Origin of the sequence: Paraburkholderia lebeckiae, assembly GCF_014201005.1 — a bacterium.
Classification (GTDB): domain Bacteria; phylum Pseudomonadota; class Gammaproteobacteria; order Burkholderiales; family Burkholderiaceae; genus Paraburkholderia; species Paraburkholderia tuberum.
In genome coordinates this window covers 223,647-454,332 of record NZ_JACHDK010000003.1, presented here as the reverse complement: position 1 = coordinate 454,332, position 230,686 = coordinate 223,647, and the positions used below count along the sequence as shown (strand labels likewise).

212 protein-coding genes and 7 pseudogenes (2 of these 219 only partly in view) are annotated in these 230,686 nt (G+C 63.1%); 115 read left to right on the top strand and 104 right to left on the bottom strand.

Annotated features, from left to right (window positions below):
* The 7 genes from HDG39_RS08630 to HDG39_RS08600 form a co-directional block, all read right to left on the bottom strand.
* On the bottom strand, positions 1-164 hold the 5' end (the start) of the coding sequence (locus tag HDG39_RS08630; protein WP_184005035.1) for an SCO family protein. The gene continues 427 nt to the left of window position 1, outside the view; the window shows 164 of its 591 coding nt (coding positions 1-164); the start codon lies at positions 162-164; its stop codon lies off the left edge, out of view.
* 322 nt (positions 165-486) lie between these two features.
* The gene (locus HDG39_RS08625) at positions 487-1,023 is read right to left on the bottom strand and encodes a chromate transporter (protein WP_184005033.1); all 537 of its coding nucleotides are present in this window, start codon (positions 1,021-1,023) and stop codon (positions 487-489) included.
* A gap of 44 nt (positions 1,024-1,067) precedes the next feature.
* Positions 1,068-1,694 (bottom strand): chromate transporter, encoded by a 627-nt coding sequence (locus tag HDG39_RS08620; protein ID WP_184005031.1) that lies wholly within the window; start codon positions 1,692-1,694, stop codon positions 1,068-1,070.
* 9 nt (positions 1,695-1,703) lie between these two features.
* Positions 1,704-3,338: an efflux transporter outer membrane subunit gene (locus tag HDG39_RS08615; protein ID WP_184005029.1), complete on the bottom strand. Its 1,635-nt coding sequence runs from the start codon at positions 3,336-3,338 to the stop codon at positions 1,704-1,706.
* Positions 3,335-6,649, bottom strand: coding sequence for an efflux RND transporter permease subunit (locus HDG39_RS08610; RefSeq protein ID WP_184005027.1), 3,315 nt, complete (start codon positions 6,647-6,649; stop codon positions 3,335-3,337). The genes HDG39_RS08615 and HDG39_RS08610 overlap by 4 nt, the downstream gene beginning before the upstream one ends.
* A complete protein-coding gene (locus HDG39_RS08605) occupies positions 6,646-9,801 on the bottom strand; it encodes an efflux RND transporter permease subunit (protein ID WP_184005025.1) in 3,156 nt (1,051 codons plus the stop codon). Before HDG39_RS08605 ends, HDG39_RS08610 begins: the two co-directional genes overlap by 4 nt.
* A gap of 15 nt (positions 9,802-9,816) precedes the next feature.
* Positions 9,817-11,103: an efflux RND transporter periplasmic adaptor subunit gene (locus HDG39_RS08600; RefSeq protein WP_184005023.1), complete on the bottom strand. Its 1,287-nt coding sequence runs from the start codon at positions 11,101-11,103 to the stop codon at positions 9,817-9,819.
* Positions 11,104-11,541: 438 nt separating this feature from the next.
* On the opposite strand from HDG39_RS08600, the gene HDG39_RS08595 reads away from it, so the two are divergent.
* Complete coding sequence (locus HDG39_RS08595; protein WP_184005021.1) at positions 11,542-12,432, top strand: 2OG-Fe(II) oxygenase; 891 nt, start codon at positions 11,542-11,544, stop codon at positions 12,430-12,432.
* A 188-nt stretch (positions 12,433-12,620) separates the two neighbouring features.
* Here the strand turns inward: HDG39_RS08595 and HDG39_RS08590 are convergent, their stop codons facing one another.
* From HDG39_RS08590 to HDG39_RS08555, 8 genes are all read right to left on the bottom strand, one after another.
* Complete coding sequence (locus tag HDG39_RS08590) at positions 12,621-13,628, bottom strand: response regulator (RefSeq protein ID WP_184005019.1); 1,008 nt, start codon at positions 13,626-13,628, stop codon at positions 12,621-12,623.
* Positions 13,628-14,752, bottom strand: coding sequence for a hybrid sensor histidine kinase/response regulator (locus HDG39_RS08585; RefSeq protein WP_184005241.1), 1,125 nt, complete (start codon positions 14,750-14,752; stop codon positions 13,628-13,630). Before HDG39_RS08585 ends, HDG39_RS08590 begins: the two co-directional genes overlap by 1 nt.
* Before the next feature lie 8 nt (positions 14,753-14,760).
* Complete coding sequence (locus HDG39_RS08580) at positions 14,761-16,116, bottom strand: sensor histidine kinase (RefSeq protein WP_184005018.1); 1,356 nt, start codon at positions 16,114-16,116, stop codon at positions 14,761-14,763.
* A 22-nt stretch (positions 16,117-16,138) separates the two neighbouring features.
* A complete protein-coding gene (locus HDG39_RS08575) occupies positions 16,139-17,530 on the bottom strand; it encodes a class I SAM-dependent methyltransferase (RefSeq protein ID WP_018423815.1) in 1,392 nt (463 codons plus the stop codon).
* A 553-nt stretch (positions 17,531-18,083) separates the two neighbouring features.
* A complete protein-coding gene (locus HDG39_RS08570; RefSeq protein WP_018423816.1) occupies positions 18,084-18,491 on the bottom strand; it encodes a DUF2000 domain-containing protein in 408 nt (135 codons plus the stop codon).
* Between the two features lie 44 nt (positions 18,492-18,535).
* Positions 18,536-19,381 (bottom strand): AraC family transcriptional regulator, encoded by an 846-nt coding sequence (locus HDG39_RS08565; RefSeq protein ID WP_184005016.1) that lies wholly within the window; start codon positions 19,379-19,381, stop codon positions 18,536-18,538.
* Positions 19,382-19,563: 182 nt separating this feature from the next.
* Positions 19,564-20,040: a hypothetical protein gene (locus HDG39_RS08560; protein WP_184005240.1), complete on the bottom strand. Its 477-nt coding sequence runs from the start codon at positions 20,038-20,040 to the stop codon at positions 19,564-19,566.
* 249 nt (positions 20,041-20,289) lie between these two features.
* Positions 20,290-20,922: a cysteine hydrolase family protein gene (locus HDG39_RS08555; RefSeq protein WP_184005014.1), complete on the bottom strand. Its 633-nt coding sequence runs from the start codon at positions 20,920-20,922 to the stop codon at positions 20,290-20,292.
* Between the two features lie 233 nt (positions 20,923-21,155).
* Here HDG39_RS08555 and HDG39_RS08550 point away from each other — a divergent pair, with 233 nt between their 5' ends.
* Both HDG39_RS08550 and HDG39_RS08545 read left to right on the top strand, forming a co-directional pair.
* Entirely contained in the window at positions 21,156-22,151 is a 996-nt protein-coding gene (locus HDG39_RS08550; RefSeq protein WP_184005012.1) for an aldo/keto reductase, read from the top strand.
* Positions 22,152-22,244: 93 nt separating this feature from the next.
* Positions 22,245-22,637, top strand: a complete 393-nt coding sequence (locus tag HDG39_RS08545) for a hypothetical protein (RefSeq protein WP_184005010.1) — start codon at positions 22,245-22,247, stop codon at positions 22,635-22,637.
* A 10-nt stretch (positions 22,638-22,647) separates the two neighbouring features.
* Here the strand turns inward: HDG39_RS08545 and HDG39_RS08540 are convergent, their stop codons facing one another.
* Positions 22,648-24,288 (bottom strand): MFS transporter, encoded by a 1,641-nt coding sequence (locus tag HDG39_RS08540; protein WP_184005008.1) that lies wholly within the window; start codon positions 24,286-24,288, stop codon positions 22,648-22,650.
* A 202-nt stretch (positions 24,289-24,490) separates the two neighbouring features.
* Between HDG39_RS08540 and HDG39_RS08535 the strand changes: the two genes are divergently transcribed.
* Positions 24,491-25,732: a cystathionine gamma-synthase family protein gene (locus HDG39_RS08535; protein ID WP_184005006.1), complete on the top strand. Its 1,242-nt coding sequence runs from the start codon at positions 24,491-24,493 to the stop codon at positions 25,730-25,732.
* A 102-nt stretch (positions 25,733-25,834) separates the two neighbouring features.
* Here the strand turns inward: HDG39_RS08535 and HDG39_RS08530 are convergent, their stop codons facing one another.
* A complete protein-coding gene (locus HDG39_RS08530) occupies positions 25,835-26,203 on the bottom strand; it encodes an NUDIX hydrolase (protein WP_035471738.1) in 369 nt (122 codons plus the stop codon).
* Between the two features lie 241 nt (positions 26,204-26,444).
* Here HDG39_RS08530 and HDG39_RS08525 point away from each other — a divergent pair, with 241 nt between their 5' ends.
* The 5 genes from HDG39_RS08525 (at position 26,445) to HDG39_RS08505 (ending at position 31,045) form a co-directional block, all read left to right on the top strand.
* Complete coding sequence (locus HDG39_RS08525; protein WP_184005004.1) at positions 26,445-27,359, top strand: CHAD domain-containing protein; 915 nt, start codon at positions 26,445-26,447, stop codon at positions 27,357-27,359.
* Between the two features lie 517 nt (positions 27,360-27,876).
* On the top strand, positions 27,877-28,488 hold the full coding sequence (locus HDG39_RS08520; RefSeq protein ID WP_184005002.1) for a HisS family protein: 612 nt from the start codon (positions 27,877-27,879) through the stop codon (positions 28,486-28,488).
* Between the two features lie 449 nt (positions 28,489-28,937).
* Positions 28,938-29,393, top strand: a complete 456-nt coding sequence (locus tag HDG39_RS08515; protein ID WP_184005000.1) for a GNAT family N-acetyltransferase — start codon at positions 28,938-28,940, stop codon at positions 29,391-29,393.
* Positions 29,394-29,508: 115 nt separating this feature from the next.
* Positions 29,509-30,021, top strand: a complete 513-nt coding sequence (locus tag HDG39_RS08510; RefSeq protein WP_311665699.1) for an NUDIX domain-containing protein — start codon at positions 29,509-29,511, stop codon at positions 30,019-30,021.
* Between the two features lie 115 nt (positions 30,022-30,136).
* On the top strand, positions 30,137-31,045 hold the full coding sequence (locus HDG39_RS08505) for an alpha/beta fold hydrolase (protein ID WP_184004996.1): 909 nt from the start codon (positions 30,137-30,139) through the stop codon (positions 31,043-31,045).
* A 446-nt stretch (positions 31,046-31,491) separates the two neighbouring features.
* Here HDG39_RS08505 and HDG39_RS08500 read toward each other — a convergent pair whose 3' ends face one another.
* The 4 genes from HDG39_RS08500 to HDG39_RS08485 all read right to left on the bottom strand — a co-directional run bounded on the left by HDG39_RS08500 (position 31,492) and on the right by HDG39_RS08485 (position 37,287).
* Entirely contained in the window at positions 31,492-32,298 is an 807-nt protein-coding gene (locus HDG39_RS08500) for an oxidoreductase (RefSeq protein WP_184004993.1), read from the bottom strand.
* A gap of 35 nt (positions 32,299-32,333) precedes the next feature.
* Entirely contained in the window at positions 32,334-35,474 is a 3,141-nt protein-coding gene (locus HDG39_RS08495; RefSeq protein ID WP_184004989.1) for an efflux RND transporter permease subunit, read from the bottom strand.
* Positions 35,471-36,586 (bottom strand): efflux RND transporter periplasmic adaptor subunit, encoded by a 1,116-nt coding sequence (locus HDG39_RS08490; RefSeq protein WP_184004986.1) that lies wholly within the window; start codon positions 36,584-36,586, stop codon positions 35,471-35,473. Before HDG39_RS08490 ends, HDG39_RS08495 begins: the two co-directional genes overlap by 4 nt.
* Before the next feature lie 83 nt (positions 36,587-36,669).
* A complete protein-coding gene (locus HDG39_RS08485) occupies positions 36,670-37,287 on the bottom strand; it encodes a TetR/AcrR family transcriptional regulator (protein WP_184004983.1) in 618 nt (205 codons plus the stop codon).
* Between the two features lie 76 nt (positions 37,288-37,363).
* Here HDG39_RS08485 and HDG39_RS08480 point away from each other — a divergent pair, with 76 nt between their 5' ends.
* Both HDG39_RS08480 and HDG39_RS08475 read left to right on the top strand, forming a co-directional pair.
* Positions 37,364-38,824, top strand: a complete 1,461-nt coding sequence (locus tag HDG39_RS08480) for an efflux transporter outer membrane subunit (RefSeq protein ID WP_184004980.1) — start codon at positions 37,364-37,366, stop codon at positions 38,822-38,824.
* Positions 38,825-38,900: 76 nt separating this feature from the next.
* Positions 38,901-39,530 carry a TetR/AcrR family transcriptional regulator gene (locus HDG39_RS08475; protein ID WP_260327601.1) on the top strand — a complete coding sequence of 210 codons (630 nt, stop codon included), beginning with the start codon at positions 38,901-38,903 and terminating at the stop codon, positions 39,528-39,530.
* A 238-nt stretch (positions 39,531-39,768) separates the two neighbouring features.
* On the opposite strand, the gene HDG39_RS08470 is transcribed toward HDG39_RS08475, so the two are convergent.
* Positions 39,769-40,473: an SDR family oxidoreductase gene (locus HDG39_RS08470; RefSeq protein WP_184004977.1), complete on the bottom strand. Its 705-nt coding sequence runs from the start codon at positions 40,471-40,473 to the stop codon at positions 39,769-39,771.
* A gap of 335 nt (positions 40,474-40,808) precedes the next feature.
* Between HDG39_RS08470 and HDG39_RS08465 the strand changes: the two genes are divergently transcribed.
* The 3 genes from HDG39_RS08465 to HDG39_RS35795 all read left to right on the top strand — a co-directional run bounded on the left by HDG39_RS08465 (position 40,809) and on the right by HDG39_RS35795 (position 42,061).
* Positions 40,809-41,420: a TetR/AcrR family transcriptional regulator gene (locus HDG39_RS08465; protein ID WP_184004973.1), complete on the top strand. Its 612-nt coding sequence runs from the start codon at positions 40,809-40,811 to the stop codon at positions 41,418-41,420.
* Positions 41,421-41,595: 175 nt separating this feature from the next.
* On the top strand, positions 41,596-41,799 hold the full coding sequence (locus HDG39_RS08460; RefSeq protein WP_184004970.1) for a hypothetical protein: 204 nt from the start codon (positions 41,596-41,598) through the stop codon (positions 41,797-41,799).
* A 58-nt stretch (positions 41,800-41,857) separates the two neighbouring features.
* Entirely contained in the window at positions 41,858-42,061 is a 204-nt protein-coding gene (locus HDG39_RS35795) for a hypothetical protein (protein WP_184004967.1), read from the top strand.
* A 192-nt stretch (positions 42,062-42,253) separates the two neighbouring features.
* On the opposite strand, the gene HDG39_RS08450 is transcribed toward HDG39_RS35795, so the two are convergent.
* The 4 genes from HDG39_RS08450 to HDG39_RS08435 all read right to left on the bottom strand — a co-directional run bounded on the left by HDG39_RS08450 (position 42,254) and on the right by HDG39_RS08435 (position 44,265).
* The gene (locus tag HDG39_RS08450) at positions 42,254-42,970 is read right to left on the bottom strand and encodes an O-methyltransferase (RefSeq protein WP_184004964.1); all 717 of its coding nucleotides are present in this window, start codon (positions 42,968-42,970) and stop codon (positions 42,254-42,256) included.
* Positions 42,971-43,063: 93 nt separating this feature from the next.
* The gene (locus HDG39_RS08445; RefSeq protein WP_184004962.1) at positions 43,064-43,360 is read right to left on the bottom strand and encodes a 4Fe-4S dicluster domain-containing protein; all 297 of its coding nucleotides are present in this window, start codon (positions 43,358-43,360) and stop codon (positions 43,064-43,066) included.
* A gap of 2 nt (positions 43,361-43,362) precedes the next feature.
* Positions 43,363-43,671, bottom strand: coding sequence for a hypothetical protein (locus tag HDG39_RS08440; protein WP_184004959.1), 309 nt, complete (start codon positions 43,669-43,671; stop codon positions 43,363-43,365).
* 12 nt (positions 43,672-43,683) lie between these two features.
* Entirely contained in the window at positions 43,684-44,265 is a 582-nt protein-coding gene (locus HDG39_RS08435) for an RNA polymerase sigma factor (protein ID WP_184004957.1), read from the bottom strand.
* Positions 44,266-44,569: 304 nt separating this feature from the next.
* Between HDG39_RS08435 and HDG39_RS08430 the strand changes: the two genes are divergently transcribed.
* Positions 44,570-45,307, top strand: a complete 738-nt coding sequence (locus HDG39_RS08430; protein ID WP_184004954.1) for a transporter substrate-binding domain-containing protein — start codon at positions 44,570-44,572, stop codon at positions 45,305-45,307.
* A gap of 46 nt (positions 45,308-45,353) precedes the next feature.
* A pseudogene (locus HDG39_RS36025) lies at positions 45,354-45,440 on the top strand (VF_A0006 family four-cysteine protein); the annotation flags it as partial.
* A 150-nt stretch (positions 45,441-45,590) separates the two neighbouring features.
* Here HDG39_RS36025 and HDG39_RS08425 read toward each other — a convergent pair.
* Entirely contained in the window at positions 45,591-46,775 is a 1,185-nt protein-coding gene (locus HDG39_RS08425) for a TIGR03118 family protein (RefSeq protein WP_184004951.1), read from the bottom strand.
* A gap of 261 nt (positions 46,776-47,036) precedes the next feature.
* Between HDG39_RS08425 and HDG39_RS08420 the strand changes: the two genes are divergently transcribed.
* A complete protein-coding gene (locus HDG39_RS08420) occupies positions 47,037-47,372 on the top strand; it encodes a hypothetical protein (RefSeq protein ID WP_184004948.1) in 336 nt (111 codons plus the stop codon).
* A gap of 318 nt (positions 47,373-47,690) precedes the next feature.
* On the opposite strand, the gene HDG39_RS08415 is transcribed toward HDG39_RS08420, so the two are convergent.
* Entirely contained in the window at positions 47,691-48,908 is a 1,218-nt protein-coding gene (locus tag HDG39_RS08415; protein WP_184004945.1) for an FAD-dependent monooxygenase, read from the bottom strand.
* 173 nt (positions 48,909-49,081) lie between these two features.
* On the opposite strand from HDG39_RS08415, the gene HDG39_RS08410 reads away from it, so the two are divergent.
* Positions 49,082-50,026, top strand: coding sequence for a LysR family transcriptional regulator (locus HDG39_RS08410; RefSeq protein WP_184005234.1), 945 nt, complete (start codon positions 49,082-49,084; stop codon positions 50,024-50,026).
* A 36-nt stretch (positions 50,027-50,062) separates the two neighbouring features.
* On the opposite strand, the gene HDG39_RS08405 is transcribed toward HDG39_RS08410, so the two are convergent.
* Entirely contained in the window at positions 50,063-50,680 is a 618-nt protein-coding gene (locus HDG39_RS08405) for a dihydrofolate reductase family protein (protein WP_184004942.1), read from the bottom strand.
* Between the two features lie 271 nt (positions 50,681-50,951).
* Here HDG39_RS08405 and HDG39_RS08400 point away from each other — a divergent pair, with 271 nt between their 5' ends.
* Positions 50,952-51,557: a DMT family transporter gene (locus HDG39_RS08400; RefSeq protein ID WP_409259159.1), complete on the top strand. Its 606-nt coding sequence runs from the start codon at positions 50,952-50,954 to the stop codon at positions 51,555-51,557.
* Positions 51,558-51,590: 33 nt separating this feature from the next.
* Here HDG39_RS08400 and HDG39_RS08395 read toward each other — a convergent pair whose 3' ends face one another.
* The 3 genes from HDG39_RS08395 to HDG39_RS08385 form a co-directional block, all read right to left on the bottom strand.
* Positions 51,591-52,658, bottom strand: coding sequence for a rhodanese-like domain-containing protein (locus HDG39_RS08395; protein WP_184004939.1), 1,068 nt, complete (start codon positions 52,656-52,658; stop codon positions 51,591-51,593).
* Positions 52,659-52,715: 57 nt separating this feature from the next.
* A complete protein-coding gene (locus HDG39_RS08390; protein ID WP_184004936.1) occupies positions 52,716-53,372 on the bottom strand; it encodes a peroxiredoxin in 657 nt (218 codons plus the stop codon).
* A 307-nt stretch (positions 53,373-53,679) separates the two neighbouring features.
* On the bottom strand, positions 53,680-54,018 hold the full coding sequence (locus tag HDG39_RS08385) for a hypothetical protein (RefSeq protein ID WP_184004933.1): 339 nt from the start codon (positions 54,016-54,018) through the stop codon (positions 53,680-53,682).
* Between the two features lie 211 nt (positions 54,019-54,229).
* On the opposite strand from HDG39_RS08385, the gene HDG39_RS08380 reads away from it, so the two are divergent.
* A complete protein-coding gene (locus HDG39_RS08380) occupies positions 54,230-54,511 on the top strand; it encodes a DUF4148 domain-containing protein (RefSeq protein WP_184004930.1) in 282 nt (93 codons plus the stop codon).
* Positions 54,512-55,027: 516 nt separating this feature from the next.
* Entirely contained in the window at positions 55,028-57,007 is a 1,980-nt protein-coding gene (locus HDG39_RS08375) for an acid phosphatase (protein ID WP_184004927.1), read from the top strand.
* Positions 57,008-57,097: 90 nt separating this feature from the next.
* On the opposite strand, the gene HDG39_RS08370 is transcribed toward HDG39_RS08375, so the two are convergent.
* The 3 genes from HDG39_RS08370 to HDG39_RS08360 all read right to left on the bottom strand — a co-directional run bounded on the left by HDG39_RS08370 (position 57,098) and on the right by HDG39_RS08360 (position 60,519).
* Positions 57,098-57,973, bottom strand: a complete 876-nt coding sequence (locus tag HDG39_RS08370) for an alpha/beta fold hydrolase (protein WP_184004924.1) — start codon at positions 57,971-57,973, stop codon at positions 57,098-57,100.
* A gap of 558 nt (positions 57,974-58,531) precedes the next feature.
* Positions 58,532-59,464 carry a sterol desaturase family protein gene (locus HDG39_RS08365; protein WP_260327632.1) on the bottom strand — a complete coding sequence of 311 codons (933 nt, stop codon included), beginning with the start codon at positions 59,462-59,464 and terminating at the stop codon, positions 58,532-58,534.
* Between the two features lie 38 nt (positions 59,465-59,502).
* Positions 59,503-60,519 (bottom strand): YncE family protein, encoded by a 1,017-nt coding sequence (locus HDG39_RS08360; protein WP_260327599.1) that lies wholly within the window; start codon positions 60,517-60,519, stop codon positions 59,503-59,505.
* A gap of 322 nt (positions 60,520-60,841) precedes the next feature.
* On the opposite strand from HDG39_RS08360, the gene HDG39_RS08355 reads away from it, so the two are divergent.
* From HDG39_RS08355 to HDG39_RS08300, 13 genes and pseudogenes are all read left to right on the top strand, one after another.
* Positions 60,842-62,152, top strand: coding sequence for an Nramp family divalent metal transporter (locus tag HDG39_RS08355; RefSeq protein WP_184004922.1), 1,311 nt, complete (start codon positions 60,842-60,844; stop codon positions 62,150-62,152).
* A gap of 137 nt (positions 62,153-62,289) precedes the next feature.
* Positions 62,290-62,513: pseudogene (locus HDG39_RS34945) on the top strand (IS110 family transposase); the annotation flags it as partial.
* Between the two features lie 152 nt (positions 62,514-62,665).
* Complete coding sequence (locus HDG39_RS08350; protein WP_184004919.1) at positions 62,666-65,050, top strand: bifunctional salicylyl-CoA 5-hydroxylase/oxidoreductase; 2,385 nt, start codon at positions 62,666-62,668, stop codon at positions 65,048-65,050.
* Positions 65,047-65,820, top strand: a complete 774-nt coding sequence (locus HDG39_RS08345; RefSeq protein WP_184004917.1) for an SDR family NAD(P)-dependent oxidoreductase — start codon at positions 65,047-65,049, stop codon at positions 65,818-65,820. Before HDG39_RS08350 ends, HDG39_RS08345 begins: the two co-directional genes overlap by 4 nt.
* Positions 65,817-66,377 carry a MarR family winged helix-turn-helix transcriptional regulator gene (locus tag HDG39_RS08340; protein WP_184004914.1) on the top strand — a complete coding sequence of 187 codons (561 nt, stop codon included), beginning with the start codon at positions 65,817-65,819 and terminating at the stop codon, positions 66,375-66,377. The genes HDG39_RS08345 and HDG39_RS08340 overlap by 4 nt, the downstream gene beginning before the upstream one ends.
* 19 nt (positions 66,378-66,396) lie before the next feature.
* Positions 66,397-67,248, top strand: coding sequence for an enoyl-CoA hydratase family protein (locus HDG39_RS08335; protein WP_184004911.1), 852 nt, complete (start codon positions 66,397-66,399; stop codon positions 67,246-67,248).
* A 1-nt stretch (position 67,249) separates the two neighbouring features.
* Entirely contained in the window at positions 67,250-68,461 is a 1,212-nt protein-coding gene (locus HDG39_RS08330) for an acyl-CoA dehydrogenase family protein (protein ID WP_184004908.1), read from the top strand.
* Complete coding sequence (locus HDG39_RS08325; protein WP_184004905.1) at positions 68,458-68,901, top strand: acyl-CoA thioesterase; 444 nt, start codon at positions 68,458-68,460, stop codon at positions 68,899-68,901. Before HDG39_RS08330 ends, HDG39_RS08325 begins: the two co-directional genes overlap by 4 nt.
* On the top strand, positions 68,898-69,293 hold the full coding sequence (locus HDG39_RS08320; protein WP_018423881.1) for a RidA family protein: 396 nt from the start codon (positions 68,898-68,900) through the stop codon (positions 69,291-69,293). Before HDG39_RS08325 ends, HDG39_RS08320 begins: the two co-directional genes overlap by 4 nt.
* An 84-nt stretch (positions 69,294-69,377) precedes the next feature.
* Positions 69,378-71,018, top strand: a complete 1,641-nt coding sequence (locus tag HDG39_RS08315; protein WP_184004902.1) for an AMP-binding protein — start codon at positions 69,378-69,380, stop codon at positions 71,016-71,018.
* Between the two features lie 33 nt (positions 71,019-71,051).
* Positions 71,052-72,275, top strand: a complete 1,224-nt coding sequence (locus HDG39_RS08310; RefSeq protein WP_184004899.1) for a dienelactone hydrolase family protein — start codon at positions 71,052-71,054, stop codon at positions 72,273-72,275.
* 323 nt (positions 72,276-72,598) lie between these two features.
* Positions 72,599-74,092 carry a DHA2 family efflux MFS transporter permease subunit gene (locus HDG39_RS08305; RefSeq protein WP_184004897.1) on the top strand — a complete coding sequence of 498 codons (1,494 nt, stop codon included), beginning with the start codon at positions 72,599-72,601 and terminating at the stop codon, positions 74,090-74,092.
* A 45-nt stretch (positions 74,093-74,137) separates the two neighbouring features.
* Complete coding sequence (locus HDG39_RS08300) at positions 74,138-74,971, top strand: AraC family transcriptional regulator (protein WP_184004894.1); 834 nt, start codon at positions 74,138-74,140, stop codon at positions 74,969-74,971.
* A gap of 48 nt (positions 74,972-75,019) precedes the next feature.
* Here HDG39_RS08300 and HDG39_RS08295 read toward each other — a convergent pair whose 3' ends face one another.
* Both HDG39_RS08295 and HDG39_RS08290 read right to left on the bottom strand, forming a co-directional pair.
* Positions 75,020-76,384: an MFS transporter gene (locus HDG39_RS08295; RefSeq protein WP_184004891.1), complete on the bottom strand. Its 1,365-nt coding sequence runs from the start codon at positions 76,382-76,384 to the stop codon at positions 75,020-75,022.
* 287 nt (positions 76,385-76,671) lie between these two features.
* Positions 76,672-77,544 (bottom strand): AraC family transcriptional regulator, encoded by an 873-nt coding sequence (locus HDG39_RS08290; RefSeq protein ID WP_184004888.1) that lies wholly within the window; start codon positions 77,542-77,544, stop codon positions 76,672-76,674.
* A 152-nt stretch (positions 77,545-77,696) separates the two neighbouring features.
* Here HDG39_RS08290 and HDG39_RS08285 point away from each other — a divergent pair, with 152 nt between their 5' ends.
* From HDG39_RS08285 to HDG39_RS08275, 3 genes are all read left to right on the top strand, one after another.
* On the top strand, positions 77,697-78,080 hold the full coding sequence (locus HDG39_RS08285) for a hypothetical protein (protein ID WP_184004885.1): 384 nt from the start codon (positions 77,697-77,699) through the stop codon (positions 78,078-78,080).
* A 252-nt stretch (positions 78,081-78,332) separates the two neighbouring features.
* On the top strand, positions 78,333-79,019 hold the full coding sequence (locus HDG39_RS08280; RefSeq protein WP_184004882.1) for an outer membrane protein assembly factor BamB family protein: 687 nt from the start codon (positions 78,333-78,335) through the stop codon (positions 79,017-79,019).
* Between the two features lie 138 nt (positions 79,020-79,157).
* Positions 79,158-79,655, top strand: coding sequence for a GNAT family N-acetyltransferase (locus HDG39_RS08275; protein ID WP_184004879.1), 498 nt, complete (start codon positions 79,158-79,160; stop codon positions 79,653-79,655).
* Positions 79,656-79,661: 6 nt separating this feature from the next.
* On the opposite strand, the gene HDG39_RS08270 is transcribed toward HDG39_RS08275, so the two are convergent.
* The 3 genes from HDG39_RS08270 to pdxR form a co-directional block, all read right to left on the bottom strand.
* On the bottom strand, positions 79,662-80,243 hold the full coding sequence (locus tag HDG39_RS08270; protein ID WP_184004876.1) for a flavin reductase family protein: 582 nt from the start codon (positions 80,241-80,243) through the stop codon (positions 79,662-79,664).
* A gap of 184 nt (positions 80,244-80,427) precedes the next feature.
* On the bottom strand, positions 80,428-80,760 hold the full coding sequence (locus tag HDG39_RS08265) for a hypothetical protein (RefSeq protein WP_026226426.1): 333 nt from the start codon (positions 80,758-80,760) through the stop codon (positions 80,428-80,430).
* Positions 80,761-80,955: 195 nt separating this feature from the next.
* The gene (gene pdxR / locus HDG39_RS08260) at positions 80,956-82,548 is read right to left on the bottom strand and encodes a MocR-like pyridoxine biosynthesis transcription factor PdxR (RefSeq protein ID WP_184004873.1); all 1,593 of its coding nucleotides are present in this window, start codon (positions 82,546-82,548) and stop codon (positions 80,956-80,958) included.
* 126 nt (positions 82,549-82,674) lie between these two features.
* Between pdxR and HDG39_RS08255 the strand changes: the two genes are divergently transcribed.
* The 7 genes from HDG39_RS08255 to HDG39_RS08225 all read left to right on the top strand — a co-directional run bounded on the left by HDG39_RS08255 (position 82,675) and on the right by HDG39_RS08225 (position 92,188).
* Positions 82,675-83,409: a GNAT family N-acetyltransferase gene (locus HDG39_RS08255; RefSeq protein ID WP_184004870.1), complete on the top strand. Its 735-nt coding sequence runs from the start codon at positions 82,675-82,677 to the stop codon at positions 83,407-83,409.
* Between the two features lie 429 nt (positions 83,410-83,838).
* Positions 83,839-85,410 (top strand): efflux transporter outer membrane subunit, encoded by a 1,572-nt coding sequence (locus tag HDG39_RS08250; RefSeq protein ID WP_184004867.1) that lies wholly within the window; start codon positions 83,839-83,841, stop codon positions 85,408-85,410.
* Positions 85,411-85,463: 53 nt separating this feature from the next.
* Positions 85,464-86,615, top strand: coding sequence for an efflux RND transporter periplasmic adaptor subunit (locus HDG39_RS08245; RefSeq protein WP_184004864.1), 1,152 nt, complete (start codon positions 85,464-85,466; stop codon positions 86,613-86,615).
* 16 nt (positions 86,616-86,631) lie between these two features.
* Positions 86,632-89,700 carry an efflux RND transporter permease subunit gene (locus tag HDG39_RS08240; RefSeq protein WP_221305652.1) on the top strand — a complete coding sequence of 1,023 codons (3,069 nt, stop codon included), beginning with the start codon at positions 86,632-86,634 and terminating at the stop codon, positions 89,698-89,700.
* Positions 89,701-89,837: 137 nt separating this feature from the next.
* On the top strand, positions 89,838-90,806 hold the full coding sequence (locus HDG39_RS08235; protein WP_184004862.1) for a quinone oxidoreductase family protein: 969 nt from the start codon (positions 89,838-89,840) through the stop codon (positions 90,804-90,806).
* Positions 90,807-90,930: 124 nt separating this feature from the next.
* Complete coding sequence (locus HDG39_RS08230; protein WP_184004860.1) at positions 90,931-91,518, top strand: DUF4337 domain-containing protein; 588 nt, start codon at positions 90,931-90,933, stop codon at positions 91,516-91,518.
* 52 nt (positions 91,519-91,570) lie between these two features.
* Complete coding sequence (locus tag HDG39_RS08225) at positions 91,571-92,188, top strand: LysE family translocator (protein WP_018423910.1); 618 nt, start codon at positions 91,571-91,573, stop codon at positions 92,186-92,188.
* 53 nt (positions 92,189-92,241) lie between these two features.
* Here the strand turns inward: HDG39_RS08225 and HDG39_RS08220 are convergent, their stop codons facing one another.
* The 4 genes from HDG39_RS08220 to HDG39_RS08205 form a co-directional block, all read right to left on the bottom strand.
* Positions 92,242-93,516: an RNA polymerase sigma factor gene (locus HDG39_RS08220; RefSeq protein WP_184004857.1), complete on the bottom strand. Its 1,275-nt coding sequence runs from the start codon at positions 93,514-93,516 to the stop codon at positions 92,242-92,244.
* A gap of 77 nt (positions 93,517-93,593) precedes the next feature.
* Positions 93,594-94,007 carry a YciI family protein gene (locus HDG39_RS08215; RefSeq protein WP_018423912.1) on the bottom strand — a complete coding sequence of 138 codons (414 nt, stop codon included), beginning with the start codon at positions 94,005-94,007 and terminating at the stop codon, positions 93,594-93,596.
* Positions 94,008-94,186: 179 nt separating this feature from the next.
* Positions 94,187-94,540, bottom strand: a complete 354-nt coding sequence (locus HDG39_RS08210) for a YciI family protein (protein ID WP_184004854.1) — start codon at positions 94,538-94,540, stop codon at positions 94,187-94,189.
* Positions 94,541-94,833: 293 nt separating this feature from the next.
* Complete coding sequence (locus tag HDG39_RS08205) at positions 94,834-95,307, bottom strand: hypothetical protein (protein WP_184004851.1); 474 nt, start codon at positions 95,305-95,307, stop codon at positions 94,834-94,836.
* Between HDG39_RS08205 and HDG39_RS08200 the strand changes: the two genes are divergently transcribed.
* Positions 95,297-95,539, top strand: a complete 243-nt coding sequence (locus HDG39_RS08200) for a hypothetical protein (protein WP_184004848.1) — start codon at positions 95,297-95,299, stop codon at positions 95,537-95,539. The genes HDG39_RS08205 and HDG39_RS08200 overlap by 11 nt on opposite strands.
* Before the next feature lie 632 nt (positions 95,540-96,171).
* Here HDG39_RS08200 and HDG39_RS08195 read toward each other — a convergent pair.
* The gene (locus HDG39_RS08195) at positions 96,172-96,444 is read right to left on the bottom strand and encodes a DUF1488 family protein (protein ID WP_013092747.1); all 273 of its coding nucleotides are present in this window, start codon (positions 96,442-96,444) and stop codon (positions 96,172-96,174) included.
* Positions 96,445-96,878: 434 nt separating this feature from the next.
* Between HDG39_RS08195 and HDG39_RS08190 the strand changes: the two genes are divergently transcribed.
* Both HDG39_RS08190 and HDG39_RS08185 read left to right on the top strand, forming a co-directional pair.
* Complete coding sequence (locus HDG39_RS08190; protein ID WP_184004845.1) at positions 96,879-97,382, top strand: GNAT family N-acetyltransferase; 504 nt, start codon at positions 96,879-96,881, stop codon at positions 97,380-97,382.
* Between the two features lie 30 nt (positions 97,383-97,412).
* Positions 97,413-97,763 carry a DOPA 4,5-dioxygenase family protein gene (locus HDG39_RS08185; RefSeq protein ID WP_184005224.1) on the top strand — a complete coding sequence of 117 codons (351 nt, stop codon included), beginning with the start codon at positions 97,413-97,415 and terminating at the stop codon, positions 97,761-97,763.
* A gap of 28 nt (positions 97,764-97,791) precedes the next feature.
* Here the strand turns inward: HDG39_RS08185 and HDG39_RS08180 are convergent, their stop codons facing one another.
* The 5 genes from HDG39_RS08180 to HDG39_RS08160 all read right to left on the bottom strand — a co-directional run bounded on the left by HDG39_RS08180 (position 97,792) and on the right by HDG39_RS08160 (position 102,606).
* Complete coding sequence (locus HDG39_RS08180; RefSeq protein ID WP_184004842.1) at positions 97,792-98,106, bottom strand: high-potential iron-sulfur protein; 315 nt, start codon at positions 98,104-98,106, stop codon at positions 97,792-97,794.
* Positions 98,107-98,142: 36 nt separating this feature from the next.
* Positions 98,143-98,832, bottom strand: a complete 690-nt coding sequence (locus tag HDG39_RS08175; RefSeq protein WP_184004839.1) for a nitroreductase — start codon at positions 98,830-98,832, stop codon at positions 98,143-98,145.
* A gap of 110 nt (positions 98,833-98,942) precedes the next feature.
* The gene (locus tag HDG39_RS08170; protein WP_184004836.1) at positions 98,943-99,665 is read right to left on the bottom strand and encodes a PepSY-associated TM helix domain-containing protein; all 723 of its coding nucleotides are present in this window, start codon (positions 99,663-99,665) and stop codon (positions 98,943-98,945) included.
* Positions 99,662-100,345 carry a Fe2+-dependent dioxygenase gene (locus tag HDG39_RS08165; protein WP_184004834.1) on the bottom strand — a complete coding sequence of 228 codons (684 nt, stop codon included), beginning with the start codon at positions 100,343-100,345 and terminating at the stop codon, positions 99,662-99,664. The genes HDG39_RS08170 and HDG39_RS08165 overlap by 4 nt, the downstream gene beginning before the upstream one ends.
* 80 nt (positions 100,346-100,425) lie before the next feature.
* Positions 100,426-102,606, bottom strand: coding sequence for a TonB-dependent receptor (locus tag HDG39_RS08160; protein ID WP_184004831.1), 2,181 nt, complete (start codon positions 102,604-102,606; stop codon positions 100,426-100,428).
* A gap of 278 nt (positions 102,607-102,884) precedes the next feature.
* Here HDG39_RS08160 and HDG39_RS08155 point away from each other — a divergent pair, with 278 nt between their 5' ends.
* Complete coding sequence (locus HDG39_RS08155; RefSeq protein ID WP_184004828.1) at positions 102,885-103,880, top strand: aldo/keto reductase; 996 nt, start codon at positions 102,885-102,887, stop codon at positions 103,878-103,880.
* Positions 103,881-103,925: 45 nt separating this feature from the next.
* Here the strand turns inward: HDG39_RS08155 and HDG39_RS08150 are convergent, their stop codons facing one another.
* From HDG39_RS08150 to HDG39_RS08125, 6 genes are all read right to left on the bottom strand, one after another.
* Positions 103,926-104,492: a YbhB/YbcL family Raf kinase inhibitor-like protein gene (locus tag HDG39_RS08150; RefSeq protein WP_184004825.1), complete on the bottom strand. Its 567-nt coding sequence runs from the start codon at positions 104,490-104,492 to the stop codon at positions 103,926-103,928.
* A gap of 408 nt (positions 104,493-104,900) precedes the next feature.
* Entirely contained in the window at positions 104,901-105,725 is an 825-nt protein-coding gene (locus HDG39_RS08145; protein WP_184004822.1) for an ROK family protein, read from the bottom strand.
* Between the two features lie 63 nt (positions 105,726-105,788).
* Complete coding sequence (zwf, locus tag HDG39_RS08140) at positions 105,789-107,408, bottom strand: glucose-6-phosphate dehydrogenase (RefSeq protein ID WP_184004819.1); 1,620 nt, start codon at positions 107,406-107,408, stop codon at positions 105,789-105,791.
* A 110-nt stretch (positions 107,409-107,518) separates the two neighbouring features.
* On the bottom strand, positions 107,519-110,329 hold the full coding sequence (locus HDG39_RS08135) for an MGH1-like glycoside hydrolase domain-containing protein (protein ID WP_184004815.1): 2,811 nt from the start codon (positions 110,327-110,329) through the stop codon (positions 107,519-107,521).
* A gap of 45 nt (positions 110,330-110,374) precedes the next feature.
* Positions 110,375-112,345 carry an amylo-alpha-1,6-glucosidase gene (locus HDG39_RS08130; protein ID WP_184004812.1) on the bottom strand — a complete coding sequence of 657 codons (1,971 nt, stop codon included), beginning with the start codon at positions 112,343-112,345 and terminating at the stop codon, positions 110,375-110,377.
* 145 nt (positions 112,346-112,490) lie between these two features.
* Entirely contained in the window at positions 112,491-112,847 is a 357-nt protein-coding gene (locus HDG39_RS08125; RefSeq protein WP_184004809.1) for a hypothetical protein, read from the bottom strand.
* 133 nt (positions 112,848-112,980) lie between these two features.
* Between HDG39_RS08125 and HDG39_RS08120 the strand changes: the two genes are divergently transcribed.
* Positions 112,981-115,137: a phosphocholine-specific phospholipase C gene (locus HDG39_RS08120; protein ID WP_184004807.1), complete on the top strand. Its 2,157-nt coding sequence runs from the start codon at positions 112,981-112,983 to the stop codon at positions 115,135-115,137.
* 109 nt (positions 115,138-115,246) lie between these two features.
* Here HDG39_RS08120 and HDG39_RS08115 read toward each other — a convergent pair whose 3' ends face one another.
* From HDG39_RS08115 to HDG39_RS08105, 3 genes are all read right to left on the bottom strand, one after another.
* Positions 115,247-116,164 (bottom strand): dihydrodipicolinate synthase family protein, encoded by a 918-nt coding sequence (locus tag HDG39_RS08115; RefSeq protein WP_184004804.1) that lies wholly within the window; start codon positions 116,162-116,164, stop codon positions 115,247-115,249.
* 257 nt (positions 116,165-116,421) lie between these two features.
* Positions 116,422-117,537 carry a succinylglutamate desuccinylase/aspartoacylase family protein gene (locus HDG39_RS08110; protein WP_184004801.1) on the bottom strand — a complete coding sequence of 372 codons (1,116 nt, stop codon included), beginning with the start codon at positions 117,535-117,537 and terminating at the stop codon, positions 116,422-116,424.
* A gap of 37 nt (positions 117,538-117,574) precedes the next feature.
* Positions 117,575-118,342 (bottom strand): transporter substrate-binding domain-containing protein, encoded by a 768-nt coding sequence (locus HDG39_RS08105; protein WP_184004798.1) that lies wholly within the window; start codon positions 118,340-118,342, stop codon positions 117,575-117,577.
* A gap of 114 nt (positions 118,343-118,456) precedes the next feature.
* Here HDG39_RS08105 and HDG39_RS08100 point away from each other — a divergent pair, with 114 nt between their 5' ends.
* On the top strand, positions 118,457-119,377 hold the full coding sequence (locus HDG39_RS08100; RefSeq protein WP_184004795.1) for a LysR family transcriptional regulator: 921 nt from the start codon (positions 118,457-118,459) through the stop codon (positions 119,375-119,377).
* A 29-nt stretch (positions 119,378-119,406) separates the two neighbouring features.
* Here the strand turns inward: HDG39_RS08100 and lysA are convergent.
* Positions 119,407-120,636 (bottom strand): annotated as a pseudogene (lysA, locus tag HDG39_RS08095) (diaminopimelate decarboxylase); the annotation flags it as partial.
* 20 nt (positions 120,637-120,656) lie between these two features.
* On the opposite strand from lysA, the gene HDG39_RS08090 reads away from it, so the two are divergent.
* The 4 genes from HDG39_RS08090 (at position 120,657) to HDG39_RS08075 (ending at position 122,267) form a co-directional block, all read left to right on the top strand.
* Positions 120,657-121,301, top strand: coding sequence for a hypothetical protein (locus tag HDG39_RS08090; protein WP_184005257.1), 645 nt, complete (start codon positions 120,657-120,659; stop codon positions 121,299-121,301).
* Positions 121,302-121,375: 74 nt separating this feature from the next.
* Positions 121,376-121,822: a DUF7694 domain-containing protein gene (locus HDG39_RS08085; RefSeq protein WP_184004792.1), complete on the top strand. Its 447-nt coding sequence runs from the start codon at positions 121,376-121,378 to the stop codon at positions 121,820-121,822.
* Positions 121,819-122,058: a hypothetical protein gene (locus HDG39_RS08080; protein WP_184004789.1), complete on the top strand. Its 240-nt coding sequence runs from the start codon at positions 121,819-121,821 to the stop codon at positions 122,056-122,058. The genes HDG39_RS08085 and HDG39_RS08080 overlap by 4 nt, the downstream gene beginning before the upstream one ends.
* Complete coding sequence (locus HDG39_RS08075) at positions 122,055-122,267, top strand: hypothetical protein (RefSeq protein WP_184004786.1); 213 nt, start codon at positions 122,055-122,057, stop codon at positions 122,265-122,267. The genes HDG39_RS08080 and HDG39_RS08075 overlap by 4 nt, the downstream gene beginning before the upstream one ends.
* A 23-nt stretch (positions 122,268-122,290) precedes the next feature.
* Here the strand turns inward: HDG39_RS08075 and HDG39_RS08070 are convergent, their stop codons facing one another.
* The 8 genes from HDG39_RS08070 to HDG39_RS08035 all read right to left on the bottom strand — a co-directional run bounded on the left by HDG39_RS08070 (position 122,291) and on the right by HDG39_RS08035 (position 136,865).
* The gene (locus HDG39_RS08070) at positions 122,291-122,704 is read right to left on the bottom strand and encodes a hypothetical protein (RefSeq protein WP_184004783.1); all 414 of its coding nucleotides are present in this window, start codon (positions 122,702-122,704) and stop codon (positions 122,291-122,293) included.
* Between the two features lie 216 nt (positions 122,705-122,920).
* Positions 122,921-124,141, bottom strand: a complete 1,221-nt coding sequence (locus HDG39_RS08065) for an O-antigen ligase family protein (RefSeq protein ID WP_260327596.1) — start codon at positions 124,139-124,141, stop codon at positions 122,921-122,923.
* A gap of 249 nt (positions 124,142-124,390) precedes the next feature.
* The gene (locus HDG39_RS08060) at positions 124,391-124,711 is read right to left on the bottom strand and encodes a hypothetical protein (RefSeq protein WP_184004779.1); all 321 of its coding nucleotides are present in this window, start codon (positions 124,709-124,711) and stop codon (positions 124,391-124,393) included.
* Between the two features lie 169 nt (positions 124,712-124,880).
* Complete coding sequence (locus HDG39_RS08055) at positions 124,881-126,623, bottom strand: ShlB/FhaC/HecB family hemolysin secretion/activation protein (RefSeq protein ID WP_184005222.1); 1,743 nt, start codon at positions 126,621-126,623, stop codon at positions 124,881-124,883.
* Positions 126,624-126,625: 2 nt separating this feature from the next.
* Complete coding sequence (locus HDG39_RS08050; protein WP_184004776.1) at positions 126,626-126,889, bottom strand: hypothetical protein; 264 nt, start codon at positions 126,887-126,889, stop codon at positions 126,626-126,628.
* Positions 126,886-136,074 carry a two-partner secretion domain-containing protein gene (locus tag HDG39_RS08045; protein ID WP_184004774.1) on the bottom strand — a complete coding sequence of 3,063 codons (9,189 nt, stop codon included), beginning with the start codon at positions 136,072-136,074 and terminating at the stop codon, positions 126,886-126,888. Before HDG39_RS08045 ends, HDG39_RS08050 begins: the two co-directional genes overlap by 4 nt.
* A 264-nt stretch (positions 136,075-136,338) precedes the next feature.
* Complete coding sequence (locus tag HDG39_RS08040) at positions 136,339-136,476, bottom strand: hypothetical protein (RefSeq protein WP_184004770.1); 138 nt, start codon at positions 136,474-136,476, stop codon at positions 136,339-136,341.
* Between the two features lie 71 nt (positions 136,477-136,547).
* The gene (locus tag HDG39_RS08035; RefSeq protein WP_184004767.1) at positions 136,548-136,865 is read right to left on the bottom strand and encodes a hypothetical protein; all 318 of its coding nucleotides are present in this window, start codon (positions 136,863-136,865) and stop codon (positions 136,548-136,550) included.
* A gap of 133 nt (positions 136,866-136,998) precedes the next feature.
* On the opposite strand from HDG39_RS08035, the gene HDG39_RS08030 reads away from it, so the two are divergent.
* Genes HDG39_RS08030 through HDG39_RS07995 form a run of 8 tightly spaced genes read left to right on the top strand, consistent with a single transcriptional unit; the run spans position 136,999 to position 142,025 of the window.
* Complete coding sequence (locus tag HDG39_RS08030; RefSeq protein WP_184005220.1) at positions 136,999-137,361, top strand: baseplate wedge 1 family protein; 363 nt, start codon at positions 136,999-137,001, stop codon at positions 137,359-137,361.
* Entirely contained in the window at positions 137,351-138,313 is a 963-nt protein-coding gene (locus HDG39_RS08025) for a hypothetical protein (protein WP_184005255.1), read from the top strand. Before HDG39_RS08030 ends, HDG39_RS08025 begins: the two co-directional genes overlap by 11 nt.
* A complete protein-coding gene (locus HDG39_RS08020) occupies positions 138,310-138,864 on the top strand; it encodes a DUF4376 domain-containing protein (RefSeq protein ID WP_184004763.1) in 555 nt (184 codons plus the stop codon). Before HDG39_RS08025 ends, HDG39_RS08020 begins: the two co-directional genes overlap by 4 nt.
* Positions 138,865-138,901: 37 nt before the next feature.
* Positions 138,902-139,060, top strand: a complete 159-nt coding sequence (locus HDG39_RS08015; protein ID WP_184004759.1) for a hypothetical protein — start codon at positions 138,902-138,904, stop codon at positions 139,058-139,060.
* Positions 139,057-140,205, top strand: a complete 1,149-nt coding sequence (locus tag HDG39_RS08010; protein ID WP_184004757.1) for a hypothetical protein — start codon at positions 139,057-139,059, stop codon at positions 140,203-140,205. The genes HDG39_RS08015 and HDG39_RS08010 overlap by 4 nt, the downstream gene beginning before the upstream one ends.
* Entirely contained in the window at positions 140,202-141,704 is a 1,503-nt protein-coding gene (locus HDG39_RS08005; RefSeq protein WP_184004753.1) for an arabinofuranosidase catalytic domain-containing protein, read from the top strand. Before HDG39_RS08010 ends, HDG39_RS08005 begins: the two co-directional genes overlap by 4 nt.
* Positions 141,670-141,864, top strand: a complete 195-nt coding sequence (locus HDG39_RS08000; protein WP_184004750.1) for a hypothetical protein — start codon at positions 141,670-141,672, stop codon at positions 141,862-141,864. The genes HDG39_RS08005 and HDG39_RS08000 overlap by 35 nt, the downstream gene beginning before the upstream one ends.
* The gene (locus HDG39_RS07995; protein ID WP_184004747.1) at positions 141,861-142,025 is read left to right on the top strand and encodes a hypothetical protein; all 165 of its coding nucleotides are present in this window, start codon (positions 141,861-141,863) and stop codon (positions 142,023-142,025) included. Before HDG39_RS08000 ends, HDG39_RS07995 begins: the two co-directional genes overlap by 4 nt.
* A gap of 330 nt (positions 142,026-142,355) precedes the next feature.
* Here HDG39_RS07995 and HDG39_RS07990 read toward each other — a convergent pair whose 3' ends face one another.
* Together HDG39_RS07990 and HDG39_RS07985 are read right to left on the bottom strand one after the other, a co-directional pair.
* Positions 142,356-142,775, bottom strand: coding sequence for a hypothetical protein (locus HDG39_RS07990; RefSeq protein ID WP_260327595.1), 420 nt, complete (start codon positions 142,773-142,775; stop codon positions 142,356-142,358).
* Complete coding sequence (locus HDG39_RS07985) at positions 142,772-143,104, bottom strand: hypothetical protein (protein WP_184004744.1); 333 nt, start codon at positions 143,102-143,104, stop codon at positions 142,772-142,774. Before HDG39_RS07985 ends, HDG39_RS07990 begins: the two co-directional genes overlap by 4 nt.
* A gap of 199 nt (positions 143,105-143,303) precedes the next feature.
* Between HDG39_RS07985 and HDG39_RS07980 the strand changes: the two are divergent.
* Positions 143,304-143,699: pseudogene (locus HDG39_RS07980) on the top strand (Rossmann-fold NAD(P)-binding domain-containing protein); the annotation flags it as partial.
* Positions 143,700-143,732: 33 nt separating this feature from the next.
* On the opposite strand, the gene HDG39_RS07975 reads toward HDG39_RS07980, so the two are convergent.
* The 6 genes from HDG39_RS07975 to HDG39_RS07950 form a co-directional block, all read right to left on the bottom strand.
* Positions 143,733-144,167 carry a rubredoxin gene (locus tag HDG39_RS07975; protein WP_184004742.1) on the bottom strand — a complete coding sequence of 145 codons (435 nt, stop codon included), beginning with the start codon at positions 144,165-144,167 and terminating at the stop codon, positions 143,733-143,735.
* A gap of 72 nt (positions 144,168-144,239) precedes the next feature.
* Positions 144,240-144,365 (bottom strand): hypothetical protein, encoded by a 126-nt coding sequence (locus tag HDG39_RS34940; RefSeq protein WP_260327592.1) that lies wholly within the window; start codon positions 144,363-144,365, stop codon positions 144,240-144,242.
* 223 nt (positions 144,366-144,588) lie between these two features.
* Positions 144,589-145,779 carry a Rieske 2Fe-2S domain-containing protein gene (locus HDG39_RS07965; RefSeq protein ID WP_184004737.1) on the bottom strand — a complete coding sequence of 397 codons (1,191 nt, stop codon included), beginning with the start codon at positions 145,777-145,779 and terminating at the stop codon, positions 144,589-144,591.
* A gap of 216 nt (positions 145,780-145,995) precedes the next feature.
* Entirely contained in the window at positions 145,996-147,447 is a 1,452-nt protein-coding gene (locus tag HDG39_RS07960; protein ID WP_184004734.1) for a glycosyltransferase family 2 protein, read from the bottom strand.
* A gap of 79 nt (positions 147,448-147,526) precedes the next feature.
* Positions 147,527-148,126: a cytochrome b gene (locus HDG39_RS07955; RefSeq protein WP_184004731.1), complete on the bottom strand. Its 600-nt coding sequence runs from the start codon at positions 148,124-148,126 to the stop codon at positions 147,527-147,529.
* A gap of 357 nt (positions 148,127-148,483) precedes the next feature.
* A complete protein-coding gene (locus HDG39_RS07950) occupies positions 148,484-149,398 on the bottom strand; it encodes a LysR substrate-binding domain-containing protein (RefSeq protein ID WP_184004728.1) in 915 nt (304 codons plus the stop codon).
* Between the two features lie 100 nt (positions 149,399-149,498).
* Between HDG39_RS07950 and metC the strand changes: the two genes are divergently transcribed.
* The 4 genes from metC to HDG39_RS07930 are packed head-to-tail and all read left to right on the top strand — an operon-like array spanning position 149,499 to position 152,960.
* On the top strand, positions 149,499-150,662 hold the full coding sequence (gene metC, locus HDG39_RS07945; RefSeq protein WP_184004725.1) for a cystathionine beta-lyase: 1,164 nt from the start codon (positions 149,499-149,501) through the stop codon (positions 150,660-150,662).
* 38 nt (positions 150,663-150,700) lie between these two features.
* Positions 150,701-151,540: an ABC transporter substrate-binding protein gene (locus HDG39_RS07940; protein ID WP_260327590.1), complete on the top strand. Its 840-nt coding sequence runs from the start codon at positions 150,701-150,703 to the stop codon at positions 151,538-151,540.
* A gap of 2 nt (positions 151,541-151,542) precedes the next feature.
* Complete coding sequence (locus HDG39_RS07935) at positions 151,543-152,193, top strand: amino acid ABC transporter permease (RefSeq protein WP_018423949.1); 651 nt, start codon at positions 151,543-151,545, stop codon at positions 152,191-152,193.
* A complete protein-coding gene (locus tag HDG39_RS07930; protein WP_184004720.1) occupies positions 152,190-152,960 on the top strand; it encodes an amino acid ABC transporter ATP-binding protein in 771 nt (256 codons plus the stop codon). Before HDG39_RS07935 ends, HDG39_RS07930 begins: the two co-directional genes overlap by 4 nt.
* Positions 152,961-153,050: 90 nt before the next feature.
* Here the strand turns inward: HDG39_RS07930 and HDG39_RS07925 are convergent, their stop codons facing one another.
* Positions 153,051-153,935: a LysR family transcriptional regulator gene (locus HDG39_RS07925; RefSeq protein WP_184004717.1), complete on the bottom strand. Its 885-nt coding sequence runs from the start codon at positions 153,933-153,935 to the stop codon at positions 153,051-153,053.
* Positions 153,936-154,024: 89 nt separating this feature from the next.
* On the opposite strand from HDG39_RS07925, the gene HDG39_RS07920 reads away from it, so the two are divergent.
* The 3 genes from HDG39_RS07920 (at position 154,025) to HDG39_RS07910 (ending at position 157,267) form a co-directional block, all read left to right on the top strand.
* Complete coding sequence (locus HDG39_RS07920; protein WP_184005253.1) at positions 154,025-154,354, top strand: hypothetical protein; 330 nt, start codon at positions 154,025-154,027, stop codon at positions 154,352-154,354.
* A 185-nt stretch (positions 154,355-154,539) separates the two neighbouring features.
* Positions 154,540-155,802 (top strand): multidrug effflux MFS transporter, encoded by a 1,263-nt coding sequence (locus tag HDG39_RS07915; RefSeq protein ID WP_184004714.1) that lies wholly within the window; start codon positions 154,540-154,542, stop codon positions 155,800-155,802.
* 55 nt (positions 155,803-155,857) lie between these two features.
* Positions 155,858-157,267, top strand: a complete 1,410-nt coding sequence (locus HDG39_RS07910) for a DHA2 family efflux MFS transporter permease subunit (RefSeq protein WP_184004711.1) — start codon at positions 155,858-155,860, stop codon at positions 157,265-157,267.
* A gap of 23 nt (positions 157,268-157,290) precedes the next feature.
* Here the strand turns inward: HDG39_RS07910 and HDG39_RS07905 are convergent, their stop codons facing one another.
* The gene (locus tag HDG39_RS07905; protein WP_018423955.1) at positions 157,291-158,010 is read right to left on the bottom strand and encodes an SDR family oxidoreductase; all 720 of its coding nucleotides are present in this window, start codon (positions 158,008-158,010) and stop codon (positions 157,291-157,293) included.
* Positions 158,011-158,092: 82 nt separating this feature from the next.
* On the opposite strand from HDG39_RS07905, the gene HDG39_RS07900 reads away from it, so the two are divergent.
* The gene (locus HDG39_RS07900) at positions 158,093-159,043 is read left to right on the top strand and encodes a LysR family transcriptional regulator (protein WP_184004709.1); all 951 of its coding nucleotides are present in this window, start codon (positions 158,093-158,095) and stop codon (positions 159,041-159,043) included.
* 83 nt (positions 159,044-159,126) lie between these two features.
* Positions 159,127-159,531 (top strand): DUF3224 domain-containing protein, encoded by a 405-nt coding sequence (locus tag HDG39_RS07895; RefSeq protein ID WP_018423957.1) that lies wholly within the window; start codon positions 159,127-159,129, stop codon positions 159,529-159,531.
* 80 nt (positions 159,532-159,611) lie between these two features.
* On the opposite strand, the gene HDG39_RS07890 is transcribed toward HDG39_RS07895, so the two are convergent.
* On the bottom strand, positions 159,612-161,879 hold the full coding sequence (locus tag HDG39_RS07890; protein ID WP_184004706.1) for a beta-glucosidase: 2,268 nt from the start codon (positions 161,877-161,879) through the stop codon (positions 159,612-159,614).
* 224 nt (positions 161,880-162,103) lie between these two features.
* Between HDG39_RS07890 and HDG39_RS07885 the strand changes: the two genes are divergently transcribed.
* From HDG39_RS07885 to HDG39_RS07865, 5 genes are all read left to right on the top strand, one after another.
* Complete coding sequence (locus HDG39_RS07885; RefSeq protein ID WP_184004704.1) at positions 162,104-163,123, top strand: AraC family transcriptional regulator; 1,020 nt, start codon at positions 162,104-162,106, stop codon at positions 163,121-163,123.
* 7 nt (positions 163,124-163,130) lie between these two features.
* Positions 163,131-163,745, top strand: a complete 615-nt coding sequence (locus tag HDG39_RS07880) for a hypothetical protein (protein ID WP_184004701.1) — start codon at positions 163,131-163,133, stop codon at positions 163,743-163,745.
* Positions 163,746-164,150: 405 nt separating this feature from the next.
* Complete coding sequence (locus HDG39_RS07875) at positions 164,151-164,756, top strand: hypothetical protein (RefSeq protein ID WP_184004698.1); 606 nt, start codon at positions 164,151-164,153, stop codon at positions 164,754-164,756.
* Between the two features lie 656 nt (positions 164,757-165,412).
* Positions 165,413-165,640, top strand: coding sequence for a hypothetical protein (locus HDG39_RS34935; protein WP_260327587.1), 228 nt, complete (start codon positions 165,413-165,415; stop codon positions 165,638-165,640).
* On the top strand, positions 165,637-165,882 hold the full coding sequence (locus HDG39_RS07865) for a hypothetical protein (RefSeq protein ID WP_260327586.1): 246 nt from the start codon (positions 165,637-165,639) through the stop codon (positions 165,880-165,882). Before HDG39_RS34935 ends, HDG39_RS07865 begins: the two co-directional genes overlap by 4 nt.
* A 336-nt stretch (positions 165,883-166,218) precedes the next feature.
* Here the strand turns inward: HDG39_RS07865 and HDG39_RS07860 are convergent, their stop codons facing one another.
* Together HDG39_RS07860 and HDG39_RS07855 are read right to left on the bottom strand one after the other, a co-directional pair.
* Positions 166,219-167,529, bottom strand: coding sequence for an MFS transporter (locus HDG39_RS07860; protein WP_018423968.1), 1,311 nt, complete (start codon positions 167,527-167,529; stop codon positions 166,219-166,221).
* Positions 167,530-167,706: 177 nt separating this feature from the next.
* Positions 167,707-168,801 (bottom strand): tartrate dehydrogenase, encoded by a 1,095-nt coding sequence (locus HDG39_RS07855; RefSeq protein ID WP_184004695.1) that lies wholly within the window; start codon positions 168,799-168,801, stop codon positions 167,707-167,709.
* 124 nt (positions 168,802-168,925) lie between these two features.
* Between HDG39_RS07855 and HDG39_RS07850 the strand changes: the two genes are divergently transcribed.
* The 16 genes and pseudogenes from HDG39_RS07850 (at position 168,926) to HDG39_RS07780 (ending at position 182,951) form a co-directional block, all read left to right on the top strand.
* Positions 168,926-169,852 carry a LysR family transcriptional regulator gene (locus tag HDG39_RS07850; protein WP_018423970.1) on the top strand — a complete coding sequence of 309 codons (927 nt, stop codon included), beginning with the start codon at positions 168,926-168,928 and terminating at the stop codon, positions 169,850-169,852.
* A 223-nt stretch (positions 169,853-170,075) separates the two neighbouring features.
* A pseudogene (locus HDG39_RS34930) lies at positions 170,076-170,201 on the top strand (Hcp family type VI secretion system effector); the annotation flags it as partial.
* Between the two features lie 179 nt (positions 170,202-170,380).
* The gene (locus HDG39_RS07845; RefSeq protein WP_184005217.1) at positions 170,381-171,679 is read left to right on the top strand and encodes a TAXI family TRAP transporter solute-binding subunit; all 1,299 of its coding nucleotides are present in this window, start codon (positions 170,381-170,383) and stop codon (positions 171,677-171,679) included.
* Between the two features lie 233 nt (positions 171,680-171,912).
* The gene (locus HDG39_RS07840) at positions 171,913-172,116 is read left to right on the top strand and encodes a DUF3562 domain-containing protein (RefSeq protein ID WP_184004692.1); all 204 of its coding nucleotides are present in this window, start codon (positions 171,913-171,915) and stop codon (positions 172,114-172,116) included.
* A 142-nt stretch (positions 172,117-172,258) separates the two neighbouring features.
* Entirely contained in the window at positions 172,259-172,720 is a 462-nt protein-coding gene (locus tag HDG39_RS07835; RefSeq protein ID WP_184004689.1) for a GNAT family N-acetyltransferase, read from the top strand.
* 257 nt (positions 172,721-172,977) lie between these two features.
* Positions 172,978-174,690 (top strand): acid phosphatase, encoded by a 1,713-nt coding sequence (locus HDG39_RS07830; RefSeq protein ID WP_184004686.1) that lies wholly within the window; start codon positions 172,978-172,980, stop codon positions 174,688-174,690.
* Positions 174,691-174,907: 217 nt separating this feature from the next.
* The gene (locus tag HDG39_RS07825) at positions 174,908-175,267 is read left to right on the top strand and encodes a DUF3564 domain-containing protein (RefSeq protein ID WP_184004683.1); all 360 of its coding nucleotides are present in this window, start codon (positions 174,908-174,910) and stop codon (positions 175,265-175,267) included.
* Positions 175,268-175,587: 320 nt separating this feature from the next.
* On the top strand, positions 175,588-176,337 hold the full coding sequence (locus HDG39_RS07820) for a DNA/RNA non-specific endonuclease (RefSeq protein ID WP_184004680.1): 750 nt from the start codon (positions 175,588-175,590) through the stop codon (positions 176,335-176,337).
* Positions 176,330-176,590, top strand: a complete 261-nt coding sequence (locus HDG39_RS07815; protein ID WP_184004678.1) for a hypothetical protein — start codon at positions 176,330-176,332, stop codon at positions 176,588-176,590. Before HDG39_RS07820 ends, HDG39_RS07815 begins: the two co-directional genes overlap by 8 nt.
* A gap of 309 nt (positions 176,591-176,899) precedes the next feature.
* Entirely contained in the window at positions 176,900-178,015 is a 1,116-nt protein-coding gene (locus HDG39_RS07810; protein WP_184005215.1) for a SpoIIE family protein phosphatase, read from the top strand.
* Positions 178,016-178,027: 12 nt separating this feature from the next.
* The gene (locus tag HDG39_RS07805; RefSeq protein ID WP_090808073.1) at positions 178,028-178,591 is read left to right on the top strand and encodes a SiaB family protein kinase; all 564 of its coding nucleotides are present in this window, start codon (positions 178,028-178,030) and stop codon (positions 178,589-178,591) included.
* Between the two features lie 19 nt (positions 178,592-178,610).
* Positions 178,611-179,006 (top strand): DUF1987 domain-containing protein, encoded by a 396-nt coding sequence (locus HDG39_RS07800; RefSeq protein WP_184004675.1) that lies wholly within the window; start codon positions 178,611-178,613, stop codon positions 179,004-179,006.
* Between the two features lies 1 nt (position 179,007).
* A complete protein-coding gene (locus HDG39_RS07795) occupies positions 179,008-179,733 on the top strand; it encodes a GGDEF domain-containing protein (protein WP_184004672.1) in 726 nt (241 codons plus the stop codon).
* Positions 179,660-181,864 carry a putative bifunctional diguanylate cyclase/phosphodiesterase gene (locus tag HDG39_RS07790; protein ID WP_260327582.1) on the top strand — a complete coding sequence of 735 codons (2,205 nt, stop codon included), beginning with the start codon at positions 179,660-179,662 and terminating at the stop codon, positions 181,862-181,864. Before HDG39_RS07795 ends, HDG39_RS07790 begins: the two co-directional genes overlap by 74 nt.
* A 148-nt stretch (positions 181,865-182,012) precedes the next feature.
* Entirely contained in the window at positions 182,013-182,390 is a 378-nt protein-coding gene (locus tag HDG39_RS07785) for a hypothetical protein (protein ID WP_184004669.1), read from the top strand.
* A gap of 243 nt (positions 182,391-182,633) precedes the next feature.
* Positions 182,634-182,951: a hypothetical protein gene (locus HDG39_RS07780; RefSeq protein ID WP_184004666.1), complete on the top strand. Its 318-nt coding sequence runs from the start codon at positions 182,634-182,636 to the stop codon at positions 182,949-182,951.
* On the opposite strand, the pseudogene HDG39_RS07775 reads toward HDG39_RS07780, so the two are convergent.
* A pseudogene (locus tag HDG39_RS07775) lies at positions 182,948-183,268 on the bottom strand (helix-turn-helix domain-containing protein); the annotation flags it as partial. The gene HDG39_RS07780 and the pseudogene HDG39_RS07775 sit on opposite strands and share 4 nt — an antisense overlap.
* A gap of 127 nt (positions 183,269-183,395) precedes the next feature.
* On the opposite strand from HDG39_RS07775, the gene HDG39_RS07770 reads away from it, so the two are divergent.
* Positions 183,396-183,923 carry an Mpo1 family 2-hydroxy fatty acid dioxygenase gene (locus HDG39_RS07770; protein WP_018423987.1) on the top strand — a complete coding sequence of 176 codons (528 nt, stop codon included), beginning with the start codon at positions 183,396-183,398 and terminating at the stop codon, positions 183,921-183,923.
* A 1-nt stretch (position 183,924) separates the two neighbouring features.
* On the opposite strand, the gene rarD is transcribed toward HDG39_RS07770, so the two are convergent.
* On the bottom strand, positions 183,925-184,821 hold the full coding sequence (gene rarD, locus HDG39_RS07765; RefSeq protein ID WP_184004663.1) for an EamA family transporter RarD: 897 nt from the start codon (positions 184,819-184,821) through the stop codon (positions 183,925-183,927).
* A gap of 560 nt (positions 184,822-185,381) precedes the next feature.
* Here rarD and egtD point away from each other — a divergent pair.
* Positions 185,382-186,365 (top strand): L-histidine N(alpha)-methyltransferase, encoded by a 984-nt coding sequence (gene egtD / locus HDG39_RS07760; protein WP_018423989.1) that lies wholly within the window; start codon positions 185,382-185,384, stop codon positions 186,363-186,365.
* Between the two features lie 103 nt (positions 186,366-186,468).
* Here the strand turns inward: egtD and HDG39_RS07755 are convergent, their stop codons facing one another.
* Complete coding sequence (locus tag HDG39_RS07755; RefSeq protein ID WP_184004660.1) at positions 186,469-186,762, bottom strand: acylphosphatase; 294 nt, start codon at positions 186,760-186,762, stop codon at positions 186,469-186,471.
* Positions 186,763-186,900: 138 nt separating this feature from the next.
* Here HDG39_RS07755 and hpnA point away from each other — a divergent pair, with 138 nt between their 5' ends.
* Positions 186,901-187,911: a hopanoid-associated sugar epimerase gene (gene hpnA / locus HDG39_RS07750; protein WP_184004657.1), complete on the top strand. Its 1,011-nt coding sequence runs from the start codon at positions 186,901-186,903 to the stop codon at positions 187,909-187,911.
* A 134-nt stretch (positions 187,912-188,045) separates the two neighbouring features.
* On the top strand, positions 188,046-188,624 hold the full coding sequence (locus HDG39_RS07745) for a hypothetical protein (protein WP_184004654.1): 579 nt from the start codon (positions 188,046-188,048) through the stop codon (positions 188,622-188,624).
* Positions 188,625-188,713: 89 nt separating this feature from the next.
* Here the strand turns inward: HDG39_RS07745 and HDG39_RS07740 are convergent, their stop codons facing one another.
* Positions 188,714-189,886, bottom strand: coding sequence for a glycosyltransferase (locus HDG39_RS07740; RefSeq protein WP_184004651.1), 1,173 nt, complete (start codon positions 189,884-189,886; stop codon positions 188,714-188,716).
* Positions 189,886-190,752, bottom strand: a complete 867-nt coding sequence (gene hpnC, locus HDG39_RS07735) for a squalene synthase HpnC (protein WP_184004648.1) — start codon at positions 190,750-190,752, stop codon at positions 189,886-189,888. The genes HDG39_RS07740 and hpnC overlap by 1 nt, the downstream gene beginning before the upstream one ends.
* Before the next feature lie 378 nt (positions 190,753-191,130).
* Here hpnC and ispH point away from each other — a divergent pair, with 378 nt between their 5' ends.
* The gene (gene ispH, locus HDG39_RS07730; RefSeq protein ID WP_184004645.1) at positions 191,131-192,075 is read left to right on the top strand and encodes a 4-hydroxy-3-methylbut-2-enyl diphosphate reductase; all 945 of its coding nucleotides are present in this window, start codon (positions 191,131-191,133) and stop codon (positions 192,073-192,075) included.
* A gap of 10 nt (positions 192,076-192,085) precedes the next feature.
* Positions 192,086-193,240 (top strand): adenosyl-hopene transferase HpnH, encoded by a 1,155-nt coding sequence (hpnH, locus tag HDG39_RS07725; protein ID WP_184004643.1) that lies wholly within the window; start codon positions 192,086-192,088, stop codon positions 193,238-193,240.
* A 144-nt stretch (positions 193,241-193,384) separates the two neighbouring features.
* On the opposite strand, the gene HDG39_RS07720 is transcribed toward hpnH, so the two are convergent.
* Positions 193,385-193,984, bottom strand: a complete 600-nt coding sequence (locus HDG39_RS07720) for an MlaC/ttg2D family ABC transporter substrate-binding protein (protein ID WP_184004642.1) — start codon at positions 193,982-193,984, stop codon at positions 193,385-193,387.
* A gap of 211 nt (positions 193,985-194,195) precedes the next feature.
* Between HDG39_RS07720 and hpnN the strand changes: the two genes are divergently transcribed.
* Together hpnN and HDG39_RS07710 are read left to right on the top strand one after the other, a co-directional pair.
* Positions 194,196-196,811: a hopanoid transporter HpnN gene (gene hpnN, locus HDG39_RS07715; RefSeq protein WP_184004640.1), complete on the top strand. Its 2,616-nt coding sequence runs from the start codon at positions 194,196-194,198 to the stop codon at positions 196,809-196,811.
* Between the two features lie 2 nt (positions 196,812-196,813).
* On the top strand, positions 196,814-197,833 hold the full coding sequence (locus HDG39_RS07710) for an MlaA family lipoprotein (RefSeq protein ID WP_184004638.1): 1,020 nt from the start codon (positions 196,814-196,816) through the stop codon (positions 197,831-197,833).
* Positions 197,834-197,989: 156 nt separating this feature from the next.
* Here the strand turns inward: HDG39_RS07710 and HDG39_RS07705 are convergent, their stop codons facing one another.
* The 8 genes from HDG39_RS07705 to HDG39_RS07670 form a co-directional block, all read right to left on the bottom strand.
* Positions 197,990-198,475, bottom strand: coding sequence for an acyl-CoA thioesterase (locus tag HDG39_RS07705; RefSeq protein WP_184004636.1), 486 nt, complete (start codon positions 198,473-198,475; stop codon positions 197,990-197,992).
* A gap of 261 nt (positions 198,476-198,736) precedes the next feature.
* Positions 198,737-199,504, bottom strand: coding sequence for a phosphorylase (locus HDG39_RS07700; RefSeq protein ID WP_184004634.1), 768 nt, complete (start codon positions 199,502-199,504; stop codon positions 198,737-198,739).
* Between the two features lie 3 nt (positions 199,505-199,507).
* Complete coding sequence (gene shc / locus HDG39_RS07695) at positions 199,508-201,586, bottom strand: squalene--hopene cyclase (RefSeq protein ID WP_184004631.1); 2,079 nt, start codon at positions 201,584-201,586, stop codon at positions 199,508-199,510.
* Positions 201,583-202,851, bottom strand: a complete 1,269-nt coding sequence (gene hpnE, locus HDG39_RS07690) for a hydroxysqualene dehydroxylase HpnE (RefSeq protein ID WP_184004628.1) — start codon at positions 202,849-202,851, stop codon at positions 201,583-201,585. Before hpnE ends, shc begins: the two co-directional genes overlap by 4 nt.
* Positions 202,852-202,855: 4 nt before the next feature.
* Complete coding sequence (gene hpnD / locus HDG39_RS07685; protein ID WP_184004625.1) at positions 202,856-203,704, bottom strand: presqualene diphosphate synthase HpnD; 849 nt, start codon at positions 203,702-203,704, stop codon at positions 202,856-202,858.
* A 238-nt stretch (positions 203,705-203,942) separates the two neighbouring features.
* Entirely contained in the window at positions 203,943-204,893 is a 951-nt protein-coding gene (locus tag HDG39_RS07680) for a sensor domain-containing diguanylate cyclase (RefSeq protein ID WP_018424005.1), read from the bottom strand.
* A complete protein-coding gene (locus tag HDG39_RS07675) occupies positions 204,890-205,513 on the bottom strand; it encodes a chemotaxis protein CheC (protein ID WP_184004622.1) in 624 nt (207 codons plus the stop codon). Before HDG39_RS07675 ends, HDG39_RS07680 begins: the two co-directional genes overlap by 4 nt.
* Positions 205,506-205,871, bottom strand: a complete 366-nt coding sequence (locus HDG39_RS07670) for a response regulator (RefSeq protein ID WP_184004619.1) — start codon at positions 205,869-205,871, stop codon at positions 205,506-205,508. Before HDG39_RS07670 ends, HDG39_RS07675 begins: the two co-directional genes overlap by 8 nt.
* 604 nt (positions 205,872-206,475) lie before the next feature.
* On the opposite strand from HDG39_RS07670, the gene HDG39_RS07665 reads away from it, so the two are divergent.
* The gene (locus tag HDG39_RS07665) at positions 206,476-208,770 is read left to right on the top strand and encodes a hybrid sensor histidine kinase/response regulator family protein (RefSeq protein WP_184004616.1); all 2,295 of its coding nucleotides are present in this window, start codon (positions 206,476-206,478) and stop codon (positions 208,768-208,770) included.
* Positions 208,771-209,008: 238 nt separating this feature from the next.
* Entirely contained in the window at positions 209,009-210,178 is a 1,170-nt protein-coding gene (locus HDG39_RS07660) for a hypothetical protein (protein WP_184004613.1), read from the top strand.
* A gap of 103 nt (positions 210,179-210,281) precedes the next feature.
* Here the strand turns inward: HDG39_RS07660 and HDG39_RS07655 are convergent, their stop codons facing one another.
* A complete protein-coding gene (locus HDG39_RS07655; RefSeq protein WP_184004610.1) occupies positions 210,282-210,836 on the bottom strand; it encodes an NADPH-dependent FMN reductase in 555 nt (184 codons plus the stop codon).
* A gap of 290 nt (positions 210,837-211,126) precedes the next feature.
* Here HDG39_RS07655 and HDG39_RS07650 point away from each other — a divergent pair, with 290 nt between their 5' ends.
* From HDG39_RS07650 to HDG39_RS07640, 3 genes are all read left to right on the top strand, one after another.
* Positions 211,127-211,342, top strand: a complete 216-nt coding sequence (locus HDG39_RS07650) for a hypothetical protein (RefSeq protein ID WP_026226445.1) — start codon at positions 211,127-211,129, stop codon at positions 211,340-211,342.
* A gap of 777 nt (positions 211,343-212,119) precedes the next feature.
* Complete coding sequence (locus tag HDG39_RS07645; protein WP_184004607.1) at positions 212,120-212,728, top strand: RNA polymerase factor sigma-70; 609 nt, start codon at positions 212,120-212,122, stop codon at positions 212,726-212,728.
* Entirely contained in the window at positions 212,709-212,921 is a 213-nt protein-coding gene (locus HDG39_RS07640) for a zf-HC2 domain-containing protein (protein ID WP_184004605.1), read from the top strand. The genes HDG39_RS07645 and HDG39_RS07640 overlap by 20 nt, the downstream gene beginning before the upstream one ends.
* A gap of 24 nt (positions 212,922-212,945) precedes the next feature.
* On the opposite strand, the gene HDG39_RS07635 is transcribed toward HDG39_RS07640, so the two are convergent.
* Together HDG39_RS07635 and HDG39_RS07630 are read right to left on the bottom strand one after the other, a co-directional pair.
* Positions 212,946-213,236: a DUF1272 domain-containing protein gene (locus HDG39_RS07635; RefSeq protein ID WP_184004602.1), complete on the bottom strand. Its 291-nt coding sequence runs from the start codon at positions 213,234-213,236 to the stop codon at positions 212,946-212,948.
* Between the two features lie 45 nt (positions 213,237-213,281).
* Positions 213,282-214,659, bottom strand: a pseudogene (locus HDG39_RS07630) (GntT/GntP/DsdX family permease).
* Between the two features lie 248 nt (positions 214,660-214,907).
* On the opposite strand from HDG39_RS07630, the gene HDG39_RS07625 reads away from it, so the two are divergent.
* Positions 214,908-215,891: a sulfonate ABC transporter substrate-binding protein gene (locus tag HDG39_RS07625; RefSeq protein ID WP_184004599.1), complete on the top strand. Its 984-nt coding sequence runs from the start codon at positions 214,908-214,910 to the stop codon at positions 215,889-215,891.
* Between the two features lie 54 nt (positions 215,892-215,945).
* Here HDG39_RS07625 and arsC read toward each other — a convergent pair whose 3' ends face one another.
* Entirely contained in the window at positions 215,946-216,305 is a 360-nt protein-coding gene (arsC, locus tag HDG39_RS07620; RefSeq protein WP_184004596.1) for an arsenate reductase (glutaredoxin), read from the bottom strand.
* A 730-nt stretch (positions 216,306-217,035) separates the two neighbouring features.
* Between arsC and parA the strand changes: the two genes are divergently transcribed.
* Both parA and HDG39_RS07610 read left to right on the top strand, forming a co-directional pair.
* Positions 217,036-217,698: a ParA family partition ATPase gene (gene parA / locus HDG39_RS07615; RefSeq protein ID WP_013092840.1), complete on the top strand. Its 663-nt coding sequence runs from the start codon at positions 217,036-217,038 to the stop codon at positions 217,696-217,698.
* A 24-nt stretch (positions 217,699-217,722) separates the two neighbouring features.
* A complete protein-coding gene (locus tag HDG39_RS07610) occupies positions 217,723-218,778 on the top strand; it encodes a ParB/RepB/Spo0J family partition protein (RefSeq protein WP_184004593.1) in 1,056 nt (351 codons plus the stop codon).
* Between the two features lie 58 nt (positions 218,779-218,836).
* Here the strand turns inward: HDG39_RS07610 and HDG39_RS07605 are convergent, their stop codons facing one another.
* Positions 218,837-220,186 carry a replication initiation protein gene (locus tag HDG39_RS07605; RefSeq protein WP_184004590.1) on the bottom strand — a complete coding sequence of 450 codons (1,350 nt, stop codon included), beginning with the start codon at positions 220,184-220,186 and terminating at the stop codon, positions 218,837-218,839.
* Positions 220,187-222,209: 2,023 nt separating this feature from the next.
* Here HDG39_RS07605 and HDG39_RS07600 point away from each other — a divergent pair.
* Positions 222,210-223,439, top strand: a complete 1,230-nt coding sequence (locus tag HDG39_RS07600; protein WP_184004587.1) for a DNA-binding protein — start codon at positions 222,210-222,212, stop codon at positions 223,437-223,439.
* 70 nt (positions 223,440-223,509) lie between these two features.
* Here HDG39_RS07600 and HDG39_RS07595 read toward each other — a convergent pair whose 3' ends face one another.
* The 3 genes from HDG39_RS07595 to HDG39_RS07585 all read right to left on the bottom strand — a co-directional run bounded on the left by HDG39_RS07595 (position 223,510) and on the right by HDG39_RS07585 (position 225,821).
* Complete coding sequence (locus HDG39_RS07595; RefSeq protein WP_184004584.1) at positions 223,510-224,592, bottom strand: tyrosine-type recombinase/integrase; 1,083 nt, start codon at positions 224,590-224,592, stop codon at positions 223,510-223,512.
* A gap of 115 nt (positions 224,593-224,707) precedes the next feature.
* On the bottom strand, positions 224,708-225,106 hold the full coding sequence (locus HDG39_RS07590) for a DUF2471 family protein (RefSeq protein ID WP_184004581.1): 399 nt from the start codon (positions 225,104-225,106) through the stop codon (positions 224,708-224,710).
* A 67-nt stretch (positions 225,107-225,173) separates the two neighbouring features.
* The gene (locus HDG39_RS07585; RefSeq protein WP_184004578.1) at positions 225,174-225,821 is read right to left on the bottom strand and encodes a helix-turn-helix domain-containing protein; all 648 of its coding nucleotides are present in this window, start codon (positions 225,819-225,821) and stop codon (positions 225,174-225,176) included.
* Between the two features lie 137 nt (positions 225,822-225,958).
* Between HDG39_RS07585 and HDG39_RS07580 the strand changes: the two genes are divergently transcribed.
* Positions 225,959-227,164 carry a glycine C-acetyltransferase gene (locus tag HDG39_RS07580; RefSeq protein ID WP_184004575.1) on the top strand — a complete coding sequence of 402 codons (1,206 nt, stop codon included), beginning with the start codon at positions 225,959-225,961 and terminating at the stop codon, positions 227,162-227,164.
* Between the two features lie 28 nt (positions 227,165-227,192).
* Complete coding sequence (gene tdh / locus HDG39_RS07575; protein ID WP_184004572.1) at positions 227,193-228,224, top strand: L-threonine 3-dehydrogenase; 1,032 nt, start codon at positions 227,193-227,195, stop codon at positions 228,222-228,224.
* A gap of 41 nt (positions 228,225-228,265) precedes the next feature.
* Here tdh and HDG39_RS07570 read toward each other — a convergent pair whose 3' ends face one another.
* On the bottom strand, positions 228,266-228,916 hold the full coding sequence (locus tag HDG39_RS07570; protein ID WP_184004569.1) for a YceI family protein: 651 nt from the start codon (positions 228,914-228,916) through the stop codon (positions 228,266-228,268).
* A gap of 123 nt (positions 228,917-229,039) precedes the next feature.
* Here HDG39_RS07570 and HDG39_RS07565 point away from each other — a divergent pair, with 123 nt between their 5' ends.
* The 3 genes from HDG39_RS07565 to HDG39_RS07555 form a co-directional block, all read left to right on the top strand.
* Positions 229,040-229,705, top strand: coding sequence for a TetR/AcrR family transcriptional regulator (locus tag HDG39_RS07565; protein WP_184004566.1), 666 nt, complete (start codon positions 229,040-229,042; stop codon positions 229,703-229,705).
* A 13-nt stretch (positions 229,706-229,718) separates the two neighbouring features.
* Positions 229,719-230,198, top strand: a complete 480-nt coding sequence (locus HDG39_RS07560) for a nuclear transport factor 2 family protein (RefSeq protein WP_184004563.1) — start codon at positions 229,719-229,721, stop codon at positions 230,196-230,198.
* Positions 230,199-230,443: 245 nt separating this feature from the next.
* Positions 230,444-230,686, top strand: the 5' portion of a protein-coding gene (locus HDG39_RS07555) for a hypothetical protein (RefSeq protein WP_184004560.1). 276 nt of this gene lie beyond the right edge of the window; the window shows 243 of its 519 coding nt (coding positions 1-243); its start codon is at positions 230,444-230,446; its stop codon lies beyond the right edge, outside the window.

The window sequence follows — 230,686 nt, the reverse complement described above, 5'->3', positions numbered from 1 at the left end:
CGCCGGGTCGTGCCAGTCTGGTCGAGTACCGAAACATCGGTAAGGCGCACCGGCGGCCTGACCGGCCCCATGTTTGCATGCTGGGCATACACTTTCACCGATACCGCCGCCGTCACGGCTAAAGCCGTTGCGCGCAATATGTCCCGTCGCGTCCAAGCGGTCATGCTTGCACCCTCGAAATGCTGTATCGCACCCTGCACTAGCTTCGTAAATCGTTTCGATGTTTCGGTAAGCCCGGCATTGCAGCTGACCTATGCGCGACCTCATACGGAACAAATTGCCGACGCACGCACTTGAGCAGGAATTGCGGTTGCTCATGTAGGAGTGCGATGCGCCCTTGCACCGCGCTCATTAAACGATAGCGATGCTTTCTTTCATATACGCTTCAAAGACGACGCCCCCCGAATAATCCCCAATGACGAATTCGCGAGATGTAAGTAGGTGTGTGGCGAAGGCTGTCCCGACGGAGAGCCATGGCTCCGTGCGCTACAGCAACCCCGCAAAATGCGCCAGCACAAACACAACCGCGCCGCCCGCGATCAGCACCAATGCATTGATACGCGTCGTCATCACGAGCACGGTCGCGATGGCCGCGGTGAGCCATGCAATCCACCCGCCTTCGAGCTCCTTGATCAGCACATAGACGGCCGCGAGAATCAACCCGGCAGCCACCGGCCGCAACCCGGCCTGCAACGCATTCAGCCAGCGCGCGCCTTCGTGCCGGTTCCACACGTGCACGACGCCATACATCAGAAACGCAGTCGGCCCGAATAGCGCGACGGTCGCGACGAGCGCGCCACCGAGTCCGCCGACCTGATAGCCAATCAGCGTCGCGAGCAGCGAGCCAGGACCGGGCGCGAGCCGCGCGATCGCGAAGTCGCTGAGAAATTGCGCATGGGTCATCCAGTGATGCACGTCGACGACCTGCCGCTGCACTTCGGGGATGATCCCCTGCCCGCCACCGACGGTGACGATCGACAGCGGCGCGAACACCGAAAACAGGGCGATAAGAGTTCTGAACACGGCAGAAGCTTTTGTGGAGTTTGACTAGCGGCGATAAAAGCCGATCAGGGCTGGCGCGCCTCGCGCACGTATTCATAGCCGACGCTCAACGCCCCGGCGATCAGCACGGTCCAAACCAGCGACACGCGAAACACCGCCGCAGCCGCGAACGTCGCGAGCAGCACCAGATACGGAAACACGCGACGCGGCAGCCGGCGTGCGGCGGTGATCGCCATCGACAGCGACAGCCCGATCGCGCCGGCCGCGGCGCCAGCGAGCGCGATATGCGTGAGCGGAAACGATGCGATCGCCGAGAAGAACGCGCCGAGCAGAATGATCACGACGGCCGCCGGAAAAATGATGCCGGAAAATCCCGCTACAGCGCCGCGCCAGCCGAGCAGCCGGTAGCCGATCCAGATCGCCAGATTCTTCACGTTGACACCGGGCAGCGCCTGCGACAACGCGAGGCCGTTGAGAAATTCGTCTTCGCTCATCCAGTGGCGGTCGTGCACGAATTCGCGCATGAACCAGCCGCTCAGTCCGCCGCCGAAACTCGTCAGACCGATGCGGGCGAAGATCAGAAAGAGGCCGAGCGAGGTCACTTCGCGCGGCGGTGGTGCGCGGTGTGGCGCGTCGTCTTCGGATCTCGATACCGGGTCGCTGACGTCTTGCCCGTGGATGCCTTTGGCCAATGCTCGTCCTTAGTCGTTTTGATCGTGCTGCGCTTGCCGCGCGCCCGGCATGATAGCCGCAGACGTCGCCGATGACGTAGCCGATGAAGCAGACGCAGCCGAAGGCGAGGAAGCCGAAGAAGGCGCCGAGGCAGCCGAAGAAGCCGCCGCCGGATGCCGCGGATCATGCAGCTCATCGGTCGACCACCCGCCGCCCAGATCGCCAAACAACGACGCCGCGTGCAGCAAGCGCGATTCCTGCACGTTCAGCGCGGTCTGCCGCGTCGTCAATTGCGTCGCTTGCGCAATCGCGACCGTCGTGTAATCGACGGTGCCCGCCTGGTATTCGTTGAACGCGATCTCCGCGCCACGATCCGCGTCGCGCACCGCCGTTTCGAGCACGAGCGCCTGCTCGGCGAGAATGCGCAGGCCGGACAGATCGTCCTCGACGTTCTGGAACGCGCCCAGCACCGTGCCGCGATAGTTGGCAACGGCCGCGTCGTAGGCCGCCTTTGCCGCGTCGACATCCGCGCTGCGCAGGCCGCCGTCGAACAGCGTCTCGGTCGCGCTGCCGCCGAGCGACCACACGTAGTTCGCGGCCTTCAGCAGACCGGACAGCGGCGACTGCGTGAATCCGGCCGCGCCCGACAGCGAGATGTCCGGGTAATACGCGGCCACCTCGACGCCGATCGCCGCATTCTGCGCGGCCATCTTGCGCTCGGCTGCGGCGATGTCGGGGCGGCGTTCGAGCAGCGTCGACGGCACGCCGACCGGCACCGAGGGCAGCGCCGGCATCGCGGTGCTATGCGTGATCGACAGTTCCTCCGGGTTCTTGCCGACCAGCACCGCGATCGCATGCGCGTTCTGCGCGCGCGCGACGCCGAGCGCGATCAGATCGGACTTCGCGGTATTCAACTGGCTGCGCGCGGTGATCACGTCGCTTGGCGGAATCGTGCCCGCGTGATCCTGCTCGGTGACGACGTCGAGATAGTGCTGATACGCGACGACCGTTTGCTGCAGCAGGTCGATGTTCGCGTCGCTGGTGCGCAGCTCGATGATCGCGGTCGCGAGCGCGACCTGCTCGGAGAGCGTCGCATTCGCGAGCGTCGCTTCGCTCGACTGCGCGCTCGCGGCGTTTTCCTCGACGGTGCGGCGCACCTGGCCCCACAGGTCCGGCGCCCAGCTCACGTTGCCTTCCAGCGAACCCGAATTGACGATGCGCGCCGCCGTACCATTGACGAAGCTTCCCGATGCACTGACCGAACCGCCGCTCGCGCGTTCGCGCGTCGCCGAACCGGTGGCGTCGATGGTCGGAAACAGGGCCGCGTGCGCGGCGCGCACTTCGGCGAGCGCTTGCTGGTAGTTCGCGTAGTCCACGCGCACGGTCTGGTTCGACACCGCGACGAGCGGTTCGAGTTCGTCGATCAACGGATCGTTGAACGCGCTCCACCATGTGCCCTTCGGGCCGGTCGCGTTCGGCTCGGCCTGGGTCCAGCCCGGCAACTCGGAGTAAGTGGCGGCCACGCTCACCTGCGGCCGGTGATAATCCGGGCCGACCATGCAGCCGGCGTTGAAGAGCGCCAGCAGCGCGACGGCGAGCGTCGCGATGCTCGGCAGCCCGGCGCGGGACCCTCTCATTCGTTCAGTCGCAATCTTCATCGTCATGCCTTCGTATCCGCTTGTCCCGGCTTCGCGTCGCGGTTCCAGCGCAGCCCCGCGGACCATCTGACCAGCCGTGCACGCAGACGGTCGAGATACAGATAAATCACCGGCGTCGTATAGAGCGTAAACATCTGGCTCAGGATCAGCCCGCCCATCACCGTGATACCGAGCGGCTGGCGCAGCGAGCCGCCCTGGCCGATGCCGATCGCGAGCGGCACCGCGCCGAGCACGGCCGCGAACGTCGTCATCATGATCGGCCGCAGACGGATCAGCGCGGCCGCGTGGATTGCGTCGCGCGCGGGCATCTGTTGCTGGCGCTGCAACTGGATCGCGACGTCGACCATCATGATGCCGTTCTTCTTGACGATACCGATCAGCAGGATGATGCCGATCATCGCGATCACCGAGAACGGCGTGCCGAAGATCAGCAGCGCGAGCGTCGCGCCGATGCCCGCGGATGGCAGCGTCGACAGAATCGTCAGCGGGTGGATCGAGCTCTCGTACAGCACGCCGAGCACGATGTAGACGACGCCGAGCGCCGCGAGAATCAGCAGCGGCACCACGCCCATCGACTGCGAATAGGCCGCCGCCGCGCCTGCGAACGAGCCGTGGATGCTCGCGGGCATGCCAATCTCGCGGATCGCTTCGTTGATCGCCGCGCCCGCCTGACTCAGCGACCCGCCGGCCGGCAGGTTGAACGAGATCGTCGCGGCGACGAGCCCGCTCTGGTGGTTCACCTGCGTCGACGTATGGCTGTTCCTATACGTCGTCAGCACCGAAAGCGGCACCATCGTTTCGGCAGCCGTGCTGTCCGCGCTACCGGTCGAACTGCCGCCCTTGCTGTTGGCGATGCTGTTGTTGGTCGCGTTCGACTGCGCGTCCGAGTTGCGCGAGTTCGTGTTCGACGACGTGCCGGTCGTGGTCGCGGTAGTCGTCGCCGATACCGTGCCGTGCGGCATCTGTGTCGCGGCCGTGCCGGTCGGATTGCCGGCGGACGTGCTCAGATAGATCCGGTTCAGCGTCTCTGGATACTGCCAGTACTCTGGCGCGACCTCCATCACGACGAAGTACTGGTTCAGCGGGTTGTAGATCGTCGACACGGTGCGCTGGCCGAACGCGTCGTACAGCACGTTGTCGATCTGATTCGGCGCAAAACCGTAGCGCGCGGCGGTCGCGCGATTGATCGTCAGGTAGGTCTGCAGGCCGTTCTGCTGCAAGTCGGAGTTCACGTCGAGCAGCCGCCCGCGCTCTTTCGACAACGCGGAGACGAGCTTCGGCGTCCACGCAAACAGCGCGGCGGAATCGTCGCTCGTCAGCGTGTACTGGTACTCGGCCGCCGATTGCCGCCCGCCGATGCGCAAATCCTGCTGCGCCTGCAGAAAGAGCCGCGCGCCCGACACTTCGTCGAGCTTCGGCCGCAGCCGGTTGACGACCTGGGTGGCCGTTGCGTGCCGCTGCGACAGCGGCTTCAGCTCGATGAACACGTTGGCGGTATTGAGCGCGCGCCCGCCGGTAAAGCCCGCGACGGACTGCACCGCCGGATCCCTTTGCACGATCGACTGCAACTGCGCGAGCTTCTTCTGCATCGCCGTGAACGAAATGCTCTGGTCGGCGATGATCTGCCCGATCACGATGCCGGTGTCCTGCTCGGGGAAGAAGGTGGCAGGCACGAGTTTGAGCATGAACACGTTGCCGACCAGCAGCGCGAACAGCAGCAGGATCACCAGCAGCGAATGATCGAGCACGGCCGTCAACGAGCGTGCGTAGACGTCCTTGAAGCGATCGAACTGCCGCTCGATCCACCGCGCCCAGCGCGCTTTCGAATGACCTGCGTTGTCGCGGCTCAGCACGTACGCGCACATCGCGGGCGTGACCGTCAACGAGATCACCAGCGAAATCAGGATCGCGATCGACAGCGTGATCGCGAACTCATGGAACATCAGTCCGACGATGCCCGGAAACAGGATGATCGGCAGAAACACCGCTATCAGCGACAGGCTCATCGAGATCACCGTGAAGCCGACCTCGCCCGCGCCCTTCAGCGCGGCCTCTTTCGGACTCAACCCCTGCTCCATGTACCGCACGACGTTTTCGAGCACGACGACCGCGTCGTCGACGACGAAGCCGGTGCCGATGGTCAGCGCCATCAGCGACAGATTGTCGATGCTATAGCCGAGCAGATACATCGGCCCAAAGGTACCGACGATCGACAGCGGCAACGCGACCGCCGGCACCAGCGTCGCGCGCGGCGACTGCAGGAAGATGAATACGACCCCGACCACCAGCAGCACCGCGATGAACAGCGTGCGCTCGGTATCGCTGACCGACGAGGTGACCGACTGCGAGCGATCGATCGCGACATCGACGTGCACGCTGCTCGGCAACGTCGCTTCGATCGCCGGCAGCACGTTGCGTATCTGCCGCACGGTGCTGACCACGTTGCTGCCCGGCATCGGATAGACGATCACGAGAATCGCCGACTTGCCGTTGAAGAGCCCCGCGTTGCGGATGTTTTCGTTCGAGTCGCGCACCTGGGCGACGTCGCGCAACTGCACCGGCGCGCCGTCTCGATACGCGACCACCAGATCGCGATACGGCGCTGCATGCGTAATCTGATCGTTCGACGTGACCACGTAGCGCTGATCGCCGACGTCGATATGCCCCTTCGCGCTGTCGGCATTGGCCGCACTGATCGCCGCGCGCACGTCTTCCATGCCGATCCCATAGCTATTGAGCTTGCCCGGCTGCAACTCGACGCGCACGCTCGGCAACGCGCCGCCGCCGAGCGTGATCTGGCCGACGCCCTGCACCTGCGACAGCTGCTGCTGGATCACCGAATCGGCGGAGTCGTAGAGCTGCGCTTTGGTCAGCGTGTCCGACGTCAGCGACAGCACCATGATCGGCGCGTCGGCCGGGTTGTACTGACGGTAGCTCGGATTGCTGCGCAAGGTGGTGGGCAGATCGGCGCGCGCGGCCTGGATCGCCGCCTCGACGTCGCGCGCGGCGCCATTGATGTCGCGCTTCAGGCCGAACTCGACGATGATCATCGACGAGCCCGCGTAGCTGATCGAGGTCAGCTCCTCGACGTCGGCGATCGTCGCGAGCCGCCGCTCGAGCGGCTCGGCCACCGTCGACGCCATGATGTTCGGGCTCGCGCCGGCCATGTTGGCCTGCACGACGATCACCGGAAACGCGATGTTCGGCAGCGGCGCGACCGGCATGCGGAAATACGCGAGCGTGCCGGAGATCAGGATCGCGATTGCGAGCAGCGTCGTCGCGACCGGCCGTCGGATGAAGATCGCCGGGATGTTCACCGCGAGCCCTCCGCGCCGCCTTCCGGCGGGCGCCCGCCCGGCTCGTCGCCGCCGTTGCGCTTAGCGCGCTCGGCGCGCCAACGGTTCACGCGCGTGGCCATACGGTCGAAGAACAGATAGATCACCGGCGTCGTGAACAGCGTCAGCACCTGGCTCAGCGTCAGGCCGCCGATGATCGCGAGACCGAGCGGCCGGCGCAGTTCCGAACCGGTGCCGGTGCCGAGCAGCATCGGCAGTGCGCCGAGCATCGCGGCGAGCGTCGTCATCAGGATCGGCCGGAAACGCAGCAGCGACGCCTCGAAAATCGCATCGCGCGGCGCCTTGCCATGATTGCGTTCGGCATCGAGCGCGAAGTCGACCATCATGATCGCGTTCTTCTTGACGATGCCGATCAGGAGCACGATGCCGATGATGCCGATCACGTCGAGATCCATACCCGCGAGCATCAGCGAGAGCAGCGCGCCGATACCGGCCGACGGCAGCGTCGACAGGATCGTGACCGGATGGATGAAGCTCTCGTACAGCACGCCGAGCACGATATACACGGCAACGAGCGCCGCGATCAGCAGATAGACCTCGCTGGAGAGCGAATCCTCGAACGCCGCGGTCGCGCCTTGCAGCGACGACGTGATCGACGGCGGCAGGTCGATCGACTGCTCGGCCTGGTGAATCTCCTTGACCGCGGTGCTCAGCGATGCGCCCTTCGCGAGATTGAACGACACCGTCACCGACGGAAACTGCGCGAGATGGCTGATCACGAGCGGCGCCTTCGCGATCTGGATCTTCGCGATGCCGGAAAGCGGCACCTGACCGGTGCTGCTGGTCTGGCTCGGCAGATACAGATTGCCGATCGACTGCACGGTCGGCATCGTTTCCGGCTTCGCGACCAGAATTACGCGGTACTGGGCCGACTGCTCGAAGATCGTCGATACGATGCGCTGGCCGAGCGCGTCGTACAGCGCATTGTCGATCGTCGCGGGCGTGATGCCGAAGCGCGCGGCCAGTTGCCGGTTCACTTCGACGTTCACGCTGAGGCCGTCGCTATTGAGATCGCTCTGCACGTCCGACAGCGACGGAATCTGCTTCAGGCGCGCGACGAGTTCCGGCACGTACTTCTGGAAAGCCTGCTGGCTCGGCCCTCGCAGCACGAAGCTGTACTGGTTCGGCGACACGGTCGTGTCGAGCGTCAGATCCTGCTCGGGCTGCATGAACAGCTTCACGCCGGGCACGTGCGCGACTTCCTGCGCGAGCCGGCGCGCGATTTCCTGGGCATTGTCCGAGCGCTGGTCGCGCTCGCGCAGATTGATCAGGAAGCGACCGTTGTTCAGTGTCGCATTCGTGCCGTCGATCCCGACGTACGACGTCAGCGAGACCACGTCCGGGTCTTTCAGGATCGCATCGGCGAGCGCGCTCTGGCGCTGCACCATCGCCGCGTACGACACCGAGTTGTCGGCGACGCTGATGCCCTGGATCACGCCGACGTCCTGCACCGGAAACAGTCCCTTCGGAATCACCACATACAGGATGCCGGTCAGCACCACGGTGGCGATCGCGACCATCAGCGTCAGCGTCTGATGATCGAGCACCCAGCGCAGGCCGCGCTCGTAGGCGGCGAGCGTCTTGTCGAACAGGCCCTCGCTGATGCGCTCGAAGCGGCTCGGATGGCGCTCGGCCTGCGCGCGCAGCATTCGCGCGCACAGCATCGGCACCACCGTCAGCGACACGACCGCCGAAATCACGATCGTGACCGCGAGCGTCACCGCGAACTCGCTGAACAGCCGCCCGATCACGCCGCCCATGAACAACAGCGGAATCAGCACCGCGATCAGCGAAACAGTCAGCGACAGGATCGTGAAGCCGATCTGCCCCGCGCCTTCGAGAGCGGCTTCGAGCGGTGACATGCCCTCTTCCAGATAGCGCACGATGTTCTCGATCATCACGATCGAGTCGTCGACCACGAAGCCGGTCGCGATGATCAACGCCATCAGCGACAGGTTGTCGATCGAGTAGTTGAGCTGGTACATCACCGCGAGCGTGCCGATCAGCGAGACCGGCACCGAGATGCTCGGAATCAGCGTGGCGGGCACGTTGCGCAGGAACACGAAGATCACCGCGACGACCAGCACGATCGCGAGAATCAGTTCGAACGCGGCGTCCCCGACCGACGCGCGGATCACGCCGGTACTGTCCGACACCACGGTCACTTTCATGCCGGCCGGCAGCGTCGATTCGAGCTGCGGCAGCTCCTTCATGATCTGGTTGACCGTCTGGATCACGTTCGCGCCCGGCTGGCGCTGCACGTTCAGCACGATTGCGGGCGAGCCGTTGTACCAGGCGCCGCGCTCGACGTCCTGGGCGGCCTGGCTCACGCGCGCGACGTCGCGCATGAATACGGGCGAGCCGTTCTGGTAGGCGATTACGGTGTCGAGGTAGTCCTTCGGATCGGTGATCTGATCATTGCCGTTGATCGTGTAGTCGAGATCGGGGCCGTCGAAATTGCCCTTCGGCTGGCTCACGTTCACATAGCTCAGCAGCGTGCGCAGATCGTCGATGTTCAGACCGTAGGCGGCGAGCTTGTGCGGGTCGGCTTCGACCCGGATCGCGGGCACGTTGCCGCCGCTCGTCGTCACGACGCCGACGCCCGCCACTTCCGAGATCTTCGTGCCGAGGCGGTTGTTCGCGTCGTCCTCCAGTTGCGTCAGCGACATCGACTTCGAGGTGACCGCGAGCGTCAGAATGGGCTGGTCGGCGGGATTGACCTTTGCGTAGGTCGGCGGTGCCGGCAAGCCCGACGGCAGAAAGCTGTTCGCCGCGTTGATCGCCTGCTGCACGTTCTGCTCGGCGATGTCGAGGTTCAGCGACAGATCGAACTGCAGCGTGATCACCGACGCCCCGTCCGAACTGTACGAGGTCATCTGCTGCAGGCCCGGAATCTCGCCGAGCTGCACCTCGAGCGGCGCGGTCACGGTGGTCGCCATCACGGTCGGGCTCGCGCCCGGATAAAAGGTCTGCACCTGAATCGTCGGATAGTCGACGTTCGGCAGCGACGACACCGGCAGCACGCGCATCGCGATCAGACCGACGAGCACGAGCGCGATCATCAACAGCAGCGTCGCGACCGGGCGAAGAATGAACAGGCGGGAAATGTTCATCGGCGCGGGGGTCCGTTACGACGAGGCGGCTTCGGACGCGGCCGGCGCAGGCGATACCGCCGCGCTCGACGCCGGCGCGGCTTCGGACGCGGCAGCGGGCGCCTTCGGGCCGGCGGCGGACGTGCCGGTGGCGGACGTGCCGCTCGCCGCGGCGGCGGACTTCGGATGCGCCGGCTGGATCTTCGCGCCGTCGTTCAGACGATCCGTGCCGTCCGTCACGACCTGGTTGCCGGCCGCGAGTCCCGACACGATCACCGTATTCTTGCCGTCGCTCGGCCCGAGCTTGACCTTGTGCACGGACACCGTGCTGTCCGGATTGACCAGATAGACGAAGTCGCCCGGCGCGCCGGACTGTACCGCGGCGGTCGGCACGAGAACCGCGTTCTGCATCGTGTCGACGAGCAGCTTCACGTTGACGAACTCGTTCGGGAACAGCGTTTCGTCGTCGTTCGCGAAGGTCGCGCGCAAGGTGACGGTGCCGGTCGCGGTCGCCATCTGGTTGCTGACCGCGTACAGCGTGCCGGTCGCGATCTCGCGCGAGTTATCGCTCGAATACGCGGTGACCGGCAGCTTCGCGCCGGTGGCGAGACGCTGCACGATCGACGCGAGCGAATCCTGCGGCACCGTGAACTGCACCGTGGTCGGCTTCACGGTCGTGATGACGACGATGCCCGTCGACGACGACGCGGTCACGTAGTTGCCCGGATCGACGAGCCGCAAGCCGACCTTGCCCGCGATCGGCGCGGTGATGCGGCAATAGGCGAGGTCGAGATCGAATTGGGCGATGTTGGCGAGGTCGACCTTCACCGCCGCTTCGTCCTGCTGCACGAGGAATTGCTGATCCGCGAAGGTTTGCTGCGCGATCGACTTGCGTTCGTTCAACTGCGTATAGCGCTCGAGATCGGCGCGCGCCTGCGCGAGCGACGCGCGGTCTTTCGCGAGCGTCGCTTCCGCCTGCTGCTTGCTGATCTGATACTGGCGCGGATCGATCTGCGCGAGGAACTGGCCTTTTTGCACCTCCTGGCCTTCGTGATAGCCGACTTCGGTCAGATAGCCGCTCAGCTGCGGCAGCACGGTCACGGTTGCGGTCGGCGTGACGGTGCCGAGCTCGCTCAGCGTGACCGGCATCGAACCGAGCGTCGCCTGCGCGACGGTGACGACGATCGCCGCGTTCTCGCGCACCGGCTTCTTGCGCGTCAGCAGATGAACCGCGACGAGCCCGACCAGCACGAGCACGACAACCGCGAAGATGATGAGCCCGCGTCGGGAGCGCTTTGGCGGCGGGGACACGGTTTCGCTCATGTTGATCTCCGGGAACGGATTTTGGTGCTGATACTCGGTTGGAAGCTCGTCCGCCGACGGGACTGCGCAAAATTGCCATGGTTCCCGCGCGTTGTCATCAGTCGAAGGCCTCCGGACGTTTTGTTATGAAGATGTAAGGAAGTGGGCAAGGGCTTGAATACGGGCATGCGTGAATGTAACCGGCTTGCGCCGGCCTTGAGTTACAGGGGTGCAACATGTTGGCCGGTGAAAGAGTCAGGGGCATCGATCGGGCGGCACGTGGGGGCGGACACCCGCATGGGCCGAGTTATGGGCGCGGTGGGACATCGCAATATGCGGTAACAGACGACAGCCAACTGACAACCGGGCCGTGCGTCCAGAGTCGTCACAATCGTCCGCTATCATCGCGAGCCAGCGTCGCGCGCGCCGCGACTGTCACGACCCCACAACCTCACCCCGATGTCCATCACCGTCAATTTCCCAGCCGAAGTCCGCGACTGGATCGCCGCCAACCTTTCGCGCGGCGTCGCGCCCCAAGCGATCGTCAACGAACTGGTGAGCCGCGACAACGCGGCCGAGCTCGCGTCGGCAATGGTCGATGCGGTCGCATCGGCGTTCCTGTACGGTATGGCGCTGCCCGGCGACAAGCTCGAAGTCGGCAGCGCACCGCTCAGCTACCAGCCCGAGCCGCTGCGCGTGCCCGACGGTCCGCTGATCCAACTCGGCGAGCGCAAGGTGCGCGTGCTGTCGCGGCTGCAACGACCGGCCGCCGTGCACATCGCCAATTTCCTGAGTGCCGATGAATGCGAGCAGCTGATCGCGCTCGCACAGCCGCGGCTCGACCGGTCGGCCGTCGTCGATCCAGTGACCGGCCGCGATGTGATCGCCGGTCATCGCAGCAGTCACGGGATGTTTTTCCGTTTGGGCGAGACGCCGTTGATCGCGCGCATCGAGGCGCGCATCGCGGAACTCACGGCAACCCCGGTCGAGAACGGCGAAGGCCTGCAAATGCTGCACTATGAGGAAGGCGCGGAGTCGACGCCGCACGTCGACTATCTGATGACGAACAACGAAGCGAATCGCGAGTCGATCGCGCGCAGCGGCCAGCGCATGGGCACGCTGCTGATGTATCTGAAAGATGCGGAAGGCGGCGGTGAGACGGTGTTTCCGCAGATTGGCTGGTCGGTCGCGCCGCAGCGCGGGCATGCGCTCTATTTCGAATATGGGAACCGCTTTGGGCTGTGCGATCCGAGTTCGTTGCATGCGAGCACGCCGCTACGTTCGGGAGACAAGTGGGTGGCTACCAAGTGGATTCGGACGCGGAGGTTTGTGCCGCGCGATCAGGCTTGAGAAGTCAGGCCTGAAAGGCAACGCTTGTCGAGATGAAGAGGGCGTGCTGATTGTCCGAGAACGGGGAAAAACATTCGAACGGCTCGCGCGAGCCGTAGTCAGCGTCGCGCTGCTAGCCGCGGGGGGCTGCAGCGCGAAGCCGGTAGCAGGAAGGACGCGTCAGACGCCGCGCCCTCGAAGCAAGCTCATCAGAACTGCTCGATCCACGTGGCGAGGCGATCGGCGGCGAACTCGCTACCGCGCTGCGCCGGCCGGAACGCGATCGCATCGCCTTCACTAGCCGGCTGCAGTGCAACGTCATTGCCGTCGAGCCACAGAAGGCTCGCCAGCCATACCGCGTGCCCGCTCGACACCGCGTTGTTGCCCGGCTCCGCGAGAAACTCCGCGAGGGTGGCCGGCTGGTCGCACATGAGACCATCGCCTTCGCGGCGCACATTGATGCCTGCCTCGGAAAATACCCCGGCCAGCGTCGTCAGTGCGTCGCTCGCAGTCGCGCTCGCGCTGCCGTGACGGTTACGCAGCGTGGCGAGGTGCGCGGCCACCGTATGACCGAACGCGCCGCTGCGGGCACTCTCGGCCGCGATCAGATCGGAGTAGTCCTGCAGCAGCCAGTCCGGCTCGGAGTTCGGCACGTCGGCGAGTACCGCTGCGGCGAGATACGTCTCGACCGGCTGAAAGCGCTCGGGCCCGATCAGCGTGGCCGAGAGCGAACGCAACAGACCGATGCGAGTGGCGACCACCTGCTTTTGCAGCACGCCCAGCTTCTCGCGCACCAGCGTGTCGCGCTCCTTGCGCAGCTCGGCAAGCTCGAGCGCCTGCTTCAGCTCCATGCGCAGCGCCGTGATGTCCCAAGGCTTCTTGATGTAGCGATGGATGTGACCGAGGTTGACGGCCGCGACGGTCTGATCGATTTCCGAATACGCGGTGGTCAGAATCCGCACGACATGCGGAAAGCGCTCGCTCGCATAGCGCAGCAGCTCGTTGCCGAACTCGCCCGGCATACGCTGGTCGGAGACCAGCACCCCCACCCTGTCGCCGTGCTCGTCGAGCAGCGCCTTGCCCTCTTCCACCGAGCCGCCGGTCAGGACCGGCGCCAGGCTTCCGATGGCGCGCTGGAAGTACTTTACCGCGGTAGCTTCGTCATCGACGAAGATGATCGCCGGCGCCAACTCCTCTGTGGCTTTTGCTTCGTTCATCAACAACTCCTGTGCGTTTGACCTTTGATATGGGGGAAATCCAGCACTACGGTGGTGCCTCCCCACGACGTGGACTCGATCCTGAGTCCGCCGCCACAGGACTGCATGACACGGTTGCATAGAATCAGGCCCAAGCCGTTCCCCCCGGATTTCGCGTGCGTTGTAATTGGGTCCGTCAACAGGCGGTCTTTGATCTCGGGCGGAATTCCCGGCCCGTTGTCGCAGATGCCGATGCTCGGGTGGGGTTCCGTTGTCACGGTAAAGCGTACCGACGGCGACGACACATCCGCGAGCGCGCGCAACGCGTTGGACAACAGCGACGACAGCACGAGCGCCACGCAATTCGGTTGCGTGAGCACGGCAAAGTCGCTGTCGACGTCGACCTGCACCCACGAGCGCTGCGCGGTCGTAAACGGATACGTATCGAGCAACGCCGAGATCAGCCCATGCGCGGTACTCTCGATGCGCGCCTCGTCGCCCTCCAGTTGCCGGCGCCGCCCGTTGTGGACCGAGCGCCAGAAGGACGACACCACCGCCATGCAGTACTGCGCGCTCTCGCGCATCGATTTCGCGGCGCCGAGAATTTCGCCTTCCGCATCGCGCTCCGCGTCGATGCGGTCTTCGATGCTGTGCGCGTTCAACGCGATCGCCGCGAGCGGCGTGTTCAGTTCGTGCGCGATGAACGCCAGGGTTTCGTCGATGGCGATCAGGCGCTGATTCTGCATCGCGCGTTCGTGGTAACGATCGAACGCAAGTTGTAGCGTATCGCGCACTGCCGCCGGCTTCAGCGGCTTTTCGAGGATGCGGAACACCTCGCCGGTGTTGACCGTCCGCAATAACATCTCGACGTCTGCATAAGCAGTGACCAGAATCCGCACGATGTGCGGATATTCCAGCGCCACCTGGCGCAGCAGTTCGCCACCGTCACGCCCCGGCATGCGGAAGTCCGTGACCAGCACCGCGATGCGGGCGTTGTCCTGCTCGAGGATAGCGATCGCCTCATCGCTGCTCGTCGCGAGCAGGACCTCGTAATCGGCACCTACGGTGCGCGCGAAATATTTGCAGGCCAACTCTTCGTCATCGACGTAGAGAAGAGTGGGCTGTGTCTGTCGGATGTCATTCATGGTGTTTCTCAGGGTGCGGGCGACAGATCGAAACTGAACGACGCCCAACTTCCCTGCTCGCTCTCAGCAAACAGCAGGCCGCCATGACGCTCGATCACCGCATAGCTGATCGACAGCCCGAGGCCCAGGCCTTGTCCCACTTCGCGGGTGGTAAAAAATGGCTCGAACACGCGCGCGAGATGCTCCGGCGCGATGCCCGGCCCGTTGTCTTTTACCGTCACATGCAGGCGGTCTTCGGTCCATCTGACGTCGACGTGAATCGCCGGCGCGGGCGTGGCCGCCTTGCGCATCGCCAGCACCGCATTCGACAGCAGGTTGATCAGCACGCCGATGATGGCCGCCTCGTCGCCCTGCACCAGCGTATCCGCGGGCAGTTCGCGCGTGACGGTGACGCCGCGCAATTCATGCCCGACGAGCCGGATCGCCGAATCGAGCGCCTTTTCGAACAGGAACGGCGTGCCCAGCTCCGCCTCGGCGCCGGGCTTGCGATACGCGAACGTCTTCAGGTCCGACACGATGTGCTGGATCCGCTGCATGCCCTGCCGCGCATCGACCAGACATTCCTGCAGCGTCGGCTCCTTCTTCGAGATCGGCTCTTCCAGCGCAACCTCGATTGCCATCAGACAAAAGTTCACCGGGTTGTTCACTTCATGCAGCAGGCCGGCCGCGAGCGTACCGATCGCCGCCATTTTTTCCTGCTGCAGCAGTTGGCCCTTGATGTCGAGCAACTGCCGATTGATCACTTCGAGTTCGGCGTTCTTCGCGGAGACCTCCGCGTTTTTCTCGGACACTTCGGCCTTCAGGCGAAACAGCATGAAGCGCACGCGTTCGTTGAAAAACGTGTAGACGGCACTTGCCGCAGCGGCGAACAGAAGGAGCAGAACATTGACGGTCATCGTGCCGAGCGGCACGCCGTCATGCGGAGGCAACAGGCAGGCCAGCAGATACAGAAAGCAGGACAGCACGCCGAACACGAGGTTTTGCCAAAGACCGAACGGCAACGCAATGCCGGACGCGAAGATGGCCAGATTCAGGCCCATGTAGTAGGGCGACAGAACACCATCGGTGCGCCAGATCATCCATGAAATCATCGCCTGCGGCAGCAGCAGCCAGGACAGCGTCAGCCATGGAGTAAGCCGCCGCCCCATGCTGGTGTCGAGCAAGGCGATGACACCGCCGATCATCAACGACACGAGCAGGCGCGCGAGCGCGAACGACGTCTGATACTGCGGATACTGCGCGTAATCCAGCCCCACGCCGAGCAGCACGAGCGCAATCGCCGTGCACGCGCCGCCCCGGCTGAACGTGACGCGAAAGTCGGCCAGCTCGGTTTGATAGCCGCTTTGCAAGGGACTGGTTGTCATGGACAGGGATGTCGACACGGTTTCAGAGGATCGTGGCTTCCGCGAACACATTCACCCCGGTCACGTCGACGTAGAGCTTCTGGTCAGTGGAGTTGGCGGGAAGCAGCGAGCTCATGCCGCTCTCGTTCCGATAGATCAGATACCACTCGAGCAGATGCTCCATCCCGTACTTCTCCGGATTCGCCGAATGGACGTTGGTGACCAGCAACTGGCCACCAACTCGCGTGCGAGCGGCGAAGTAACTCAAGAGGCGCGCGCAGACCTTGTCCGACAGATAGTCGAACAGACCCGCGCAGTACACCGCGTCGAATTCGCGCGCGGAGGGGTCCGTTGAAATTTTACGCTTGAGCAGATCGTGCACCGACTGATGCACCATTTGCACCGAGGCTTTATGGCCCGCGGCATTCGCCGAGCTTTCGATCGCGTCCTTCGTAAACGCCAGCGTTTCCTCGCTGAAGTCGACCAGCTCGAACGACAGCAGCTCCGGATGCGGATATTCGCGCACGAAGCGCTGGATCTCGAAAGCGGGCCCGCAACCGACGTTGAGGATGCGGAACGGCCTGCCGGCAGCGCGCGCCGCTTCGGCCTGACGCGTCAGAAAGTCGATCAGCAGCGTGATGCGGTTGCGGTGCGCGGTCGCGACCGCCGCTTGCAGGAACGCGGTGTTGACGATCTGGAAGTATGTGGTCGGACCTTGCTGCGGATCGCTGAGGATCTGGTTGACCATCTCGTAGTCGCCGGCATAGCCGAGCGGCTTGGTGAACGTGCGGTAGACGAATGGCGCGCGCAGCAGCAACGGATGCAGTGCCGCTTGCGCATACGTGCGATGCACGGGCGCGGTCTCGGCTTCGACGCGCTCGGCCTCTTCCTCCAGGCGGTCGAGGAAGAACTTGATCTTGAGCATGATCGGCGTGGCGAGCTCGTAGAACAGGTCCTCGCGCAGCCTGCCTTCTTCGGTCTTCGGCAAGCTCTCGGTCAGGTCGACCTGCTCGACCCAGCGCGACACTTCCGACAGGAACGCGCGCATCTCGTTCACGACGATCTGATAGTCGCGCCGGATATTGAAGCGCGCGTCCCAGTCGCTAATAAAGAGTTCTGCTTCCCGGCCGACCGACTTCGCTTCATTGGGCAGAACGCTAAGCTCGCGCCATTCGTCGATGAGTGCCAGCGAAACCACCGCGGTCAGACCGGTGTTCACCAGACTCACCACCACCGCCTTGCCGAGATAGGCATTCTTGGTGCCCATGCGCACGCTCAGCTCGCTTAACACCTCGCTGACCTGCACGATGGAATAGGGGTTATAGACCTCCATGACCAAAGACTTTCTCTGGAGGTTAATGATCGTCCCACGCACGTGCTCGCGCTGCGAGTTGCGGAAGCTGATCACCGGGTCGATTTGCGTTTGAGAGTACACGGTATTAGTACCTGAGGAATCCGGGAACGCAGCAGGGTGTTGGAGAAGTCCAGTGAATGGCTGCCGCATGCACGACACCAGCGACAAGTCGTGGACGCGTTTCAAACCACAGTTGAGCTGGAAACACCAAAGCCCCTTGCCAGAATGGCTCCAGCGGCTTGCAGTGTAACATCAACACATTCAATTCTGACTGAGGTCAAATTCAGGATGAAAAGTATACGCAAGGTTTTCTTGCGAGCATGTACGTGCTGTAGAAAGCCGTTTTTGCAAAGAACCATTTGAAACGAGTTGGCGAGCGCGCCGGTGCAATCGCAGACAATTCGTTTCTCGACAAAGACTTGCAATCGCATTGCCACGATGGCGGCACGATCCGCTATTGAGGGGGTACGTTACTTGTGCCTTTCTGATCTATGCCCTTTGGATATGCCCCGTGCATTCGCCGAATAAGCCTTTTTTGTTTTAGCGCAATTCGCGTCCGGCGCGGCAAACGTTTTTCTTTTAGAGCTTCGGCGCGAGTACCGTCGACAATCGGGCGGCTCGCGCACTCGTTGACTCATTCGTGCAAGGCCAAACCTTTCACGGCCTTATCGACGGCTTTCTTCGGTCCGTGCAGTGCGAGACCGACGAGGTCGAGATTCGCCGCGTCCTCGGCGCGAAAGACTGCGCGATTCGCCGCGTCATGCCCCGTCGAAAACATCGCGTGCACATACGGCACGATTCGGAGCTCGCGCGACAGCGCCTGCCGATGCGCGCCCTGCAGACCGAACCGGTCGGCGGCGAACACCATCATCGGCTGGCCGAGCATGCGGCCGTAGCGGTGCCCGGCGGCATCCTCGTAGGGTTCGCCCAGCGCATCGGGCGCCGCGGCCGCGACACCGGTCGCGAGAAACGCGATCACATTGAGCTTCTGCCAGACCGCGAGATCGCTGCGCACGATCAGCGCCACTTTGGTATCGAACATGACGACTCCTCGTTGAGCCGCTCATGATCGACGATGCCGCGCGATCAGTCTGGAACGTTTGTGCACATCTGCCGGTACGCCGCCGGCGTCATGCGGTACGCCCGACGAAACCAGCGGCCGAGATGGCTCTGATCCGCGAAGCCGACTTCGGCGGCGACCTGCGCGGGCGTGCGGCCGGTCGCGAGCAGGCGCCGCGCGGCGCGCAGGCGCAAGCGCACCAGATACGCGTGCGGCGAGGTGCCGAACGCGCGCTGAAACAGACGCGTCAACCTGAACCGGTCGATGCCGGCAACTTCGGCGAGTTCGTCGAGCCCGAGATTGCCGTCCATGTGTTCGTGCAACAGATCGCGCACCCGCGTGATCGCAGGTGACGCAGCGAGGTCGCCGCTCAGCGGCGCATCGCGCAGCTGGGCGCCGAGTTGCAGCAGCAGACGATCGAGCGTCTGGTCGCGCGCGAGCCGGCCCTCGTTGCCGTAGATCGCGGCGAAGGCCCGGCCGATCGCATCGACGAGCGCACGGTCGTCGACCAGTGTACGGCCGAACGCCGCCTCGACGCCGGCCAGTCCCGGCAGATCGAGCCGCCGCGCCGCGCGTTCGACCCAGGCTTGCGGCAGATACAGCATCGCGTAGGTGAAGCCGGCCGCCTCTGGCGCGTGACCGTCGTGCAGCGCGCCGGGCTCGATCAGGATCGCGCGACCCGGCACGCTCGTGTGCAACGACCGATGACACTGGAAGCGTTGCACGCCCTGCTCGGTATAGCCGATCAACATGTCGTCGTGATCGTGCGGATCGTAGGCGTGGCCGCCGAAATGCGCGCGCAGGCTCTCGATGCCGGTTTCGGCATCGCGGCGGGCGATTAGCCAGTTGGCGGGACTGAGTGGAGTGGGCATGGGTTGGAGCTGGCGGGCAGGGGGCGATGCGGCCAGCGGATAGTGTACGGCAGCGGGAAAATCGGGTTGGGCCAACGCCCCGTCGGCGAAACGTCCTCACGATGTCAGTGCAACTCACCCCGCTCGTCGCCGACCAGAACGACGATGCCAACGACCGTTCCTGTCGACGAAGGCAACCAGCGTCACGGCTTCTTCGAACGCGGCGGCCGCGCGTTGACGAACGGGTTATAGCCGCGCGAACTCGCCGGCCGATCCTGTTCGGTCGCGCGGCGGCGCTTGCTGGATCGTCCGTCGCCCGACAATTGCGCAAGCAGTTCTTGCGATTCGGACTGCGACTCCGCGTCCGTTTCATCCACGGGCGGCGCGGTTTTTTTGCGTCGCGCGGTTTTTGGCTGCGCTGCTTTCTCGTCCGTATCCGACGCGACGCTCGTGATGTGTTCGATCACGGTCATGAACGATGCCGATGCCGATCGGACAGGTTGTCCCGGCAGCATCGTCAGCGCGACGATTTCGTGCAGTGAACGACCGTCGACGGAGCGGCCCTCCACCGTGTCATGCCAGTCGACATCCGCTTGCGCGAAGGCGCCGATCACACGTTCGAGCACGGCCGGCGACAGGACGCCGCCGTCGTATAAGCGGATGACGACGCTTTCGAACATCTGGAGCGTGGCGATGCCCGTTGTTTTCGACGTCACGATTTGTCGTCCGGTTGGTTTCTCTTCCAGTATCAGCCAGCAAATCACATGCCGATGTGGAGAGTCACTCATCGTGATCGCCGAATACGGCATGCACCGACGGTTACGCGGTCACGCCGGGCGGCCCGAAAGCGCTGGTGCGATAGCGGGGTTTATTCGTCGCGAAACCAACGGAACGCCGGGGAAAGAAGTAATCGAGTTGGCGATATCGGTCTATGCGAGCAGCAGTAGCGCATCCGCCAGTGACAGCACCGTTGTGCGTGAATCGAATGCGGTAGAAAACAGATGCTCGTGGACCACCTGGTCCGGGTCGTAACAGCAATCCTTCACCGTATACAGGCGGAAGTCCGCGTCGCTGGCGTACGCGACCGAGGAGAGCACGACTCCGGTCGACGCGATGCCGACCATGATCAGCGAATCGATACCTTGCCCGGAAAGCTTCGCCTCCAGATCGGTGCCGAAGAACACGCTCGCACGATGCGCGATGACGAGCGGTTCGTTGGCCTGCTGGCCCAACTCTGGCGCGGTACGGTCTGCGAGGAAGAGGCCAAGACTTTTGATTCCCTGCCCATTCCTGTTCAACGGGCTGACTTCCGGATAGCCCGGACTGAATCTGAGGTTGGCGAAATAGACGCTGACGCCTTTGGTCCGGGCCGCGTCGCATAACCTGCGCGTATTGGCGAGCAACGCGGGCGCGACCGACGGAAAGAGTCCGAGAATGTCGGTCTGGTAGTGCATGACGACGAGCGCGGTTCGCGATGGCGCGATGGCCGGAATCCGTGCACTCGTGCGAGTGCCGCCGAGCCCGTCGTTCGCAATGCCGTCGGAACCTGCATTGGTTGTCATTACGCCACCTTCATCCGGGTTCCACGTCCTGTTGTCGGAGCGGCCGCTTCGATGCCGTGGAAATCATACTTCATCGCATCGCGCGGGCGATCATCATTCCGCCCGGACGCATACCCTACTTCAACGGCCCTGCCCGCTTGCTACACTATGTACAAAGGTCGCCGGCGCTCCCGCAAGGGTCATGAACCACCTGCGACGCAACTTCGCTAAAAAAATAGAGGATGAGCATCCAAATGACGCTTTCGACGAGAAAATTTGGTCGTACCGGCTGGAATGTGTCGGAAATCGGTTTTGGGGCATGGGCGATCGGCGGCTCGTGGGGCAGTGTTGCGGAAGATGACGCCAAGGCCGCGCTAAATGCCGCGCTCGATAACGGTGTCACGTTCATCGACACGGCCGATGTCTACGGCGATGGTCGCTCCGAACGGATCATCCGCGACGTGCTGCGGCAACGAGGCGGCGAACGTCCGATTGTCGCCACCAAGCTCGGGCGCCGACTCGACCCGCATGTGACCAGCGGCTATCTGAACAAGCGCGAGCTCGAAGCTTTCATCGACCGGAGTCGCTCGAATCTCGGCGTCGAAACGCTCGACCTGGTCCAGCTGCATTGCCCGCCGACGGAGGTTTACTACCGTCCCGAGGTGTTCGACGCAATGGACGACTTCGTCGCCGCCGGCAAGATCCGCTACTACGGCGTGTCGGTCGAAAAGGTGGAAGAAGCGCTCAAGGCGATCGAATATCCGAACGTGGTTTCGGTGCAGATCATCTACAACATGTTCCGTCAGCGTCCATCCGATCTGTTCTTCAGGCAAGCGCAAAAGAAAGACGTTGCGGTCATCGCGCGAGTGCCTCTGGCCAGCGGCATGCTCACGGGCAAGATGTCCGCGGATTCGACTTTTGCATCAGACGACCATCGTGCATTCAATCGGCATGGCGAGGCGTTCGACGTCGGTGAAACGTTCTCCGGCGTGCCCTACGACGTCGCGTTGCAAGCGGTCGACGAACTGCGCGGCCTCGTACCCGTGAACGCCTCCATGGCGCAGCTGGCTCTGCGCTGGATCCTGATGGAGGATGCCGTCTCCGTCATCATCCCGGGCAGTAAAAACGCGGCCCAGGCGGCGTCGAACGTCTCGGCCGCGAGCCTCGCGCCGCTGTCCGACGAGGTAATGCAACGGGTCCGGGATGTCTATCAGCACCATATCGCGCCGCACGTCCATCAGCGCTGGTAAAGGCAACGCGGTGGCGGCTTCGCGGTGGGCGCATTCGACATGCAGGGAGCACCCGGAATAAATTGTGTTTGCACCTGGACTCTGGAGAACCCCATGACAGACATCGCACTTGCACGCAAAGATGCTTGCCTCGCAGTGGTTCATGCGGTACTGACGGACTTGAGCGACGACAGCAATCTGATCGGCGCGGCTCTACGTGTTGCGGACTACCTCGTAGATGATCTCGAAGGCAAGATCACCGAGACCGACGCCATACTGCTTGCTGTCACCGCGCTAACCAAGGTCAATCGCGCGATTCGCGAGTGGAACGACGTGGACGGCAACGCGATGGACGCGATGAGGGTCGCGGATTTCGTCATCGATGAACAAATGAACGGGTACGACAGCGCGCCACATCAACCGACTTCGTCGGCGGCAAGAATCGAGGCGCGAGCGGCCGCGGTGATCCGGCCGACGGGGAGCCCGGTGCGGCCTGTTCACCACTGAGCTTCGTATCTCACTCCGGGCGCGCCACCGCCGGCCGTTTCAGCGGCTGGATGGTGGCCATCGCAAGCCCCGCTCCGGCGAACGCACACGCGGCGCAGACGAGCGCGACGGCCCGCAGCGCGTCGGTCATCGCATCGGCTTGCGCGCGCGCCACGGATGTCTCGCGCGGCGTATGCGAGGCGCCCGCCGCCCCTCCCGCCTGCTCGACCGGCGCCAGCAATTGCCCGATCTGGCGCGTATCTTGCGGTACATGCAGTTCGTCGAGGCGCGCCGATAGCGCCGCGTGGTGCGACCACACGAATACGATCCCGAGCACCGCAATCGCCAGCAGGCCCGCCACGCGCGCAACGGCGTTATTGATGCCGGACGCCACGCCTGTGCGGTCGCTCGGCACCGCGCCCATCACGGTCGTGGTAAGCGGCGCGACGGTGATCGTCATGCCGAGCCCGAGCACGACGAGCGCAGGGAAGAATTCAGTCCAATAGCTGCCGCGCACCAACGGCAGCGCCAGCAACGTGAACCCGACTCCGGCGACGCCCGGGCCAACGGTCAGCAGCGTGCGCGAACCCAAGCGGCTAGTCAGACCGCCAGTGAAGCGCGACAGCAAACCGATGATGAAAGGCACCGGCAACAGCGCCGCCCCCGCTTCGGTCGCGGTGTAGCCATGCGCGCGGATCAGCGTGAACGGCAGGAAGAAGAACATGCCGCCAAGGCCGAAGTAAAGCAGCAGTGTGACGAGGTTGGCGCCGGTGAAGTCGCGCGAGCGGAACAGATCGAGCGGCACCATCGGGTTGGGGCTACGCGCCTCAATGGTCACGAATGCGGCGAGCATCAGCACGCCGGCGCCAATCGCACAGAATACGAGCGGATGCGCGAAGCCACGCGCCGACGCTTCGGTCAGGCCGAACGTCAGCGCGCCGAGGCCCGTGGCCGCGCTCAGCGCGCCGGGCCAGTCGAGCTGTCCAGGCGCATCGGCCCCGTGGCTGTTGGGCACCGCCGATATGGCGAGCGCGATCGTCAGCGCCGCGAGCGGGACGTTCAGGAAGAAGATCGCGCGCCACGACCACGCGTCGACGAGCCAGCCCCCCGCCACCGGCCCCACGGCCGACGTGATCGCGCCGACGCCCGCCCAGGTGCCGATTGCCCGTCCGCGCGCTGCGTCGTCGAACACCGCGCCGATGATCGCGAGACTGCTGGGTACGAGCAGTGACGCGCCAATGCCTTGAACCGCGCGCGCGGCGACCAGCGCAAATGCATTCGGCGCAAACCCGCAAGCGGCCGACGCCAGCGTGAAAAGCGCGACGCCCGCGATGAACACCGTGCGCCGGCCGAGCTTGTCGCCCATCGATCCGCCGACCAGCACGAGGGAGCCGAGAAACAGCAGATACGCGTTGACGACCCACTGCATCGCCGCGACGCTCGCGCCGAGTTCGCTCTGAATGGCCGGCAGCGCGACGTTGACGACGGAGCCATCGATGAACGCCATGCTCGAACCACCGATCGTCGCGGCCAGCGCGAGGCGCTTGCGCTGGCACGGGCGGCCGGTCGTGATGGGCTGCGTTCGGATGATGAGCTCGTCGCACGGGCTCGCCTGCGCGGCGACGATGTGCGCCGTCCTCGGCTTGCTGCCAGAATGATCAGGGTCGGCCACGTTCGCTCCCGTGCTGGTCGATGAAGACTTAGAGCCTGTTCGTGCCACCGAGGCTAGTCAACCCCGCAGCGCAACATCGCGGAGCGGGTTTTGCCCGTTCGTGGTGTCCCGCGCCGCCGGACGGGACGCCAAGGACTTCGCCGGCGAGCGGTTACAGGCGATAATCGGTTGGAAGCAATCGATCTATAAAAGCGGAGAAGGAATGGACAAGCAAGGTTTCACCACTGGCATCGTTCACGGCGACAGAATTGCGGGCACCGAGCACGGTGCCTTGCGTCAGCCAGTTCATACGTCCGTGCAATATGGTTTCGAGCGCGTCGAGGACCTGATCGGCGTGTTCCAGGGCACGAAGAAAGGCGGCTTCAATTACGCGCGGCAGGGCACCCCCACAACCGCCGCGCTCGAGCGCAAGATCACCAGCCTCGAAGAAGGCGTCGGCACCATCTGCTTCAGCACCGGCATGGCCGGCATCACCGCGACGTTCCTCACGCTGCTGCGCGCGGGCGATCATCTCGTGTCGAGCCGCTACGTGTTCGGCAACACCAACAGTCTGTTCGGCACGTTGCGGGCGCTCGGCATCGAAGTCACGACCGTCGATGCCGGCAACGTCGACGACGTGAAGAACGCAATCCGGCCGAATACGCGCATGGTGTTCGTCGAAACCATCGCGAATCCGGGCACGCAGATTCCCGACCTGCAAGGTATCGGTGACGTGTGCCGTGAGCGCGGCATCGTGTACTTCGTCGATAACACGATTACCTCGCCTGCATTGTTCAAGCCAAAGGCGGTCGGCGCGAGCCTCGTCATCAACTCGCTGACGAAGACTATCGCGGGTCATGGCGCCGCGCTCGGCGGCGCGGTGACGGATACGGGCCTGTTCGACTGGAGCGCGTATCCGAACATCGCCGCCGACTATCGGCGCTCGGCGGCGAAGGATCAGGGGCTGCTGCAGATCCGCAAGAAAGGCCTGCGAGACATGGGGGCGGCATTGTCGTCCGAGCAGGCGCACTCGATCGCGATGGGCGCGGAAACGCTCGCCTTGCGCGTGAAGCAAAGTAGCGACAATGCGCTCGCGCTCGCGCAGTTTCTCGAAGGGCACGAAGCGATCGGCAACGTGTTCTACCCCGGCCTGAAGAGCCATCCGCAATACGAGATCGCACAGACGCTGTTCAAGGGCGCGTCGTGGCTGTTGTCGTTCGAATTACTCAACGTGGATCGCATGGTCGAAGTCGTCAACGCGCTCAAGCTGCCGGTCAAGGCGACCGGTCTCGGCGACACGCGCACGCTGATCATTCCCGTCGCGCCGACGATCTTTTTCGAAGCCGGGCCGGAAACGCGCAAGGCGATGGGCATTTCCGACGGCATGCTGCGGCTCTCCGCGGGCATCGAGGATATCGACGATCTGATTGCGGATTTCGCACAGGCGCTCAAGTTCGCGGCGTAGTTTTTCGGGCCTTCGAAATTTTGAGCGAGGCTGGTGCGCCGGCCTCGCTTATTTAGTTCCTGGCAGTGCAATCGGACGTCGGGTATCAGTTGAAAGTCTGGGCTACTTCCTGCGCCGCTGATACATGAGCTTCACGATATCGGTCGTCGGCCCGCTGGTCATGAGGCGACGGATGTCGTCCATGTGAACCCAGCGACACCTGGATATTTCGTTACTCGGGCGAGCTTTGGCCCGATTCGGGATTTCGCAGGAAAACACGTGATGGTGCTTCTGCTTGCCACGGAAGTCGAAGAGATGCTTGGCCGACTTGCCGGATAGCTGAGTTTCTTCCTTGAGTTCCCGAAGTGCGGCGTCCGTGCGATGTTCTCCACGCTTGAGGATCCCGCCCGGCAAAGCCCACTTTGACTGACTACGTGCGACCAGAAGGATTCGCTTACCTCTGCGACAGATCACGGTGGCGCGTTTCTTCAAACCGAACTCCCACTTATGCCCCAGATGCTCTCAAGACGCGCCCCGCACGGCGGCGTATCGGGCTTTGCCAGACATAGTTGAGCATCCTAATACAGAACAGCGGAAGCCAGAAATGTTTCGAAGCGAGGACAGCGGACGCGCGGCAGCTTAAAGTATGTCATCAACGCGTCACAATCTCGGCGCACGAGGGTCGCTATGGTAAGGTCTGGGCAAATGATTTTCTATCCGACTCGAGGTTGCAATGAATATGGATGGTGACTGGTCCTTGCCACGGCCAAACACTCTCTTCAAAGTCAACCGCCGGACGGCCGGTTCATCACTGTCAAAAACGAGTTCCATTGCCAGTACCTTCTCGTCCCTGGCGGCGCCAGTGGTGGCCGAAGCCGTGCAAAGGGCAAGAGAGCTATCCACGCAGAGCGATGCCGAAGGGTTTCATCAGCTTCGCGTCGCTTTCAGAAAGCTTCGGGCTTTGTACTGGGCGTACTCTCCATACCTCGGAGAGGAATCGACCGCGCAAGCCACCGAAGAATTCAAGCGTCTTGCGGCCGTGGCAGGCGGAACCCGTGACTGGGACATAGCAGGCGATCTGCTGAGAGCCGCCCAGGAGTCCGGCGCCTCGATCGAGCTGCTGGTGGCCGCGGCGCGCGAGAAGCGCGCGCAGGCGGTGGTGCATTGCCAGACGATGATCAAAAGCGACGATGTCGAGGCGTTCCTGAACGATGTCCTGCTTCGCGCGCAAACCTCACTGCAGTCGCATTGCGACGATCTACCCATTCAGGCGTTCGCCGAGAAGCGTGTCCGTCTGGCACAGCGCGCACTTCAAAAGCGAAGCAGACGCGCTGCACGCAGCAGCGAGGACACCCACGAGGAGGATCTTCACGATGTTCGAAAGGCAGGCAAAAAACTGAGGTACCTGCTGGAGTTTTTTCAACCCGTTATCAAAGGCGGACACGGTCGCACCATCAAGGAATTGACATCCGTGCAGAACAAGCTGGGGCAGTTCAACGACATTGCCGCAAGCGAGGCGCTGATTCGCAGTGCGTCATTCAATGAGGTTCCGGCCGAGGTCGTGCAGGAATCGCTGCAATGGTTGGAAAAACAGAAGTCCCAACGGATGCGGGCGGCATCGCGGCGGGTCCGAGGCATCTCTAACTGAGGCGGGCGCGATCTCACTGAATGGATGCCGAAGTATCGGGGGGTTGTTGCGCGGTTGGTGAACGGCTGAGCTCGGCCGAGGCCGTGTGAAAACGCAAAATTACTCGGTTTTTGGGTGTCGCTTTACCCTTCCCGAGTTGCCACTAGGCCGACACAGAGCGATCTGGAGGGTCAATTTTTTCGAGCACCGCATTGCGCATGCGTTTTCACACGGCCTCGACCATGAACGGTCGCTCGACACGGAATCCTAAACTAGTCATCCGAAACATAACGTCTACGCACAAGGATCATTTTGTGTGTCAATATTGACAACATGGAACTTCGTAACGCCCCGAGCAAGGCTCACCACCATCACGGTCGCTATCCATTGCGCCGTGGTCCGTTACGTCCATAGCAAGGAATCGAGGGTTTCATTCCCCTTTCCATGCACAAACGACCAAGGCGCCTTAGGCGCCTTTTTTATTTTCTAAACCGAAGAGGATTTCTCATGACCATGATTCGCGGAACCCGTTTCATCGTTGGTAAGGAAGCCGCGCAAATACGCGCTCTGGAAAGTCAGTTCCGGAGATATCTTCATTGACGTTGGAGCAGAAGAGGCTATCGTTCCAGCCTTGTGGTCACAAGATACGTTCATTCAAAAGGCCGGCGGCAGTGAAATCATCGGCCAAATGTGGGCGTTCCCCGATAAAAAGGGACGCGACTGCTGCCTGATCCCGGAGGCGACGGCTCTTTTCCAGGAGCGGTGTATGGAGCTGCTGGGGCGCCGACAGGAGCGAATGTTGTTTTATATCGCTCGATGCTATCGCTATGAACGACCGCAAGCTGGTCGCTATCGTGAATTCTCGCAACTGGGATTCGAGTATCTATGCCCCGATCCGGAATTGGCGGTCAAGCGTAGCCAGGAGATAGCGATTGGTTTTTTTGATTCACTTGGACTTAGCTATGAAATCGACGGCTCAGCTCGGAGGGGCCTCAGCTACTATCTGAGCGGCCGAGGCTTCGAGATGCGCTGCGCCGAACTCGGAGCGCAACAGCAGGTGGTAGGCGGCGGGGCATATCGGGAAGGTGCGGGCTTCGGTATCGGCGCGGAACGGCTGCTCCTGGCGATGACAGCGCAAGGGCTCGCATAGCTAGCACACCCGACGCGGAACAGGCTTGTGATTGTGATCAATCGCAAGCCTCATATCGCGATTGATACGCTGTCGGGTCAGGACGCGAACGTCCGCTTCCCGCTACCTCGACCGTCCCTTGTGGGTCGTGCGCTGCCGATCGCAACCTCCCGAGGTTGATGTTGTGTATTCAAATTGCATGGGTCGGCACACGGCCGAGGCCGTGTGAAAACGCAAAAGTACTCGGTTTTTGGGTGTCGCTTTACCCTTCCCGAGTTGCCACCAGGCCAACACAGAGCGATCTGGAGGGTCAATTTTTTCGAGCACCGCATTCCGCATGCGTTTTCACACGGCCTCGGCCATGAGCATACCTTCGGCCCCAAAGTGCAAATTGGTGACAATCGATTCGGCGCGATAGTATTCGCACAAGAAGTAAGCCTCGCGAATCCTTTGACCGGAAGCCGTTCCCAATGAACATCGCCTTTTCCGATACAACCGAGTCCGACGCCGACACACTGGTCGCCATTCGTATCGCCGCGATGCGCGAGAGTCTGGAGCGCATCGGTCGTTTCGACCCGCAGCGTGCACGCGAGCGCTTCCTCGCGTCATTCGACCCTGCGCGGTGTCGATTCATAGAGGTCGATGGCGTTCGGTCGGGCTTTATCCTCATCCGCCCACAGGCAGACGAATGGCTACTGGACCACCTTTACATTCTGCCGGCGCACCAAGGGAAAGGAATTGGCGCAGCCGTCTTGCGGGACGTCTTCGCGAACGCCGACGCGCAACGCATGCCAATCCGCCTCGGTGCTCTACGCGGCAGTGATTCAAACCGCTTCTACCAGCGGTACGGATTTGTACAGACTGACGAAGGAGAATGGGATATCTACTATGTGCGTCAGCCAATCGAAACACAGGAAGAAAGCTAGGCTGTATTGGTATTCATGGGGCGGGGCCCATCGCTGGAGTCGGCGACAGAAATTCGAGCGCCCAGACGCCTAACCATGTACTGCCGAGTTCGGCCATTTTGGGACATTCGACAGAGTGGTTTGGATCGCCGACAATCGGGCAGGCACAAACTCATCGGGGGTGAAGGTGTCGCTGTACGTTGATAACGAAAGCTACATCAGTCGGCTGAGGAAAAAGGTTGGAAGTGATTTGATTTTGAGTCCCTCCGTTGCAGGCGTGATTCACGATCATGAAGGCAAGCTGCTACTTCAGGAGAAATCGTCCGGAGAGGCGTGGAGTTTGCCCGCTGGTGGAATTGAACTGGGAGAAAGCCCACAAGAGGCCATCTTCCGCGAGGTAATGGAGGAAACTGGATATGCAATCCGCATTCACGGCATTCTCGGCGTGTTTGGCGGACGGCCGTTCCGATACACGTATCCAAGCGGCGACCACGTCGAATACGTGGTGACGCTGTTCCAATGCAAAATCATTGGCGGCTCCGGGATACCCAGCGATTCCGAAACCCGGTCAACTCAATATTTCGGAAGGCACGAGATGCCGGAACTGGCACTCCCGTATCCGAAAGGCGATTTGTTTCGCCCTTTCTAAGATCACAGCCGGACGCCGTTGCTGTTTGACGTGCCTCCAAATTCGGCCACAAACTGCCAATGGACAACTCAGTTTAATGTTGTGACAATCGGTCATTGCGTATCAACAATGAGCGATGACATCACAACTTGAGGCGTTTATTCAGTCCGGTCCTGTAAGACTCGCGGTGCAGGATCACGGCGGAATCGGGCCTGTAATGCTTTTGCTACACGGAGCGGGGCGATCGGCCGCTGATTGGATTCCAATGGCGCATTTGTTGACATCAATTCGACACGTCATCGCGTTGGACTTGCGCGGCCATGGACTATCGGAGTCGGGAGATTGGAGCGTCGATCTTGTCTTGAAAGACATAAGGGCCGTGCTTCAGAGCTATTCCACCACCAATATTTCGATCGCTGGCCATTCGCTCGGAGGAGTCTTGGCATTCCTTTACGCGTCGAGGTATGGCGGTGTTAGCCACTTAATCGATTTGGACGGGTTTGCGCTACTTGCCAACGAGTATGTCGGCCTTTCTCCCGAAGAAGCGGCGGCCTCTCAAGAAAGAGTGCGAGCTGAATGGGTGCGGCCGCAGCCGAACTTGACTGACAAGGCAGTAGCTAAGCTCGAAGAAAACTTAGTCGAGACCTACGGCCTTTCGCCGGCCGATAGTTCAAAGATTATTAGGCGAGCGCTGCAACCACTTGGCAACCAAAGTCACTCGCTGCATAAGGACATGCGGGCGATTCAGGGAATTCGCGCTTTGTATGGAGCATTTCTCCATGACGATAGCTTTTTCGACCTGGTCCGCTCGATAAACGTCCCAAAGTTGATCCTTCGCGCAAATCGGCTCAGCCTGCCGGCACAACTCCCCGAGTGGCATAAAGAAATGCTTAAAGCATACTTCCTTGGAGTTCAGCACCAAACTGACGCTTTGCAGTATTCCAGCCAGTTTTCGCTGTCTGTACGTGAAAGCAGCCATATGATGATGTTGGAAGAGCCGGGGGCACTGGCTGCTGAGATAAACCGATTCCTCACCGCAGGCTAAGCGGCGCTTAAGGCTGCGTACGCCCGCGGCGCTCACCACTCGAATGTCCGTTTCTGGTAACGGTGAGAGACCGCCGTCGCGTGCTGCCGATCGCTGCCGTCTGGACTGGCCGGGCGCGTATGCGATTTGCATACGGCTGCGCTCGCCCAGTTTCCGCCGCTCGTTGCCATGCGCACGATGGCGTTCCAGCGGCCACTTCGCACTAACACGCGACGGATGTCGCGTTCAAGAGACTCGCGCAACCGCTCGTGCCGGTGAGCTGTTCCATACGGGCGAGTGCCGGCTTGCTACCGCCTGCAAGCGAAGGTCGCCGCGCAGCTTCCTGCTGAGCGGCCCAGTCGACGGTCGTGGCGGAGGCCATGAAGTTGTCCTGACAACTGATGCGCCTTTTTCAGAAAAAGGGGCTCGTCGAACCTTGACCGCAATGTGATGCGTGGGCGAGCGCTTCAACCAAGTCCGAATGTTTTCCTCAAGCTTGAATCGACGGGACCAGCGGGCATAAAGCGGCGTAACTTGCTCAGCAACGATGCCTGTCCGGCAGGCGTGCGACGCATCCGCCAGGCGCCAAGCGCCGCTTCGACAATAGTGTTTGCCACGCCCTCGGGCTCGGGGGCACCTTTGACACTGCTCACGACTGCGCTCGTTGCAAGGGCACGCTCGCGATCATAGTCGGCGATTTTCGAACCCGCCTGGGGCGCATTGATGTCGAGATTAGTCCTGGTAAAAGTTGGTTCGACCAGCGTTGCGCGTATGCCGAACTGGCGCACCTCATGATCCAGGGTTTCGGTCAGCCCTTCCACAGCGTGCTTGGACGCCGAATAGAGTCCCATGTAGGGCGCCGGAAGAAACCCGAGCACCGAACTGACATTGACGATCCTTCCACCGCGTTGTGCCCGCATGTGGGGGAGTACAGCCTGGGCCGCGCGCAGAATGCTGAATACATTGGTATCGAACAGAGACGAGGCCTCGGCAGTCGACGTTTCCTCGACCGCGCCAATCATGCTCGTTCCTGCATTGTTGACGAGCACGTCGATTCGCCTGGCGCGATCGATGACGGACTGGATTCCAGCCAGGACCGAAGCATCGTTGCGAATATCCATCTCGACAAGCTCGACTCCCGAGATAGGCGCCGCTTTTGCGATGCTGCGCACGGTGCCAAATACGCGGCACCCCCGCCTGGCAAACTTCTCGGCGGCGGCGCGTCCGATACCCGATGACACGCCGGTAACAACGACAACAGTGGAATTCGACATGAACAGCTCTCTTCAGGTGAATTGATGGTGTTTTTTTAACTGCCCGCGTCGAGCGCGTCCTGCAGCGTTTGCTCGGAAGGCTGCACCTGCTCATGCCGATCTTTGCGCGAGCCAGCGATACTCCCGGGTCGAATCTTGAACCAGATCGAATACATGGCCGGCAGGAAGACCAGAGTCAGAATCGTCCCGGCGAACGTACCGCCGATCAGCGTGTACGCGAGGGTTCCCCAGAACACCGAATGGGTCAGCGGGATGAAAGCGAGGATCGCCGCCATGGCCGTCAGGATCACCGGCCTGGCACGCTGCACGGTGGCTTCGACGACCGCATGGAACGGATCCAGCCCCGCCTGCTCGTTCTGGTGAATCTGTCCGATCAGGATCAGCGTGTTGCGCATCAGGATGCCCGATAGCGCGATGAGACCGACCAGCGCATTGATGCCGAACGGCTGCCTGAACAGGATCAACGTCGGCACCACCCCGATCAAGCCCAGCGGGCTGGTCAGGAACACCATCACCATTGCGGAGATCGAGCGCACCTGGAAGATGATGATGATGAGCGTAACCGCCAGCATGATCGGGAAGAGCGGCAACATGGCTTTCGTCGCTTTAGCCGATTCCTCGATGGAGCCCGCCTCTTCGATACGGTAGCCGGTCGGAAGCCTGGCGATGATGGGTTGAAGCTGCCTGGTGATCGCCGTCGATACGTCCGGCGGCTGAAGGTCGTCGGCAATGTCGCCCCGTACCGTGATCGTCGGCACGCGGTCCCGCCAGCGCATGACTGGTTCCTCCATGCGCACGTCGACCTTGCCCACCTGCGACAGCGGAATGCGTTGCCCGTTCGCGCCAGCCAGCGTGAAGTCGCCGAGCCGCGCCGGGTCGAGACGAACATCACCGGCCGAACGCGCCATGACCTGCACGGTTCGAATATCCTCACGCACGGCGGTGACAGCCACGCCGGTTAGCAGGAATTGCAGTTGTTGCGCCACGGCGCTGGATGTCAGCCCCACCGCCTGCAGACGGTCCTGCTGCAACGTGAAGTGCAGCGTGGGCGTGCGCGTACCCCAATCAGCGTTGACCGTACGCATCATCGGACTGCCCTCCATCCCCTGCTCAACTTCTCCCGCAATACCGCGTAGCTTGTCCGGGTCCGGGCCAGAGATACGATAGGCGACCGGGTACGGCGAATATGGACCGAATACGAGTTGTGTAACCCGCACGCGCGCCTCGGGGGCGAGACCGTTGGAGACTGCCTGACGCAGTCGCTGCTTCAATGCGTCGCGCTCATCTTGGCTGTCCGTGCGCACCACGATCTTGGCAAACGACGGATCGGGCAGTTCCGGCCCCATCGCCAGGTAAAAGCGTGGCGCGCCTTGCCCGACGTACGCGGTGACGATCCTGGCTTCCTTCTGCTTCGCGAGCCACGCTTCGACCTTCGTCGTGGTAGCGCTGGTTTGCGAGATCGACGTGCCATAGGGCATCTGCACCTCGACCAGCACTTCGGGACGGTCGGAGATCGGGAAGAACTGTTTTTTGACCACGTCCATGCCGAGGATGGCCAGCACGAAGAGGCCCACGACCGAACCGGCGACCAGCCATTTGCGCGCGATGACGCGCGTGAGCAGCTGACGGAAGCGGTTGTAGCGCGGCGTGTCGTAGATCGCGTCGTGACCGCCTTCGACCTTTTTGAAGTCGGGCAGCATCTTCACACCCAGGTAGGGCGTGAAGACCACGGCGACGACCCACGATGCGATCAGTGCGATGCCGACGATCCAGAACATGTTGCTGGTGTATTCGCCGGCCGTGGAGCGCGCGAAGCCATTGGGCATGAAGCCGACGGCGGTCACCAGCGTGCCCGCCAGCATCGGCGCGGCCGTATGACTCCACGCGTAGGCGGAGGCGGCGATGCGGCTGTAGCCTTCCTCCATCTTTACCACCATCATTTCGATCGCGATGATCGCGTCGTCCACGAGCAGGCCGAGCGCGAGGATCAGCGATCCGAGCGTGATGCGATCGAAGTTCTTGCCGGTCGCGGCCATCACGACGAACACCACCGCGAGTGTCAGCGGTACGGCCGCGGCAACGACGAGGCCCACCCGCCAGCCCATGCTGACGAAACTCACCAGCATGACCACCAGCAGCGCGACGAAAAACTTGAGCATGAACTCGTCGACCGCCGAATGAATGTTGACGGCCTGATCGGTGACTTTGATGAGGCTCATGCCCAGCGGCAGGCCGGCGTTGATTGCGCCGACCTCGCTGTCCAGCGCCCTGCCGAGGTCGAGCCCGTTCCAGCCGTCGCGCATGACGATGCCCAGCAGCAGTGCCGGTTCGCCGTTGTTGCGGATCATGAACGTCGCCGGATCTTCATAACCACGCGTAACGGTGGCAATGTCCGACAGCTTCAGCGTGCGGCCCTGCGCTACGACCGGCGTATCGCGGATCTTCTGCAGGTTGTCGAAGGCACCGTCCAGGCGAATGAACAGCTCCGGACCTTTGGTCTCCACGGAGCCGGCCGGCGTCAGGGCGTTCTGACCGTTGAGCGCGGCGAACACGTCCTGGGGGCTCACGCCCAGCGTTGCCAGCCGGTCATGTGAGAGCTCGACATAGATTCTCTCCGACTGCTCGCCGATGATGTCGACCTTCTTCACGCCCGGCACGTGCAGCAACCGTTGGCGCAGCGTCTCCGCATCGCGCACCAGCAGGCGCTGCGGTTCGCCCCTGGCCTTCAGTGCGAAGAGGGCAAACGTGACGTCCGCATATTCGTCATTGACCATCGGCCCGATCACGCCAGCCGGAAGGTTATTTGCCTCGTCGCTGATTTTTTTCCGGGCCTGGTAGAACTGCTCCTGCACTTCCGACGGCGGCGTGCTGTCGAGCAAGGTCAAGGTCGTGAAGGCCAGCCCAGGCCGTGAGTAAGTCTCGGTCCGGTCGTACCAGCGCAGCTCCTGCATGCGCTTTTCGAGCTTCTCGGCGACCTGATCGTGCATTTCCTGCGCCGTGGCTCCCGGCCAGGCGGTGATGATGGTCATCACCTTGACCGTGAACGCGGGGTCTTCCGCCCGGCCCAGCTTGAAGAATGAAACGAGCCCGGCCAGTGAAATCAGGCAGATCAGGAACAGGGTGATGGAGCGCTCGCGCACGGCGAGCGCCGACAGGTTGAAACGGCCTTCGCTCACGGACGGGCTCCCTCGGCCGTCATGGCGACGGCTTGACTTGTCACCCGGACCTGCTCGCCTTCGCGCAGCAACTGCGCGCCGAGCGCGACGATCCGGTCGCCTTGCCTGATCTCACCGGCGACGCGAGCACTATCGTCGTCCAGACGTTCGACGGTAACCGGCCGCCAGGCAACCTTCGCCGGCTCGCCGTTGATGACCCACACCCCCGGTCCCTTGCCCGCGTCAAACAGCGCGCCGATCGGCACCTGCAAACCGCCTTGCACCGCGGAACGCGCGTCGGGAATCTGGACCGTCACCGTGGCGCCCAGTGGGGCGTCGGCCAGTTCTCCCTGCAGCACGTACCGCGCTTCGAACGTACGGGTACGAGGATCCGCCGTATCCGAAAGCTGGCGCAGCGTCGCCGGCACGCTGACACCGCCGTTGCCGAACAGCGTGGCTTGGGCGACCGAACCGATGGCGGGGCGCAGGGTTTCGGGTAGCTGGATGACAGCCTCGCGGCGCCCAGCGTGGGCGAGGCGCACCACGGGCTGTCCGGCGCTGACGACCTGGCCCGGTTCGGCCAGCGTTTCCATCACGACGCCATCGCCATCCGCCAACAGTTCGGCATAACCCGTCGCGTTGCGCGCAACGTCGGCGTCAGCCTCGGCCGCACTGAGCTGCGCTTTGGCGGCATCGGCCGCCGCCTTGATCTGGTCATAGGCCGATGCCGATATCGCGCCGGTTCCGCGCAGGTCGCGATAGCGCTCTTCATCCTGCGCGGTCTGCTGCGCGCGTGCTCGCGCGGCGGTGACCGCATCCTGCCGGGCATGCGCGGCAAGCCTCAGATCGATGGGGTCGAGGCGCATCAGCAGCTGGCCGCGTTTGACGGTTTGTCCGGCATCCACAAGCCGCTCGAGCACCTTGCCGGAGACGCGAAATCCCAGGTCGCTCTGCACGCGCGCGGCGACGGTTCCGGTAAACGAACGGGAGGCGGGGATCGCCGCCTGAGCGATGGCGGTGCGCACCAGGGGCGCTTCGGTGCGTGGATCGGACGGTGCTTTTGCGCCGCAGGCGGCTAGCGCAAGTGGCAGTGCACAGACGACTGTAGAGGTAGCAAGGCGACGCCGGAGCATGAAAGACCCATTGACGGAGTGATCGGGGCTTTCATTATGGTTCTAGTGACCAACGTAGTCAATAGTCACAATCGAAATTTCCATCAAGGCGACAGACTGCGGAGCACGAGACTGGACAGTTGTGCAGGCGCGACCTTGGTGTAATCGAAGCTGTACTGCAGGAGCATTGGGTTGAGGTAGGGGCGCATCACCAGATAGATCGCCATCGCAGTCTCATCGAGGGGTGTTTTGCGCTCGAAGTCTCCGCTTTGCCGTCCCTCCTGGAGGACGTCCCGAAGCAGCTTCTGGACGCGCTCTTCATACGCAAGCACCGCTTGCCAGTTCTCCGTGGCCGCCGATGCGGCAATCTCGTAGAGCTTGCGGTCCTGGAAAAACAGACGGAGGCTCGCTTCCGTGAAGACGTTGAACATCCGCCGCAGCTTCTCCGGTGGCAGATCGGTCTGTGCGACGGCCGCCCTCACCTCGGTTTCGATCTCGTGCAGGCAGTTCGCGCAAATCATCTCGCCAATGGCCTGCTTGGATTCGAAGAACTTGTAGATGTAGGCCTTGGAAAACCCGATCGCCTTGGCGAGGTCCGAGACCGTCGTTTTCTCGTAGCCATACCGGCTGAAGTGCTCGGTGGCCGCGACGACGATCTGATCCCGTACCTCGTGGTCAGCGGGGCCGCGCGCCGGGATGGAGGAAGTGGTGGCTTTTTTCATGGGTATAGCATACAGGAATGGACAACCAGTGACTATTTGGTATTATAGTCACCACTGGAATCTTGCGAAGACGCTCATGCTACCCAAACCCATCCTTGCCGCGGTCATTGTCGCCAGCCTTTCGGCTGGCTGCGCTGTAGGCCCCGATTATGTCCGGCCCAATGTAGCCATGCCCGAGCAGTTCCAGGCCCAGGCCGCGGCGGATCACCGGCACGCGGCGGCCAGTGCCGACCTTGTCACGTGGTGGACGGGTTTCGATGATCCGCAACTGACACGATTCGTCACGCTCGCACTGGATCAGAACCTGGACCTCGCGCAGGCCGCCGCTCGCGTCTCGCAGGCGCGCGCGGGACTTGGCGCGGCGAATGCCGCTCTGCTGCCGTCCGGCACTGTCAGCGGGCAGGCGGCGCGAGTCTACCAGTCGGTTGAAACCCCCTTGGGGCGAGTTCTGAATTCGACGCCCGGTTTCGATCGCTACGGCAATGATTACGAGGCTAATTTCAACGCGAGTTGGGAACTGGATGTGTTTGGTGGCCTGCGTCGCGGGCGGGAAGCCGCACTTGCCGAATACCAGGCTTCGGAGGCCGGTGCGGTGGCCACGCGCCTGGCAGTGGCGGCGCAGACTGGCGATATTTACATCACGATTCGTGGATTGCAGGCCCGTCTGAAGGTTGCCCGGCGGCAGGTGCAGACGCAGCAGGATCTGCTTTCGACCATCAACCTCCTGTATGGCAAAGGATTGGCGGCCGACCTTCAGGTGAGCCAGGCAGAAGGTGCGCTGTCCCAGATTCAGGCATCCGTCCCGGTCCTCGAGGCGGGTCTGGATGCGGCGATGAACGCGCTGGACGTGATGCTGGGTTCGCAGCCCGGCACGCATCGGGCGGAACTGGTCGAAACGGGCGACATCCCGGTTGCCCCGCAGATCTCGGCTACAGGATCGCCGGGAGAGTTGCTCCGGCGCCGGCCCGACCTGATCGTGGCCGAGCGACGCCTCGCCGCATCGAACGCGCGCATCGGCGTAGCGATCGCAGAGTATTACCCCAAGGTGTCGCTCAGTGGACTGCTCGGCAGCGCCACCTCGGTGGCCAGCGGCAACCTGTTCAGTACCGGTGCCAATCAGGCCGCTGGCGTGCTGGGGCTGCGCTGGCGTCTGTTCGATTTCGGCCGCATCAATGCGCAGATCGAGCAGGCCAAGGGGCAGCAGGCGGAAATGCTGGCCGCGTATCGGCTCGCCGCGCTTCATGCAACCGAAGACGTCGAGAACTCATTCTCGGCACTCGTGAAGCGCGAGCAAGAGGCCGCGGTGCTCGCCCAGGGAGTGGATTCGCTCGGTCGCGCTCGAGCGGCCTCGTTCGCAGCCTATCAAAAAGGCGTCGTCAGCCTCATCGAAGTCTTGCAGGCCGACGACAACCTGCTACGCGCCTCCGATGAGCGGGTGCAGGCGCAAACGGAATCCGCGCGCGCAGCCGTTGCTGCCTTCAAGGCGCTCGGTGGCGGGTGGCAACCTCGCGAATCCGAAGCGGTCGCCATCAAATAGCAACCCTACGCACCCAACGATTTGCCAGGAGCGTGGATTTTGGCCATCGTTCTTTGCCAGATGAGCGCTTTGCCGCATGCCACACAAACGAATGACGCGAGCAGAAAGCCGCGAGCGAACCCGGCAGCGCTTGCTCGACGCAGCAGCGTCGAGCATCGCCGAAAAAGGGTTTGCTGCGACTAGCGTGGAGGATATCGCAGCCGAGGCCGGCTATACCCGCGGCGCGTTTTACTCGAACTTCAGCAGCAAGAGCGATCTATTCGTCGAACTGCTCCGTCTCGATCATCAGAACATGCGAGAAAACTTGCAGAAGCTGCGAGACGCCGCACCGTCCAGCGAAAACCTGCAAGTGCAGCTCACCTTGTTGTACGCGCAGTGCTATCGCGACGACAACAACTACATCATCTGGGCTGAGGCACGTTTGCATGCCATGCGTGACGCGAAATTCCGACAACATGTGAATGCCTTATGCCTGCAAAAGCGCGACATGATCGCGTACTTCATTGAGCAGTTATGCCTGCGCCTCAACGTACGGTTGCCGGGCCCTATCGCCGACCACGCGCTCGCCGTTATCGCATTGATCGACGGCATCCTCTGCTTCAACATGACGATACCCAATGATCTGTCGAACGCTTCGGCCGAAGCGATTTTGAGCAACGTTTTGACAAAGATGTTCTGCAATGCGCCAGGCCTGACTGAAACATAGATTGATCTTGCGCCTCCTCCACAGGTATCCGGTCAAGCGATTCAATCCATCAGTTGGTGTCAGCCAGGTCTCCTGGTTGTCCGTTCGAATTGGCGGATTCAACCGGTCGATGCAACACAACGAACGTCGCATGAGCGGCGGGAGTGTGGCGCTGCCTGTCGCTCCGATTTGCCGCCGCAATCTCATCCGGCATCGCATCACAGATGCCCGCGCGCGAGGAGCGGGCGCTCCGGCGCCTTCAGTGCGGCGCCGGAGCGTCGAGATAGACACCTGCCGACAACCCGGCCTTCACCTGCCGCGTGAACTCGTCGGTGGACACTTCCTCCGCCCCTGCCTCGATCGCGTCGTATGCCTGACGCACGACGTCGGCCGGCGTCGCCTTCGGCACCTCCAGCCCGCGCGTCAGATCCGTATCGATAAAACCGGCATGCAGCCCGACCACCTGCGTGTGCTGCTCGCGCAGCGAGTGACGCAGGCCGTTGGTCACCGCCCACGCGGCCGACTTCGACACGCCATAAGCCGCGAGGATCGGCCGGTTTATCCAGCTCGCAACAGACAGTACGTTCAGGATCGCGCCGCCGCCGTTGCCGGCAAGGTTGCCCGCGAACGCCTGCGACATCGACAGCATCCCGAACACGTTGGTGTCGAAGTGATCGCGTAACGCGTCGAGCGCGCCGTCGTCCGTCAGACTGCCTAGCCGCGCGATGCCCGCGTTGTTGATCAGAAGCGTGACGTCGCCTGCCGCGTCGGCGGCAGCGGCCACTGCCGCCGGATCGGTCACGTCAAGCTTCACGGGCACGACGCCCGGCAGCGTTACGCTGGCCGGATCGCGCGCCCCCGCATAGACCTTGCGCGCTCCTCTTTCGAGCGCCTGCTTCGCGAACTCAAGGCCAAGCCCGCGGTTCGCACCCGTCACGAAAACAACAGCACCTTCGATCTTCATATCTCATCCTTTCGCATGATGAATCGCATGTGCGCCGGTTCGCAGCGCGCGTGAAATTCGGAGAAAACAAACCTGCCCTTGCATATCGAACCGTTGCGCCGCCGAACGGCGCCAACGTCCGCCGCCCGCCGGCATCAAAGAACCGCGATGGACCTGGACTGCCATCCGTGCCACGCCGGCGTTGCTTCGCGTTGTGCGCGAAAGTCGGCTACACTCATGTCAATGTCGATCACCATCGTCTTACGGCGCATTGTGTCAACGTAATTAGGGCATGTCAATGGTGACCGACATTGTGTTTTTCAATCGATGCGATCGCTTGTATAAGGGAGAGATTGATGGGGGTGTCACGACAGCAGGCCGCCGAGAACCGCAGCGCGATCGTCGCGGCCGCCGAGCGGCTTTTCCGGGTACGCGGAGTCGATGCCGTGGGGCTGACGGAGTTGATGAAGGAAGCCGGTTTTACCCAGGGCGGCTTCTACAACCACTTCAAGTCGAAGGACGCGCTGGTCACCGCGGTCATGGAAAAGGCGATGCAAGCCTACGCGGATTCGCCAAACGGCGACAGCCTGGGGAAGCAGGCGGAACGCTACCTGTCGGCCTCGCACCGCGACAACGTCGAAGCAGGGTGCCCGCTGTCCGGCTTCGCTGGCGACGCTCCGCGGATGACCGACGCGGCGCGTGCGTCCTACACGCGCGGCCTCGCCGCGTATCTCGACCGGCTTGCAGCCATGATCGCCACGGAAGGCGCGACGACGGAACAAACCCGTCGCGATGCGATTGCCGCGTTCAGTCAGATGGTCGGGGCGCTCGTGCTGTCGCGTGCGATCGCTGGCGTCGATTCGGCCTTCGCCGACGAAATCCTCGACGCGGGGCGGCGCACGCTCGTCGACGCGCTCGACGACCCCGTCACGCCGGACAGCGGGCGCAGCAGCAGGTCGGACGGCTGATACGCCGCCTGCGGCCCCGGGGGCTCTGCATGGGAATGCGTAGGTCGGCGGGGGCAACACGATTTGCGCGCAGAGACTCAGCGCTTTAGCGCGCCGGCGAGCGGCGGCTCCGTGCCGTCGTCGCCCGCCTGTCCTGGCATAGGCAGGTACTTGCCGAAGTTCATTTCGAAGTCGCTTGAACGCCGTAGGCCAGGCTACGGAGCTTGGCGCGGCGGGCCTGCCCACTTGGCGAGGCCAGGGCCGGGAAGAACAGGTCAATGCTCGACTGGAGTTCGGCAGGCGTCGGCATTTCGAAACGATTGATCTGGGCTTTCGCGGCGCCGAGCGTTTCACGGTCGAATGTGGCCAGACGCCGGACAAGCGCATCGACAAGCCGTGAATGAAAATGACGGGCGGGTCGTTCTTCATATCGGTCGTCCTCTCTTTGGATTGCAAAAGTGCCCCCTCGAACGCCGGAACGCTTCAACGGCATCTTCCAGGGCTTGACCGAGATAGTTCCGTTCGACGGCGAGCGCCGTGCCATCTACCGAACCGATTATTGGAAGATGTTCCGTTCGAACCGCCCTGATTCTCTCTGCGAATACACCATCAAGATCGCGCAAATGGCACGCATGCTCCACGAGCGCGAAGTGCGTCAATGACCTCACTAAAGGACAACTTGTTGGGATATGGACTGAATACGAATGACCTGTCAAGACGCCTGTCTGTCCACAGGTGCAGCGCAGGCTATTCCGCCATCGCCCACGGATGGTCACCAAGACATTGCATCGCCGAACCTTCCAGATTGAATGGCACATGAACCGGATTCTGGACGGCGTCCACTCTTCGTCAGCCTATGACACGACGACTGTGAATTCGACCCCTGATTCAAAGTCCAACGTCGTGGTCGAAAAGCGGGGGTCGTCGTCGAGGTAGTGCTTGTACGGCCGAACGGCGTCCTCGGCTGTGTACATATTGTCGGCGAGAATGATAGATCCGGGACGCAGCAGGCGCTCGACCTGTTTGAACAGCTCCAGATAGGCGTCGGCCCATACGTCGATAAACACCATGTCGAAAGTGCCGTCCAGTCCGGCAACGGTCTGGAAGACATCGCCCTCCCGCAGTTCAACATAAGCGTCTACGCCCGCCGTTCTGACGTGGGCTCGAAGTTGTGCGCACTTAACAGCATCGAGTTCAGTCGCTACAACCATGCCACCGCCTAACGTGCGAAGGGCCTCGGCGAAATACAGCGTGGACACGCCGCAGGAACTGCCGAGTTCGAGGATTCGAGCCGGCTTGTGCGAAAGCACCATGTTGCGTAAGAACCGTCCCGTTTCCGCCGACACGGCTAACGATAGAGGAGTGCCTTGTGAGGATTCGAAATCTTCGCTCGATAGCCCGAGCGTTTCGAGAAACCGCCCACGCAGTCGAGGTGCGAGCGTTTCGTATTCCTCCGCGAGAGTCAGAAACTCCTCGCTCGATCCCTGAAATTGCGCCCGTGCGCGGGCTATCACTTCTGTCTGGCTCTGTTCGTGAAGCTGTCGCAGAAGATCCGTGGTTGATGAAGCCATGAGCGCTCCTTGAGGAGATCGATAATACTAACGGCGTAGACAACGACCGACCACTGCGCCATGCGGGCTGCGCTTTGCTTAAAACGCGTGACGCTATGCCGTTCTGGCGAGCTTGATCGCGCGTTCAGGGCATGCCGTCACGCAAAGACCGCACGAGCGGCAGGCGTGCGCGTTCGGTGTGTAGGCGACTTTCATTCCATGCACGCGTAGCTTGAGGCGGTGCATCAAATCGAGGCTGAGATAATCGACCTGATCGATGCGCCGGATCTCAAACACATTCTCGGGGCAGACCCGCAGGCAATCGCCCTTGCCTTCGCAACGTTTCAGGTCGACGACTGGCGCGATCACGCCCGGCTTCTGTTTGCAGTCGTCCGTTGATTTCTCGCGCATGTTCAGTCTCCCACGTGCCGGTCGTGGCCCGATCGCCATGCCGTCCGGAAATGCTCGCGTTCTTCAGGCGTCATCGCTTCCCATTTGCGCCAGTGACGCCGTCCGCGCCAGCCGCCGTGTCCGCGGAATCCGCCAAACAGGATACGGCTCAAAACCAGCAAGCCCAACGCATGCGCGAAGTCGATCGCACGGGCGCCAACGAATAGCGCCGGAATCACCCAATTCCATAGCGTCATGACCACCCACCCGAGCCCGGCTATGGCAACCACCACGAGCAGCGCTTTACCCACGCATCTGATTCGAAACTTCATCCCTCGACTCCTCTATATATCCAATTCGTCATAAATGGTCTGCAGTCGGGCGCGCAGATGCAAGACCGCGTAGCGTTTGCGCGCGAGCAGCGTATTGAGCGCGACGCCACTTTCCGCCACCATGTCTTTGAAGGACCGCCCCTCCAACTCGTGCGCGATAAATACTTCACGTTGATTCAGCGGCAACTCATCGAGCGCATCCTGCAAGGCCTTGAGCAATACAGCGCGAGCGTAGAGGGCTTCGGGTCCTGCATCGTGCGCCGGTAACGCGAGGTCGAGGCGATACTCACCGCTGGCGTCGTCCTCGGCCTCAGACACCTCGGTCAGCGGCTGCTCCTTCTTCTTGCGAAAACGATCGATGATGCGGTTGCGCGCGGCACGGAAAAGCCACGCGCTCGCCTGTTCGATCGGCGCGGGAAGCCGGTAAGCCTGCACGAATTCGTGGAACACATCCTGCAGGATGTCCTCGGCATCATCCGGATCGCGTATTCGACGCCGGATAAAATTGACGAGCCTCGTGCGCTCACGCACCACGGTCGCGGTGATGTCGCTGTCTCGGTCGGTCATCGGGTGCGAGGTGGGTGGCGGTTCCATGCGCCTGTAGACGTTTCAGGAGCGCGAATATTGTGGCGAGCGCGAAAAATCTTTCCTTGCGCGACTGCCAGTTCGCTTGAGGCGGTGCGGAACAGAATTGTGGCCATTAAGTAACAGCAAGAAGTGGGTGCGTTTCCGTAGCGATGCCGCGCAATTCAACGAACGTCCATAAGACCGACACCCGATCCAGCATAACCGCGTTCGTTTCAGATAGAGCCGCCGCAACGACAACCGCGCATGTAAGTAGAATCGTCAACATTCGGCCCTGCATTTGATGGCCGCTCCCAATTGGCGAGACACAGCGATGAAGGTAACGATTGCGTACATCGAAGAACCCCCGTTCGGTTGGACGCAAGCAGATGGTACCGCCACGGGCGCTGACATCGATCTGGCCGACGCGGTTCTTCGGGCGATCGGCGTAACCCGGATCGAGCATCATCGGACGTCGTTTAGTGAACTCCTGCCCGGCGTTGAGGCGGGCAGGTGGGAGATGAACGTTCCGCTGTTCGTCACACGCGAACGCGCCAATATGGTCGCGTTCAGCGTCCCGGTATGGGGAATCGCAGACGGTTTTCTGGTTCGGACTGGAAACCCGAAAGCGCTTGACAGCTACGTGTCGCTTGCCAAACGCGCTGATGCGCGTCTTGGCATCATAGCCGGACAGGTGCAGCACGACTCAGCGAAAGCGTCTGGCGTAAGCGAGGACCAAATAGTCGTCTTCGAGCATCAGGCCGACGCTGTCGAAGCGGTTCTCTCTGGCGCCATCGATGCGTATGCGAGCACGGCCTTAGGGAATCGGATAGTTGCCAACCGGATCGGAGGCTCAATGCTCGAGGCCGTCGAGCACGAACCGGGAACGAAGGGCAAGCAGCAGAAGCCTCCGCTCGGGGCATTCTCGTTCAATAGAAGTAACAGCGATCTGATCCAGGCGGTAAACAAAGCCCTTCGTTCCTATCTGGGCTCGCCAGACCATCGTGCTCGCATGGCGGAATTCGGCCTGACACACACCGAGATCGATCCCGCTCTCGCGGGTCGAGTATAAGACGGGCGTCGGTCAGGTGCTGCATCGAACCGCAAAATGCTACGATTGCCCGCGGCAGAATGTGCAAACCGTGCGAGGCGCATTTGCAGTTCAGCAGATATTGCGGGCATGCCGGCGTCAGAATCAGATGTGAGTCAGGACAGTCAGGACCTGACATCGCTGGTGCTCGACCACGCGTGGATCTGATGATCGTCACACACACTGCTCAAGCACACATCGTCTCGCATAAGCAATACCGCCGTTCTCGCTTCGAGAGCGGCGCTTCTCAATTGCGCGCTTAGCGCTACATTCCAATGCTCATGCCGCCGCCCGCGCTTGTGCCGGTGTTCGTACCCGTGTTCGTGCCTGAGCTCGACGTCGGATTCAGATCGATTCTTCCGTAGACGCCATCGGCTTCGTCATTCGGCCCCGCCGCGAAGAAGAGCGTGCTGGAAGGCTGATTGCTGAGATCGTTGCCGAACGCGATGCCCCACACGCCGTGCTCGACGATCGGACTGCCGTTCGGTCCACTGATCTGTCCCATTGACTGACCGCTCGACGCGTTGAACGCATTGATCATGCCGTCGCCGAAATTGCCGATCAGTATTGCGCCGCTCATCGAGCCGAAGTTCCCGGGCGCTTGCGCAATGCCCCACGGCGCGTTCAACGAACCGCCTGTCGCGAAGCGTTGCTTCAGGTTGCCCGCGGTGTCGTACACATCGACCATGCCGAGCCCCGCGCCCGGGACATCGTCGTGTTTGGTTGCGTCTTGCATCGCGTAGGTGACGAACAGATTCGAGCCGATCGCCTGAATGCCGAACGGCGCGAAGCCGGCTGGAATCGCCGGGTCCGTGAAGGCACCGGGCATCGCGACCTTCGTGAACGAGGTATCGAAGACGTCGATCTTGTTGTTATGGAAGTCCGTCGCATAGAGGAAGTTGCCGTTGTTCATCGCGGCGAGCGCGAGACCCTTGTAGACGGCGCCGCCCGTACCGTCGTCGTACATGACGAACGCATTGGTCGGCCCTACGGCGGGCGCCCAGGCGGTGATGGTGCCGCCTTCGCCCGTGAAGATGAATGCAGCGACTCCAGACTTGCCGTTTTCCGTGACGCGGAAGCTTTGTGTTCCATTGAAAACGATGCCCGTGGGCGATGCGGAGCCGTTCTTGCCGTCGGGTATCGTGACGACCAGCGATTGCGGCACGCCATTGCCGTCATAGAGCGTCGCGACGTCGGTGCCGTTGTCCGCGACCCAGACGAAACCTTTGGGATTGAAGGCCACGCCCCAAGGGTTTTTCAGATTTGCGTCGGTGTGTGCAGCGGGCACCCCGCCGTCGGATACGAGGGCCGTCGCTGCGAATGACGACTGGACGGTGGGGCTTGCGCTGCTCGAACTCGATCCACCGCTGCCACCGCCGCCGCATGACATCAGAGTCGCGACGGCCGCGCCGCATGCAACGACGCCGAATATAGCGAGTAGAGACTTCATGACCGCACTCCTTGTTCTGCCCAAAGGACCTAACGGTCAATGAACGAGAACAGCGCGGGGTTTATTCCGGCGGAGAGCGGGTTATTTCGCGGCAGATCTCGTGAGATCCAATGGCTGGATTCGCCCCACGACCGCCACTCCGTGCGCCGCCGATCGCTTCGCTACCTACAAAAGCACGCGGCACGCTGTTTGCGACATTCCTGTAGCGCAGGCGGCAACTGTCTGCGTCTATCTTCCAGTCCAATTACGGAGGGGCGGATCATGAGCAAGGCAACCATCACACTAGTCGCGGCCGTCGCCGCACTCTCGCTGTCGGGCGGCGCTTATGCGCAGGCGGCCGGAGGCCAGAGCGGCAGCGGTTCGACCGGCACAGCCGGCAGCACGGCTAGTCCGTCGAACCAGATGAACGGCGCAACCACGGGCGGCTACGGCATGCCTGGCACCACCAACACGGGCAGCGGCATGGGCGCCAAGGCGCCGAACTCGGGCCTGCCGAGCAACGATAGTAGCTCGACGTCTGACACCACCGCCGCTCCCAAGAGCAACAACACGCTGGCGACCCCGAGCGTGGTGTCGCCAGCCGCTACCGGCCATTAACAGCTGGTAAAAATGACGGTGAGCCGCGAATCAGCGCAAGCACGGAGCGCTCCAATCGCAGCGACGTCGACGTAGATGTAACTGCGACCGACGCGCAGTTTCCCGGATATCAGGCACTAGCTAATGCGACCGATCTACGCGGTTTCATACGGTCGCTATTCGACACTTCTCCACCGGGAATTACGCGCCGGGTTCCCAGGCAACGCGTGAACTCCAGGATTTACGGCTCGCATCAGAAGCCGCAGAGCAGGTAGGTCGCGCGTTGCCGGTCACTCGCATGCGGCCCACCGCCTCCCTATTGAAGCCTCATGGAGAGGCTCAAAGCCACGTGCCCCCTTGCCGCGCGCTCGGCTCTTGCGCGAGCGCATCGAAATCGTGAATCCAGTCGAGGTGATGCAGCATGCTGTCGTGCGCCCCTAGCCGCGCGTTGCGTTCCTGCGCGGCGGGGCCGTCCGGCAGATGCAACACGTCCGCGGTGCTGATCGACGCGTACTGCACCTTGCGCGTGCGGCCCCGGCGCAGACGCTCGTAGGCTTCCTGCGCTTCGCGCCACTTACCCGGGCCCGCCTTGGCGAGTTGCGCGGCCAGCACCACGGCATCCTCGATCGACTGGTTGGCGCCCTGGCCGTGATGCGGCACGAGCGCATGCGCGGCATCGCCAATCAGCGTCACGCGGCCCTTGCTCCAGCGGCCAAGCGGCGGACGGTGAAACAGGCCCCAGCGCTGACTGATCGGCACGGCCGTGATCATCTGCACGACGGCCGGATGCCAGTCCTTGAACAGGCGCAGCTGCTCGCCTTCGGTCGACGGCATGACCCAGTCGCGCGACGGCCACGGCGACGGATGACGCTCGACCAGCAGGAAGTTCTGATCGCCCTTGTCGCCGATCGGATAATGCAGCAGATGGCCGCCGGGCCCGACCCAGAACTGGATCGTCTCCGGATCGGGCAACAGGTCCATGCGCTCGGCCGGCACGATGCCACGAAAGCCCGAGCAACCGGAATACAACACGTCGTCGTAGCCGAGCATCCAGCGTCGCGTAATCGAGCGTGCGCCGTCGGCGCCGATCACGAGATCGGCATCGATGCGCCGACCGTTGTCGAACGCGAGACTCACGCGATCGGGATGCTGCACGAGATCGACCAGCCGATGGCTGAGCTCGATGTGCTCGAGACCAACCGCCTTCGACAGCACCGCCTGCAGATCGGCGCGATGAACGCCCCAGTACGAGCCGCCGAACTGCTCGCGATAGCTGGGCATGCCGCGATGATGTCCAATGACGCTGCCGCTGCGGCCATCACGATAAATGAGCCCGGGTACTTCGGCGCATACGTTTTCGAACGCGGAGCGTAGCCCCATGCGCTCGTAAAAGCGCGTCGCGTTGGCCGACAGTGCGACGGCCGCGCCCACTTCGCGCAACTCATCGGTCTGCTCGTAGAGTTGCGCATCGATGCCATGTTCGCGTAGTGCGAGCGCCAGCGTAAGGCCGCCGATGCCGGCGCCGACGATCGCGATGCTCAGATCCATCCGGTTCATGATTGTGTCTCCGATATGCGGGTTTATCGATTCGGGCCACTCTGGAACGCGCGCTCGGCGCGTCGCATGCGGATACCGTGTTGGTATTTTCAGCACTAGACGATCATTGCTCAATAAGATGAAATGAATCTTCTTCATCACTGGAATGAATGACCTTAGGTCATGCCGAAGCCATGGAACTGAGCGATCTCGATCTCAACCTGCTGCTGCTGTTCCAGCGGCTGATGCAGGAGCGGCGCGTGGCGAGCGTCGCCGAGCAAATGAACATGAGCCAGCCGGGCGTCAGCAATGCGCTCGCGAAGCTGCGCCGCCTGCTGGGTGATCCGCTGTTCGTGCGGGCGCCGGGCGGCGTGGTGCCTACCCCGTTCGCGCTGCGTCTCGCGGAACCGGTCTCGCAGGCGCTCGCCACCTTGCACGCCGCGCTCAATCCGGTGACGGGCTTCGATCCGCTGCGCGAGATGCGAACGATGACGATCGGCATGACCGACATCGGCGAAGTCGTTTTTTTGCCCGCATTGCTGGAACGATTGTCGCGCGTCGCGCCAGGCATCGCGATGAATACGGTGCGCAATGCGAGCGTCAATCTGAGCAACGAAATGGCCGACGGCCGGGTCGACCTGGCGATCGGTCTGTTGCCGCAGTTGAAGGGGGGGTTCTATCAGCGGCGTCTGTTCGATCAGCGCTACGTCTGTCTGTTCAGACGCGCTCACCCACTCGAGGACGCGCCGCTCACGCTTTCCGCGTGGCGCGAAGCCGAGCATCTGGTGGTGGTGTCGGCCGGCACCGGCCACGGTCAAGTGGACGAGTGGCTAAAACGGCGCGGCGTGCGGCGTCAGGTGCGACTGACGGTGCCGCACTTCATGAGCGTCGGCTACATCCTGCAACGTACCGACCTGATCGCCACGGTGCCCGAGCGCCTCGCTCTGGAGTTGGCCACGCCGTTCTCGCTCAGCCTGCGCGCGCTGCCGATGACGCTGCCCGCCGCGCCGATCCATTTGTTGTGGCACGAGCGCGTCCATCAGGATGAAGGTAATCGCTGGCTGCGCGAGGTCGTGATCGACCTGTTCGCCGATACCGTGGCGGGTGGCAGGCGAGCGCGGGACGTGAGGAAGAAATAGGCCTCCGTTTGTAAGCGTCGATCGGAAGCTTCGCGCTTACTCGAACGTTCCGGTTCGGACTTCGCCGTTGCGGGTGTAGCGCGTGATCAGCACGCCGCCGGGGGTGCTCGTCGCGTGTGCCAGCCTGAAGGCGGACGCTTGCGCGTCGTTGCCGAACAGGCGTTTGCCTTGCCCGAGCATGACGGGATAAATCAGGAGTTGGAGTTCATCCACGAGGCCCGCCGCCAGCAGTTGGCGCACCATGTCGCCGCTGCCGAACGTCATTAGATCGGCACCGTCCTGAAGTTTCAGCGCGCGTATCGCGTCGGCAAGGTCGCCCTTCAGTGCATGACTGTTGTGCCAATCGAGCGTATCTGATCGATGCGTGGCCACGTGCTTGCGGACCTGATTGAACTGGTCGGCCATGTCGCGGTTGCGTGAATCGGCCGGTACATATGGCCAATAAGACGCGAATATGTCGTACGTGCAACGCCCTAGCAGCAACTCGAACGGCTGCGCGAGCAGATGATGCACACTTGCGCCGACCGCTTCGTCGGCGTAAGGGACGATCCAGCCACCCAAACGAAAATCACCACTGGCATCTTCCTCGGGCGCGCCGGGGGATTGAGCGACGCCATCCAGACTGAGGAACATGGAAACGACGTGCTTGCGCATGATGTGCTCCTGGTCGATGAACCTGATCGGTTCAATCTATACGACGAACGAGTCGCGTGCGGATCGACAATCGACGTCCGCACCGGGTGAAGCCGCGTGAGCGAGCATCGCGCGATCGGCGCACAATGATTGGACCCACGGGTGCCTGCGCCGCAGGTGTGAAGGTGCGCACCACTCGCCAGCGCATGGTCGGAAGATCGCCCGACACAGTGATGCGGACATAGCAGCCGGGGTAACGTCCGGTCGCCCGTGGCATTTCGTTCGATGACCGATGGACAACATCACCAGAAACATGTCCGTACCTTCAGCAACAACCGGATCGCGCGATTCCGCGCGGTTATTCACCCAACCGAAAGTGCTCGTCATTGCGGCGACCGTATGCTGCCTGCTGTGGGGCAGTTCGTACCCGGGAATTAAAATTGGCTATGCGTTGCTCGGAATCACGCAAAACGATATTCCTTCAAAGCTGATCTTCGCAGGCTACCGGTTCGTGCTCGCGGGACTGTTGTTGTTGATTCTTGCCACCCTGTCGAAGAAGCCTGTTTTCGATTTGAATCGGCGCCATAGCGGACAGTTGATGCTATTGGGTTTCACGCAAACGGTCATTCAATATGCTCGGCGCTTGTGGAGTCTTCTGCTGAAATATAACCAGGTTGGCAAAGTCACCGTTTTCAATTTCCTGGTGCCCGTGCTCGGTACCGTGCTATCCGCGATATGTCTGGACGAGAACATCATGGAATTGAAGAATCTCGTCGCGCTGGTGGTCGTATGCGGGGGGATCTGGCTGGTCACGCGGCCGGCGCAGCGGAGCGCTGACTATTCGAAGGCTGGCGCGGCTTTGGGGCAAGGTCGAGGCTGTCGCCAAGGCCAAGGCTGAGCTTGTGGGGGTTCCGAAGCGCCGAAACCCCCCTCAAACACTATCCGACGCAACCGGCAACCCCTCCGTCCTCCACCGCAGCATCCCACCGGCAAGATTCGCCACCTTGCCGAACCCCGCCTTCGTCAGCAACACGCTTGCCTGCGCCGAGCGCACGCCGGACCGGCACACCGCGACCACCGGCCGCTCGCGCTCCAGTTCATCGAGCCGCCCTGTCAATTGCGACAGCGGCACCAGCTTCGCGCCCGGCAGATGACCCAAACGATCGATGAACTCGGGCGCCTCGCGCACATCGACGATCTGAAACGCCGCGCCATGCTCGAGCAGCGCCATCGGCTCGATTTCCCACACGCCGCTAAAGCGCAGCGTCAACGGTGCCCAATTCGGCGTTTCGGTCGCAACTTCGGCGCCGCCTTCCGGCTGCCCGCAACGCATGTTTGCGGGCACCGCGACCGCCATCTGCTTCGGATGCGGCAAATTCAGGTTGTTCATGTACCCGGCGAAATCGCCGACGTCGACGTCGCCGCCCAGACGCGGATTGAAGCGCCGCTCCTCAGTCACGCTCGTCACCGTGATGCCGCGATAATCGTGCGCGGGATAGAGGAGGCAGTCGTCCGGCAGTGACAGGATCTGCTCGCGCACGGACGCGAACAATTGCTGCGGGCTGCCCTGCTGGAAATCGGTGCGGCCACAGCCGCGAATCAGCAGGGAGTCGCCGGTAAAGGCCATGCTCAGATCGTCGAGCACGTAGGTCAGGCAGCCGTTCGTATGGCCAGGCGTTGCACGCACAGTCAGGTGACGCGTGCCGAAGTCTATCCGATCGCCATGCGCGAGCGGTCGCGTGACGCCTTTCGCCTCGACGACCCCGGCAAGCCCGATCTCGCTGCCGCAACGCAAACGCATGCGCCATGCGCCGGTTACGTGATCAGCGTGCACGTGGGTATCGAGCGTCGTGAGCAACCATAGGCCCAGCTCCCGAAGCAGCGCCTGATCGCGTGGCACCTGCTCGTAGACGGGGTCGATGAGCACCGCCTCGCCGCTGTCGCCGAGTAAGTACGTGTAGGTCGACGAAGCAGGATCGAACAGCTGACGAAAAATCATCTGTATCCCTTAGGAAGGTCGGCGAGGCGGCCGCAAGCGGCCGCCGTGCCACATCTGTCAGCCCGGTTGCTTGGTGGTGCGCAGATACGGTTTGATGGTCTTGAAACCAGGGAAAATTTGCTGCGCCTCTTCGTTGCTGACCGCGGACGTGATGATCACGTCTTCGCCCTGCTTCCAGTTGACCGGCGTCGCGACCCTGTGTTTGGCGGTCAGTTGGATCGAATCGAGCACACGCAGGATTTCGTCGAAGTTGCGGCCGGTGCTCATCGGGTAGGTCAGCGTCAGCTTGATCTTCTTGTCGGGACCGATGATGAAAACCGAGCGCACTGTCGCGTTGGTCGCGGCGGTGCGGCCCTCGCTGGTATCGCCCGCGTCGGCCGGCAGCATGTTGTACAGCTTGGCGATCGCGAGGTCGGTGTCGCCGATCATCGGGTATTTGACGGCGGCGCCCTGCGTTTCCTCGATGTCCGCGGCCCATTTTTCGTGGTCTTCGACCGGATCGACCGACAACCCGATCAGCTTCGCGTTGCGCTTGGTGAACTCCGGCTCGATCTTCGCCATGTAGCCCAGTTCAGTCGTGCAAACCGGCGTGAAGTCTTTCGGATGAGAGAACAGGACCGCCCATTGGTCGCCGATCCAGTCGTGGAAATCGATGGTGCCCTGCGTGGTCCGCGCGGTGAAGTTGGGCGCGGTGTCATTGATACGAAGTGACATATTGCCGTCCTGTGAAGTCGTGGTTAAGCGGAAGACCCGAGCCAGGCCTGTCTGCAACGGTCCAACACGAGCCCGGTTAATCTCAGGGATCGAAAATCACTAACGCTCACAACGATAGATGAAGCTTTCGCGGCAAGTAGAGCATCGCCGTGCAGAAGAAGCTCGAGATCGCCGCCTGTCGGGCGAATACGAGCGTTGCCGCATCGCGCAGTGAGAGTTCAAATATAGCGCGTTACGCACAAGCCATGCTGACACCCATCGAAATCAGTCCGGGTTGGCCACTCCGGAACGGCTTGGGGGACGAGGTTTACCGGTAAATCATGGACGTTCGATGCGCCGGCGTGTGTTCGACAGCGCACAGATTTACCGGCCCTGGCGTGACCGAGTCCGAGCGCGGTTTGATGCTTTGCACGAGCTCGGCGAGGCGCGTCGGAGCGTGCGGTACTGAAGCGCTTGCAACAAACGCAGCTTCCGTCCGCTCGAAAAACATCTGCTGAATGCTCGCCATGATGGCCCGGTTTGGCGGCGGGGTGCGGATATTCGCGATTGTGTGGCGGTCAGCCCGCAGTGCCTGGCGAGTCAGGCGAAGCCGGTTCGTCAAAGACGACTGCCAGATCGCCTTCTTATCGATAAACGGTCGGAACATGGTTGGCGAACGCCGCGCATTTTTCGGAGACGGGATAAGCGGCTTTTAAGGTTGCAGGGCGTACCTTCATATCCACGCACTGAATACCGGGCACCCGTCGCTCGCTATCTGTTCGCGGTCCACCGCAGCGTGAAGATCGACTCGCTTTCAATGCAGTTAGCGTGGTCCATTCGATCCATCGAAATTTGCCTATTCACCAAGGAGCCATCTCATGAAAGTACTTATCGCTCATGCAATCCTTGCAACCACAATCGCCATTCCAGCGCTGTCGTCGGCGCAGCCCCTCACTCGCTCGGAGGTGGAAGCGAACGTCATCCAGGCGGAACAGAACGGCACGCTCCATCAGTCGAAAGTGCACTATCCGGACGAGAGCAGCCCGCGGCAGGCACACGCAAATAACGACTACGGTTCAGGGCAGGTGGTGAATTCGCAATCCGGACATCGCCTTTCCTTCGCAACGCCCTCGGATAACGCGCTTTTCTCGCATCATTGAAGTGCTGGTGAGCGCTCGACATTCCATACAAGCGCGTTTCGATACTTCCACACGCCTAATTTCCGGTTCTCATACGGACGTCGCTAGTCCGATCCAATGTCGATATGAAAAAGCTAGTGCGCTCGATTGACTTCATTCTATTGACCGCCGCGTCGGTGGGCCTCGTCTTGTTTGTCGTCTGGCGAGTGGCGACGGTAAAGGGGTGGTTTTAGGCTCACGCGAAACGATTGTCCGTTAAAGGATCGCCCTGTGGTTGGCGTTCCGAATCGACATTGCATCAGTACCTCGCGGAATGAAACCTTTCGCATGCTTCGCGAATGTGGATGAGCCGCAATCAAATACTAAGGAGTTCTGCGTTCACACGTCTGCGACGCATGTGCAGCTTCCACCACCAGCTCTTCCGCGATACCTGCGAATCGCGCCACGATATCCGATACCGCGTAATCAGTCGCAACAATGCGGTCATAATTCACCCGCACAATCCGACGCGACCAACAACCACAAGAAAGTCTCGTGATGCCTCATTTTCGCGTCCCTCTCCCGCTGCGCCTCACGGTGTTCGCAAGCGTGGTGGCACTAGCCGCGTGCGGTGGTAGCAATGATTCTTCTACGCCGACCGCCTCGAACACTTCGACGACGGCGACGGCCTCGATCCCGGCGCCCCCTGCCGACCCCGGTTTTGTCGACAACGCCGCAATCCCCGACGTGCCCGCGTTCGTCGACACGATTGCGACTAACCAGCGCGGCGATGCGCGATATGCGACGCTCGCCACGAATGCGGGCGTGCGTGTCGTCTCGCGATTCCTCGACATCTGGCAACCGTTGACCGAGATCGTCGATGCGGGCGTCTCCGCGCCCGCCAATGGTTCCTTTCCGGCTGTCGTGCAGTCCACGTGGACAGGACTACCCAATGACGGTACGCCGGGTGGGGCTGTCGTGAACAGTGCCGTCCATGCCGCAAACATTCAATTCGTGGTCACCGAGACGACCAACCGAACTCAGACACAGGCCGACGCAGCCTACTACGACGACCGGTGCGGCAAAGGTTATAGCGTGACCGATGGCATGGGACCGCTCACCAATGCGTGGCGCGCGGCGGCGCAGCAGGTAACGACCATCACGTCGATTCCGGCGGACGCGACGACGGTTCTGTACAACGACAACGGCAACAACATCGGCGTCGGCAGCAGTGGCGGCAACACCAGTTTCGGCCAGGTTGTCGACCTGCTCAACATCATGGGCAACAACGCGTCCACCGAGCCGGCCAAGCGCTTCTACAAATATGCGCGGCCATACCGCTGGAGCACGAGTGTCGTGGTAGATCCGACTCTGGTGCCTGCCGAGAGCACCACGCCTTCGACCGATGGCGGATTTATCAGCGGTCACGAGGCGGAGGCCATGCGCGACGCGATGACGATGGCCTACGTGCTGCCGGAGCGGTTCCAGGAGATGGCGAGCCGCGGCCTCGAACTTGGCGAAAACCGCATTTTCGCCGGTATGCATTCGCCGCTCGACGTCATTGCTGGTCGAATGTTTGCACTTGCGGCGACTGCCGCGAATCTTTCCGATCCGAGCAACGCCACCTTGAAGAGCGCCGCATTTAGCCAGGCGCACGCGGCCCTGATGCAGTCGACGAATACCAATTCGACGAGCTTCGCTGCTTTCGCCCACTCCGGCACGGCAGCGACGGACCGCTTCGCCGACTACGCGACGAACAAAGCGGACTTCACTCGCCGTATGACGTTCGGCTTTGCTCCGATCGAATCGACCAATGCGCCTCCCGTTGTGCCGAAGGGTGCGGAGGTGTTACTGGAGACGCGCTTTCCGTATCTGAGCGCTGAGCAGCGCCGCGTGGTGCTCAAAACGACCGAGCTTCCTTCCGGCTATCCGGTCATGGACGATGCGGAAGGGTGGGGCCGCCTCAACATGTTTGCAGCCGGGGACGGATATGGTGCGTTCCATGGCAGCGTCATCGTTTCGATGGATGCGTCTCAGGGCGGATTCAACGCGTCGGATCTGTGGCGCAACGACATTGCCGGCGCAGGGAAGTTGACGCTGCAGGGTAGCGGAACATTGAAGCTCGGCGGCAACAACACCTGGTCGGGTGGCTCCCAGATAAGTGGCGGCGTGCTCGAGGCCGATTCTCCGAATGCGTTCGGCACGGGCGACGTGTATGTGGGTGCGGGTGGCATCACCATCGCGGCGGCGTCGCCCGTGTCTATCGTCGGCAAGTACACGCAGCTCGCCGGCACGACACTCGAACTCGACATCGACGGTCAAGGCGCCGGCCAACTGCACGTTGGTAATCAGTTGACCATCGCCGGCGGCACGCTACACGTGAAGTTCGTGAGCGGCTATGCGCCCAAGGTCGGCGACACCATCGAACTGATCGATGGCAACGGGGCGACGAAGCAGTTCACGACGATCACGGTCGACGGCCACAAGGCGACGCCGGTCTATTCGTCGACCGGCGTGTCGGTGCACATCGATTCGTAATCCGGCCGTATTGGCGTGGCTATGCGACGCCCGGACAACTCGCTGTCTGTAATGCGGAGCGTCTGGCTATGCCCGTCTGTCGTTGATCGTCTAAAGCGGAGATTCTTTCGTCAAAAACCGCCTGATGGCAATGGAGACAATTTCTGGAAACTCTTCGTGAATCGCGAGCTTGCCCTTCATGACCCATTCAACCTGAACATTTGGCAACTGTCCTAACGCCTCCATTTCGACACGCGATTTCGGCGGCGTCTGATCGCCGTAGATCACGAGGATCGGAATGTTGGCTCGGCGCGCAAGATCAAGGAACGCCGCACGGTTGGCGACCCGGTCTAGCGCACCGGTCACAAAGCGTACCGAACTGTGCCGGGCTCCGGGTGCACGGGTGACGGCGAGTTTGGCCGCGAGACGATCGCCGCCAAGCCAGTCAGGATCGCTGTAAACGTGTTCTCTCGCCATCATGGTGATGACATGGCGGCTGACGTTGAGCCGGTAGAGAAGCGGGCCAGCGAGGGGGTGATCAATGGCAGAGCGCACACGGGAGAACCAGGCCCGCTGGCCACCCATCATCGTCGGCAACGGGCCGCGCCACGTCGGTGCGACGAGAACCAGGCGATCAACCGTACCTGACCGCAAGACGGCCTGGTAAAGCGCATAGGTGGCTGCATGTCCGGCCGCCACAATGGCGTGCGGTGGTGCCACGAAGTCGCTTAAAAACCAGTTAAGAAACTCCGAGAGAAGCTCCGGCGACCATTCTTCCTTTGGCCGCGCCTGATCGCCGAATCCCGGCCAATCAACCGTCGTCACGTGAAACTGAGGCGCGAGCAAGTCGAGCAGCGGGCGCATCTCCAGGCGCGTGGAAATCGTACTCAGGGCCGGCAGGAGGACGACCGAAGCGCCGCTGCCGGCCTCATCCACGCCCAGCGCGATCTCTCCACTGTCCCACTGGCAGCGTATCGTCTTCGTCATTGCCCTTCCGATTTGACCTTCATACGAATCACGCGGTAGATATTGATGACCAGTTTTATTAGAGGTCGGTCTCCGGCCATGTATGGATGCGTTTTTCGTACTGGTTGCGGCGCTTGCTAACGGACTGGCCAGTTTCTTTGGATCCGGTCGCCATCCGTGCGATGGTGACGCGCATCTCCAACCAATCTCGGCGACGACTGGTCGTTCAAAACGTCATCGGCCATCGTCTCATAGCAGACCGAGAGCCGTCGTTCGGGAAACTTATCGCAGTGGCAGAAACGCCGATCGCTTTACGCGCGAGCGTGCAAACGCGCGCGCGGGGCGTGTAACGCACAAACCAGGAACTGGTTCTGCGCAACATCATTCACTCCATGGGCGCCTTGACGGGCGCGTCGCGTCGCGGAAAGACAGCCCCCCTAAGTTGCCGGAGCGCAGGCCGTATCGCGACGTGTTTCGCCTGATCTTTGCTTGACAGGTTCTTTGCACCAGCCGGTCCGGACCAAATCCAGGCGCCCATGAACCGGCCCGTTTGGGCATTGGCGCAATGCAGGGATGTCCTCAGGAGCTGCGGCGAGCCTTTGCCGGTTGCCGCCACTGTTCAAGGAAAAACTGCAAGCCGCCCAGTTGCTGTGCGATGTAGCCGCCCGTGGCCATCGATTCCGGTGCGCGCCGGTCGCCTGTAGGCGGGTACTCGGCGGAGAAGTCTGCTGTGCCAAACACGATGTCCCAGATCGGGAACACGGCGCCGTAGTTGCAGGAATTCCTACCGGCCGCGCGCAGGCCGTGATGCAGCCGGTGAAAGCGTGGCGAGACGATCAGCCGGTCCCCGAGCCAGCCGAACGAAAGCTTGATATTGGCGTGGCTCAGGCTTTCGATGAAGCGCATGAACAGGAACAGCAGCGGAAACTGCAGCGGCGGAATACCGATCGCGAGGCCGACGATGCCGAACCAGATTGCGGCGACCAGGTCGTCAAGCAGATGGTTGCGGTCGTCCGACCAGAAACTCATCTGTCGCTGCGCGTGATGCAACGCATGCAGTGCGTACCAGCTACGGTATGAGTGCGACAGGCGGTGACGCCAGTAATCGGCACAGTCCAGAATCAGCGCGTACGCGATGAAGGTAATGACCGGATGTCCGAGAAGCGGCGGTATCAACGTCTCAAGCGTTGGCGGTATGTAGCCGTGATCGACCACGAAGCCGTTCACCCACACCTGCACCTGGTAGAACAGCAGGAAACTGACGACAGGCAACACCCCGACGCGGTTGAGGATCGTATAGAACGCGTCGGTTACGACGGCTTTGCGGTCATCCCAGCGTTCGATCGGAAAGAGCGCTTCGAGCGGCCAGCAAACCGCATACGTGACGATAACCGCGAAGAGGCCATAGACGCAGATCAGCGCCCAGTCGAAGGAAAGCTCTTCCCATTGCATCCAGCCGAAGTGATAAAGCAACGGCAGAACGAGATACTGGTCGATTTCACCGGCCAGCATATTGAAGAACCTGTCGAGAAATATCAGCATGATGGGCGTTAGAGCGTTTCGGCGGTAACGAGACCTGGGCGGCTCATTTCGGTGGTGAGGAAGATGCCGTGCGGCGAGCGTCCGACATCGATGGTCTCGTAGTTGCCGCTGGCTGGATCGAGTACGGCGACCTGCTCCCGGAAACGCAGCGTCACCCATAGCTTGCCGTCGGGGCCAACAGCAATATCATCTGGCCCCGCGGCGTGGAACGGATAGGTACGACGAAGCTCGAGGGTGGTTGGATCGAGCGCCACCAGCGAGCCGCCGATCCGGTTGCTCACGTAGAGCGTCGCGCCGTCGGGCGTAAGAAAGACATTGTGCGGGCCGACGCCGGTTTTCACGCGCCGCAGCACGTTACCCGTCACTGGATCGACCTCCGCCACATGGTCGCTGCCCATCACGCAGACCAGTACCTTGCCGTTGTGCCAGAGCACGCCGGCGGGGGTCGATCCGACGTTCGACTTCCAGCGGATCGTCAGGTTCGTCAGGTCGAATGAAACGAGCGTGCCGGACTGCTGCATCGAATTGAAGCTCCAGCGCGAGTCCGGCGAGAAGTCGAGGTGGCTCGGCATGCCGCCGGGCGAGAAGCGCTTGACGAGCGTCAGGTCGTCGGGGCGGTAGATGTCGACATAGTTGAGCCGCAGTGCATTGACGACGAGGTAGCGGAAATCCGGCGTGAAGCCAAGCTGGTACGGATCGGCGATCACCTTATGGCCAAGCGCCAAACCGGTGTGCGGGTCGACAATGAACAGTGCATTGCCGCTGGCGTCGGCAATATAGAGCTTGCTTCTGTCGCGCGAAAGCGCCCAGTGACTGGGTTCGCGCAACGTCGGCAATGTCCGGACGATCTTGTGCGACGCCATGTCGATGACCGAAACGCTGGCTTCGCCGGAATTCATTACGATAGCGAGAGAGAGAGGCGCCGCGCTGGCGATACCTGAACGAAGGGCGAGGAAAGGCGACAGGCCGAGACTCAGGGGAATGGCCAGACTACGGCCCAGTACTTCGCGACGTGAAAGCTTCATGGAGGGCATGCATGAGAGAATTAGCCATTCATTCTGCTGGATGGATTCACCGTCACGCAAGGACGAATTGCGAATGGCGCTGATATGGAGCGATGCTACGGCCGCTTCCTGTCAGTGGCCTAACAAATGTCGGGCGAAGCTGACGATCCGCACACGATTTCGCTGTATTTGACCGAGCTTCCAGGGGGACCCGGGCGCGCTTTGCGCAGCACCCGCCCCGATCATCCGCGGAGTTTGGCCGCCCCTGTATATTGCCATCACGCGCTAAAGAATCTGGAGTAATAGCATTGCCACGTTCGTCCAGAGAAATCGGGAAGTGTCCATGAACAGCACTACCGGCAAAAATACGCTCACAGAACGCACGACTGTTGCGATTCGCGATGTGCTGGCCGGCAAACGGCGCGGCTTGCGCTCTGCGCTGCTGTTCGCCGGACCCGCAGTGATTGCCTCGATCGCCTACATGGACCCAGGCAATTTCGCGACCAACATCCAGGCCGGTTCCCAGTTTGGGTACACGTTGCTGTCGGTGGTACTGATGGCCAACCTGATCGCCATGCTGTTCCAGGCGCTCTCTGCCAAACTCGGCATCGTGACGGGCCGTAATCTGGCGGAAATGTGTCGCGAGCGACTGCCGCGCAAGGCCGTCTTCGTCATGTGGTGTGTCAGCGAAGTGGCGGCGATGGCAACCGACCTGGCCGAATTCCTCGGTGGCGCAATCGGCCTCGCGTTGCTGCTCAAAATGCCGTTGATGGCCGGCATGGCCGTGACCGCCGTGGTGACGTACGGCATCCTGGTGTTTGAAAAAAGCGGTTTCCGGCCGATGGAAATCATCATCGGCGCGCTCGTCGCCGTGATCGGCCTGTGTTACCTGATCGAATTGTTCATCGCGCCCGTTGCATGGGGGCAGGCCGGATTGCACTCGATCTTGCCCTCAATACCGAACGGGGAAGCGCTGACCGTCTCGGTCGGTATCGTGGGCGCCACCGTGATGCCACATGCGATCTATCTCCATTCCGGGCTGACTCAGAGCCGGACCCCGGCGAGCAACGCGGGCGAGCACCGCGCACTGCTGCGCTTCTCGAATCGGGAAGTCATCGTTGCGCTTTCCTTCGCAGGTCTCGTCAACATGGCCATGGTCATCATGGCCAGCGCGGCATTCCATGCCGGCCACCGCGACGTCGCGGAAATCGAAACTGCTTACCATACGCTCACGCCGTTGCTCGGTGCGGGCGCGGCGGCGGTTTTCCTGATTTCGCTCATCAGCTCGGGTATCTCCAGCTCCGTTGTCGGCACCATGGCTGGCCAGATGATCATGCAGGGCTTCGTCGGTTTCCGGATTCCCATCTGGGTGCGACGTCTGGTGACCATGGTGCCGGCGTTCGTGGTGGTCGGCCTCGGCGTGAATGCCACCCAGGCGCTGGTGGTCAGTCAGGTTGTGCTTTCTTTTGCGTTGCCGATCCCGATGGTGGCGCTGGTGCTCTTCACTCGCCGCAAAGACCTCATGGGCGAGTTCGCCAATGGCCGGATCACGGATATTGCGGCGATCGCCGCGACGGTCATCATCCTCGCGCTGAATGCGGTGCTACTGCTTCAGACGTTCGGCGTCAGCATTCCGGGCATGCCTGCACGCTGATGCAGCCCACCCGGACTCGTTCGGGATGGGCCTCTGCGCCCGGCTCGCTTCTGCTTCGGCCGCGCTGCCGGAGCGATGGACGAGAAGTTTGTTCGCTAGCCATCGACTGACGAAGCTTAGTGCGACAGTCAAAGGTGCTGTTGCATGCGAAGTTCATTCGGCCGTTTGTCCTGACGAACAAGACCGACGCGGCGGATGCGCGGGCGATCTGGACGGCGGTGCAGCAGCCGGGATGCGAACGGTAGCGGCAAAGACGGAAGACCAGCAGGCGATGCCTGGCCTTCACCGGATGCGCTCGCTGCTGATCAAGTTCCCCACCATGCAGGTGAACCAGTTACGAGGCCGCCTCTACGGGTTCGGCGCTTCATTTCGGGCATTCTCTCCAAGACGAACTTTATTACTTTGGATCACGTCGCAGAACACGACTCGATACCCGCCCTCGAATTTTACTTGACATCTAAACTATCAAAACCTAAATTAATCCCACCGCGGAGTTCATTTTGGGGAACCAGCATGCGCATAGTCTGTATCGGCGGCGGTCCGGCCGGTTTGTACTTCGGTCTGTTGATGAAACAACGCAACCCCGGCCATGAAGTCATGGTGATCGAGCGCAACCGCCCCTACGACACCTTCGGCTGGGGCGTCGTGTTCTCCGACCAGACGCTCGGCAATCTGCGCGCCGCCGACGCCCCGAGCGCCGAGGCGATTCTCGACGCGTTCAATCACTGGGACGACATCGAGATTCACTTTCGCGGCCGCAGCGTGCGCTCATCGGGCCACGGTTTTTGCGGCATCGGTCGCAAACGTCTGCTGAATATCCTGCAAGCGCGCTGCGAAAAACTCGGCGTGAAGCTCGTGTTCGAAACCCAGGTCGTGGACGACAGCGCGTACGACGCGGACCTGATCATCGCGAGCGACGGCTTGAACAGCCTCGTGCGCCAGAAATACGCGGACACCTACCAGCCGGACATCGACGTGCGCGACTGCCGCTTCGTGTGGCTCGGTACGAAGAAGCTGTTCGAGGCGTTCACGTTCGCGTTCGAGCAAACCGAATTCGGCTGGTTCCAGGCGCACGCCTACCGCTTCGACGATCAAACCTCGACGTTCATCGTCGAAACACCGGAACGCGTGTGGCGCGCCGCCGGTCTGGACGAAATGAGCAAGGAAGACAGCATCGCGTTCTGCGAGAAGCTGTTCGCGAAGTACCTCGACGGCAACGCGCTGATGTCGAACGCGGTGCATCTGCGCGGCTCGTCGCAATGGATCCGTTTTCCGCGCGTCGTCAACAAGGAATGGGTGCATTGGCGCTGCGACGCAAACGGCACACGAACGCCGATCGTGCTGATGGGCGACGCCGCGCACACCGCGCACTTCTCGATCGGCTCGGGCACCAAGCTCGCGCTCGAAGACGCGATCGAACTCGCCAACAGCATCAGCGCGCACCCGGGTTCGCGCCTGGACGATCTGGCCGCCGCATTGAAGCACTACACCGAAGTACGCAGCGTCGACGTGCTGCGCATCCAGAACGCCGCGCGCAATTCGACCGAATGGTTCGAGCACGTCGATCGTTATACGTCGTTCGAGCCGGAACAGTTCGCGTATTCGTTGCTCACGCGCTCGCAGCGCATCTCGCACGAGAACCTGCGCGAGCGCGATGCGCAGTATCTGTCCGGTTTCGAGGACTGGCTCGCGAAGCGCGCGGGTGTCGAGCGCGCAGCGGACAGGCATTCGATTCCGCCGATGTTCACCCCCTTGAAGGTGCGCGGCGTCAAGCTGAAAAATCGCGTGATGGTGTCGCCGATGGCGCAGTACTCGGCGGTAAACGGCGTGGCCGGCGACTATCACCTGATGCATCTCGGCGCGCGCGCGATGGGCGGCGCCGCGCTCGTGATGACCGAGATGACCTGCGTGTCGCCCGAAGCGCGTATCACGCCCGGATGCCCGGGCATGTACGCGCCCGAGCATCTGGTCGCGTGGAAACGCATCGTCGATCTGGTCCATCTGCAATCGGATGCGAAGATCGGCATCCAGCTCGGCCACTCGGGCGCGAAAGGTTCGACGCGCGTCGCGTGGGAAGGCATCGATCAGCCGCTCGACGAAGGCAACTGGCCACTCGTTTCGGCGTCGCCGCAGCAGTATCTGCGCGGCATCAGCCAGCATTCGCGCGAAGCCACGCATGACGAGCTGCGCGCCATCGAGCAGCAGTTCGTCGAGGCGACGCGCATGTCGATCGAAGCGGGTTTCGACTGGCTCGAACTGCACTGCGCGCACGGCTATTTCCTGTCGAGCTTCCTGTCGCCGCTCACGAATCACCGTACCGACAAATACGGCGGTCCGCTCGAAAACCGTCTGCGTTATCCGCTGCAGGTATTCAGTGCGATCCGCGCGGTGTGGCCGCAAGACAAGCCGATCTCGGTGCGGATTTCGGCGCACGACTGGGTCGATGGCGGCAACACGCCCGACGACGCCGTGAAGATCGCGCAAGCGTTCAAGGCGGCCGGCGCGGACATGATCGACGTGTCGTCGGGTCAGGTCAGCAAGGAAGAAAAGCCCGTGTTTGGCCGCATGTTCCAGACGCCGTTCGCCGATCGCGTGCGCAACGAAGCCGGCATCGCGACGATCGCGGTCGGCGCGATTTCGGAAGCGGACCACGTGAACAGCATCATCGCGGCGGGTCGCGCCGATCTGTGCGCGATCGCGCGTCCGCATCTCGCGAATCCGTCATGGACATTGAACGAAGCGGCAAAGATCGGCTATCTCGACGTCGCGTGGCCGAAACCCTACACCGCCGCGAAAATGCAGCTCGAACGCAACCTCGAACGCGAGCGCGCGCAGGCCATCGCCAACGCCGGCCTCACGGCACAACAACGCGCGCAACGCGCCGAAGGAACCGTGTGAACACCTCAGACATTCCTCTCGCCGGGCAACACGCGATCGTCACCGGCGGCGGCAGCGGTATCGGCGCGGCCATCGCGCAGGCGCTGCTGCGCGCCGGCGCGCGCGTCACGCTGATGGGCCGCAACGCGCAACGCCTCGACGCGCAGCGAGAGCAATTCGCGGCGCTCGGCGACGTCGCGTGTATCAGCGTGGACGTCACGCAAGAAGATTCGGTGGCGCGCGCATTCGAGCAGGCGGGCACCGTCGATATCCTCGTGAACAACGCGGGCCAGGCGCAGGCCGCGCCCTTCACGCACACCGATATCGCGCTGTGGCAACGCATGCTCGACGTGAATCTGACCGGCGTGTTTCTCGGCACGCGCGCCGTCCTGCCCGGCATGCTCGAGCGCGGCTATGGCCGCATCGTCAATGTCGCGAGCACCGCGGGGCAGATCGGCTATGCGTACGTCGCCGCGTATTGCGCCGCGAAGCACGGCGTGATCGGCCTCACGCGCTCGCTCGCGCTCGAAACCGCGACGCGCGGCATCACGGTCAATGCAGTGTGCCCCGGCTACACCGAAACCGAGCTGCTGCATGCCTCGCTCGAACAGATCACGAGCAAGACCTCGCGCACCGAAGCACAGGCGCGCGAAACGCTGCTGCGCTCGAATCCGCAGCGCCGCTTCGTGAATCCGGAGCAGGTCGCGAACGCGGTGTTGTGGCTGTGCCGCCCCGGCTCGGATGCGATCACGGGGCAATCCATTTCCATTTCGGGTGGAGAAGTGATGTGAGCAAATCAACGCAAGCAAAAAAGTCGGCGGCGGCATCGGATGCGAAGCTGTCGCGCAAAGGCGTGGCTCAACCCGCGGAGAACGTCGTGGACCTCGAAATGAGCACCGGTGCGGACAGCCACATGGGCCTGCGTTTGTGGCTGCGCATGCTGACCACCACCAACCTCGTACAGGCTGAATTGCGCAGACGTCTGCGCACCGAATTCGACACCACGCTGCCGCGATTCGATCTGATGGCGCAACTCGAACGACATCCCGATGGCCTGAAGATGACCGAGCTGTCGCGCCGTTTGATGGTGACGGGCGGCAACGTCACTGGCATCACCGATCAGCTCGAAAAAGAAGGGCTCGTCACGCGCGACATCGATCCGAACGACCGCCGCTCGATCAGCGTGTGCCTGACGCCCGCTGGCCGCAAGGCGTTCGACAAAATGGCCGTCGCGCACGAGCAATGGGTCGTCGAACTGTTCGGCGGCCTGAGCCTCGACGAAAAGATGAAGACGCATCAGGACCTCGGCAAGCTCAAGCAGCATCTGCTCGACAGCCTGAGAGGCTGACTTCGCACTGGAGGAATACATGACACGATCCAACGCCGATGCACTGTTGTCCGGCAACCGCCTGACCCTGGCAGGCCACGAGGCGAAGCATTTCGGCTGGTCGGTGAGCGACAAGGTCGCGACGATCACGCTGAACCGTCCCGAGCGCAAGAACCCGCTGACCTTCGAATCGTATGCGGAGCTGCGCAACCTGTTTCGCGATCTCGCGTACGCGACCGACGTGAAAGCCGTCGTGCTGCACGGCGCGGGCGAAAACTTCTGCTCGGGCGGCGACGTGCACGACATCATCGCGCCGCTGATCGATCTGCCGATGCCCGAGTTGTTGCTGTTCACGCGCATGACCGGCGACCTCGTCAAGGCAATGCGCCATTGCCCGCAGCCGATCATCGCAGCCGTCGACGGCGTCTGCGCGGGCGCCGGCGCGATCCTCGCGATGGCTTCCGATCTGCGCCTCGGCACCGCGCGCAGCAAGCTCGCGTTCCTGTTTACGCGCGTCGGCCTCGCCGGCTGCGACATGGGCGCGTGCGCGATGCTGCCGCGCATCATCGGCCAGGGACGCGCCGCCGAACTGCTGTTCACCGGCCGCTCGGCAACGGGCGACGAAGCTCACGCCTGGGGCTTCTACAACCGCCTGTGCGACCCGGCCGCGCTCATCGAAGAGACACAGAAGCTCGCCGCCGATCTCGCGGCCGGCCCGAGCTTCGCGCACGGCATGACGAAGAAGATGCTGCACCAGGAATGGAGTATGAGCATCGACGAAGCGATCGAATCCGAAGCGCAGGCGCAGGCGATCTGCATGGGCACGCGCGATTTCGAGCGCGCGTACAACGCGTTCGCGGCGAAGACGCGTCCGGTGTTCGAAGGAGACTGAGTTGAGCGCCGACCATCAGAACACCCCGATCGATTTGCACAGCCCGCTCGCGTGGCCGTTTTTCGAGCCGCGTCATCGTGAACTCGCGGCAGCCATCGACGCATGGTGCCGCGCGCATCTCACGCATGACGAGCATGGCGACACCGATGCGACCTGCCGTCTGCTGGTGCGCGAACTCGGCCACGCGGGCTGGCTGAACTACGGCGTCGGCGGCATCGCCTATGGCGGCCACGGCGACACGATCGACACGCGCGCCGTATGCCTGCTGCGCGAAACGCTCGCGCGCTATTCGGGCCTCGCCGATTTCGCACTGGCGATGCAAGGCCTCGGCTCGGGCGCGATCTCGCTCGCGGGCACGCATGAGCAGAAATCGCGTTATCTGCCGCGCGTCGCGAGCGGCACGGCGATCGCCGCGTTCGCGCTGTCGGAGCCGCAAGCGGGCTCGGACGTCGCCGCGATGGCGCTCGCGGCTCGCGAAGAGCGTGAGCACTACGTGCTCGACGGCGAAAAGACGTGGATTTCGAACGGCGGCATCGCGGACTTCTACGTGGTGTTCGCGCGCACCGGCGAAGCGCCGGGCGCGCGCGGCATCAGCGCGTTCATCGTGGATGCGCAGACGCCGGGCCTCGACATCGCCGAGCGCATCGACGTAATCGCGCCGCATCCGCTCGCGCGCCTGCGCTTCACGAACGCGCGCGTGCTGAAGAGCCAGATGCTAGGTGCGCCCGGCGAAGGTTTCAAGATCGCCATGCGCACGCTCGATATTTTCCGCACCTCGGTGGCGGCCGCATCGCTTGGCTTTGCCCGTCATGCGATGGCCGAGGGCCTCGCGCGCGCGGCGTCGCGCAAGATGTTCGGCCAGACGCTCGGCGACTTCCAGTTGACGCAGGCGAAGCTCGCGCAGATGGCGTTGACGATCGACAGCAGCGCGCTGCTCGTCTATCGCGCCGCGTGGCTGCGCGACCAGGGCGAAAGCGTCACGCGCGAAGCCGCGATGGCGAAGTGGCACGCGAGCGAAGGCGCGCAGCAGGTGATCGACGCGGCAGTGCAGCTTTACGGCGGCATGGGTGTGCAAAGCGGCAGCGCGGTCGAGATGCTGTACCGCGAGATCCGCGCGCTGCGCATCTACGAAGGCGCGACCGAGGTGCAGCAGCTGATCGTCGGCCGCGATCTGTTGAAGGCGCATGCCGCCGCGAACGGGAATGCGCAATGAGCACTTCGTTCGAGCGGCCCATACGCATCCGCTTTTCGCACTGCGATCCCGCGGGCATCGTGTTCTTTCCGCAGTACCTCGTGATGACCAACGTGCTCGTCGAAGACTGGTTCAACGAGGGCTTGCGCATCGACTACGCGCACATGATCGCGCGGCGCCGCGTCGGCCTGCCGATCGTCAAGCTCGACTGCGAGTTCTCGCGGCCGAGCCAGATGGGCGAAACGATCCTGCTCACGCTCAAGGTCCGAACCATCGGCCGCAGTTCGATCGGCATCGAGATTCACGGTCATTGCAACGGCGAGACGCGTTTCCGATCTAAACAGGTGCTCGTGTTCATATCGTTCGACAGCGGCAAGTCCATCGATATTCCCGGCGACGTCGCGAGCGCGCTCGCCGCGTATGCTCCATTGCCCCCCTCCATCGAGGCGCATCGCTCATGAAACAGGCTCTCCTTCCCGCCGGCTGGGTCAAGCCGCGCGGCTATGCGAACGGCGTCGCCGCGAGCGGCACGCAGGTGTTCATCGCCGGCCAGATCGGCTGGGACGAACAGGCGCAGTTCCAGTCCGATGACTTCGCGCAGCAGTCCGAACAGGCGCTGAAGAATCTGCTCGCCGTGCTGCGCGAAGCGGGCGGCAAGCCCGAACACCTCGTGCGCCTCACCTGGTACGTGACCGACAAGCGCGAGTATCTCGCATCGCTGAAGGACATCGGCCGCGCGTTTCGCGAGCTGATCGGCGACTACGACATCGCGATGAGCGCGGTGCAGGTCGTCGCGCTCATGGAAGACCGCGCGAAGGTCGAGATCGAAGCCACCGCGGTGATTCCGCACTGAACGTCGTACAGGTACCGAACGCACAGGCAAGCCCTTCACACCGAACGAAGCGCATTTTCCGGCTCAACGCCTCGGGAGACCACGATGGAACCGTCAGCACACGTCGATACTTTCGCGCGCGACAATCTTCCGCCGCAGGATCAATGGCCCGTCTTTCTGCTCGACAATCCGGACGTCGCCTATCCGCCGAGGCTGAACTGCGCGACCGAACTGCTGGAGCGGACCATCGAGGCGGGGCATCGCGACCGGCCGGCGATCTGGTCCGACGTGGACGGCAAGCCGCAAGCCACCACGTACGGCGAACTGCTCGCGCTGGTCAACCGCAGCGCGCATGTGCTCGTCGATGAAATGGGCTTGCGCCCCGGCAACCGCGTGCTGCTGCGCGGACCGAACACATTGCAGATGGCCGTCGCCACACTCGCGGCGCTGAAGGCCGGGCTCGTCGTCGTGCCGACCATGCCGCTGCTGCGCGCGAAGGAGCTCAAGCAGATCATCGAGAAGGCGCAGGTCAGCGCCGCGCTTTGCGACGCGCGCCTGAGCGCGGAACTCGAGCGCTGCACGAATCCGCGGGACGAGTTCTACTGCGCCGTGCTGAAACAGACCCGCCGCTTTCACGACGACTCCGCCGATTCGCTCGACACGCTCGCCGTCTACAAGCCCGAGCACTTCACCGCCAGCGACACGGCCGCCGACGACATCTGCCTGATCGCGTTCACGAGCGGCACGACCGGTGCGCCGAAAGGCTGCATGCACTTCCATCGCGACATGATCGCGATGTGCGACCTGTTCCCGCGTCATGTGCTGAAGCCTTCCGCGAGCGACATCTTCTGCGGCACACCGCCGCTCGCGTTCACGTTCGGGCTCGGCGGGCTGCTGTGCTTTCCGCTGCGCGTCGGTGCCTCGACGGTGTTGGTCGAAAAGCTGACGCCGCAGACCTTGCTCGAGGTGGTCGAACGATTTCATACGACCGTGATGTTCACCGCGCCGACGTTCTATCGGCAGATGGCGCCGCTCGTCGCGCAACATGACCTTTCGTCGTTGCGGAAGACCGTGTCGGCCGGCGAGGCGCTGCCCGATTCGACGCGGCGCCTGTGGCGCGAGTCGACCGGCATCGACATGATCGATGGTATCGGCGGCACCGAGCTGATCCACATCTTCGTTTCGTCGCAAGGCGCGGAGATCCGGCCGAACGCAATCGGCCGCGCGGTGCCGGGCTACGTCGTGCAAGCCGTCGACGACGACATGCAACCCGTGCCGCCCGGCACGATCGGCAAACTCGCGGTGCGCGGCCCCACGGGCTGCCGCTATCTGGCCGACGAACGGCAGTTACGCTTCGTGCGCGACGGCTGGAACCTGCCGGGCGATTCGGTCTATCTCGACGCGGACGGCTACGTGTTCTACCAGGCGCGCGCCGACGACATGATCGTGTCGGCTGGCTACAACATCTCCGGTCCTGAGGTGGAAAGCGTGCTGATGCAGCACGAGGCGGTGGCCGAATGCGGCGTGATCGGCGTGCCCGACGAAACGCGTGGGCAAATCGTGCGAGCCTTCGTCGTGGTGAACCCGGGCTACACCGCCGACGATAAACTGGTCGCGCAGCTGCAGGAATTCGTTAAGAATAATGTCGCGCCGTATAAATATCCCCGCGTCATCACGTTCGTCGGCGCGCTGCCGCGCACCGAAACCGGCAAGCTCAAACGTTTCGAGTTGCGCAGGATGACGTAACCCCTATCTTTCGTGAGACTGGAGGCAGACTGCATGGTCGGCTCTTTCATCGAAGTCGTCGCCCACGATGGCGGCCGTTTCAACGCATACGTCGCGCGGCCCGCGCAGGGCTCGGGCCCAGGGCTCGTGCTGCTGCAGGAAATCTTCGGCGTCAACGACACGATGAAAGCGAGCGCCGATCGCTACGCCCAAGAAGGCTACGTCGTGCTCGTGCCCGATCTGTTCTGGCGCATCAAGCCGAGCATTTCGCTTGGCTACGGCGACGCCGACATGAAACAGGCGCTCGGCTATCTGGCGCAGTTCGACGCCGATGTCGCGGTCAAGGACATCGCCGCCACCGTCGCCGCGTTGCGCGAACTGCCCGAGCAGGCCGGCAAGGTGGGCGTGCTCGGCTACTGCCTCGGCGGCAAGCTCGCGTTTCTGAGCGCGGCGCGCACCGACGTCGATTGCGCGGTCAGCTATTACGGCGTGGGCCTCGAAGCGCATCTCGACGAAGTATCGGCAATCAACTGCCCGATGGTGTTCCACTTCCCTGAAAACGACGCGCACTGCCCGCCCGAAACGCGCGAACGCATCAGCGCCGCGCTGCGCACGCGACCGCAAATCGAGCAATACGTGTACCCCGGCTGCGATCACGCTTTCGCCGCGCCGCAGCGCAAACAGTACGACAAGCCCGCCGCGATGATGGCGTACTCGCGCACGCTCGCGCTGCTGCGCAAGGTGCTCGGTCCGGTCTACGATCTGAACGCGCTGTGGGAAGCGCATTGCTATCACGAGTTCGCGACACGCGACGTCGACGCAGTGATGCCGACGATGGTCGCCGAGCCCTACGTCAATCACGTGCCGACGATGACGGGCGGCGTCGGGCATGACAATCTGAAGCGCTTTTACACGCATCACTTCGTCAACTCGAATCCGCCCGACACGAAGCTGATTCCGATTTCGCGCACGATCGGCTCGGATCGCGTCGTCGATGAATTCATTTTCAGCTGCACGCATAGCTGCGAAATCGACTGGTTGCTGCCGGGCGTCGCGCCGACCGGCAAGTACTTCGAGGTGCCGATGCTCGCCGTCGTGTGCTTCCGCGGTGACAGGCTTTATAACGAGCATATCTATTGGGATCAGGCTTCGGTGCTCGTGCAGGTGGGGCTGCTCGATCCGGAGGGCTTGCCGGTGGCGGGGATTGAAAGTGCGAGGAAGTTGCTCGATGAGACGTTGCCGTCGAATGGGTTGATGGGGGGTAAGTCGAAGGTTTAAGGAAGTGGTGCTGCCGTCGCTGTGCATCATCCATAAGCCGGGTCGTTGCCGCCTCTGCATTGGAGCAGGCATCGCTCTGCAGCGTTGCGGCCGTTTTTTGACGTGCTTTTGATGCATTCGCTCGCATTCCTGTGATCGGTGTGCGTCGCGACGGGAAGCACGGCAAACGCGACTGCGAGCACTACAGCGCCCCATCCGATCGATCGCGCCGCTTCGCGCAACGCCGCCGCCCAGGATTTCGTAGTTGGACGCTAAATGCACGGGTGCTAGACTCGAAAACCCATCGTCGGTGATCGACCGAATCCGCGTAAAGGGGCGTCCGCATGACCCATTCCCTCCACGGCAAGCAACGCTGGCTCGCGCTAATCGTGCTCTGCCTCGGCGTACTGATGATCGTGCTCGACACGACCATCGTGAACGTCGCGCTGCCGTCCATCGCAGCCGACCTCGGCTTTAGCGAAACTTCGCTCGTGTGGGTCGTCAACGCCTACATGCTGACGTTCGGCGGCTGCCTGCTGCTCGGCGGACGGCTTGGCGATCTGTACGGACACCGCAAGCTGTTTCTCAGCGGCATTACGCTCTTCACGCTTGCTTCGCTCGCCTGCGGCCTCGCGAATTCGCAGGTGCTGCTGGTCGCCGCGCGCGCCGTGCAGGGCCTGGGCGGTGCGATCGTCTCGGCGGTATCGTTGTCGCTGATCATGAATCTGTTCACCGAAGCCGGCGAACGCGCGAAAGCGATGGGCGTGTATGGCTTCGTCTGCGCGGGCGGCGGCAGCATCGGCGTGCTGCTCGGCGGACTGCTCACCAACCTGCTGAGCTGGCACTGGATCTTCCTGGTCAATCTGCCGATCGGCATTGCGGTGTACGCGCTGTGCCTCGCGCTATTGCCCGCTGCGCGCGGCCACGCGCATGGCGAACGGCTCGACGTGGCCGGGGCGCTCAGCGTGACCGCATCGCTGATGCTGGCGGTCTATGCGATCGTCAACGGCAACGAAGCGGGCTGGACTTCGGCGCAAACGCTCGGCCTGCTGTTCGTCGGGGTCGCGCTGCTTGCCGTGTTCCTCGCAATCGAGGCGAGAATCGAACACCCGTTGATGCCGCTCGCTCTGCTGCGTTCGCGCAATGTCGCGACTGCGAACCTGGTCGGCGTGTTGTGGGCGGCGGCGATGTTCGCGTGGTTCTTTATTTCGGCGCTGTATCTGCAGCGCGTGCTCGGCTATCGGCCATTGCAGGTGGGGCTCGCGTTTCTGCCCGCGAACCTGATCATGGGACTCTTTTCGCTGGGATTGTCGGCGCGCGTGGTGATGCGATTTGGGCTGCGTCGTCCGCTCGCGGCCGGCCTGCTGATCGCGGCATGCGGGCTTGCGCTGTTCGCGCGTGCGCCCGTCGACGGCAGCTTCGTACCCGACGTGTTGCCCGGCATGTTGCTGCTCGGCTTTGGTGCGGGCATCGCGTTCAATCCGCTGCTGCTCGCCGCGATGAGCGACGTCGATCCCGCCGATTCGGGCCTCGCGTCGGGCATCGTCAATACATCGTTCATGATGGGCGGGGCGCTCGGGCTTGCGGTGCTCGCGAGTCTTGCCGCGGCGCGTAGCGAGGCGATGCAGGCGTCGTCGAGTGTGGCGGCTGCGCTGAACAGCGGGTATCACGTCGCGTTTCTGTTTGGGGCGGTTTTTGCGGCGGCGGCCGGCGTGCTGGGTGGGCTGTTGCTGAGGCCGGGGCAAGCGGGTAGCGCCGCGGGCGTGCATGGTGACGTGGCGGAATCGTCTCAGCCCTCCGCCGCGACTGCAAAACCGCAAGCGCGATCAAATGCGTGAGTTCGCCGCTGACTATGCTGGCTTCATGCTGACATGAGAGCCGAGATGAACCCGGTTGGAAAAGCGCTCTGGTATATCGAAAGCCACTTCGCCGGCGAGTTGACGCTTGACGACATCGCCCGCTGTGGCTGCGTATCGCGTTTTCACCTCGCGCGCGCGTTCGAAGCGGCCACCGGAATGCCGGTGATGCGCTACGTTCGCGCACGCCGTTTGAGCGAGGCCGCACGACGTCTCGCCGATGGCGCGCCCGACATCCTCGCGGTCGCTCTCGACGCCGGCTACGGCTCTCACGAAGCATTCACGCGCGCGTTTCGCGAACAGTTCGGGCTCACGCCCGACGCGCTGCGCGCGCGGGGTCATTTCGACAACCTGACCATCGTGGAGCCGATCAAAATGGACGAAACCCTTCTCATCCATCTGGACCCGCCGCGCTTCGAAGACGCGCGAGCGTTTCTCGTCGCTGGACTGAGCGAGCGCTATACGTGCGACAGCAGTAAGGCGATCCCATCCCAATGGCAGCGCTTTGGCGCCTGGTACGGCAGGGTGCCGGGACAGGTCGGCAAGGTGGCTTATGGCGTTGGCTATAACGCCGATGAACTGGGTAACTTCGACTACATGTGCGGCGTCGAAGTCAGCGATTTTTCCGCATTGCCGCCAGAGTTGAGTCGTGTGCGCATCGCCACGCAACGGTATGCGGTGTTCACTCATCGCGAGCACATCTCAGGCATTCGTCGCACGATGAATACGATCTGGAATCAGTGGTTGCCCGCATCAGGGCACGTGCCTGCCGATGCACCGCATTTCGAACGGTATGGCGAGCAGTTCGACCCGGCGACGGGGATGGGTGGAGTCGAAGTCTGGTTGCCGCTGAAAAGTTGATGGTCGATTCGGCGGATGGCCGTTGTGGCCGGCCATCCGCCTGATCGTTCACGGAGTGGCATGTCTGCTGTCATGCAATGCATGCACGTCGTCGTATTCCCGCGAAATGTCCTTATTCGTGTAATCGCCCAACCGCATGGCGGCGGCCACGCTAATCACCGAGCACGCGAAGACATACCACGCCACCGCAAATCCCGAATGGAAGTAAGCATAAAGCGCCGTCGCAATCAACGGTGCCGGACCGCCAGCGATGACGGAAGCCAACTGATAGCCCATCGACGCACCGCTATAGCGCAAGCGCCCCGTGAACGATTCGGCGATCAACGCGGCTTGGGGACCATACATCATCGCATGCGGCACCAGCGAAAGAACGATGGCCGCGAAGATCCATATCGGGTTATGGGTTCCGACCATGAAAAAGTACAGGAAGCCGAATAGGCCGACAGCAGCGGCACCGATCACATACATGCGTCGACGTCCAATCAGATCAGACACGTGACCAAACAGCGGAATCGTGAAGAATTCCAGCACCGAAGCGGCCAGCACTGCCGTGAGCAACAGATCGCGTGTGACGCCCAGACTCATCACACCATAGGTGAATATAAAGGCCGTGAAAATATAGAACGGCGCCTGTTCCGCCATACGCGCGAGAGCCGATAGAAGAATGTCTTTCGGCTGCCGGCGCAATACTTCACGCATCGGCGCCTTTTCGATCCTGCGCTCAGCGAGCAGCTTCGCGAAGATAGGCGTCTCGAGGATACTCAAGCGGATATAAAGGCCGATCGCGACCAGCACGATACTGAGGAAAAACGGCACCCGCCAGCCCCAGGTGAGAAATGCGCTGCCGGAGATCTGACTGATGGCAAGCACCACCAGATTCGCGACGAATAATCCCGCCGGTACGCCGAACTGCGGCCAGGACGCGATGAAACCGCGATGCTTGTTGGTACGTGCCCACTCCATCGACATCAGCACCGAACCGCCCCACTCGCCTCCAACGCCCACACCTTGAATGAAGCGCAGCGCCGTGAGCAGGATTGCCCCCCAGATACCGATCGTCGCATAGGTTGGAACAAAGCCCACGGCAAACGTCGCGATTCCCATCAGCAACAGCGTCACGATTAACGTGGCTTTACGTCCGATGCGATCGCCATAGTGGCCGAAAATCGCCGCGCCCACCGGGCGCGCGATAAAGCCGACAGCGTAAATCAGAAAAGCCTGCAGTGTGCCGACGAGCGGGTCCGACTGAGGAAAAAACAGTTTCGCGAATACAAGACCCGTGACAATGCTGTACAGGAAGAAGTCATACCATTCGATTGTGGTCCCAATCGTGCTGGCGATGACAGCACGGCGCAACTGGCGCCGAGCCTCCTCATCCGAGAGGGGCACCGCCCCTGATTGCGTGGCAGCCATTTGATATCTCCCCAAAATGGACGGGTGACATCTTTTTTTGACATTTGAGGTATTGCGTGGTTCCAGTGAGGACGCGAGGTACGTGCAGCGAAAACAGAGACATTTCGAAATTGCATTTTTTGCCGAATCAGCAATCCGGCAACGCTCGCTCAATGCAATTGATACCGATGCCGAAATCGAATTGGAATTCGGACGAACTGCGGCATCGGACACGAGCTTTCGCGAAGAACGGGAGCGACTTGCTTCGCACTAGCAGGCATCTCACATGCTCGTCACCCCTCCCGCAATCACACCAACGGAATGTAGATATCCGTCTGCCACTGATCCAGCGGCGTCTCAGGATAGACGCTCAGGTAGTGGAAAAACAGCGGATGGTCCCGCAACTCTTCCCCACTCGAAGGCAGCCAGTCGCGATAGACCGGGTAGATCGTCTCGCCGATGTGGTCGGTCGATCCCGTGTGCCGAATCACCGCGCACCGTCCACCCGGCATCACGAGCTCGCGCACGCCATGGAGATTCGGCGCGACCGGCTCGTCGATCTCTCCGCAGATATCGAAACGGAATTCGTCAGCTGGCACCGTGTCTGGATTGCCGCGCGGGACGCCGAAGGTCCGGCTCGACGCCACCGGTGATTGTCCGCTTTGAATACGCCAATCGATGAACTTGCGCGCACTCTCGTTGACGAGTCCGGGCGAACCACAATGTTCGAGCGCGGCAACGCGGGTTTCCGCAAAATCGACGATTTTCACTTGCATGGTCAGTTTCCTCGAAAGATAGGGAACAACAAAACTCGCACTCCAGAATTGCCATGCTGGATGTCGTCGAAACGCGCTCGGCGTCATGCCGAACGCACGCTTGAACGCACGGCTGAAGGCTTCGGGACTATCGAAGCCGGCGTCGAGCGCGGCATCGAGAACCGGGCACGACGCCTGCGACGCGAGGCGGCGGGCCGCACGACGCAAGCGCATCAACTGCACGTAGCGTGCGACGGGCACGCCGACATACGCGACAAACTGTCGATGAAAATGGAACATCGAGAAGTTTGCGATGCGGCTTAGCGCGTCGACCGACAGATCGCCCTCGAGGTTTGCATCGATATAGGCGAGAACGGCTTCGAAGCGCTTCGTGTAGGCAGCGGTGGCGTCTGTGTGAGCTAACATGGTCTGGATCGTGCGAGTTTCGATATGGTCGCCGAGGTTGGACACATCTTACCTAGCCGGACTTGCTCGATCTTCAATCGGCTCGCTGCCGAGCCTGGAGAATTTGCGTAAACTTATCTTCGTTCACCCGCGCTTCTTGAGATTGTCCGCCGATGCCTTCTTCGATCAGCAATTCGCTCCTGTGGATCTTCGACGCGTTCGAACGCGATCCGACGTATATGCGTCGGCGGATGTTTGGTAGCGACGCTGCGTATATCGATGGGCTGTTGTGCCTGGTCGCCGCCGATCGCGATAAGCCGTGGAATGGGCTGCTCGTCTGTACGTCGCGGGAACGCCACGCTACTCTGATTGCCGATATGCCTGCGTTGCGGCCTCACCCGGTGCTTGGGAAATGGCTTTACGTGCCGCAGGAGGATCCTGCGTTTGAAGACACTGCCGAGCAGTTGACGGCACTCGTACTGGAGCGGGACCCACGCGTGGGTGTCGAGCCTAAGCCGAAAAAGCGGCGCGGTAAGTCGGTGTTGCCGGAGAGTTGAAGCGCGGCAGTGCCGTTTCGGTCTCTCTTCCGGTCCGAACGCGCGCTCATGCCCGGCAGATCATCCAATCAGCCGCGAATCGCACGACCCCGTCATACTCTCGCCGACGAACCCGGCAGGGATGTAGAAGGGCATTCGATTGAAGTGGAGTTGCCGCGCTTTCATTGGTGACTACGCGAATTGCGGTCGGGCTTAAAGACCGGAAATAAGACTCGGCCTTGGCACACGCAAGTCGATTCAACCACTTATTCAATGGTCACGCAGTCTGCCGTCATCGCGAACGGTACGGCTTTCGTAGGAACCACATCGAACGAAGAATTGATGGCCGCCTATGTCCCTCCGCCTGCCTGGCAGTGGAGTTTCGGCGGCAGCGTCGTCGCACTCGATGTCGCGACCGGCGCAATCAAATGGCAACACGTGGAATGTCGGCTGCGGCCTCAACGTACCAGGCGTCTTCACCCTTCCGCCGGACGCCAACTGTCCCAATCCGAAAGGTCCGGACTCACAGGCGGTCTTCAGTGGGGATCGGCCAACGATGGCCAGTTCATTTATGTTGCGGTATCGAATAGCGGAATGACCGGAGCGGGAACGACGCCAGGCGTATGGCAATTGGCGAACGGCGGTGGCACCACCACGTCCGGCGGTTGGGCGTCGCTCAACGCGAATTCCGGCGCAGTGACGTGGACCACGCCGGACCCGCTCGGAAGCCGCGCGGAGGCAGCCGTCAGTGTCGCCAATGGCGTGGTCTTCGGATGCAATCTCGACTACACGAATGGCACGATGTACGCGCTCGATTCTTCCAACGGAAAAGTCCTGTGGTCATTCAATAGCGGGGGTGCATGCAATGCCGGGCCGGCCATTGCGGACGGCGTGGTGTTCTGGGGCTCTGGCTCGACGAGTGGTCCGGGGCCGCTGAAATTGTTCGCCTTCGGTCTGTAGGAAACGCCCGAGGCCCCGTCCGTTCGCGGCGGGGCCTTTGGCTCTTTGCTACGATGTGAGTCTGTTCCGAAGCCGGCGCATTTGGCGCGTACCGCCCGCCGGCCAGGAGTCATCACCGAACTCACCGAGCACTAGACCTTGACGATCCACATCCGCCCCGCCATCGCTTCCGACGCCCCCCTGATCCTGCGCTTCATCACCGAACTCGCGGTCTACGAAAAAGCCGGGCACGAAGTCGTCGCCGGCGTCGAAGACATCGAGAAGAGCCTGTTTTCCGAGGGCGCGCCCGCGAAAGCGCTGATCTGCGAAATGAACGGCGAGCCAGTCGGTTTTTGCGTGTACTTCTTTTCGTATTCGACGTGGCTCGGCAAGCAGGGGCTTTATCTGGAAGACCTGTACGTATCGCCCGCATCGCGTGGCAGCGGCGCGGGCAAACAGATGCTGCGCCATCTCGCGCAAATCGCCTGCGAAACGGGCTGCGCCCGGTTCGAATGGAGCGTGCTCGACTGGAACGAGCCGGCCATCGGCTTCTACAAGTCGATCGGCGCTAATCCGCAAAGCGAATGGGTACGTTATCGTCTCGCCGGCGACGCGCTCAAAGCATTCGCCGAAGGCGAAACCGAACGGAGCACCTAAGCCCGCTCACTGCGCGGAGGCCGCGACGGGCGCCACCTCGAATGCATCGCCCGTCGCGAAGAAGGTACCGCCGGCCACGTAATGGCATGTGCGCAGGTCGGGATCGTCGCCGAAATGCCAGCGGTTGCGCGAATACACGCGGCTATCCGCATACGCGGCGACCACCTCGCCGATGATCAGATCGTGCCGTTGGCTGTCGTCCGGAATCACCTTGCATTCCATCCAGGTGATGCAGCCGGCCAGCATCGGCACGTCGATTTTTTGCGCGCGGAAGGTCTCGAGATCGAACGCGGAGAACTTGTCGAGCTCGACGCCCGCGTGCGTGCCGACCGCGAGCGTTTGCGCGGCGAAACCGCGGCTCGGCAACTGCAGCCCGAACTCGCCGCTCGCTTCGATCAAGCGACGCGTCAGCGTGCGGCTATCGACGACCACCACCACCTTCGGCGGATTGAAGTCGAGCGGCATCGCCCATGACGCGGCCATCACGTTCGATCGACCATCGTGTGCGCTCGTGATCAGCGTGACGGGTCCGTGATTGAGCAGTTGAGTCGCGCGCGACAATTCCACGGTTTCTCGGGTGGCGTTCATAGCATCGTGATGGCGTCGAAAGGATGACGCTGATTGTAGCGGGGCGGGAGAAATGCGGTGCGGCGTAGGGCCGAGCGATACGAGAGCGATTCGAACCACGCGCGGATGGCGGCCGACTCGAACTGCCGGGCGGCGGCCCACAAGCCGCCGCCCGACCGGACTTCAAACGAATTTCAATGGAGCCTCAATGTGGCGCCTTGCCGTTCGGCACCGCATTGAGCGGCTTGTGCTGCTCTTCGCCGAGTCCCGGGAAGAACGCGTTCCAGGCGGCGCGCACGCCTTGCGCCGCGGTGGCTTCGGCGCCGACCGACTCGGCCGCGCCGTCCGCGGCTTTCGACGGATCGGCGGACAGGCCGCGCCAGTGCGTGAATACGAGCAACGGCTTTTCGGTCCACACGCCGTCGCCAAATTTCGCAAACGCCGTGTCCCCGCTGGCTAACTGCACTTCGTACCAGCCTTCGCGTACGGGCGTATGGATGGCAAGGTCAAACCACGGGGTCGGTTCGATTTCCTTCATGTCGTCTCCGGTCGGATAGATCGTCATCGATAACCACACTGAACGCATTGTTCGTGCCCATCGCCGGCGCCCCACCCGCCGCGCGACGGGACGGGCAACCGCGGCACACGCGGGCAAACCAGCACATCGGACCTGCGAAGTCGCCGCGCATACGACACGATAGCGCGACACGGGCCAGGCGGACAAACGTAAAACTTACATGCCCGGAGTGGCGGGCGTACGGCGTGGCGGGGTGGGTTTTTTGCGGGACCGGACGACGGTTTTTCCGCTCCGTTTTGCCGCGCGCTTCGCAGCCGGTCGCGCCTCGCCCTCCATCTCCCGCACCACCTCCGCCAGCGCTTTCACCGCGGGCCCCAAGCGCTCCGCCTCCGTATTGCCATACCCGATCACGAGCCCGTTCGTCTGCTCCGACGCCCCGATCGAAAACCCCGACAGCGCGCGCGGACTCGACCCCAACGCCTGCGCCCGCGCCGTGAGCGCGCGATCGTCGAGCGACGCCGGCAGCCGCAGCGTCAGATGCATGCCGCAATCGCCGCCAAGAATCGTCGCCGCCGGAAAATGCTCGGCCAGCGCGTCGCGCAGCGCCTGCTGCCGCTCGCGGTACAGCCGCCGCATCCGCCCGAGATGCCGCCCGAATTCGCCGCTCTCGATGAAATGCGCGAGCGCCAGCTGCTCCAGCCGATGCCCGCCGCGCAGCATCTCTTGCAGCGCAACAGCGGCGTGCGCGGCGATCGCGCGAGGCAGCACGACGAAGCCGATGCGTAGCGCCGGAAACATCGTCTTGCTGAACGAGCCGACGTACAGCACGGGCGCCGCGTCGACGAGGCCCTGCATGCTCGCGATCGGCTCGCCAGTGTGACGCACCTCGCCGTCGTAATCGTCCTCGATCAGCCACGCGCCGCGGCGCCGCGCCTCGGCAATCAGCGCAAGCCGCCGCGCCACCGACAGCACCGCGCCGGTCGGATACTGATGCGCGGGAGACGTGTAGATCAGTTTCGGCGGATGCGTGTGCCACGCGTCGGCCGGCACGGCCATGCCTTCGGCGTCGACGGGAATCGGCAGCGTGCACAAGTCGCCCGCGTTGAAAGCGGCCCTCGCGCCGCGATAGCCGGGGTCCTCGATCCATGCGATATCGCCGGGATTGGTCAGCAGTCGCACGCACAGATTCAGCGCCTCCTGCGCGCCCTCGGTGATCACGATCTGCGAACCATCGCAGCGCACGCCGCGCGCCATCCGCAGATGCGCGGCGATCGCGTCGCGCAGCGCGGGCTCGCCGGCCGGCGTGCCGTAGCCGAGCGCGCTCGGTAATGCGCGCTCCATCGCACGTTCGAGCGCGCGCCGCCACGCGGCAAGCGGGAAACGGTCCAGCGCGGGCGTGCCGGGGGTCAGCGCGTACGCGTTGTCGGCGTGCTTGTGCGACGCCGCGAACTGCTCGACGCGCGCCGCGTATACGACCTCCGGCGCGGCCGACGCCGCCGCCCGCTCGCCGCGCGCGGCGGGGCTCGACAGCGGGCTCACTCGCGTGCCCTGGCGATCGGCGATTACATAGCCGACCGCGGCGAGATGCTCGTAAGCGATCACGACCGTGTTGCGCGACACGCCCATTTCGGCGGCGAGCAGCCGCGACGACGGCAACAGCGACCCGGCCGGCAGACGACCGGCGAGAATCGCCTGCTGCAGACGTTCGATCAGCTGCTTTTGCAGCGGCGCGGGCCGCTTGGCCCCGCTGGCGCCGCTCGCGGCGAACGCGTCGTCCGCATGGACGAGCGGTCCGATGATTTCGATCATGATGGCTGGACCTATCGAATTAGCGTGTCGTGGATCTTTTTAACATACCACGTTTGCCGTATCGTTCCTGCATCGACACGCATCGGCATCCTCCGGCATCGCCCATTCATCGACAGGAGAACAGACATGGAACCCATACGTAACGCCTACGGGCAGCCAATCGGCGCGCCCCTGCCCGGCTGGCACGGCGCGCAGCCGCCGGGCCGCGAGCCGCTGAGCGGCCGCTATTGCCGGCTCGAAGCAGTCGACGTCGAGCGCCACGCGGCCGACCTCTTCGACGCGTACGGCTCGGCTACCGACGGCCGCGACTGGACCTATCTGGCGGTCGGCCCGTTCGACAGCCTCGCGGCCTATCGCGAGCGTCTGACGCAGATGGCGGCATCGAAAGATCCGCTGCACTACGCGGTCATCGACCTGGCGACGGGCAAGCCGGTCGGCACGCTCTCGCTGATGCGGATCGATCCGGCCAACGGCGTGATCGAAGTCGGCCACGTCACGTATTCGCCGCGGCTCAAGCGCACGCGCATCGCGACCGATGCGATGTGCCTGCTGCTAGGCGAAGTGTTCGACAAGCTCGGTTATCGGCGCTTCGAATGGAAATGCGATTCGCTGAACGAGCCGTCGCGCAAGGCCGCATTGCGCTATGGATTTACGTTCGAGGGGATCTTCCGGCAGGCGATCGTCTATCGCGAGCGCAATCGCGACACGGCGTGGTTTTCGATCATCGACAGCGAGTGGCCGGCATTGCGCTCGTGCTATGAGCGGTGGCTCGACGCGGGCAATTTCGATGCGCAAGGGCAGCAGGTCGAGCGGCTCGCCGATCTGATCGCGCAGCGCCGAGCGGCGGACGAGGCCCGGTAAAAGCGGACGATCGATAACCAGGCAACAGCTCGACCAGTTCGCCACGCGCGATATATTCGCCAAACATAAAGCTCCGCCCATACGCGACACCCGCCAGCGCGGCGCCGACGGAGGGAAATGAGCGAGCATGGGTGGGCTCCGGAAACTGGATCACGATGGGTATCCCCAACCGGGCCAACCGCGTGCCCGAATCCGTGAAATTTTCTTGAATGCCGCTCCGGGCGTGGCAGACAGCGGGTAGCACCGGCTGCCATCACCGCCCTCCTACGTGATCTCGTATCCACCTTCGTCCGCCAGCGAACGCGAGGTCAAGCGCGGTTCGCGCCGTGCATGGTAAATTCCAGCGTCGGCAAGACAACTCCAAGAACGTTCGGGTGCCCTGAACATCTTCGTCCGGTCCACCCGCCATTGGCGATACAAGGTAGATCGATGATCGACGTGAGTCAGCGTATTGTCTGGCGGCGCCCCTACGTTGCGCTGTGCAGCTGCGTCGCGCTGGCCGGCTGCATGGTCGGCCCCGACTACCACGCGCCGCCCGCGCCGGCCACCGACACCTTCACCACCACGCCGCTGCCCGACCAGACCGCCTCCGCGCCCGGCCCCGCAGGCCTGCCGCAGCGTTTCGCGCCGGCCCAGGGCATTCCCGCCGCGTGGTGGACGCTGTTTCATTGCGAGCCGCTCGACGCGCTGATCCGCGAGGCGATCGCCAACAGTCCGAACATGGCCGCCGCGCAGGCGGCGTTGCGACAGGCTCGCGAGAATTACACCGCGCAAGCCGGCGGCACCTTGCTGCCGAGCGTCGACGCGCAACTGAGCGCCACGCGCGAAAAGATCAACGGCATCGCGTTCGGTGAGCCCGGCCTCGTCGAGGAATTCAATCTCTACAACGCGTCGGTCAACGTCTCGTACAAGCTGGACGTGTTCGGCGGCGCGCGGCGCGAACTCGAAGCGCTGCATGCGCAGATCGACTATCAGCGCTTCCAGCTGCAGGCCGCCTACCTCACGATATCGGCCAACATCGTGACCGCGGCGGTCAAGGAAGCGTCGGTGCGCGCGCAGATCGACGCGACCGAGCGGATCGCTACCGAGGAAGAGCAGCAGCTGAACGTGCTCGACCAGCAACTCTCACTCGGCGGCGTGAGCCGCACGGCCGTGCTCGCGCAGGAAACGCTGCTCGCGCAGACCCGCGCGACGCTGCCGCCGCTGCAACAGCAGCTCGATCAGGCGCGCCATCAGCTTGCGGTACTCGCCGGCAAGCTGCCGAGCGATACCTCGGTGCCCGACTTCACGCTCGACATGTTCTCGCTGCCCGACACGCTGCCCGTGAGCCTGCCGTCGTCGCTGGTGCACCAGCGCCCCGACATCCTTGCCGCCGACGCCACGCTGCATCAGGCGAGCGCGCAGGTCGGCGTCGCGACCGCGGCGATGTATCCGCAGATCACGCTGTCCGCGAGCTACGGCGCCGAGGCGTTGACGCCCGCGCAGGTGCTCAGGGCCGGCAGCACGATCTGGAGCATCGGCGCGGGCTTGCTGCAACCGGTCTTTCACGGCGGCCAGCTGAGCGCGCAGAAGCGCGCGGCCGAGGCCGCCTACGAGCAGGCCGGCGCGCAATACCACGAGACGGTGCTGCTCGCGTTCCAGAACGTTGCGGACACGCTGCGCGCGCTCGAACACGACGCAACCGGCCTCAAGGCGCAGACCGACGCGTCGCGCGCCGCGAGCGATTCGCTCGAACTGACGCGCGGACAGTATCGGGTCGGCGGCGTCAGCTACCTCGCGCTGCTCGACGCGCAACGCCAGTATCAGCAAACGGTCGTGAGTCTCGCGCAGGCGCAGGCCGCGCGTTACGCCGACACGGCGGCGCTGTTCCAGGCGCTCGGCGGCGGCTGGTGGAATGCCGCCGCGCCCGAGTCCGCGGCCGCGCCGGCCGCCGCGTCGGCGAGCGCCTCGAACACGTCGTCGCCATCAGCAACGACGGCAACCGCCGCAACGCCACATTGACCGTGCCCTGACGCAACCCCAGCCCTCGCCTCAAGACGAGCAAGGACATCACGATGGCCGAAAGAAAACCGATGACAAAGCGGATGGTGATCATGTTGATCTGCGTCGGCCTGTTGCTCGCCGCGCTGGTCGGCTTCAACCTGTTCCGCGCGCACATGTTCGCGAAGTTCATGGCGGCCAACACCGCGCCGCCCGCCACGGTCTCGGCGGTGGTGGTCCACTATCAGTCGTGGCAGCCGCAGCTCGCAGCGGTCGGCAGCCTGCGCGCGGTGCGCGGCGTAGACGTGACGACCGAAGTCGCCGGCCTCGTGCGCGAGGTCGCGTTCGCGTCGGGGCAGGAAGCGAAAGCCGGACAGGTCCTCGTGCGACTCAACGCCGACAGCGACGTCGCGCTGCTGCAATCGTTGCAGGCCGCGGCCCAACTCGCGCAGACGGTCTACGAGCGCGACCGCGCGCAGTACGACATCAAGGCGATCGCGAAGGCGCAGCTCGACGCCGATGCTGCCGACCTCAAGGGCAAGAAGGCGCAGGTCGCGCAACAGCAGGCGCTCGTCGACAAGAAGACGATTCGCGCGCCGTTCGCGGGGCGCCTCGGCATCACGACGATCAATCCGGGGCAATATCTGAATCCCGGCGACGCGATCGTCACACTGCAAGCCATCGATCCGATCTACGCCGACTTCTCGGTACCGCAACAACAGCTCGGCCAGCTCGCGATCGGCGCGACCGTCAGCGTCGATACCAACGCGTACAGCGGGAAAACCTTCACCGGCAAGATCCAGTCGATGAGCCCGAAAATCGACAGCGCGACGCGCAACGTACAGATCGAAGCGAGCGTCGACAATCGCGAGCGCAAGCTGCTGCCCGGCATGTACGCGAACGTGAAGATCGACTCGGGCGCCGAACAGCGCTACCTGACCCTGCCGCAAACGGCGATCACCTACAACCCGTATGGCGCAACCGTGTTCGTCGTGAAGCCCGGCACGCAGCCCAACGCGCAGGGCAAGACGCTGCCCGTCGCGCAGCAGGTGTTCGTAACGCCGGGGCCGACGCGCGGCGACCAGGTGGCGATTCTGAAGGGCATCGACGACGGCACGCGGGTCGTGACGAGCGGCCAGATCAAGCTCAAGAACGGCACGCCGCTAATCATCGACAACCGCGTGCAGCCGTCGGACAGTCCGAATCCGACGCCGCAGGAACAATAAGCGAGGCCGCCCGATCATGTTCACGGACATCTTCATCCGCCGGCCGGTACTCGCTTCGGTCGTGAGCCTGCTGATCCTCGTGCTCGGGCTGCGCGCGCTCGCGGTGCTCAAGGTCAGCCAGTATCCGCAGACCGAAAACGCGGTCGTCACGATCATGACGGCCTACTACGGCGCGAACTCGGACACCATCGCCGGCTTCATCACGCAGCCGCTCGAAGCGGCGATCGCGCAGGCGCAGGGCATCGACTACATGTCGTCGACGAGCATAACGGGCGTGTCGACGATCATCGCGACGCTGCGTCTGAACTACGATGCGAACCGCGCGCTGACCGAGATCAACACGCAGATCGGCTCGGTGCGCAACCAGTTGCCGCCGCAGGCGCAGCAGCCGGTGCTGACGGTGCAGACCGGGCAGACCACCGACGCGATGTACATGGGCTTCTACAGCAGCGTGCTGCCGAGCAACAACGTCACCGATTACCTGCTGCGCGTGGTCAAGCCGAAGCTCGATTCGATCCAGGGCGTGCAGACCGCCGAAGTGCTCGGCGGCCGGCAGTTCGCCATGCGCGCGTGGCTCGATTCGGCGCGGCTCGCCGCGCACGGCGTGAGCGCGAGCGACGTGTACACCGCGCTCGGCAACAACAACTATCTCGCCACGCTCGGCACGACGAAGGGGCAAATGGTCAGCGTCGACCTGGAAGCGGGCACGGACCTGCACACCGTCGACGACTTCAAGCAGCTCGTCGTCAAGCAGAAGAACGGCTCGATCGTGCGCCTCGAGGATGTCGCGAACGTCGTGCTCGGCGCCGACAGCTACGACTTCAACGTCGCGTTCAGCGGCAAGCGTTCGGTGTTCATCGGCATCAAGGTCGCGCCGGACGCGAACATTCTCGACGTAGCCAAGCGCGTGAAAACCGTGTTTCCCGATCTGCAGAAGCAGTTTCCGACCGGCATGACGGGCGACATCGTTTATGACGCGACCGACTTCGTCAACACCGCGATCAGGGAAGTGATCAAAACGCTCGTCGAAGCGCTCGTGATCGTGACCGTCGTGATCTTCCTGTTTCTCGGCAGCTTCCGCGCGGTGATCGTGCCGTTGATCGCGATGCCGCTGTCGCTGATCGGCACGTTCTTCGTGATGCAGGTGCTCGGCTATTCGATCAATCTGCTCACGCTGCTCGCACTCGTGCTCGCGATCGGGCTCGTCGTGGACGACGCGATCATCGTCGTCGAGAACGTCGATCGGCACATGAAGCACGAAGGCAGAACACCGTTCGACGCTGCACTGATCGCCGCTCGCGAACTGGGCGGCCCGATCGTCGCGATGACCGTCGTGCTGATCGCCGTGTACGCGCCGATCGGCTTCCAGGGCGGGCTGACGGGCGCGCTCTTCACCGAATTCGCGTTCACGCTCGCGGGCGCGGTGACGGTGTCGGGCGTGATCGCACTCACGTTGTCGCCGATGATGTGCTCGCGCTTCTTCCGCACCGGGCAGGAGTCGGGGCGCTTCGCGCGTTTCGTCGACCGCCAGTTCGAGCGCGTGCATCGCGGCTACGGCCGGCTGTTGCATGCGACGCTCGACACCTGGCCCGTGTTCGTGATCATGGGCGCGCTGCTGCTGTGCGGCACCGTGTACCTGTTCATGACCTCGAAGTCGGAACTCGCGCCGCAGGAAGACCAGGGTGTCGTGCTTTCGCAGATCGTCGGACCGCCGAACGCGACGATCCAGCAAATGCAGACCTATGCGGACCAGGTGTTCGATGCGTCGAAGACGCTGCCCGAATACTCGCAGATGTTCCAGCTCACGGGCTCGCCGACCATCAATCATGGTATCGGCGGCGTGCTGTTCAAGACCTGGGATCAGCGCGGCAAGAACGCGACCGTGCTGCAGCAGGAGTTGCAGCAGAAGTGGAATCAGATCGCGGGCGCGCGCGTCGCCGCGTTCCAGTTTCCGCCGCTGCCGGGCGCGCAGGGCTTGCCGGTGCAGTTCGTGATCAGCACGACCGAGCCGTTCGAAAACCTCAACGAGGTGTCGCAAGCAGTGCTGGAAAAAGCGCGAGAGAGCGGCATGTTCTTCTTCGTCGATAGCGACCTGAAAATCGACAAGCCGGAAGTGACGCTCGTCGTCGATCGCGACAAGGTGGCCTCGCTCGGGCTGTCGCAAAGCGACGTCGGACAGGCGCTCGGTTCGGCGCTGGGTGGCGGCTACGTCAACTACTTCTCGATCGCTGGACGCTCGTACAAGGTGATTCCGCAGGTGCTGCAAACCGACCGGCTCAATCCGTCGCAAGTGCTCGACTACTATCTGCGCACGCCGGACGGCAGCGTGATTCCGGCGTCGACGGTCGTGCATCTGCGGCACAGCGTCGTGCCCGAATCGATCAACCACTTCCAGCAGTTGAACTCGGCGACGATCTCCGGCGTCATCGTGCCGGGCGTCTCGCAAGGCCAGGTGCTCGATTTTCTGCGCCAGGCGACCGCGCAGGTCGCGCCCGCCGGCTATTCGGTCGATTACTCGGGAGAGTCTCGCCAGTTCGTGCAGGAGTCGGGCGGCTTCGTCATCACGCTGCTGCTCGCGACGATCATCGTGTTCCTCGCGCTCGCCGCGCAATTCGAGAGCTTCCGCGATCCGATCGTGATCCTGATTTCGGTGCCGATGGCGCTGTTCGGCGCGCTGATCTTCATCAACATCGGCCTGACGACGCTGAACATCTACACGCAGGTCGGCCTCGTCACGCTGATGGGGCTCGTCAGCAAGCACGGCATTCTGATCGTGCAGTTCGCCAACGAATTGCAGCGCGCGGGCCGCGCGAAGCGCGAAGCGGTCGAGGAAGCGGCGGGCGTGCGGCTGCGCCCGATCCTGATGACGACCGCTGCGATGGTGCTCGGCGTGGTGCCGCTCGTGATCGCGTCGGGCGCGGGCGCGGCGGGCCGCAACGCAATGGGGCTCGTGATCTTCACCGGGATGTCGATCGGCACGCTGTTCACGTTGTTCGTCGTGCCGGCGATGTACATGTTTCTGGCCGCCGAACACCAGCGGCATGCTCAGGCGCCGAAGGCCGACGAGGCGGGTCGGGCGGGTTAGACCCTGGGTGATCGCGTACCCGGCGCGCGGGTTGTCCGAAATCTGAAAGCCGTTGTCCTGATGACTTTACTCGCGTCACTTAGACTACGGTGCATTCGCTGCGCAACGCGGCGCAACACCAACCGGAGCCACGCACGATGAAAGCGATTCAGTTCAAATCTTTTGGCAACCCCGAAGTGCTCGAATACGTCGATCTGCCGACGCCGCAGGCCGACGCGGAGCATGCGGTCGTGCGGGTCATGGCGGCCTCGGTCAATCCGAGCGACGTGAAGAACGTGTCCGGCCATTTCGAACATACGGTGCTGCCGCGCACGCCGGGGCGCGACTTCAGCGGCGTGGTGGTGGACGGCCCGGCCGCGTGGCTCGACGCCGAGGTGTGGGGGACCGGCGGCGACATCGGCTTCACGCGCGACGGCACGCACGCCGAGTACCTCGGCATTCCGGTCGCGGCGCTGTCGCGCAAGCCCGTGGCGTTGAGCCACGTCGAGGCGGCGGCGATCGGCGTGAACTTCGTGGTCGCGTGGCTCGGCACCGTCGAATACGCAAAGTTGCAGGCCGGCGAGACCATTGCCGTGCTTGGCGCGGGCGGCGGTGTCGGTGGCGCGGTCGTGCAGATCGCGAAAGCGCGAGGCGCGCGCGTGATCGCCGTCGACCGCCGGCCGCTCGATCCCGCCACGCCCGCGGGCCGCCTGATCGACGCCTACGTGGCGTTCGACGAACACGCGGCCGCACGCGTGCGCGAGCTGACCGGCGGCGCGGGCGCGGAAGTCGTGTACGACACGGTAGGCGGTGTCGCGTTCGAGACCGCGCTGGGTCTCGCGAAGCGGCGCGGCCGCGTGCTCGAAATCAGCGGGACCGGCAAGCGCCGCGTCGAGTTCGATCTGATCGACTTCTATCACAACGAGACGCAATTGCTCGGCGTCGACAGCGCGAAGCTCGGCGTCGCGGAATCGGCGCCGCTGATGACGGCGCTCGTCGAGGGCTTCGACAACGGCAAGCTGAGCGGCCCGGCGATCGCACAGGAATTCCCGCTCGCCCGCGCGCGCGAAGCCTACGAGGCGGTCGCCGCCGGCACGCGCGGGCGCGTCGTGATTCGCATGCAATAACCGTCCCTCTGGCACAGTGCATTGAAGCTGCGGCCTCCGGGCGTCCGCGACACGCTAAGATTGAGGCCGCCGGGCGCCCGCGCCGTCCGGCGAGAACGGCAAAAGCATTGCCTCGGAGAATCTGATGTCTGAAGAATATGAAGTACACGGTCCGCACGACCATGCCGTCGAACACGCCGGCCACGCCGCGCATCACGACGCCGATCCGTTCGCGAGCCGCATGGCCGTGATGACCGCGATCCTCGCGACGATCGGCGCGCTGTGCGCGTACCAGAGCGGCAACGCCGAAAACCTCGCGCTGTTCTTCAAGAACGAAGCCGCGATCAAGAAGACCGAAGCGTCGAACCAGTGGAGCTACTACCAGGCGAAGGGCGAAAAGGAAAACCTCGCGGAACTCGGCGCGGCGCTGTCGGCGCCCAATAGCGACGCGCACGCGAAGTTCGTCGCCGACGTCGAGAAATACAAGCAGCAGAAGGAGCCGATCCGCGCGAACGCAGAAGCGATCGAAAAACAGGTCGTCGCCGCCGATACGCGCAGCGAAACGCTGTTGCACGGCCATCATCGCTGGGCTCAGGCGACGCTGCTGATTCAGGTCGCGATTGCGCTGTGCGCGATCACGCTGCTCACGCGCAAGAACTGGCTGCGCAATCTGTCGTACCTCGTCGCGGGAGTGGGCGTCTTGACCGCGAGCGCAGCGTTTTTCGGGCTATGAGCGGGATGCTTGCGTTACTTTTCACCCAGAGCTTTGCAATCGGGAGAGTGTCGTGATCGATGGGTCCGCCGTGGTCGGCGTGTTTTCCGTGTATATCGCGGGCGTGGTGAGTCCGGGCCCGAACTTCGTCGCGGTCGCGCACAAGGCCGCTTCGGCGACGCGCATCGAAGCGCTCGCGATGGTCGCCGGCATCGTGCTCGTCAATCTGTTCTGGGCCAGCTGCGCGATTCTTGGCGTCGGCATCGTGTTCGCCGCGTTCCCGTGGCTCGCGCTCGTGGTCAGGATCGTGGGCGCGTGTTACCTGCTGTGGTTCGGCGGACGGCTGATCTTCAATGCCTCGGCGGCGCGCCAAGCGGTGCTCGTCAAGGCACCGGCGGGCGGCTTCAGGCAGGCGTTCGCGCAGGGCTTCGCGACCAACATCGCGAATCCGAAGTCGATGGCGTTTTTTGCCGCGGTGTTTTCGTCGGCGGCGCCAGCGCATGTGAGTACCGGCACGTTCGCCGCGATGCTCGGCATGGTGTTCGTCGTCGCGAGCGGCTGGTATGGGTTCGTCGCGCTGGCGCTGTCGCATCAGCGCATTGCGTCGGCTTATCGGCGCGGCAAGATGTGGGTGGATCGCGTGTGCGGCGGCTTGATCGTTGCGTTGGGGGTGCGGCAGCTGATTCGTTGAGGCGGCACTGACGTGTGCGTGAGCACCAATGTACCAGCACCAATGTGCCAGCCTCAATCCGCGAGCCCGCGCGCACGCTCCAGCAACAACTCGCGCTCGCGCGTATTGCGCGTCATCGCCGCGGCGCGCTCGAACTCCGCGCGGGCTTCGTCGACGCGTCCAAGCTTGACCAGCAGATCGCCGCGCACGCTCGGCAGCCAGTGATAATTCGCGAGCGCCGAACCGGCGGCGAGCGCATCGACGATCTCGAGTCCGGCCGCCGGCCCGAACGCCATCCCCACCGCGACCGCGCGATTCAACTCCACTACCGGCGACGGCGCGACCTGCGCCAACGCATCGTAGAGCGCGACGATCTGCGCCCAGTCGGTGTCCTCGGCGCGGCGCGCCCGCGCATGGCATGCGGCGAGCGCCGCCTGCAACGCATACGGCCCGCTCGCGCCGCCGAGCGCATGCGCGTTGTCCAGCGCCGCGAGGCCGCGGCGAATCAGCAGCGGGTCCCAGCGGCTGCGATCCTGATCGAGCAGCAGTACCGGACGCCCCTGGGCGTCGGTGCGCGCGTGCGTGCGCGACGCCTGAATCTCCATCAGTGCAACGAGACCGTGGACTTCGCTCTCGTCGGCTACGAGTCCGCTCAACACGCGCCCCAGCCGCAACGCCTCCTCGCATAGCGTCGGGCGCATCCAGTCGTCGCCGGCCGTGGCCGAATAACCTTCGTTGAAAATCAGGTAGATCACCTGCAGCACCGACGCGAGCCGCGCCGCGCGCGCGTCCGCCTGCGGCACCTCGAACTGCACGCGCGCCGCCGACAGCGTGCGTTTCGCGCGCACGATCCGCTGCGCGATGGTCGGCTCCGGCACGAGAAACGCGCGCGCGATTTCGTCGGTGGTGAGGCCGCCGAGCAGGCGCAGCGTCAGCGCGACGCGCGCATCGGTCGATAGCACCGGATGGCTCGCGGTGAAGATGAGCCGCAGCAGATCGTCGCCGATGTCGTCGGCGCGCGCGGCGTCGAGCGAATCGACGAAATCGGGCACCACGTGCGCTTCGATCGCGTCGAGATCGTGGCCGAGTTCCTCGCGCTTGCGCGCATGCAGCGCCTCCTGGCGCAGGCGATCGAGCGCGCGGTTCTTCGCGGCCGTCATCAGCCACGCTCCGGGGTTGTCGGGCACGCCCGCGTCCGGCCAATGCTCGAGCGCGGCAACCAGCGCGTCCTGCGCGAGTTCCTCGGCGAGCCCCACGTCGCGCACGATCCGCGCGACGTGAGCGATGACCTTCGCGGATTCGATCCGCCAGACAGCGTCGATCGCACGATGGGTGGCCTGTATCGTCACGGTGTCAGCCTTCACCTGCTGCCGGCGGTTGCGCGTTCAGGACCATGTACGCGGGCTCCCAGACGTAGTCCATCAAATCAGCGGCGATCTTCTTCGAGCTTGTGAAAGCGCTCGACTTCCGGCCCCGGCTCGAAGTCGTCGAGTTCGAACAGCTGCCGCACTTCGATTTCGCCATCGGCGTGCTCGCCGAACGGCGCCGGAAAACGCCGCGCCCATTCCATCGCCTCGTCGCGCGAGCGCACCTGGATCAACGTGTAGCCCGCGATCAGCTCCTTGGTCTCCACGAACGGCCCGTCCACGATGCTCCGTTTGCCGCCGCTATAGCGCACGCGCCAGCCTTTCGAGCTCGGCTGCAGGCCCGTCGCGTCGAGCAGCACGCCGGCCTTCGCGAGTTCTTCGTGGTAGGCGCCCATGGCGGCGATCAGCGACGGTTCGGGCATCTCGCCGGCTTCGCTCGCGGCCGTGGCTTTTACGATGATCATGAATCGCATGTCGTTGCTCCTTGTTGTTAGTGGTTGGTCGTGAGTGGATTCTTGTGAATCGCCTGGCGGGGCCACGCCGGCTCGCCCCTTACTCACACGACGCGCGATGCACGGTCCGATCGACACGCGCGGCGGTCCCCACATCCCAGGGAAAACACCGAAGCTGGTGAAGTGGGAGTCACGCGTGCCTAGATGAAGCACGGTCCGAGCTTGCGCACCTCGACCGTGCACCACGACGCCGCCGGGCAGGTTTGCGCGATCGCCACGGCCTCTTCACGGCTGTCGCAGTTCAACAGAAAGAAGCCGCCGATCATCTCCTTCGCCTCGGCGAACGGCCCGTCGACGAGCTTCGATTGGCCATGGCGGACCTGCACGCGCACGGCGTCCTTCTGCGAAGTCAGTGACTCGACCGCGAGCAGCTTGCCGCGCGCTTTCAGGTCCCCGGAGAAACGCACCATCTGGTCGTAGAGGTCGCGGCCCGCAACTTCGCCGCGCTCCTCGCGTTGGTCCGTGGGTTCGACGATCAGCAGCATGTAGGACATGATGTCTCCGATAGGGCTCGGTTGTATGCGCGGGTCGGCATCGCAACGACGCCAGCGACGCCTGGTCTCGGCGGTATGCAGGGGCACGCAGCAGGTAGGCGGCAAGCGGCCGCAGCCAGTCTAGCAAGCGGGAATCGCAGCGGCAAACGCGCCCGGCGAGACTTCTACGGACACTCGTAACAAGCCGCGCCACGCGCATCGGCCGGCCTCGCCCGGGCTCGCCGATAGCGCATTGAGCGCATCGCCGGTGACCCGCGACGCTTTCGAAATGCGCGCCGCCAGATGCGTGCCGCTCAAACCGCCGCTTCCGCCAGCGCCCGCAGTCGCGCGGAACGCATCAAACCTTCGATCATTTTCGCTTCCGCGCTCGCCAGCTCGCTTAGCGACGCCGCCGACAACTGTCCGTCGAAAATCGCTAGCGCCGCGCACAGACGTGCGTAGTCGTCGTCTTCGAGCGACCAGCGGCCAGTCTGGCGCTCGCGCACATCGAGTCGCACCATCGCCGCATGCGCGCTTTCGATGTCGGCGCGCGCGTCGGCGCCCAGTCCGGCATGCACAAGTTCCTGCGACACCAGCAAATGCCGGCTCAGCGTCGCGTGCAGAATGCGCGCGCCGTGGCCGCGGCGGAATGCATCGAGCGCGGCGTAGGCCTGCAACAGCATGGTCTGCGTGACCGGCGCATGCGCGGTGCGGCTCTGGGTCAGAGAACGCAACAATGGGGACATGGCCGTGCGGCCGGGCTTGCGAACTCGCGACTTGCTGGACATCGATTCAACCTCCTTGTTTCGGCAGCGCACCCGGACTTCGGCACGCGACGGCGGCAAACGCCGCGCTCAAACGTCCGACGTCTATCGCGCCCGACAGTTCACGCCATGCGACGTGCGTTCTTCGAACGTATCGAAGAACGCAGTGTCCGCATATCGGTTCGAAGCCGCCAGAAACAAGAAGCCCGCTTCGTTGAGACGAAAAAAAGCCCTGTTCCGCGAGGAACAGGGCTGACAGGATGGAACGGCCGAGCAGGCGCGTGGATGCCTGCCAACCTATAACCACCTAACCTGCAAAGCTATTGCTTACGTGTACTGCACCGGCAATTTCTACCGCTCGACAGCAAGCTTCAGGCTGCCGATTCAAACTACCACTTCAATTGCGACTGCATGTGGGCCGGTCCTCGCTATCTGCTGCTTCTGGCCGCTACCCCTGTTGCTTCGCGCTCGTGCTCGATGCATTGCGCGCTTGTATTGCGTCAACTGCGGACTGCCAACTGCCAGATACGCACTGCGAACTGCAGACTACTTATCAACGGTACGGTTCAAATCCGACACGAGGGGAAGATCGCATCGATGGAGGGCGGTGATTCCTCGCTCCATGGAAAAGAGTGTATGCGCGCACGCGCGAAAGCAATTGAACGAAACGAAGCGCTTTGGCGGGTTAATTTGGCGAATCGATGTAACAGCGGGCCCACGGAGCGCTCGATGTGAAATCAGCGATTGCACCGAAACGGTGCTGCGAAAGCCTGAGAGAAAACGCGAAGTGCGAAGCCGGCCGCGTTCAGGCCGAGCGGAGCCGGTGCCGTCGCGCCCGCGTCATCGCATGTGCAGCTTCGAGCGATGACACGCGCCACGCCACGCACGTCAACCGCGTGTGGAGAAATCGTCGATCGTCAGCAAGACCTTCTCACCGGGACGCGCGAGCATTTTTCGTTCGGCGATCGCCGTAATACGTTTGCGCCCATCCGCAAACGTCTTCAGAACGCGCGCCTCACCCGCACCGCGTTGCAGCCAGAAGTGTTGCTCGAGCGCCTCGCGCGTGACCGCGCATTCAAGGTCTCGTCCCCGCGACGAAAGCTGGAAAATCACCGCGCGTCCATCTGCCGAGACGCTGGGTACCGCCTCGATCATCGTCATAGCCCACCTCGCAACGTTGATTACGACGTTCGCCGCATAATGCGAACGTCCCCGGATAATCATCTGGACGCTCGCCGCAGCGGGTGACGCGGGAAGCGGACGTTCGCGCGCCAATCGTCGGAGGCCTCGTCTTGTCTGTTCATACGGTGGTGCGGATAGCGCGGCCGCGATGGGTCGACGACCGTGCCCGCGAAAAAGCGAATCAACCTTGAGCAAAGCGCATGCCACCCAACGCAGCAAGCGGCGCAGCGCACGTCGGTACGAGCCGGCATGCAGCCGCGCGCACCGACTCGCCGCATCGAGCGTTCGCCCTGCATCGCAAGGCGAGAAGACTGCAACATAGCCGCGTGGTAAAAAAGCGCAGCCGGCGCGACAATCGACGACAATTCTTACTCGCGCTTCGCACGATCATCGCGCGCCACCAACTTGCCGACATGTCCGCCCAACCGCCCGACCAACGATCCGGGTTGACCTTGCGCCCCGCGCAACCCGACGACGAAGCATTCCTGCTCGAACTGCGCAAGACGACGATGACCGAACACCTGGCGCGCGCCGGCGAGCTGACCGACGACGGCGCGCATCGCGCGCGCCTGTTGCATCGCTACGACGCGGCGCAGGTGGTCTGCATCGACGGCGCGCCTGCGGGCTTGTTGAAGGCGCATCGCAACGACGTCGAATGGTTCGTCGTGCAGTTGCAGATCGCGCCGGCGCTACAGGGTCGCGGCATCGGCGAGCAAGCGCTGCGCACGATCCTGCGCGCCGCCGCGGCCGAAGCGTTGCCGGTCAGCTTACAGGTGCTCAAAGGCAATCCCGCCAAACGGCTGTACGATCGTCTTGGCTTCGAGATCGTCGGCGAGGATCGGACACAGTTTCACATGCGCCTTGCAGCACGCGCGCCGGCGGAAAGCGAAGCAGAACGAATGTCGGATAAAGACTGATACGGAACGAGCCTGGCAATGAACTCTGATATGACTTTTCGCGATGCTTCAGCGATACAAAGCTGGCACGCGCACATCTACTTCGACCCGGCGAGCCGCGATGCCGCCTGGGCGTTTCGCGAGCAGATCGACGCGCATTGGGGCGACAAACTGCAGATCGGGCGCTTCCACGAACGGCCGGTCGGGCCGCATCCGATGTGGTCGTATCAGCTCGCCTTCGCGCACACCCAGTTCGCCGACGTGGTCGGCTGGCTCACGCTCAATCACGGCGCGCTCGATGTCTTTCTGCATCCGAACACCGGCGACGCGCTGCGCGATCATCGCGACGCCGCCGTGTGGATCGGACACTCGCACGAACTCGTGCTGAAGGCGCTGCTATAGCAGCGCTGCGAACGCTACGATGGCGTGCTCACATATTCGTGTACGCGCTGCACCAGCCGCGCGACGCTACCTGTTTAGTGCCGAACAGCGTGCAGCCGCCGTATGCGTCCGATGCCTTGCCCTGGAACAGCGAGCAGTTCGCGCACGTTTGCCCGGCCGCGAAGTTCGGAAATCTGGCCTTGTCGACCTTCGACGCATCTTCGGTATAGCCGACCGCCTGCGCCTGCGGATCGCTCTCGCTGAGCGCATTGGGAACGGTCGTGGCAAATGCGAGCCGAGACAGCGCGAGCGACGAGCCGACGCCCGCGCTGACCAACAGGAAATGGCGCCGCGATGTTTTCATTGTCGTTTGCCTCTGGGTGGGGACTGAGGGATGCGTTCAATCGAGAAAGCGCGCGAAGCGCTCGACCGGTTCGCGCTCGGGGCGCAGCGTGTTGACCGGCGCGTTGGGGTCGGCGAAGCCGAGCGACATGCCGCACACGAACTGCTCGTTCTCGGGCAGGCCGAGATGTCCGGCAATCGGCCGATGAAACTGCATGAACGCGGCCTGCGGACAGGTGTCGAGACCGCGTCCGCGCGCGGCCGTCATGATCGCCTGCAGGAACATGCCGTAGTCGAGCCAGCTGCCGCGCTCGAGGCTGCGATCGATCGTGAACAGCAGGCCGACGGGTGCATCGAAGAAACGGAAGTTGCGCGAGTGCTGTTCGTGCATGCGCGCCTTGTCGCCCTTCTCGATGCCGAGCAGGCTATACATGTCCCAGCCGATCTTGCGACGCCGGTCGATGAACGGCGACTGCCACTGGCGCGGATAGTACGCGTACTCCTCCTGGTACAGTTCGTCGCGCTGCGGATCGTCGTAGGCCGCGAGCAGATCGCGCGACAGACGCGCGAGCGATTCGCCCGTCAGCACGTACACCTTCCACGGCTGCGTGTTGGTGCCCGACGGTGCGTGGCTGGCGGCTTCGAGAATCGCTTCGATGTCGGCGCGCTGCACCGGTGTCGGCAGAAAGGCGCGCACCGAGCGCCGCGTGGTCAGCGCGGTGTCGACGGGGTTCGCGGGAGAGGTCATCGGCGGATGGCGGCAGAGCCTGCGGAGTAAGTCTGCGACGATTCTAGCGCGGACCGCTCAAAGCCTGCCCGCCAGCGCGCAGGCGTCGCCCGAAGCGTTGCGCTGCGCCCTTACATCGTCCCCAACACCACCGCCGCCGCAATCGATCCGACCACGAGCGCGAGCCCCACCGTCTTGCGCCTGTTCAACTCGGTCCACAACAGCACGCCCGTCAACGACAGCAGGATCAGGCTGCCCGCGAGCGTATCGATCAGCAGCACCCAACCGACGCTCAAGCCCACACCCTTGTGCATGTTCGTCAGCATCGCGAGAAAGGTGTTCGCGCTGCGCTTGACCGTCACGGTGTTGTTGCCGACCCAGTATTCGCCCGAGGTGTTTTCCTTCGGCGACGCGAAATTCAGTTGCCAGTGCTCGGGCTGCACGACGCTGCGATCGCCCCACGCCACCGGATGCTCGGCTTCCTTCTGCACGCGCCCCGGATTGCCGGCGATCTTCAGCTCCTGCTTGAGCCACTTCGCGAGCTCGCGCGGCGTTTGCGGCGCCGGTTGCGGCAGCGGCACCTGCATCACCGAGACCTGCGGCTCGCCGGTCGAGACGCGCAGCGGGCCGCCGCGATGATTCAGAAAGAAGCCCGTCGTGCCGAACAGCAGACCGAGCGCCGCGCCCCACAATCCGACCCAGCCATGCACCTTGCGCAGCCACTTGATGAAGGTCGCGCGACGCGAGCGCTGCTGGCGCGATTTCAGTTCATCGCCATCGAGCCGCCGCGGCTCCTGCGCGTCATGTTCGCCGGCCGTGGGCGGTTGAATGTCGAGGGTGTCCGATACGCTCACGTTTCACTCCAGGTACGCAGCAGATTGTGATAACAACCGACGAGGCTGCGTCGCGCGGCTTCGTCGGCATGGGTGGCATTGAGTCGTTGAATCGCGGTGTCCATGTCGAACAGCAGCGCGCGATGCGTGTCGCTGCGCACGAGGCTCTGCACCCAGAAGAAGCTCGCCACCCGTGCGCCGCGCGTGACTGGCGTCACCCGGTGCAGGCTCGTCGCCGGATAGACGATCATGTCGCCGGCCGGCAGTTTCACCTGCTGCACGCCGTAGGTGTCCTCGATCACGAGTTCGCCGCCGTCGTATTCGTCGGGCGCGCTGAGAAACAGCGTCACCGACACGTCGGTGCGCAGCTTCACGCCGTTCGGCAGCACGCGCACCGCGCCATCGACGTGGCTGCCGAACTGCATGCCGCCCTCGTAGCGGTTGAAGAGCGGCGGATAGACCTGGTTGGGCAGCACCGCGCTGATGAACAGCGGATTGCGTTCGATCGCCGCGAGAATCACATCGCCGAGTTCGCGCGCGAGCGTCGAGTGCTCGGCAATCTGCTGATTGCGCTTGACCGGCGCGCCCTGATAGCCCGCGGTCGCGCGGCCATCGACCCACGCACCGCCGGCTCGATCGAGCCGCTCGCGCATGAAACGCAATTGCCCGGCGTCCAGTACCTTCGGAATGTGCAGCAACATGATGTGTCCTTCGCGTCGGCTTGCCGTTTGCAACGGCGGCAAGCCGGACGCTTGCGCTCAGTGCGCATCAAAAGCGCGTATCAAAAGCGGTAGTTGAACGTCGCGAGCAGCGTGCGGCCGATGCCCGGCACCGAACGTCCGCCGTCCGACGGAATCAACGCGTCGTAGTAGTACTTGTTGGTGAGGTTCAGCAGGTTCAGGCGCACGTCGTACTTCTTCGCGTGATAGGCCGCGGTCGCGTCCCAGCGCGTGTAGCCCGGCACCCTCACGTAGTTCGTATTCGACGCATAACGTGGCGACATGTAGATCGGACCGCCGCCGATTTCCCAATGCGGCGTGATCGCGTACGTGGTCCAGAACGTCAGCGTGTTGCGCGGCGTGTTGGCCGGCGTGTGGCCCTGCGTGCCGTCGGCCGCTTTCAGGATCGTGGCGTCCATGTACGTGTAGCCGCCGAAAATCTGCCACTTGTCGGTGATGTGCCCCGTCACGCTCGCCTGGAAGCCGTCGACGCGAATGTTGCCGGCCAGCTGGTATTCGGTCGGTGACACCTGCGTGCGCGCGTTGTCCTTTTCCTCGCGGAAGATCGCCGAGGTCACCGAAATGTTGCCGGCGAACAGATCCCACTTGCCGCCGATTTCATACGACTTCGTCGATTCCGGCGCGAGGTTCTGAGTGCGGTTCGTGACCGTCAGGTTTTCGAGCGACGGGTTGAACGACGTGCCGTACGACACGTAGTACGACTGCCAGTCGGTCGGCTGGTAGATGACGCCGGCGCGCACGCTCGTGAAGTAGTTGGTCTGGCTCGCATAAGCCGGCGCGCTAATCGTATTGCGGATTCCCGCCGAGAAACGATCCCAGCGCACACCGCCGATCAGCTTCCAGTGCGGCGTCAGCGTGATCGTGTCGTTCAGGTAAGCGGCAATTTCGTTCGCGCTCGAATCGGCGTAGTTGCCGACCGTCGTCGTCACGTTCGACGGCGTGCCCATGATCGGCGGATTGAGCATCGGCACGATCGGCAGGTTGTTGCGCGTGTACGCCTGGTTCGTATAGCTGTCGTGGCCCACTTCGACACCGGCGATCAGGTCGTGCCTGATCGGTCCGGTGTCGAATTTGTATTCGAGCATCGTGTCGTTGTAGATCGCATGATTCTGGATCACGCGGTCATGACTCTGCAGCTTGATGAACAGCTGCGACGGCGACAGCGTCGTGAAGTTACCGTTGGTCAACGCTGTGCTGGACGACAGCGGTCCGGTCAGCACCGCTTGCGGCGCGGTTTCGCGCGCGTCGGTCATGGAGTGCGAGATCTGCGTCTGGTTCGTCAGGGTCAGGGCGTCGGAGAACTTGTGCTTGATCGCCGCGGTGAAGATCTGCACGTCCTGGATCGTGCGGTCGCTGGTCAAACCGTAGAACGTGTTCTTCGGCACCGGCGACGGGCGGCCGTTCAGCGCCTGGATGCCGTAGTCGGGCATGTCGTGGTTGCGCTGGATCAGCGCCGACAGCGTGATCTCGGTCGGCGTGCCGATGCCGAAGCGCAGTTCCGGCGCGACGCCGAAGTCCTTGTTCTTCATCACGTCGCGCGTCGAGCCGAGGCTCTGGCCGAATGCATTGAGGCGGATCGCCGAGGTGTCGGTAAGCTTGTGGTTCACGTCGACGGTGGAGCGGTAGCGGTCGTCGGTGCCGATCATGCCGGAGACTTCCGCCGAGTCCGTCAGGTTCGCCTTCTTGCTGACCTGGTTGATCACGCCGCCGGTCGAGCCGCGGCCGAACAGCATCGACGACGGACCGTACAGCACCTCGAGCGACTCGAGGTCGAACGTGTCGCGGTAGTACTGGTTGCGGTCCCGAAAGCCGTCCAGATAGATGTCGTTCTGCGCGGTGAAGCCGCGCAGGTTGATGTTGTTGCCGATCTGGCCACCTTCGGCCGCGCCGATCGTCACGCCGGGCGCGTTGCGCAGCGCGTCCGTAAACGACGTCGCGCCCTGCGAGGCGAGCAGGTCGCGATTGATCACGGTGACGGTCTGCGGAATGTCGCGCAGCGCGGTCGGCGTCTTCGCGCCGACGGTCGCACGGTCGGCCTGGAAGTCCTGCTGAACGGCCTGAGCCTGCACGCCGATGGTCGGCAGCGTCTGCGCGGCGGCGGGTGTGTCGTTCCGTGCGCTGGTTTGTGCGTTCTGCGGTGCGCTTTGCGCGAGCGCCGGGGTCGCCAAAGGAATGGCAAAAGCGAGCGCTAGCGCTGTCGCGAGCGGCGTGTGATTGAGCATGGAAATCCCGTCAGAAATGCGTTTGTCAAATTCGCATCACCGACGTCGAATTCATGACAAAGCCGCAAATGGCTGGCTGCCGCTCTCCGTTGTGTGAGATGGAGGTGACGGGATGGCTGGCTAGGTTTAAATGAGAATCGCTATCATTTCATATCTGCTGGAAGTCAGCAATCCCGGCGTGCGTCAGGCACACCGAATCGCGACTCGGTTTATCCTTTTTACAACACCGTAGTTTTATCGCTTCGGCAGCGCTTTTCTTCCCCTCTGGAGTCGACTTTATGCAATATCGCCAATTCGGCCGCACCGGCCTGACCGTTTCGCGCCTGTGTCTCGGCACCATGACCTTCGGGCTGCAAACCGAAGAAGCCGCATCGCACCGCATCCTCGACACGGCCGCGGACGCCGGTGTCAATTTCATCGATACCGCGAACGTCTATCCGCTCGGCGGCGACGAAAATCTGGCCGGACGCACCGAGGAAATCGTCGGACGCTGGCTGAAGGGCAAACGCGAGCGCTTCATCGTCGCGACCAAGGCGGTCGGCAAGATGGGGCCCGCCGCGTGGGACCAGGGCGCGTCGCGCAAGCACCTGCTCGATGCGATCGACGCGTCCTTGCAGCGCCTCGGCACCGACTACGTCGACCTGTACCAGCTCCATTCCGATGACGCGAAGACCCCGCTCGACGAGACGCTCGAAGCGCTCGATGCGATCGTGCGCTCGGGCAAGGCGCGCTATATCGGCGTGTCGAACTTTCTCGCCTACCGGCTCGCGCGCGCACTGGGGCGCGCGGACGTGCTACGCGTCGCGCGCTTCGTGTCGGTCCAGCCGCGCTACAACCTGCTGTTTCGCCAGATCGAGCGCGAGCTGCTGCCGCTGGCCACCGAGGAGCAGCTGGCCGTGATGCCGTATAACCCGCTCGCGGGCGGACTGCTGAGCGGCAAGCACCGGCTCGACGCGACGCCCGCCGAAGGGCGCTTCACCGAAAGCGTCGGCAAGGCTGGCGCGATGTATCAGGAGCGCTACTGGCATGAGCGCGAGTTCGACACGATCGAAAGGCTGAAGGCGATCGTCGCGCCGACCGGCGAATCGCTGACGAAGGTGTCGCTTGCGTGGGTGCTCGCGAATCCGCTGATTACGTCGGCGATCATTGGTGCGAGCCGCGCGGAGCAGTTGAGCGATACGCTCGCGGCGGCCGGGTTCACGCTCGACGCCGCGATCAAGACCCAGCTCGATGAAGCGAGCGTGCAGTATCGCTGGGGGGACGCGGCGCGCTAGGCGCCCGCCGGCAGATCAAGCGCGGCCCGGCGTTCGGCCGCGTCTTCATCGTCCGTAGCGCAGCACGATGCTCGTCGCGGCGAGCACGTGGTCCTTGATCGCGGCGTGGAACGCGTCGCGCGTCAAGCCGGCCGGCAACGCGTCGGGCGGCAGATCGAGCGCATAGACCTGCGCCACGTAGTGATGCGGTACCTCGCCGACGGGCGGACACGGGCCGTAATAGCCGAGGCCGCCGGTGCGATTCGTGCCGGCGACGCTGCCCGCCGGCGCGGCTTCGCCATCGGCGAGTCCGGTCGTGGCAGGCGCGATGCCATAGACGATCCAGTGCACGATGCCGAGGCCTTTCGCGCCGTCGGGATCGAAGATCGTCACCGCGAAACTTTTCGTGCCGGCCGGCGCGTTATGCCATTGCAGCGCTGGCGACACGTTGCCGCCGCCGCAATTGTTCGCGCTCGCCGCGTGGCTTGCGTTGAGCGTGCCGCCATCGGCCAGTCCCGGCGACGACACCGCGAAGGCCTGTGCCGCATACGCATGCGCGCTCGCGTAAGCGAGCAGCGCGCACGCGCCGACGGAGAGGAGGCGCCGCGCGAGGTTCAGGGGGATGCGAGTCATTGGGAGTCTGCGGGGTTGGACGTGCCGTTGAGAGCTTTGCAGTTCAGAGAGCAACTATCATTGCCACATTGATGTTCGGCGCAGTATCCGGTTTGGCCCTTGCGGAATCGGTTCTCAGGTTTGAGGATTGTCCCGCCACTGTCGAGTCCAGGCACGCTGCGATGCCACGCATGATATTCACGGACGCGACGGCACGTCATTACCGCAGCATTCTTCGTGAAGCCGCAAAGGAGCCGATCAACTTCGCGGGCCACTACGTTCTCGCTACGTGGAGATGCGGTGCCGGCTGCGTGATGGCGGCGGCAATCGATACGAACTCGGGCCGCGTCATTTCGCTGCCCTTCACGTTTTCCGATTGGCCGCTGGACATCACCGAACCGCCGCTCGTCATCCGCCCAGCCCACCCTCTCACTTCGGCTTGAACCGCCCCGTCTTCTGCGTCGCCTCCGGATACTGTCGCGTCTCGCGCACCGACAGCGGATGCCACAATTTCGCGCCGCCCTCGATCCCCGCGTCGTTCGATACGGTCGCCACGTTCGCCGGCAGCGAAAACTTGATGCGCGCCGCGTTGCCGCCGCCGATCCACAGCTTGTCGTAATTGACCAGTGACTCGAGAATGCCGATCACCTTCTCGACACGCCGGCTCCAACGCTTGTTGCCGATCTGCTCGCGCGCGGCCTCGCCGATGTATTCGTCGTACGCGACGCCCTTCTTGCTGACCGGATGATGCGCGAGCTCCAGATGCGGCATCAGCTCGCCATCGCGAAACATCGCGGTGCCGGCGCCGGTGCCGAGCGTCAGCACGAATTCGAGGCCGTGGCCTTCGATCGCCGCGAAGCCTTGCATTTCGGCGTCGTTGATCATCCGCACCGGCAGTCCGCCCAGGCGCTGCGCGAGCGAATCCGCGAGCGCAATGTCGTGCCATCCTTCGATGCCGAAGTGCGGCGCGGTCAGAATGCGGTTGTTGCGCACGACACCCGGAAACCCGATCGAGATACAGACGGGCCGCACCTGCTCGATGAGCGGAGCCACGAGTTGCGCGAGCGCGTCCACCAGCTGATCCGGCGTGCACGGATGCGGCGTCGCAACGCGCACACGCTCGGTATTCATCTGCCCGTCGGCGTCGATGATCGCGGCCTTCAGGCCGGTGCCGCCGACATCGATCGCGAGGATGTGCTCGCTGCCGCTTTTCGGCACATTCCGTTTCACTGCGTTCTTATTGCGTGTTGCCACGATGTCTCCCGATTGTGTTGAGGCGGTTGTGATGCGTGTTTGCGGGTTGGTTCAAAGGTGCCGCTACGACTTGCCACCGGGCGCTTTCTGCTGCAACGGGCGCCACGCGTGGCCATCGCGCGCGAGCAGCGCGTCGGCTTCGGCCGGCCCGTCGCTGCCGGCCGCATAGCCGCGCACGGCAACCGCGCCGCCACTCCTCGGATGCAGCACGTCGTCGACCGCGCACCAGCTCGTCTCGATGCTGTCGGCGCGCTGAAACAACGTCGCGTCGCCAAGCATGCAGTCGTACAGCAGCGTCTCGTAGCCGACGTTCGCGCTTTCCGCAAAGAAGTCGCCATAGTTGAACGACCACTGTACCGGACCGACCTGCATCACCGGCCCCGGCACCTTCACGTTGAAATCGAAGCTCGAGCCGTGCTCGGGATCGATGCGAATGGTCAGCACGTTCGGCGTCAATGCGTTGACCGGCGTATCGCGGAACAGGCGGAACGGCACCGGCTTCAGCTGCACCGAAACCTCGGTGCGGCGCACCGCGAGCCGCTTGCCGGTACGCAGATAGAACGGCACGCCGGCCCAGCGCCAGTTCTCGACGAACACGCGCGCCGCCGCGTAGGTTTCCGTCGTGCTGCCGGGCGCGACGTCGGGCTCCTCGCGATAGCCCACGCCGGCTGGCCCTTTTTCGTACTGGCCGAAGACGACGTCGGCGGGCGTCAGCGGCTGGATTGCGTCGAACAGCTCGGCCTTCTTGTTTCGCACGGCTTCGGCGTCGAACGAATTCGGCGGCTCCATCGCGACGATGCCGAGCAGCTGGAACAGGTGGTTCGGCACCATGTCGCGAAACGCGCCGGTCTGCTCGTAGAACCTGCCGCGCCCCTCGACGCCGATCGTTTCCGCCGCCGTGATCTGCACGCAATCGATGTACTCGCGCCGCCAGATCGGCTCGAACATCGCATTCGCGAAGCGCACCGCGAGGATGCTCTGCACGGTGTCCTTGCCGAGAAAATGATCGATGCGGTACACCTGCGACTCCCGCGCATACGACAGGATGTGCGCGTTCAGATCGCGCGCCGACGCGAGATCGGTGCCGAACGGCTTCTCGATCACGAGACGCCGAAAGCCGCCGTTCGCGCCGTCGCCTTCCTTCAGCAGGCCGGCTTTGCCGAGCCGGTCGGCGATCGGTTTGAAAAAACGCGCGCCGACCGCGAGGTAGAAGATCGCGTTACCGCCTTTCGACTGATCGAGCTTCTGCTTCAGCTTCGCGAACGTATCGTCGGATTCGAACTCGCCCGCCATGTATTCGAGGCGCTGCGCGACCCAGTTCCATGCGTTGTCGTCGAGCTTGCCGGCGTGAAAGGTGCTGGCCTTGTCGGCGGCGAACTTCTGCAGCGAGGTATGCAGATCGTCGCACCATTCGCGCGTTTCGCGCTCGCCGTGATTGACGCCGATGATCTTCATGCTGTCGTCGAGCAGGTCATCGACCGCGAGGTTGTAGAGCGCCGGCATCAACAGACGTTTGGTCAGATCGCCGCCCGCGCCGAAGATCACGAGCGTGCACGGCGGCGCGGGCTTCTTGCCGGCCGGCGACGACAGGGCGTCGTACCGGTTCGCGCTGAGCTTGCAGCTCAGCGCGGGCGTTGCGTTGGGTTGATCGGGAGAAGCGGAAGGGTTCGGTGTGGTCGACATGGGATTCACTTGGACCTCGGTAAGCCGATAGAACGAACGCGGCGATACATGAAAGACCACGGGCGCTGCCGCACAGTTCAATCGCGTTCGCGCGTGAGCGCGCGGCGTGCTTACTTCGTCGTCGTGGCCGCGAGCGACGGTACCGGTTCTTTCGCCACCGCCGGCGTTACCGCGGATGCAGAAGCCGCCGGCACCGGAATCGGCGCGGGCGCCAGCGCCGGTTCCCCCGCCAGCGGCACGTTGCCCGATGCCGCCATCGCGCGCGGCTGCAACAGCAACGCGACGAGCCCGGTCCAGCCGGTCTGATGCGAAGCCCCGACGCCACGACCGTTATCGCCATGAAAATACTCATGGAACAGGATCAGATCCTGCGAACGCGGGTCCGCCTGCAGCAGCGGATACGCACCCATCACCGGCCGCTCGCCGTTTTTGTCCTTCAGGAACAGTGTGGTCGCGCGGCGCGCGAGTTCGTTGGCGATTTCGTTCAACGAGAACTTCTGGCCCGACCCAGTCGGATACTCGACGCGGAAATCATCGCCGTAATAGCGATGAAACTCGTACAGCGATTCGATCAGCAGATAGTTGACCGGCATCCACACCGGCCCGCGCCAGTTCGAATTGCCGCCGAACACACGGGTATCGGATTCGGCCGGCAGATACTTCACGCAGAAGCTGTTGCCGTTGTGCTGGTACACGAACGGATGATCGCGATGGCAACGCGATAACGCCCGCACGCCGTGATCGGAAAGAAATTCACTTTCGTCGAGCGCGCGCCGTAACAACGCCTTCATCCGATGCCCGCGCAGCAGCGACAGCAAAAGCGCGTTGCCCTTGCCGGGCTCGTTCCAGCGCGACACCAGCTTCGCGAGATCGGGCCGATGCTCGAGAAACCACACGAGGCGCTCGCGCAAGCCCGGCAGGCCGCCGTGCAGACGCTCCTCGAGCACGTGCACGGCGAACAGCGGTATCAGTCCGACGATCGAGCGAACGCGCATCGGCATGTTGCTGCCGTCGGGCAGGCGCAACTTGTCGTAGAAGAATTCGTCCTCGCTGTCCCACAGGCCCGTGTCGCAGCCGTCGTCGCAACTGACCGCTTCCGCGATGTACAGGAAGTGCTCGAAGAACTTCACGCCAATATCGACGAACACATGGTTCGCGTAGGCGAGTTCGAGCGCGATACGCATCAGGTCGAGCGCATACGCGGCCATCCACGCGGTGCCGTCGGCCTGGTCGATGTGGCCGCCGGTGGGCAGCGGCGACGAGCGGTCGAAGATGCCGACGTTGTCGAGCCCGAGAAAACCGCCCTGAAAAATATTGTGGCCGTCGGCGTCCTTGCGATTCACCCACCACGAGAAATTCAGCAGCAGCTTGTGAAACACGAGCTCCAGAAAATCGCGGTCCGCCTTGCCGGTCAGCGCGCGGTCGATCTCGTACACGCGCCACGCGGCCCATGCATGGACCGGCGGGTTCGCGTCGCTCAACGCCCATTCGTAAGCGGGCAACTGGCCATTCGGGTGCTGATAGCGGTCCTTCACGAGCAGCAGCAACTGCTTCTTGGCGAACGCCGGATCGATCAGCGCGAACGCGGCCGCATGAAACGCGAGGTCCCAAGACGCGTACCACGGGTACTCCCACTTGTCCGGCATCGACACGATGTCCGCGTTGCACAGATGCCGCCAGTCGGTGTTGCGGCCGTGCCTGCGCGCGGCGGGCGGGCCCGGTTGCAGCGGATCGCCGTCGAGCCAGCGCTGCACGTCGTACTGGTAGTACTGCTTCGACCACAGCATGCCGGCGAGCGCCTGACGTTGCACGAGACGCGCATCGGGGTCGGTGATCTCGTGTTGCAATGCGCCATAGAATTCGTCGGCTTCGGCAAGGCGGCGTGCGATCAACGCGTCGGCATCGAATGGCGCTTCATCGGTCGCCGATTGCGGGTGCCAGCGCAGATACACGACCGCGCGTCCGTGCGGCCCGAACTCGAGCGCCGCATGCGCGGCGGCCCGGGTGCCCGCGTCGTGACGGATGGCGTTCGCGTCGCCGTGCACGAGGTAGTCGTTGAAGCCGTCCTTGAACGGGCCCGCGCCGTCCATGCCGAACAGCCGCTTCACGTTGGTGTCGTTCTCGCAGAACAGCCACGCGAGTTGCGGCGCGTCCTTCGACCACGCGGTCACGACGATCGGTTCGTGCACATGGTGATGGCCAAGCAGGCGCACCGCGCCGTCATGACCGGTACCGGCGACGAGCTTCGGCTTGTCCTTGTTCTCTTTCCACGACCACGAGTTGCGCGCCCAGATTTGCGGCAGCACATCGAGCGACGCCGCTTCGTCCGCGCGATTTTCGATCGTCACACGCATCACGATGTCGTCGGGCGTGTGCTTCGCGTATTCGATCTGGACGTCGAAATAGCGCTGATCGTCGAACACGCCGGTATCGAGTACTTCGTACTCTGGCATATCGCCGCCGCGGCGCGCGTTTTCGTCGATCAGGTCCTGGTAGGGATAGGCCGCATGCGGGTACTTGTACAGCATGCGCATGTAGGAATGCGTGGGCGTGCCGTCCAGATAGAAGTACAGCTCCTTGACGTCCTCGCCGTGATTGCCCTGCGAGTTCGTCAGGCCGAACAGGCGCTCCTTGATGATCGGGTCCTTGCGGTTCCACAGCGCGAGCGACACGCACCAGCTGAGCCGGTCGTCGCCGAAACCGGCGATGCCGTCTTCGCCCCAGCGGTAGGCGCGGCTGCGCGCATGGTCGTGCGGAAACGAGTCCCAGGCGGTGCCGTTCGCGCTGTAGTCCTCGCGCACCGTGCCCCACTGGCGCTCGCTCAGATACGGCCCCCAGCGCTGCCAGTGGCCGCATTCGGGCGAATGCACGCGGGAACCTTCGATCGTGGCGAGCAGATTGGCAGCGCGCAGCGGTGGCATGAAAACGTCCTTGCCCTAGCGGTGGGACCCACATCGTAGCGCGGTTTACGAGCCGTTGTGCTCGAACCGGGCAAGCAGACTTTCGACGCGCAGCAATTCGCCTAGCGACCAGGCCTGGAACGGCGTGCCGGCGGGCGCGTGCGGCGCGTCGCCGGCGGCGATCTCGGACAGGTGATCGAGGCCCGCGTGATCGAGATGCGCGTACAGCGGGGCGAGAAAACGCGCCCTCGCCTGCGCGAGATTATCGGCACTCGCGCCATTCACTCGCAGCCACGCTTCGACGCACGGGCCGATCAGCCACAACCACGCGGTGCCCTGGTGATAGGCGCCGTCGCGTTCGCGCGGCGCGCCGCCGTAGCGGCCGCGATAGGCGGGATCGGACGGCGCGAGCGTGCGCAGGCCGAGCGGCGTCAGCAATTGCGCTTCGACCTGACCCACCACCGCGCGCGCCGTCGCGCCTTCGAGCAGCGGAAACGGCAGGCCGCCGACCGCGAAGATCTGATTCGGCCGGATCGAGCGGTCGACCGTGCCCGGCACATGATCGACGTCGACGTTATCGAACAGCGCCTGAGTGGCCGGATCGACGAAGCGCCGGCGAAACGCGAGCGTCGCGCGCTCGGCAGCTTGCCGCCACTGCGGGTTCCATGCTGACGCGATTCGCAGCGCGTTGATCCACAGCGCCTGCACTTCGACCGGCTTGCCGATGCGCGGTGTGACGACCCAGTCGCCGACTTTCGCGTCCATCCATGTCAGTTGCACGCCGGGGATGCCGGCGCGCAGCAGGCCGTCGTCCGCGCACACGCCGATGTTGAAGCGCGTGCCGTTCGTGTAGCCGGTCAGGATCGTTTCGGCGGCCTGCTGCAGATGCGCGCGCGTTTGCGCGCCTGCATGCGGCGTCGCCAGATAGTCGTGAACCGCGACGATGAACCATAGCGACGCGTCGACCGAGTTGTATTCGGGCGCGTCGCCGTAGTCGGGGAAGCGGTTCGGCAGCATGCCTTCGGACAGCGTGCCCGACCATTCGAGCAGGATCGCTTCGGCATCGTCGAGACGGTTCGACGCGATCAGCAGGCCGCGCATCGCGATGAACGTGTCGCGGCCCCAGTCGGTGAACCACGGAAAGCCCGCGAGGATCGTGCGGCCTTCGTTGCGCGTGACGACGTAGGCGTCGGCCGAACGTTGCAGGCGCGAGCCGAGTGCGGCGCGGCGTTGTTGTTCGGTGTGGGCGAGTTGGGCGGCGTGGTCGGTGGTTTGGGCTTTGTCGTTCGCGCATTCGGTGGCGGACGTGCTCGACGCGCTCAGAATCATCACCGCGTCGCCCCCCGCGAGATCGAAGCTGAACACGCCGGGCGTCGCGAGATCTTCGCTGCAATCGAGACCGCGCTCCTGCTCGCGCACGTAGCAGAAGTTGCGATACCAGTCGGGCGCCTGCGTATAGGCGCCGTTGGTCGCCGCTCGCACGACCGGCAGTCCGCCATACGGTTGCCAGCTCGCGCACGATTGATCGGCGCTGACTTGCGCGCCGAAGTTGAAGGCCGGATTCTCGTGATGCAACGCATGATAGTCACGGCCCGACAGCAGCGGTCTGATCTTCAGCACGGGCGCATCGAGTTCGCCGCCTTCGAGCCGCCAGCGCAATGCCGTTTCGCACGTCGCTTTGCTGACGAACACGTCGGCGATCATCGCCGCGTGCGCACCGAGTTGAATGCGCCATGTCGGCCACGGCGCGGTGTCGAAGCTGGCAAGGCGGCCGCGCAGATCCGGATAGATCACGTCAGGCCCATAGCGTTGCATGGTCAACGCGAAGCGCTCGCCCCCCGCCTCGACCCACGCCTCGATGCCGTTGACGAGCACCATGCGCCCGCCCGGCGCGCGCGTCGCGGCTAGCAGCAGCGCATGGTAGCGGCGCGTGCGCAACATGCCGACCGTGCCCGAAGCAAAGCCGCCGAAGCCGTCGGCTTCGAGCCATTCGTCTTCGAGTTGCGAGATGTCGATGGGTGAATCGATGCGAGTCATTGAATCGTGCCCATGCGCGAACGATAAAGCAGCAAACATAGCGCAGATGGCAGCGCCATGAACATTGACCTTCCCGATACTTTCCATTTTCTTTCGATCACCCGACGATTTATCGAAAGTTATGCCGGGCGCAAACGTTTCACAATTATTTCTTGAAAGGAATGGAGACTGCACCCGCTTTCATCGAACCGGATGCAGACATGAGAAAAATCAGTTGCATCGCGAGCGCCGCATTGCTGGTGCTTGCCACGATAGCGTTGAACGGTTGCGGCGCGGACGATTCCTCTTCCACGAGCAACGCGACGACCACAGCCCTTGCGCCGAACGACGCGGCGCAACGACCCGCAATGGCGGCAGCGGCAGTGGCGACTCCCAACGCCTCAGCACCATTCGCGGACAACACGGCGAACAGCGCGGCAAGTGGCGCAGCCGCCACCGACGCGATCACGCAAAACATGCAGGCCAGTCTCGCGGCCGACAGCCAGCAGGTCGCGCCGGTCATGCGCTACGCGCCCGGCGACAGCGCGAACAACTAGTTCGCAACTGATCAGCAAGAGCAACGCGTAACCGACCACGAAACACCCCAAGGCACGCTCACGCGCGCTATTCTTCCCCTACGCAGAAGGTGATATTCGATGACATCAACTAGCCGTCGCCGTTTCCTGCAAACCGTGGCTTCATCCGCGGGCGCCGCCGCCGCGATGACCGCATTGCCCGAGTCGATCCGCAACGCGCTCGCCGTGCCCGCGTTTTCGCGCACGGGCACGATTCGCGATGTCGAGCACATCGTCGTGTTCATGCAGGAGAACCGCTCGTTCGACCACTACTTCGGCCATCTGCGCGGCGTGCGCGGCTACAACGACCGCTTCCCGATTCCGCTGCCGAGCGGCCTGCCGGTGTGGAATCAGCCGTCGAAGGAAGACCCGACCAAGCCGGTGCTGCCGTTCCATCTGAACACCGCGACGACGAGCGCGCAGTGCGTCGGCGATCTCGATCACTCGTGGTACAAGACCCACTACGCGATCGACGGCGGCCGCTACGACCAGTGGCCCGCCAACAAGACCGACATGACGATGGGCTACCACCTGCGTAGCGACATCCCGTTCCACTACGCGCTCGCCGACGCCTTCACGATCTGCGATGCGTACTTCTGCTCGCTGCCGGGACCGACGCACCCGAACCGCGCGTATCTGATGACCGGCATGGTCGACCCGACCGGCACGATGGGCGGCCCGCTGCTCGACAACAACGACTGGGTCGACGGCGATGGTCCGCCGAACTATCAGTTGCTGTCGTGGACCACGTATCCGGAGCGTCTGCAGGCCGCGGGCATTTCGTGGCAGATCTATCAGCAGGGCACGTCGGGCGTCGATCCGCTGAACGGCAATTACGGCACCAACATCCTGCAGAACTTCACGAACTTCATCAACGCGCAACCGGGTTCGCCGCTCTACGAGCGCGCGCAAACCGTGCGCACGATCGACGACCTGAAAGCCGACGTGCTCGCGAACCGGCTACCGCAGGTGTCGTGGCTGTGCCCGCCGGCCGCCTACTCGGAGCATCCGAGCTACACGCCCGCGTACGGCGCCGAATACACGTCGCAGATTCTCGACGCGCTGACGTCGAACCCCGAGGTGTGGAGCAAGACCGTGCTCTTCATCATGTACGACGAGAACGATGGCTTCTTCGATCACCTCGTGCCGCCGCAACCGCCGACGACCTCCACCCAGGGAAAGTCGACGGTCACGACCGACGGCGAAATCCACAATGTCGTCAATCCGCTGCGCGGCGGCAGCTACACCGCCGACGGCTATCCGTACGGCCTCGGCCCGCGCGTGCCGATGACGATCGTGTCGCCGTGGACCAAGGGCGGCTTCGTGTGCTCGCAGGTGTTCGATCACACGTCGGTGATCCGCTTCATCGAAACGCGCTTCGGCGTGCATGAGCCGAACATCACGGCATGGCGTCGCGCGGTGTGCGGCGACCTGACCACCGCATTCGACTTCCGCACGCCGGATGCGAAGATGCCATCGCTGCCGGACACCAGCAACTACATCAGCATGGCCGACAACCAGTGCAAGACGCAACCGAAGCCGACCGTGCCGACGACGCCGGCTCCGGTCGATGCGCAGGAAGCGGGCATCCGTTTCGCGCGCGCGTTGCCGTACGAACTGCATGTGAACGGCGCGGCGAACACGGGCAACGACACGTTCGAAATCACGATCGGCAACACCGGCGACCAGGGCGCGCACTTCTACGTGTACGCGACGAATCGCACCGACGGTCCGTGGCGCTACACGGTCGAAGCGGGCAAGTCGCTCAGCGACACGTTCGACCTGAGCACGACCAACGGCGTCTACGCGTTCGACGTGTTCGGCCCGAACGGCTTCGTGCGCAAGTTCGCGGGCAACACCCGGGCGAGCACGCAAAGCACGCAGAATGGCCATGGCAACGCTCATGGCGACAACCAACCGGCGCGGCCTGAAGTGGCCGTGCAATACGACGTCGCGAATGGCAACGTGTTCCTGAAGTTCACCAACAGCGGCGGCGGCATCGCGCATCTGACGGTGATCGACAACGCGTACGGCGCGCGCCCCCGCACCGTGGTCGTGCCAGCCAATGCGCGTATCGAAGAAGGCTGGGTGCTTGCGTCGAGCCATCACTGGTACGACCTGACGGTGACGAGCAGTGACGACGCAAGCTTCTCGCGCCGCTTTGCCGGTCACGTCGAGAACGGCCGGCCGAGTATCAGCGATCCGGCTGCGGTTGCGCCGGTGCTGACCGCGAGTTGAGGCAACAACCGCCAGCGCCGCTTACTCGCAGTAAGATTCGGCATCCTGTCCCGCCTACGTGGCGGACAGGGTGCCGATGTTTTTTAAGGCTCGTATTGAAACGCGGTGCCTAGAGACCGACGTCCGGCAGCGCCGGACGCGTGGCGAGCGCTCTGGCGACGATGTCTTTGACTTCGGCGAGCGCATCGCCTTGCAGCGCGAGGCGCGGCGGACGCGTGACGGCGCTGCCGCGGCCGAGCAGTTCCTCGCACAGCTTGATGCATTGCACGAGGTCGGGGCGCGCGTCGAGGTGCAACAGCGGCATGAACCAGCGGTACAGCGACAGCGCTTCATCGAAACGCTTCTGCGTGGCGAGGCGGAACAGCGTCTCGCCCTCCTTCGGGAACGCGTTCGACATGCCCGACACCCACCCTTGCGCACCGACCGCGATGCTTTCGACGACGACGTCGTCGAGGCCGGCGAACAGCACGAAGCGGTCGCCCACCGCGTTGCGCAGATCGATGAAGCGTCGCGTATCGCCCGACGAATCCTTGAAGCAGACAATGTTCTCGCAGTCCTGCAGTGCGATCAGCACGTCCGGCGTGACGTCGTTCTTGTAGATCGGCGGGTTGTTGTAGATCATCACCGGCAGATCGGTGCTGGTCGCGACCGAGCGGAAATGCGCGGCGGTTTCGTGCGGCTTCGCGGAATAGACGAGCGCCGGCATGACCATCACGCCGTCGACGCCGACACGCGCGGCTTCACGCACCGTCTGCCGCGCGAACTCGGTCGTGAACTCGGCGACACCCGCGACGACCGGCACCTTGCCGCCAGCCGCGTCGCGCGCGGCCTCGATCACCTGCAGTTTTTCCGACGTGCTCAGCGAGGTGTTTTCGCCAACCGTGCCGCAGACCACCAGACCCGACACCCCGTCCTTGACGAGATTGCTGACCACGCGGTGCGTCGCGTCGATGTCGAGCGAAAAATCCGGCTTGAACTGGGTGCTGACGGCGGGAAACACCCCGCTCCATTGGATAGCCTTGCTCACTTTGTCCGTCTCCTTCAAAAAGCCGGCCGCGCCGACACACGTTGAGTATGACGACGAGTATCGGCCTTTATCCGGAGGCGGGCTTGGGCTTTTTCGTGGCTGAAAGAGATTAAATCCGCACAACAGGCGAGGCGCCGGATCGCCGGGCGGGCGGTGCCGGCTACTTCGCGGCAAGGCGGCCGAGGCGCACGTCAGCACCGTCGCGCGAGGCTTCGAGGGAGCCCCTGGATGCCGAGTCCGGCATAGCCGTTACGCGCTCAGGCGCCCAGCAATACGCCCGTTCGGAACGGCCGCGTGCCGGTCACGCGACCGAGCGGCGCACCAGCCGTCACGAAGCGGATCGCGCGCCGCATGTACAGCACCCCTTCGGTCTGGCTCGCGATCGTGGTCGTCTCGTCGGTCAGCGGATCGACGATATCGAACAGCGGCTGGCCCACGCGGATCTTGTCGCCGATCTTCGCGCGGTGCACGAGAATGCCGCTCAGCGGCGCATAGAACTGCTCGCTGCCCGCGAGCGGCGTCGCCGGCGACAGCAGCGGCGGCAACGGCCTGGCCTCGCCCCGAATCGCGCCGCGCCACACCAGATAGTCGACGAGCGCGTCGGCATCCTGTTGCGCGACTTCATACGACACGTCGCGCTGGCCGCGGCATTCGACCGTCACCGCGATCGAGCCGGTCGGAACCGGCTTGCTCGCCGGCATCTGCTGCTGCAACGTCCACCACAGCAGGCTGTGGGTTTCGTCGAACGCGCCGCCGCCCGAATCGGTCGCGAGCAACGACGCCTCTGCACCGAGATAGCGCGACAGCGGCTCGAACTCGGCCCAAGCGGCTTCGCTCGTGTACACATGCATCGCCGCTTCGAGCGAGCAATGCAGATCGATCACGACGTCCGCGTCGCACGACAACTTCAAGAGCGCCAGTTGCAGCGACTCGAATTCGGTCAGCGGCTTCTGTTGCGCGAGTTCGGCCGCGAGCAGCTCGCGCACGATGCGGCGGTTCTCGTTCGCGTCCGCGCCGAGCGTCTCTTTTGCATTCGCGACGAGCTTTGCGAACTGCACGAAATGCCGGTTGAAGTTCTTGCCACTGCCGAGATCGAAGCGGCCGATGAACTGCCCGAGCACGTATTGACTGAGGCCGACCGGATTCGACACCGGCACGAGCACGATTTGCGCGTTCAGCGCGCCGGCTTCCTCGAGCTCCCGCAGACGCCGCTTCAGCAGCACCGTGGTCAGCATCGCGGGCGTTTCGTCGGCGTGCAGCGACGCCTGGATATAGATCTTCTGCCCGCTATTGGCCGGGCCGAAATGAAACGAAACCAGTTCGCGGTGCGTGCCGATTGCTGGCGACAGAAGCGGAATCGATTGCCTGTTCATGAATGGAAAGCCGCGAAGATAATGTTGGAAATGTGGATCAATTGCCGTACGGATCGAAGTCGAAGTACTTCTTCGCGATCTGCGCATAGGTGCCGTCTTTGCGCATCGACGCGATCGCCGCGTCGATCGATGCCTGCACCGCGGTTTCGTCCTTGCGCAAGCCGATGCCGACGCCGCGATCTCCCATCGAAAGCGGCTCGCCGACAAACGCGAAGCCCTTGCCCGCGGGCGTGCGCAGGAAGCCGTAATCGGCCTCGACGGTGCCGAGCAACGCGCCGTCGAGCCGGCCGTTCCGCAGATCGGCGAACACCTCGTCCTGGCTCTTGTAGGCGACCACGTTCGCGCCGAGCGGCGTCCAGTTCTTCAGCGCGTAGCCCTCGAACTGCGTGCCCGACTGCACGCCGATCTGCTTGCCGGCAAGTCCGCTCGCCGTAGGCACGAGCGACGAGCCTTGCCGCGCGATCAGCCGCGACTTGAACTGGAACAGCTTCGACGAAAACAGAATCTGCTGCTCGCGCTTCTCGGTGATCGCCATCGACGACAGCACCGCGTCGATCTTGCGCGCCTGCAGCGCCGGAATCATGCCCGAAAACTCGAGTTCGACCCACTGACAATGCGCGTGCATGCGCCGGCAAATCTCGTTGCCGAGATCGACGTCGAAGCCCTTCAGGCTGCCATCGGGCGCCTTCGAGTCCATCGGCGGATAGGTCGGGTCGATGCCGAGGCGCAACATGTTGGCGTCAGCGGCGAACGCGCCGCTGCTGAAAGCCAGCGCGGCGCAGAGAGTCATCAGTGGAGTTTTCATGGAAGGCGACGATGAGCGGATGAGGACAGCGTGATCCTAAGCCGCTGTGGCGCCTCAAAGAAGTCCCGTTCGGACTATCATGATCACTTTTACCGATCACCAAACCCTGTCGCCATGGCATTGACGATTTCCCAGCTGCGCGCGTTCACGGCGGTCGCCGAGCATGGCAGCATCCGCGCGGCGTCGCGCGCGCTCGGCATCGCGCAAAGCGGCATCACGCAGCAGTTGCAGAACCTCGAATCGATGCTCGGCGCAACGCTGTTCACGCGCACGAATCGCGGCATTGCGCTGACCGCGCTGGGCCAGCGGCTACTGCAGCGGGCCGGCGCGATCCTCGGTGAATGCGAGCGTGCCGAGGAGGAGGTGCGGCAACTGCGCGGCGACTACGTGGGCGAGGTCACGTTCGGCATGACGACAGAGCCGCTCGTCGACGCGTTCGCGCCCGTGTTGATGGAATTTCGTGCGCGCTTCGAGCGCGTCGCCGTGCATCTGCGCACGGGCACGTCGCGCATGATGATTTCGTGGATCCGCGAAGGCACGCTGGATTTCGCTGCCGCGCTCGTATCGAAGCAGACCGACACCGCCGATCTGTCGGTCACGCCGCTCTATCCGTCCGACCCGGTGATCGTGTGCCGGCGCGGTCATCCGAAGGCGCGCGCGAAGTCGCTCGCCGAACTCGTCGGTTGCACGTGGGTGACGACGCGCTCGCCGAATCTGACCGAGGAGCCGCACGTCAACCGGTTGAGCCATCTGTTCGATAGCTACGGCTTGACGCCGCCGAAGATCGTCGCGACCGTCGAGGGCTTGTACGAGACGCTGCACCTGGTAGCCGCGACTGATTGCCTGTCGCTCGAATCATCGGTCATCGCGAAGCGCGGGCCGTTCGCGGACGTGTTGACGACGATCCCCGTGCGCGAGCGCGCGTTGCAGCAGAACGTCTGTCTGCTGCAACGCGCCGCGATTCCGCTGACCCCAGCCGCGCAAGAGTTCGCGACGATGATCGCGTCGTACACGCGCACGGTGCGGGCGCATTGAGCGTTGAGTGTTGAACTCCAACGCGCCGCTCAAGCCGCCGTTGCTTCGAGCGCTATCAATTCTTCGATGCGCTGCCTGCGCCGGATCAGCCGCGCGTTGCCGCGCTCGATCAGCACCTCGGGCGCGAGCGGCCGGCTGTTGTAGTTCGATGACATCGACGCGCCGTACGCGCCCGTGTCGTGGAACACGAGCAGGTCGCCCATTTGAGGCGCGGGCATCGACCGGCTCGTGACGACACCGCCTTGCGCCTGCGTGAACACGTCGCCGGCTTCGCACAGTGGCCCCGCCACGCTGAACGAGCCGGCCGGCGCATCGCTCGGCGTGCCGTTGCGCCGAAGCACGCTGATCTCGTGATAACTGCCGTAGTACGACGGCCGCACCAGGTCGTTGAAGCCCGCATCGAGCAACGCGAATTGCCGCGACGGCCGCCGGTTCAGCGCGTGCACTTCGGCGACGAGTACACCTGCTTGCGCGACCAGAAAGCGCCCCGGTTCGATTTCGAGTCTCACGCGATGCCCGACGCGTGCTTCGATGCGGCGCCGCGCGTCGTCCCACAGCCGGAAATAATGCGCGGTATCGACACTCAGCTCGCCGTCGCGATACGGCACCGACAAACCACCACCCGCGGAAATCGCCTCGATATCCTGATCGAGTTGCGACACCGCATCGACCATTGCATCGCACACTTTCGCGAGATGCGCGTAATCGACACCCGAGCCGATATGCATGTGCAGCCCGACGAGCTTCAGCCGATAGTGCCGCACCAGTTCGAGCGCGCGTGGCAGGTCATCGCGCCAGATGCCGTGCTTGCTGTGCTCGCCGCCTGTGTTGGTCTTGCTGCTGTGGCCGTGACCGAAGCCGGGATTGATCCGCAGCCACACGCGATGGCCTTCGCTCGCGTGTCTCCCGAGACGTTCGAGCATGTCGGGCGATCCGGCGTTGACCGTGATTCGCTCGTCGAGCACGGTGGCCAGCGTCGCGTGGTCGAGCACGTCGGCGGTGAAGACGACGCCTTCGGGCCCACCGTTCGATGCGGGTTGAGCCGCATAACCCGCGGCAAAACTGCGCGCGAGTTCACCCAAAGAGACCGCATCGACCATCACGCCTTCGTCGCGCATCAGCTTCAGGATGTGCACGTTCGAACGGGCCTTCTGCGCGTAGCGGATCGTGTCGAAACTGCGCAACTGCGCGATGCGCCGGCGGATCGTGTCGGCGTCATAGACCCATAGCGGCGTGCCGTGCTGGCGCGCGAGAGCTGCCCGACGGCAACAGCTTTCCGATGCTGGTGACGAAGGGCCTCCCGCGCGACGAGGCGTTTCGTGCGATAGACGGCGGCTACAAACGCTCGGTGGCCGACATGATCGGGCGTGACCGCCGCGAGGTCGAGGTCGCACGCCTGATTTACCGCATTTTCGCGAGTACGCCGCCGACTCCGACGGCGCTGGTTCCGGTCTGCGAGCGCATTGAGCCGTGGCATACGGACCTCCTCAACTTCTGTGGTTCATCGGTGCGGACATGGAGCAGTGCCCCGGTACGCTCGGCTGCGGTCCTCACGATGATGGACGACGGCGACGCCGACTACGTCCGGCTCGTCTACCGCGCGCTCGCGACAAACGACCTGGCCGGCATGCCGCGCTCGGCGCAATCGCTCGTGAGCGCCTACCTGCGCGGGCAGATCAAGGCGCGCGAGCCTTACGACCTGTTCTGCCGCTGCCTGAAGGTGTTCGACCCGAGCAAGCAGTCCGTGACGAGAATCCAGATCAACGACCAGTCCGCGATGGTTGCGCGTATGCGGGAGTTTGTCGGCGTGGCGATCTTCGGCGAGCCGGGGAAAAAGAAAAAGGCCGCAACGGACGTGACGGCCTCGAAGGGGACTTCGAGACTCAATCATACGCCGCGGAATCTGCGCCTGCCACTGCAATGATCGCGGTACCCCCGCTCACGGATCGGGTAGCGCGTCGCAGGCGTCGACGCGCTGACCGGACAGGAGGTCGTTTCATGAGGAACCTGGTGCACCTCGAACGGCGGCGTTTCCGGCGTCCCGGCGGCGACGCGCATAACGGGGCATTCGGCCTGGTTGCCCCGGGCACGCGCGCGACGCTGCACGTCATCGCGACGAACGGCGGATCGTGGGATCGCGTCAGCGTCACCGTAGCCGGGGAAAAGCGCTGCCCGTTCTGGTCCGAGATGGCGTGGGTCAAGGATCAGTTTTTCGAACCCGGCGAGGCCGTCATGCAGTTGCATCCGCCGCGCGACCAGTACGTCAATAACCACCCGTACCGCCTGCATATGTGGCGTCCGCAGTGCGAGGCGATTCCGCTACCGCCGGTCACCATGGTCGGCATCGCGGGCATGACGCCGCAACAGCTCGCGCAGATGACCCCGGAGGATATCGGGAAGCTGCGGGCGCTCGCCGCCGCCGGATGGAAGTGGTCGGGGCCATGAACGCAAAACACCGCGAACACCGCGTCCGCCAGGCCGAGGATGCGCACGACCTGGCACTGCATCATCTCGCACGCGCCCGCGAGGCGCTCGACCTGATTGCGTCGATAGCCGAAGCGCCGCTCGTACATGGTTCGCTGTCCTCGATTGCCCGCCTCGCGCATGCCGCGCTCGTCGGCTCAATGCCTGCCGATCCGGCGTACGTCTCCGGCGAACAGCACGAGCAGGAGGGACCATGAGCAGGATTTTGCGCAACCGGATAACGGGCGAACTGTTCCGGCATTCGACGCTCGGCGATCAGGTACTCGCCGAAGCGCGACGCCGGGGCGAGCCCTGGGCGGCAAATGCGGTGATTTATGCGCGGCGCGCCGAGGCCTGGTACGGTCGGCGTCCGTGCAGAGGCGAGGACCTTCGGACCATATTCGACGCCGTCTTTGGCGCGCGGTGATTCCTCGTAGGAGGCAGTTCCGTTCACGTTGACGTTGACGTTTCCAGCGACTCCCGCGCTAGATGCTGCATCTGCGCCCAGGCCGCAACGAAGCGGTGATACGGCTCGCGGGTCGTGAACTGGTCATGGATCGACAGTCCGCGTGCGATTGCAGTGTGCTCGGCACCGGTAACCGTCCATGCTTCGCCCGCGTCGACGCGCGAACTAATCGCGTCGAGCGCGGATTCAGCCGCTGCGAGGTGCTCCGCGTTCACGTCTTCGCGACCGGCGAGAAATCGCGCATGCCAGATCGCCTGCAGAAGCGTGGCGGCCTGATCGAAGCTGCCGTCTCCCGCCGCCATTACTGATAGCGCGAGATGATATCCGAGCGAGAGCGCGCGCGCCTTCTGCACTGGCAGTGGTAGCAGCATCTCGCGCGAGAGTCGTCTGGGTTTCATTCGCGCCATTGTCAGAACCGCACTGATGTCTTGCTTACGATGCACACTTTTGGGCTACCTTCTTTGGGACCGGCTGGGCCAATCCGATCCGGTCGATGCGCCGCACAGCGACGCAGCAACGCCCCGCCGAGCCATCGAGGAAAATGTCGTAATCGTGACCTGCCTGCGGCATAAAGTAGGGTTGCAGGCGGCGAACAGGATCGATGGAGATCCACCTCAAGATCTGCAAGGCGGTGTTCCGACAACAATCGAGCGCGTGGCACCATCTCTCTCTTCAATTAGATCTGTACAAGGGGGCCCGACGATGCGGGACGGTGCCAGCAGGATGCCGCACAGAAAAACCAGCATATGGCCTTCTGGAAAATCGAGCAAAAGCGAATTGGCCAGGCAGGCAATCCCAAAAGCCGCCGCATAGCCAGCCGAGAATGCTCCTTCGAGGTTCCGCAAATTGCAACTTTGTCTCCATATTTGCCATATAAGCATAAGAAAAGCTACGAGTCCAACTATGCCCAATTGGTCAGCGATCAGAAAATATTCATTGTGTGGATTCGACGATTCCATTCCTCGTGCCCCCTGCTGTCCCGACGCCTGCTCGCGAAACAACGTGCCAACACTTCCCACGCCGGCTCCCAGTATAGGGCGTTGCGAAATCAGAGAAAGTGAGCGCCGGTAGAATTCGAAACGTAATCCTACTGACGTAGGTTCATCGCGCTTTTCGTAGTCGCGAATTTCACTACCGACTTCTGCTAGACGCGACATCTTGTTATGTGCGACATATGTAACCGCTAGGCCGCCGACGACCGCCGCGACACCGAGTACCAAAATCGCCTTCCCGAATCGAAGATCCTGCCCTCGCAGGAACGTCTGCCAGCTCCACAATATCAACAAGGGAGGCAACACTACCTGGCCCGTCCTCCCTTCTTGCATGACCAAAACTGACGCGAGTGCCAAGACAGTTATCGCCGCGCTTGATACCCGGACACCCAAACTAACGTTCAACTTTTCCCCGCAGTGCCGGCCCCACGCCAAAGTAAGAGCCATATACGCAAGCAGCGCAGTAAAGAGTCCTTGCGTTATGTGGTGCTTGAACACCCAGCTTGCTCTAATTGGATCGGGCGCATACAACGGGCCGATATGCGTTAGGCCAAGCCAATTGGTACAAGACAATATCAATACAAACGTGAGCGAAATATAGAGTGCGCCGATAGCCAATCGACGCCATGCTGGCTCATTGAACAGGATGAGCAGAAACGGGAAGTACATGAGTTTTCGGTACTTAGCCAATATCGATATCGATTCGCCAATCGGGGCCACGTCCCACAGCAGGCTTATGCACAGAAGAAGGAATAATACTGAAGCGGCGACGGCAACACGGTTATGCCGTATTGCACCGACCGATGTCCAAAACTGCCGGCAGGTTAACATGATCAGCACCATTGTCGGCGCCAGAAGATTCACGGCGGCAGTCGAAATCGGTATAGCAAATAGTGTGCAGATTGCGCACCAGCGTGCGAGTGCCCACCGAGTTGGCGTAAAAGGCGGAAAAAATTCCGTCATTGCTTAATAGGTTCCGGTGAAAGTGATTTGATGGTGGCTCCGTGAGCCAGGCCTTGCATCGGAAAAAGCAGCTGGGGCCGTACAACGGGAATCCCATACATGCTGACAGGAAGCACCCTATGCAGATCGCTAACACTGTTCATGGCGCTTTTCTTCTTCGCGCAACAACTTCCTCGCCAGAAAGCCCAGCCGCCTCGGCAACAACTGGATAATCAGCTTTTCGAGCCGTGATAGCTCCGCCCACATCTGATACTTCGTCGATGTGCCATATGGACGGTTCACAGTCAATGCCAGCACATATGTTCCGTCCGGATCTTCATATAAAGTGTATCGGCCGTCGATTTTTTTAAGCACTGCGAACCCAAGCGGACAATCATTTCTGTGTTCTGGCAACTCCTCAATATCGCCGGAAGAATGCGCATCCTGCGCACTGTCTACGTCGATCGTCATACTTTCATGTCCTCCCATCTACCGCTGTCTTCAAGGTAGAAGTAGCAAGTTTCTCCCACCCCAATGAATACGGCTTGCATAGCGTTTTTAACCCGATTGGCCACGCGCGAATAAGCATTCCAGGCAAGCTGGCGCGTGAAACTGGGGTACGGAAGATGAGCGGTCTCATTCAAAACTGCGCCGTAACCTGAAAGCCCAACGTCACGCTTGGCGCCGGAAAGCCAGATGGCGCATAGATCGGCGTCCCTGCGAATACGTCATAGCTGTACGTACCGAGACGCGACGGCACAGAACCCTTCAGGCCGATGGCCGCGCCTGCGAGCTGTGTGCCTGCGAGATTCGCGGCAGACGCCCCCCACAGGTGGCCGTAGTCGAGACCTGCATAGAGAACCTGTCCTGTCTGCCCGAGCGGATACTGGAGTTCGTTGCGCCAGTAGAAACCTTTTTCCGCCGCGAGCATCGTCTGACCGCTGAAGCCGCGCACCGTGTAGCGGCTCCCGATGGTCAGGTCGTCGATATAGTTCAGCTCGTCGTTGGTGAACTGGCCGTGTACGGTTCCAACGTAACGCAGTGACTGGTCTGCTACCTTGAACGGCACCGAGAGGTTCGCGTCGAGCGTCGCCATCTTGAAGCGGTAGGTCGGGCCACCCGGCGTATCGGGCATCGCACCGAGTCCACCGATACCCTGGCGGTAGGCGAGCGTACCGTCGAACTGCGCCGCGCCGAAGTAGTGCCGGTTGGTTAGCCCCGCCTCGATAAATGTATTGTCGCGGTATTGCTGCGGTATTTCGGTATCCTCGATAAAGCTCGCGCCGAACCGCTTGATGAGCTGGAACTCGACGCCCGACACACCGTTCTGGCTGCGGTGGAGAACCCGCTCCAGTTTCAGGCCCGCCGTCTGCGCGTTGCCGCTCGAAACGAACGTCTGGTTGATCCCCGCGACCTGCTGGTAGTACGTATTCGTATAGCCGTAGAGCGTGCCGGTCCAGTAGCCCCACGGTACAGCATACGAGGCGTTCCAGCCGTGCGTACCGAGATCCTGATTGCCGAACTGGAGATCCTGGTTGAAGCCTCCCGACAGTACGTCATTCAGGCCGAGGAGGTTGTACAGGCCGAGCGTCACGTTGCCGATATAACGACCTGTCTCATCCGTGCCCGAGTTGTCTGCCGAGACGACGAGTGACCATGGCTTTGAGCGCTTGACGGTCACGACGACGTCACTCTCGCCCGGCGACGTCCCAGGCACAATCTGCATGGTCGCGTCCTGGTTCGGTACGCGCTTCATCTGCTCCAGCCCCTGCTCAAGGTCGCGCAACTGGAGCGTGTCGCCGTCCCGCGCGGGAAACGCGGTTTTCCAGGTGCCGCGCGTATTCGCGTCGGCGAACTTGAGATTGCGGATAACGCCCGGTATAAGGGCGAATTTCAACGTCCCCTTTGACAGGTCCTGTGCGGGTAGCAGCACGCGCGTCGTAATGAAGCCACGGCTCAGGATGACGCCTTGCAGGCTCCTGGTCAGCAGGTCGAGGCCCTGTTTGCCGACGCATTGCCCCTCGTAGTGCCGCAGCCAGTCATGCAGGAACGCGAACGGGTCCATCGGTAGCGCCGACGCGCCCTTTGCGCGGTCGACCTCGGGCAATGTAGCCGGTACCTCTACCGCGAACGAGTCGAGACGGAAACACGGCGTTTCGACGGGCAGCACCGGCCATTCTCCGGCTACGGGCGCAGCCGAGCGAACAACGGGCGCGGCGACCGTCGCCGCCCGCTGCTGCGCATCGCGCTGCTGCTGAACCTGCTGTTGCTGTTCGGCGTTCGTGCGCGCCGCCGCTGCTATATCGGGCGGGGTTTGGGCGTGGACGGCGAGAGGAACAAGAACCGCGAGCGGGCCTAACGAACGCTTCTTCTTATTTTTCATCTTCACTTGTTGCTTCCGTCATCGTCCCTTTCATAGCTTTTGCGCGCCTTCTTGTAACTATTGTCGAAGGGCTTGATATGCAACATGTGTGCACGGCTAGAGAAACCACCCAACGCCATCATTCCAAAGCCCAACAAGAAACCAGCCATCCTGGCCCATCTTGGCAACCAATCGAATGCTAACCCTCCCACAAAGATTGCAAGACCAACCGCATACAAGGTTATACGCAGCCAACCAGAAAAATTCCCGTCTTCAATTATTTTCATTTTTTCGCCCCATTCGAATTCAAACTGAAGATTGAATTCGATTCTTGGGTTAGCCAATTCTGGATGCTCGTCGCAATGGGGTTATTGTTAATAACCGCAGCAGCGCCGTTCACAACTAATGATCCTGCCGGGTTGCGATCTCCAGCGATTTGCCCTGCAAGCGATACTGCCCCCTGATATGTGTATTGGCCAACATTTGGCTGAGCCAATTGCGATACAGCATCAGCGGCAGTACCCACCACAGTAGCTCCAAAGGTAATCTCTCCGAAAACGGGCGCAAGTGGAGACGGAACTGTTGCGGCCGTAGCCGCAGTGGAACCGATCCATCCCGCCGTGTTAGAAATCATCGAACTCGCGTTTAAGGTTGTACTACGCACGTAATCAAGGTCTGATTGACCGAAATTGGTAAATGGTCCGGTCACGTTGATCGAGCCGCCAGTGCCGCTCGATGGATACGTAAATTCGCTAGGCACCTGCCCGGGCGAAACACTGTTGTAGTTCGCCAGAATATAGCTCTGCAATGCGGAATCGGACGGCGCAATGATTTGCTGCAGGACCGGCTGTCCGCCTGATGTCTGCGGAGATGCCATCCATCGTGCACCAGAATCGGTCGGCGTCTGCCCCACCAGAATAGATGCCGCACCCGATGTAGTCGATCCGTTGACGCTCATGTCCATCTGGCGCATCTGGTCCTCGATCTGCGCTACAGTGTATTTCCCGCCGCTCGCATCGGACAATTGCTGCGCGAGCGATTTCTCCTTGGTATCCAGTTGACGATTGTAGAGGTCCACGTTCGTTGCGGTTGCCGCGCCCGCTGTTCCTCCACCGACCAGTGCGCCGCCCACGTTCGCTACGACGTTCGCGGCAAGGTTGCCCAGGAGGCTAGAACCCGTCTCGGCCGTGACGCCCTTTGAAAGACTTTCCAGTTGATCTGCCATCTTCGACGCAAGGCCGGCGCCCAGCCCGCCACCAACCGCCGTGAATACGCTGCCGCCACCGAGGCCGCCAATGAGCGCGCCACCTGCGGCCTGCAATATGGCGCGGCTGTCCCCGCCTTCATCCCACTGCTTGGCGTTGGCCACGTCAGTCGCATACGCGGCCCAGTCGCCATTCGCTGCATCTATCTTGGCCTGGTCAACGGCCGACTTGCGCTGGGCATCGGCATACGCGCCGATCCCTTGCGCGACGACCTGGCCTGCCGCCTGCGCAGCCTGCATCGTGTCGGCCTGCTGTGAGAGGAGGTTGTTCACATCGGGCGTTGCCGACACCGTACCATTGGTGTTCGTCGTATCGCGGCTCAGGTTCGCCACGTCCTGGGTCTGCGCGGTCTGGTTCGTGATGTTGATGGTGCCCGCGCTGATCGCGCTGCGCGTGGTCGCGCTCTGGTCGCCGTTGTCGTTCTGCGAAATCATCGGCGATACGCCACCTGTACCGCTCACCGAGCCAGGCCCAATCGCCTTACCGGTATTACCGACGCCCACACCCGCGCCGATACCGTTGCTTGACGCGCTGTAGTGCGACTGGTTCTGGATATCGCTGTACGTGAGCGTACCGGTCGCCAGCGAATTCTTCGACGCATCGGCATCGCTGGCAATCACCGCACCCGTCAGGTTCGTATTGCCCTTGACGTTGATATCGAAGCCGCCGCTGCCCGCCTGAATGCCCGCCTGTTCGTTCACCTGCGCATAGTTCGAATCGGCATGCCCGTTCTGCGCGCTGAAGCTCGCGCTGCCGCCCCCCTGGCTGATGCTGAATCCGCCGCCCGCGCTGCTCTGGTGCGCGGTGCTCACGGTCGTATCCTGCACGCTCTGGATATTAAGGTTGCCGCCGACGCTCGCCGTTACCTGGCCGCCGCTGACCTGCGAGCCGATGATGTTGGTATCGCCCCCCGAAACGACGGTAACGCTGTTCGTGCCGGTTACGTGCGAGGCGTTCTGGATCGCCGCGTCGCTGCTCGCATCGCCGTGCGCGTTCGACATCGAGGCGGACACACCGAAGCCTTGCGTGCCATACGAGACGCCAACACTCGCGCTGCTCGACTTGTTCGTGCTGGCGGTCTGGTCGGTGTCCGTGGTGTTGACGATGTTGACCTGATTCTTTGCCGCCAGCACAACATCATTGGCGCTTATGTCCGATCCGGCAATCGTGACATTACCCGACCCGGGCGTGCCATTGCCCGTTGCCGTGAAGCTCGCCGTACCACCCGCCTTGACGGTCGAGCCCAATTGCGTGGTCTGACTCTCGCTAAAGGTACTGCTGCTCTGGCTGGAACCAAAGCTCAACTGCGCACCGATACTCGGCGCATTGGGCCCCGTTGCACCGCCCATCAAGCTAGCCGCCCCCATGGCCGCCATTGCGGTGTCGCCGCCCGCCGCAATCGCGTGCAGCGCGGTCGCCCGCGAGTCGCTGTTGCCGCTCGCGAGCGCCTGGCCCTGCTGGTAGGCGCCGTTAATGGCATCGCCCACGCTGCCCGACAGACCGAGCGTGAAGCCGCTCTTCTGGGTCTCCTGCGCCTGGCTGTAATTCGAGGTGTTTGTCGCCGCGTCGATGGTGACATTCGCAGCCGTGCCCGTCACGTTCTGCGCCGCGAGTACATCGCTACCGGTGATGTGCAGGTTGTTGCCCGCCGTCATCGTCACGCTGCCGTTAAGGCTGCCGATGAGACTGCCGTTATTCGTTACGCTCGATTCCTGGTCGGTCTGCGTGAGCTTGCTGGTGCCAGCCGTGACCGTTAGGCCGCTCGTACCCAGCCCCGAATGCTGCTCCTGATAGCTGCCGGAGGACTGCATGGTGTCCTGCGTCGTGGTGATGGTGACGTCGTGCGCGGCACTCAGCGCCACGTCATTCGAGCCGACAATCGTGCTACCCGCCACGTTGATATCGTGACCGCTGCTGATGGACACGCCGTCGGCCGAAATCGTGCTGCCGAGCGACTGCGTCGTGGTCGTGTCGCGCGAGCTTGCGACCTGCTTGCTGCTCGCGACGTTGCTATGACTGGACGTCGACTGTAAATCGGAGACCTGCGTCGCAGTGGTCGCACCGATATTCACGTCGTTTACCGCCTGAAGATTCGCATTGCCCTGGCTCAGCACAATCGAACTGCCGCTGACGTTGATGTTGTTGCCCGATGCGACGGTCAGCGAATTGCCGGAATTGAGCGTCGTCGCCGTCAGCGTATCGGTGGAGGTGTGCAGCGAGGCCGAATAGCTGCGGTGACTGTCGCTGCCCGAGTAGTTGCTGTCGACAGTCGAGGTTGCCTTCGCTGCCTGCAACGTCACGTCACCGTTCGCCGCAATCGTCCCGCCACCGCCGAGGTTAATGTTCGCGCCCGTCGCGGTCAGGTTGCCGCCCACGCCGATCTGCGAGACGCCGCCCACGTTGACGGAACTGCCGGTCGTCTGGTTGAGGCTGGTATCCGATACACCATTCGCGCCCGCGACCACCTTGTGCTCGCCGGTCTGCACCGAGCCGAGATCGTAGTTGCCGCCCACGGCCATGCCGAGGTTGCCACCCACGTTCAGGTTGCCCCCATTCTGCTCGAAGTTGCCACCCGTCACGATTGCCGCGTTACCCGCCACGTTCAGGTTCGCGATGGGCCCAAGCGTCGTCGTGGTCCGTGTCGCGCCCGTCGCGCTGACCTGGTTGACGGTATTCACCGCGGTATTGAGGATCAGGTCGCCGCCTGCGTTCAGCGCGAGGTTCCCGGCGTTCACGGTGGCCGAGGTCAGGTCGACATTGCCCGTCGTCGTCAGCGACATGAGGCCGCCGCTTTGCAACGTACCGAACGCGTTGTTGATCTGCTGGCCCTGAATCGAGAGCGTATTGCCCGCCTGCACCGTACCGCTGTTATTGAAGGTCTGCACGTTCTGCAGATCGATGTCGGTCGCCGCGATAAGCGGCCCGTTCATGTTCTGCTGGCTGGCCTGCGCGAGATAGACGACCGGCACCAGCACGGACTGACCGTCGACGATCTCGGTCTGCATGATGATCACGTTGCTGGTGAGTGCCGCCACCTGGTCAGGTGACAGGCTCATGCCGAGCGGCAGGTCAAGGGACCCGGCGAGCGAGGCACCCGCTGCGAGCAGCGCTTCATACATCGACTGGACATCGGTGTACGGGCCGAGTACGGCCTTGCCGGTCAGCGAGGTAATCTCGTTCTGTACCAGCTGCTGTTCGTAAAGACCATCGCCGAGGCGCTTTTCGACGCTCTGCGGATTCAAGCCGAGCTGCTGCAGATAATAGTCGCTCGACAGGAACGATCGCGCGTTCGTGAAGGCCGGGTTCGACTCGATCAGGTACGGCGCGTTCGGTGCCGTAGCCGGCCTGAACAGGCCACCCTGCGGGATCGTCAGGTTGCTCAGGACGTTCACCGCCGTAGCGCTCGCGATGACGGGATTAACGAGCCCCGAGCCACTGTTGACCGAAGCCGCTCCGCCTTTCGTACCACCCGCGCTGCCGCTGACCCCGCCAACGGTCACCCCGCCGAGCGACTGGCCGGGGACAAGACCAAGCGACGGGACGCCCGCATTGCCCGCCGTATTGTCGATATTGACGCCCGTACCGGAAAGCGTACCCCCCGCGACGAAGCTCGACTCGTAGCTCGGGAGTGCGTAAGAGCGGATATCGGCGGGTGCCGCCTGGTAGCCGCCCGGATTGGACCCGACAAACGGCGCATCGCCGAACGGTAACGTCCAGTCCCCAATGCTATGGTCGTAGTTCGTGTAGTGATAGTACCCGGAGTACGTCACCTGTACTGCAGGCGCGGTCTGCCCCTGCCAGCTATTCTGGTCGAGCGTGACGGGCGCGGCAATATTGCCGACCGCCGCGACCGCGCTCCAGTAGTTCTGGAACAGCCCCACTTTCGACGCGTCCAGGTTGCCGCCCGCAATGATCTGCGCCTGCGGGCTGATGGACGCAATCAGGTTCGCCACCGCCACGCCCGTATAGGTCGTGTACTGGTAGCCGCTGTTCCACTGGCCGCCGTTGGGCGGCACCGTGTACACACCGCCAATCATGGTCAGGAAAGCCGGGTTATCCGGGGTGGTCCAGCCGACATACGGATTACCTGCGGAGCAGGCGGCCATGTTGATCGCGGTACACCCGGACAGACTGATCCCGAGCTGCGACAGCAGCGACGGATCAACCGGCTGATTCAGACCCGTCGTGGTCATCGTCGTCCGCGTATTGGTGACCTGACTGGCGTCGAGCGTCATGTCGCCCGCCGACTGGATCAGCGCCGACTGGTTGCGGATCAGGTTCGCGTTCGTATAGTTGCCGTTCGCATCCTTGCCGCCCGCCAGCACGACGTTACCGAGACCATAGATCGCGGTCGTCGCCTGCGTATCGGTCATCGTGGTGTCGTCGCGGTTCTCGATATCGGGCGCGAGCACTTCGAGCAGGCCGTTACTGTCGGTCGCGCCGATCAGCGCGGTCGGCCCGACATTCGTGATCGATTGCGCTGCGTTGACCGAGACGCTGCCGCCGACAATCGCCCCCGTATTCTCCAGCGTGTTCGAGTGCGTGGTGAGCGTGCCGCCGGCCATCATCGCGCCACTGTTGGCGATATCGCCCGCGTTGATGCCGAGGTTGTTGACCGCCGCCAGCGTTGCGCCGTTGTTAAACGTACCAGGAAGGGTAAAGGTCAGGTCGTGACCGGCACTGAATTGCAGATCCGGGGTGGGCGCGAAGTCGCCCTGAACGTTCACCGCCACATCGTTGGCGGCGCTGTATGCGCCGCCGCCCGTCAGTGCTGCTGCGTTCAGCGTCAGGTCGTGCGTCGCGCCGATCTGCCCGTTCGTATTCGTAATCGCGCCGGTCGTCGTGATGGCAAGGTCGCCGGTGGAACCGGCGAAGCTGCCGATCTCACCGCCGCTGTTGTCGACGGTATCCGCCTGCACCGCGACGCTCGCGCCGCTCAGCTGTCCGCCCTGCGTGTTCGAGAGCGATGACGTATTGACGGCCACGTTACCGTTGCCCGTGATTGCGCCGCCGCTATTGATGGTCTGGCTGCCGCCTTGGACGGTCGTATTTCCCGTACCGAGGTTGCTCACGAGACCATCTGTATTGTCGACCGAAGCGGCCTGAACGCCGAGCGTACTCGTATCGCCCGCCGTGCCCGTACCCGACTGGATCTGTCCGTTCGTATTCGTCAGCGCGCCGCCGCTCGCGAGCGACAGGGATGAAAGCGACCGTATCGCCCCTTGCGTATTGTTGATATTGCCCGCGACGTTTGCCGCGATATTGCCCTGCGCGGCGAGTACGCCGATCGCGTTGTCCAGGCTCCCGGCCTGCGCCACGATCTGGCCGGCAGTGATGATCTTCCCGCCGACATTTGATACGGAACCCGAACCGTTGCCCGGCGCAATCGTCAGGGTCCCCGTTCCGGCGGCGAGGATCGTACCGCCGTCATTGTCGAGCGTAGCCGGTGCGAGCGTCAGGTCCGCGCTGTTCGTCTGGATCGTGCCGCCGTTCGAGTTATCAAGCGTATGGCTGACGTTGACGCTCATTGGCGACGCGCCATACTGCGTGATCGTGCCGCCGTGATTGAGGAGATCCGTCGCGCCCAGCGCGAGCTGGTTCGCCTCGATATCGCCACCACTATTGTCAAGCGTGGAGCCGATTGCTAGCGACAGATTCGGCGCGACGATCGACCCGCCGTTATTGGTTAGCGACCCGCTATGGATTGTTTCGTTCGAGGCCGCACCGATCTCGCCGCCATTATTGGTCAGCGTACCGCTCGCGAGGCTCAGGTCGGCATTCGAGAGCAGCTTGCCGTTCGTGTTGTTGAGCGCACCGCCGACCGTTGCCGTGAGGCCGGTCTGACCGAGTACCAGACCCGCAGCATTGCCGAACGAACCGGCTTGGGCGCCGACCTGTCCGTTGCTTTTGATGGTACCGCCCGCGTTCGAGATCGACCCCGCGCCGTTGCCCGCATCAAGCGTCAGCGTGCCGGTACCTGCGTGAACAATCGTGCCGCCGTCGTTGTCGAGCGTAGCCGGGGCGAGCGTCAGGTCCGTGCTGTTCGTCTGGATCGTGCCGCCCGCCGAATTGTCGAGCGTGCCCGATACCGCGACGTTCATTGGCCCGCTACCCGTCTGCGTAACGGTTCCTGCGTGATTGATGAGGTCCGTCGCGTTGAGCGATACCTGCGCGGCCTGGGTCGTTCCCGAGCTGTTGTCGAGCGTTGTAGCGCTCTCCGTCACCGTCTGGCCTGCTGCAATCGACCCGCCGCCGTTGGTCAGATGCGAACCGGCATTGACCGTCGTATTGCCCGATGCGCCGAGCGAACCGCCGCTATTGTCGACCGATTGCCCAGTCACCAGGAGGTTCGTCTGCGCCGACACGGCGCCATGGTTGGCAATGCTCCCGCCTTGCAGCGTGACGCCGCCATTGCCGCCGATGACGCCGCCCTGTGCGCCGGTTGCGGTCGTGCCTGCCGCGTTCACCAGCTGGCCCGTCGTCGTGACCGACAGGCCATCGCCGTTCAGTGACGTAATGCGGCCTGCGGTATTGTCGAGCGACGACCCGGTTACCGACAAACCGCCGGCGCTCTGCATCGTCCCCTGGTTGTTCGCGATGGCGCCGCCGCTGACCTGCATCGCGCCCTGCGAGACAATCGAGCCACCCTGGTTTGCGAGCTGGCTAGACGCCTGCGCGATGAGCGGCCCCTGCGCCGAAATCTCGCCGCCCTGGTTCGACAGGTTGGCCGCGTTGAGCGTCACGCCGCCGCCCGTCAGCGAGCCGTGGTCGTTGTCAAGCGTACCTGCTGCGTTCGCCGCGACCGAGCCGCCTGCGCTCGTCGTCGCGCCTGCGAGGTTCAGGTCGCCTGCGTTTGCCGTCAGCGATACATTACCGTTCGCCGCTGTCTCGCTACCCGCGAGATTGACGCCGCTACCCGAGAGCGACGCATTGCCGCCCGCCACGTTCAGGGCGGTCGCGTTCAGCTGGCCGCCAGTCGCAACATTCAGGTCGCCCGAGCTACCGACCGAGCCATCGTTATTGACGCCTGCGCCGAGGGTACCGGTTGAATCGACGGACTCGGCGTTGACCGTGGTATTCTGCTGCGCCGCAAGCGTACCGCTATTCGTCAGCGCGCCCGCAGCAGAGAGGGTAGTACTCTGCTGCGCGTAGACGGTACCGCTGTTCGCGACGCTTGTCGCGTTGATACCTACGTTGCCGCTCGCGGTCATCTTGCCCGACTGGACAAGCTGGCCCGAAGTCGTCAGCGTGAGGTCGCCAGCCTGCGCGGCAATCGTACCGGCGTTCGCTACCCCGACACCATTCTCGTTGCCCACCAGAGTGATGCGGTTTGCGTACATACCGCCGAGCTGCGAGACGTCGATGGAGACGGCGGGCGCGGGTCCGCTGCCCGCGATAGGCGTCGGCGTCAGGCTCGCATAGTCGATATTGTTCGAGCCGGTCGTAACGTTCAGCGCATTGGCGTAGATCGCCGCATTAGCCTGCACGGCGCGCGCCAGTAAATCCACCTCATCGATGTTCGAGCCGACCAGTCCCGCGCCCTGAACGGTAATCGTGCCACCCGTCACGCTAAAGCCGGTGAGGTTGCCGCTACCGTCGATCAGCGGATTGCCGGTCGTTAGAATCCCTCTGGACGTATTGATGAAGCCGCCGCCATCAATGACCAGGCCCGAGGAATTGGCGATCACGACAGCCGCGGTTTTCTGGCCCGCGACTTCGACATAACCTCTCAGTTGTGAGGGGTTGTTGCTGTTCACCTGATTGACGATAATCCTCGCGGCGTCGTTCGGCCCGAAATTCGGATTACCGGAGATCTGGCCTGCGAGTTGAGTGTTCGTATTAACGGGCGAATTGTTGAGAATCGCGCCGTTTTTTTGTACATCGAACTGCGAATACGTATTCACGGATACGCCCGCATTCGACGGTCTGTTCACGTTCACTTGAGGCAGACCATTTGCCGTGCCGATGACACCGGGTGCATGTGCGCCAGCGGGTACGATCTGCGCGTACGACATGCCGGGCGCAAGACCGAAAATAGCCAGTACAGCAAAGGCCGCGTGACGCATGGCGAAAAGCGTAGTCGGTCGACGCGCGGACGACGGCCCGGTTTCTCCGTGACTTGTGCCATGTCCGATTGCGGTTTCTGCGACCGCGACGAGCATTCCCCGGAGCTTGCTGAACACAAGCCGGTAACAGTGGTTATTCATTGCTTGTACCCGTAATGCTGAACGAAGCCCCGCGCAACGCGAGGCGTTTTCCAATCGGTTTACGACGACGCAAGGCCATGACCGCAGATCGGGCGCCGCTTCGAGATTCGCTTTGAGCGTGCGGGTGACGAGACTATCAGACTGATTTCGAAATCACCATGAGGTAAGTCTGAATTTGTGCTGATCTGACAATGTTTGATAATTTCATCCGCCCTGCTTAATACGCGCTGGATTATTTTCGTGTCTCCAAATTGTCAAGAATCCTCAGTACTTTTGAGGTAAATCAGGACCGGGCGGCGCATCGTTACGTCGCGTAAAAATGACTATGCCTACGATGAAGGTCACAAGCAGCAACGTTACGACTGCTGAACCGGCGACGAAGATCGCGGGAATCTCGTCCATGCGCCTGCCTCCCGCTCCGCTATCGCGCGGCATTCATGCAAGACATGGCGCAGCATCCCCGGAGCCGATACTCACGACAGCCGCTCCGGGTGCGATGAGACAAGCGACGAGCGCAGCATCGCCACCCGCGTTGCGCCAGTGTCGAGGTTGCCGATTGCCAGTTCATGCGCGAGCCGCGTCAGGCCGACCCGCGCATACTCGATCCTTGCGCGCAGTTCCTCGGCGCAAAGGTCTGCTCTCTGGCTGCACTCAAGCCATGCAACCATCTCGAATATTGCGCCAACCCCATGCATATTCCGCTCGCAGTGAAAGGCGAGCAGGTCTTCGAGAATGGCGATACGGTTGTGGGGAGAACTGATATCTGAATTGCTGGGGGAAGCGTCTGACATGGTCCGTAGTCCCGTTCGGAGAAACAAACGGCCCGACCCAACGACGATTGGGTGAGCGGGCACATGACAGGGTTGGTCGACCGGCGTAGAACCAAACCGGCAGGCCCGAAGGCCTCCCTGCCAGGGCCCGTCCATAGACAGAAACGATGGACGAACACCAGCAGCCGCCTACCCTTGCGGGCAGGCGGGGTTCTACGTTTCAGGCGACTGCGCGTGTGCCTCGCTCAATAGCCTGCTCGCCTATCTCTTTGCCGGTCGTGGTCACTGCTACGTGCTCGACACGGGCGCGATGACGATGCAATACACGTTCGAGTTCGACCTTGAGATCCTCGAAATCGCGTTCCTGACGCAGTCGGGGGTACTGCCGCGACCGACCGGCGTATTGTGCAACCTCGTCGTCGCCTCGGACGACGTTTTCGGGCTCTCGAATCCAGTCGAGGATTTTCAGCCCTTCAATCAGGGCGTTTTCTCTACCGGGGTGCTCAATGCAAGCTAACCAGACCCCGACGCTGGTACCGCTGCCGTTCGCGACGAACGGGCTCAGGAACGTCATTCCCGAAGCGTCGCAGGCTGGCGTTACGCCGGGCGCGGCCTCGTTCAACGACGGTTTCCCACCGGTGACGATGCAGCCGAAAACGCAGGGAGGCGTACCGCCCGACGGCAAGGATTTCAACGGCATCCTCTACGATCTGTCGCAGACGGTACGCTGGGTGCAGGCCGGCGGGCAGTTCGTCTATAGCGCCCCTTTCGCGACCGATCCGAACGTCAGCGGCTATCCGCAGGGGGCGGTGCTCGTACGCGCCGACTATAGCGGCTTCTGGTTCAACGAGGCGGACAACAACACGACGAACCCGGACGCGACTGACGGTAGCGCGCGTAGCTGGGTTTCCCTGAATGCGGACTGGAACGCGGCGGGTGGCCCAGGGCAGATTCTCCACCGGCCCCCGCTGGCGACGGTAGCCACGACGGGTAGCTACGACGATCTCCTGAATAGGCCGACGATGCCGCCGGGACAGGTCAACAGCGACTGGAACGCATCATCGGGCGTGGCGGCAATCCTGAACAAGCCCGCGATCCAGCCACCGCTCGGATTTACCCCGGTCCAGCAGGGCGGAGGTGCGGGCCAGGGCAACAACAAGCTCTATCTCGGCTGGGATGGTTCCGGCCATATCCTCGGCCAGATCGACAACAACTCCAGCTTCGGCGCACTGGCGTGGCTGGCCGACGTAAACGCCGCCGTGGGGGGCGCATGGACAACAAACAATCTGCAGCCGCTCACCGTGAACGGGCTCGGCTATGTTGCCTTCATTGTGAAGAACGGCGACAGCAGCCAGTCTGCAAGCGAAGGAACGGTGATGGGGTTGCCGGGGCGGCCCGGTTCCTGGCTCAGTAGCGGCAGCGCGGCCGCAGCGAGTGATTACTGGTGCGTATGGACGAGGATAGCGTGACCGATTATCTCAATTACACGGACGTGCGAAACCCCGTATGGGCGGATGCGGGACAGCGCAGTATTGCCTGTCTGGTGAAGTTCGCTGCGTTTGCGGACTACCTGCCGTTCACCGCCATGCGTGACGACCCGCATGCGCACGGCGGCGAGATTTTCGAGGCGTGCGCGGCGGGGACGTATGGCCCGGTCGAACAATATGTTGCGCCTCTGCTTACGCCTCGTGATCAATACGCGGCGGCGATCGCGCAGGGTATCGACGTTACCTGCGTGGCGACACCCGCGTTGAACGCGACGTACGGCGTATCCGACGCGGACGTGTCCGGCATCAGCGCTGAAGCGCAATTCGTCGCGCTATACAAGGCGTTTACCAATGGCGCGGATACGCTGCCGTGGCCGGATGCAGACGGCCAGTTGCATGAGTTTCCCGATACCGAGACATTCATGGCCTTCTCGAAGGCGGCGGCGCAGTACGCCTCGGTCTGTCGCCAGGCGCTTGCAGCGCTACAGGCCGGTCATCCTGCCACGTTCCCGTCGAATGTTGTCATGCTGTAGGGCGAGCAAGATGCAGTCAAACCAGACTCCGGATCTCATGCCGGTGCCATTCGCGCTGAACGGCCAGCGCAATGTCATCCCGCAGGCTTCGCAGACCGGCATCACGAAGGGCGCCGCGTCGCTCAACGATGGTTTTCCGTCCGCGACGATGACGAGCCCGCTACAGGGGGCATTCCGCCGTTCGGTCAGGACATGAACGGTGTACTGTTCCTCTTTGCGCAGACATTGCGATGGGTGCAGGCGGGCGGCTCGTTCCTGTACGACGCGACGTTCGCCAGCGATCCGGACGTCGGCGGCTATCCGCAGGGGGCGGTACTGCTCAACGCCGCGCTCTCCGGTTTCTGGATCAACACCGTCGAGCACAACGTTACCGATCCCGATGCGACGGACGGCAACGCGCAGGGCTGGCTTTCCATGAACCCGGACTGGAACGCCACAAGCGGCCCGGGCCAGATCCTGAACCGGCCAGACCTCGCGAAGGTCGCGACGAGCGGCCGGTATGATGACCTTTCGGGCCTGCCCGTGCTTGCGGCAGTAGCCACCAGCGGCAGTTACATCGATCTGGTGAACGCGCCGGTGCCGGGCAACTACAGCGGGGTGATTGCCTCGTCCACAACGACCATACTGAACGCGTCGGCCAACGGTGCCCTGGTCGTGATCTCGGGCACATCGCACACGACGATACTGCCGACACCCATCGGGCGCGCGGGCATCCGGATCGATCTGCTCAACGGCACCAGCTATACGCAGACCGTCTCCACGCCTTCCGGCACGCATATCAACAGCCCCGGTGTGGCGGCGGACTCAACGTCCAGTTTCGCCCTGCAGCCATCGTTCACCATCGTGCGGATGGCGTCCGACGGCTCGAACTGGTTCGCCGATCCTCCACAGTCGAATGCCGACTGGAATGCAACGGCGGGCATTGCACAGATTCTCCATAAGCCCGCACTCGCGCCTGTGGCGACCAGCTGTAACTATGCTGACCTTACGAACAGACCTGCCAGCGCGATCGTCAACCTTCAGGCGGGCGCGGCGGTTATGCTTGACCTCACTCTGATCGTCAATGGCGCGCCGGAAATCCTGTTCAATCTACCGGTCGCGGGCGGCGCGACGACCACACTGACGATTGCCAATCCGCCCGCCGCTGGCGTGCTCGCCGAATTCGTGCTGGTGGTGGCGAACAGCGCGAACTCGAAAATTGTCTGGCCGGCATCGATCCGCTGGCCGCAGGGCAGCGCACCGTCGCTCACGGGCGTAGCCGGCAAGCTCGATACGTTCGTCATCTACACGCAGGACGGCGGTGCGACGTACTGCGGCTTCGTCGCCGCGCAGAATCAATGAGCCGTCTCGCATCCCGGCTGCTCATGTGCGCCGCGCAGCCCTATGTTGGCGTGCTTGACGGCCTTTCGGCATGGCCTGCTGGCGCATGGAGCCTTCGACGTCTGACCGGACGATATTCTGGGCCGGCAATTCGCGTCGTCCGCACTTCCGACAGTGCCACGGCGGATATCGGCTTTACCCCGCAGGGCGATTTGAGCGTGGCGTCACTGCTGGCTTTCGCGGGAGGCTCAAGCGCAGCTGTTTCCACCTGGTACGATCAGTCCGGATACGGTAGAAACATGACCCAATTAGCGGTTGCTCATCAACCGCTAATTGTGACGGCTGGAATGCTCAACACCGTCTCCGATCATTCGCCGCTACCTGGAATTCTTGCCGTGGGGACGGCCACCACGAGCCAGTACATGACTGCATCGGCAGGGCTCGTCATCAGTCAGCCATTCTCCCGCGTATCGGTAACCGGCTGTCCAGCAGGAGCAACGCCGACGACTTTTCCTGTTGTCGTCGGCACCTCCAATCAGACCGTGATCGCGCTCAGGGCGGCTAACAGGTACTACCAGATGTATGACTACACCACGGGGCTGCTGTCTGTGAATGCAGTACGGCTGGGCGATGCCAATATCGTGGACGAAAACTACAACACGACATCCAGCAGCATCGCCCTGAATGGCGCCGTCACGAATGGCTCTGTGGGTAGCCAGGATGATGGAATCAATCAGGTCACGGCTGGCGTTCTCTCCAGGTATGACGGTGCCAGCGCCGTGTTTGGTGAAGTGCTCCAGTTCGGCGCGCTGCTGGGCGCGTCTGACCAGGCGGCGCTCACTGGCGACCAGCGAACCTACTGGGGCACGCCTGGCCTGCTCGACATCCTCACCCTGTGGCCCGCAGGCGCATGGAGCCTGCGACGTTTGACCGGAACATACACCGGGCCATGCCTGACCGTTCGGCGCGATAGCGACCAGGCGACGAAAGATATCGGGTTCACAAAGACCGGCGATCTCAACATCGATGATCTGCTCGCCTTCGTTGGCCAATCCAACGGTTATGTCACGACATGGTACGACCAGAGCGGTCATGGACTCAACATGACTGCAACCCTCACAGTGCGCCAGCCGCTTATCGTGACGAATGGCGTACTCAATACTGCCTCGATGGTCGAAATTGCCCGGCATCCTGGCGACAGCAACGGTCACATCGGAGCAATATCTCGTCGCATCGGGCACCGCGTTCAATATTGGTCAGCCATGCTCGCGCGTATCCGTGAATGGCCTCCCACCTGCTACCACGACTGCAACTTTCGGCATCATGTGTGGCACAACAAATCCGGCATTGATTGGGCTTTACACGGCCAACGACCGATATCTGATGTACGACTATCCGACGAACTTTGCGTCTTTGACTACCTTCAATCAGGGCGACGTCAATATCGTGGCGGAAGATTACAACGGCATATCCAGTTCGCTCATATTGAATGGCGACACGACGACGGGCTCGATAGGTAGCGCGGGCCATGCGATTACCACGGTCGAAATCGGCACGCTGTCCCAGATCGCAGACGCGGCGGTGACTTTCTGCGAAGTGCTCCAGTTCGGCGCGCTGCTCGGGACCAATGACCAGACGCTGCTCTACAACAGCCAGAAAGCGTACTGGGGCAGTCCGTGAAACACGGCCCTTTCATCCCGGTCGTGCTGGCGTTCGTCGCGCTCGCCGCCTGCACCGTAATTCACATCGAAGGTAACTCGAATAGTGTGAGCGATCTCGAAGGCCATACCGCCACGGTCACCGTACCCGCGTCCTCATCCGCTCCGTCGATTTCACAATAGCAGCCAAACGCGCACTACGATTCCAAAGCCCTAGTCGCAAGCATGGCGGTGGCGTGTGTCCATCATCGTCTATCGGTATTCAGCGCCGTTTGAAGTCGTATTGAACATCGCGCTTGCGTTCGCGGCGTATGCGCGGCATGGCGACTTTGTCGACGACGCGCGCAAGCGGCCCGCCTCTCCCGGTATGCCCAGGACGTAACACCCGAATATCAACCCCCGCACCGGTACGCGCATCACGCGTAGGGTAGCCGCCACCCATCACCGCGAGCGTCAGGGCGGCTGTATTTCACCTGTTTGCGCGTGAATTTCCGCCGTCCGTCTCCCTCTCTTTTATTGCTTGCCTCTCGGGAAAAATGTCGAGGATATCGCAGCCGTCGGAAGCAACCGCACGAGCGACGAGCGCCTCGTTGTCGATCCGCAGGTTCTGTACTTACCCGAAAAAGCGATAAAGCGCGGCGGGCGCGAAATCGTCATCGGGCACGATGACAACATCTCCGCGAATCTGCCAGTCGACACCGGGACCGGCCCGTAGCAGGTATAGCGCGGTCGCGTTCTCGTTGACCGGCAACCATTACGATACCCGAGGTCGTCCACGATCATGACGTGTACGCCGTCGAGCATCACGGTGTCGCAGCACTCGCAGTCGGGGCCGATAAGCGCCTCAATCTGCGCCATCGTTCGCGGCCCTTCAAGCGCCTGCGTAGTGCCACCGGCACGCAGTACGCGCCGCGTCGGATAGGCGAGCTTCATTTGAGAGCCTCGTCCCCGAATTCTCCGAGCAGCATCCTCGATAGCGCAAGGCGTAGATCCTGCTCTGCCGAGGATTCGATAATGCCGCCATCGAGGACTGGCGCGAAGCGGACAAACTGGCACGCCTCGTCAATAACGACCTGATCCCACCGGCCCTTGCTATCGCGGTATATAACGCGCTGATACGAATGATCGGGTACGAGCTGGCCTGCCTCGGCGAGGTCCGCGAGTACGGCCTCGATATCATTCGTAACGCTCTTGTGTCCTTCCTTGTCCAGATCGGTAATCGCGATGAGGTTGAACGTTCGGGTCAAATAGCTGGAGCGCATGGTCCGTCGCTATAAAAAAGGGGCGCGTCGCTCGATTATAGGTAGCCACGGTAATCGTGGCGAAAGCAGGCGTTTCGGCCCCGGATTACCCCGAGAGAGGGGTCCCCGCGCGCATCGCGTCGGGGATACCTGGCGCCGCTACCGGCGGGCCTTTGAGGGCAATTTCAGCCTTGACCGAAAGGAGGTACATAGAGATACAGCTTGCAAGTACGCAGTGGAAGGGCTGTCGGAATCGCTCGCGCTGGAAGTGAAACCGCTCGGCATCGGCGTGCTGATCGTCGAGCCTGGGCCGTTTCGCACCAACTGGGCGGGTCCGTCGATCAAGCAGTCGGCAACGTTGATCGACGACTATGCGTCGACCGCCGGCGAGCGCCGCAAGCAGACCGAAGCGCGCAGCGGCCAGCAGGCCGGCGACCCGGTGCGCGCCGCGCAGGCGATCATCGATGCGGCGTTGTCGGACGCGCCGCCACTGCGTCTGCTGCTCGGCAAGACCGCGCTCGATCTCGCGTACAGGAAGCTCGACTTTCTGCGCGGCGATTTCGACACCTGGCGAGCGACGACCGAGGGGGCGGATTATCCGGAAGGGACGGCGTAGAGCGGGTTTATCAGGCGAGCCTCGGCCCGCCGCTTAAAACTCCACCAGCGCAAAATCTTCCTTGCCCACATCGCACAGCGGGCAGCGCCAATCGGCCGGCACATCGGCCCAGCGCGTGCCCGGCGCGATGCCCTCTTCCGGCACGCCGGCGGCTTCGTCGTAGACCCAGCCGCAGATCACGCAGACCCATTGCTTGAAATCGTCGGCTGTGGCGACGTTCGCGGCCGACGGCGCATCGGGCGTACCGGTCGCAGCGGCATCCGCCGCGCACGTGCTCGCCGTCGCATCGAGGCTCACGACGAGCGGAGCGACCGTACCGCTACCGGTTCCCGCGAGCCGCGCCTTCAGGCTGTCGAGCAGGCGCTGCGCTTCGTCGTTGGTCAGATCGATCCAGTACGGATCGCCGGCGCCGTCGTTGAGCCGCTCGGGGGAAAACTGGATTTCTACGGCTACGCCCTTCTTGTACATGGCAATCAAAAATCTCGAGAAAGCCGGCGACGCACGCCGGCACAAGGCTGCCCGCGCGACGCGGGCGCTGCTTCAGTGCGCGTGGACCAGCAGATTCAGCGCGATCGAGGCGATCAGGCCAGCGGCGCCGATCAGGCCAAGCAACTGCAGCAGAGTGAGGGATTTACGCGAGTTGGTAGGGGTTTGTTGCGTGGTCACGAGCGAGTCTTGAAGTTCGGAAAAAGCGCAATGGTACACGGGTGCGGACGCGACGAATGTCGATTGGCGCAAACTCACGCGCAATAAAAGTACCGGGCGATATTATCGCCGCTCGCGCGCCGCGCATTGTCTACGGTGGGGAGATGGATTAATTCCGGGCGAGGGGGAAAGCCGTGGCGGGACTGGGTGCGCGGCGCCGGTGAACACCCGCGCCGCGCCGCGCTCAGGTCTTGGCGAGCGGATCGCCGTGACGCGAATCCCAGAAACGGATCACCGCCGTATCGCCGGTGCCCGCGCCGACCACCTGGTCCGGCGCGCCGCACTCGCGCAGCAGCGCGCGCAAGTCGTTGATGACCGGGAACACCTCGTGATTCCAGTCCGCTCCCTGCGAATCGTGGGCGCGCTGCTCCGCCTCGACGATCTCGCGATCCTCCTTGAAAATGCGCTCGGTGAACCACACCAGCAGCGGCCATGCGAGATTCATCACACCCGGAATGCCGGGCTTGCGGATCGACAGCAGCCCGAACGTTCGGTTGGTGCGCTGCTCGCGGTCAAGCGGCACATAGACGATCCACAGGTCCATCACCAGCGTCTGCTCGACGTTGCGGATTTGCAGCGTCTGGAACGGGTATTCGGTGCGGATCGTCATGACGTCTTTGTCGCCGGAGCCACCGGTCTTGCGCCTCTCGCCGAACACCATCGCCTCGCCTAGCGGCTGCTGCCCCTCCATGCGCGCAAACGTGTAGTCGACCTCGACCCAGCCCTCACCGCGCCGCCGCCCGAGCGAACGCGCGCGCATGCGCCCCATCTGGCGGCGATGCAGGAACTGATGATTCATGTCCATCAGGTTCTCGTGCATGAACGAATAATGACACTTGACCGGACGGCCGAAGCGGCGCGTCTTGTACTTCGGGTCGGACACCGAGCGAAAGCCCGGCAACGGCCGCTCCTCCGCGAGCGCGGCGTCGCCCGGAAACACGAAGATCAGCCCCTCCACTTCCTGACACGGATACGAGCGCACCCCGTTCGGTAGCCGCTCGCGGCCGAGGTACGGCACGTCGATGCACTTGCCCGAGCAGTCGTAGGTCCAGCCGTGATAGCCGCAGCGAATCGATTCGCCGTCGACCACGCCCTGATGCAGCGGCACCTGCCGATGCGCGCACCGATCTTCCAGCGCGAACACTTTGCCGCTCTCGGTGCGCGCGAGCACGATCGGATCGCCGGCGAAGGTCACGCCGAGCGTCTTGCCGCGCTTCACTTCATGCGACCACGCGAGTGGGTACCAGTAATCCGGATGAATGGCGACGCGGCGCAGATCGCGCACCGGCGCCTCGTGAGTGGCTTGAGCAGGCGCGGCAGCGAGCGTTGCGCCTGCGTATTCCTGTTCCTGTTCGAGCGGGGGAACTGCATGCATAGGTCAAAGCCTCCGTGCACCAGCTGATGGAAGGTTGCCGCGCTGCATGGCAGTGCGGCATCTTCACCAGTCTACTTGATGCAGCCGCCGCATGGCACTTTCGCCGACATGCGCGATGCGTCGCAGCACACGTTGCGCAGCAGCGCGCATCAGGGTGACCGAGCCCACCTTTACCACACCCGCCCTACAGAAACATTGACCTGCACTTCGAACTGCTCAATCCTCGTCGACCGCGACGAGCCCGGATCGCCTTTGCACGCCCCACGCGCGGCCGCCGCGCAGAAAATGCAGCCAGCCGAGCGCGGCGCCCAGATGACGCGCGAGCTGGAACGTGAACGGCTCCGCAACGGCCGCGAGCATCGCCATGCCGAGACTGTTGCCACTGCGCTCGCCGGTCCAGCGCCGATAGAGATGAATGCTCCACAGGTAAAACGCCAGATCGATCGCCGTTTTCAGGCCGATCACGCTGAAGATCGACACGACGATCGCCCCGTGTCCGCCGAACAGAAAACCGAGTAGCAATGCGAATGCCGTGAGGCCGTAAATCGGCTGCATCGTGTCGACCGCCTTGACTGGCAGCATCAGCATGCCGAGCGTGCCGTAGCGCCGATTGCCGGTCATGTCGCGGTTCCAGTACTGCGTCTGCAGGAAACCCGCGAACCAGCGGCGGCGCTGGCGCAGAAAGCTTGCGAGGGTGTCGGGCGCATCGGTGCGCGCATGCGCTTCGCCGACCACGCGCACGTCCCAGCCGAGCTTGTGATCCACCGAATAGCGGCGCAGCCGGTGAATCAGTTCGTAATCCTCGACCAGACACTGCGGATCGAAGCCGCCGACCGCGACGAGCGCATCGCGCCGGAACGACGCGAATGCGCCCGAGATCAGCAGCAGGCTGTCCGCGCGCATCCACGCGAAACGCGCGATGAAGTTGCGCATGTACTCGTAGGTCTGGAACCACTGGAACACGCGGCCCGACAGCGACTTGCCGCAGACCGGCACGAGAATGCCCGCTGCCGCGACGAGCGACGGCCCGCTCGCGAACGCGGCGCGCATCGCGTAGGTGGCGTCGTCGTCGAGCAGCGTGTCGGCGTCGACGGTCATCACGGTGTCGGTCGTCATCACGGTGATCGCGGCGTTGAGCGCGCGGGCCTTGCCGCCGTGCGGCACGCGCAGCCAGAACAGGTTCGGATGCAGCGAGCTCGGCGCACTCAGCACGCCATCGGCGGCGGACGTGAGGCCGAAGCGTTGCGTGAGCAGCTCGGCGGTGGCGTCGGTGGAGCCGTCGTCGGCGATCACGATCTGCGCGGGGCCGTGCGTTTGCCGCAGCAGCGCGGCGAGCGTGACCGGCAACACGGCCGCCTCGTTACGCGACGCGACGATGACACCCATGCCCGGCAACTCGCGCCGTTCGTGGTCGGCTTCGAGCGGCGCCGCGCGGCGCATGAGCGGCAACGACTTCCACGTGACGAACGCGAGCAGCAACGTGTCATATACGACATACGCAATTCCGGTCGACCACGCGAGCGCGCCACGCAGAAAGAATGCTCGCGCGAACAGCAGTGCCCACAGCACGACGACGCTGGAATGGATCAGCGTGCTCGATAGCGTCGCGCGACGCGGCAGAATGCGCGGCGACGCGACAGCGAGTGCCTGTTCGAGGGTCTTCTTCAAGGCGAGTGTCTCAGGTTCAGCTGGGTTGCGGTTAGTTGGCGAAGCGGTGTTCGCGCGCCATCAAAAACACGCCGCGACTTCACGGCGTCATGCGCTTCAACACCGATTTGCGATCGAGCCACTCATGCTTGAGCGCGCCGCCGATATGCATCGCCAGCAACGCATAGAGCGCATAGCCGAGCCACGTATGCAGCGCGCCGAAGCGATCGTGCAACGTCTCTTTCAGTGTCGGGTCGAGATGCATCACATAGCCGATGCGCGGCCATTGGAACAGGCCGAACCAATGCATCGGATGCGTGGCCGCGTCTTTCCACGCGGAATCGTGCAGCCAGCCGGATAGCGGCAACGCAATCATCAGCAAATACAGCGCGAAGTGCGCGAGTTGCGCGGCGGTCTTTTCCCACGACGGAAACTCGCGCGGCAACGGCGGCGGCTTGTGCGACACGCGCCACAGGATGCGCAGCAGCGCGAGCCCGAGCACCGTGATGCCGATCGATTTGTGCGTGTCGATCACCGGACGCACCCAGTCGTCGGGCAGCGAATCGGCGGACAGAGCGAGCACGACATTGGCGCACATCAGCAACGCGATCAGCCAGTGCAGCGTCATCGCGGTGCGCGTATAGCGCGGCGGGCGAGAGGCATCGGTCGAATCGGTCAGGGAATTCGCTTGGATGTTCATGGGTGTTCCGTTCGCGAAGGCGATGAATGCCGCGAAAGCTGTTTGAAAATCGACGCTACCGGTATCACGCGAACGCCCTAGTGTGCCGTTTTATTCCGCAAAGCGCTTAACCTGCGTGTTTCAGTTTGTTTCGGGCTTTGGATGCACGACACGCGCGCAAATCGCACTCGCGTGGCCGCTTTTTAGCTGGTGTTTTGGCCCATGTTCTGGCTGGCGTCCCGCAGATCAGCGCGGGACTCGCGGCAGCATCGAGTTCGCCTTGCGCTTGCGCGCGTTCGAGCCGTCGCTCGAACGCGGTGTCGAACGTGACGAGGCCAGGCGCGATGTAGCGATCAAGCGTGTCCGATTTCTATCCGATCAATTCGCCAGCGCCCTTTTGAGCGCCTTCTGGTCACGTTCGAGCTGCATTCTCATGTGCCGCATGAACTGCCTCACGGTTTCCGTGAGTGGGGTACCAGGGCGAAACACCAGCACTCCTGTGAACATTACCTCGATGTCGATCGGCTTCACGACGAGCCCCCGCTCCGCGAAGTCCAACGTCACGAGCGGATGAGCGATTCCTATACCGACTCCCGCGAGCGCCAGTTCGCAGATCGTGTGCGAATACGGCGTCTCGACGACCGGTTTGAGACGGATTTCGCGTGCCGTGAGTTGCGTGTCCAGGCGTAGCCTGGTGCTGTCTTCGGGATTCAGCGCGATGAAAGGAAATTCAGGCAGATCCGCGACAGCGATGACAGGACGCGCGGCCAAAGGATGATGTGAGTTCATCACTGCGACAGCCCGCATACGCGCGAACACCGAGTGTTCGAGGCCGGCCATCGACATCTCGTCGGACATCAGGCCGAAATCCACCTGTCCAGCCGAGACCTTCTCATGCACTTCGCGCGAACTCATCACCTGTAGCGAAATTTGCACGTTTCTGGACGGGGCATCGAACGCCGCAATGACACGTGGCAGAAAGCCTGTGCCCAGTGCCGGCAGAGAGGCGATCGCCATCCGGCCCAATCCGTAGGACCGCAAACTACGGATTCGATGCTCGATGACCTCGAATCCGCGGAAGTACTGGTCAACCTCACGCATCAGGGCAACGGCTTCCTGGGTGGGAACGAGCCGGCTGCGTATCCGCTCGAACAGGCCGAAGTCCGCCATGGTTTCCAGACGCCTGATGGCCTGACTGACAGCCGGTTGCGAAATGCCGAGCAGGGCCGCCGCCTTGCTCGTGCTTCCTGCGTTCATGACGGCCCTGAACACTTCAATATCCCTGATCCGCATAACCTAGACTTATTGACCTAATTATTTCCGATGTTGATGCAATTCCGCGCGAAAGTAAACTTCGATCATCAATCCACCACGAGGCATCACCGGGAGCAAGATGACAAGCAATCCCCAGAAAGCGCCGCAGCCGTTCCGCAGCCTGTCCCCCTCCATCATCCGGGCATCGACGGTTGTATTCGATTCTCTGGCCGAGTTTTCGCGCCGCAAGGAGCGGCAACCGGACGGTTACAGCTATGGCATCACCGGAACGCCAACGGCTCGTGAACTGGAGCACCGCATCGCCGAGCTCGAAGGTGGCGCGCATTGCGTGGTGACGCCTTCCGGTCAATCCGCGCTGATGACGACCGTGATGGGCTTCGTGCGCGGCGGCGATCACCTGCTGGTGTCCGCTGCCTGCTACGGCGCGCTCAAGACATTCGCGCATAAGTGGCTGGCGCACTTCGACGTCGAGGTCGAACTGTATCCGCCGGCAATCGGGGCTGCGATTCAGAAGTACATCAAGCCCAATACCCGCATGATCTGCATGGAGTCGCCGGGGACGGTGACGATGGAGATGCCCGACATCCCGGCGATCGTCGAAGTCGCGAAACGTCACGGCGTATTGACGATGATGGACAACACCTGGGCAAGCCCGCTCGCTTTCAAACCGCTCGAACACGGTGTGGATTTCAGCGTCGAAGCCGCGACGAAATTTTTTGGTGGTCATTCGGATCTACTGGTGGGCTGCATCAGCATGAACGACGCGGGTTACTACGCGACTTTGCGCGAGACGCAGAGCGTTCTCGGCCAGCAGACCAGCCCTGATGACTGCTTCCTCGTCATGCGCGGCCTGCAAACCCTGAAGGTCCGTTTCGCCGCCCAGAGCGCCTCAACGTTGCAGATTGCGAGGGAACTCGAACGTCACCCGGAAGTGAGCAAGGTGCTATTCCCGGCACTGCAGTCCGATGCCGGTCATGCCATCTGGAAGCGGGATTTTGCGAGCAGCGGGTGTCTCTTCTCCCTGATCCTCCAGCCCGCGGCGGAGGACGCGTTCAACGCATTCTTCGATACGCTCCAGTATTTCCCCATCGGGGCGAGCTGGGGAGGCGTGCATAGCCTCGCTGCCTACTACCCGGCCCCGTTGCAGGCCGAGCGTGCGTTCCCGCTTACCGACCAGCCTATCGTGCGCCTTTCGATCGGGTTGGAGGACCCGGCGATGCTGCTTGCGGATCTGAATGCCGGTCTTGACGCATTCAGACGCACCCGAACAACCGCTGCGTAGATTTTTTAATTCAATTTACCTGGATGAGCGAGTACGAGATGAAATCAATCAAGGGATGGGGGCGCTTTGTCACGATAGCGAGTTTCGTGACGCTTTGCGCGGCATTCAGTTCACCGGCTACTGTGCAGGCAGCGGATCTTCTCGCGCAGGCGAAGGCGAGTGGCACATTGCGCGTGGCCAACACCCAGAGTAGTCCCCCATGGAGCATGCTTGACGAAAACAATCAACCTGTCGGCTATGACGTTGCAATTGCAGAGGAAGTCGGCAAGCGCATTGGCGTGCCGAACGTAGTATTCGTCGCCGATTCGTTCAAGAACTTCGTGGAAGGGTTGAAGACGGGCAAGTACGACCTTGTGATGAACGATCTCACACCTACACCTGAACGGCAACAACAGGTTGATTTCGGCGAGCCATACGGCGTGGAGGATTTCCGCATTTTCGTACCTGCCGGCAACACAGACATTAAGGGCAAGGAAACCCTTAAAGGCAAGCGAGTGGGAGTGGTCACTGGCTCAAGCAATGAAACATGGGCACGAGCACACCTGCATGACTCCGACATCCGTTCGTACGATAACGGGGGACTCGTCTTCAGCGATCTGGGCAATGGACGTATCGAGGCGGTGATCATCTCGCACTTCGGCGGCATGAAGTACGCCAACGTCAACCATTTACCGGTCAAGGAAGTGGGCGAACCCTTGATCTACCAGCTATCAGCGCCGGCTTTGATGAAAGGCCAACCGGCCCTGCTCGCAGCGGTCGACAAGGCCATTGCAGACATGATGGCTGACGGGACGATCGAGGCCATTGCCAGGAAGTGGGTCGGACGGGATTACGATATGCCCGGCACGATCACCAAAGCGAAGGCGCACAAGGAGTAGTCATGATCGAGCTTTTCATGCGCTCGCTTCCGCTGTTGAAGAGTGCGGTGCTGATGACACTCTTTCTCGGTTTGTTGTCGTTTGTGCTCGGTTCGACGCTAGGGTTGCTGGTCGCCTTGGCTCGTATCTCCAGCATAGGTGCACTACGCGCGTTCGCATTCGCATATGTATCCATCTTCCGTGGCACGCCGCTGCTCGTGCAGATACTGCTGATCTATTTCGGTTTGCCCCGGTACGGTCTGACACTTGAACCGGTTCCCGCCGCGCTCCTCGCGCTCACGCTGTTTTCGGCCGCGTATCTGAGCGAAAACTTCCGTTCCGGCATCAACGCGGTGGACAAGGGCCAGTGGGAAGCTGCGATGTCGCTGGGCATGGGTTACTGGAAAGCCATGTCGCGGGTCATTCTTCCCCAAGGACTACGCATCGCCATTCCGCCTGTCGGCAGCCGCATGATTGCACTAATTAAAGATACATCCCTCGCTTCGACAATCACGGTGGTGGAACTGACCCGCGTCGCCGACCAGGTCGGCGCCTCCACCTTCCGCTACATGGAAATGTTCCTGATGGTCGGCCTGATCTACTGGGGCATCAACCAGATTCTCACGATAGTCCAGACGGTCCTCGAGAATCGCATTTCGAGGCGTTTTGTATGAATACTGATATCGGGACGATTGAAGTCCGTGGACTTTCGAAGGCATTTGGCGAGAACCAGGTCTTGCGCGGCGTCGATTTCAGCGTATCGAAAGGCGAGGTTGTCGTTGTAATGGGTCCGTCCGGGTCGGGCAAGACCACGCTGCTGCGCTCACTGAACTTCCTCGAGGTACCGGATGCCGGCGGCGTGACAGTATGCGGCATTGATGTCGAATGCAACGGTTTGTCAAAACCGTCGCGCCAGAATCAGAAGAAGATCCGCGCGATCCGCCAGCGCACCGCGATGGTGTTCCAGTCGTTCAACCTCTTTCCGCACAGGACAGCACTGGAAAACGTGATGGAAGGTCCGGTCAGCGTCAAGGGTGTCCCTCGTGCGCAAGCGTCGGAGCGCGCAATTCACCTGCTGACACAGGTTGGCCTGGCCGCAAAAGCCAACGAATATCCGGCACGGCTGTCCGGCGGTCAGAAGCAGCGCGTAGCGATCGCGCGGGCGCTCGCGATGGATCCAGAGGTCATCTTCTTCGACGAGCCCACATCCGCTCTCGATCCAGCGCTGCGGGAGGACGTCCTTACCGTCATGCGCGACGTTGCCAAAGCGGGCATGACGATGCTGATCGTCACGCACGAACTGCGGTTTGCGCGAGATGTAGCGGATCGCATTGTTTTTATGGATGGCGGCGTGGTTGCCGAAGACGCAACACCGCAAGCCTTCTTTGGCGAAGGCAGCAGTCCACGGGTAAGGCAGTTTTTGCATCTGATCGAGACCTGAGTGTTGAGTACGCCGCGACACCGCCTTGAATCACACGCAGGGCTTCCGTTGCAAAAGCGGCGGAAAGCGTCGGCGACGTAACACAGCCCGCTAGCTCAACCGCAAACTCCGCAATACGTCGAGCACATACTGAGTCGGACGCTCCACCGTACCTGCGCGAAAGGCCAGGCCCAACTGCCGCCATAGCGCCGGGCGCAGCGCACGCGTGACGATGCGCGCGTCGGTCGCCGCACGGCTCGGCTCCTGCGGCAGCAGCGCGGCGCCGTATCCCGCTGCCACGAGACTCTTGATCGCATCCGAGTAGTTGAGCTGGATTCGCGGCGTGGGGTGCTGCCCCGCCGCGCTGAACCATTCCGTCGTCAAACGCGAAAGCCGCGTGGTGGCGTCGTTCAGGATCAGCGGTTTCGCGGCGATCCATCGCGGCGTGATGCGAGCCGGACACGTCCACCCGGCCGGCATGAACGCGACCACCGGATCGCGGCGCCATGTTTCGATCGATAGCCCTCGTAGCGGCGCTTGCGGCAGCGCCACGATGCCCACGTCGAGCGACTCCTGGGCGAGTCGCGTCAGCGTTTCCTGCGAAGTCAGCACGGCGATTTGCACATCGATGCCGGGATGCCCGGCGGCCAGTCGTTCCAACGCCTGCGGCAGCAGATTCGCGATGGCCGCGGTGGAAGCGCCGAGCCGAACCCGTCCGCCGAGCCCTTCCACCTGTCGCCGCACGTCCTCCAGTGCCTGCTCGGCATTGGCCAGCATCTGACGCGCATAGGCCACCAGCGTCTCGCCAATCGCCGAGGCCCGCACCTGACCGCGTTTGCGCGACAACAACGGCGCGCCGACGCGGCTCTCGAGATCCGCGATATGCAGACTGACCGTGGGCGGCGCGAGATGCAGAATGCGAGCGGCCTCGGCGAAAGAGCCGAGGTCGGCGACGACGACAAGAGTGCGCAGGCGGTCAAGACTGATTTCTCTCATAGGAATGGGAATCGGAATGGCATAGGTCAGAAAAGCTGAATCACGTGGTCAGTAAACTCAACTTTTCCAATCTTACGTGCAGACGGAAGATGGTGGCGCTGGTTTTTTCAACGCTCACCATCGGGGCCATTGGCATGAACTCATCTTCAACCAGAAGTTGCGAGCCGCGGGAGGCTTCGCATCGGCTAGACGCAATATCGGACGACGCCAGGTCGTTACTGCTCGGGCTCGTCTTTACAGGCCTCGTGCTCGCTTTCGCCGTGATGGCGATGATCTGGACGGCGTCTCGCCCCCCGCTCAAAGGCAAGGACTGTTCCGGCCGCATCGCAAACGACGAGCATGCGAGTTTCGTCGCGTTCTTCCAGGACCCGGCAGACCAGGGCGCGTTGCTGCGGTCGATCGGGGACTGCGCGAAATGAGCCTCGTTGCGGCGGGATAGCTCGCCCGTCGGCCGCGCCATCCCACACCCCCGCCAGGGAATATCCCACTTCCTGCCATACCACGGGCACAATACCCGGCGATAATGCCGCGGGCATTCGCCTTTTCCGTTCGATATCCGAACCCACCGATGCCCGCGCCGCCAGTATTCCCTTTCGATGCACCCATGAGCCACGCCACCGCCGACCACCCCGCTTCCGCCGACTCCGCCCCGAACTCGCCGCGCTTCCTGCTATTCCTGATCTGCCTGTTCGCTTCCGCCGGACAGCTCGCCATCGACATCTACGTGCCCGCGCTGCCCGCGATGGCGCGCTACTTCGGCACCTCGCCGCAAGCGATCCAGACCAGCGTCACCGTCTACATGGCCGCCTACGCGTTCGGTCAGCTGATCTTCGGTCCGATCGCCGACGCGTATGGCCGCAAGCGCGTGCTCGCCTTCGGTCTGACGGTCTACACGGTCGGCTGCCTGCTGTCGCTCGCGGCGCCCAATCTCGAGACGTTCATCCTCGCCCGCGCACTGCAGGGCTTCGGCATCGCGAGCACGAACCTGCTGGCGAAGGCGATCATCACCGATTCGTTCGCGGGTCAGGCCTTGCTGCATGCGTTCACGTACATGGCAATCGCGTGGGGGCTCGCGCCGATCGTCGCGCCGGTGATCGGCGCGCATCTGCAGACCGCGTTCGGCTGGCGCGCGAGCCTCGTGTTTCTGCTGATCTATTCGCTGGTGATGTGGGCGCTGCTGTGGCGTTATCGCGAGACCTTGCCGAAGCCCGTCCATCTCGAACCGCGCACGTTGACCGCGAACGCGCGCAAAGTGCTCGCGAGCCCCGTGTTCCAGAGCTGCTTCCTCGCGCAGGGCCTGTGCTACAGCATCCTGCTGGTGTTCAACATCGTCGGGCCGTTCATGGTGCAGACCACGCTGCACAAGCCGCCGACCTTCTTCGGCTACCTCGCGCTCGGCATCGGCATGATGTACTTTCTTGGCGGTCTGTCGAATCGCCTGCACGGTCCGGGTTTGCCGAGCGCCGAGCAGCGGCTGCGCATCGGCGCACGGCTGATGGCGGCCGCGTCGCTTGCGATGCTGCTGCTCGCGCTGACGGTCGGTCTGCGCGTGTGGACGCTCGCGACGCCTGTGCTCGTGATGGGCTTCTGCGCCGGCGCGATGTATCCGACGCTGATGGCGAAGGGCAACTCGCTGTTCCCGCACATCGCGGGTCTGACGAGCGCGATTCTCGGCTGCGCGCTGCTGCTGGTGTCGTCGGCGATGATGGGTTTGGCCGGCTTCGTGTCGGTGCAGGTGCTCACACCGCTCGCGCTGTTCTTCGTGGTCCTCGCGTTCGTCGTCGTCGTGATGGTCAGGAAGCTGCTGCGCCATCTCGAGCAGGTACAGCCTGCGGCCGCGGCGAGCGCGAGCGGCAAGGCAGCGTGAGCCGGCACATGAGCTCGACGGAACGCCAGACCTTCATCTGTACACGCGCGGACCAATGAGCGGCATGCGCGAGCGCGCTTGCGCATCCGCTTCCACGCGGATCGATCCGACCGTGTGGAAAGTCGCGGCGGTCGTGTCGATCGGCTCGTTCATGTCGCAGATGGACTCGACGCTGGTCAACGTGTCCCTGTCGGCGATCGGCCATACGCTCGATGCGTCGATCGCTACCGCTCAGTGGATCGTCAGCGGCTACCTGCTCGCGATGGCGTTGATGTTGCCGCTCAACGGCTGGCTGGTCGACCGCATCGGCGCGAAGCGGCTGTACCTGTTCTGCTTTTCGACGTTCACGATAGCGTCGATGCTGTGCGGCGCGGCGCAGACGATCGGCGAGCTGATCGGCGCGCGCATCTTGCAGGGCCTCGTTGCCGGTGTGCTCGTGCCGATGGCACAAATGATGATCGGACGCGTGGCCGGCAAGAATCTCGAGCGGGTGATGGGCTACACAGCGATACCTATTCTGCTCGGCCCGATTCTCGGCCCGGTGCTGGCCGGCCTCGTGCTCGCCCACGCGAGCTGGCCCTGGCTGTTCTTCGTCAATGTTCCGGTGGGCGCTTTCGGCGTCGCGATGGCGGTGTTGCTGCTGCCGCGCGATGCCGCCGGGTCGCAGAAGCGATCGTTCGATTTCACCGGCTTTGCGTTGATCTCCCCTGTGCTCGTCGCGCTTGTCTATGGGCTTCAGGACGCGTCAGGAGCGGTGGGCCTGGCGTGTCTGCTCGCGGGCGTCGCGTTTCTCGCCGGCTTCGTGCTGTACGCGGCGCGCAAAGGCCATACCGCGCTGATCGACGTGCGCATGTTTGCGATACGTACGTTCTCGGTCGCCGCACTCGCGCAGTTCTTCGCGAACGGGATCATGTATGGACGGCAGCTCGCAGTGCCGCTTTTTCTGATCGCGGGCTGCGGTTTGTCGGCCGCGCACGCGGGCGGCCTGCTCGCGGCAACCGGCGTCGGCATGATGTGCTCGTTTCCGCTGCTCGGATGGTTGACCGAGCGGCTCGGCTGCCGCGCGCTCGCGGCGGGCGGCGCACTGCTGGCGTTTCTGAGCACGCTCGTGTTTCTATGGCTGAGCGTTGATTCGTTCTCCACCGGATGGGCCGCGGTCGGTCTGTTCTTTGCGGGCGTCGGTCAGGGGACGATCAGCGTGCCGTCGATCTCGGCCGCGTATTCGTCGATCGGGAGAGAAAGGCTCGCGGTTGCGAATACTGCGTTGAACATCGCGCAGAGAGTGGGCGGTCCGTTCGCGACGACGCTGCTTTCGATGGTGATAGCGTCGACGTTGCACGGTGTTTCGGGCGCACAGCCCGGCCGATTTCTGCCGACGTTCGTGCTGCTGGCCGGGCTGCATTTGTTGTGCTTCGCGGCGGCGATGTTTCTGCCGGTTCGCGTTCAGCGGGCGAAGAACGCCTGACCACGCATTCTCGCGCCCGTGCTTCACAGTAGCCGCAAGCCGCCATCACACTCGATCACCGCCCCCGTCATAAACGTGTTCTCCAGCAGAAACTGCAGCGCGTGCGCGACATCGTCGGCCTGCCCGACGCGCCGCACCGGTAACGTTTCGCTTTGCTGCCGAAACAGCTCACTCTTCACGCTCGCGGGAAATCTGTCCCACCACGGCGTATCGATCACACCCGGCGACACCGCGTTGACGCGCAGCGGCGCAAGCTCGCGCGCCAGCGTGCCGATCATGCTTTCGAGCGCGCCGTTGATCGCACCCAGACCCGCCGTGCCCGGATTCGCGATGCGCGCCGAAATCGCGGTCAGAAACGTCACGCTGCCGTCGCGACGCAGCGTGGGTAGCGCTGTCTGCGCGGCTTCGAGCTGCGGCCAGAACTTGGCCTCGAAGCCACGCCGCAGCGCGGCCAGATCCAGTTCGGCAAACGGCCCCGCGCCTTCGCCGCCCGACAGCGTCATCACCAGATGATCGATCCGGCCGAGCCCGCCGAAGAAGTGTCCGAGCGCCGCGCGATCGGCGCAATCGAGCGCCTCGCTCGTCACCTGTCCACCGATGCCAATCAGCGCATCGTCCAGTTTGGCGCGGTCGCGCCCCACCGCGACGACGCTCGCGCCAGCCGCCACGAGCCGCTTCACCATCGCGAGCCCAATGCCCGACGAGCCACCTAGCACCACGACCTTCTGATTTTGCCAGTCCATGTCATTGCTCCTGAGTGTGAACGGAAGACCCCGTGGCAGTAGAATGCGCGGTGCGAGCCCATCACTCAAATCGTTTAATGTCATGGCCAACATCATTGAAAATGATTTTCGGCGCTTCGACCTGAACCTGCTGCTGACCTTCCGCGCGCTGCTGGAAGAGCGCAGCGTCACGCGTGCCGCGCAGCGGCTGTTTCTTGGGCAACCGGCCGTCAGCGGCGCGCTGAAGCGCTTGCGCGAGACGTTCGGCGACGAGTTGTTCGTGCGCACGCCGCAAGGCATGACGCCGACGCCGCGCGCGCTCGAACTCGCGCGGCAGATCGAGCCGTTCCTGCAATCGCTGCATCAGGCGCTCACGCAGCCGTCCGTTTTCGATCCGGCCCGCGCGCAGCGGGTGTTCCGCATCGGCCTCAGCGATTCGCTCGAACTGCTGCTGATGCCGGAGATCATTGCGCGCCTCGCCGACACCGCACCCGGCGTGAAGCTGATTGCGCGCTCCACAGATTCGACGCGCGCCGCCGCGATGCTCGACGATGGCGCGATCGAACTCGCGGTCGGCGTATTCCGCGAATGCGTGCGGTGGCAGCGACTCACGCCGCTGTTTTCGTGGCGCTTCGTGAGCGTCTACAACCCCCGGCTCGTCAGGACGCGCCGCAAGCATCTGTCGATGGTCGAGTTTCTGCGCCACCGCCATGTGCTGACTTCGTTCAGCGCGGAGCTGCGCGGCTTCATCGATGAACGACTCGAGATGCAGGGACTGAAGCGCGACGTCGTGTTTTCGAGCTCGAACTTCGCGACCAGTCCGTTCATCGTGCAACGCACGGCGGCGATCGCGACGGTGCCGGAGTTCATCGGCCGCGTCTGGCGCGATACGCTCGGTCTCGCGCTGAGTCCGCTGCCATTCGAGTTGCCGGGCTACGAGGTTTCGCTGATGTGGGCCGCGGCGCACGACCAGGACCCGGCGCTCGCGTGGTTGAAGCGCGAGTTCGCGGATGCGTTCGGCACGGCTGACGGTAATACGCGCGCAGCGCCCTGACAGCGACGTGTGCTACGGTTCGGAAGCGTCACGGTTCGTTTCGCCGCTTCGCCGTCGCCCGTTCAAGCCAGGAGGAAATTCCGATGACTCACCACGTCGCAAAAGGCACCTTCATCGTCTCCCTTCAACCGATGCCGTTCGAAAACGCGGAGGCCGAATCGAAGCTCGGCCGCATGTCGATCGACAAGCAGATCTCCGGCGATCTCGCCGCGACCACCCAAGGGCAAATGCTGAGCGCGATGACGAACGTCAAAGGCTCTGCCGGCTATGTCGCGCTCGAACAGGTCACTGGCACGCTGGCGGGCAAGCAGGGCACGTTCGTGCTGCAGCATATCGGCGTGATGAATCGCGGCGCTGCGGCGCTGGCGGTGACGGTCGTGCCGGATTCAGGCACGGGCGAGCTGAGCGGCATTGAAGGCGAGTTCAAGATCGACATCGTCGACGGCGCGCATTCGTACGAGTTCGCTTATCGTCTGCCCGGCGACTGACATGCCGAACGCGTGCCGGCGGGATACGGCGCTCGACCCCGTACCCCGCTACCAGCCTTTTCAGTTCAAAACCTCAGCGCTCAATGCCCCGCAATCGTCACCGACGCCGTCAACGCATTCGGATCGCGCGAAGAAGCCCCCGCGATCATCTGATAGACGCCGCCGTTGAGCTTCCACACGTGGTTGGTCGCGTCCCACGTCGACAGCAGCTTCGGCGCAATCGATACGCTGACCTGCTGCGACTGCCCCGCCTGCAGCGCGACCTTTTGCCAGCCGACCAGACGCTTCGGCGGCTCGCCCAGACCGCTCGGCAACGCGGCATAAACTTCGGCGATTTCCGCGCCCGCGCGCGAGCCCGTATTCTTGACGGTAAAGGTCACCTTCACGTTGCCACTCGCATCCACTTGCGCGTTGAGGCCCGAGTAGCTGTAGCTCGTGTAGGACAGCCCATAACCGAACGGGAACAGCGGCGCGATCTGCTTGCCGTCATACCAGCGATAACCCATGAAGAGCCCTTCGCTGTAGGCAACGGTGGTATCGGTGGCCGAGATCGTCGGTTGCGGAAGATCCGCGTCCTGCATCGGGAACGTGATCGGCAATTTGCCGGACGGGTTCACGGCGCCGAACAGCAGATCGGCAATCGCCTGGCCGCCCTGCACGCCCGGATACCACGCTTCGAGCACGCCGTGCACGTTGGATAGCCACGGCATCAGGACCGGGCTGCCGTTCTCGAGCACGACGATCACGCGCTTCGCTTGCGCCGCGACCGCGCTGATCAGCGCGTTCTGATCGTAGCTCTGGTTATAGGTGTCGGTCGCATTGCTCGGCAGGCTCAGGCTCGGCAAATCCGCGCCCTCGCTTTCCCATTGCGTCGCGAATACGATCGCCACGTCCGCCTTCGCGGCGGCGGTCGCCGCTGCCGCCGCGTTCGTGCCGTCGACGAAGGTCACGCTCGCGTTCGGCGCCTTCGCCTGGATTGCGGCCAGCGGTGCCGACTTGTACCACGTCGCGCAGGTACTCAACAGCGGCGACGGCGACACGCAACCGGACACCGCGTTGCCCGCGGCCGCCGGCACCGCCCCCGAGCCGCCGCCCGACAGCACGCCCGCATCCGCGTGACCGCCGATCACCACGATCGACGACAGCCCCGCCGCGTTCAGTGGCAGCACCGGTTGCGAATCGCCGCTCGCCACCGCGTTCTTCAGCAAGACCGACGATTGCTGCGCGACCTGCAACGCGAGCGCATTGCCCGCGGTTTGATCGACGCTTCCTCCGGTAGTTGGCGGCGAATCGAAGACGCCATAGCGAATCATCGTGCGAAGCTTGCGCTGAACCATGTCGTTGAGTCGCGACATCGGCACGCTGCCGGCGTTGACCGCGCCCGTCAGCGCGGTGTTGAAATACGACGTCAGCGTAAAGCCCGGAATCGACGCTCCGCCGCCGAGATCGCCGGGCTCTTCTTCATCGAGGCCAGCCAGCGCCGAGGCGACGGTACTATGCGTGGCGGTCCAGTCCGACTGCACCACGCCCTTGAAGCCCCATTCGTTCTTCAGCACGGTGGTCAGCAGATACGGGTTTTCGCACGCATACACGCCGTTCACCAGGTTGTACGAACACATCACGTTGCCGGGCGTTCCCTGCGTGACGCCGAGCTCGAACGCGAGCAGTTCGGTTTCGCGCATCGTGCGTTCGTCGACGACCGAGTTGCTGGTCATGCGGTTCGTTTCCTGATCGTTCATCGCGTAGTGCTTGATCGTCGCGATGACGTTCTGCGCCTGCGTGCCGATCGTGCGCGCGGCGCTCAGCGTGCCGGTCAGTACCGGATCTTCGCCCATGTACTCGAAGGTGCGGCCATTGCGTGGTTCGCGCGCGAGATTGACGCCGCCGCCGAGACCTTCGCCATAACCGAGCACGCGCAGCTCGGTCGCGATACGCGCGCCGTATTGGTTCGCCAGCGCAGGGTCCCAGCTTGCCGCGAGCGCCACCGGCGCGGGCAGCGCCGTCGCGTTCGAGTTGACGACATTGACGCCGCCGGCCGAATCGGCCATCGCGAGGCCCGGAATGCCGAGCCGCGCGATGCCGGGAATGTAGCCGGCTCCGTTGACGCCGGCCGGATACGGACCGCCGAGTCCCGCATTGGGGATGCCCACGCCGTGCACGAGCTGAATCTTTTCGGCGGTCGTCATCTTCTGGACGAGCGCGGCGGCACGCGCATCGGCGCGCGCATCGGGATCGGACGGCAACGCCGGGTCACTGATGTTGCTGCCATTGCCGCAGGCGGCGAGTACCAGCGCGACACCGCAGGCGATGGCGCTTGCGGCAAAGGGTATCGTCAGCTTCCTTCTCATCATCTCGCTCCGTATTGTCGTTGTCGGTCATGTGATTTGCATTGCGTCACGTTGTATCGACGCGCTATCGGCACGTGACGCGTCCTGTTACGCTAAGCGCTCGTGGTAATGCGCCGAAAGAAATTCTAGGGATGCGCCCGAAACGCGCTTGACCGATAGGTGCAGCACTTGACCGATGAAGAGTCAGGAAAACCCGCAGACAGGTTTCGACCGGAGGAGGCAAAGTGGATTTGCGTCAGAAGTCCGTTTCAGCGCGCATCTATCGAGGATTGCTCGACGCGGCGGAGCGCGAGGGCCTCGATCGCACCAAAGTGGCCCACGATATCGGCATCGACGAGGCCGACATCGCCACGGCCGATGCGCGAGTGCCGGGCGACAAGCACATCGCAATGCTCCAGCTTGCGGAAAGCTGCCTGATGCGCGGCGCGCCCGAGGGCGACGTGCTCGATGGTCTGCTGTATTTCCCCGAGCTTGCGGGCGTGCTCTGCAATTGCCCGACGCTGCGCGATGCATTGCGCAATTACGTCGCTTACCGCGACCTGATCGGTAATGTCGACTGGCTCGTCATGCAGGAGCACGGCGACGAAGTCGCATTCGAATACGTGACGGAAGGCGAAGGGCGCAACGCATCGAGCGCGCTCGGCAACTTCGCGCTGATAGCGGGTGTGGCAAAGCTCTATGACGTGCGACTGCGCGTGCGCGACGCGGGTGTCACCGATGCGCGGCTCGGTGCGATCGCGGCGCTGAGCGGGACGTTGGGCGTGCGCGTTCAACTCGATCAGGCGTGCAATCGGATGGTGTTGCAGTCGTCCGCGCTGGATCGCGCGTTCGAGGTCTACAACGCGCCGCTCTCGAAGATTCACATGCATGCCGCGCATGGAATCTTGCAGCGGATTCGCGAGCAGGGCCGCTTTTCTCCGACGGTCGAGCGATGTCTGCGTGACGTGCTGCGCGAGCACGCGGACGCGATCGAGCCGAAGAGCCTGCAGACGATCGTCTGCGAGCGGCTGTCACTGACGCGCTGGACGTTGCAACGCAAGCTCGCGGCGGAGTGCAAAACCTTCAGCGAGGTGCTGACGCAAGCGCGCATCGACGAAGCACGCACGCTGCTCGCGCATACGCCGATGTCGATCAGCGAGATCAGCGAGCGGGTCGGGTTTGCATCGACGACCGCGTTTACGCGGTTTTTTACGCGAGCGTGTGGAGCGCCGCCGGCGCGGTATCGGGGACGGTGCCGGGTGTGATCGTCCCATGATGAGCATCGATCAGGACATGACTCGACTGTTCGGCGTCATGGGGGCGATCGTTTCGCTAGTCGCGTTTCTGCCTTATGGACTTGCGATCTGGCGCGGCACCGTACGCCCCCATCTGTTCACGTGGCTGATCTGGTCGGTCGTCACGGCGATCGCGGCTGTCGGCCAGTTCGTCGCCGGTGCGGGTCCTTCGGCGTGGTGTACCGCGGCGATCGCGGCCACCTGCTTCTTTGTTCTCGTATCGAGCGTCTTTCGGGGTGAACGGCAGCGGACCGTTTTTGATTGGCTTTGCCTTGCCGCGGCGTTGTCCGCTATTCCGCTCTGGATAATCACCAATGATCCGACGTTGTCGATCTGTCTTGTGACGCTGATCGAACTCGTCGGCCTCGCACCGACGGTTCGCAAGACTATTCGTGATCCGTGGAGTGAGAGTCTTTTGTACTTCGCGCTCTGTGTTTTTAAATACGCGCTCGCGATTCTTGCGCTGCCGAAATGGAGTGTGGCAGTGGCGTTTTATCCGGCCGTGAATATCGTGGCAGCAAGTGGAGTTTGTTTGTTGATGGTGGTGCGGCGTCGACGGGTGCGAGCGTATTCCGAGGACAGGGTTCGGTGAGGGGCTCCCGAAAGACAGTGCGACGATTCGCAGCGCGCGATCTGAATGTGCCTTCCTTTTGTCCGATATTCATCAGGTCGCCGCAAGTAGCATCGATTACACTGGTTTTCGCTATGCGACTTTCAGGCGTGGCTGACCCACGAAGTCACTATTGCGCGGACTTTCGTGCATCCCTTCCGCACGTATCCGCCGACACCGAGCGAAATACGACTGCTTGGTGAAAGCGTTTCGCCATTCACTACTTTGGCCCGCCCCTGGTCCCTCACACGACGGCGACCAGGTATCGCTGCGGCCATTTCACATCGACTATTTTCGCTTGATTGAATCAGGCGCCTGATCCGGCAGCCGATAGGCCCCTTGCGCGGCGCGATTTCACGCGCCTGATTCGCTGACAAGGAGATGAAGATGAAGACCCGCCAATTAAGCATTTGGTCGGCTGTAGCCGTTGCACTTCTGTCGCTGAGTGGCACCGCGCAGGCCGGCGGTGATGACGGCGACCGTGGCCGTGGCGGTGGCGGCGGTCTTTGCTCGAATGCAACGCTAAAAGGACCCTATGGGTTCATCGGTCACGGCGTGATCCTTGGGTTGCTGGATTCGAGCAACGTGCTGCATCCGTTCGCCACCCAGGCGATGCTCGATGACGTCGCCCTCGTGACATTCGACGGCAACGGCAAATTTACCCGCACCGATTTCGGGAGCATCAACGGCGTGCCGAAAGGTGGGCAGACAACGTTCAATCCGCACCAGAAAGGTACTTATAAGGTGAACTCCGATTGCACCGGCACGATGTCGATCGTCTATATCACCGGAGGACCCGTGCCAGCCGGCGTCGAGACCGATCTGAACATCGTGGTCACTTCGGACGGGACGCAGGTCGAATCCGTCGTTTATCGGGCGAGCATCCCGTCGGCCGCGTCGGCCCCCGACGGCTACAGCTGCCCGATGGATTGCGTGCAAGGTGTGCAGGAGGCGTTCGAAGGGAAGAAGGTTCTGGTCTACGGCTTCCGGTAGTGGGGTGCTGCGGGATCGAATGAATTGACGCGGAACCATTTCGTCATGTTCACTGGGCTCCTTTGGTCAACAAACCTGGAAGGTTATTTCGATGACTGCCCACACATATCCAGCCTGCGTAACCCAACCCGCAGGGACCTCCATGGACTGCCAGACGACTCCACATTAAGAGCGGTGGCAATCCGTCTGCTCCGCCTCTGAGAACGCCCGCGCAACTGGCGGGCGTTCTCGGCAGACAGCCTAAAGCACAAGTAAGCCAGTCTGTTCGTACGAGAAAAAGACGCTCGCAGCGGGGCGGGCGTTAAAGACAGGCGGCGCCCTGAGAGGGGTTACTGCCGTCTTTTTCCGGGCACAACGAATAGACTGCCGCTGTTCGAACTGACGAGACTGCGCCGCACTGGCCTGTTCGTTGGTTTCGCCGCTACCCTAAAAACTGCCCCAGTCGACCATCCTGCAAGCGATCACACCCTTTCCTACCTTTGCCACTCATGAAAACCAGACATAGCTATCACGACGCCGAGCTGGTCGGCTGCGCATACTCGCGCACGGATTCCTCTCTGCTGCTCAGTTTCGAATGCGCAGACGGCGCTGTGCCGAAACTATTGTTCTCCGGAGTCTCGGCCGTACGTATCAACGATTTCTGCCAGCAGAATGTAGTGTCGCGCCTGCTCATTTCGCCGTCGCATGCGTTCGCGCCCGATGAGATTCGCGCCTATGTAAATTGGGCACACAGCCAGCATGACTATCGCGCAGCGATGACGGACGAGAAGGCGCAGACAATCGATGCAGCCATTGCTGCAAAAAAGTCCATCCTGTTCGTACTGGAGCCGTCCGTCGGTGCGGAAGTCGTCGCGGTGTGCCACGGGATTCAGGAGATTGATTGACCTCCCTCGCGTCGCGAGAGGGCGGCGCTGCTTCGAACCGGGAAAATCCCGCTTCTAAAGATCAAGCGCGCCGCCAGGCGCACAAGCAGACGAAGGCCGACCGCGAGCGCAAGGTGCAGCTCGTCGGCGAGGCCGTTCTCAGGCGTGTGGATCGCGGCGAGTGGGATGAGGCGGAGTTTCGCCGGATGATGGACGATGCGCTATCCCGGCCCGCTGACCGGGCGCTGTTCGATCTGGATTGAGCGAGACACGGCGAGGCATGGCGGCAGCGCGTCGCTGTGCGCCGTATGATGTAAGCGACACCGTTACGTCAGAGGCAAACCGTCATGAATCGGGATAGGCTAGCGACGGCTCGGCGCGAGGCCGTAAGACGCATTGCGTATCGCCTTGCCGACAGCGGCAACTATGCAGACTGTGAGGCGGTTGAAAAAACGCTTCGCGCCCGTTATGGCGTGCTTGATTCCCGCCAGCTGCTGCGCGTCTACGGCTTCCGGTAGTCGGGTACTGACGTATCGGATGAATTGGCGGTTGCCGCCGGCTTTTCAACCGGCGGCGCACTCGCTTCATCGGTGCTTCGCTCAATGCCCCGGTCGTTCGCCCACTGCGACCGGCGCATGCTTCGTCTGCCGGCTCAACATCAACGTCACGACCGCCGACACCGCCAAAGTCGCCCCGACCACGTAAAGCCCCGCCGTATAGCCGCCCGTTACTTGCTTGAGCCAGCCGATCGCAAACGGCCCGACGAAGCCGCCGAGATTGCCGATCGAGTTGATCATCGCAATCCCCGCCGCCGCCCCGGCGCCCGACAGGAACATGCTCGGCATCGCCCACAGCGGCGCCTTCGCGGCACTGATTCCGACGTTCACGACGACGAGCGCAAGCACGATCATCAACGCGGTCGTCGCATTACCGGCGAACACGAAGCCGACGCACGCAAGCGCGCACGGAATCACGACATGCCACGTACGTTCGTCGGTGCGATCCGAGTGCTTCGCCCATAGCACCATCGCGATCACCGCGAGCACGCTCGGCACGCCGGCCAGCAGCCCGGTTTCGAACGTGCCGAAACCGTATTGGCGGATGATCAGCGGCGCCCACAGGCCGAGCGTATAAAGTCCCGCCGAGGTGCCGAAATAGATCAGCGCGAGCGCGAGCACGCGCGGATCGCGCAACGCGCTGAGCGCGCCGGCCGTGTGGCCCGCGTGCGCGTGCCGGGCGTCGGCTTCGAGCTTCAGCTTCGCGATCAGCCAGTCGCGTTCTTCGGGCTGCAACCATTCGGCTTGCGCGGGTTTGTCGGTCAGATACTTGAGCACGAAGAAGCCGAGGATGATCGCGGGCAAGGCTTCCAGTATGTAGAGCAATTGCCAGTCGGCAAGTCCGGCAATGGGCGGCAGCTTCATGATCGCGCCGGAAATCGGCGAGCCGATCGCAGTCGAGATCGGCGCGGCGGCCATGAACCATGCCGCCGCGACCGCGCGCTGCCGCGCCGGAAACCACAGGCTCAGGTACAGGATGATGCCGGGAAAGAAGCCCGCTTCCGCGACGCCGAGAATGAAGCGCAGCGCGTAGAAACTGGTCGGCCCGACGACGAACGCCGACGCGAGCGACACGAGCCCCCACGACACCATCACGCGAGCAATCCAGAGCCGCGCGCCGACCTTGTGCAGAATCAGGTTCGACGGCACTTCGAACAGAAAATAGCCGATGAAAAAGAGCCCGCCGCCGAGGCCGAACGCGGTCGGCGAAAGACCGATCGCCTTGTTCATCGACAACGCGGCAAAACCCACATTCACGCGATCGAGAAAGCTCACGAAGTACAACAGCATGACGAACGGGATGATCCGCAGCATCAGCTTGCGGGACACCCGGCTTTCGAGTTCCGAAGTCATTGTCTCCTCCTGCGGCGCGCGGCTGTTGACCGCGCGCGAGCCTCGCGCCGGCCGACGTTGGGCCGAGCTAATCGAGTCAAGGTTGTGTGCCGGCCACGTCGTGGCCGGGGCGTAGACCGCGCGCCTCATTTGCGCGCGGTTCCGCTCAGTCCGGTTCAGTTCGCGCGAAGCCGGCGCTCAAGCCGCGTTCGCCGCGGGCGTCGCCGCCTGCTCGATGAACTCGCACACGGCCGCCGTCACCTGCGCGGTCGTGGCCGTGCCGCCGAGGTCGCGCGTGTGCAGCGCTTTGTTCGCGGTCACCGCTTCGACGGCCTGCATCACGCGCCTGGCCGCGTCGAATTCGCCGAGGTGTTCGAGCAGCATCACGACCGACCAGAACGTGCCGACCGGATTCGCGAGCCCCTTGCCCATGATGTCGAACGCGGAGCCGTGGATCGGCTCGAACATCGACGGATAGCGGCGCTCCGGATCGATGTTGCCGGTCGGCGCGATGCCGAGGCTGCCGGCGAGCGCGGCCGCGAGGTCGCTGAGAATATCGGCGTGCAGATTGGTGGCGACGATCGTGTCGAGCGTCGCGGGACGGTTAACCATGCGCGCGGTCGCCGCGTCGACGAGTTCCTTGTCCCACGTGACGTCCGGAAACTCCTTCGAGATTTCGAGCGCGATCTCGTCCCACATCACCATCGCGTGACGCTGCGCGTTGCTCTTCGTGATCACGGTCAACAGCTTGCGCGGGCGCGACTGCGCGAGGCGGAACGCGAAGCGCATGATGCGCTCGACGCCGGCGCGCGTCAGAATCGACACGTCGGTCGCGGCTTCGATCGGATGGCCCTGATGCACGCGGCCGCCGACGCCCGAATATTCACCCTCCGAATTTTCGCGGACGATCACCCAGTTCAGATCCTCGGGCTTGCAGTACTTCAGCGGTGCGTCGATGCCGGGCAGGATGCGCGTCGGGCGCACGTTCGCGTATTGGTCGAAGCCTTGGCAGATCTTCAGTCGCAGACCCCACAGCGTGATGTGATCGGGAATGTCCTTGTCGCCCGCCGAGCCGAACAGGATCGCATTTTTGTTGCGGATCGCGTCGAGCCCGTTGGCCGGCATCATCACGCCGTGCTGGCGGTAGTAGTCGCCGCCCCAGTCGAAGTTCTCGAACTCGAACGTGAAGGCGCGCGTGGTCTTCGCGAGCGCCTCGAGCACCTGCGCGCCGGCCGGCACGACCTCCTTGCCGATGCCGTCGCCGGGGATGGTTGCGATGCGATAGGTCTTCATGTCTCCGTCCTGTGCTTGGTGAATGGCGTGAGTGGACTCTAGCTCGATCCCACGGGTAAAAACCGGTGCTAAACTCAAAGCATCTTTAACTTGCATTCACAAATGCGAAGGCGCGGAAAAGACGATGCGCGACACCGTCCAGCCAGCCGATCTGGGCTTTTTCTCGACGCTCGCCGCGAGCGGCAGCCTCAGTGCGGCCGCGCGCGAACTGGGGCTGACCGCGGCGGCCGTCAGCAAGCGCCTCACCCAGATGGAGCAGCGCGCGGGCGTCGCGCTCGTAAACCGCACGACGCGCCGCATGATGCTGACGCCCGAAGGCGAGCTATACCTCGACCGCGCGCGGCGGATTCTCGACGAGATCGACGAACTGGCCGAACTGCTCGGCTCGGCGAAGAAGACACCGAAGGGTTTGCTGCGCGTGAACGCGACGCTCGGCTTCGGGCGCAGCCATATCGGGCCGGCGATCTCGCGCTTCGTCGCGCGGTATCCGCAGGTGTCGGTTCAACTGCAGTTGTCGGTCACGCCCCCGCCGCTTACCGACGACAGCTTCGACGTCTGCATCCGCTTCGGCGAGCCGCCCGATACGCGCGTGGTCGCGCGCCGGCTTGCGCCGAACCGGCGTCTGCTGTGCGCGGCGCCGTCGTATCTCGCGGCGCACGGCATGCCGCTCACGGCGCACGATCTGACGCGCCACAACTGCATCGGCATTCGTCAGGGCGACGAAGCGTACGGCGTGTGGCGGCTGACCTCGGGACGCGGCGCCGCGCGCAAGACCGAGGCGGTGCGGATCAAGGGCACGCTGACCACCAACGACGGCGAGATCGCCGTCAAATGGGCGCTCGAAGGACACGGCATCCTGATGCGCGCGGAATGGGACATCCGGCAGTATCTGGCGGAGGGTTCGCTCGTCCAGTTGCTGCCCGATCACGACACACCGAATGCGGATATCTTCGCGGTGTATTCGCCGCGGCATCAGATGTCGAATCGTATTCGCGCGTTTGTCGAGTTCATTGCGCGGGAGTTGGGGGGTGAGGTGGGGGCGGGGGCGTAGTGCTGCACAGCGATCGTGCGCACCCGTGATGTCATCAAAGAGCGAGCAGCACCTCGGCCCAATTTTGCCTCGCTTTCCGAGTCGTCTGATTGAGCATGGTTCCGCCTTCGCCGGATCTGACGGTGTCACGAGCGTTACCTCGAGTCACCTGTCTTCTCGCTTCCGTCTCCACCACGGAGTGAACGCCTTTCCGATCACGGGCGTAGAGATGACCGCACAACACGAACAGGTTCGCCTCTCTTTTGCCAGGGTCAAGCAGGAGTACATCGTTCAAAATGCCAGAGGCGGCAGCAACGGCGTAGTTACTGGAATCTTCGACATCAGGGCCAACCGACCTGTGTCCCGATGACAGTGTCAGCCAGACCTTTTCAATGCACATCACTGACTATCGAATAAAGCCTCCTGATATCGTAAAGTTGAGGAAATAGAGACCGCCTCCATCCCATTAGTCACCAAGGCCGGACCTGACCAAACCGGGTAACGATGCCGAGACCAGACCCCGCGCTGTACCGCAGCTCGACAACCCCGATGACGCGGCGGCGCAGGCGTCTTCTGAGCGTCGGCGCGATCGTGCTCATCGCCGCATTCGGCTGGATGCTCGCGCTCGTGCTCGAGCCCGCGTTCCAGCGCACGATCGTCATCACCACCGGTGCGGACGGCGGCATCTATCGCGGCTTCGCCGATCGCTACGCGCCGCTGCTCAAGCGCGAAGGCATCAAGCTCGACATCCGTAGCTCGTCGGGCTCGGTCGAAAACTACCAGCGGCTCGCGGACCCGGACAGCGCCTATCAGGTCGGCTTCATCCAGTCGGGCACGACCAGTCCGAAGGACACCGACAATCTGCAAACCATCGCCGCTGTGTCGTACGAACCGATCTGGGTGTTCTATCGCGGCGATGCGACGATCGACCGGCTGTCGCAACTGCGCGGCAAGCGCATTTCGATGGGCGTGCCAGGCAGCGGGTTGCTCAACGTCTCGCAGATGCTGCTCGGCTATAGCGGCGTCACGAGTCAGAACTCGACGCTGCTGCAGATGGACGCGAACGCCGCATACCAGGGGCTCGAAAGCGGTCAGGTCGACGCGGCGTTCTTCATTGGCCGGCCCGACGCCGACATGCAGCACACGCTGCTCACCAGCAACCTGAAGCTGATGAGCTTCGCGCAGGCCGATGCACTGGCGCAAAAATTCCCGTCGCTGTCGAAGATCACCTTGCCGCGTGCCTCGACGAGCGTCGCCGACGATCTGCCGCGCAGCGACATCACGCTGCTCGCGGCGACGGCGCTGCTCGTATCGAAGGACTCGCTGCATCCGGCGCTCGTCTATCTGCTGCTCGACGCGGCGCGCACGGTGCACGGCGGCGAGGACTACTTCACGCCGCTCGGCACGTTCCCCAACCTGAACACCGAAGAATTCCCGATCTCCGACGAAAGCGTGCGGTACTTCAAATCGGGCCGGCCGTTTCTGTATCGCTACCTGCCGTTCTGGCTCGCGAGTCTGATCGAACGTCGGCTGCTGATTCTGGTGCCGTTCCTCGCGCTGCTGATCGGCCTCGCGCAGGCGCTGCCGCGCATGCTCGAAACGCGTATGAAGAAACGCCTGTTCGTGTGGTACCGCGCGATCAAGGCGCTCGAGGACGAAGTGTGGAAGAACGCCGAGCCGTCTCGCGCGCAGATCGCGCAATGGAGTGAGGAGATTGAAAGCATCGACGCGAACGCTAGTCAGATCCGAATTCCGTATCGCTACTTTCAGGATGTTTACGCGCTGAAGCAGGCGATCGGCGTCGTGCGCGACCGGATCGCGCATGTAGCGCAGAAAGTGCAGAGGTAGGGACGGCGGTCGCTTAGCCCTGTGCGATTCCCGGGTATTCACCACCGCGCGACCCGTTGTTTTTCCGCACGGCCTCACCGCATGGTCGCTTGCCGCAGCGCAAGAAAAAAATCTCTGTGAAATCAGTCGAACGATAGGTCGATTCAATTGGCGCGCTCGCGATTCGCATCCTGTAATGGACTCCTACCCCGCGTACCGTCCATCCAGCCTGCCGTCCGACCCGGAGAGAGACCATGTCCCAGCCTGAGCCGAATATAGACGAAGTGGTCCGAAGCATCGCCGAGGAAACCGACACGCCGGCGGAAACGGTGTCGCGCATGTACGCCGATACGCTCGCCGAATTCCGGAACGAGGCGCGCGTGTTCGACTACGTGCCGCTGTTCGCCGCGAAGAAGGTCCGCAACGAGTTGCGTCACAGGCAACATCGCAGGCACTGACTCGCGGCATGCGGTGATGCATCGGCTCACCGCACTGTCGCACGCGTCGTGGCTCCAGATTTTGCGAGCATGGTGGAGCTAACAATCGCGTCGCAAATTTTTTATGCTGGCGGTTCCACAGCTTTCCAAAGGAACCGTCCACATGTCCGCCCCGCTGCAGATTCGCGCCGTCACCCGTGACGATTTCGATGCATGGTTGCCGCTATGGGACGCCTACAACGCGTTTTATGGCCGCTCGGGCGAGACCGCGTTGCCGCGCGAGATCACGCACATCACGTGGAATCGCTTTTTCGACGGCTACGAGCCGATGCATGCATTCGTCGCGGAACGCGCCGGGCAATTGCAGGGCATCGTGCATTTTCTCTATCACCGTCATACGACGATGGCGGGGCCGATCTGCTATCTGCAGGACCTGTACACGCTCGATAGCGAGCGCGGCAAGGGTGTCGGCCGTGCGCTGATCGAGGCCGTCTATGCGCGCGCAAAAGCCGACGGTGCGCAACGCGTCTACTGGCAGACGCACGAGACGAATCACACCGCGATGCAGCTCTATGACAAGGTCGCGGATAAGTCCGGCTTCGTGGTATATCGCAAAGCGCTCTAACGCACAGCGCTTCTCATCAGAGATGCCTATCAACGGCGAAAGGCGCAGCACCGTTATGCGACGCAAAAACGTCATCCGATCGACGCACGGCACTGGCTACTATTGGCCGTCGACGCCACGCATCCCAGCTGGCGCGCGAAGCGTCGGCCGCCGTAAAGCCGCGAGGCCTGCCGGCCTCGGCGGACCCGTAACCGGTGTCGCGCGCGCCGCTTCGAGCGGCGCCGATGCGACCGTCACGTCTCCTTCGGAACTCACCGATGACCGACCACGATCCTCACCTGCCGCCGAAACTGGACAACCCCGATTCAATCGATAACACCAACGACGCCCCCGACGATCCCGAACGCCGGCGCGTCCTGACAGGCCTCGCGGCGGTCGGCCTCGGCCTTGCGCTGACCGGCTGCAAAACAGGCGAGGGACTCGCGGGCAACGGGCCGCCGCGCAGCGCCGCCGACTTGCGGCTCGACGCTGCGCTGCACGATCAGGTGAAGAACATCGTGGTGATCTACGCGGAGAATCGCAGCTTCGCGAACCTGTACGGCAACTACCCGGGCGTGCAGCATCCGCTCGACGCGGTCACCGCCGAGCAATACGTCCAGCTCGACCGCGATGGCAAGACGCCGCTGCCGCGGCTGCCGGCGATCTGGGGCGGGCTCGTGCCGCAGGCGCAGGAAGTGGACGGCAAGCGCTACATGATCGGCGAAAAGGATCTCGATCATCTGCGCAACCGGCCGTTCCGCATCGTCGATGCGCACGGCGCGCCGCTGCCGACCGGCGTGATCACGCGCGACCTCATCCATCGCTTCTATCAGAACCAGATGCAGATCAACGCGGGGCGCAACAACCAGTTCGCCGCGTGGGGCGATTCGGGCGGCCTTGTGATGGGGCACTACCGCAATTCCGCCGACACGCTGCGTCTGTGGAATCTCGCGCAGCAGCACACCCTGTGCGACAACTTCTTCATGGCCGCCTTCGGCGGCTCGTGGCTGAACCATATCTTCCTGATCTCGGCGCAGGCGCCCTACTATCCGGACATCCACAACAGTCCGGCGAAGAAGATGGTGTCGGTCGTGGAAGGCGACGATCCGACCGGCACCCGTTTGAAGCTCGCGCCCAATTCGCCCGCGTCGGCGCTCGACGGTCCGCCGAAGTTCGTCAATGACGGCGCTTTCACCGCCGACGGCTACGCAGTCAACACGATGGCGCCGCCGTATCAGCCGAGCAGCGTGCGTCCGGCCGAAGGCGGCGACCCGGCTTTCGCGGATCCGTCGAACCCGCGGGTGATGCCGCCGCAGAATTACGCGACGATCGGCGACCGGCTGACCGGCAAGGGCATCGACTGGGCGTGGTACAGCGGCGCGTGGCAATTCGCGCTCGATCATCGCGATACCGGGTCGATGCCCGACTTTCAGTACCACCATCAGCCGTTTAACTACTTTGCCAATTACGCGCCGGGCACCGCCGCGCGCCGCCGCTATCTGCGCGACGGCGGCATGGGCAACGACGCGTCGACCAATCGCCTGATTGCCGACATCGACGCGGGACGTTTGCCGACCGTGACGTTCTATAAACCGCAGGGCGACCTGAACATGCACGCGGGCTATGCGGACGTCGCCTCGGGCGACCGTCACATCGCGACGCTGATCGAGCACATCCAGCGCGGCCCGCAATGGCAGAACGCGGTCGTGATCGTCACCGTCGACGAGAACGGCGGTTGGTGGGACCACGTCGCGCCGCCGATCGGCGATCGCTGGGGTCCGGGTTCGCGCGTTCCCGCGCTCGTGATCTCGCCGCTGGCGAAGAAGGGTTATGTCGATCACACGGTGTACGACACGAACTCGATTCTGCGTTTCATTAGCCGTGTGCATGGACTCGCGCCGCTCGATGGCGTGGTCGCGCGCGACAAGGCTTTCGCAAGCAACGGACTCGCGCCGCTCGGCGATCTGACCGCTTCGCTCGATCTCGCTTGAGCGCCTCTCGGCTGCGTTGATTTGCCGCGGCTCGCGGTCTGCATGTGGTCGTTACTGCATGCAGACCGCGTACCCCGCGGCGCGGGAGCATGCACCGTACCCCGCCACACTTTTTTGGCGACTTGATTTTCCATTCGCACGTCATGCCTTTGTCTTGCATAAAGCGCCGCGCCGCCTAGACTGATAAAGCGCTTCGCAATTTATGAACGGAACTGATATGCGACTGACCATCCTGATTAACGGTTCCGATCCCACCGTAAGCCATGATTACGCTGTGCTCTGGCTCGATACCGATGAACATCGGTGGTCGAGAGAAGCGCATCAAGGGATCGACTTGCCCCCATGGGGCGAACTGCGCGACGAAAACGGCGTGACCACGCTGTGCGCACCGAGTGCCGACGCGCCGCTCTGTACGTTGCGCGGTCTGCACGTCGATCGCAAGGAGCGAGTGAGCGCCGCGCAAGGCGCCGCTGCATGGACCGCGCTGCAAACACGCAAGGCGACTAGCGGCTTCTGGCGTTTGCAAGCGGTGGATCGTCAAAAAGTGCGCGCTGAAAACAGCGTGTTCGGTAATTAAGTTCTGGCGCGATTCGTCGCGCTTCTCTTTTCCGGTCGAAACTTCCGGCTCATTGCGCGAGCCCTGTTCGGACGCGTAAATCTGTTCGTGCGCAATCGAACATAACGTACCGCGATAGCGCACCCCTTAAGACCTTCTTAAGATTGCGTGCGTAGATTCGGAAGTCCACGCATTCGGGTCGCTGCAAAGCGGCCCATTTTTTTGTCCGGCGCACGCCGCCTTTGCCGTTTCAAATTCCCTTCCTTCGATTCGCATTTCGCAGCCGCTCGATGCGGGCCACGACGCTATACTTGCGTCCCCGTTCATCGAACCATCGACACATGAAGAAGTGGCTTGCCTGTCTGTTACTCGCCGTTGCCGCTCATGCGAGCGCGGCGCCTTCCTGCGCCGGATTCACGCCGAATGCGCAATGGCCCGTCCTCACCAATCAGAAGATGGCGCCGAAAACGCGCCTGCTTTGTTATAGCGATTTCGCGGTGCTGCATTCGGGTATCACGCACGGTCCGCTGTGGTCTGCCGAGCATCTGACGCGTGAGCACATCGAAGAAGCGAAGGACATGGTGCGCACCAACAAGTTCTTCGAAGACGCGCGTCTGCCCGAAGGCGAAGGCGCGACACTCGCCGACTACAAACGCAGCGGCTTCGATCGCGGTCATATGAGTCCGGCGGGTAATCGGTGGAACGACGAGGCGATGGCGCAATCGTTCTCGCTCGCGAATATCGTGCCGCAAAATCGTCAGAACAACCAACGATTGTGGGCACGCATCGAAACAGCCGTGCGCAAGATCGCACTCGCCTACGACGACACGTACGTCGTCACCGGACCGCTGTTCACCGGCCGGCAATTGCAAACGATCGGACCGACGCGCGTGTTCGTGCCCACCCAGTTGTACAAGGTCGTCTACGTGCCGTCGCGTCAACTGGCCTTCGCAATCGTGGTTGATAATGTAGCGACCAACCGCTACGACATCCGCACGATTCACGAACTCGAAGCGATGTCGGGCATCCGCTTTCCGGGCATTCCGGACAACCTCAAGGACCAGCGGCCAGGAGGACTGAAAGGTGTTTAAGCCCTATTCGAACGACGACGACGTACTCAACATTCAAGGCGATGCGCTCACGCTCAGCAATGGCACGACGCGTGTCGTGCTGAACGGCACGCTCGAATTGACGCGCGATCAACGCGGACTGAAGGCGGCGCTCGCGCTGAAGGAAGCGCTCGATGCGATCGTCGCGAGCCTGCAGGCGCAGAAGGATTTACCGGCAAAGGTGCAGGACGAGCCGGATGCTAAACCGGGTACCGTGCAGAACCCGTTTCAATAACGGATTCGGCGGCGTTGCATTTGCGCAACCTCGCAGATCGCAACTTTTACTCATGTCGGTCACGCAAACCTTTGCGCGACCGACAGTTTTCTAATCTCGCGCCAATAGAGCGGATCGCCCCCTCTCTGTCACATAATGTACATAGAGAAACCTTAGCGTGCGAGGTTTCCTCATACATCGACTGGCGTCGCCATGCATGCTGCGTTCTCGAGATTTCGCCGTTCTTCCGCACAGGGTAATCCGCGCACTGCCGGAGACTTGTGCCAGGAAGTTCCATCCGTAGACGTTGAAGATCCCAACTCCGTGGTCATGGAGATCTTCTCGGCGCGCCGCGACATGCAGAGTCTCGCTGTCATCGATGACCAGCGTCCCATCGGCCTGATCAACCGCGATATCTTCATGTCGCAAATGAGCAAGCCGTTCCATCGAGAGCTTTACGACAAGAAGAGTTGCATCGCGTTCATGGACAAGGAACCGCTCATCGTCGACGCCGACGTGAGCATCGAAGCGCTGACGTTCAGGACCGTCGAGGCCGGAGAAAAAGCGCTGGTCGATGGTTTCATCGTGACACGTGACGGACTCTTCTCGGGTCTCGGCAGTGGTCTGCAGCTTATCAGTGCGGTCGCGGAAATGCAGGCGGAGAAGAACCGCCAGATCATGCAGAGTATCGAGTACGCCAGCGTGATACAGCGCGCCATGTTGCGTGCTTCCAGCGAGACCCTGTCGATGAAGCTGCGCGACGCGGCGATGGTCTGGGAACCTCGCGACGTCGTCGGCGGCGACTTCTATCATTTCGCGGCCTTTCCGAACGGCTGGTTTGGCGCTGTTGCCGATTGCACCGGACATGGCGTGCCGGGCGCCTTCATGACCTTGCTTGCTTCGGCGTCACTGTCGAAGGCGCTCGAACAGATCGGTCCGCGCGACCCCGCCGCGCTACTGGCGGCCGTCAATCGAAACGTCAAGGGCTTGCTTGGGCAAGTGAACAGTGCCGACGAAGGAACCCAATCCAACGACGGTCTGGATACCGCACTCTTCTGGTTCGACGCCACGGAGAGCATGCTGCATTTTGCCGGCGCGAGGATCGCTCTGCACATCCTGTCGCCCGATGCCGCGGAGTTCGAAACGATCGGCGCCGACCGCATGGGTGTTGGTTATGTGGACAGTCGCGCCGACTATGCGTGGACCTTGCGATCGAATCCGGTCACGGCGGGTAGCCTGCTGTTCATCTATACCGACGGCCTCGCCGATCAGATCGGCGGCCCGCGCAACATTTCTTTCGGCCGGCGCCGTGCGCTCGACCTGATACTCGAAAACCGCGCCGAAACCCCGGCGACGATTTGCGAGCGCGTCCGGCTCGCGCTCGCCGAGTGGCAAGGCAAGCAACCGCGCCGTGATGACGTCACGCTTTTCTGTGCCCGCATTTAGCGAATTCCCAGAATGTCCCAACTACTAGAACAAGACAGCGCCTTTTTCGAACTCGCGCAGCGGCGCAACGTGCTCTTCTATCACAAGGGCTACTTCTCCCATAACATCGTCGCGTCGATGGGCGAAGTCGTGAAACTGCAGCTCGAAGTCGCCGGAGTCAGCGGTCCTACTCGCCGCAAACTCTTCTCGTCCTTTATCGAACTGGCACAGAACATCGTTCATTACTCGTCGAACGCGCTGGAGCCCGGTGGCGAACGGGCAGGCGAGATACGCGAGGGCGCGGTCTGCATCTCCAGGCACGGCGAACATCACGTAATGTTGTGCGTCAATCCCATCGCGACCGCGGAAGTCGAGGACCTGCGAAGCAGGTTGGAGCCTCTGCGCAACATGTCACTCGAAGAAATCAAGCAAGCGTACAAGGTTTCATTGCGCACCGATGCTCCGAAAGACAGCAAGGGCGCCGGGCTCGGCTTCCTGACGATGGCGCGCGATGCGAGCGCGCCGCTTGAATTCGCTTTTCATCCGCGTGCCGACGAACCGGGCACCACGCTGTTTTGCCTCATGGCCATCATCTGAGCAGGAAGGCACACGAACAATGGAAAACCTACACATCCCCGCGACGACGACGTCGCCCGAAGTCGATTTTCGCTTCGACCAACACGCGTTGTCGATCAGGGGAGAGTCCTACCCTGAAAACGCAGCCGCCTTTTACGCGCCGATCATCGAGCAGATGCGCAAATACCTCGCCGCGAACGCCGGGGCCGAGATCACTATCGACGTCGCGCTGACGTACTTCAATAGCTCGAGTACCAAAATGCTGTTCAGCATCTTCGACGCGCTCGATCAGGCGGCGGAATCGGGAACCCGCGTGTCGATGAACTGGTATCGCGACGAGGAAGACGAGACCATTGCCGAATTCGGCGAAGAACTGAAAGCCGATTTCCGCGCGATCGAGTTCACCGATCGTCCCATTGCGCGGCAGGGAAACTAAAGTGCGTTCGACCCCTTCCCTTGACGTGTCCTCGGGCGGCGCACCCGATCTGTTCCAGAACGAGAGCACCGCGCTGGCAAAGGCTCGCGCCGTGCATTCGATCGTCGATGCGGACCCCGCGGAGTATCGCCAGTCGTTGGGCGAACTGATCGAGCACTTCCAGCGCCTGATGCGCGAGACACGGCGCCTGATCGGCCGCAGCGATCGGGCTGAACGCGAGATGCAGGTGCTGGCCCAGCAGTTGGCGTATCGCGCATCGCACGACGCGTTGACGGGCGTACTGAACCGCAGCGCCGTGATCGAACGGACCACCAAGATCTTGCGCATCAGTAGCGCGGTGATGATCATCCTCGACATCGACGAATTCAAGCGGATCAACGACGACTACGGCCACCCCACCGGAGACGCGGTCATTTCGGGGGTCGTCGATTGTCTGCGCAGAATCGTCGGGGAACAAGGCTTCATCGGCCGGGTGGGCGGTGAGGAGTTCACCGTGCTGCTGCCCGGTCATGAACCGGCCAGCGGTGCCATTCTTGCCGAGCGCATGCGAGAAGCCATCGGTGACTCGCTGGTCGTTCCACCCGTCGAGCGCCGCATCACGGCCAGCTTTGGCGTCAGCATCAACGAGGTCGGAACCTGTTTCGACACCGCATATGGCCTCGCCGATGCCGCTCTGTACCGCGCCAAGCGAAGCGGGCGCAACCGCGTGGAATTTGCCGATCGATAGGCGGATAAGCAGACCCATAGCGCGGCGTTACAGGCAGATCCGGAGCGCCCTGAGGCAAGTCATGCAGCCACCTAAACATTCACTATCCGGGCGGGTCGGTGTTCGCCCGCGCCGGGTTGACGGAAAGGGAAGCGCCTTGGCACAGGAAGTAACGCGCAAAGCCGGTACTGTCATAGCCGTACTTGCCATTCTCGCTGTCATTGCGACGAGTACCTTCCTCGCAATCCGCCAGAGCAGCGAGCAGGACAGTTCGCTTCGGACGATCCAGGCTTCCGGGCGGCTGCGCCACGACCTCGACCAGGTTCAGCAAGTCATGCTCGATGAGCATGCGACGCTCTACACCTCGATCGCAACGGTGCCGCTCTACAACCGCGCCGCATATAGCTTTCCGATGCTGGAACTGCTCGCGTTGACGCGCGACGCGCGCGAGAGCTGCAGCGAGAATCAGGAATGCATATCGAGGCTGTCGGATCTGGACGACATGATCGGCAGACTTAGCGAGCTGAGCTTTGGTCTTGCGCGCAAGATCGCGGAACATCCCGGCAGTGTGGCAGTGGGTGACCCCAGACTCGAACAAATCGACGCCTATTTCTATAGCGTTCTCGAGCGGGTCGTCGACGTACGACTCGCGGCCGACGCCAAGGTCGCTTTAGTCGTCAGCAAATCCTCGTTGGATGGGAAGTGGTTTACGCGCATGCTGTCGAGCTGCGGCGTCGCTTCGGCCTTGTTGCTGCTTTCGCTGATTCACTGGAACGGGCGCATCGGAGCGCATCTTCGTCGTTCGCTCACAAGACTCGAGCATCAAGCCAGATACGACGCACTGACCGATCTGCCGAACCGGGTGCTGCTCGGCGAACATCTTTCAGAGTCGCTCGTACGCGCGGCAGCGACGGGTCAGAACGTTTCCGTCCTGTTCCTCGATCTCGATCGTTTCAAGGACGTCAACGATTCGCTCGGACACCGCATTGGCGATTTGCTGCTACAGGCCGTGGCGCGAAGGCTTCAGCGTCTGCTGCGCGCGACGGATTTCGTCGCGCGTTACGGGGGCGATGAATTCGTCATTGTCGCGGAACGGGCCGACGCGAAGGAACTCACCGAAATGCTGGACACGCTGATTCACGAGATGAGCGAGCCGTATCGCATCGGCGAGCACGAGCTTTATCTCGAAGCAAGCATCGGCGTCAGTACTTTTCCACAAGACGGCGCCCAGCCGGAACTGCTCACGCGAAATGCCGATGCCGCGTTGTACGTGGCGAAATCGCGCGGGAGAAACGGCTATCAATTCTACGAACCGGAGCTGAGCAGGGCGGCCGCCGAGAAGTTGCGGCTCACGACGCGACTGCGGCGCGCCGCGAAAGCCAATGAGTTGTACCTGGCGTACCAGCCGCAAATCGACATGAAAACCGGATGCATCGTCGGTGCCGAGGCACTTTTGCGGTGGCACGACGACGAACTCGGTGAAGTCTCGCCGGCCCTCTTCATCCCGCTTGCCGAAGAAACCGGTCTGATCCAGAGCATCGGCACGTGGGTATTGCGGCAGGCGTGTCTGCAGGCGAGCGCATGGGTACGCTCGGGGCTTCCGCCCGTGCGCATATCGGTCAATGTTTCGCCACTTCAACTCGAACGCGCGGACCTTCCAGGCGTAGTGCGCTCGGCACTCGACGATGCCCATTGGCCCGCCGAACTGCTGGAGCTCGAAGTCACCGAGGGCACGTTGATGCGCAACGCTGAAGAAGCGCAACGGGCTTTTGCCGAACTGCGCGAACTCGGTGTGTCCATTGCTATCGACGACTTCGGCACGGGTTATTCGAGCCTCAGCTATCTGAAACGCTTTAGCGTCGACCGCATCAAGATCGATCGTGCCTTCGTTTGCGAAATCGGCAGAGACAAGGAACTCGAAGCTCTGTCGCTTGCCATCATCGCGATTGCTGAAACGCTGAGCTTCGATGTCGTCGCTGAAGGGGTCGAGCTCGAGGTCCAGCGCGAGTTTCTGGTCCGTCACGGATGCACGGTGGCCCAGGGGTTCCTGTTTAGCCCAGCGGTCTCGCCGGAAGCTTTAGCGCAATTGCTCGGCAAGACCGCGGTCGCGTCTTCATTGAGCCTGGCGCCTTTGCGGGGATTTGCTTTGTGAGTCGCAACATGTATCCGCGCTGACGCACTACTTACGTTTTGTCACCAGCGCAGCGTCAACTCCTGTATTCCGCCCTACGTTAAACCGGCAGCGCTGAAATGATTCAGCCGCGACAAACGAATCCACCGATTCAATCAGGAGTCACATCATGAAGACGCTTTTCGCCGCTGTTGCTTCCGCACTGCTCGTGTCGAGCGCATTTGCTCAAACGGCCGCACCGTCTGCCGCACAACCCGCGCAAACCACGCAGCTGCCGACCGCCGGCCAGGCGAATCTGAAGGCGAGCACCGCGATACAAGCCGGCGCGACGGACGACAGCGCGACCGCAACGAAAGCGCCCGCCGAAGGCGCTACGCAAAAGCACGTGAAAAAGACTTCCACCCATACGAAGAAGGTCCACAAATCCACGGGCAAACACACCGTGGAAACGAGCGCCGCGAAGACTAAAACGGAAAGTGCGAAGGAGGCCAGCACTGCCCCGGCGAAAGCCGACGGCGCACAAGCCGACACGACCAAAACGCAATAACGCGTGATCGGTTTCGGCGCTGACCGGCCATGCAGGTGCTGTTCAAATAGAAGTTGATCGAAGCCGGACTGTGCCGTTCAGGGAGGGCGAGTCTTACGACTCGCCTTTTTTTCTATGCGGCGTGTCATTCCCCGTCGTATCTTTTTGCCGACAGACGCGCGAATTTTTGCACCGTCTTTACTCGCGGACGACTACTCTCGAATTGTTCCAATTCATCATCGCGTCGCACGAACGCCGCATCACATGGCTCTTACCCAATCGCTCGACAAGCTATCGCCGCAACCTGCCAGCAAGCAGGTTCAACACAGCACCGTCATTCCGTTTCCGTCGGCGCGTGCGCTTCTACTCGTGACGCTGACGCACGCTCACTTGCGCGCACTGCTTCATTCGCCGCTCGGCGTCTATGTAGTCAACACGGAAACCGTGCGCGAAGAGGACCGCGTGCAACTCGACATCGCGCGCGAAGATCTCCACTTCACGTTGTACATGCTGCTCACCACGTTGCCCGCCGCGACGATCGGTCCATTGAAACGTCGCGTCAGCCACCCGAGCGCGCGTTAAATGCGCTCGACGAGAGCCTGTTCACGCAGCTTGTCGGCATCGACGATTTCGATCTTCGCATAGCGCAGCTTCAACGCGCCCTGCGTCTCGAAGTGCTTGAGCACCTGACTGATCGTCTGCCGCGACAACGCGAGCATCATCGCCAGGTCTTCCTGCGGGACCTTCAGCACGCTGCGCAATGCGCCGGGTTCGCCATGGCCGCCCGCCATCAGCAACAGGCGCCGCGCGACACGCGGTGCGGCCGGCAATAGCGCGGCTTCCTCGATCGCCTCGAACGCAGCGCGTGGTTTCGCGCTGCGTTCGAGCAAGCCGGCAAGCTCCTTCGATGAAAAACGCTCTGTCATGGACGGTATCCGTGGACGATCGTTGCTGATTGTCGGCTACCCGATGGTTTGAAAATCCGCTGCCCTCGATTATGCTGACTTTGACACAGGAGCGGCCCTGATGAGAACGCTGACGCAGCAACTGACGCAATACGCGGCCTACCATCGCGACCGGCGCAATATCGCCACGCACTTCGTCGGCATTCCGATGATCGTGCTCGCGCTCGCGGTGTTGCTGAGCCGCCCGTCGTTTGGCGCCGGGATGTTCCCGGTCACGTTGTCGCCCGCGTGGTTGCTGTTCGTGGCGGCGACCGTCTACTACCTCGCGCTCGACGTGCCGCTCGGCGTGCTGATGGCCTGCGTCTCGGCGCTCTGCGTCGCGTTCGGCAAGTGGATCGCCGTGCAAACGACGCTCGCGTGGCTCGCGACCGGCATTGGGCTGTTCGTGGTCGGCTGGGTGTTCCAGTTCGTCGGCCACGTGGCCTACGAACATCGCAAGCCGGCATTCGTCGACGACGTGATCGGCCTGTTGATCGGCCCGCTATTCGTGCTCGCCGAAGCGCTGTTCGGTGTCGGCTGGCGTCCCGAGCTGCGCGACGCGATCGAGGCACAGGTAGGCCCAACGCGCATCGCTGAGCGAGCGCCGTAGTTCAGTTCGACGCGAACCGAACGAAGCGCACGCTGTGCAGCGCGGTCAGCGCGACGGCGATCCAGATCGGCACATAGGTCGCGAGTTGCGCGACGCTCAGCGTTTCGCGCAGCAGCGTGATCGACACGAACACGAGCAGCACCGGCTCGACGTAGCCGAGAATGCCGAACAACGCGACCGGCAACAGTCGGCTCGCCTTCAGATACGAAGCGAGCGCGAGCGTGCTCAACGCACCGAGGCCCGGCAATAGCAGACACCACATTTCGGCGCGGCCGGCGATCGCTTGCAGCGAGCCGCCGCCAAGAATGCACACGGCGGCCACCGGCAGCAGCAATGCCATTTCGACGGTGAACATCGCAAGCGAATCCTGATTGATCTGACGACGCAGCACGAAATAAGGCGGATAACCGAGCGCGACGACGAGCGTCGGCCACGAGAACGCGCCCGTCACCCACAGTTCGTGAGCGACGCCAACCGCCGCGCACGCGACCGCGAGCCACTGCAACGCGTCGAGCCGCTCGCGATAGTGGAAGCGCCCGACCAGCACCATCGCGAGCGGCAGCAGGAAATAGCCGAGCGACACTTCGAGCATGCGCCCATGCAGCGGCGCCCACAGAAACAGCCATAGCTGCGCGCCCAGCAAGCCCGCGGCCACGATCATCGCGGCACCGAGCTTCGGCTGCGTCATCATTTGGACAACCAGCGCGCGCAGAATCGGCAGGCGCTTGCGCAGCACGACGAGCAGCAGCGCGCCAGGCACGGTCCACACGATGCGCCACGCGAAGATGTCGAGGCCCGACAGCGGTTTCAGCAGCGTCGCGTAAGCGGACAGCAATGCGAACATCGCCGACGCGCCGACCGACAATGCGATCCCGCGCCTGAAGTCGTTGTGATTCATTGCGCGCTCGGGGATCGGTGTGACGCGTGGGCTTGCGGCGCGCGACGCAGGCTCGCGGCGTTCGTTGTCGTCATGAATATGATGTCTCGTGAGCAGGCGGCCACGCGGGCAAAGCGGCAGACGCTGCGTTGTTGTTCTGAAGCGGCGGTGCAAAACCGTAGGAAAACGGGCATTCTAGACGGGTTATTCGCCAATGGGCTTGCGCTTTTTCGTCAGTCGGCTGCAATTAGTCGTGCGCGTCGCGCGTCGATGCACTAGAACATAACTTCGTGCGCCGCGGCCGGCGAAGCCATTACCGGTTCGTCCTCGCCTCGCGCGAATCTTGCTACCCAAGATTTGCACGCTGTGGCCGCACCACTCGCGACAACGACGTCCACAGCGGCACGCAACGAGCAGCACCCACGAGCCGGGTCGGCGAATGCAGCCTCGAGCGCAGTCTGTCAGGCCGCCACGAATTACCGCCCGCGCATCTCGCCCACGGCATGCCTCAACTGCGTTTCATCGCGCATGCCACCGCCCGGCAGCAATCCCGCTCATCGAATGTGACTACTGGAGCCAGCATGACCCAGCCAGCCCTATCGCTCAGCAACTCGCCTTCCGAACTGCGTCGCGCCTTCGCCGCCGACGTGTACGCCGGTCTCACCCATACGCCGCAGAAAGAGCTGCCGTCGAAGTATCTGTACGACGAGGTCGGTTCCGCACTTTTTGAAGTGATTACCGTATTACCCGAATATGGCGTCACGCGCGCCGAAGAACGTCTGCTCGCGAAGCACGCGGCCGATATCGTCGAGCATTTGCCGCATGACGTAACGGTCGCCGAACTCGGCAGCGGCAGCGGCCGTAAAACGCGGCGCATTCTCGAGGCGCTGTGTAAAAAACGCCCTACTTCCTACTGCCCGATTGAAATTTCGCGCAGTGCGTTGCAGTTGTGCCGGCGCGAACTCGGCGACATCGAGCGGATTTCGATCGTCGGTTATGAACGCGACTATCTGGCCGGTCTCGCCGAAGTGAGCCGGCAGCGCGCGCCCGGCGACCGCTTGCTCGTGCTGTTTCTCGGCAGCACGATCGGCAACTTCGGCAGGCTCGCGGCGACGCGTTTTCTGCGCGAGATCCGCAACATGCTCGCGCCCGGCGACGCGCTGCTGCTCGGCACCGATCTGATCAAACCCACGCCGGTGCTGGTCGCAGCCTACGACGACGCGATCGGCGTAACCGCGTCATTCAATCTGAACCTGCTCGCGCGCATCAACCGCGAACTCGACGGCGACTTTCCGCTCGATGAATTCGAGCACGTGGCGCGCTTCAATCCGGACGCGCGCAGCATCGAGATGCATCTGCGCGCGAAGCGCGATATCACCGCTCACGTGCGCGCCGCAAAGCTGACGGTGTCGCTGAAGGAAGGCGAGACGATCTGGACCGAAAGCAGCCACAAGTATCGCGCGGAAGAATTGCCCGCGATCGTCGATGGCGCCGGCTTCGTGTGCAGCCATCAATGGATCGAGGATGAGTGGGGATTCGCGGAGAGTTTGTTGGTGGCCCGGTAGGCGCTGACCACGCGGCAAATAACGGCCGATAAAGGCATCAACGAAAAAGCGGCGCGCCCTCCTCTGGTCGGCGCGCCGCTTTTTTAACTCGCGCGGCTCGAGCTCAATGCTGCTCGAAGCGCTCGTAACGCCTGTCCGTCGGGCGCTCCTCGCCCCTCACTTCGGTCACGCGCGCCGCCGGCGGTCCGTGACGCAGCCACGACAACATCCGGTCGATCTGATTGGCCGGTCCCTGCAACATCGCCTCGACCGAACCGTCGTCGAGATTCGCGACCCATCCCTTGATGCCGAGCGCGTGCGCCTGGCGCACCGTCGCAAGCCGAAAGCCAACGCCCTGCACGGTGCCGCGCACTCGCGCGTAATACGTTTCGATCCGCTCATCCAGATCCGGGGCCATGCCGCTACCTCCTTTTAATGCCTGACAGTCTTTCAAGCCGGCATTCTAGTCGCGTCGCGGCGAGCGTGCTGGAGAACGCCCATCCTTTGCGCGCGCCACGTACAATCCGTCGACCGTCACGCAGGAAATGGAAACAGAATGACCGAACAGCATCGCGATCTCGTGCTCGTGACCGGCGCGTCCGGCTTCGTCGGCTCGTCGGTGGCGCGCATCGCGCAGAGCAAGGGCTTTCGCGTACGAGTGCTGGTGCGCGCGACGAGTCCGCGCAAGAACGTCGAATCGCTCGACGCGGAAATCGTCGTCGGCGACATGCGCGACGAAGCATCGATGCGCAACGCGCTGCGCGGCGTGCGCTATCTGCTGCACGTGGCCGCCGATTATCGGCTGTGGGCGCCGGACCCTGGCGAGATCGAGCGCGCGAATCTCGAAGGCACCGAGGCGACGATGCGCGCGGCGTTGAAGGAAGGTGTGGAACGCATCGTGTATACGAGCAGCGTCGCCACGCTGAAGGTGACGAGCTCCGGCCAGTCCGCCGACGAAACCTCGCCGCTTCGCGCCGACCAGGCGATCGGCGTCTACAAGCGCAGCAAGGTGCTCGCCGAGCGCGCGGTCGAGCGCATGATCGCCGAGGACGGTCTGCCCGCGGTGATCGTCAATCCATCGACGCCGATCGGCCCGCGCGACGTGAAACCGACGCCCACCGGACGCATCATTCTGGAGGCGGCGCTCGGCAAGATTCCCGCATTCGTCGATACGGGGCTGAACCTCGTGCACGTCGACGACGTCGCCGCCGGTCATTTCCTTGCGCTCGAACGCGGCAAGATCGGCGAGCGCTATATTCTGGGCGGCGAAAATCTGCCGTTGCAGCAGATGCTCGCCGATATCGCGGCGTTGACCGGCCGCAAGGCACCAACACTGAGCCTGCCGCGCTGGCCGTTGTATCCGCTCGCGATGGGCGCGGAAGCGGTCGCCAAATTCACGAAGCGCGAACCTTTCGTCACCGTCGACGGACTGAAGATGTCGAAGAACAAGATGTATTTCACGTCGGCGAAGGCGGAACGCGAGCTGGGGTATCGGGCGCGGCCTTATCGCGAGGGGCTCGCCGACGCGCTCGAATGGTTCCGGCAGGCGGGGTATCTGAAGCGGTGATCAAGGGATAAGTGCACGGTTAAGTGAAGGGCTGAACAGCGGCCGTAAGCATTTTGTTACAAGTCCCGCGCCGGCGACGGGTCCAAGCCCGCGCGCAGCAGGTAAAATCGCGGGTCCTACCTGAGAAACCTCGCATGAATCTTCACGAACAGCTCGGCGCGCTGGAAATGGGCGTCGACCAGCTCATTCAGGCTGTCGTGGCCACGCAGGCCGAGAACACTCCCGAGACAAGCGCTGACGCTGCGGCATCGCCCGCAGCGGTGGAGCATGCCGCGCACGCCGCAGCGGCGCAAGCGGCAGCGGAACAGCACGCGAGCATCGAAGCAAACGCAGAAGCAAACGCAGAAACGAACGCCGAAGCGATCGATAAGCCGGCCGCCCCGCAATTCCAGCCGACGCTCGAAATCAACCGCCCCGCGCGCGACGAAATCACGATGACGATCGGCAACCAGACCGTCGCGCTACGCCCGGATCAGATCAGCCGGCTGATCGAGGAACTGTCGAACGCACGGGCGTCGATGACGCCGGAGCAGCCGCAAGGCATCCCGCCGGGCTGGCAGTTCGTCTCGACGAAGAATCCGATGATGGCCGTGCAGAAGCAGTCGAACGGGGACCGCTTGCTGGTGATGCGCCACACCGGCCACGGCTGGGTGCCGTTCACGTTCTCGCCGGACATCGTGATCCAGATGTACATGATGCTAACGAACGCGTGATGAACCGCGCTACGTAAAAAAGCGGCCTGGAGCCGCTTTTTTTACGTCTGCCTTCTGCATCCGACGAGCGCTTCGGCCATCGCCAGACATCAGCGCTCCTGCACTGGTGCCTGCACGCGCGCCTTCCACTGCCCACCCTTGCCACGCCAGTAGCGCACCGCCGATGCGAACGTTGCGCCGACATAGAACAGCGCCACGAGCGGCAGAAACGGCGCCCACAGCGGTGAGCGCCGGTAGTAGACGAGCATCGGCGCATACGCGCAGCACATCGCCGCCCACGCGATCCAGGCCGGCCAGCCGAGCGGCCCGAGGATCAACGCCGCGACCGGCGGCAACAGATAGATGATCGCCATGCCGACGAGCGTGCCCGCGAGCAGTAGCTGCGAGTAGCGCAGCTGCGTGAACGCGGTGCGCGCGATCATGTTCCAGATGTCGCGCCAGCTATCGTAGGGACGCAGCGACACGCTCTTCGCCGCCACATCGAGCCGGATCGGATGACGGCCGGTGCCACGATGCTTGATGCGCGCGGCAAGACTGCAATCGTCGATCAGCTCGGCGCGAATCGACTCGATGCCGCCCGCTTCCTCGAGCGCCGCGCGGCGCACCAGCATGCAGCCGCCCGCCGCGGCCGCGGTGCGGTTGCGTGGATTGTTGACCCACGCGAACGGATACAGCTTCGCGAAGAAGAACACGAAGGCCGGAATCAGCGCCTTTTCCCAGAGCGAATCGCAGCGCAGCCGGACCATCAGCGAGACGAGGTCGCGCTTTTCGGCATCCGCGCGCGCGACGAGCTGCGTCAACGCCTCGGCGGGATGGCCGATGTCGGCATCGGTCAGCAACAGGAATTCGGCCGGCAGATCGAGCGTGCGCACCGCCTCGATGCCCTGCGACTGCGCCCACACCTTGCCGGACCAGCCCGGGGGCAACGGCTTCGCGCTCAGCACGGTGAGGCGCTCCGGACATTGCAGCCGCAGCGCTGCTGCACGCGCGGCGTCGCCGGTGCCGTCGGTGCTGTGATCGTCGACGACGATCACGTGGAACGCGCCTGCATAGTCCTGCTTGAGCAGCGACGTGACCGCCTCGGCGATCACGTCGACTTCATTGCGCGCCGGTACGACGGCCGCGACGGCCGGCCATGCGTCGCGCGTCGCGATGGCCAGCGGCGCGGCGGGGCGCGCGCGCCAGAAGCCGCCACGCGCGAACAGCAGCACGCACCAGATCAGCAGGGAAACACACGAAAGAACGAACAGGACCGCCGCCATTAAGCATTACCCTCGATTGAGCGCGCCGCCATGCCGACGCGTCTGGATAGTCGCATTTTCAGGGTGCGCGCCGCCACCACGCACCAGTCGAACGGATTGAGGACCGGGCGCGCGCGGAACACATCGTAATCCGCGCGCTCGATGCGCTCGAGAAACCGAAAGCCTGCATGCACCGCGCCGCACAGCTCGATGCCGAGCCGCCCCGGCATGCGCAGCGCGAGCGGTGCGCCGCGGACCAGCGTGGCGCGCACGAACGCGATTTCATACGCCATCAGCGCGTGCCACGCATCGTCGACGACACCATCGGCAATCTGCGCCTCGGTCACGCCGAAGCGGCGCAAATCGGCTTGCGGCAGGTACACGTGCTGTCGTTGCCAGTCGGCGGCGACGTCGAGCCAGAAGCTGATCAGCTGCGACGCCGTGCAGATCGCGTCGGCGTCGGCAAGATTGTGCGGCGTCGCCGCGCCCACCAGATGCAGCAGCAGATGCCCGACCGGATGCGCCGAGCGGCGGCAATAGTCGACGAGCGCGGCGCGATCCGCATAGCGATTCGTATCGATGTCCTGCGCGCAGCCGTCGAGCAGATCGTAGAACGGTTCGAGCGGCAGCTCGTATTGCGCGATCACGCCAGCGAGCTTGCCGAACAGCAGCGCATGCACGGGCGCGGCGCGCCGTTGCGCGATCGCGTCGAGCCCGGCGCGGAAATCGGCCAGCCGGGCATGCCGCTCGACGGCGTTCCACTGGCCTTCGGCGGAGATATCGGCCGCAGTGCGCACGACCTGATAGATAATACCGACAGGCGCGCGTAGGGCCTTAGGCAGCAACACGCTCGCGATCGGAAAGTTTTCGTGCTGATCGACGTCCATCCAGCGAGCCTCGAAACTATTCTGTAATGCAGCGCGATGTCCGCGCCGCGGCAAGGATCGGTAGTTTAAGGGTTCCGTCGTGACGGTGCAGTGTGCGTCATGGTCGGGCGCGTTACGAGGCAATCCCTCGCTGGCTCCTTACATCTTCGTAACGCTCGCCGCCCCGGTCGTCCGCACGACCCAGCGGCTGCGGCAAGCGGCCAACACACGGGCCACAGCAAAAAGCAAAGTGGCCCCGATAGCGTTAGAATGCGCGTTTGGTTTTGCTGTACCGGCCGGTCGCCGGGGCTCAAGACGTCAACTAATCAAGATGGGCGCGGCGATAAAGTCGGTTTCACGACTTCTTCGAAACCCGCGTTAGTCGGAGTTCGCCAACTTATGCGAGTCATCCTTGCTCAGCCCCGCGGCTTTTGTGCGGGCGTGGTCCGCGCAATCGAAATCGTCGATCGTGCGTTACAGCAACACGGCGCGCCCGTGTATGTCCGCCACGAGATTGTCCATAACCGTCACGTGGTCGACAATCTGCGCCAGAAGGGCGCGCGTTTCGTCGAGGAACTCGATGAAGTGCCGCAAGGTGCCGTCGCGATATTCAGCGCGCATGGTGTTGCGCAAACCGTCGAACGTGATGCCGAAGCGCGCGGCCTCGACGTGCTCGACGCAACCTGCCCGCTCGTGACCAAGGTGCACGTACAGGGTCGTCAGTACGTGGCCGCCGGCCGCACGCTGATCCTGATCGGCCACGCCGGCCATCCCGAAGTGGAAGGCACGATCGGCCAGATTCCCGGCCGGGTGCTGCTCGTGCAGAGCGAGGCAGAAGTCGCGAAACTCGAGTTGCCGGTCGATGCGCCGCTCGCCTACGTGACGCAAACCACGTTGTCGGTCGACGACACGCGCGGCATCATCGACGCGCTGCTACGCCGCTTTACCGACATCGTCGGTCCCGACACGCGCGACATCTGCTATGCAACGCAGAACCGCCAGGCGGCGGTGCGCGAGTTGAGCAAAGAGGTCGACGTGCTGCTGGTGGTAGGCGCGACCAACAGCTCGAACTCGAACCGGCTGCGCGAAATCGGCAGCGAGAGCGGCGTGGCGAGCTACCTCGTCGCCGACGGCTCCGAAGTGAAGCCGGAATGGTTCGCCAACGTGCACACGGTCGGCATCACGGCCGGCGCGTCGGCGCCCGAAGAAATGGTCGAAAACGTAATCGATGCGCTACGCGCATGGGGGCCCGTCGATGTCACGACGATGGCGGGCCGTGAAGAAAAAGTCGAATTCAAGTTGCCATCGAAACTGATGCAACCACTCGCTGCACGCGAAGTTTAAGGAGGACGCCTTGTCTATTCCGCTGCTACAGAAAGTCCGCGTCGGCGCATACATCATGCGCCAGCATCTCTCCGGCAACAAACGCTATCCGCTCGCCCTGATGCTGGAGCCGCTGTTTCGCTGCAATCTCGCCTGCAATGGCTGCGGCAAGATCGACTATCCGGATCCGATTCTGAACCAGCGTCTGTCGCTGGAAGAATGCCTGCAGGCCGTCGACGAATGCGGTGCGCCGGTCGTGTCGATCGCGGGTGGCGAGCCGCTGCTGCACAAGGAAATGCCGCAGATCGTCAAGGGCATCATGGCGCGCAAGAAGTTCGTGTACCTGTGCACGAACGCGCTGCTGATGGAAAAGAAGATGGACGACTACGAGCCAAATCCGTACTTCGTATGGTCGGTTCACCTTGACGGCGACAAGGAAGCGCACGATCACTCGGTGTCGCAGGAAGGCGTGTACGAGAAGGCCGTGGCCGCGATCCGCGAAGCGAAGCGCCGCGGCTTCCGCGTGAACATCAACTGCACGCTGTTCAACGACGCGCAGCCGGAACGCGTGGCGAAGTTCTTCGACACGTTGGGCCCGATGGGCGTCGACGGCATCACGGTATCGCCGGGTTATGCGTATGAGCGCGCGCCGGATCAGCAGCACTTCCTGAACCGCGACAAGACCAAGCAACTGTTCCGCGAAATCTTCAAGCGCGGCAACAACGGCAAGAACTGGTCGTTCAGCCAGTCGGCGATGTTCCTCGACTTCCTCGCGGGCAACCAGACCTACGAATGCACGCCGTGGGGCAACCCGGCGCGTACCGTGTTCGGCTGGCAAAAACCGTGCTATCTGGTCGGCGAAGGCTACGTGAAGACCTTCAAGGAACTGATGGAAACCACGGACTGGGACAAGTACGGCACCGGCAACTACGAGAAGTGCGCGGACTGCATGGTCCACTGCGGTTTCGAAGCGACGGCCGTGATGGACACGGTTTCGCATCCGCTGAAGGCGCTGAAGGTCAGCATGCGCGGCCCGAAAACCACGGGCGCGTTCGCGCAGGACATTCCGCTCGACAAGCAGCGTCCCGCCGAGTACGTGTTCTCGCGTCACGTCGAGATCAAGCTCGAAGAAATCACGCGCGCCGGCAAGGGCAAGAAGGTGGAGACCGCGACGGCCGCGCACTGAGGCGTTCGACAGGAGAGCGGCCGCGCGCCGCCTCTGTATTGCGCATGATCGTTAAGCGCAAGCAGCTCGAAAAAAGAGCGCGGTGGCCAATCAAGGCCACCGCGCTTTTCTTTTACCGATGAAAACTTCCGTCGACCGACCCGCTTACGCGCCGCGTGCATTATGCGCGGTCAGGAATTTGATCAGCCCGTCGATGCCGCCTTTGGCGATCTGGTCGGCGAACTGCGTCTGATACACCTGGATCAGCCACGCGCCCATCATGTTGATGTCGTAGATCTTCCAGCCCGACGGCCCCTTGGTGAGCCGGTAGTCGATCGCGTCATCGCCGCCGTTGCTGATCACGTGCGATTGCACGACGATGTCGCTCGCGCCGCCTTCGCTGACCGGCGCAAACTGGAACTTCACGTCCTGGTCGCGCAGTTGTGACAGCGATGCGGCATAGGTGCGCGTGAGCAGCAGCGTAAACTGCTCGTACAGTTGCTTCTGCTGCTCCGGCGTCGCGGTCGCCCACGGCTTGCCTACCGCGATACGTGTGGTGCGCTGAAAGTCGGTGGCGGGCAGGAAGTGCGTCTGGACGACCTGGGTGATCTTCGCCATGTCGCCGCCGCGCGCCTGCGGGTCAGCCTTCATTGCGCTCACCGTGCCCTGGACTGCACTTTTTACCACCGCGTCGGGCGCGCTCTGCGCAAACGCCGCCGTGGACACCACGGCCGCAGCCACAAAAGCAGTCAGATATCGTTTCATACGCTTGTCACGACTCGAAAGAAGTAGCGCCGACGGGCCGCAGCCCCGCGGCTAAAGAGGGGTACACCAGTATAGCGGGGATTACGTTCCCATCCGGACGAAGCCGTCAGGAGCCGTACTTGCTACCGAAGTCGGGCTTGCTTGCCCGGGCTCTGTATACTTATGCACCTTCGTCAAAAACAACATCCGTGATAAGGCCGCGTCCGCCTACATGCTGAAGTCATCTATCGTCCGTCTCGTCGCGTATTCGGTGCGTCATCCGCTGAGGATCATCGCGCTGTCGATCGTGCTCGCTGTCCTGAGCGGCATATACGTCGCGCATAACTTCAAGATCAACACGGACATCAGCCGTCTCATCGAGACCGACAGGCAATGGGCGGCAGTCCAGAACGCGCTCGACGCCGCCTTCCCCGACCGTGGCGACACCGTGCTGGTGGTGGTCGAGGCGCGCGCGCCCGAATTCGCCGACGCCGCCGCCAACGCGCTGACCGCCGCGCTCAGAGCCGATCCGAAGGAGTTCACGTCGGTCTCGCAGCCCGCCGGCGGCCCGTTCTTCGAACACAACGGCCTGCTGTTTCCGTCCACCGACGAGGTGATGTCCACCACCTCGCAACTCGTGCAGTCGCGCCCGCTCGTCAATCAACTTGCGCATGATCCGAGCCTGACCGGTCTCGCCGGCACGCTGAATACGACGCTGCTGCTGCCGCTGCAACTCGGCCAGGTCAAACTCCCTGACATGAGCCGGCTGCTTGCGCAAAGCGCGAACACGCTCGATCGCGTGCTGGCCGGCCAGCACGCCGCGTTCTCGTGGCGCGCGCTCGTCGATAAAAGCGCCGTCACCGATCCGGCGCGCTCGTTTGTCGTCGTGCAGCCGGTCGTCAACTACGACGCGCTGGAGCCGGGCGCGAGCGCGTCGAGGGCGATTCGCGCAACCGCGGTCTCGCTGCATCTCCAGGAGCGCTACGGCGCAACGATACGCCTGACCGGCGAGCAGCCGCTCGCCGACGAGGAGTTCGCGTCAGTGCAGGACGGCGCGGTGCTGAACGGCATCGGCACTTTCATCGTCGTCCTGATCATTCTGTGGCTCGCGCTGCGCTCAGGCCGCATGATCGCGGCCGTGTTCATCACGCTGTTCGTCGGCCTCGCGATCACGGCCGCGCTCGGCCTGTTGATGGTCGGCGCGCTCAACATGATTTCGGTCGCGTTCATGGTGCTGTTCGTCGGGCTCGGCGTCGATTTCGGCGTGCAGTTCGGCGTCAAGTATCGCGAGGAGCGCAACCGCGACGACCGGCTGTCGGCCGCGCTGATGCACACCGCGCACAGCATCGGCGTGCCGCTCACGCTCGCGGCCGTGGCAGTCGCGCTGAGCTTCTTCTCGTTCCTGCCGACCGCTTATCGCGGCGTGTCGGAGCTTGGCCAGATCGCGGGCGTCGGCATGTTCGTCGCGTACTTCACCAACATGACCTTGCTGCCAGCGCTGCTCAAGCTCTTCAATCCGCCGGGCGAAGTCGCCTCGCCCGGTTTCAAGCAGCTCGAGCCCGTCGACGACTTCCTCGACCGCCATCGCAAGCCGGTGTTGATCGGCACGCTGCTCGTCGTGATCGGCGCGACACCGCTGCTCACGCACCTGCGTTTCGACTTCAATCCGCTGCATCTGAAGGACCCGCACACCGAGTCGATGGCAACGTTGCTGTCGCTGAAGGATTCGCCCGAAGCCGCGGTGAACAACGTGCAGGCGCTGGCGCCGTCGCTTGCCGACGCCGACGCGATGGCCGAGCGACTGCGCAAGCTGCCGGAAGTGGGCCGCGTCAACACGCTGAGCACCTTCGTGCCGGCCGACCAGCAGCAGAAGATGATGCTGATCGCGAGCGCCGCGCAACAGCTGCTGCCGGCGCTGCAACAGCAGCCCGCGCCGCAAGCCACCGACGAGTTGCGCGTCGCCGCATTGAAGCGCGCAGCGAATCAGTTGTCGCTCGCGGCCGAGGACCATCCGGGCCCGGGCGCGGCGGACGCGCAGCACCTGTCCGCGACCTTGCAAAAGCTCGCCGCCGCCGACGCCGCCACGCGCGATCGCGCCGAAGTCGCGATGTCCGACACGCTGCGCATCGCCTTGAAGCAGCTTGAGAACCTTCTGCAGCCGACCGAAATAACCCAGCAGACCCTGCCGCCAGGCATCACCGCGATGTGGATCGGCAAGGGCGGTCATGCGCTCGTCGATATCGCGCCGAAGGTGCCCCCCGGCGTCGATCCAAACGACGACCAGATGCTCGCGCGCTTCGCGCACGCGGTGAAGAGGGCGGAGCCGGGCGCGATCGGCGGACCGATCTCGATCCTGCATTCGGCCAACACGATCATCAAGGCGTTCCTGCAGGCGGCCGTCTATGCGCTGCTGTCGATCGCCGTGCTGCTGTGGATCGCGCTGCGCCGTGTCGGCGACGTACTGCGCACGCTGGTGCCGCTGCTGGTGTCCGCGATCGTCACGCTCGAGCTGTGCGTGGTATTCGGCATGCCGCTGAACTTCGCGAACATCATCGCGCTGCCGCTGATGCTCGGCGTCGGCGTCGCGTTCAAGATCTACTTCGTGATGGCGTGGCGCCACGGCCAGACCGGCCTGTTGCAGTCGAGCCTCACGCATGCGGTGCTGTTCAGCGCCGCCACAACGGCCACCGCGTTTGGTAGCCTGTGGCTGTCGCACCATCCGGGCACGTCCAGCATGGGGAGGCTGCTCGTGCTTTCGCTGTTCTGCACGCTGATCGGCGCGGTGGTTTTTCAGCCGGTACTGATGGGCAAGCCGCGTCAACGTCGCGGGAAGCAAAAAGGAATATAAGCATGAAGCTGCGTAACACCGCGCTGGCGCTCACCGCCGCGGGTCTCATTTCCGGCTGCGCGACCGCTCCGGACCGCAAGCCGGGCGATCCGTTCGAGCCGGTGAACCGGGTGATCTTCAATTTCAACGACGGAGTCGATCGCTATATCGCGGTGCCGGTCGCGAAGGGCTACCAGAAAGTGACGCCGCAGCCGCTGCGCACCGCCGTCAGCAATTTCTTCTCGAACCTCGGCGACCTCACCAACGCCGCAAACGCGCTGCTGCAACTGAAGATCACCGATGCGACCGAAGACATCATGCGCTTCGCGTTCAACTCGGTGTTTGGTATTGGCGGCCTGCTCGACTGGGCGACGCCGGCCGGTCTGCCCAAGCATCATCAGGACTTCGGTCTGACGCTCGGGCATTGGGGCATTCCGTCGGGTCCGTATCTGGTGCTGCCGCTGTTCGGGCCGAGCACGGTGCGGGACAGCATGGGGCTCGTCGTCGATGTGAAGTTCAATCCGCTGAACTATATCGAACCCGCGACCCGCAATCCGCTGTACGTGCTGCAGTTCGTGAGCACACGTTCGGATCTGCTCGGCGCGACCAGCCTTCTGGAGCAGGCCGCGCTCGACAAGTACTCGTTCGTGCGTGATGCCTTTGTGCAGCAGCGCCTTGCGCGGCTGCGCGGCACGAGCAATAACCCTCCGCCGCTGCCGAACTACGACGATCACGGCGATACGGGCCCGGCTGCTGCCCCAGCGGCAGGCGCGCCGGCGGGCGGCCTGCCGAATTACTCCGATCCGGGCGATGTGGGCGAGACGCCCAATGGCGCTTCGGGAACGGGCGGCGCGGCCAAGGGCGCGCCCGGCGCGCTGCCGAATTACAACGATCCGGGTGAGTCCTCGCCGGCGCCCAATGGGGCTTCCGGTGGAGCGACCAACGCGCCCGGTGGGGATCTGCCGAACTACACCGATCCGGGTGACAGTGGCGCGGACGCTACGCCAGCCGTGCCTGCTGAGCCGGCGTCGGCCCCGCAATAGCGCTCCAGGGGATCTGGGAACCGGCCGCCGCGCCGGCCCTGTCCTGGCGCTTCAGTCCAGCGCTACAAGGCACAGCGGACGCCCTCGATGGGTGCCCTGCGTGGAAGTACAGCCAAACGGCGCCCGACCAAGCCCACGGGCATCGCTGCAACCCGCTCAGTGCAGGCTCTCGACTTCGCTGCGCGCCGCGACCCGATCTTCCTCGACCGCCTCGACTGGTGCCGTTTGCGGCACTGGCTTGGAGTTCGCGCGGTAGTGAGCGAACTGCTCGTCCGCATAACGGATCCGCGTGCGGCCATGTGGCACCGGATCTCCGTTTTCGTCGAGATTGACGAATACCATTTTCTCCACCGTCAGAATGCTCTTGCGTGTGATCTTGTTGCGCACTTCGCAGCGCAGCGTGATCGACGTGCGGCCGAAATGCGTGGCGGTCATGCCCAGTTCGATGATGTCGCCCTGGCGTGCCGAACTGACGAAGTTAATCTCTGACATGAACTTGGTCACGACGCGCTGATTGTCCAGCTGAGAGATCGCGTAGATCGCGGCTTCTTCGTCGATCCAGCGTAGCAGGCTGCCGCCGAACAATGTCCCGTTGGGATTCAGGTCTTCGGGCTTGACCCATTTTCTCGTGTGGAAATTCATTTGGTACTCCGTGTCTGAGGCTCCCGGGAGGGCGCGTCATGCGCCGGAACCCAAGGGTTAACACTAACATACCAAAAGTAGGGGTTTTCCCTGACATTTCAGAATTGCATAATTAATCGTGCTGATAGTCTCGGGATCCATGATGGACCACCGCTAGTGGTCAACCGCTTCGGGCGATGGCTACGACTCGAGTCGTCGCTCCAGGGGCGGGTCACGCACACGCTAGCGACTGGCTGCCGGCCCCGGACGCGCTCGGAATGGCTAACCGCCATTTCCCGTCGCGCAATTGTTGACGCCCGCGATCCGCAGCGCGCCGCCCTTCCCCAAGGCCTCCCGCGCCTCGACCAGCGTAGTCCGCGCGGCACGCGCATCACCGGCGAGTCGCAGCAGCGCGCCGAGTTGCGACGGTTGCCGCAGCAGTTCGCGCAGAATCGGCCCCAGCGCCGTGGTGCCGTCGTCGCGCAAGCCCGCCGTCGCGGCGGGCGGAAGCGTACGCCAGGCCGGATCGACGATCGCGCGACACACGACGAACGGCAGACCGTGCGCGGCAGCGGTCGCGCCAGCGATATGCGATTCCATATCCACCGCGAGCGCGCCGGTCGATTCGTGCAGCGCGCGTTTGTCTTCGGCGGTGATCAGCGGCGCGGCGACCGCCGCCATCGCGCCACGGCGCAGACGTCCCGCGAGCCCTTCGGCGGTCACGGCGGCGGCGATCCGCTCCGTCCACGGCCAATCCGTATCGATACGCCCGAACGGCCCATGCACGGCATCCGCGACGATCAGCGCGCCCGGCTGCAGATCCGGCGCGAGCCCACCCGCCGTGCCGAAACTGACGATCCCCGCCGCGCCGCGAGCGACCGCGGCGTTCAGCGCGCGCTCGAGCAGATCGGCGCGCGCCGCGTACACGACCTCGACGCGCTCGCTGCCGTCGCCGCGCGCGATGCGCGCTTCGAACGCCATGCCCGTCACGACGATCACAGGCAAGCCGCTATCGCCCGTCCCCACGGACGGCGTCATCGACACGGACATCTGTCACATCCCGACCGTGACGCGCGTGAGCCCATTGCGCTTCAGATGACGGAAGCGCGCGAGCGCCCACAGCGGGAAGAACTTGCGATAGCCGTGGTAGCGCAGATAAAAGACGCGCGGAAAGCCGGTCGCGGTAAACCGGGTTTCGTCCCACAGCCCATGCTCGCGCTGCTCACGCTGCAGATAGTCGATACCGCGCGCCACCGCCTCGTGATCGACCTCCCCCGCCGCCATCAGTCCGAGCAGCGCCCAGGCTGTCTGCGACGCGGTGCTCGGCGCACGCTCGTAGCCGCGATAGTCGAGCTTGTAGCTCTCGCCGCCCTCGCCCCAACCGCCGTCGTCGTTCTGGATCGACACGAGCCATTGCACCGCGCGCCGCATGCGCGGGTCGTCGTGTGGCATGCCGGCCGCGTTCAGCGAGCACAGCGCGGTCCATGTGCCGTAGATGTAGTTCAGGCCCCAGCGGCCGTACCAGCTGCCGTCCGACTCCTGCTCCTGCAGCATGTAGTCGAACGCGCGGCGCGCCGGCTCGCTGCTTTGCGGCAGCTCGCCGAGCTGCGCGAACATCGACAGACAGCGGCCCGACACGTCCGCGGTCGGCGGATCGAGCAGCGCGCCGTGGTCCGAGAACGGGATGTTGTTCAGGTAGTACTGCGTGTTTTCCGGCTCGAACGCGCCCCAGCCGCCGTCGCTGCTTTGCATGCCGACCACCCATTCGCGCGCGCGGGCAATTGCTTCGCGATCGACATCGGATTGCGTGAGCGCCGCCGAACGATACATCGCCATCGCGACCACCGCGGTATCGTCGACATCCGGGAAATGCGCGTTGTTGTACTGGAACGCCCAGCCGCCCGGCCGCACGTTGGGGCGGCGCGAAATCCAGTCGCCGCGCACGTCGAGAATCTGCAGCGGACGCAGCCACGCGAGCCCGCGTTCGGCCGCCTGTTCGGCGCGCGCTTCGCCGGTTTCGAGCAAAGCGTGCGCGGCGAGCGACGTATCCCACACCGGCGACAGACACGGCTGGCAATAAGCTTCGTCGTCCTTGATGACGAGCAGCTTGTCGAGAGATTTGCGAGCGATCGCGCGATGCGGATGATCGGCCGGATAGCCGAGCACGTCGTACATCATCACCGAGTTGGCCATCGCCGGGAAAATCGCGCCGAGGCCGTCCTCGCCGTTCAGCCGTTCGTCGACGAACGCGACCGCCGCGCGGATCGCGCGCTCGCGGGTCGCCTTCGGCAACAGGCCATCGACCGCGCGCAGCACCGAATCGACACAACGGAACAGGCCGAACCAGCCCGCGTGCTGATGCGGGGCGCGCTCGTTCATGCCGGCGTTCACCGGCGCGCCGCGGAACAGCTCGTCGATGCGCACCTTGCGCGGATTACGCGCGAGCGGCCGCTTCGCGTTGAGCACCAGCAGCGGCACGATCACCGTGCGCGCCCAGTACGACACCTTCGACAGATGGAACGGGAACCACACCGGCAGCAGCATGATCTCGACCGGCATCATCGGCACCGCGCGCCACGACACCACGCCAAAGAGGGCGAGCAGGATTCGCGTGAACACGTTCGCGTGTTCCGCGCCGCCGTGCGCGAGGATCGCGTCGCGCGCGCGCACCATGTGCTCGGCATCGACCGGGTCACCGATCATTTTCAGCGCGAAGTACGCCTTCACGCTCGCGCTGACGTCGAGCGCGCCGTCGGTGAAGAGCGGCCAGCCGCCGGTCGGCAACTGGATGCGGCGCAGATAACGCGCGATCTTCTGTTCGAGTTCGAGGTTCGGCGTTTCGCCGAGATAGTGGACCAGCAACACATATTCGGCCGGAATCGTCGCGTCGGCTTCAAGCTCGTAGACCCAATGGCCGTCCGGCTGCTGCGCGGCCAGAATCGCATCGGTCGCGCGCGTGATCGATGCGTCGAGCGGGCTCGCGCCCCGCACGGGCGCCGGCGTTGCGGTTGCCAATGCGTCCGCCACGGCGGGCGCGTTGGCAACCACGGCAGCTTCGGCCAGGTTCGGCGCCGCATCGGCGGCTTCGGGCAGCGCCGCGTCGAGCGGCTGGGTGTGAGATAAGTCGTTCATCTGCGTTCCATCGGTTGATTCAGCAGCGTATCCGCGGCCTTCTGGCCGGAGCGGATCGCGCCTTCGAGCATCGCGGGCAGGCCGGTGGCCGTCCAGTCGCCCGCGAGCACCAAATTGTTCCAGCGAGTGCGCGTGCCCGCCCGCAATGTCTCCTGCGCGGGCAGCGCGGCAAACGTCGCGCGCGATTCCATCACCACCTGCCAGCGCGGCAGCGGCGCGACCGGCAGATTGACCGCCTGCGCGACTTCGGCCCAGACGGTCGCCGCCAGCACGTCATGCGGCGCGTCGACGAGCCGCTCGGCGCCGTTGAGCGTCACCGACAGGCGGTCGTCGAACGCAAACAGCCATTCGGCCGTTCCGTTCAGCAGCGCGGTGATCTGCGGCAGGCCGAACGGCGGCTCGACCGCGAAATGCACGTTGAGCACGGCCGCGAAACGCGTTGGCGCGCGCAGGCCCGGCACGAGAGCCACCGCGGCTTCGGGCGGCAGCGCGAGAATCACCGCCTCGTTCGCGCCGAGCGCGATGCTCTCATCGTCGAAATGCAGCGCCTGCACACGGGCCGGGTCGGCCGCGAACGTGATGTCGCGCAGACGCGAACCGAGCCGGATCGTCGCGCCGCCATGTTGCAGCAGACGCAGCGCCGGATCGACGAACGCGCTGCCAAGACCATTACGCGCGACCAGCGGCCGGCACGCGAGCCCGCCCGCGAGCAGCGTTTCGCGCACGAGCGCGCCGGTCAGTTCGGCCGACGCGTCGCGCGGCTCCAGATTCAGCAGCACATGCAGCAGCGGCCGCAGCAGCCGTTCCCACAGCGGACCGTCACAGCGCATCGTCTGCGCGACGCTGCGGCCCGGTTTCGCAAACAGCAGCGGCACGAGCGACAGGTAATCGGTCGGACCCGTGTTCGGCACGCGCGCGCGCGGATCGAAAATCCACCACGGCAAACTCCCCGGCGACAGACGCACGCTCCAGCGCGAACGCGTGGCCAGATCGACGAACCGATACTCGGGCTGCGCGGAGCCGACCAGTTCGTCGGCGGCGCCGATGGCGCGCACGTAGTTGAGCGTCGCGGCATTGGCCGACAGCACGATGTGATTGCCGCTGTCGAGCGTCGCACCGAGCTTCGCGTCGTAGTACGAACGGCAGCGGCCGCCCGCGTGATCCTGCGCTTCGTGCAGCACGACCCGCGCGCCGCGTCGCTGCAACTGCACAGCGGCGGCGAGCCCGGCCACGCCCGCGCCGACCACGTGGACGAGCTTCGGCATCAGCTCAGAAAAGCGCGTAACGCGCGACGATCCACAGCAGGCGCAGCTTCGGCTTGCCGACCTTCGTGCGCGGAACGTCGAAGCCGCGCTCCAGCGTGCGCTCGAGCAGCACGCGATAGACGCCCGACATGATGCGCGGCGCGCGCACTCGAGCGCGCGGCTCGCGATCCATGATCGCGTCGGACTCGGCGAAGTGCTGCTTCGCGCGCTCGGCGAGCGTCGCGCAGACGCGCGGCAGCGTCGGATCGTCGGCGATCTGCCGCGGGTCCGTGGCCGCGATGCCTTCGCGCGCGAGCAGCTCGCGCGGCAGATAGCAGCGGTTGATGACGGCGTCTTCGTCGATATCGCGCAGGATGTTGGTGAGCTGCAGCGCGCGGCCGAGATGGTGCGCGAGCAGCCGCCCCGGCTCGTCACGCATCCCGAATATCCTCACCGACAGACGGCCGGCCGCGCTCGCGACGCGGTCGCAATACAGGTCGAGCGTGGCGTCGTCGGGCGCGCAGATGTCGGCGGCGGCATCCATCGCCATGCCGTCGATCATTGCGTGAAAATCCTCGCGTTGCAGATGAAACGTGTGAATGTGCCGCGTCAGCGCGCACAGCGACACACGCGGCTGGCCGGCGTAGCAAGCGTCGATGTCGGCACGCCATTGCTCGAGCCCGGCCGCGCGCTCGGCGCGCGGCAGGTCGCTGTCGGCGATGTCGTCGACGGCGCGGCAGAAGGCGTAGACCTGGTACATCGCATCGCGTTGCGCCGCCGGCAAGATGCGCATCGCAAGATAAAACGAGCTGCCGGACGTGGCGGTAGCGGCGTCGATTTCAGTATCGTCCACGACAAGATTGGAAACAGCCAAGACGATCTCCGCTGGAGGCGCCCGCTGAAAGGCGTTCAAAAAGGTTTTTATGCCAACCCGCAGGGCAGTGGGTCCGCGCGCGCGGACACGCGCGAAACATCCGGCTGGGCGGCCGGAAACGGCGAAAAGTATAGCAATCTTTGCCGGTGACCGCAGGTTCGCCGGTCAAAAGGGGGACGGGAAGGAAGGCAGCCGGGCGCGGGGCGGCGGGCTCGACCGCACCGCCCCCGCTAGCGAATCAGGCTCCCGCGAGCCGGAACGCGACCGCGCAGTTGCGGCCCTGACGCTTGGCGCTATACAGCGCCGCGTCGGCCTCGTTGATGAGCACGTCGTAGGCGGGCACGCCGGCGCGCGCCGTCGCGCCGCCGAGGCTCGCCGTGACCGGCACGCTGGTGCCGATCAGCTCGACCGGCGTTTCCTCGATCACGCGACGGATCTTCTCCGCCACCAGCATGGCGTCGTCGAGCGGCGTGCACGGCAGCAGCAGCGCGAACTCCTCGCCGCCGAAGCGCCCGAACGTGTCCTGTGCGCGCACCACGCCGGCGACGCGCTGCGCCATCACACGCAGCACCGTATCGCCGACGCCATGACCGAACTGGTCGTTGATCTTCTTGAAGTGATCGAGGTCGAACAGCAACATCGACATGTCGCCGCCGTAGCGCTGCCAGCGCGTGAACTCGTCGCGCAGCCGCGTTTCGAAAAAGCGCCGGTTCGCGATACCGGTCAGTCCGTCGCGATTCGCGTACTCCTGCAGCTTCGCAACCGCCTCCTCGCGTTCGCGCTGCACGATGCTCACATGGGTCACGTCGGAGATCGTCACGCACACGGCCACCACTTCGCGACCGCGCATCAGCGGCATGAACGTGCAGTCCTGCTGCATGAAGTCGACCCCACCGGTGATCGGCCGGTCGTGATCGAACTTGAACAGATACGGGCGCTGCTCCCACGAGCTGAACGCAAAGCTGCCGAGCTGAAACACGCTCTCGATCTTGCGCGACAGCCACACGCGCGGCAGCTCCGGAAAGTTCTGGTAGATCGAGTGGCCGACCACCTGCTCCGCTGACAGGCCGCTATGGTCCTGCATGAAGCGATTCCACATCAGCACGTTCAGTTCACGGTCGAGCACGAAGATGCCAAAACCGACTCGCTCGACCACGAGGTCGCTCAACGATTCCACGGAGACGTTCATATACTGGACAGCAGCGCATCGAGCGCTTCATTCATGTGTCGGATTGATTCTTCGGCCATCAGCATCACCAGATGCGCGCGAAAACTTTGATGTTCGAGCGCGAAATTTACTTCGACGAGCAGCGCCACCTGCCATTGCAGCACGCCGGGCTGGAACACTTCGTCGAGCGTCAGCGTGTCGCCGAGCATGCCCGGCGCGGAAAACACCGGCGTGCGGCCGAGCTGGTCGAGTATCGACGACACGCACGCGCCGGACAGCAGGTTCGCGACGTCGAGCATCAGTTCGCGCTCGCCGATCTCCTCGTAGCTCGAACGCGCGTACGGGTCGCGGACGAGCGAACACAGCTGCGCGATGCTGTCGCTGCGGCAGATCACCAGCACCTCGCCCTTGATGTCCGAGCGAAAGCCCTGACGCACCGCGCTGACCGTGTCGTCGATATGGGTCATCTCGCGCAGCGTGCGCGCCGCGTCGCTCACCGCGACCATCCGCACCCGCGGCACCGACAGCTCGATGAACGAATCGAGCAGGCCCGCGAGCCGCGTCGCGGCCAGGCCCATCGCGAGATTGGCGATTTCCTGCAGCGCGTCGCGCTGGTCTTCGGTGAAGGCGGGCTCAGACATACAAGCCGTACTCCTTGAGGATGGGCAGGACCGCCTCCGGCGTCACCGGCTTGGCGATGAACGCGATCGCGCCGAGCTCGCGCACGCGCTCCTGGGCGAGCGGCTGCACGTCGGCGGAAACGACGATCACGAAGGTGTTGAGGTCCTCGTGCTGCAACGCTTCGAGGACCTGGTAGCCGGTCATGTCGGGCATCGTCAGGTCGAGGAACATCACCGATGCCTTGCCCTCGCGATACAGCGCGAGCGCCTCGTGCCCGTTCGTCGCGTAGGACACGTCGACTGCCCAGTCGGGCGGCAGTGCCTTCGTGAGCAACTTGCGGGCGAGCAGCGAATCGTCGGCGATCACAATGGGCAGCATGGCAACGGTGGGTCGGGCGTATTGGGCGGTCGGATAAAGGAATCGGCTGGTTCGTCTGCGCGCTTTCCGCGCCTGGTTGTGTGCGTATTTCGTTCGTCACGACAGCGGAGGGTGGCACTCCTTCGCGTGATGCCGACCGATGCGCGACCAGGTACAGTGGCGCCTGTCGAATTGCAATTGCCTTTGGCGAGAGGGGTGCGAATGCAGCAGGCCGCGTTTGGCGGACCTTGGCGATCCGGCGCACAGAGGTGGCAACGGCCCTTTTTATCGTGGCGAGGATTGTCGAAGCAAAGTCGCGCAAAAGCAACTCGCCAGAATCACTGACGGTAACGATCTGTTTCTGTGCTAGGCGAATTTAAGAAATAGATCTATCGTCGAGGCGGACTTTCTTTTACCTTTATCCTTTTGTGTACGTTTGCGCTTCCCGATTCGTCGCTGTTTTAAAGCCGCTCTTAAAGAACGGGCGGCACGGCGGACGCCCATCCCCAACGCTTCGCGGCAAATTATTCCGTGCTGCGTCTATGCTTGTTCAGAAGGCGGCATGGTGCCGGCAACGGCCCGATACGGGGCTGCCACATCCGAACGACTTTTCGCGTCAACGACAATGACATCAGACCGGGTCGATTCCGCGCGCGCGGGCCGTCTTCCGCGTCGTCCTGCCCGCGAGCAGGACGACGCGTCGTTTCCCGCCGTGCCGGAACAGAATTTCCAGGTGCGTCGCATCACGCTGATCGCGCTGCTGGTCGCGGCGATCGTGCTGCCGTTCGTCTACGTCGCGGCGATGGCATTCGCCGATCTGCGCTCGCGCGAGGCCGACGCGACCGATCTGGCGCTGCGCACGGTGCGGGTCGCCGAAGAACACGCGTTGAAGGTGTTCGACATGAACGAGACGCTGAACTCGCGCATCGTCGATCTGACCGAAGGCCTCGACGACGACGGCATCCGCGCGCGCGAACACACGATTCACGACAAGCTGCGCACGATGGGCGGCGGCTATCCGCAGGTAGCCTCGGTGTCGATCTTCGGCCAGCAGGGCGCGCTGCTCGTGAGCAGCCGCCTGTATCCGTCGCCGGAAATTTCGATCGGCCAGCGCGACGATTTCGTCGGCATCCGCGACGGCAACGTGCTCGAACGCGTGTCGAAAGTGATGACGGGGCATGTGAGCGGCGAGCAGGTGTTCAACATGGGCGTCGAGCGCCAGGCGCCCAATGGCTCGTTCGCGGGCGTCGTATCGGTCGCGCTGCGGCCCAGCTATTTCGACGCGTTCTATCGCGAGTTGCTCGGCAGCAGCGACGCTACGCCAATCATCATGAGCCTCGTGCGCACCGACGGCGCGGTGCTCGCGCACTACCCGCGCGGCCCTCGCGAGCCGACCGCGCTTGCGTCCGATTCGCCGTTCGCCGAAGCGGTCAGGCAGGGGCAGCGCTCCGGCGTCGTGCGGATGCGCTCGAGCTTCGCCGGCGGCAACCTGATCGTCGCCTTCCGGCACATCGGCTCGTATCCGGTCTACGTGCTGTGCGGCTATCGCACGTCGGCGATCTGGGCCGCCTGGTACAAGCACCTGAGCGTGCTGGTCCTGTCGATGTTCACGCCGTCGATCGCGCTGTGGTGCGTGATCTGGCTGTCGCTGCGCCGCCTCGGCGCCGAAGAGGAAGCGTGGCAGCGTTGGCAGGCCGAGGCATCGATGCGCCGCTCGATCGAATCCGCGTACCGCCAGTCGCGCAAGATGGAAGCGCTCGGCACGCTGGTCGGCAGCGTCGCGCACGACTTCAACAACCTGCTGATGATCCTGTCGGCCAACGTGCAGATCGTGCGACGGCGCGGCGTCGGCGGACTGGAGCGCGAACTGTCGGCGATGGAGCGCGCACTGAAGAGCGGCCAGTCGCTGACGCGGCAGCTGCTCGGCGTCGCGCGCAAGCAGCCGCTGCGCACCGAGACGCTGTCGCTCGAACGCTGGCTGCCGTCGTGCCGCGAACTGCTGCGCGCGTCGCTCGGCGCGAAGGTGTCGCTCGTGATCAATAGCGGCATTGATACCTGGCCGGTGCGCGTCGACGTCGCCGAGCTCGAGCTCGCGCTGATCAACGTCGCCGTCAATGCGCGCGATGCGATGGCCAACGGCGGGCGCTTCACGGTGCGCGCGAGCAATGTCGTGTTCCGTCACGAGGACGGCTTTCCGCTGACCGGCCAGTTCGTGCAACTGTCGCTCGAGGACACCGGCGCCGGCATGGCGCCCGACGTGCTCGCGCGCGCGTTCGAGCCGCTTTTCACGACCAAGCCCAAAGGCATGGGCACGGGACTCGGATTGCCGCAGGTCTTCGCGTTCTGCGAGGGCTCGGGCGGGCTAGCGGCAATCGACAGCGCGATCGGCGCGGGCACCTCGGTGCGGCTCTATCTGCCGCGCGCGTCGAGCGAGCCGCACACGGCCGGACCTGCAGAAGCGCTAGCGACCGAAAGCGGCGTGCCGCAGGGTCTGCGCGTGCTGCTCGTCGAGGACAACGAAGAAGTCGCCGCCGGCACCGAGGCGCTGCTGCAGATGATGGGTCATCAGGTCACCTGCGTGTTCAACGCCGACACGGCGCTGCGTGTACTCGACGACGCCCGCGCGAAGCGCGCGAGCACCGGCGGGCCGCTGCCGTTCGATCTGGTGCTGTCGGACATCCACATGCCCGGCAAGATGAACGGCATCGATCTGGCCGAAGCGGTGCTCAGGTTCGACCCACAGCTGCCGGTCATCCTCGTCACCGGCTACGCGGAAGAGCTCGACCGCGCGCGGCACGCGAACGTGCGCGTGCTGTCCAAGCCGTTCGATATCGGACTGCTGGAGCAACTGCTCGAAACGATCCAGCACGACGCCGTGCAAACGAGCAACGATGCCGCCACGCATCCGGCCGATACCTGATGTCGACGATATGTCGGCGGCATTTACCAGGCCTTGTAAAAAGCGCGGCGCTTACACGCCGCGCTTTTTTCATCGTGAGCCCGCGTCATGCGTGGCACGCCGGGCAGCGGGGCGCCGCGTGTGGGACGCGGCACCGCCGCGCGGCGGTGCGGGGGCATGAAGCTTGCTTGCCCGCAGACGACAAGGGGACGACGCCGCGAGCGCCGCCCGTTCCAGCAGAACATGTCGGGAGACAACCATGCAACATACCGTGATTGGTTTATTCGACACTTACATGCAGGCCGAAACCGCCCGCGACACGCTCGTGCAAACCGGCTTTGCGCGCGAGAAGATCGAGTTGCAGGCGAACGCCGAACCTTCGGTTGGCTCGGCCACCAGCGAAGTCGCCAACGCGGGCGTGCTCGCGAATATCGAGCGCTTTCTTGCCAGCCTGTTCTCGACCGGTCCGCGCCCATCGGACACTGCGCGTTATGCTGAGGCGATGAGGCGCGGCGCGGTGCTCGTGTGCGTCCACGCGGCGAGCGAGTCGCATGCGGAGCTGGCGCGCAATACGCTCGTGCGGCTCGGCGCGACGGATATCGGCGACCGCCCGCCCGAAGCGGACACGCCGGTCGCCACCGCCCGCGACCACTCGATACTCGATGAGCTGGGCATCGGCGCGGTGATGCCGGGAACGCCGCGCACGTCGAGCGTAACGACCGAGGCGGGTGCGACGCCCGGGATGCGCGACACCACCGCGACACCGGGGGCGGCGGGCGTGAGTTCGAGCAGCGGCGCAGCGGGTGCGGCGGCCATGACCGAATCGACCGGAATCGCCGGCGCGACGGGCGCCACTTCGGCGACCGGTACGACCGCACCCGACACCATGCCCACTCCCGACACCCCGCGCCCTGATCCGCTGACCGCCATGCCGCCGGCGGACATCGGCGCCGCCGCCAAGCCGTTCGCGCCGCCGCCGATCAGCGAACGGCCGATGAGCGATCCGGTCAACGAACCCATCGTCGATCCGCTCGCCGGCGATGCGGGACGCAGCGCGATCGCCGCCGGCTCGGTACCGGGCTCGGGCGCGGTGATGCAGCCGTCCGACATCGTTCCCGAAGGCGGGCAGCCGGGCACCGGTCCCGGCGCCCAGATGCCGAACGAATATCTGGAATACGAAGAAGATTTCCGCACGCACTACGACGAGCAGTACGCCGCCGCGAACGCGCGCTACGAAGACTATGTGCCGGCCTATCGCTACGGCGCGGAGATCGCTCGCGACGCACGATTCCGCAATCGTCCGTGGGATGAGATCGAGCCCGAAGCACGCCGCCATTGGGAAACCACGTCGCCGGACAGCACGTGGGAGCGCTTCAAGCTCGCGGTGCGTCACGGCTGGGAGCGGGTGACCGGCCATCACCACGTGTAGGCGATGCGCCGAGCGACACGAACGCGGCCGCCTTACGCGGCGCGCGCGGCGTTCGCGTTGCTTCGGCGGATGGTCAGGACGCGGTCAGCGGCGCGAGGCTCGGCTACACCGCCCCGTGCCGCTTGATCCACGTGACGTAGCGGTCCATGAACGTTTGCAGAAACTTGCGCGTGCCGTCGTTGACAATCTCGCCTTTTTCGTTGATCACCGCTGGATCGTGCTTGATGAACACCTCGGGCTGCCCCATCGCCGCGACGTCGAGATAGGCGAGCACGTTGCGCAGATGCTGTTGAGCGAGCGCGCTACCGGTCGCACCGACCGAGGTGCCGATCACCGCGCCGGGCTTGTTGGCCCACGAGTTGGTGCCCCACGGCCGCGAACCCCAGTCGATCGCATTTTTCAGGACGCCCGGTATCGAGCGGTTGTATTCGGGAGTCACGAACAGCAGACCGTCCGCGGCTTGCACGCGCTCCTTGAGCTTCTTGCCGGCCTCGGGATAGTCGGCGTCGTAGTCCTGGGAGTACAGTGGCAAGGAGCCGATATCGATGTATTCGAAGGTGAAATCGGCTGGAGCAAGGGAAATCACCGCCTGAGCCAGCTGGCGATTGAACGAATCCCGCCGCAGGCTGCCGACGACTACTGCAATGTGATAGGCCATATTCGCTTCCTCAGGTAAGGCGCTCGACGCGCAGAGAGTACGAACTGTCCATCATAGGCAAAAGCCGCGCGAAACGCCCAGGCCCTGGCGGATATGGCCAGGTAATAGCGGATCGGGAAGGGTTTTTGCGGCACCTGTCGGTGGATAACCTCGCGGCTAGAAAAGTTATCCACAGATTCGCTGAATAACCTTGTGGATAAGTGGAACTTTTGCCTTGTCAATCAAGCATGCCTTCGGGCCAGGGCGATCTGAGGCAAATGGACACCATCGACATTCTGGAGGACCGGATCATGAGTCTCGACTACGCAGGAAAATCCCACGACGAAGCGGTCGCCGCGCGCAAGAAGGCGCGGCAGCGCGCGCAGGAGCCGGCGGGCGGCGAGATGGCCGTCGACGGCGTCGAAGCCGATGCCACGCATAGCTGCGGCGAGTTGTCGGAACGAGGCAAACAGGTGTGGCGCACGGGCGCCGGACTCGATGGCGGAGGGAAGGCGCCGAGCCGCTAGCACTCGCGGGTTTGTCCGTCGGCCGTAGCTGGAAGGGGCCGCTTGACGCCGCCGTATCCCATGCAGGCCGAATGCTGAATACTGGAATACGAAAGGGCGCCGTTGCCGGCGCCCTTTTCTCATGCTTCCTTGCTGCGCATTTCGACGTGGCGATCAGTTGCCAAAAAATACGTTGCAGTACGACGCTGGGCCGTTGCAGGTCGAAGCCGGAGCGTCGGCGTGAACGACACCCGAAGCCGCTGCGAACAGCGCGGCCGAAGCGATCAGGGCGGAGAAAATGCGTTTCATGGTGTGCGTCCTCGTTTGTGTGTTGGTTGCGCGATCTGATGCGATCGATGGCGTGAAGAATAGCGAGCGGGCCCGCATCCACAAACAGCGAAGATGAGAAGACATTATTTTATAAATTGAAATAATCCCTATTGCGTGGTGGCTTTGAATTGGTGGTCGACCGCGACGCGTTGAGCGGCCCGTATGGCGATCCGGCAGCCTTGTCGCGCGCAGGCTCGAAATATCATTTCTTGCAACAATTAATTTCCGGTGTCATAAGCGGCCGCGCCGCGCGACGAAGCTCCTCGGGCATCGATTGCCAAGGGGCATATGTTCAATACCGATTCGCTATGGCAGGAACGTGAGGGAGAATGGCGCACGCATCCGCAAACCGTGCGAGGACGACCATCTGCTCATGAATCACGACGTTTCAGGACGACACGCGCAGCGCAGCGCGCGGCCGACAGCGCAGCGCAGCGCGCGGCCGACAGCGCAGCGACGGAGCATGCCGTGACGCAGCCAGGCGCTCCCTCGCTGGACGATCCCATTTATCTCGCGCAATTGCGGCGTGACCTCGTGCGCTTCGCCCGTCTGCAATTGCGCGACGCCGCGGCCGCCGAGGACGCCGTGCAGGAAGCGCTGACCGCCGCGTGGACTCAAGCCACGCGTTTCGCCGCGCAGTCGGAGCACAAGACCTGGGTGTTCGGCATCCTGCGCCATAAGCTCGTCGACACGCTGCGCGCGCGCCAGCGCACGGTCAATCTGTCGGCGCTCGAAGCCGAACTCGACGGCGAGGCGCTGCTCGATCGCGAGCTCTTCAAGGACAACGGCCACTGGTCGGGCGCGACCAAACCGCGTCCGTGGCCGACACCCGAAACCGCATTGCGCCAGCAGCAATTCTGGACGCTGTTCGAGATGTGCCTCGAGCATTTGCCCGAGCACATTGGACGCGTGTTCATGATGCGGGAGTTTCTCGACCTCGACATCGCGGCGATCTGTGCCGAACTGCAAATCAACGCGAATCATTGCAGCGTGCTGATCTATCGCGCGCGGCTGCGGCTGCGCACGTGCCTGAGCGAAAAAGGCCTATCCAGCGAGGATGCGAATGGGGAAATGTAAGGACATCACGCGGCTGCTATCCGATGCGCTCGACCGCTCCCTGTCGACTGGCGAATGGCTCGCGATCCGCCTGCATCTGCCGACCTGCAGCGGGTGCCGGAACTATCGCAAACAGATCCGCCTGTTGCGGGTCGCCGCGCATGTGGCGGGCGGAGTGGCGAACGTGGATGGAAAGGTGAGCGGCGACGAGTGATTTGCCGCTCTGCCACACCGCAGTTCAGCGCTCGCCGATCGGCACGTCGCGATAGCGTTCGAAAAAGCGAGCATGCAATGCCTCATCGATGCCGACAGGGTGCGCATCGGCACGCGCCGGATGTTTGGCGAGTTGCGCGCGGGTGCGAATCGGCCGATGCGCGAAATTGCCGCCGCAATTCGGACACACGTTGCGCAGCCTCGTCAGCGCGCAGACCTCGCAGAACGTGCATTCATAGGTGCAGATCATTGCGTCGGGCGCGTTCGGCGGAAGTGACTTGCCGCAGCCTTCGCAGGTTGGTCGCAATTCGAGCATGACGGTCGCTCCTGTTGTTGATGACGCGAGGCGCGGCTTGCTGCCTCATGTCAACGCGCTCCATAGCACGAGCGTCAACGCGAGACCGACGACCGATACGATCGTCTGCAAGACCGACCACACCAGTACAGTCTGTTTAAGCTGGAGTCCGAAATATTCGCGGACCATCCAGAAGCCGGCGTCGTTCACGTGGCAGAAGAACACCGAGCCGGCGCCGATCGCGAGCGCCATCAGCGAATTGTGCGTCGTGCTCAGGCCCGCAACGACCGGCGCGACGATGCCGGCCGTCGTCGTCGTGGCGACCGTCGCCGAGCCGGTGGCCTGGCGCAGCGCGACGGCGATCAACCACGCGAGCAAGATCAGCGGCATATGCGCCCCAACCGCGATCTTGCCGATCGTCGTGCTGATGCCCGCGACGACGAGCGCCTGCTTCAGACCGCCGCCCGCGCCGATCGTCAGCAACAGCGCGGCGATCGGCGGCAGGCTTTTGCGCAGAATGCCCCCGACGCGCTCGCGCGCCATGCCGCGCGACCAGCCCAGTGCGACCACCGCGAACAGCACGGTGAGGCCCAGCGCGATCAGCGGCTCACCAAGAAAATTCAGCGTATTGAAGAGGAACGTTTCGGGCTGAAGCAGAAGCTTCGCGACCGTGCGCCCGAGCATCAGTATGACGGGCAGCAGGATCGTGATCAGAGAGATCGCGAAGCCCGGCGGCTCGAAGCCGTTCTGCTCGGCGGTGAACAGCTTGCCCATTTCTTCAGGCTCGACGACGTGCATGCGTTTCGACAGCCAGATGCCATACAGCGGACCGGCGAGGACCACAGCGGGAAGCGCCACGATCAGGCCGAGGCCCAACGTCAAACCGAAATCGGCGTGCAACGCGCTCACCGCGATCAGCGGACCCGGATGCGGCGGCAGCAGCGCATGCAGCGTGGTCATACCGGCTAGGGCGGGAATCGCGATGCGCAGAATCGGCTGCTGCGCGCGACGCGCCATGACGAAGATGATCGGCACCATCATCACGAGGCCGACTTCGAAGAACAGCGGCAGGCCGATGAGCAGCGCGACGACGGCCATCATCCACGGCAGCGTGCGCGGGGTCGAGTGCGCGAGGATCGTCGACACGAGCCGGTCGGCGGCGCCCGATTCGGCCATAAACGCACCGAGCATCGCGCCCCAGCGCAATGATGATGCCGACGTCGCCGAGCAACGCGCCGGCGCCTTTGCTGAACGCGCTCGCGACTGCTTCGAGCGGCAGGCCGGCCGTGAAGCCCGCCGCGAAGGTGCCGACCAGGATCGACAGGAACGGCGCGAGCTTCAGCACGCTGATGAAGATGATGATCAGTGCTAGTCCAAGCGCGCACGACAGGATCAGTTGGGTGTCGTGGGCGGCCCACGGTGTCAGTGTTGTCGTTACAGGCACGGCGGTTTTTTTCCTCTCTTCGTTTGCAGTCGATCGATGCAGCCGCGAGCTGGTGGTCGCGGCCGCTTGTTTTTGCCGGTCGACTGTAGCGGGAGGGGATAGGTTGGGCTTTGGGCAATGCTTCACGACTGCCGCATGATTTGCTTATGCGAATTTATCGGTTCGTCCAGGCCCGCAGACGAATTATCGTCGGAGCCAATCGGACCATCTTTTGGCGTCCGTTAAATTCTTTTTCGACGAGTATTCTCATGTCCCGTGATCCGCTGCTGACGCGCCGTACGTTCCTGGCCGGCGTAGGCGCAACGCTGGCCGCCGCCGCGTTGCCGGTCTTCTCCGCCGCCGCATTTGCCGCCAATGAACATGCAAAAGAACTTCGCATCGGATATCAGAAAGCCGCAAGCACCCTGGTATTGCTGAAGGCGCACGGCACGCTCGAAAAGCGGCTCGCGCCACTTGGCATCACGGTCGAATGGACCGAGTTTCCGGCTGGGCCGCAATTGCTGGAAGGGCTGAACGTCGGCGCGATCGATTTCGGCTATGTGGGCGAAGCGCCGCCCGTCTTCGCGCAGGCCGCGGGTGCCAATTTCGTCTACACGGCGTATGAAATACCGACGCCGCACGCCGAAGGCATCCTCGTGCATCCGGACGCGCCAATCAAAACCTTGGCCGATTTGAAGGGAAAGAAGATTGCGCTGAACAAGGGCTCGGATGTGCACTGGTTTCTCGTCGCCGCGTTGCGGAAGAACGGCGTGAAGTTCAGCGAGATCCAACCCGTGTATCTGCCGCCCGCCGATGCACGCGCGGCCTTCGAGCGCGGTGCGGTCGATGCGTGGGCGATCTGGGATCCGTTCCTCGAAGCCGCCAGGCGGCAAACGAACGCGCGGCAGCTCGCCGATGCCGAGGGTATCGTGAGTCACCACCAGTTCTTTCTGAGCGCGCGGCCCTTCGCGCAACAGAACGGCGACGTCCTTGCGATCGTGATCGATGAAGTCGGCAAGGAAGGGGAGTGGGTGCGCGGCCATTACAGCGAGGCCGCCGCCCAACTCGCGCCGATTCAAGGGCTCGACGCGAGCGTGATCGAATCAGGCTTGCGGCATTACGCGCATATCTACAAGCCCGTCGACGCGAACGTACTTGCGGAACAACAGCGCATCGCGGATACGTTCACCGAACTGCATCTGATCCCGACGAAGATCGTGACCAAGGATGCCGCGCTGTCCGGTAAAGCCTAGCGCAGCAGTTCGAGTCCGCATCGCCCGCATCGTTTTACTTCGACGGTCGCGCGATCAGGCGAAAAGCGCGGCGACATTTTCCGGCGGGCGGCCGATGACAGCCCGTCCGTTTCTGACGACGATCGGTCGTTGCAACAGAATCGGATGCATCGCCAATGCTTCATAGAGCTGGGCGTCCGTCAGCGACGTGTCGGCAAGATTGAGCTCTTTATATTCAGCCTCGGTGTCGCGGATCATTTCGCGGACGGGACAGCCGAGTTGAGCATTGAGCTTCTCGAGCTCTGCGACGGTGAGTGGCTTCTTCAGATATTCGACGATTTCCGTCGCTTCGTTTGCGGGGTTGTAGGTGTTCGCGAGGAGTTCGCAGGTGGTGCGAGATTTGGAGCAGCGGGGGTTGTGGTAGATGGTGATCATGGCTGGATTCGGGGCTTACGCCGTTGAAGGTTGCTGTGACGGTTAGAAGGGTTCGGGAATTTTAGCGGGTGACTTGATGACGTGGCGCGGGATGACTGCGCGGCATCCGCGTTGTTTGAAACATCGGCGAGGTGGGTCGGTTTATGCGCATAAACCCACACCGCCTTCGAGGCGAGTGGGAACCGTTTAACGCTGGCACCCTGAGTTCTAGTCGCGCCTGCGATTCGCTCGCGCGGGCGCGATTCAAGCGACAACCTATATTCCCCGCTGATGAAGCACCGGACGCACGCTTGACGCTTGCCGCCATGTCTGGGGAGAATCGGTGTCGGACGAATTCACGACGAATCGTCCCTCCGGGCCAATTGGGACGCGAACTTTATGCGCATAAAGTCTGGCACCTCCTCACCCCTTTGGTCGCTCAGACGCGTGCGCTCCTTTTCCCAGCACATCGGCCCGAGAATAATCGCGAACAGTCACCGACGACTGTGCACGCAGTACGCGAGCACTCGTTACTTTCCCTTTGCCGCGGCAAGACAGCGATCAGCAACCCTTAAGCCCCAATCCACGCTTGCTCTGATATCCCGCAAGATCCGGGCACACGTCCGATGCCTCTTTCTGCGCATAAACCCTTTGCCGAATGGCCAATTTCCGAACTGCGCTTACGCAAATCATTTGAAATAGCAATTCAACCAGGTAAAATCCATTTGCGTCTAAAAAGAGGAGGTGAAATTTGGCGGCAGAAATCATCGCGGTAACACAGCAGAAAGGCGGGGTCGGGAAGAGCACCATCGCGATGCATCTCGGCGCTGCATTTCACGAGAAAGGCAAACGCGTTCTCGTCGTCGACGCGGATGGCCAAAATACTTTGATTCACTGGGCCAGTGCTGCCTCCGACGGCGACATCGGTATTCCATTCGCCGTCGTCAACCTGTCCGAAGCAGGCAGCCAGATCCATCGCGAGATCAAGAAGTTCGTGGCTGATTACGACATCATCGTCGTCGACTGCCCGCCATCCATCACCGAAAAAGTCTCCGGCGTCGTTCTGCTTGCGGCGAGCGTTGCGGTGATCCCAACTTCCTCGTCCCCTGCCGATTACTGGTCGAGCATCGGTCTCGTCAAGCTGGTCCAGCAAGCGCAGGTCATGAACGAAGACCTGCGAGCCGTGTTCCTGCTCAACAAGACTGAAGAGAAACGGATGCTGACGCGCGAACTGAAACGCGCGCTCGAAGAACTCGGCTTCCCTCTCCTCAAGACCCAGATTCCCACGCGCGAAGCCTACAAGCAGGCAATGGCGTTAGGGCAAACGGTGCTTCAGATGAACGACCGCGGCGCGAAGCTCGCCGCGCTCGAAGTACGGGCGTGCGCCAACGAGATCGCCGCCTTGCTCCCGTGAATTTATGCGCATAAAGGACCCTGAATGAAACCGTCCCAGTTCGCCAAAGGCTTTCAAGCACGTCCTGACACGTCCAGCAGCGAAAAGCGCACCGCGCTCGACCGTCTGAATGCGATCGACGGCCTGGTCAGAAACGAGCCGAAAACTCCCGCGATCGCCGGGCATCCGATTCCGGCCGTCTTGCCGTCGCGTCTGCAGGACGCGGAGATTCCTGATCCGGACAACGAATCGGCGGCCTACCGCGCCTGGAGGCTCGAGCACGGCTATCGTCCCGGCCAGATCGTCGAACTGGCGCTCAAAACGATCAAGCCGAGCCCGTTCAATCCACGGCACTTCTATGTGAAGTCGTCGATTGCGGAGCTTGCCGTCAATCTGGCGAAGCAGGGGCAGCAGCAGGCGATTCACGTCATTCCCGACTATGACAACCCTGGCACCTACTTCGTCAGTGACGGCGGCAGACGCGTGCGCGCGCTGAAAGAAGCGAACAAGGAGTCGGTGAAAGCGATAGTCATCGATCTGCCGATCGGCATCCAAAGCTACAAGCTCGGTTACGACCTCAACGTGCAGCGCGACTCGCAGACGGTGTTCGACAACGCGGTCGTGTGGCGACGCTTTCTCGACGAGCGGCATTTCCAGAGCCAGAAGGAACTGGCCGAACATCTCGGCCTCGACGAATCGACGGTCGCAGTCGCGCTGTCCATCGCCAAACTCCCGGAAACCGTGATGCAGGAGATGGTCGCGCGCCCTGATCGCTTCGGCTCGAACATGGCGTATCAGGTGGGCCGCTACCACACGGCTCGCGGCGCGGAGGCGACACTGCGACTGATCAACCGGATCCTTTCCGACGATCTGAGCACACGCCAGGTCGCCGACATCGTCAAAGGCCGAGCGACCTCGCAGGAAAGCGCCAAACCGGCGGGCCGGCAGCGCTACGCGCAACGTCTGGAAATCAAGCTTGGTGGTGTGTCGGTCGGCGATCTGAAGTCGTATGGGGACGACCGGCTCGAGTTGCGCCTGAAAGGCCTCACGCGTGAAAAGCGCGACGACATCCTGCGGCAGATCGAGAAGATGCTGAAGTAAGACGTGAGGGCGGTGCGCATGCACCGCCGCCTGGATTCCAAAGGCAGTTATCGACCCATCAGGCCGCGCGCGACTGGCTCAGTGTAAAGGCGAGCAGATCGCCGTCGGTCGGTTCGCCCCAGGTCCTGCGCGCGAGCCAGTCGAAGAACGCCGTTTCGACGATCTTCGACTCGAGCCCGCGACGCCGCCAGTCGTCGCGCATGTGCGTACCGAGCCCCGGCAATTCTTCTTCCTCGAACGACTGTCGCGCGATATCGCGCTCCGACTCGCCCTGTTCGTTGTACAACTCGTAGGCCTGCTTGCGACGGTAAGCTGAGTATTCGCCGAGCAGACGCGCCTTCAGATCGTCGGCCGGCGACGCCGCGGCCTTGCTGGTGCCGCCATCCGCGGGCAGCGCCTCGACCGGCGGCGCATAGCCTTTCTTCAACGCATCCTTGAACAGCGCCGGCGCACTGCGCACCGGCGGCAGTGACGTGCTGCGCATACGCTGCTCGGTCATCTGCAGCGCCGCGCGGATTCGGTTCTCCTCGCTGTCCGCGTAAAGCGTCTGCGCCTCCTTGAGCGGAATGCCGATCTTCACCATCCGATCGACCAGCGTGCTGTCGAACACGTTTGGATGTTCGTCGAGCGCGAGCATCGGCTGCTTGCGCTCGGTCACGCGGAACTGGATTTCAGCGACGCGCCGACCCTCGCGATGCTCGATCAGCTCGACAAAAATGTTCGTGACCGCGTTGACCTCGGCGATGGCCGGGCGCAGGTAGTCGCGCTTGAAATACTTGTACTCGCGCTTCGCCTCGTCGCCGGCTTCGGTATCCGGCGTGCCCGACAGAATCGGCCGCCACCATTCCCAGGTCTCGCGCATCGTCAAGTGGCTGGGGTTGGTCAGGTAGCGCACGCAGATCTCGTAGAGTGCGAGGCCCGCGCTGCTGCGCAGCTGACTCTGGAACTGCAGACTCAGCCGCGCATACTGAACCGGATCGAGCAGTTTCTTCTTGATCTTCGGCGCAAACGAAAACTCGACCCAGACGCGACGCGTGGTCGGATCTTCGAGAATTTCCGCGTCCGCGATCAGCGTCGAAATACCCCATTTGCGGCCAGGCTTCTGACTCGACGTGCCGGTGCTCCACTCAACCTGCACCGACACCATGCGGCGCAGATGCTCCTTGACGAGCGCGGTGTCATTGGAATCGAACGCGGAATTGGCGACGATGTCGGACAGAAGCGCCCGATAGGTGTCGCCCGACTCATCCGCTTGCTGGGCCACCGCGAGTAACACGTTAAAAAGCTTGCGCGTGAGCAGCGTGATCTTGCCGCTCTTGGGCTGGATCGCGATCGCCTCGACGGCTTTGCGCAGCTCAGCCGAGCTCGGGCTGACAACATCGGTCTTTTTCGCGCGCTTCGTAGCCATGCGTCGAGGTGAGGAGGGGATTTCGCGAGAGCATACCGGCTGTGGTGATATGCGTCTATAGCGCCCATCTCACCATTGCCGGTGAAGCGAGTTTACGAAGCGCAACTCACCTCGAGCAACTCCCGAAAACCCTCACCTCGTGTGCGTGCCGCCAGGATCGGGCTCTCCTTGCCGGTCGCGGCGTTTGCGAATCCGGCGCGTTTCGCCGCGTGCGGCAACTGGGAGCATGTGATCCCGAATCTCCTCACCTCGAAAATTTTCGCGGATTTTTTCGAGAACCTCGTGCAAACGGATGGTGTCCGGGGCGGGTGAAGACTTTGTCGTGCGGCCTCGCGATCGTTTCGTCGAGCATCGCGTGCTGCAGGCCGACGCACAGTCCGGATCAATAGATGGAATGCCCCCACGGTATCGGACCCGCAAGGCGGCGTGGGCCAGCGACAGGCGCCCCGTCAGCCCTGCTGTCGCTGCATCAGGCTTCCTGTCGTCGGGCGCGCCATTCGACTGCTTGGTACCTCCGCTGACGATTCAGCCCTCACCGCCGAGAACCTGCCAGCATTAACCACCAGTTTCGACTTCGAGCTTCGTCCGAAGCTGCCGAAAAGGGGAGATCCAACCACAGGCAAATCCTCACCGCTCCGATGCTCCCGAAAAACCTCACCGTAGCACCGCGGAACGGCACAACACGACACGCGCTCATGCCGCGCCAGTACCGCATTTCTCCAATGCAATCTCCTGAAAAGCCTCACCTTTGACGTTTACGGAGGCCCCGGCGCTCCCTTCCAAAGAACTCCTGAAAACTCTCACCTTTGCTGGAGGACAGGCAAAAAATCAATGATTTCCGTGACTTGCGATAACCCCATCTCGTATTTGAACCACCGGGTGTCCCCGTAAAACCTCACCTTAGGCCTGTTTTTTCGCATCGCAGCACTTTCATTGTGTCCCGTGGATCTCCCGGAAAAACTCACCTCTGCAATCAGAGACTCGGTATACCTACACTCGCAAATCGCCATCTGCCGGGCATCTCCGGCCGATGACCCGCGTTTCAGTCCCGAATCTCCTCACCTTAATGCGCAGAACCCTATCCAGACCTTCCCGAAAAGCCTCACTTTTGACGAAATCGCCGGCCAAATCAGCTCGCGGATTTGCTGATAAGCCAGCTCCCCCGAATCCCCTCACCTTTCCAATCGCCAGCGGTTCCCGCTAACCGGTCTTTCGGGCAATCGATGTGTCGAAATCCATCCTGGCTCCCGTAAAACCTCACCTCAGCAGTCTGGATGCTCAAAAAGAAAGCAAAATTGGACCCCGCGCCCCGAAAACTCTCACCTTCGTTTCACGTTTTCTCCCGCCACGGCTCACCCAAGCGGTTATCCACCCCAAAAAACCGGCAAAAAACCACGCTCGCGAGCCTCCCGAAAGCCCTCACCTTGCTGCAGGCCAAACCGAACAAACACTTTCGAGGGCTGTCGGGCGCTTCGCGGCTGCGAAGTCCCGCAAAACCTCACCTTTGCCCAAACCCCACGTATACGGCGTTTCCTGAACCCGCTCACGTTCCGTCCCGGAGCCGCTCACCGAGCTTCCCGAACCCCATCACCCGAGCTTCCCGCAGACCCTCACCAAGTCTCCCGCAAAGCTTCACCTTGCTGGGCTGAAAGCCCCGCCAGATAAGGGTCTGCCGAGTCGTTAACGTTTTTAACAAGGGTTCAAAGGTGTTTATTTTTATTACTCTCAAGCCTTGCACCCGCGAGCCCCGTGAAACACGGGCCCAACACCCCGCAGCCATTGCCGATCAATCGTGAAACAGTGCGCGATCATGCGAGAATCAAACAAAATTCTTCTAATACAAGGGCTTATTAGCTATTCTTCGTTTTGTTTCACGGAGAAAAACGGTCCCCGCGTGTTTACTATCGCAATTTGCACACAAAAGCCTGTCGGTATGCGCCAATCCCTTCGCCACCGATAAATCGGTAGCAAACACTACGTAAATTGTTATGATCCATCCAATTCGAGCCACATCGAGGTAAACATGAATCTGGATCAGGAGCGGCAAGCCATTCGCGACGAGCTTGAATCAATGCGTGCGCAGGGCGTGCGCCGCCAGGATCTGTCGCTGCATGCCTGCAAACGGCTCTTTTTCGATCTCGGCATCCGACCATCGATGGCAGCCGTTCGCGATCTCACGCAAACCGGCAGCGCGAGCGACATCCCGAAGGACATCGATCATTTCTGGGAGCGCATCCGCAGCGTATCGCGGGTCAAGGTCGGAGCGGGCGCGATACCAAAGGCACTCGAAGATCGCGCCGGCGAACTGCTGGGCGCGCTATTCGAAGAAGCGGTCGTGCAGGCCAAAGCGTCGCTCGATGGCGAACGTGAGGAGATCCGCGCGCAGATCAGCGCCGCCGAGCTGCGCGTACGCGAGGCGGAAATTCGTCGGGATGCGGCCGACGACTCCATCAGGCGCAGCGAAGCGCGCGCCGAAGCCGCGTGGGAGCGGGTTCGCGCACTTGAAACCCAGTTATCGAGCGCGACTACGCACGGCAGCGTTCACCTTGAAGGCATGCAGGCAACCACGCGTCGGCTCGACCAGGAGAACGAAGCGCTGCGGCAACGGCTCGAAAACGAACAGACCACCAATGCTGCGTTGCGCGACCGGATCGACGCGTTGCACGTCGAATTGCGGCAAAGCACGGAGCACTATGCACAGCAGATCAAGGATGCGGTCGCGGAAGCCGAGCGGCGCGTCAAGCCGATGCTGGTCGAACTCGACTCGCTGCGTAGCATGGCCGCGACGTATCAGTCCGGCGTGCGTGACGCGAGCCGCAAGGAATTCGAGTTCATTCAGCAGATTGCCGCCGCCAAGGCGCGCGCCGATCGGCTCGACGCGCAGCTGCGCGAGCAGTCGGACGAAGTCGACGCGCTGACGAAAGAAGTCGCCACCCTGCGTGGCCAGCAGGGCATCGATCCGGCCATCGCCGTACTGCTGTGCTCGCTGGTTACTGAGGGGCGGCTCACGAGCAAAGAGTTGAGCATGATCGGCACTGCGGCTGACGGCCACGTGACACTGCCCGCGAAATGCCCGAAATGCGAGGAGGGTGAGCCGGAGCTGTCGCAGGTCGATCACCGTTTCGAACTGTTGTGCCCGGAATGCGAGCACTCTTCCGGCCTCGGCGAATCAAGGCTCGCGGCGGTGAACCAGTTCCTGTCGAACGATGGCACCACAGCGCCGTCGTCCCGCTCCGTCCACGCGATGCGTTAACCAGAGGCGGCCAATCCAACGGAAAAAACGTCAAAGGTGAGGAAATTCGGGACCGCGACGGTGAGGCTCTTCAGGGCTCGCCGGCTCCCGCTTTCCGCGTCAAACGCCCGTCACGGCGGGGCTCGGCCAACGGCGCCGAAGCTGGATCCGGCTCCTCTGTCGCGGGCGAATCCTGCTGATCAATCCACGTTTGCCACGCGCGATATAGCCGGTTCGCGGACACCGCCTGCACGAAACCGAGCCATTGTCCGACCTGTTCGGCCTCCACCCCGCTTTCGAAAAGATCCGCCGCAAACGTGTTGCGCAAGGTCTGCGGACTCGCCCGCGATTGGCGCGATGTGGCAATCCCCGCTGCATCGACGAGCGCATCCACCGCGCGCAGCATCGTGGCCTTATGCATCGGCCTGCCCGACGGCGATGCGGGAAACACAAGCTTGCCGGCCAGTTGCGTCAGCCGGCGTTCGGCTAGCCAGGCGTCGAGAATCGCCGTTGCAAACGGCGCGAGTCGCGTGCGCCGCGTCAGCACTGGATTCGCGGACTCGATCGTGACCCACGGCGAGCCCTCTTTCACGCAACTAACCGTAAGCGCTCCCGCTTCGCCCGTCTTCAGTCCTGCGCCCAGAAACACCGCGATCAACGCGCGATCGCGTCGCTCTCTCCAGCGCTGCGCGGTAGACAAAGCCGGCAACGGCGCGAACAGCCGTGCGATCAACGCAGTGCGTTCCGCATGCGTGAGAAACCCGGTCGGCTCATTGTCGCGCGCATTGCGCCACGCGGCTTCCCCGTCCTGAGCGATGAAACGAGCCGGGTTGGTCGACGCCGATTCGATCTCGCGCACGTGATCGAGCACGCGCTCGATGAGCCGCAAATAGCGGATCCGCTGCGTTCTGCGAATCTCGAGGCTGGCGACGAATTCGGCGATCGCGGGCGTGTCGACCGTCGCGAGGCTTTGTTGCCGCGCGCCAAGCCAATCGAGAAACTGCCCCCACTGCGCCTGATAGACCAACGCCGAAGAGCGACGGAAGTGCTGCTTCGCGAGCCACGCGTCGAACGCGACCTGCGGGTCGCGACGCCAGTCTTCGCGTTGCTGATCGAACAGATCGGTAGAGGGCGCGGGACGGGGAACGGGGTCGGACAGATGACGAGGTGACATGAGCAATCCTTCCGTTAGTTGCACCGTTTGGTCCGCGTATTGTAGGCGCTGACCGCCGCAAGGCCGACCGCGAGGAATGGATGAGGATCCGAGCCATCCCGAGGTGGTGCCGCCATTAGCCGCCCCACGCCCGGGCGCGCTTTAAGGGCGCATTGGCCGGCCGTGGCAGCGCCGCCCGGCGCGCCGCTTCCTCGTACGCATTGACGGCAAACGCAAAGACGGCGGGCAATGCATTGGAGGTGCCGAAATCCACGCCGTCATCGGTTTCTGGATAAGGCAGATCGGACGGGCGCTGGAACAGCCCGAGCATCAGCGCGTCGTGCCGGCCGGCAAAACCGAGATCGGCCAGCGCCTCGGCTTCGATGGCATGGAGCAGACGCCACGTGAGCGGCACCTGCTTGACGATGTAGCGCGCGGCGATGCTGCGCACGATATGTTCGAGATCGCGCGCGGCGGTCTGGAAGCGCAGCGCGGCGAGAGTTTGATCGGTAGGGTCGGTTTTCAGGTTGTTCATTCTCGGCTCCAATCGACACCTGATACTGTACAAACATACAGTATCAAGCGCAACCTGGCCGAACGGCCTAGCCGTGAATCACAACCAGCAGCGCTTTGGCCTCGCTCTTGCCGACGTTGCGGATCGCATGCGGTTCATCCGCGACGTAGCGCGCGGTGTCTGCGACCTTGAGCCGCTTCGTCGCGCCGGCCGCCTCGATTTCGATCGAGCCGTGCAGCACGGTCAGATGCTCGCGCGTGCCTGGCTCGTGCGCGTTCGACACGAGGGCCCCGCCTGGCCGCAGCGTCAATTCGTACCACTCGAACTTGCCGGCCAGCTCGATCGGTCCCCACACACGCAACTGGTATTTCGCTTCATGACCGCTTAGCGTAGGAATATCGTGCGGTCCGGAAACGGCGATTGCCTCGGGCGACTTCGGCGCCGCAAACAGCGAATCGAGGCTTACGCCGAGCGCATTGGTCAGCCGCCATGCAACCGCGATCGTCGGATTGGCCTTGTCGCGCTCGATTTCCGACAGCATCGATTTCGACACGCCGGCCGCGCGCGACAGATCGTCGAGCGTCATGCGCCGCTCGGCGCGCAGCCGTTGAATCTGTTCGCCGACGCGCGGCGGCGCAGCAATCGCCGCATTCGGCGGTAACGCCGCGCTGGCGGAGGTGGGCGCCGTATTGGCCGCGGCGCGGCGTGTACCCGAACTTGCCATTTCCTGACCCATCGTTTAGAGTTGTTCGATATACCGGATTTTAGTTCGGAAAAACGAAAATATCCGATAAAGCTGACAACCGACTATAACAGGCCGCCCTTCCCGCGCGCACGCGAATGCGGGCGCCATCACTCTCAGGAGCCCCGTTCATGCGTGACCAATACCTTGCCCATCTGCGCGGCACCCTCGACCAGATCCGCGCCGACGGCTTCTACAAGAGCGAGCGCGTGATCGCGAGTCCGCAGTCGGCCGACGTGCGTCTTGCCGACGGCAGCGACGTGCTGAACTTCTGCGCAAACAACTATCTCGGTCTCGCCGACGACGCGCGGCTGATCGAAGCCGCCAAGCAAGGCCTCGACAGCGACGGCTTCGGGATGGCGTCGGTGCGCTTCATCTGCGGCACGCAAACCGTGCACAAGCAACTCGAAGCGGCGCTCGCCGCGTTCCTGCAAACCGACGACTGCATTCTCTACTCGAGCTGCTTCGACGCGAACGGCGGCCTGTTCGAAACGCTGCTCGACGAAAACGACGCGATCATCAGCGACGAGCTGAATCACGCGAGCATCATCGACGGTGTGCGGCTGTCCAAGGCGAAGCGCTTTCGCTACAGGAACAACGACCACGGCGATCTCGAAGCGCGCCTGCAGGAAGCCGATGCGGCGGGCGCGCGCTTCAAACTGATCGCGACCGACGGCGTGTTCTCGATGGACGGCATCATCGCGAACCTCGCCGGCATCTGCGATCTGGCCGACAGGTACGGCGCATTGGTGATGGTCGACGACTCGCACGCGGTCGGCTTCATCGGTGAACACGGTCGCGGCACGCCCGAGCATTGCGGAGTGATGGCGCGCGTCGACATCATTACCGGCACGCTCGGCAAGGCGCTCGGCGGCGCATCGGGCGGCTACGTCGCGGCGCGCAAGGAAGTCGTCGAGCTGTTGCGCCAGCGCTCCCGCCCGTATCTGTTCTCGAACACGCTGACGCCGAGCATCGCGGCGGCGTCGCTGAAGGTACTCGAATTGCTCGCCAGCGATGAAGGCGCGCAGCTGCGCGCACGCGTGCGCGAAAACGGCGCGCATTTCCGCCGCGCGATGAGCGCGCTCGGCTTCACGCTCGTGCCGGGCGAACATCCGATCATTCCGGTGATGCTCGGCGACGCGCAACTCGCGGGAAAGATGGCCGATGCGCTGCTGAAGCAAGGCGTCTACGTGATCGGTTTTTCGTTCCCAGTGGTGCCGCGTGGCCGCGCGCGCATCCGCACGCAGATGAGCGCCGCGCACACGCCGGCGCAGATCGACCGTGCCGTCGAGGCGTTCGCGCGCGTCGGTCGCGAGCTCGGCGTCATCACCACCTGATCGCCGCGTGATTCGAATGGAGAAGCAGATGAAAGCATTGGCAAAACTCGAACGCGGGCCGGGCCTCACGCTGACCGACGTGAAGAAGCCCGAAGTCGGTCATAACGACGTGATGATCCGCATCACGCGCACCGCGATTTGCGGCACCGACATTCATATCTGGAAGTGGGACGACTGGGCGCAGAAGACGATTCCGGTGCCGATGCACGTCGGCCATGAATACGTCGGCGAAATCGTCGAGATGGGGCAGGAAGTGCGCGGCTTTGCGATCGGCGATCGGGTGTCGGGCGAAGGACACATCACCTGCGGCTTCTGCCGCAACTGTCGCGCGGGCCGCCGGCATCTGTGCCGCAACACGATCGGCGTCGGCGTGAATCGCGAGGGCGCGTTCGCCGAATACCTGGTGATTCCGGCCTTCAACGCGTTCAAGATCCCGCCTGAAATCTCCGACGATCTCGCCGCGATCTTCGATCCGTTCGGCAACGCGACGCATACGGCGCTGTCGTTCAACCTCGTCGGCGAAGACGTGCTGATTACCGGCGCTGGGCCGATCGGCATCATGGCGGTGGCGATCGCCAGGCACGTCGGCGCGCGCAACATCGTGATCACCGATGTCAACGACTATCGCCTCGAACTCGCGCGCAAGATGGGCGCGACGCGCGCGGTGAACGTGTCGCGCGAATCGTTGCGCGACGTGATGCACGATCTGCACATGACCGAGGGCTTCGACGTCGGACTCGAAATGTCGGGCGTGCCGAGCGCGTTTACGGGCATGCTCGAAGCGATGAACCACGGCGGCAAGATCGCGCTGCTCGGCATTCCACCCGCGCAAACCGCGATCGACTGGACCCAGGTGATCTTCAAAGGCCTTGAAATCAAGGGCATTTATGGGCGCGAGATGTTCGAGACCTGGTACAAGATGGTCGCGATGCTGCAAAGCGGCCTCGATCTGTCGCCGATCCTCACCCACCATTTCAAGGTCGACGACTATCAGGAAGCCTTCGCGACGATGCTTTCCGGCGAAAGCGGCAAGGTGATTCTCGACTGGACCTCTGCCTGAGTCGGCACCTCACCGTCTGAACGCTGACGCCCGCAGCGCGCTTACGCGCCTGCGGGCGTTTTCACGAACTCGGCCTGGATGCGCACGTGAATATCGTCGCCGACGGCCGGATACCAGGTAGACAGACCGAACTTCGCGCGGCTGAAATGACCGTCCGCGGAAAAGCCAAGCGTGTCCTTCTTCGTCAGCGGATCGGGCGCGAAGCCGTTGAACGTGACGTCGAGCGTGACCGGCTGCGTGACGCCGCGGATCGTCAGATCGCCGCTCAGCGTGCCGCGCGCTTCGCCGGTGCGCTCGAAACGCGTGCTCGCGAAGCGGATCTGCGGATAGCGCGCGACGTCGAGCATGCTGTCGCTTTTCACCATCTTGTCGAGCAGCGGCACGTTCGTGTCGATGCTCGCGGCGTCGATCGCGACCGACGCCGTGCTGTGTTCGAGGCCGCCATCGTTCCAGTCGAGTTCCCCCTGCTTGCGATCGAAACGCATCGTAAAGCGCGTGTATTTGAAGTGATCGATATCGAACGTGATGCTCGTATGGTCCTGATCGATGTCGTAGCGTCCGGGCGGCACGCGCGCCTCGTTCTGACTGACCGAATGCGTGAGCACCTGGATCGGCGTGCAGGCCACCGCGCCCAGCAGCGTTGCGCCGAGCAGCGCGCGTACCCACGCGGTGCGAACGGAGGATGGTTTCATCGAAGCGATTCCGGTTGAGCGGTGATCAAGCGATCTCCATCACGATAGCAGCAAGCGCACCCACAGCGCCGAAGCTCGAAGAAAAACTTGACGAGGGAGAATGATCGTTCTACCTTTTCGTCCATGACACACGAAACGATTCCGACCGATCCAAACGACGCGGCCCAGCCCGGCACGGCGCGCGAGCGGCTGCTCGATGCCGCCGAGGCGCTTATCTACGTCGGCGGCATCCATGCAACCGGCGTCGATGCGATCGTGCGGCAGTCCGGCACCGCGCGCAAAAGCTTTTACACGCATTTCGAGTCGAAAGATGCGCTAATCGCGGCCGCGCTCGAACGGCGTGACGAGCGCTGGATGAACTGGTTTATCGCCGGCACGCAACGGCGCGGCAAGGGCGCGCGCAGACGCCTGCTCGGCATGTTCGACGTGCTGCGCGAGTGGTTCGCATCGGCGGATTTTCATGGCTGCGCGTTTCTGAACGCGGCCGGCGAAATCGAATCCGCCGACGATCCGATCCGCGTCGTCGCGCGCAAACACAAGACACGACTGCTCGGTTTCGTGCGTGCCGAATGCGACGCGTTCGTCGTGGAAGCCGAAATCGATGCGCGTCGCGCGGCGCCGCTCGCGCGGCAATGGCTCGTGCTGCTCGACGGCGCGATTGCGGTGGCGCTCGTGAGCGGCGAAGCCGATGCGGCGCTCGACGCGCGGGCGGTTGGCAAGACCTTGCTCGATGCGGCGGCGAAACCCGCCGCAACCAAACGGCCGCCATCGCGGCCCACCATAACCTGACCGAGGAACCATCATGGCCGATACGATCGAAGCCCGCCCGCCGCTGCCGCCATTCACTCGCGATACCGCGATCCAGAAAGTGCGCGCCGCGGAAGACGCCTGGAACACCCGCGAACCCGAGCGCGTATCGCTCGCGTACACGACGGATAGCGTGTGGCGCAACCGCGCCGAATTCGTGCATGGCCGCGCGGAGATCGTCGGCTTTCTGCGCCGCAAATGGGCGAAGGAGCTCGACTATCGGCTGATCAAGGAGCTCTGGGCGTTCACCGACAACCGCATCGCGGTGCGCTTCGCGTACGAATGGCACGACGATTCGTACAACTGGTTCCGCTCGTATGGCAACGAGAACTGGGAGTTCAACGAGCATGGTCTGATGGCGCATCGTCACGCAAGCATCAATGACCTGCCGATCCGCGAAGCCGACCGCTTGTATCGCTGGCCGCTCGGCCGGCGGCCCGACGATCACCCCAGCCTGTCCGATCTCGGCCTGTAGACGTTCCCAACACATTCATCGCCGGCGGCGCAGCCGATGCGCGCCGCGAACTTCTTCACCGCTTGTTCATCACGGTGCCATCGGTTCTCCGTTATCGTGGCGGTTCCGGCTGCGGGGGCACGTCGCGTGCCCGGCCGAGCGAGTCCTCAATATCGACCGCACGGCTTCAGGTACAGTGCGCGACGGGCGGCACGCGGATCGCCAGAACACCATGACACCGGCGCTCGACCGGTGACGGAGAAGAAATGCACTTCAGGCAGATGAACAAGAATATCCGGCGCGCCGCGGTGGCGCTTTTCGCCAGCTTCGCGGCGGTCTCCGCGGCGCACGCGGGCAACTGGTGTGACGGCGGTGTATGGGTCGACGCGATGCTCGGCTCGTATCACATCAACCCCGATCCCGATACGCACTTCGAGCAGTTCAATCCCGGGCTTGGCGTCGAATGCTGGCTGAACAACCAGTGGGCGCTGACGGCTGGCGGCTTTCGC

Bases quoted from the DNA above. Each gene is read 5' to 3' on its own strand.
- HDG39_RS08615 (WP_184005029.1), bottom strand. From the start codon at position 3,338: ATGACGATGAAGATTGCGACTGAACGAATGAGAGGGTCCCGCGCCGGG.
- HDG39_RS08605 (WP_184005025.1), bottom strand. From the start codon at position 9,801: ATGAACATTTCCCGCCTGTTCATTCTTCGCCCGGTCGCGACGCTGCTG.
- HDG39_RS08600 (WP_184005023.1), bottom strand. From the start codon at position 11,103: ATGAGCGAAACCGTGTCCCCGCCGCCAAAGCGCTCCCGACGCGGGCTC.
- HDG39_RS08595 (WP_184005021.1), top strand. From the start codon at position 11,542: ATGTCCATCACCGTCAATTTCCCAGCCGAAGTCCGCGACTGGATCGCC.
- HDG39_RS08590 (WP_184005019.1), bottom strand. From the start codon at position 13,628: ATGAACGAAGCAAAAGCCACAGAGGAGTTGGCGCCGGCGATCATCTTC.
- HDG39_RS08585 (WP_184005241.1), bottom strand. From the start codon at position 14,752: ATGAATGACATCCGACAGACACAGCCCACTCTTCTCTACGTCGATGAC.
- HDG39_RS08580 (WP_184005018.1), bottom strand. From the start codon at position 16,116: ATGACAACCAGTCCCTTGCAAAGCGGCTATCAAACCGAGCTGGCCGAC.
- HDG39_RS08570 (WP_018423816.1), bottom strand. From the start codon at position 18,491: ATGTTCGATACCAAAGTGGCGCTGATCGTGCGCAGCGATCTCGCGGTC.
- HDG39_RS08565 (WP_184005016.1), bottom strand. From the start codon at position 19,381: ATGCCCACTCCACTCAGTCCCGCCAACTGGCTAATCGCCCGCCGCGAT.
- HDG39_RS08560 (WP_184005240.1), bottom strand. From the start codon at position 20,040: ATGTTCGAAAGCGTCGTCATCCGCTTATACGACGGCGGCGTCCTGTCG.
- HDG39_RS08555 (WP_184005014.1), bottom strand. From the start codon at position 20,922: ATGACAACCAATGCAGGTTCCGACGGCATTGCGAACGACGGGCTCGGC.
- HDG39_RS08550 (WP_184005012.1), top strand. From the start codon at position 21,156: ATGACGCTTTCGACGAGAAAATTTGGTCGTACCGGCTGGAATGTGTCG.
- HDG39_RS08545 (WP_184005010.1), top strand. From the start codon at position 22,245: ATGACAGACATCGCACTTGCACGCAAAGATGCTTGCCTCGCAGTGGTT.
- HDG39_RS08535 (WP_184005006.1), top strand. From the start codon at position 24,491: ATGGACAAGCAAGGTTTCACCACTGGCATCGTTCACGGCGACAGAATT.
- HDG39_RS08525 (WP_184005004.1), top strand. From the start codon at position 26,445: ATGAATATGGATGGTGACTGGTCCTTGCCACGGCCAAACACTCTCTTC.
- HDG39_RS08515 (WP_184005000.1), top strand. From the start codon at position 28,938: ATGAACATCGCCTTTTCCGATACAACCGAGTCCGACGCCGACACACTG.
- HDG39_RS08505 (WP_184004996.1), top strand. From the start codon at position 30,137: ATGACATCACAACTTGAGGCGTTTATTCAGTCCGGTCCTGTAAGACTC.
- HDG39_RS08500 (WP_184004993.1), bottom strand. From the start codon at position 32,298: ATGTCGAATTCCACTGTTGTCGTTGTTACCGGCGTGTCATCGGGTATC.
- HDG39_RS08490 (WP_184004986.1), bottom strand. From the start codon at position 36,586: ATGCTCCGGCGTCGCCTTGCTACCTCTACAGTCGTCTGTGCACTGCCA.
- HDG39_RS08485 (WP_184004983.1), bottom strand. From the start codon at position 37,287: ATGAAAAAAGCCACCACTTCCTCCATCCCGGCGCGCGGCCCCGCTGAC.
- HDG39_RS08480 (WP_184004980.1), top strand. From the start codon at position 37,364: ATGCTACCCAAACCCATCCTTGCCGCGGTCATTGTCGCCAGCCTTTCG.
- HDG39_RS08475 (WP_260327601.1), top strand. From the start codon at position 38,901: ATGCCACACAAACGAATGACGCGAGCAGAAAGCCGCGAGCGAACCCGG.
- HDG39_RS08470 (WP_184004977.1), bottom strand. From the start codon at position 40,473: ATGAAGATCGAAGGTGCTGTTGTTTTCGTGACGGGTGCGAACCGCGGG.
- HDG39_RS08465 (WP_184004973.1), top strand. From the start codon at position 40,809: ATGGGGGTGTCACGACAGCAGGCCGCCGAGAACCGCAGCGCGATCGTC.
- HDG39_RS08450 (WP_184004964.1), bottom strand. From the start codon at position 42,970: ATGGCTTCATCAACCACGGATCTTCTGCGACAGCTTCACGAACAGAGC.
- HDG39_RS08445 (WP_184004962.1), bottom strand. From the start codon at position 43,360: ATGCGCGAGAAATCAACGGACGACTGCAAACAGAAGCCGGGCGTGATC.
- HDG39_RS08440 (WP_184004959.1), bottom strand. From the start codon at position 43,671: ATGAAGTTTCGAATCAGATGCGTGGGTAAAGCGCTGCTCGTGGTGGTT.
- HDG39_RS08435 (WP_184004957.1), bottom strand. From the start codon at position 44,265: ATGGAACCGCCACCCACCTCGCACCCGATGACCGACCGAGACAGCGAC.
- HDG39_RS08430 (WP_184004954.1), top strand. From the start codon at position 44,570: ATGAAGGTAACGATTGCGTACATCGAAGAACCCCCGTTCGGTTGGACG.
- HDG39_RS08425 (WP_184004951.1), bottom strand. From the start codon at position 46,775: ATGAAGTCTCTACTCGCTATATTCGGCGTCGTTGCATGCGGCGCGGCC.
- HDG39_RS08420 (WP_184004948.1), top strand. From the start codon at position 47,037: ATGAGCAAGGCAACCATCACACTAGTCGCGGCCGTCGCCGCACTCTCG.
- HDG39_RS08415 (WP_184004945.1), bottom strand. From the start codon at position 48,908: ATGAACCGGATGGATCTGAGCATCGCGATCGTCGGCGCCGGCATCGGC.
- HDG39_RS08410 (WP_184005234.1), top strand. From the start codon at position 49,082: ATGGAACTGAGCGATCTCGATCTCAACCTGCTGCTGCTGTTCCAGCGG.
- HDG39_RS08405 (WP_184004942.1), bottom strand. From the start codon at position 50,680: ATGCGCAAGCACGTCGTTTCCATGTTCCTCAGTCTGGATGGCGTCGCT.
- HDG39_RS08400 (WP_409259159.1), top strand. From the start codon at position 50,952: ATGGACAACATCACCAGAAACATGTCCGTACCTTCAGCAACAACCGGA.
- HDG39_RS08395 (WP_184004939.1), bottom strand. From the start codon at position 52,658: ATGATTTTTCGTCAGCTGTTCGATCCTGCTTCGTCGACCTACACGTAC.
- HDG39_RS08390 (WP_184004936.1), bottom strand. From the start codon at position 53,372: ATGTCACTTCGTATCAATGACACCGCGCCCAACTTCACCGCGCGGACC.
- HDG39_RS08385 (WP_184004933.1), bottom strand. From the start codon at position 54,018: ATGTTCCGACCGTTTATCGATAAGAAGGCGATCTGGCAGTCGTCTTTG.
- HDG39_RS08380 (WP_184004930.1), top strand. From the start codon at position 54,230: ATGAAAGTACTTATCGCTCATGCAATCCTTGCAACCACAATCGCCATT.
- HDG39_RS08375 (WP_184004927.1), top strand. From the start codon at position 55,028: ATGCCTCATTTTCGCGTCCCTCTCCCGCTGCGCCTCACGGTGTTCGCA.
- HDG39_RS08370 (WP_184004924.1), bottom strand. From the start codon at position 57,973: ATGACGAAGACGATACGCTGCCAGTGGGACAGTGGAGAGATCGCGCTG.
- HDG39_RS08365 (WP_260327632.1), bottom strand. From the start codon at position 59,464: ATGCTGGCCGGTGAAATCGACCAGTATCTCGTTCTGCCGTTGCTTTAT.
- HDG39_RS08360 (WP_260327599.1), bottom strand. From the start codon at position 60,519: ATGAAGCTTTCACGTCGCGAAGTACTGGGCCGTAGTCTGGCCATTCCC.
- HDG39_RS08355 (WP_184004922.1), top strand. From the start codon at position 60,842: ATGAACAGCACTACCGGCAAAAATACGCTCACAGAACGCACGACTGTT.
- HDG39_RS08350 (WP_184004919.1), top strand. From the start codon at position 62,666: ATGCGCATAGTCTGTATCGGCGGCGGTCCGGCCGGTTTGTACTTCGGT.
- HDG39_RS08335 (WP_184004911.1), top strand. From the start codon at position 66,397: ATGACACGATCCAACGCCGATGCACTGTTGTCCGGCAACCGCCTGACC.
- HDG39_RS08325 (WP_184004905.1), top strand. From the start codon at position 68,458: ATGAGCACTTCGTTCGAGCGGCCCATACGCATCCGCTTTTCGCACTGC.
- HDG39_RS08320 (WP_018423881.1), top strand. From the start codon at position 68,898: ATGAAACAGGCTCTCCTTCCCGCCGGCTGGGTCAAGCCGCGCGGCTAT.
- HDG39_RS08315 (WP_184004902.1), top strand. From the start codon at position 69,378: ATGGAACCGTCAGCACACGTCGATACTTTCGCGCGCGACAATCTTCCG.
- HDG39_RS08310 (WP_184004899.1), top strand. From the start codon at position 71,052: ATGGTCGGCTCTTTCATCGAAGTCGTCGCCCACGATGGCGGCCGTTTC.
- HDG39_RS08305 (WP_184004897.1), top strand. From the start codon at position 72,599: ATGACCCATTCCCTCCACGGCAAGCAACGCTGGCTCGCGCTAATCGTG.
- HDG39_RS08300 (WP_184004894.1), top strand. From the start codon at position 74,138: ATGAACCCGGTTGGAAAAGCGCTCTGGTATATCGAAAGCCACTTCGCC.
- HDG39_RS08295 (WP_184004891.1), bottom strand. From the start codon at position 76,384: ATGGCTGCCACGCAATCAGGGGCGGTGCCCCTCTCGGATGAGGAGGCT.
- HDG39_RS08290 (WP_184004888.1), bottom strand. From the start codon at position 77,544: ATGTTAGCTCACACAGACGCCACCGCTGCCTACACGAAGCGCTTCGAA.
- HDG39_RS08285 (WP_184004885.1), top strand. From the start codon at position 77,697: ATGCCTTCTTCGATCAGCAATTCGCTCCTGTGGATCTTCGACGCGTTC.
- HDG39_RS08280 (WP_184004882.1), top strand. From the start codon at position 78,333: ATGGTCACGCAGTCTGCCGTCATCGCGAACGGTACGGCTTTCGTAGGA.
- HDG39_RS08270 (WP_184004876.1), bottom strand. From the start codon at position 80,243: ATGAACGCCACCCGAGAAACCGTGGAATTGTCGCGCGCGACTCAACTG.
- HDG39_RS08265 (WP_026226426.1), bottom strand. From the start codon at position 80,760: ATGAAGGAAATCGAACCGACCCCGTGGTTTGACCTTGCCATCCATACG.
- pdxR (WP_184004873.1), bottom strand. From the start codon at position 82,548: ATGATCGAAATCATCGGACCGCTCGTCCATGCGGACGACGCGTTCGCC.
- HDG39_RS08255 (WP_184004870.1), top strand. From the start codon at position 82,675: ATGGAACCCATACGTAACGCCTACGGGCAGCCAATCGGCGCGCCCCTG.
- HDG39_RS08250 (WP_184004867.1), top strand. From the start codon at position 83,839: ATGATCGACGTGAGTCAGCGTATTGTCTGGCGGCGCCCCTACGTTGCG.
- HDG39_RS08245 (WP_184004864.1), top strand. From the start codon at position 85,464: ATGGCCGAAAGAAAACCGATGACAAAGCGGATGGTGATCATGTTGATC.
- HDG39_RS08240 (WP_221305652.1), top strand. From the start codon at position 86,632: ATGTTCACGGACATCTTCATCCGCCGGCCGGTACTCGCTTCGGTCGTG.
- HDG39_RS08235 (WP_184004862.1), top strand. From the start codon at position 89,838: ATGAAAGCGATTCAGTTCAAATCTTTTGGCAACCCCGAAGTGCTCGAA.
- HDG39_RS08230 (WP_184004860.1), top strand. From the start codon at position 90,931: ATGTCTGAAGAATATGAAGTACACGGTCCGCACGACCATGCCGTCGAA.
- HDG39_RS08215 (WP_018423912.1), bottom strand. From the start codon at position 94,007: ATGCGATTCATGATCATCGTAAAAGCCACGGCCGCGAGCGAAGCCGGC.
- HDG39_RS08210 (WP_184004854.1), bottom strand. From the start codon at position 94,540: ATGTCCTACATGCTGCTGATCGTCGAACCCACGGACCAACGCGAGGAG.
- HDG39_RS08205 (WP_184004851.1), bottom strand. From the start codon at position 95,307: ATGTCCAGCAAGTCGCGAGTTCGCAAGCCCGGCCGCACGGCCATGTCC.
- HDG39_RS08195 (WP_013092747.1), bottom strand. From the start codon at position 96,444: ATGACGATGATCGAGGCGGTACCCAGCGTCTCGGCAGATGGACGCGCG.
- HDG39_RS08190 (WP_184004845.1), top strand. From the start codon at position 96,879: ATGTCCGCCCAACCGCCCGACCAACGATCCGGGTTGACCTTGCGCCCC.
- HDG39_RS08185 (WP_184005224.1), top strand. From the start codon at position 97,413: ATGACTTTTCGCGATGCTTCAGCGATACAAAGCTGGCACGCGCACATC.
- HDG39_RS08180 (WP_184004842.1), bottom strand. From the start codon at position 98,106: ATGAAAACATCGCGGCGCCATTTCCTGTTGGTCAGCGCGGGCGTCGGC.
- HDG39_RS08175 (WP_184004839.1), bottom strand. From the start codon at position 98,832: ATGACCTCTCCCGCGAACCCCGTCGACACCGCGCTGACCACGCGGCGC.
- HDG39_RS08165 (WP_184004834.1), bottom strand. From the start codon at position 100,345: ATGTTGCTGCACATTCCGAAGGTACTGGACGCCGGGCAATTGCGTTTC.
- HDG39_RS08160 (WP_184004831.1), bottom strand. From the start codon at position 102,606: ATGCTCAATCACACGCCGCTCGCGACAGCGCTAGCGCTCGCTTTTGCC.
- HDG39_RS08155 (WP_184004828.1), top strand. From the start codon at position 102,885: ATGCAATATCGCCAATTCGGCCGCACCGGCCTGACCGTTTCGCGCCTG.
- HDG39_RS08150 (WP_184004825.1), bottom strand. From the start codon at position 104,492: ATGACTCGCATCCCCCTGAACCTCGCGCGGCGCCTCCTCTCCGTCGGC.
- zwf (WP_184004819.1), bottom strand. From the start codon at position 107,408: ATGTCGACCACACCGAACCCTTCCGCTTCTCCCGATCAACCCAACGCA.
- HDG39_RS08135 (WP_184004815.1), bottom strand. From the start codon at position 110,329: ATGCCACCGCTGCGCGCTGCCAATCTGCTCGCCACGATCGAAGGTTCC.
- HDG39_RS08130 (WP_184004812.1), bottom strand. From the start codon at position 112,345: ATGACTCGCATCGATTCACCCATCGACATCTCGCAACTCGAAGACGAA.
- HDG39_RS08125 (WP_184004809.1), bottom strand. From the start codon at position 112,847: ATGACCGGCGCGACCTGCTGGCTGTCGGCCGCGAGACTGGCCTGCATG.
- HDG39_RS08120 (WP_184004807.1), top strand. From the start codon at position 112,981: ATGACATCAACTAGCCGTCGCCGTTTCCTGCAAACCGTGGCTTCATCC.
- HDG39_RS08110 (WP_184004801.1), bottom strand. From the start codon at position 117,537: ATGAACAGGCAATCGATTCCGCTTCTGTCGCCAGCAATCGGCACGCAC.
- HDG39_RS08105 (WP_184004798.1), bottom strand. From the start codon at position 118,342: ATGAAAACTCCACTGATGACTCTCTGCGCCGCGCTGGCTTTCAGCAGC.
- HDG39_RS08100 (WP_184004795.1), top strand. From the start codon at position 118,457: ATGGCATTGACGATTTCCCAGCTGCGCGCGTTCACGGCGGTCGCCGAG.
- HDG39_RS08090 (WP_184005257.1), top strand. From the start codon at position 120,657: ATGCTGGTGACGAAGGGCCTCCCGCGCGACGAGGCGTTTCGTGCGATA.
- HDG39_RS08085 (WP_184004792.1), top strand. From the start codon at position 121,376: ATGAGGAACCTGGTGCACCTCGAACGGCGGCGTTTCCGGCGTCCCGGC.
- HDG39_RS08080 (WP_184004789.1), top strand. From the start codon at position 121,819: ATGAACGCAAAACACCGCGAACACCGCGTCCGCCAGGCCGAGGATGCG.
- HDG39_RS08075 (WP_184004786.1), top strand. From the start codon at position 122,055: ATGAGCAGGATTTTGCGCAACCGGATAACGGGCGAACTGTTCCGGCAT.
- HDG39_RS08070 (WP_184004783.1), bottom strand. From the start codon at position 122,704: ATGAAACCCAGACGACTCTCGCGCGAGATGCTGCTACCACTGCCAGTG.
- HDG39_RS08065 (WP_260327596.1), bottom strand. From the start codon at position 124,141: ATGGTGCTGATCATGTTAACCTGCCGGCAGTTTTGGACATCGGTCGGT.
- HDG39_RS08060 (WP_184004779.1), bottom strand. From the start codon at position 124,711: ATGACGATCGACGTAGACAGTGCGCAGGATGCGCATTCTTCCGGCGAT.
- HDG39_RS08055 (WP_184005222.1), bottom strand. From the start codon at position 126,623: ATGAAAAATAAGAAGAAGCGTTCGTTAGGCCCGCTCGCGGTTCTTGTT.
- HDG39_RS08050 (WP_184004776.1), bottom strand. From the start codon at position 126,889: ATGAAAATAATTGAAGACGGGAATTTTTCTGGTTGGCTGCGTATAACC.
- HDG39_RS08045 (WP_184004774.1), bottom strand. From the start codon at position 136,074: ATGAATAACCACTGTTACCGGCTTGTGTTCAGCAAGCTCCGGGGAATG.
- HDG39_RS08040 (WP_184004770.1), bottom strand. From the start codon at position 136,476: ATGGACGAGATTCCCGCGATCTTCGTCGCCGGTTCAGCAGTCGTAACG.
- HDG39_RS08035 (WP_184004767.1), bottom strand. From the start codon at position 136,865: ATGTCAGACGCTTCCCCCAGCAATTCAGATATCAGTTCTCCCCACAAC.
- HDG39_RS08025 (WP_184005255.1), top strand. From the start codon at position 137,351: ATGCAAGCTAACCAGACCCCGACGCTGGTACCGCTGCCGTTCGCGACG.
- HDG39_RS08015 (WP_184004759.1), top strand. From the start codon at position 138,902: ATGCCGGTGCCATTCGCGCTGAACGGCCAGCGCAATGTCATCCCGCAG.
- HDG39_RS08010 (WP_184004757.1), top strand. From the start codon at position 139,057: ATGAACGGTGTACTGTTCCTCTTTGCGCAGACATTGCGATGGGTGCAG.
- HDG39_RS08005 (WP_184004753.1), top strand. From the start codon at position 140,202: ATGAGCCGTCTCGCATCCCGGCTGCTCATGTGCGCCGCGCAGCCCTAT.
- HDG39_RS07990 (WP_260327595.1), bottom strand. From the start codon at position 142,775: ATGAAGCTCGCCTATCCGACGCGGCGCGTACTGCGTGCCGGTGGCACT.
- HDG39_RS07985 (WP_184004744.1), bottom strand. From the start codon at position 143,104: ATGCGCTCCAGCTATTTGACCCGAACGTTCAACCTCATCGCGATTACC.
- HDG39_RS07975 (WP_184004742.1), bottom strand. From the start codon at position 144,167: ATGTACAAGAAGGGCGTAGCCGTAGAAATCCAGTTTTCCCCCGAGCGG.
- HDG39_RS07965 (WP_184004737.1), bottom strand. From the start codon at position 145,779: ATGCATGCAGTTCCCCCGCTCGAACAGGAACAGGAATACGCAGGCGCA.
- HDG39_RS07955 (WP_184004731.1), bottom strand. From the start codon at position 148,126: ATGAACATCCAAGCGAATTCCCTGACCGATTCGACCGATGCCTCTCGC.
- HDG39_RS07950 (WP_184004728.1), bottom strand. From the start codon at position 149,398: ATGCGGATCAGGGATATTGAAGTGTTCAGGGCCGTCATGAACGCAGGA.
- metC (WP_184004725.1), top strand. From the start codon at position 149,499: ATGACAAGCAATCCCCAGAAAGCGCCGCAGCCGTTCCGCAGCCTGTCC.
- HDG39_RS07940 (WP_260327590.1), top strand. From the start codon at position 150,701: ATGAAATCAATCAAGGGATGGGGGCGCTTTGTCACGATAGCGAGTTTC.
- HDG39_RS07935 (WP_018423949.1), top strand. From the start codon at position 151,543: ATGATCGAGCTTTTCATGCGCTCGCTTCCGCTGTTGAAGAGTGCGGTG.
- HDG39_RS07930 (WP_184004720.1), top strand. From the start codon at position 152,190: ATGAATACTGATATCGGGACGATTGAAGTCCGTGGACTTTCGAAGGCA.
- HDG39_RS07925 (WP_184004717.1), bottom strand. From the start codon at position 153,935: ATGAGAGAAATCAGTCTTGACCGCCTGCGCACTCTTGTCGTCGTCGCC.
- HDG39_RS07920 (WP_184005253.1), top strand. From the start codon at position 154,025: ATGGTGGCGCTGGTTTTTTCAACGCTCACCATCGGGGCCATTGGCATG.
- HDG39_RS07915 (WP_184004714.1), top strand. From the start codon at position 154,540: ATGAGCCACGCCACCGCCGACCACCCCGCTTCCGCCGACTCCGCCCCG.
- HDG39_RS07910 (WP_184004711.1), top strand. From the start codon at position 155,858: ATGAGCGGCATGCGCGAGCGCGCTTGCGCATCCGCTTCCACGCGGATC.
- HDG39_RS07905 (WP_018423955.1), bottom strand. From the start codon at position 158,010: ATGGACTGGCAAAATCAGAAGGTCGTGGTGCTAGGTGGCTCGTCGGGC.
- HDG39_RS07900 (WP_184004709.1), top strand. From the start codon at position 158,093: ATGGCCAACATCATTGAAAATGATTTTCGGCGCTTCGACCTGAACCTG.
- HDG39_RS07895 (WP_018423957.1), top strand. From the start codon at position 159,127: ATGACTCACCACGTCGCAAAAGGCACCTTCATCGTCTCCCTTCAACCG.
- HDG39_RS07890 (WP_184004706.1), bottom strand. From the start codon at position 161,879: ATGAGAAGGAAGCTGACGATACCCTTTGCCGCAAGCGCCATCGCCTGC.
- HDG39_RS07880 (WP_184004701.1), top strand. From the start codon at position 163,131: ATGATGAGCATCGATCAGGACATGACTCGACTGTTCGGCGTCATGGGG.
- HDG39_RS07875 (WP_184004698.1), top strand. From the start codon at position 164,151: ATGAAGACCCGCCAATTAAGCATTTGGTCGGCTGTAGCCGTTGCACTT.
- HDG39_RS07860 (WP_018423968.1), bottom strand. From the start codon at position 167,529: ATGACTTCGGAACTCGAAAGCCGGGTGTCCCGCAAGCTGATGCTGCGG.
- HDG39_RS07855 (WP_184004695.1), bottom strand. From the start codon at position 168,801: ATGAAGACCTATCGCATCGCAACCATCCCCGGCGACGGCATCGGCAAG.
- HDG39_RS07850 (WP_018423970.1), top strand. From the start codon at position 168,926: ATGCGCGACACCGTCCAGCCAGCCGATCTGGGCTTTTTCTCGACGCTC.
- HDG39_RS07845 (WP_184005217.1), top strand. From the start codon at position 170,381: ATGACGCGGCGGCGCAGGCGTCTTCTGAGCGTCGGCGCGATCGTGCTC.
- HDG39_RS07840 (WP_184004692.1), top strand. From the start codon at position 171,913: ATGTCCCAGCCTGAGCCGAATATAGACGAAGTGGTCCGAAGCATCGCC.
- HDG39_RS07835 (WP_184004689.1), top strand. From the start codon at position 172,259: ATGTCCGCCCCGCTGCAGATTCGCGCCGTCACCCGTGACGATTTCGAT.
- HDG39_RS07830 (WP_184004686.1), top strand. From the start codon at position 172,978: ATGACCGACCACGATCCTCACCTGCCGCCGAAACTGGACAACCCCGAT.
- HDG39_RS07825 (WP_184004683.1), top strand. From the start codon at position 174,908: ATGCGACTGACCATCCTGATTAACGGTTCCGATCCCACCGTAAGCCAT.
- HDG39_RS07820 (WP_184004680.1), top strand. From the start codon at position 175,588: ATGAAGAAGTGGCTTGCCTGTCTGTTACTCGCCGTTGCCGCTCATGCG.
- HDG39_RS07810 (WP_184005215.1), top strand. From the start codon at position 176,900: ATGGAGATCTTCTCGGCGCGCCGCGACATGCAGAGTCTCGCTGTCATC.
- HDG39_RS07805 (WP_090808073.1), top strand. From the start codon at position 178,028: ATGTCCCAACTACTAGAACAAGACAGCGCCTTTTTCGAACTCGCGCAG.
- HDG39_RS07800 (WP_184004675.1), top strand. From the start codon at position 178,611: ATGGAAAACCTACACATCCCCGCGACGACGACGTCGCCCGAAGTCGAT.
- HDG39_RS07790 (WP_260327582.1), top strand. From the start codon at position 179,660: ATGGCCTCGCCGATGCCGCTCTGTACCGCGCCAAGCGAAGCGGGCGCA.
- HDG39_RS07785 (WP_184004669.1), top strand. From the start codon at position 182,013: ATGAAGACGCTTTTCGCCGCTGTTGCTTCCGCACTGCTCGTGTCGAGC.
- HDG39_RS07780 (WP_184004666.1), top strand. From the start codon at position 182,634: ATGGCTCTTACCCAATCGCTCGACAAGCTATCGCCGCAACCTGCCAGC.
- HDG39_RS07770 (WP_018423987.1), top strand. From the start codon at position 183,396: ATGAGAACGCTGACGCAGCAACTGACGCAATACGCGGCCTACCATCGC.
- rarD (WP_184004663.1), bottom strand. From the start codon at position 184,821: ATGAATCACAACGACTTCAGGCGCGGGATCGCATTGTCGGTCGGCGCG.
- egtD (WP_018423989.1), top strand. From the start codon at position 185,382: ATGACCCAGCCAGCCCTATCGCTCAGCAACTCGCCTTCCGAACTGCGT.
- HDG39_RS07755 (WP_184004660.1), bottom strand. From the start codon at position 186,762: ATGGCCCCGGATCTGGATGAGCGGATCGAAACGTATTACGCGCGAGTG.
- hpnA (WP_184004657.1), top strand. From the start codon at position 186,901: ATGACCGAACAGCATCGCGATCTCGTGCTCGTGACCGGCGCGTCCGGC.
- HDG39_RS07745 (WP_184004654.1), top strand. From the start codon at position 188,046: ATGAATCTTCACGAACAGCTCGGCGCGCTGGAAATGGGCGTCGACCAG.
- HDG39_RS07740 (WP_184004651.1), bottom strand. From the start codon at position 189,886: ATGGCGGCGGTCCTGTTCGTTCTTTCGTGTGTTTCCCTGCTGATCTGG.
- hpnC (WP_184004648.1), bottom strand. From the start codon at position 190,752: ATGGACGTCGATCAGCACGAAAACTTTCCGATCGCGAGCGTGTTGCTG.
- ispH (WP_184004645.1), top strand. From the start codon at position 191,131: ATGCGAGTCATCCTTGCTCAGCCCCGCGGCTTTTGTGCGGGCGTGGTC.
- HDG39_RS07720 (WP_184004642.1), bottom strand. From the start codon at position 193,984: ATGAAACGATATCTGACTGCTTTTGTGGCTGCGGCCGTGGTGTCCACG.
- hpnN (WP_184004640.1), top strand. From the start codon at position 194,196: ATGCTGAAGTCATCTATCGTCCGTCTCGTCGCGTATTCGGTGCGTCAT.
- HDG39_RS07710 (WP_184004638.1), top strand. From the start codon at position 196,814: ATGAAGCTGCGTAACACCGCGCTGGCGCTCACCGCCGCGGGTCTCATT.
- HDG39_RS07705 (WP_184004636.1), bottom strand. From the start codon at position 198,475: ATGAATTTCCACACGAGAAAATGGGTCAAGCCCGAAGACCTGAATCCC.
- HDG39_RS07700 (WP_184004634.1), bottom strand. From the start codon at position 199,504: ATGTCCGTGTCGATGACGCCGTCCGTGGGGACGGGCGATAGCGGCTTG.
- shc (WP_184004631.1), bottom strand. From the start codon at position 201,586: ATGAACGACTTATCTCACACCCAGCCGCTCGACGCGGCGCTGCCCGAA.
- hpnE (WP_184004628.1), bottom strand. From the start codon at position 202,851: ATGCCGAAGCTCGTCCACGTGGTCGGCGCGGGCGTGGCCGGGCTCGCC.
- HDG39_RS07680 (WP_018424005.1), bottom strand. From the start codon at position 204,893: ATGAACGTCTCCGTGGAATCGTTGAGCGACCTCGTGGTCGAGCGAGTC.
- HDG39_RS07675 (WP_184004622.1), bottom strand. From the start codon at position 205,513: ATGTCTGAGCCCGCCTTCACCGAAGACCAGCGCGACGCGCTGCAGGAA.
- HDG39_RS07670 (WP_184004619.1), bottom strand. From the start codon at position 205,871: ATGCTGCCCATTGTGATCGCCGACGATTCGCTGCTCGCCCGCAAGTTG.
- HDG39_RS07665 (WP_184004616.1), top strand. From the start codon at position 206,476: ATGACATCAGACCGGGTCGATTCCGCGCGCGCGGGCCGTCTTCCGCGT.
- HDG39_RS07660 (WP_184004613.1), top strand. From the start codon at position 209,009: ATGCAACATACCGTGATTGGTTTATTCGACACTTACATGCAGGCCGAA.
- HDG39_RS07655 (WP_184004610.1), bottom strand. From the start codon at position 210,836: ATGGCCTATCACATTGCAGTAGTCGTCGGCAGCCTGCGGCGGGATTCG.
- HDG39_RS07650 (WP_026226445.1), top strand. From the start codon at position 211,127: ATGAGTCTCGACTACGCAGGAAAATCCCACGACGAAGCGGTCGCCGCG.
- HDG39_RS07640 (WP_184004605.1), top strand. From the start codon at position 212,709: ATGCGAATGGGGAAATGTAAGGACATCACGCGGCTGCTATCCGATGCG.
- HDG39_RS07635 (WP_184004602.1), bottom strand. From the start codon at position 213,236: ATGCTCGAATTGCGACCAACCTGCGAAGGCTGCGGCAAGTCACTTCCG.
- HDG39_RS07625 (WP_184004599.1), top strand. From the start codon at position 214,908: ATGTCCCGTGATCCGCTGCTGACGCGCCGTACGTTCCTGGCCGGCGTA.
- arsC (WP_184004596.1), bottom strand. From the start codon at position 216,305: ATGATCACCATCTACCACAACCCCCGCTGCTCCAAATCTCGCACCACC.
- HDG39_RS07610 (WP_184004593.1), top strand. From the start codon at position 217,723: ATGAAACCGTCCCAGTTCGCCAAAGGCTTTCAAGCACGTCCTGACACG.
- HDG39_RS07605 (WP_184004590.1), bottom strand. From the start codon at position 220,186: ATGGCTACGAAGCGCGCGAAAAAGACCGATGTTGTCAGCCCGAGCTCG.
- HDG39_RS07600 (WP_184004587.1), top strand. From the start codon at position 222,210: ATGAATCTGGATCAGGAGCGGCAAGCCATTCGCGACGAGCTTGAATCA.
- HDG39_RS07595 (WP_184004584.1), bottom strand. From the start codon at position 224,592: ATGTCACCTCGTCATCTGTCCGACCCCGTTCCCCGTCCCGCGCCCTCT.
- HDG39_RS07590 (WP_184004581.1), bottom strand. From the start codon at position 225,106: ATGAACAACCTGAAAACCGACCCTACCGATCAAACTCTCGCCGCGCTG.
- HDG39_RS07585 (WP_184004578.1), bottom strand. From the start codon at position 225,821: ATGGGTCAGGAAATGGCAAGTTCGGGTACACGCCGCGCCGCGGCCAAT.
- HDG39_RS07580 (WP_184004575.1), top strand. From the start codon at position 225,959: ATGCGTGACCAATACCTTGCCCATCTGCGCGGCACCCTCGACCAGATC.
- tdh (WP_184004572.1), top strand. From the start codon at position 227,193: ATGAAAGCATTGGCAAAACTCGAACGCGGGCCGGGCCTCACGCTGACC.
- HDG39_RS07570 (WP_184004569.1), bottom strand. From the start codon at position 228,916: ATGAAACCATCCTCCGTTCGCACCGCGTGGGTACGCGCGCTGCTCGGC.
- HDG39_RS07565 (WP_184004566.1), top strand. From the start codon at position 229,040: ATGACACACGAAACGATTCCGACCGATCCAAACGACGCGGCCCAGCCC.
- HDG39_RS07560 (WP_184004563.1), top strand. From the start codon at position 229,719: ATGGCCGATACGATCGAAGCCCGCCCGCCGCTGCCGCCATTCACTCGC.